Source organism: Maridesulfovibrio sp. (genome assembly GCF_965230075.1).
Lineage (GTDB): Bacteria > Desulfobacterota > Desulfovibrionia > Desulfovibrionales > Desulfovibrionaceae > Maridesulfovibrio.
Window position 1 is genome coordinate 4,058,186 of sequence record NZ_OZ245945.1, and the last position, 230,686, is coordinate 4,288,871.

Genomic DNA, 230,686 nt, shown 5'->3' on the forward strand with positions numbered 1-230,686 from the left:
AACAAGGCAATCATTGAGAACCTGAAAATGATCAAAGAGCACTTCCCCAAACTCAAGATCAGGGTCCGCACCCCCATCATTCCCGGTTTCAATGACACGGAAAAAGATGTCTTGGATATCATCAACTTCATTTCCGAACTTCCCGGCGAGAAATGTGAGTACGAAGCCCTCGAATATCACCGCATGGGCCAGCCCAAGTACGAGAACCTAAGTCGAGACTTCCCGCTCGACAGTGCAGAAAAGCTGGACAGTGAAGTGTTCGCCAAGATCAAAGTTTTGGAGGACAAATACAATAATTTTTAACCCGTGGTTTAATGGGAGCGGATGTGTGTGGTTTGTGGATTTGAGTGCAATCGAATCATCTTTGGCTGCATCCGCTCCTGTTTAAGACCGGCAGACCGCCATCTCCGGCCGTGAAAACGGGTTAGTCTTTCCACTCTGCAGCACCACGGGATGTTCCCGGACCACCATCCCTTCACGTTCCCTGTTTTCGGGGACATCCCGGCAGAGTAGTTAAGGTCGGCAAACCAAAATCCCCCCGCAACTTTTGTTGCGGGGCGCATTTTTTGGGTTTTCATACGTAATTTCCACACATTTCACTGAGGCTGAAACCTACTTGGCCAATATGGTTCTTCCCAAAGTTTGATCTTAATGACTTGGGAAATACAATTTAATGAAATAGGCGATTTTAAACCAGACTCAATATATGGCACAATTTGTTTTCCAACCCAATCATCTTTTGCTTTTATATCATACCAAGTTATCAATTTATTATAATATTCTTTTTTTAAAAGAAGTAAGTATGTGGTATTACTATGACCATGCCTAAAAAAAGAATATTTCCTATAACCATCACGAATATGACTACATTTTTTAGGATGATAAAAATCGCAAAGACTCACAAAGCCCTTTTCATAAAAGTACGCCGGTGTTTTAGGCCATTGCCGTTTAATCTTGCAATCCGGTCCAGATAATATCTCTTTTGTCTTTAGAATGCCATGAAACCCATGTTCATCTGTGGAATGAAAGACTTGTTTATATAAAAGTGGAACCAATTTTTTTTTCAAATCATTAAAATCATCAGCCTCAACAAAAGTATTAGAAATATCCCAATCTATGCCGAACAATTTATTATACTTCCTGAAAAATTATTTAAACAACCAATAAAACAATATACAGCCCCCACTACTACCTCCCCCCAAGCACCATCAAAGTAGCACTACTCCGCGAAATATCCTTACCCTGCTCATCACGGACAATAGAATCCACAATGATCAAGGTCCGTCCACGTTTGAAAATGGTAGATTCTGCGACAAGGCACCCCTTTGAAGCTGTGGCGAGAAAATTATTTTTTAATTCAACAGTGACCATATCCTCACCGGGATTAAGGATAGTCATTACCGCATGGGCAGCGGTTTCACTGGATAGAGCTATGGATAATCCACCTTGGATGTTGCCTGCGCCCTGTAAAAATTCTGGTCTGATCTCCATGCTCAAGCGGGCATACCCTTCCCGTATTTCCTCAACCTGAATCCCCATGAAATCCAAAAAAGGATTGTCCACAGGCTTTCCCTCAACCAGATTATCCAAATATGATTTGTAATCCGCCATTGTAACTCCTGCATTACTATTGAATTTGTACTGACACTTTTAGCAACATCACCGAAAAAAGAGCAATCACACACAGCCATAAAAAAAGGGCCTGCGAAAACTCGCAAGCCCTTACCCAATCATTAATACAATTCAAACCCCGATTAATCCTCGGGTGGAGTAAAATTCTCAGCAACCACTCCGGGAACAGACTCGACATAAATAGACTGTGAGGGAAAAGCGAAAGATGTCCCGGCCTCGACTTCAACTATCTCTTTAATGCGATAGGCCAGATCTTCTCTTATCTTCAGCCAATCCATCCAATTGGTAGTGTTGGTAAATGCGTAAAGCTGAAAATCTATGGATGACTCCCCGAACTGAACCACACGCATGAAGGTGGAAACCTCCGGCGCTTGCGCGTAATTATCATTGCTCGAAATATATTCCATCACCCGTTCCTGGATAAGCTTCAACTGCTCTGTAGTTGTGCGATACTCCACCCCGATATTCCACAAGATGCGTCTGTGAGTCATCTTGCTAAAATTGATCAGGCAGTTATCAGATAAAGCTGAGTTCGGGACATACACAGGAGCCTTATCAAAACGGCGAATACGAGTGGATCGAAATCCGATGAATTCAACAGTTCCATCCACTTTGCCATCAACAGTGACCCAGTCCCCAACATCAAAACGGCTTTCGGCAATAATAGAAATTCCGGCAATGATGTTTTGAAAGAGATCCTTTGCCCCCAGAGCAACAGCCACACTGAATAGCCCGAGACCAGTTAGAATCGGTCCGATATCGATACCGAAAAGCTCAAGGATGCTTGCAACACCCATCAGAACAACGAGAAACTTAATCAGCTTAATCAGCCATTCGACAAGAGAAGGTGTCAGCACCTTCTCAAGCTTTCGAAAAATTTTGGTTGCTACCGAAACAAGATTGAATACTGACCAAAAAATTACGAATAGAATTAGAGCCTTAACGATGGTATTTGTAAACTTTTCCACAGGCAGCGGTAAATCAAGACACTGATCAGCAAAGAACAAACCCAGCACAACCGGAATAAAACGGATGGGTTCTGCAAGAGCTTTGAGAACACTACCCCCGCCTTGTGTCTCATGCTTTTCCAAAATGTTCTGCAAACGGTTCATAGTAAATTTCGTGATAAACCGACGCAGAATTATAAAAAAAAGAAAGACCCCAACAGCCTGCCCGATATTGATCAGACTTACTCCCGGTATTCCATTTTGCCAAACATCCAGACCTAATTCTTTAACGTAATCAAACCAATCAAATACAGTTGAGTGTTCAACCTCAACAACTTTAGTTGCATTATCCATGAGGGATTCCCGCCTTAAGATTTAGTATACGAATACTACCAGACCTTAGCAAAGATGGTTCACCTGTCAATGCAGCGTGATTCTTTTCAGTTATAAATCATTCCGCTTTAACTTGTTGCATTGCATCCTGTCATGGTATGATTTCAATGAATCCCCATAGCACTTAACTGTTTTACAGAATACAATCCCAAGACATGAACGCTTATGATTAATCAAGACACATTAAAGCCACACCTTAGTCGTCTCTACCTTTTGATCCTGCTTATCTCCATAATATTCTGGGCTGGGTCCCTTTGCCACGCGACCCCGGACAAACTTAGCAGCACCATCCGTGTAGCCACTCTTGAAAACTTTCCTCCCCAGTACTCGCTAACAGACCAGGGAGAACCCGCAGGGTTTGCCATAGCCATAATGGATCAGGTTGCTGAACTCGCAGGCCTGACTCCGGAATATATCATTTACCCTAACTGGAAGCAGGCCCAGCAAGCGCTGAAAAACGGAACTGTTGACGCAATCCCCAATATGGGCATCACCCAGCGCAGGAAAAATTTCGCCGAGTTTACAGACCCGGTTGAGACATTCCCCGTATCCATCTTCACCCGTGATGCTGAACACAATATCAAGTCCCTGCAGGACCTAAGCGGCAGAAAAGTAGCCGTTATGAAGCTCAACGTCGGATACATTCTCCTCAAGGATAAAAAAGACATCGAACTGGTCTTTGCCAACACCATATCTGAAGCAATTATGCTTTTGCTTTCAGGCAAGGCAGACGCCCTTGTATTCCCGCGTCCGGTAATAGAAATGCTCGCCCGTCAATCACGACTTTCCGACAGATTGAAAGTTGTGGGTCGACCTTTGAAAGAAATCTCCCGCGGTATTGCTGTTGCCAAAGGTAATTTTGCCCTTCAGGACAAATTAAACCAGGCTGTACGCGAATTTGTAACGACCTCCCAATACAAAAGAATCTATTCCCAATGGTACGGGAAAGCTGATCCATTTTGGACTACTCCCCGACTGCTCATTGGAACAGGCATCATCATAGCCCTGTTTATTGGAACCCTTGTCTTCATGCGTTACCAAAACCTAACCAACTTCAATAAGGAATTAGAGTGGCGGGTTCAGGAACGGACAGAACAGCTCGAAATAAGCGAAAGAAACACCCAACTTCTTTTCGAAAAATCTTTCCTCGGCATTGCCGAGCATAAACTTGTTTATGATTACACGGGGCAGGCTACGGACTACATAATAACTAACGTAAACCCAGCTTATTACACAATATTTGACTACGAAAAAGGGAGCGTAGAAGGGCGTAAGGCCAGTGAAGTATACGGAATTGGAGAAGCTCCTTTCCTTAAAGAATTTCTGGCTGCAATTAAAAATGACCAGCCTCAAAAGATTGAATTGGAATTTGTCCCCATGCAGAAAACATTCAAAGTCTTTGTGTACTCCCATAAGCCGGACTGCTTTGTAACTCTGTTTGAAAATATTACTGAACGCAAAGAGAATGAACGTAAGGCGGAAGAACAAAAAAAATTCATCAAATCACTTCTTTCTGCCATCCCGATCCCTGTGTTTTATAAGGATCGCCATGGACACTATATGGGCTGCAACACGGCCTTTACCGAAATGATCGGACCCACCTCAGAAGAAATTGCAGGTAAAACAGTCTTTGATCTGGCTCCTAGAGACATAGCCGAAATATATCACCAGAGGGATCTGGAGCTTATGGAGAATCCGGAACACCAAAGGTATGAGGCTATAGTTGTAACTAAATTTGGTGAAGAACGATCGGTTCTTTTTGCAAAGGATGTTTTTTACGATCAACACGGCAATTCCATGGGATTGATCGGGGCTTTCATGGATATTACCGACCGCAGAGAAGTAGAAAAGGCTTTGGAAAAAAGCAAAGAAAAATACCGCAGACTATTTACTGAACTTTCCCGGGCTCATGAAGAACTCAACCAGTTCGCCTACGTGGTTTCCCACGACTTGAAATCTCCTTTAAGGGCCATAAGCAATTACGCAACATTTATTAACGAGGACATGGCAGACCAAGAACTTCCCGACCAAGTATCCGGACACCTTAAAGGGCTAAACAAAGCTGTCGCACAATGTGTCGAGCTTGTAGACGATCTTCTGGAATTATCTCAAATAGGCAGGACAAACACAGAACGAATTGAGGTAGATGTAAAAAGCATGCTCTTTGAAATAGTGGAAGGCCTAAAGCTGCCCCACAATTCAACTGTCAGTATCGCTGACGAAATTCCTTCCGTAACAGCAAACCCGATTATGCTCAGGCAAATATTTACCAACCTCATAACCAACGGCATAAAATTTAATACTTCTGCGGAAAAAAATATAGAAGTGTCAGGTTGGAGTCTCTCTGATGCCCACGTTGAAATCATGGTCCGGGATGATGGAATCGGAATTGACGGACAATATCATCAACAGATTTTCAAGGTCTTCCAGAGACTGCACACTAAAAACGAATACGAAGGGACCGGCGTCGGATTGGCCATTGTAAAAAAATGTGTGGAAGTGATGGATGGTTCAATCCGGCTGGAATCCACACCCGGCCAAGGATCCGTCTTTTTTATTACCCTTCCCGCAACACACGGAAAAATAATTTAATCAAAAAGGGGATGTAATTATGAGTAAGCAGGAAATTGTCGTTTTGATGGCTGAAGACAATGACCATGACATTGTTGCCGCCAGAAGGGCGTGGGAAAAGCTGGAAATTGCCACCCAACTTTTCATCGTCAGCAACGGGGAAATATGCCTTGATTACCTGCAGGGCAAAGGAAAATTCCGTGACACCGAAAGATATCCCCGTCCCGGCCTGCTGCTATTAGATATCAACCTTCCCAAGATTAATGGACTTAAGGTTCTGGAAAGAATTCGTAAAAATCCGAATCTCAAAGGACTTCCGGTAGTCATGATCACCACATCCAAAAGAGAGGAAGACAAAGCCATCTCCAGCGGGCTGGGAATAGATGGTTTTATCATCAAGTCCCTTGAATTCGATGAATTTGTAGAATCTATGAAGGCTATAAAAACAATGCTGGAGGAAATGGAGTCATAGGCAAAGACTTCGTCTGCGACTCCAATTAAACCTCAACCCCGGCCTTCTTCAGCTTCCTGAAAACAGTGGTCCGGTTAACATTCAAGGCCTTGGCAGCCTTGGGGATGGAACCGTGAATCTTGACCGCGTTCAGCAACACCTGTGTTTCAAACTCAGCCATGATTTCCTTGAGATCCTTACCTCCGTAACCGTCCATGTTCAACTCCAGCCCGCTGGAGACCTTGGAAACAGCACTTTTCTCGATCATGGCCGTGGGCAGGTTTTCAATCTGGATCAGGTTGTTGTCACAGGTCACAACGAGGCTATGAATCAGGTTCTCCAACTCACGAATGTTACCGGGCCAACGGTAGTTGAGCATGACCTCTTCAGCATAAGCGGAAAGGCGGACCTGCCTTTTGTAGCGGGTGTTAAACTGCTTGAGGAAAAATCTGATGATAGCCAGTAAATCCTCACCACGATCGCGCAGGGGAGGTATGTTGATGACCGCAACCTGTAAACGGTAAAAAAGGTCGCTACGGAAATTACCGTTCTTGACCTCTTCCTCAAGGTTACGGTTGGTGGCGGCAATGACCCGCACATCAATCTTGCGGGTTTTAGTGGCCCCGACCCGCTGAATTTCCCCGTCCTGCAAAACGCGCAGCAGCTTGCCCTGCATGGGCATGGGCAGTTCCCCGATTTCATCGAGGAAAAGGGTTCCCTTGTCGGCCATCTCAAAAAGCCCGAGCTTGCCTTTTGAATCCGCGCCGGAAAATGCTCCGGGCGCGTAACCGAACAATTCCGATTCAATGAGATTTTCCGGAATACAGGTACAGTCGACCTTGAAAAATGAATTCTTCTTACGCTTGCTGTGATCATGCATCTCACGGGCCATGACATCTTTACCTACCCCGGTTTCACCGAGATAAAGAACAGTGGCATCAGTCGTGGCAACCCGCTGAACCTGCGCAAAAAGGTCCTTCATAACCTTGCTTTGCGGCGCAAGATAAAGGGTCTCGGACTTTTGGTTGATGCCGTGCTGATATTTATCAATAAGCTGACGCTGAGCCGCAACCTGATCCTTAAGCTGAGAAATAAGTGCAATATCACGCACATAGGTAACCACCAGCTCCACATCTTCATCATAATCAAATATGGGATGGGCGGTGAGAACCACTTTGCGGCCCTTTCCGGTTATCTGCACGGTAGTGGCACTTTTCTTGTTCTTCACCACTTCCGCATTCAATGCGACGTCGAAAGTACCATCCTTGACCAAATCCTTAACATTTCGCCCCAGCAGTTCACGGGCTTCAAGGCCGGTCAGGTTTTCATACATGGTGTTTACGGCCAGTGTTTCCCCGTCCTTGTTGGAGATATAAAGGCCGTCACTCATGGTATCAAAGACCTGACAAAGGTAGTTGGATATTACATACTTATATTTCTGGGAAATTCTTTTTGGATAAGCGTCTTCTTGTTTCATGACTGAAATCCTGTAGCTTAAATGCAGGAATAAAGGATGGAGCTGCCTGCGAATAAAATCAGTGCCAAAAGCACCTTGCGGCTGGTCTCTTTTTTAAAATTACGGGAGCAGCGGATACCGACCCAGCCACCGGCCAAAGCAGCAGGACCGGCTGCCAGAAAATAGGCCAGAGTCTGTGCATTTTGCAAGCCCGCAGCTATCTGCCCGGAAAGTATGGCGAATCCGGTCAGGATAAAACATGCTCCCAACGTACCCTTAGCCGCATCCGCAGTCCAACCGGACATGGCCGTATAAACAGCCAGCGGTGGACCGTTAAACCCAAAGGCCGATCCGAAAAAAGTGGAAAGACTCCCGGCCAGCATGCCCCAGCGGGAATTGATGCCCCCCGGACCTCCTTTTTCAAGGAACAGGGCATAAAACGCGTAGCAGATCAAAAAAACCGCCATCAGCATCTTCAAAGTCTCATTGGGCAAGGAGCTAATCAAATAAACCCCGGCCACGGTTCCAACGATGCCGCCGAGAAAGATAAAACGCAGGTCGGTCCACTGGATATATTCCCTGAAATTCCAACCCAGCTGCAAATTGATACTGAGCACGATCAGCGTTGAACTGGGGACCGCCACGCTTAAGGGAATGAAAGGAACTACAATGGGCATGGCAACCATGGCTGCGCCCAATCCCGCAATATGATTGACCACCCCGGCGATAAACCACGCCCCTACATATATTAATAAATCTTCCAAGAATGCCTCCGGCGGCGCTGCGGTGGGCAGGCTTCGCCGCTTTGTATAATTAAATGTGCGTAGTTTTTGTTAGCAATTTTTCTGCCAGCATCTAGCCTTGGCATCATGCTTGCTCAAAGGGGGTACATAATTTCGCATTAATACTTTTTAAGGAGTAACAAAATGAACGTTATCGACTTCAGATTCAGACCCAATACCCCCGAAGTAATCAACGGCATTGCCAACAGCGCAATGTTCAAGGACCTCTGTGAAGCAATTGAATTCCACAAACAGAAGCCCGAGCCGTTTGAAGACATCATCAAAGGTCTGGACGAGAACAACGTAGTCAAGGCTGTAATCACCGGTCGCGACTGCGAAACCACCTATGCATCCATGGCCAACGGCAACTGTGCGCTGCTTGATTTCTGCGAAAAGTGCCCCGAAAAATTCATCGGCTACTGGGGTATCGACCCGCATAAAGGCATGGACGCTATCCGCGATCTGCAGAAGGCGGTAACTGAAAACGACTCCATCCGCGGTGCTGCTGTTGACCCGTACCTCGCTAAAATCTACCCCAACGATGCCAAGTACTATCCGGTTTACGCCAAGTGCTGCGAACTCGAGATTCCCATTATTTTCACCACCGGAACCGCCAGCTTTGTACCCGGCGCGGTTATTGACCACGTAGCTCCCCGCTACATCGACTTCGTAGCCCGCGACTTCCCGGAGCTGAAGATCATCATGAGCCACGGCGGCTACCCCTGGGTCAACGAAGCAATCATCGTAACCCAGCGCAACAAAAACGTTTTCATGGAAATTTCCGAATACGAACTCTGGCCTCAGGCAGAAGCATACGTGCAGGCAGCAAACACCATCATCGGCGACAAACTCATGTTCGCTTCCGCACACCCTTTCATCGACTACCGCGAGCAGCTTGAAAAGTACGCAAACCTGCCCTTTGAAAAAGATGTCTATGAAAATGTCATGTACAACAACGCAGCCAAGGTTCTCGGTCTCTAAGATTTTCTTCTAAGGACCTCACTACCCGAACTGCTCCAAGCAGTTACCCCCGAAAAGTTTTCTTTTCGGGGGTTTTCTTTTTATATTAAGTGCTTATGGGCTATGTGCAATTCTGCAACCAGGTGCATTTTTGCAACCCCTACATAGTATCCCTCAGAAATTCAAGTAAATATCACCTGAAGCCCTATCCCACTCTCTTCTACTGTTGCTGTTTTGCAACAAGGTTTACAAAATCCAACTCTCCCGTTATCCAGACCCCTCCAGATCTGGATGTGAACTTTTTCACCTTCTGCCCGCAACAAGCCCCTTAGACTTCGTACGTTAAGAACAGGTAATACGCTTCTTTCTACATTTTCCCCGATTTGACTGGCCTGTAAAAGAAAAGGAGCGGGCACTCATGGCACAGCAATTGCTCAATGTGAAAAAAATGGCAAAGCCAGATTTGTGTTAACCAAAACAATTAATGTCCTATGGGGGGATATGTGATGTTTTCTAAAAAAATGTTCAAAGTGACTGTTCTTCTTTCCTGCCTGCTGCTCGCGCTGACCGGCTGCAAACTCGGCGGCTCCAAAGACGGCGATGCAATCAAAATCCGTCTTGCTCATCCCATGGCTCCCGGTAACAACGTTACCCTCGGCTATGAAAAATTCAAAGAACTGGTTGAAAAGAAATCCGCCGGTAAAATCAAAGTTGAACTCTACGGCAGCTGCATGCTCGGCAGTGACCGCGTAGCTATGGAATCCGTACAGCGTGGTTCCCTTGAAATGGCCTCCAGCTCCTCCCCGAACATGGCGAACTTCTCTCCCAAGTTCATGATCTTTGACCTGCCCTACATCACCGACATCAAAGACCAGCCCAAAATTTACGCTTCCCTTGATAACGGCAAGCTCGGCGAATACTTCAACGGTGTTGCTGAATCCATCAACCTGAAGCCCATCATGTTCAGTGAATACGGCTACCGTAACTTTGTTACCACCAACCGTCCCGTTTCCACTGCTGACACTCTCAAGAAGCTCAAAGTTCGTGTAACCGCTTCTCCCGTTGAAATCGAAGTAGCAAAAGCCCTGGGCATGAGCCCCACTCCCATCGCATGGGGTGAAACCTACACCGCAATGCAGCAGGGTACTGTTGACGCTGAAGGTAACACCTTCTCCCTGCTCTGCGATGCCAAGCACGACGAAGTTATCAAGTACGCTGTTGACTCCCGTCACAACTACTGCATGCACATCCTGATGATGAACCTCGACTTCTGGAAAAAACTCTCCCCTGAGAACCAGAAAATTATCAACGAAGCAGCACAGGAAGCCCTCACCTACCAGCGCGGTATCACTGCTGAACTCGAAGCCAAGGCAGAACAGAAGTTCATCGATCAGGGCATCAAGGTTCACAAGCTCACCGCAGCGGAACTGGCAGAATACAAAAAGCTGACCCGCCCTGTCTGGGATATGTTCAACGACACCATCCCCGCAGAGCTGTTCGAAATGATGAAAGAAGTTCAGTCCAAATAGGGCGCTTTCGAACCATTTCAGAAGAAGGGTAGATTATTATGGCAACCAATATGGCTCCCACTGCGGTGGGAGCCCCTTTACAGGAAAAACCCCGCCGCGGGTTTCTGCAGATGCTTAATGATGACTTTGAAAAGCCGTTCCTTTTCATCGGCCTGCTTTCCATCATCCTCATCATTACTTTCCAGACCTTTTACCGTTACGTTGTAACCAACCTCACCGAGAACGCGGGTTCCGCAGTCTGGACCGAGGAACTGGCCCGTTTCATCTTTGTCTGGATTTCTTACCTTGCCGCCCCGCTGGCAATTAAAAACCGCGAAAACATCCGTGTGGATATTGTTTTCGACCGTCTGCCCCAGAAATGGCAGCACATTTTCTGGATGGTCAACAACCTCTGCTTCATCGTACTGGGTGTTGTTGTAGCCATCATGGGTATGGACCTGATCAGCATGCAGATGCGTTCTCCCCAGATCGCACCCGCGCTCCAGATTCCGTACTACATTCCTTATATGATCCTGCCCATCGGCTTCAGCCTCATGGTGCTGCGCCTTGTGCAGGACACCATCAAGGAAATCAAGAGATCCAGCATCATGCATGGTGTTGCAGCAGCGGTAATCACTGCGCTTATCTTTATCCCGGTCTTGCTGGGTATTGATTTCGGCGCAACCACCGTTCTGTTCGGTTACTTCCTGCTCTTTCTGGTCATCGGCGTACCCATCGGTATCAGCCTCGGCCTTGCATCTCTGGTAACCCTGCTCAGCTCCGGTTCCCTGCCCATCGACTACGTTGCGCAGATTTCCTTTACCTCAATCGACAGCTTCCCCATCATGGCGATCCCCTTCTTTATTGCAGCGGGTATCTTCATGGGCTCCGGCGGACTGTCCGAAAGACTGCTCAACCTTGCTGACGAACTGCTCGGACCTTTGCCCGGCGGTATGGCTCTGGCAACCATTGCAACCTGCATGTTCTTTGCCGCAATTTCCGGTTCCGGTCCTGCAACTGTTGCGGCTATCGGTTCCCTGACCATCCCGGCCATGATCGAGCGCGGTTACGATAAATACTTTGCCTGTGCAGTTGTTGCGGCAGCAGGTGCCATCGGGGTTATGATTCCCCCCTCCAACCCTTTTGTTATTTACGGTGTTGCTTCTCAGGCATCTATCGGTAAGCTGTTCATCGCAGGTATCCTGCCCGGTGTTCTGACCGGTCTGGTACTCATGGCATTCAGCTACTGGGTCTCCAAGAAAAATGGCTGGATGGGTGAAGAAAAAGAACGCTCCGTTAAATCCATCGCCAAGGCCTTCTGGGATGCAAAACTGGCACTCATGGTTCCGGTTATCGTACTCGGCGGTATCTACGGCGGTCTGATGACCCCCACGGAAGCTGCTGCTGTCGCTGCATTCTACGGCCTCATTGTCGGTATCTTCATCTATAAGGGCCTCAACCGACACAACATCGTGGACTCCTTCATGGAAGTGTGCTCCACCTCCGCCATCGTCATCATCCTCATGGCTATGGCAACCATCTTCGGTTACATCATGACCGTTGAGCAGGTTCCGGCGAAGATCGCAGGCTTCATCCTCGGCATGACCAACAGCAAGATCGTCATCCTGCTCTTGATCAACGTCCTGCTGCTGGTTATCGGTACCTTCATGGAAGCTCTGGCTGCCATCGTAATTCTGGTTCCCATCCTGCTGCCCATCGTTACCAAGGTCGGAGTTGATCCGGTCCACTTCGGTATCATCATGGTTGTTAACCTCGCTATCGGATTCGTAACACCTCCGGTTGGGGTCAACCTCTTCGTGGCCTCCTCTGTTGCCAAGGTTAAACTCGGCGACGTATCCAAGCAGGTCCTGCCCATCCTCGGACTGATGATCGTAGTCCTGCTGGCAGTAACCTATATTCCCGAAATCTCCCTCATGCTTGTGAATGATTAGTGAATAACAGGTTCCAAAGTTGAATTAAAAGCCCTGCAGATCATGATGATTTGCAGGGCTTTTTTATTTTAACACCCCAGTAACCGATCCCGCCTTTACGAAAATCAGGTTTGGTATTAAGTTGTGCCAGTACTTTATTAACCGGACAACTTTGATAACAATATTTCCGAACCTGTTACTTCCATGAATCTGACTGCCAAGCTGCTACTAGAAATCAAGACGGTTCTATTGCTGTCCTTCATTTGCGCCTTTTCCATTTCCCTGCCCGCCTATGCGGAGAATGAAACAACGGCGCAGGTAAACAACGGTACCCTGCCCCTGTCTATGGATGAAGTGGTACGCTTGACCATCCGCAACAACTCCAATGTTGCCACCAATTACTTACAGCGCGTTACAGATAAATTCGATCTCGAACAGGCGGAAGCCAAATTCGAGCCGGTTATCAATATTGACGGTTCCTTTAATGCTGAAGCATTCCAGCGCAACATGCGTATCTCCGACAACGGAACCCAGACCCCTGCTTCAAAATGGGACGTCGGCGCCAAAGCTTCCATTACCCAGAAAATCCCTACAGGTGCGACTCTCTCATTTGTCTGGGACAATAACTACTCTGAAAACAGTGACGGCACCCTTAGCTACGACGGGGATTCTTCTGTTTCCCGAACAAAAGAATATACCCGTGAAGGATCATCCAAGTGGCGCATCGAACTGACCCAGCCCCTGCTCAAAGGTGCGGGGATGGATTACAACATGGCCTCCATCCGGCTGGCCCGCATTACAGACAAGATCAACATTCTCACCCTGCGTGATAACCTCAGCGGACTTATAAATTCGGGGCTCAACTACTATTTCACATTCAAGCAGGCCAAAGAAAATCTTGAAATCCAAAAACAGGCCCTTGAACGCTCGGAACGACTGTTAGAAGTGAACAAGTTCAAGCAGAGCATGGGCCGCATGTCCGCCAGTGACGTGGTTCAGGCCGAGGCTGATGTGGCTTCGGGCAGGCTTTCCCTAGAAGAATCGCGTAACAGTCTTGATAAAGCCCGCCGCGACCTGCTCAACCACCTTGAGATGGACCCCAATCTTAGTATTGAACCGGTCAAGGACGAGATACGGGACGTTGAACCTGATTACGAACGCTGCATGCAGGTGGCCCTGAAAAACAACCAGACTTACATGACCAAGGTCTTCGCGGTCACTCAATCAGACATTAACGCCATGATGGCTGAAAACGAGCGTGAATGGCAGCTTGATCTCAAAGGCGGCTACGAGGAAACGCAAACACAGAAGAACTCATACTCTGCCTCCACCAGTGACGATGAACTTTCCGCCGGAGTGGAGCTTTCAGCGCCCATTAACCTCTGGGGCGACGATCAGTTGGAAAGAAAGAAAAAGTTGCTCACGGCCGAGGTAAACAAACGCAAGTCCCGGCTGGAGCTGAAACGGGCCAAGACCGATTTACAGACCAAGGTTGCCAATGCCGTGCGCGATGTGAAAATGCGTTGGAAAATGATTGGGTTGGCTAAGAAGAACACCGAACTAAAGGCCCTACAGCTGGAAAACGAAAACACCAAGCTCATGGTCGGCCGGACCACCAACTTCGAGGTGGTTTCCTACCAGAACCAGTTGGTACAGGCCCAGCTTTCGGAAACCTCCAAACAGATTTCATATGTTCAGGCCCTGCTCACTCTTGACCAGATCCTAGGCACAACCATGGAAACATGGCATGTTAAATTCAAACATGATGATAAGCAGCTGGAAGAAGACCTTAACGATACAATCCGTCCCCTGGTCTGGACATGGTGGTAGGAATTCATGGATAAAATGCCCAACACCCCTTTTCGGGAAACAATATTTCAAGTCATGAACGACGGAGTTATGATCCTGAGCAATAAAGGGATCGTAACCGGGGCCAATCCAGCTGTTGCCAAGATGCTGGGTATTTCCGGGAACGATCTGGAAGGCATGCCCCTTATGGCTGTTGTTCCCCCGGTGGAGGAAAATGATGAATTCATGCAGGCGCTGCTGGACTCTATTTACAAAGACTGCACCATCAGCAACCGGGCAACGGCCTACCACAAAGAAGACGGGGAAAAGATATACCTCTCAGTCAGCGTTTCCCGGCTGAAAGAGGAAGACGGAGAAGCCTGCGGAGCGGTTCTGGTCCTGCGCGATGTCACAGAGATTGAGAAGATGCGTCAGGATGAAAAACAGCTGAATCAGGATCTGACCCGGGCCATGCGTGATGCGGACGAATCCAACAAGGCCCTGAAGGCCTCGCTCACCCAAGGGAAAAAAGTCCGTTTCATGCTCATCGCAGCTGTGTTCTGTTTCTTCTGCGGGGTGGGCGCATTCTTCTGGTTCAATCCGACTTTTGTGGAGATCCCCGACACATTCAAGTCTGCACCAGATCCAAGCGCGGAAACCAAATACCAGAGCATGACCGTCAATCCCCGGCCCTTCTCACGCTCAATTTCCCTTTCCGGGGTTGTAGCACCGCTGGAAGAGCTGACCCTCGTGGCTCCCTTCAACGGGATAATTACCAAGACCGACTTTTTCTACGGGGAAAGAATCCCCCGCAACCAGACCATCATAACTCTGGACACCTCTGAAATCGCCAGTAAGATGCGCTCGGCATTTACCGAATACATCAAGTCTCGCAAGAAATTTTACGAGTTGACCCACTGGAAAAAGACCTCCGAAGTGCTCAAGGCCAGACGTGACCTGGAACAGGCCAGAAGAACCCTGAACAGCTCCAAGGCCAAGGCGGAAGAAGACAAGATGCTCTACAATAAGGGTATCATTCCCAAAAACCAGTATGACACAACGGTGCAGGAACTTAAAAGCAACGAGTCGCGGCTCATCTCCTCGCAAGAAAACTACCGCGATGTACTCAACAAAGGCGACCATGAATATGTGGAAATAGCCCGCATGGAACTGGCCAATGCTGAGACAAACTACAAGACCATGAAAGAAAAAATGGCTCGGGCCATGGTTACCGCCCCGGTATCAGGAGTGGCCCTGCGCCCCAACTCCAAAAGCGGAGATGCCAAGGAAATCACCAGCGGCATGAGTGTTACCGAAGGCCAGCCGCTGCTTTCCATTGCCAGCCTTGAAGGGTTGTCCATCTCCGCCAAGGTGGACGAACTGAACATCAACAGCCTGCAACTTGGGCAGCCGGTGACAGTGACCGGGGACGCCTTCCCGGACCACAAGCTCAAAGGGGAGATCGCCATGATATCTTCGCAGGCCGGGGGTGAAGGCAAGGTCCCGACATTTGAGACCACTATCCGTCTGCCACACCTGCCCAAGCAAGTAAGCAAGAATGTGCGTATCGGCATGACCGCCAACATGCAGGTGGAAACATACTCCAACGATAGCGCACTCATGGTTCCCTTCACAGCCATCAACCGGGACGGGGGCAAAGTATTCCTGCGGGTCAGGGAAAAAGACGGAACCATCCGCGAAGTAGATGTTGAAACCGGATACACCACCATCAACGAAGTAGAAATACTCTCCGGAATTGAACCGGGCACAACCATTCTGCTCAACCCGGAAGTGTTCTAATGCTCAACATCGAGGACGTACATAAATCCTATTTACTGGGCACTGTTGAAGTGGAAGTGCTCAAAGGGGTCAACCTCAATGTTGATGAAGGTGAGCTTGTAGCCATCCTCGGCTCTTCCGGCTGTGGCAAATCCACCCTCATGAACATTATGGGCTTTCTGGACCAGCCCACTTCAGGAACTTACCGCTTCAATGGTAAGCTGGCCGATAAAATGAGCGATGACGAACTTTCCGCCATCAGGAACCATGAAATCGGCTTTGTCTTTCAGCAATTCCATCTGCTGCCCAAGCTGACTGCCCTTGATAACGTCTGTTTACCCCTGCTTTACCGCGGGGTTCCTAAAAAGGAACGTGAAAAGCTGGCCAATGAAATGCTCAGCAAGGTAGGCATGGGCGAACGCGGCGACCACCGCCCCAATGAACTTTCCGGCGGCCAGCAGCAGAGGGTTGCCATTGCCCGCGCCCTGTGCGGCGGCCCTTCGCTGATTCTGGCAGACGAACCCACCGGAGCATTGGATACCGCCACGGGCAAGGATATCATGGACCTTTTCCTGAGCCTGAACAAAGAGGAGGGGATCACCGTAGTCATCATCACCCATGATCCCGGTCTGGCTAAACGGTGCAAACGTTCCATCCGCATGCGGGACGGCAGACTGGAGGGCGCATGATCCTAGGTGAAAATATACGGGAATCCTTACGCTCACTAATGGGAGCCAAGCAACGATCTTTGCTGGCCCTGATCGGCATTGTCATCGGCATCGGCTCGGTAATCGCCATGGTTACCGTAGGCCAGATAGTTGAAAACGAAGTCATCCGCCAATTCAAAGAAATGGGCACTGATGTCTGCTCCGTACAACAGGAATACGGCAGAGGCAGCAAGAGTTCGGGCTTTAACCTCCAGAATGTGCTCAAGATTCCACAGGCCTGCTCCACCATCCGCACTGTGGCACCCTATGTATCATTCTACAGTGATCTTAAATTTTCCGGCAAACGCAGTTCCTGCCCCGCACTGGGTGTTACTGAAGAATTTGCGCGACTCTATAAAATCCCCATCAGCACAGGCAGATTCATTTCCGATCTGGACGGACATTCCGCTTTCTGCGTCCTTGGGGACAGTAAGGCAAAATGGCTGCGCGAACACGGGGAAAGCAATCCCGTTGGCAAGCAGGTGATATATGATGAACGCATCTACACCGTAATCGGCATTGCCGATGCCGTGCCCATGGGCACCTTCACCCCTTACGAAATCAACGAAGGGATCATGATTCCCATCAAGACCGCTATGCGCAGTCAGGACCGCCCACAAATCAATACCTTCGGGAGCCGCATGATAGAAAGCGGCATCAGTCAACAGGCAACCGAACAGCTCAAGAATTATTTCAAACTCACATCCAAGACTGAAATTAGAGTTACCAGCGCCGAAGAACTTGTGGCCCAGATGAAAAAACAGATGCGCATGTTCACCGCCCTGCTGGGAGCCATCGGTTCCATCTCGCTCATTGTAGGCGGGGTTGGAGTTATGAATGTAATGCTGGTCTCAGTTTCAGAACGCAAAAAAGAAATCGGCATCCGCCGGGCCATCGGAGCGAAGCGTAAGGATATCCAGTTCCAGTTTCTGGTGGAATCCATCATCCTTTCTTTCATCGGAGGATTGCTCGGAACAGCACTGGGGGTCGGGGCCACGGCCATTATCTGCAACTTTGCCGGCTGGTCTTTCTTTGTTTCCGAAGGAGCAGTCATGCTTGGGGTTGGAGTCTCTGCGGCAGTAGGCATCTTTTTCGGCTACTACCCGGCAAGACAGGCTTCGGCATTAAGCCCCATTGATGCTTTGCGATCCTGATCCGAGCCAGAGAGAATTCGGCTCTATAAAAAAGCATACAAAAAGTTTCTCTCCGGCCCGGATGGGGGGTGAGTTCCCGGCTGTCATATTCATGGGGTGCTAAATATGAACACAGGGGTTAACGCTCAGGAACAGGATATATATTTACATCCTTGGCTACTTTTGTTTCACCGGAACCGTAATATTTAACCTTAAGCCATTGTCCTTTCCTAAGATCGGCAAGCTGTGCTTCACTGTCCCAGAAAAGCAAACCTTTTCCTTCTACTTCCATTTCAGTTTCAGGGGTAACCTTAAAGGTCATAGTCAGACCATTGGGGTCTTGAATCTGGAAGGTCCGGGCCTGGATATTTACGGTTGCCACTTCACCGGAAACCTTGGGCCATTTGTGATCATCATCTTTCCTGTCCTTGGCATTGGCAAAGGAAGCAAAGCCGATAAGGCAGAAAAGAAGTGCAAGTACGACATGTGTTTTAAAAAACTTCATTTTGTCCTAACTGGTTTGGTTAATCGTTAAGACGGACTCTAAACGATTCCTCCGCTCAAACCGTGGACAAACAAATTACAGGGCTGTCATTTAGGAAGGGTGATATAAAATTCACTCCCCTGCCCGGGAATGGAGGAAACGGAGACTGCCCCCCCGTGCAGAACAGCAATGGACTGGACCAATGAGAGCCCCAGCCCGGAATTAGTCCTCTTGCTACGGGCCCTATCTGCCCGGTAAAAACGCTCAAATATGTGCGGTAGATGTTCCGCTTCAATACCAATTCCACTATCGCTCACTGTAATGACAACATTATGCCCGCTTTCTTTTCCATCTAAACGAACAGTTCCCCCTTCCGGAGTATAGCGGATGGCATTATCGATCAGGTTGGACAAAGCCCTACGCAACAGTTCGGGATTGGCCAGAAAGGTCACCTCACCGTCCCAATGGAGGCTGATATTTTTCTCTTCTGCAAGGAGTTCGAAAAAATCAGTCTGCAACTGGAATTCCTCAGCAGAGGAAAGCTGCTCCATGCACAATTCATCCTTGGCATTTTCCGCCCGGGCTAGAAAAAGCATGGATTCCACAATGCGCTCAAGATGCCGCCCGTCATTGATAATTGCTTCCAAAGTGTTCTGGTAATCCTCAACATTCCGTTTTCGGGCAAGGGTAACACTGGCTGCGGAAAGCATATTGTTGACCGGAGTACGCACCTCGTGGGCCAGATCAGCGGAAAAACGGCTCAGCTGGGCAAAGGCCGCTTCAAGCCTTTCCAACATTTCATCAAAGGAATGGGCTAACGATCCTATTTCACTGGGCCATTCCTGAGAACCAATCCTGCTTGAAAGATTTTCGGATGAGATATCATGCATGGCCGCACCGATGCGCCGCAAAGGCTGCAACCCGTATATGGTGATCAACCAGCTGATGGTAGTCGTTGTTATCAGAGCCAAAACCAACAGAATGAGCAGGCTTTCCAGATACTGTTCCAGCATTTCATAGCTGGGGCCGGTATCGTAACCCGCTTCAACTCTCCAGAGATGTCCGGGCGCTGTTTCCACAGTGAATGAAGTCAGCAGATAATACGTGTCATGCTCTTCATCTTCCAGCATGGTAAAATCTGATTCCGAAGGGGGAGGGAATTCGGACGAAGGGATATTCATACCGGGTGAAACCACATACATTTCCCCGTTCGGAGAAAAAATGCGCACGGCCATTCTTTCATGGCCCTTGATTGTATGCTTCCATGTCAAACGCCAAGTATTGAAATTTGTTTCCGCAGCCATGGACTTGACCACCCCGGCAAGTACAGAACTGGTGTGCATAAGTTCCATGCGGTCTTTAAGTTCAAGCTGTTCCTGAAGTTCATGGTAAAGGACCAGCGTGACCACGAAAAGAACAGCAGCCGTGGATACGGTAAAAAAAAATGCCAGCCGCAACTGCAGTGAAATGCGGTGCCTATCCAGCCAGTTAATCCCTTTCTTCAAGAACATATCCGGCTCCGCGTTGGGTATGGATCAATTTCTTATGCGCGCCCTCGTCAACCTTGGCCCGTAGACGGCGCACAGCCACATCCACAACATTGGTATTGGATTCAAAATGCATACCCCAGACCTGCTCCGCCAGCAACGTTCTGGTCAGCACCTCACCACAGCGGTTCATGAGAATTCGCAACAGGGCGAATTCCTTGGGGGTCAGATCAATAACCTCCTCGCCGCGCCGGGCCTGATGCTTGAGCAGATCAAGAACCAGATCGGCAACCACCAGCTTAGTTTCTTTTTTTTCAGCAGGTTCCTGCCTGCGCATAAGCGCCCGTATCCGGGCCAGCAGCTCGGCAAAGGCAAAGGGTTTGACCAGATAATCATCAGCACCGAGATCAAGCCCCCGAACCCGGTCTTCCACATCATCACGCGCGGTCAGGTAAATAACCGGATTCATTTTCCCGGCCTTGCGTGCGGTTTCAAGGATAGTCCAACCGTCCAGACCGGGCAGCATCACATCCAGTATGGCAAGGGAATATTCTTCGGTCAGGAAACAATGCAGACCGTCAGGCCCGGTATTGGCAACATCGACCACAAAGCCTTCCTCGCGCAATCCCTTTGCGATATAGGAGGCCGCTGTTTCCTGATCCTCCACCAGAAGAATTTTAAATCCGTTCCCGTTCATTGCTGATTTCCCTTATTAATATTGCTGACGCAAGGTCTTGTTTTAATCTAAATGACCACCATCAAAAGAGCAAAAATATTTTTTAATCCGGCCCTCAAACAAGGGCCGGACCTTGATTAAACTTTTGACACAGGTTGAGCCGGAGGCGCATTTTGGGCTTTCATACGTTTGTCGGCATCGCTTGTTGCGGCAGCGATTATCCCGGCCCGTTCCTCATTGGAGAGTTCCGCACCATCAGGAATCTGAACCGATACGCGCGGGCGGGCGAATTCAATTCCCGCTTCTGCAAACTTTTCCCTGAGCATTGCCAGAACATGTTTGCGGATGGTGAACTGGCTGCCCGGACGAGTCATGAATTTAAGACGCATACGCATCCCATACTCTTCCATAGCCATGACGCCCTGACACTTGATGTCATCAAGGAGCATTGCATTAAACTCTTCATCTGCGCGAATGGCCTTGTTAATCTTCTTGATAATCTTTTTGACCTTCTTCACGTTGGTATCAAAAGACACCAGATATTGAAGTTTCATAATCGCCCAGTCGCGGGTATTGTTCTTGACCATTTTCATAGATCCGAAGGGGATGGTGTACAGGAAACCGCGATGATGGCGCAGCTTGATGGAACGGACCGAGATAGCCTCCACAGTACCTTTGGCCCCGGCGGTTTCAATGTAGTCCCCAACCCGAAAAGCATCATCCATAAGAAAGAAAATCCCGGAAATAATATCCTTAACCAAGGTCTGGGAGCCGAAGCCGATGGCAATACCGAAGACACTGGCCCCGGCAATAAGCGGACCAATGTTCACCCCGAGGGCCGCAAGCACAATCAATACAGTCAGCACTAGGATGGTGGCGAAAAGGAACTTCTTAACCAGCTGCAGCAGGGTGCTGAAACGGTCACCTTCATAGCTGTTCTCGCCATCTTTTGTTTTTTCGACAATCTTACGCTCAAAAAAACGGCTGATGAAAATCCAGACCACGTAAGCCACAATGAGTGCGGACATGGATTCAAAAGCGGCACCGACGACGCTTTCTCCAAGATCAAAATCAATTCCCCAGGCATCGATGAGATCAAAAAGGATTCCGCAAAACAAGAGCACCCGGAAACTGCATACCAGAAAAGATTGAAAACGGCTGATATGATTACCATCAGCTTCATCTTCGGCAGAAGCAGCAAAGTCAGCGGCAAAAGCCACCAGCTTGCGAATGCCCATGTCGGCCAGAAAATAGAACGGCAGGGCCAACAGAGTCATGAACCCCGGGAGCATAGCTTCGTCACCCAGAACGACAAGAGCCAGTTCCCAAAAAATCCAAAAACTCCAAAGATAAATCTGGGCAGCAATGAGCCAAAAACCAGCCAACTGCCCAATCATACTCCCTTCACGGGTATGAGAGAGTATGAACGCCCTGATATTACTCCTGTTGACGAAGAGCTGTGTTGAAATAATGGAGATAACTACAAATCCCACACAGGAACTGACCAAAAGATAGATAGTCTCGCTCTTGTGTTCCAGACGGATCAGGGTATCCAAAAGGACACCCACGGAAATCACGGAAGCAATGCGCAGATTCCAGCGGTGCATATAACGGGCGGTATCAGTTTCCAGGTTCATGAAACGCAGGGACGGTGCCGCAGGAGCGAGCAGGAAACGGGAAACAAGCCCGATCATTTCAAGAGTGGCCATGGAAAGCAGCCATGCAGCCAGCACCGGCCTGCCCGATGTTCCGTCATGAAAGACGAGCAGGTAGATTGCACTGATGGCTGAAGAGATGAAGATCAGGCCCACAAGATCGATGCAGGCCCGAAAAAAAAGCCGGCCCATTTTTGTATACCAGAAGGCATATTCCGGGGTCTGCGAAATTTTAGACCGTAAACCTCCGGTCATTTTGCGGTAACCGATCATTCCACCAAGCCAGAAAACAGTCAGAAGAAGCAGGGCCAGTCCATGCTCACCCGGACTCATATTCTGATTACTGCCCAGAATGGACTGCAAAGCCTTGGGAACTTCATCCTGTGCCACTGCCGCCCCGGAAAGAAGATTTGAAAACCGTTCATGGGCATGAGCCATCCCGTCTTTAAATTTCTTGCTTAGGGCGGCGAATCCGGCAGGCTGGTCATTCTCGGATTTCGGCTTGGCCGCTTCTTTCTGCATCTCCGCAATGAGCATCTCGCGGACCCGTTCATCAGGCATTCCGGCCAAAAGAGAATGCACCTGTTCCGGCGATATATTCTCCGGAATATTCTGAACGGCAGCCGGGGCATTCTTAACAGGCACCATATCCGAGACCGAACCGGGAACCGGGCCGGCATGAGAATTACAGGACCAGAAAAATAGTCCCGCAAAAATTACCAATACATATAAAAAACTTGTCTTTCGAATCATAGTCTCCTCGCACAAACATCACTTAAGATTTTGAGGAGCAAACTATTCACAATTAATTTTCTGTGTAAACACTATTGGCCCAACATTACGCACTTGTAATTTTCATGTCAGATCCCTGATAGATACTTCCATCCTGCTTAGCTCAAACCTGTTTTTGAGATTCAGCGAAAAAGGAACCGGCTTGATCCTGTTATGGTACTGCAGTGGCCTCAGGAATGACCACCTTTGCTTTCAAACGTTTATCCTCATCATTTGAAGCTGCTGCAGCGATGGATGTACGTTCTTCATCCGAAAGCTCCGCACCGTCAGGGATCTGGACCGAGACACGGGGCCGTGCGAACTCAATTCCAGCTTCTGCAAATTTCTCCCTGAGCATTGCCAGCACGTGCTTGCGAATAGTGAACTGGCTGCCCGGCCGAGTCGTGAACTTAAGACGCATACGCATGCCGTACTCTTCCATAGCCACAACACCCTGACACTTTATATCGTCAAGGAGCATTTCATTGAACTCCTCATCAGCGCGAATAGACACATTGATCTGTTTGATGATCTTCTTGACGTTCTTCACGTTGGTGTCAAAGGGCACCAGATAATGCAACTTCATAATCGCCCAATCGCGGGTATTGTTTCTAACCACTTCCATGGCCCCGAAGGGAATAGTATACAAAAAACCGCGATGGTGACGCAGCTTGATGGAACGGACAGAAATAGCCTCAACAGTTCCTTTGGCTCCGGCGGTCTCAATGTAATCCCCCACCCGGAAAGCGTCATCCATAAGAAAGAAAATCCCGGAAATAATGTCTTTAACCAAAGTCTGAGAACCAAAACCAATGGCAATACCGAAAACACTGGCCCCGGCAATGAGCGACCCTATATTCACACCAAGGGCCGCAAGGACGATCAATATTGTCACTATAAAAATAGTGGCGAAAAGGAATGTCTTAACCAGTTGCAGCAGGGTACTGAAACGATCACCTTCATAGCAGTTCCCTTCATCTTTCCTTTTTTCAGCGATCTTACGTTCAAAAAAACGGCTGACGAAGATCCAGATCACATAAGCCGTGATTAGAGCGGATATTGACTCAAAAGCTGCGCTGACTATCCTTTCGCCAAGATCGAAATCAAATCCCCAGACATCAATAAGATCAAAAGCAATTCCGCAAAACAAAAGAACACGGAAAGTGAAGACTAAAAACAACTGGAGCCGACTGATATAATTAACATCTATTTCGTCTGCATTATCTGAAGAAACAACAAAATCAGCAGCAAAAACTATCAGCTTCCGAATCACCATATCGGCTAGAAAGTACAAAGGTAAGGCCAGCAAAGTCATGAATCCGGGAAGCATGGCATCAGCTCCCAGTACGACAAGAGTCAGCTCCCAGAAAATCCAGAGACTCCAGAGATATACCTGAGCACCGACATGCCAGAATCCGGCAAGTTGTCTAACCATGCTTTCTGCACGGGTGCGGGAAAGTATGAACGCCCTGATATGGAGTCTGTTAATGCAGAGTAGTGTTGAAAGGATTGAGATTACAACAAACCCCGCACATGAACCAACCAACAGATAAATGGTTTCGCTTTTGTCCTCCAGCCGGATAAGGGAACCCAAAAGAACGCCCACAGAAATCACAACAGCTATACGAAGATTCCAGTGATGCATATAGCGGGCGGTATCTGTATGCAGATTAAAAAAACGCAGAGACGGGGTATCAGGAGCCAGCAGGAAATGGGAAACAAGACCTATCATTTCGAAAGTTGCCATGGAGAGCAGCCATGCAGCAAGCACCGGCCCCCCGGAGGTTCCGTCATGCAATATAAGCAGATAAATTGCACTGAGAGCAAAAGAGATAAAGGCCAGGCCTGTAAGGGTGATACAGGCCCGAAAAAACTGACGGCCCATCTTTATGTACCAGAGTGCGTCTTCCGGGATTTGTGAAATTTGAAACCGCAACCCGGCAGTCATCTGCCTATAACCGAACATGCCCCCGACCCAGGCAAAAGTCAGCATGAGCAGGACCAATCCATGTTCCCCCGGGCTCATATTCCAGTTGCTGCCCAGAATAGAGCGAAAGACCTTGGGAACTTCATTCTGCGCAATAGCTGCCACGGAAAAAAAAGTAGAAAGCCGCTCGCAAGCATGAGCCATCCCGTCTTTTGACAGATTTTCCGAAAAATTCTGAACAACAGCCGGGGTATTTTTTACAGGCATCATGTCCGAAACCGATCCGGGGCCATCTCCGGCATAGGTATCAGTGGTCCAGAAGAATAGCTCCGCTACAATTAACAATACATATAAAAAGTTTGTCTTTCGAATCATATTCGCCTCGCAAAAGCATCATTTAAGATTTTCAAGGAGCAAACTACCTACGCTCTATTTTACGTATAAACTACATTCATGATACTTTTAAGTGAAGATGCACTTACAATGCGAGGCTGCAATTATTCTGTTCCTTTATGGTCAACAGCAAATAAGCAACTTGGCCCACCAAAAATCAAAAGGGTGTTGCAACAATTCGTTGCAACACCCTTTCTCTAATAAGGATGTGGAGATGGAAATTTTTAATAAGCCTTACGCTTGTTGATATTCTGCCCGATGACGCTGAAGGTGTTTTCAACCACAAAAATAGCTTCGGGATCGATTTCAAAAACCACCTGTTCAAGGGAACGCAAGCGCAGGTTATCTGTAATGGAGTAAACCATATCAATGCGCTCACCGGAATAACCGCCCTTACCGGGAATGATGGTGGCATGCATTTTTTTATTCCGGGTCAGCTCATGAACAATGATTTCCGACTTTCGGGAAATAATACGCACGGCCTTGCGCTGGTTGAAAAGCGAAAGCACGTACTCAGTCAGCACGGAACTGATAAAGAGCATTAGCAGCGAAGCAATGATCTTATCCGGAGTATATCTGCTCAACGCAAAACTCATGACCACGGCGTTGATTACAAAGTAGAAGGCCCCGAACCTGATCCCGTAGCGCTGGTTAAGGATAACCGCCACAACATCAAGACCGCCTCCCCCGCCGTAGGTTCGCAGGATAATCCCGCATCCGGCGCCCATAATTGCACCGGAAGCAATGGCCGCGTACATCTCATTCTGAATTCCAAGATCAAGATGCACATAAGAAGTCAGAAAGGTAACCATACTCATGGTCAACAGATTCAGAAAAAAGAACCTGCGGCTGACCCCTTTCCAAGCCAGAATGAACAGCGGAATGTTCAAAAGCAAATACCACCGGGACAAAGAAAGTTCCGGTGATATCTTCTGCATTACAACAGCAAAACCATAAAGGGCACCGGGCACAAAATTATGATGCGCCGCGATGCCGTTGTAGCCGATGATAAAGACAAATGCCCCCACAGCCATCAGGAATATATTCCAAGCTAAGGAGTCACTTATCTGCCTGATTTTATTATCCATAGCTGTGTGCCTTTCGCCTCATAAAATTGAGGGAGCCACCATATAAGGCAAAGATAATTCCGGCAAGAATTATCATGCCACTAAAAACCTGATTCATGTTCACCGGCTCATGGATGACAAACCACGCTACCACCGCACTCGCCGGGGGCAGAGTGTAGTAAAACAGGGCCGCCTTGGAGGCACCGATGGCCTCAACTGCCATATTCCAAAACAGGTAGCAGAGGATTGATGCAAAAACAGACAGGTAAATAAGTGAAACCACGAGATTGTAAGTGAACTCGGGCATAATGATCTGCCCGCCGGTTTCCCAGAAATAAATAGGAACTATGTACAGAGTTCCGAACAGGCAGCAACACATGAGCAGGGTTGTCTGGCTGATCTTTCCGGCAATTTTATTTACAACAGTGTTGTAAATTGCGGACATCATGGCCGTACACAGAATAAGCAGGTCACCCTTGGCAAAATGCATGTTCAACAGGGTGTCGAGACTACCGTCAGTGACCAACAGGGCAACTCCGAAGGTGCTGACGGCAATCCCGGCATACATGCTCGGCTTGAGCTTTTCCTTCATAAAAAACTGGGCGACCAATGCGGTAAGCAGGGGAGACATGGTTGAAATAAGGGACATGTTCAACGCTTCGGATGTCTCTCCGGCAATAAAGACAAGAGTATCGTAAAGGGAGATGCCGCAAAGAGCGATGACGGAAAGCTCTTTCCAATAGCGGGCAACAAGATGACGCTCTTTCATGAAAGCCTTGATTCCGAAAGGAAGGAAAATCAGCGTGGCCAGCACCCAGCGCAGTAGGTTAAGGGTTGCGGGATCAATAGTCCCGGCCAGTCCACGTGCAGCAACAAAGTTACCGCTCCAGTTAAGAATACCAAGAATAATAAATATATACCCAGCCTTCTGGGTTTTCTTGAATTCACTCCACTTCATTGTCCAGCTCCTAAAATATTATAATGGCCCGCCCGCTCTGCAGCGGGCAGGCCTAAACCTCTTTGTCGGGAAATATGCCGATGGGAAATTTCCGTACTTCAAGGATGTCGGTTCAAATATCTCGTTACCGGACAAGCTCTTGGAAAGTGGGGGCAGGTGACGCTTCTGGCGGAAACCGGATTCATTGCGTTGAGAATTCCGGAGAGGAGGATGTTGCAGCCAAAGAGATAAATATTCTGCAATATCCCGAAGCATTAAGACCGTGGGTCCTACGGCTCTCACCTTAAATGTGCCCAGTTGCTTTCCAAGAGCTTAACTCGATCAAGGCTTATGTCTTGTTTCGAAAAAATTCCGGTAGCACAATCATTCAGCCCTAGAGCATATGATGTGCCACCTTTGTAAGATACTGTTTTATTTGATTTTTATACATACAACAGAGCACAAAACAAAAAAAGGACGACAATAATGTCGTCCTTTTCCAATAAAACAATGTAAAATAGCTTAATTTATATCATTTTGCAGCAAGCGACACAAATGTCGCAACGCGCTATAAATGTCATATTCTTCGAATCACTAAAGTCCATATTTTTTAAGTTTTCGCTGCATGGTTCGCATATTTAAACCCAACTCGTCAGCCGTAGCTCCTTTTTTCCAATGATTCCGCTCTAATGCCTTCAATAGAACATGTCTTTCAAAAGATTCAACAGCTTCTGAAAAAGTTGTACCTGTCTCAAATAATTTCACTGCTTCTCCCACATCGGGACCAACCTCAGGGGTATGAATACCCAGATCACTGAAAACCATTTCCCCGAAGGTAAGATAACGTTCCAGAACGTTCTGTAATTCACGTACATTTCCGGGCCAATGGTGGTGGTCCATGGCTGCCCGGATTTTGCCGGGAATTCGCGGAAGCGAATCAGTGCGACCCAGATAACGAGCCATAAATTCATTAATAAGCAACGGCAGGTCTTCAATCCTCTCCCGCAAGGGCGGAACATGAATTGGCAAAACGTGCAGACGGAAAAAGAAATCAGACCGCATCAGCCCCTGCCGGACCAGTTCGCTCAGGTCCCGGTTGGTAGCGGCAATAAGCCTGAAATTAGATGATTGAGGCTCAGTTCCGCCCACAGGAGTATACAGCCTGCTCTCAAGGGCACGCAGCAGCTTTACCTGCAAAGCCAGATCAATCTCCCCTACTTCATCCAGAAACAGGGTCCCGCCGTCAGCAGCGGCAAGATACCCCTGACGGTCTGATGTAGCACCGGAAAAAGCCCCTTTTTTATGACCGAAAAATTCACTTTCCATAAGGTTGGAAGGAATAGCACCACAGTTAACAGGAACATAGGCCCCCTCAGACCCGCTCTGTTCGTGGATAGTCTGGGCCACCAGATCCTTACCTGTTCCGGTTTCACCGAAGATAATCACATTGGAATCACGCTTGGCAGCCTTCATGATCAGCTTGAAAACTTCACGCATGCCGTTGCTCTTGCCGATGATGGAACCGAACTTGAAACGATCTTCCAAGGTCCCGCGCAAGCGCTGGTTTTCCTGCAGAAGTTCATATTCGCGAAGCTTCTGGGCGCTGATATCGACCATTATCCCTTCAAGAAAAGTCGGCCTGCCTTCTTCATCATAAAGGCATTCCCCCTGATCCCAGATCCATTTACGGCGGTCTGAATCAAGACAGACGCGATAAAGAAGCTTATAAGGACGACGATTCAGTATTGCAGCATTCTGCTCCTTGCGCATGGAAGACAGGTCGTCCGGATGAGCCAGAGTTTCCATAACATTGGTATGCTGGTCTGTGAAAAACTCCGGGGCGACTCCGAAAAGGTCACTGCACCCCTTACTGACGAAATCGAGTGTCGGATGATTATTCTCGTCAAGCGAACAACGGTAAACCATCCCGGGCAGATTGTTGAAAAGACGGGTCAGCTGGAGTTTACTCTCCTGCAACTCTTTTTCGGTTTCTCTTGAAGCTTTAATCTGATCCTCAAAAAGGCTGCATCGCTCAAGAAGCTCATCATATGTTAATTTGTTCATGCTTACCCCCTCTGCAAACATGTGCGACATTTATGTCGCGACACTTATGTCTCAATTTAATTTAGTGCAAGCAAAAAAAGCATCCAATTATGTACGTAATATAACCCTTCAAAAAAGCGGCTGGCCCTGTTGATGAGCCAGCCGCTTATATCTATTGCGCTTTATGGAGTTTATCCAAACCGTATTCAGAGATGCGGTAGACGGACACAAGCTCCCCTTTGTCATCCACATAAGACCCTTCCTCATGGAGAATACCTACAGCCTTAAGGGATTTCAGGTGTTCTGAAATGGTAGAAACAGAACAATATTTTTCGCCGGGATAATAGGCGTTGACCAGTTCATGAATCCCCTTGACATCAAGAGGTTCGCCGTTACCGAAAATTTCAGCAATATAAAGCTTAAGCGGCTTCTGGACCTGCATATTCATATCTAGTCTCCTTAATCCACGTTACGAAGGTTAACCATGTCTTTGGGGTTACCCACAACCATGACCATACCGACGGTAATGATAGCTGCCCCGACAAGCAGGGACTTGGTGATTTCAATCTCAGTAAGCAGTGCACTGAAAAAGATGCCCCACAGGGAGTAGGTAATGTTGATAGCCATGGCACGGCTAACACCGGTCATGTTCATGGCCCGGTACCAGCAAAGATAGGAAAGGGCTCCGGCAAACGCAGCAACTGGGAAGACCCAGTGCAGATTGCTGGTCAGAGCGGGAACAATCAGATCCCAGCCGCCGGCAAGAGGCAGGACCACGGTCAGGAAGACGAATGCGGAAGTAAGCTGACGTACGTTGAGTGCTACAGCGGGATCAAGGAAATCCATGCCGGAAGTAGCCAGCACGCCTTCGATTCCCCAACCGAAAGTAGCAATCAGGGCAAGCATGATGCCAAGGTAAAACTCGGAACCGACAGCACCTTCAGGCGGGGTGTAGCCGATGACGATACCACCGACAATACACATGACCAGACCGACCCAGGCCCTTTTACAAATGCGTTCTTTAAGAAAAATTGAAGCGAAAACGGAAGCCACTGCCGGATAAAGGGCTGTGATAGGCATTACGTAAGCAGCTCCGGCAAATTTTGCGCCCAAAAAATAGCTGGACATGGCAACCGGACCGCCAAAGAGAGCGCCGAGCATGACCAGACGTGCAGGTTTACTGCGCAGAGTACGGCCCAATTCCTTCATTCTGCCGGTAATCATGTTGTAAACCAGCAGCCAGAAAGCGGAAAAACAATCGTGAAGGCCGGCTACAGTCAAAGGAGCCAGCAGCCAAAGACTTTCATCGGCAAAGGCGGCGATACCGAACGCCATTGCCAGAATAACACCGTCAAACCCCCAAGTAATACCGGAAAGAAGAGCCCAGAAAAGACCTTTTTTTGCAAACCCCAAATCCTGTTTCAACTTCAGGCCGTCAAGGGTTGTCGCGCTTGCAGTACTCATGTGTTCATCCCTCATTCCCGTGAAGCCACACCCCCGGCTCACGGCAGTTGTATAAATAGTACAAAAGGGCCGGAGTACTCCGGCCCTGAATTTATTAAGTAAAATCAAGCAGGCGGCCTAAAAAGTGCCAAACAACACTTTCCGGCTGACTGGTCTATGCGCAGTCGTGCTTGTCCCAGGGCTCGCGGTTGTCACGCTGCAGAGCAACTTCCATGCGTGCGAGAGCTTCTTTGAGCTTGGTAACTTCTTTGATCTTCATGTTGGGATCTTTGAGAACCTGGTAGAGAACGGAACCAGTGCAGTCTGCGGGAACGAGCAGGTCAGCAACGTAGCAGATGGTTGCGATGATATCAGCGGCAGTAGCGGAACGCTCAACTTTGCCTGCTTTCTTGTTGATGCCGAGGCCTGCGAAAAAGAGACCTTCGTTGCAAGCGATAGCGATCAGGGTGCGGCGGTCAGCAGCTTCAGAGATCTGTGCAACAGCAGCTTCAAGAGCAGCACCGTCAACATCACCGAGTTCAACAACAGCAAAAGCACCGTCTTCTTCGAAAACCTTGGCAATACCTTCGGGAGCAACAACAGCTGCGCCTTCGATTTTGGAAGCTGCAGCAACAACGTCTGCATTGTCAAAAGAAGCTACGGAAGCAGTCTTTTTCATGAATTTCTTGAGAGCTGCGCCGTCTGCGTCAACTGCTGCGGAACCACAAGCCACGAGGATTACTTTTTTATCTGCCATTTTATTTTCTCCTTAAATTAAAGTGGGATGAACCCTAGATATTTTTATATTTCTGAAACCGCTAATTAAACGGCTTTCATTGTCAGGTTGTAGTCAACTTCCATGCCTTCTTCGAGGGAGTAAGTCAGCAGGGAGCCGTTGAGCATGTTGTCTTTTACTGTTTCAAAGACTTCACGGTCCTTTTCATCAAGACCGACTTCAATATTGATTTCCAGTTCGGTGTAGCGGGTGCGCATAACTTCGTCTTTATCCTTGCTGGCTTCAGCGGAACCGGTCATGGATTTAACTTCTGCGCCATTACGCTCAAGAGCATTGACAAATGTGTTGCTGTAGCAGGCAAGAGCTGCAACACAGAGCATGCGGGAGCCCATGCTCTCCTGATTGCGCTCTTCAGGTGTGATGCTGGAGAAATCCATGATGATTTCAGGAACAGCTTTGGCACCTACTTTGAAACAATCACGATTCTTATCAAGACGTTCGAATTCTACTTTGGACATTTTCCTTCCCTCAAATTCTTTTAGAAATAGTTGACGGTTTCGAAATCTTCACAGATCTCAGCCACTTCATCAGCATCGATGAGTTCTACGCCATCCACCAGCGCATCTTCATCAATACCGCGCTTCTCGAGGTCTTCACGGACACAGACGACTTCACCGTCTTCACCGAGGAAATCCTTGATCATGGAATTGTGGTAGCCGGGCTTATCAGTCAGACACCAGACGCCTTCTTCGGAGAAGACCAGCTTGCATTCAAAGCCGTTCTGGTGGCAGGCCCATGCGGTGCGGATACCGAGAGCGGAAAGCTCAACACCGAGAGGCTTGGATACGATCAGACATGCGGAATTGATCATGACATTCCTCCTTAGTGGCCCACGGACAGCAATACGTCCGAAGTCATCAGGTATTTAGTAAAAGAACCACCGACATCGCCCCATTTAACGCCTTCAACGTAGTCTTTGGATTCGATACCGCGAGCATGTTCGTTGGTGTGGCAGGTAGAAATATCAGCACCTTTTTCAATCAGACGGGCCACGCGTTCGAAGTTCTTGGTGGGCTCAATATGATCAACAAGTCTGGGAGCAATATGCAGGTCGCCTTCAATGGGCACTTCGTTCTTGGAAATATTTACGGCATTACCGAAAAGATACATCTGTACTTTGTGGCCTTTCTCAAGGGCCGCTTCTGCGAGATTGGTTGCAAACTGTGCATCCTCATTCTCAGCGGAACCGGACATAAGCATGATGGTCAGAGTCTTGGACATCTCACGTTCTCCTTAAAGTGAAACGACTTTTTCATCGCTGCCCAGCAGCAGGTCGACCATTTCGGCGTAGTCCACTACTTCACAGTTGTCGCTGAGTTCAATGTTGCGGGCATCCACGGCATCTTTAGCCACGTAGATATCTTCCACATCCATATCTTCGAGTTTTTCTTCCCAGTGGGCTGTGCCGAATACTGCGGCATCGCCAACCAGAAGCAGAGCTTTATCCTCGTCACCGCCTACAATAGCGATGCGCTCAAGAATTTTCTCTTCCGGCTTATTTACGAAAAAGAGCATTAAGTGTTCTCCATTTCTTTTCCCCACTCCCCCCTCACTGGAGTTGCAGGATTGTTTCAAAAAATGCCCCACCCTGTTCCGGGGTCCGGGCCGAACGGGCCGAAGTTCCGTTGACTCCGGGCCCCGCTTGCGGAGCGATTCCCTATCAAATCGCTCCGCTTAAGCGGAATCGGGTGTGAAATGACCCATGGGGGGTCAAATTTTATTACTAGTCTTCGAAGATCTGGTAGCAGATTGCACCTTCGGTATCGTCAGGAACCGGGTTGCCGGTTGCGTGGCAGAAGGTGGGTACTACGTCAGCCAGCCAACGGGGACGATCGTATACGTAGTCCTGCTTGATGCCGGGACCGCGCCACATCATGACGTTCTTGAGGGAACCGCATCCGGATTCACCGGTGGGGAAACCGTAGCCGTGCTCAGCCATGTATTCGGGCTTGAGAACGTAAACAACGTCACCGGCCTGCTCGCCACCCATACCGAAGACTTTTGCATCTTCTTTGGGGATAGCGCACATTACCGGACGCTCACCGGTTTCGGGGTGTTTGTAATCGTAAAGAGCGTCGATGATTTCGTTACGTACTTTTTCGTAATCTTCGTCCTCAACGATACCGCCGGGGTACTTGGATTTGAGGTTTACGTAGACGAACATGTAACGCTGGGGAACAGCTTTGGATTTCTCGGGGATGAGTTCGTAGTTGAAGCCTTCAGACTCATCAAAGAAGTTACCGTCACCTTCACGAGCTTCATAAGCGGTCAGGCCAGCCTGTTTCAGGGCATCAGCAGTGTTGAGGATCGGTCCGATGGGGGTTGCACCGTGGTCGGAGATCAGGCAGGTCAGCGCATCTTCAGGCATGATTTCCATCATTTTGCCGAGGAATGTGTCTTCGATCTGGTAGATGGCGCGCTCAAGGTTGTAAGCGTGTTCACGAACTGCTTCGTCATCGCTGTCCATCTTGTCGAGGAAGCCATGGTAGAACCAGTCGATGAGGTGGGTGTGCATGTATACCAAATCCCAATCAGGGTTGTCCTTCATGAGGGTGGTCAGAACTTCGGTGATCCATTCGGAGTGGAACTGAGCCAGTTCAATGATGGTTTCGTCATCGATGATGCCGTTGGCATGACCTACGAAACCCATGTCGTTGGCGATGATGTTCTTGGTGAAGTCAACGTTCTGCAGAGCGTCTGCGGGAGCGCAGTAGCCCTTGGTGCCGTTGATACCGGAAATGTAGAGTTTGAAATCTTCTGCGTCATCGGAAAGTTCCATCAGCTTGCAGCGGAAGTAACCTTTTTCAACACGACCGTCGGATTCGATGGGGAAGTCAGCTTCAATTACATCGGTCCATTCGCGCAGCTTAATGGTGAAGAAAGCTTTGGAAAAGTCTTTTTCAGGGCAAAGAGCGAAGATATCGTAACCGTCGTCATCGGATTCCCAGGTCAGGCCGTACCAGGTCTGAGGCTTGAGGGGATCCATGGCATGGCCGAATTCCATGGGAATGACCATTTCGAGGGGTTCCTGATCTTCAACTTCTTCGGGAATGTTCTTCCAGCCTTCGGCTTCTTCAAAACGGGCCTGAACGCCGATGGGGTAGAAATCGGTAGCTACGCAGGATTCAGCACAAAGCCATTCCTTGTGTTCGTAACCTTCGATCTGCCAGCGGTGCTCAGCAGGAGAAAGACCTTCACCCTGAACCATGATGCCGTTTTCCATTTTGGAAGGCCAGGAAACGGGGTAGTTTACAACGAGAGATTTCTTACCGGCCTTGTCCCACTTGTCCCAGATGGTCTGAGCGGTGAGCATGTCGGAACCGAAAGCCTGTACACACTTGGAGAAGTGCAGGGATTCACCTTCGTTGTAATAGTAGTAGTCCTCTACACCGTGGGTGCGGGGGAATGCACCGGTGCAGATAGTAGCCCAGGACGGAGGGGTAACTGTGGGCATGTTATACCCTTCAGTCATGTAAGAACCTTCGCTCTTGAACTTTTTAAAGTTGGGCAGTGCGCCTTCTTCAATAAGAGCTTCAAGTCTCTTGGGAATTGCGCAGTCAAATCCGAGCAGTGCTACTCTTTTCGCTTTAGCTGCCATTTCATTTCTCCTTTTATTTCAACTACTTATGTTTTATCTCTTGCGCAAGGGGAGACCCCTGAGAGGGTTATCCTTCAGGACTCAAGGGTCTTTCCCTTTGCTACGCGAGGTTGTTTATTTCTTTGGTGTGCAGCACATCATCAGTGCGTTATCCTCTTTAACCATCTTGAACCATGCTGCTACCGCGAATGCGATGGGGATAAGCATGAGTGCACCGGAGAAGTTCGCGAAGACCTTAACCGGTCCGAGGCCGCCCATGGTAATCGCCGCAAGTGCCAAACCGGCCTGAACGGCAGCCCAGTAAAAACGGTGACCACGAGTGGGTTCGTGTCCGGGAACCAGTTTGGTGGTCGCTGAGCAAGAAATTACATATGCGCAGGAGTCAACACTGGTTGCCAGGAAGATAGTGGAGAAGACGCAGTAACCGATGAGTACAATGTGACCTGCAGGCAGGGTGCTCAGAACAGCAACCAGAGCAGCAGGACCACCGCTTGCCTTAAGGATACCTACAGCATCAACAACACCGGTGAGCTGAGCCCACATGGTGTAGCCACCGAATACAGCATGGATCATGTAGGAACCGGCAATACCGCCAGCCAGACCCATGCCGACTACATTTCTTACAGTACGTCCGCGGGAGATGCGGGCAATGAACAGGCCCATGAAGGGACCGTAAGAAGCCATCCACAGGGCGTAGAAGATTGTCCAGTCCTGAGGGAAGGAACCTTCAGTGTAAGGATCGGTCCAGAAGATCATGTCCCAGAAGTTACCAACCATATGACCGAAAGAGTTGGTGAAGTTATCCACGATGAACACGGTGGGACCTGCCACGAGGCAGAAGAATACCATGGACAGCGCGATAACTACGTTGGCATCGGAAAGCATCTTAATACCTTTACTCAGACCCATGGAAACACTGGCAGTGAAGATACAAGCACTGATAGCGAGGATGATCATTTCAAGGGTAAAGCTGGGCTCGATGCCGAGGGTCTGGGCCAGAGCATGGTTAACAATGGGTACAGAAACGCCCATAACCGCGGCATTGGAGAACATGAGACCGATGATGAAGAAAATCTCGATTCCCTTGCCGATGCCGCCGTTGACTCTTTTGCCGAGAACAGGCTCTGCAGCAGAGCTGATACGCAGAACAGGCTTTTTACGCTTGTAGAACATGTAGCAGATGGGCAATGCGGTAACCATGTACCAAGGCCATGTTACGGGTCCCCAGTGCAGCAGAACGTAGGACATAGCCCACTCAAAAGACTCCCTGCTCAGGGGTTCTGCATATTTAGGGGGATAGGCCAGGTTGAACAGAGGCTCAACAATGGACCAGAACATAACCGCACCGGCAACACCGGAGCAGAACATCATGGCAATCCATGAGAAGTTATTGAACTCGGGTTTTTCATCTTCGTCACCAAACTTGATGTTGCCGTAGCTGGAGAACATGAAAAACGCGCACAGAAACATCATACCTACGGTTACCCAGAGGTAGAGAGTCCCAGTGTTATGAGTAAAAACGGAGTAAGCCGCTTTGAGAACTTTTTCACTTGCCTCGGTGAAAAGAATGGAACAAGCGATAATGCCCAGAAGCACCAACGTCGCCGGGACAAGGATTTTTAAATCAGGTCGAAGGTCCGCCCCTTCGCCTTTACCATTTGTAGCCATACTTCCTCCCTTAAGTCAGTACGCTTGCAACTCTTTTATATAATTTACTTTTCAATAAAGAGCATATGTTGATTGTGCTATTTTGCAATTGCCGGTCATCCGACAATCACCCCTTTGGCGCATGAGATTCATGCTAATACGTCTGCAGCCGCATCGCCCCCTCTTGAGCAATAAGCGGGCCAAAGTAGTAAGGACTCACGAAAACCCACACCCAGCTTGTGAAAGTTAGCGCAATAGCTGTTTTAAACATTCACATGTGCATGCGACGATACTGTCGCAAAACCCAAAGAGATGAGTAAATTCCCTGATTTTACAAGGCCCGAACCCTTCTGCGACGTTTTTGTCGTCATAAAACAAAAAATGTCACTTATTACATATGCCCTCTGTATATCATACTCGATTTATCTATTTTTAGTCTAAGAAAAGTAATAATGTAACAAGGGGTATCTTATTTTTGCGCAAACTTTCCCAAAATACATTGTGACACGCACATGAAGCACACAAAATTATTATCCCCGGTTGATCTTTTTTGTTCCATACCGTAAAAATTATTTGGAATCTCAAACCCTATTCAACTCAGGTAAAGCTATTAGTTAAATCAATCTCATAATCATTTCCCAACAAACTATTCAGGAGGCCCAAAGTGCTGCACGAAAAGGATAAAATAAGAGAAGAGCTTCTGGATGATATCTACGCCTCATCTGACCTCTCTTTGACGCTTCCCAAGTACAAATTTCCCGAGGAAGAGCACCTTCCAAGGGATGTTTATCAGGTGGTCCATGATGAATTAATGCTTGATGGAAACTCCCGCCAGAATCTGGCGACCTTCTGCTCCACATGGGTAGACCCTGAAGTCCACCAGCTCATGGACGAGTGCTTGGACAAGAATATGATTGATAAGGATGAATACCCCCAGACTGCGGAACTGGAAAACCGTTGCGTGCATATGCTGGCCGACCTCTGGAATTCCCCGGATGCAGCAAACACCCTCGGCTGCTCCACCACCGGTTCATCCGAAGCAGCCATGCTCGGCGGCATGGCCATGAAATGGCGCTGGCGTGAAAAGATGAAAGCTCAGGGCAAACCTGTGGATAAGCCGAACATGATCTGCGGCCCGGTCCAGATCTGCTGGCATAAGTTTGCCAAATACTGGGACGTGGAACTGCGCGAAATCCCCATGGAAAAAGGACGTTTGATCATGAGCCCCGAAGAAGTGATCAAACGCTGCGACGAAAACACTATCGGCGTGGTCCCCACCCTCGGAGTGACCTTCACCTGCGATTACGAACCGGTTAAAGAAGTCTGCGAAGCTCTGGACAAACTGCAGGAAGAAACCGGCCTTGATATCCCTGTGCACGTGGACGGTGCCAGCGGAGGGTTCATTGCCCCGTTCTGCGACCCGGACCTTGAGTGGGATTTCAGAATTAAACGGGTAAAATCCATCAACACATCCGGCCACAAATTCGGCCTGTCCCCTCTCGGCGTAGGCTGGATTATCTGGCGTGACCGCGAGGACCTTCCGGACGACCTCATCTTCTGGGTCAACTACCTGGGAGGAAATATGCCTTCTTTCGCCCTGAACTTTTCCAGACCCGGAGGCCAGATCGTGGCACAGTATTACAATTTCCTGCGGCTGGGTAAGGAAGGTTACCGCAAAATTCATCAGGCCTGCTACGACACCGCAGCATACATTGCCGATGAAATCGAAAAACTGGGCGTGTTCGACATAGTGTATAATGGGCGAGGCGGTATTCCTGCTGTTTCATGGTCCCTTAAGGAAGGCAGCACCCCCGGATTCAATTGCTACGATTTGTCGGACAAACTGCGCTCCAGAGGCTGGCAGGTCCCGGCCTACTCCATGCCCGCCCACCGTGAGGATCTGGTGCTGATGCGCATTCTGGTCCGCCACGGGGTCAGCCGAGATCTCGGATCACTGCTTATAGAAGACCTGAAAAGATGCTTGGATTACTTTGAAAAGAATCCGGTAACCAATTCCCTTGGTGCAGAATACGGCGGTTACTCGCATAGTTCTACCACGCAAAAATAAACTCTGGAGTATTATCAATTCACGCTAAGTACTGCCCATAGAATCAAACCACATAGCGCCCCGGATATTTACAACTGAATTTCCGGGGCGCTTTCCATTTAGCAGCTTCAACTCTTACCTGATTATAAACCAATTTCCTTGTCAGAATTCCCGCCCCTGTGGCATAGTTAGCGCAATTATAAACAAACTATCCCATAACCGGAGCTGAATATGACCTTCGAAGAACTGATCACCATTACAGATAAACCCGTTATTGCAGCAGATATCAATGGAATCATCACCATGATCAATACTGCCTTCAGCAAAGACTTCGGCTGGCAAGCGGAAGAGCTTGTGGGCAAGCCCTTAACGATCATAATTCCTTCTGCCTTACGTGACGCCCACCAGCTTGGATTCTCCGCCTACATTTCAACTGGCAAAGCCTCCCTTCTAGGCCAGCATCTGGACCTTGAAATTGAAAATAGCGACGGTTCACTATCCCTTGCCGACCATTATATCCTGAGCGGTGAGATTGACGGGAAAAAAAGTTTTGCCGCCAGCATTTCCCCGCGCAAATAAGGCATCCTGATGAAGGGAAGAGATCAACTCATTGCAGAATTGCGCTCAGTCATCGGCAGACTGGAAGCGGTACTGAGCTCCATTGACGAAGCCATCCTCTGGACCGACCACGAAGGCAAGGCCAAATGGTGCAATGACAGCTTTGCGCATTTGCTGGGCTTAAAGCGCATCTTCATCATGGGAAGAGAGGTCAGCAAGATATTCCCCCTCTGCCAGCGCGGACAGAAGCTTCCTCCTGAAGCACACCCGCTCTCGATTGCCCTGCGCAACCAGAATTCTCAGCAAGGCAACTACACCTTCGGACCACAGGACATTCCTTTTGTAGTCAAAGTTCAATATCTTGAAACAATTGATGGTCCGCCGACCACCATCATCATTGCCCGGGATTCATCGCAGGAAAAAGAACTAGCCGAATACCGCACCCAAGGGACCGCGCTGGCCGCAGCAGCCAATGCCATTGTCATTCTGGACAACATCGGCCGGGTCCACTGGATCAACAAGGCTTTCACTTCCATGACCGGATACAAGTTCGACGAAGTGTATGGCAAAACATTAAAAGTACTTAAGTCAGGCAAGCAATCATCAAAATTTTATAAAAATCTATGGAACACTATCCTTTCCGGAAAGACATGGACCGGAGAACTAATTAACCGCCGCAAGAATGGCGAAACATATTATGAAGAGCAACGCATCACCCCGGTTTTGGATTCACAAGGCAAAGTCAGCAATTTCATAGCCATCAAAAGTGACATAACTGAAAAAAAACTGGCCCAGAAATCTCTTGAGGACCGGGAAGCCAAATTATCCGCCCTCTTTAACGGAGTTATCGATGCCATTGTCACTGCCGATTCCAGTGGAAAGATATTATCCGTAAACCCGGCTGCGGAAAAAATATTCGGATACGCTCCCGGCGAACTCGACGGGAAGAATGTAAGAATCCTTGTCCCTCCTGAACTGAGACCGAACCACGACAGCTATATCAGACGATACCTGAAAACAGGCGTCCCGAAAGTTATCGGAATCGGAAGGGAGATTGAAGCGGTACAGAAAAACGGAACACGCTTCCCCATTGATCTTTCCATTAATGAAATTCGTACCCCGGACGCAGTTATGTTTACTGCTATTGTGCGCGATATATCCGAGCGCAAGGAGCAGGAAAGACGACTGCGCATGTTGAACGATCAGTTGGAACAACTTGTCGATGAACGTACAGCAGCCCTGACCCGCAAGACAGACGAACTAACCGTGGAAGTGGCTGAACGCAAAAAAGCCGAAACCGAAATCCGCCAGAACAGGGAATTGCTCCGCTCACTGTTGGACGGGATTTCCGCTGCTTTCCTGATCATTGACCTTGAAAGCAGGACTATTGCTGAAACTAATGAAGTAGCCGAAACCATGTTCGGCTTATCAAGAGGCAAAATTCTGGGCCGCAATTGCGATCGAACTTTCGCCAGTCAGGGTAAATATCTGGAAGAGATATGTCCCCGATCATACGAAACTGAATCCATAAGGGAGACTGTAATTCTCGGAAATGACGGGCACCCCCTTCCCGTTACGCGTCATGTGCTTCCTATTACCATAGGAGTCCGTCCGCATCTGGCAGTCATCCTCTTTGATATTTCCGAACGAAAGAATCTTGAACGCAAGCTCGAAATGGCCCGGAAACTTGAATCCATAGGCAGGCTGGCTTCAGGCATCGCCCATGAAATCAACACCCCGATCCAATACGTAGGCAACTCAGTCCATTTTCAAAAAGAAGCATTTGAGGATTTCCTGAAAATCCATCTGCTGGACAACCGCATTCTTAACGAATGCCGCAAAGCTGGGCTTTTCCCGAACCTGCTCAAAGAGCGGGACCGCATAGCTGAAGATGAAGATCTGGATTTTCTCGTCACTGAAATCCCCGAATCATGCGACCGCGCACAGGACGGAGTCAGCCGGGTAGCAGGAATCGTGCAGGCAATGAAGGACTTTTCACATCCCGGACAGCAAAAGAAACAACCCGTTGACATCAACAATCTGGTTACGACTACGGCCACTGTTTCGCGCAATGAATGGAAGTATTACGCTAAAATGGATATGCAGCTGGGAGATATTCCGCTGATCAAATGCTTCCAAGGCAACATAAATCAAGTCCTCTTGAATATGATCGTCAATGCAGCCCATGCCATCAGGGACAAATATAAAGGGACAGGACAAAACGGAGAAATAATCATTTCCACATATCAGAGCAACGAAGAGGTTTGCATCAGCATCAGCGACGATGGGGCTGGAATTCCTGACCAAATCCGGGATAAAATATTCGAACCGTTCTTTACAACCAAGAAGGTTGGAGAAGGCAGCGGACAGGGACTAGCTATCGCCCATGACATTATCGTTACCAAGCACGGCGGTACAATCGACCTTGATTCAATACCGGACGTGGGCACAACTTTCACCATTCGCCTGCCCATCAGCTGATTACGCAATACCCTGTATTATAAAGTTTTCAATCTAAAAACACTTCCCTTTAAATATTTCTCAATATCGCTTTAGACCTAAAAAACTATTTATTTAATAGACCTTTTGTCTGGATTTATATTAATATCATACTAAAGCTTAACTCTATACTGGTTCGCTGAGGTTTGCACTGATGAAGCCCAGAATTCTCTTTGTGGACGACGACCCGAATATACTTACTTCCTTTCGTAGTCTGCTGCGCAAAGAATTTAAAATTGATACTGCCGACCATCCGGAAAAAGGATTGGCACTTTTCAAAGAGAACGGTCCCTATCCCGTTGTTGTATCCGACTTAAAAATGCCGGATATGAACGGGCTGGAATTTCTTGCGGAAATTGAAAAGCTTGATGAAGACGCCATCGGCATAATCCTGACCGGACACGCAGACATCAAAGCAGCCCTCACAGCTCTAAATCAAGGACATGTCTTCCGTTTTCTGACTAAACCGGCGGAACGCGACACCATCACCAATGTCATCAATGCCGGATTGGAACAGCACAAGCTGATCACCGGTAACAAAGAAAAGGCCCGGATCATCAAAGAGGATCTGGCGGCAGCAGCCTATATTCAGAAGAGCTTCCTGCCGCAGGAAACCTGCACCCTTGGAAATGTCTGTCTGAGTTGGATGTTCAAACCCAGCGGGGATGTCGGCGGCGATATGTTCAATCTGGTTCCCCTTGATGATGACAAAACCGCATTTTACCTGCTGGATATCAGCGGACACGGGGTTTCCGCTGCACTGGCTGCAGTTTCGGTCTCCCGGCTGCTCTCACGCTCCGATCATTTCACAGCACTGCAGAACAAGGTAATCCCCCCCTCAGAACTGCTCAAGCAGCTTGATGCAGACTTTCCCATTGAACGGATGAATAAACATTTTACCATGTTTTACAGCGTGATCAGTAAGTCTGAAAGAACTCTAACCTACAGCAGTGCCGGACACCTGCCCCCCCTCCTGCTGCGCAAAAACGGGGATATTGAGCATCTTGAAAAAGGGGGAAGCGTTATCGGCTTAAATGTGGGTATCCCTTTTGAACAGGATACTGTCTCTTTCCATCCCGGCGACCGCTTAATCAGCTACACAGACGGCCTTTCTGAGTACGAATCCCCAACAGGCGAACAATTCGGGGCACCGCGCCTTGAATCCTGCGTACTAAACCATTCCTCAGAAGGTTCGGTTCGCCTGTTGGACTGCGTTTACGATGAAATGCTGGCCTTTGGTGAAAATCAACCTTTGCAGGACGATGTAACCCTTTGCTGCCTAGAGTTCACGGGGGCGTAAACATGAGCAGCAATCCACTGCCATACAATTTATACTCCGCCCTTGCCCGGCGTATGGGAGAAAAAGCAATCTCACAGCGCTTGAGAATGCAGGTCGAGCACGCTGCTTCATGGTTCGGCAAAGGGTTCGGGCACATCCATCTGGAAAATCTGGATAGTTTCGTTAATTTCGTGGATACGGTCCTGCGGATCACTGGTATGCGTGACAAGGGAAGAAGCAATAGCCTTGATTTTAAAATCGAAAAGAACACGGTTTCCATCCCCGGACTTCCTGAACAGCTTGATGGATTCAAAATTCTGCACCTGACCGATATCCACATCGACGGTTTCATTGACAGAGGGGAAGCTCTATTAGCATCAGTCGCTCCCCTGCTTTGCGATATCTGCGTACTTACCGGGGACTACCGTTTACTGACCCACCACAGCCACAAAGCCTCTGCGACAGGCATGTCCCGGCTGGCAACCCAGATAAAAACACGCCACGGCATATACGGCATCCTTGGCAACCACGACTTCATTGAGCAGGTTCCGGACCTTGAAGAAAGCGGGGTACGTATGCTGCTCAACGAGGGCCAGTCCATCAAGCACAATGGTGCCGAAATTTTCATTGCCGGTGTGGATGATCCCCACTTTTACGGAACACATGACCTTGACCGGGCCTTCAGATCACGGCCGCGAGGAATACCAACGGTTCTGCTCAGCCATTCCCCGGAGTTATATGCGGAAGCCTCCGCCCGCTCAGTGGAACTCTACCTTTGCGGCCATACCCACGGCGGGCAGATCTGCCTGCCCGGAGGAATCCCGGTCATTACCCACGCAGCCTGTCCACGCTCCATGACCACCGGCAGCTGGAACCATGGAAATATGTCCGGCTATACTTCACGCGGAGCCGGATGCTCCGGTGTGCAGGCCCGCTTCAATTGCCCGCCGGAAATTACAATTCATACCTTACGTAGTACAGGAGGCGGATCATGAACCACCCTCTTTTCATGAGCCGCAGATTCAGCGCGGACCTGAAAAACATGTCCATCAGTGCGGAAATGGTCCGCCAATGCAGGGCTATCCTGCCCATAGACGAAAAAACAGGACAGGACATTGATCTTGCTGTTTCCGAAGCAGTCTCCAACGCAATCCGGCACAGCCATTCCCTCGGGGAATCAAGTATTGCCCTGCGCTTAATCTCAGATGGTAAAAAGCTGATTATCGAAGTGGAAGATTCCGGTCCCGGGTTTGAGTTTGAACTGATCCAGACCCCTGATCTGGATACCCCACAGGAAGGCGGATACGGACTTTTCCTTATAAAACAGGTCATGGATTCGGTCAGCTACGAACGCAGGCAGGGCAACAATGTCCTGAGCATGGAAAAACAGCTTACGGCTGAAGGGGGCGCATAAATGGAATACCTGCTCGTTGTTCTATCCGTAACCATGACCACACTGGGCCAGATATTCCAGAAACTCGGCGCGGTCCGCATCAAGGAAGAAATGTCTGCGGGAAAATCTATCGTTGCCGCAGCTGCGAACATACACATTATCATGGGCATCGGAGCCCTTGGAGCAGGAGCCTTTCTCTGGCTCATGGTCCTTTCGCGTATGGAACTCAGCCTTGCTTATCCCATGATGAGTCTGGGCTACGTACTGGTAACCATTGCATCAAAATATTTCTTTAAAGAAGAGATTCCCATGCACCGCTATATCGGCATTGCAACCATCATACTGGGCATAGTCCTGATCTCAAGGAGCTAGACAATGAAATCGTACCTGCTTGTTGCCTGCTCAGTGATCCTCGGTGTCTTGGGACAACTTTTTATGAAAAAAGGCATGGTCGTGCTCGGGCCCTTGGGTGAACCGTCCATCATGACCGCTTTTACCATTATCTTTCAGCCGTGGGTATTCGGCGGTCTGGTTTCCTATGGCTTGGCCATGATAATCTGGGTGGCGGTCTTAAGCCGTCTGGACCTCAGCTATGCCTATCCGTTGCTCAGCTCGGGATACGTGCTGGTAGCCATAGGTTCATGGTGGATGTTCGGGGATTCCATTTCCGCAACACGCTGGACCGGAATCTTAGTAATATCGGCAGGAGTTGTGCTCACAGCCAAAAAATGAGGTATCTCATGAGCGATAAAAACTTTGAATTTTACCTTTCGGTAGTCATACCGGCCTACAATGAACAGGAGCGCATTGCCGACACCCTGTACATAGTAAAGGAGTTCCTCGATGCACAGCCCTACAAAAGCGAGATTATTATCGTGGATGACGGCAGCCGGGACTGGACAACCGAAGTGGTTAAGACTGTAGATATCTACAATCAGGAAATGAAGGATCAGAACGTCAGCGCCATCATGGAAAACGTAAAAAACGTGGGCAAGGGTTTTTCCGTGGCCCGGGGAATGCTCCGCGCCAAAGGTAAATTCGTGCTCTTTTCCGATGCCGACCTTTCCACACCCATCGAGGAAATCAACAAGCTTTTGCCCGTCCTTGAGCAGGGCTGCGATATCGCCATCGGTTCCCGGCGCATGGCTGAATCGGAAGTGGAAAAAAAGCCATTTTACCGCGACCTGATGAGTTTTGTCTTCAACTCGGTTGTCGGTCTGTTTGCCGTTCGCGGCATCAAGGACACTCAGTGCGGATTCAAGGCCTTCCGCAATGAGGTAGCCCACAAGATCGCTGATAAACAGAGACTCTACGGGTTCAGCTTTGATGTGGAGCAGCTTTTTCTAGCCCGCAAACTGGGCTATTGCATCGAAGAAGTACCTGTAAAATGGGAACATGCCGAAGGATCAAAGGTTGACCCGCTGCGTGATTCCATCCGCATGTTCATGGATGTGATGCGTATTCGGATGCTGCATAGGAATTTATAAAGGAGGAAAATACATGCTGAAAGTTGACATTAAAAACGTGAATGACATTTGCGTCATCAAGCCCGGAACCCACCGCCTTGATGCCAGCACAGCTGTGGATTTCAAGAACACCATGCTCAAGCTCATTGAGGAAGGAAATCTGCGGCTGTTGATCAATCTGGAAAATGTAGACTTCATCGACAGCTCCGGACTTGGAGCAATCATTTCCGCCATGCGCCAAGTGGGCGTAAAAGGCGACATCAAGCTCTGTGACGTAGCTGAACAGGTGGAAGAACTGCTTCGCCTGACCAGACTGAACAAGGTGCTGCATAGCTTTCCCTGCGAAAAAGATGCTCTGGAAGGGTATTGATCGACCATGAAAGACTTCTACTTCTCGGAATATGAACACAGGAAACCGTACAGCCCGGTGCCGTTTTCGGCGGGGCGGCAGTTCCTTTACCAATATCTGGCGACCATCAATCTGGCTATGGGCGTCTGGTATTTTCACTGGCGCTGGTTCTATTCCCTGAACACTGAAGCCCTCTGGTTTTCTATACCGCTGGCATTGGCTGAAACACTGGCTTTTCTGAGTACAACCCTGTTCATCGTGAACCTCTGGGCGCACAAGGATGAACCGCTAAAACCTGCCCCGGCCATGATCAGTGAGATTATGGCTGAAAAGGAACGCCCTCCCGAAGACCGCCCCATCAGCATCGACATTTTCCTACCCACATACACGGAAGATCCGGAGCTGGTACGCTATTCCATCCGCGATTCCAAGGCAGTGAGCTATCCGCACCCGGCAGATATCAAAATCCATGTCCTTGATGACGGCAAACGGGAAGAGATGCGTGTGGTGGCTAAGGAAGAGGGGGTCAACTACATCACCCGTGCAGACAACCGTGGTTTCAAAGCCGGGAACCTGCGCAATGCCATGGAACTGACCCACGGAGACATCATTGTAATTCTTGATGCCGACACCCGCCCATTCCCGCAATTCCTTGAGCAGACCATGGGTTACTTCCGCGACCCGGACGTAGCATGGGTCCAGACTCCGCAATGGTTCTACGACATTCCGGAAGGAGAAGGGTTCGAAGCCTTGCTTAAACGCAAGCTTGGCTCACGGGCCGCTAAAATCGGCGCATTCATTGAACGGATCATCGGTCCGATAAATGTCGGGAAGGATATTTTCGGAAGCGATCCCAGGATGTTCTATGACTGCATCCTGCGGCGGCGCATGAATTACAATGCTTCATTCTGCTGCGGCGCTGGGTCCCTGCATAGGCGTGAGGCTGTCTTGCGGGCAGCCTTGCTGCGTTACATGGATGAAGTGGAAAACCATGCCCATGAGGCCAGCAAGGATATGGATGATCCGGAACTTGCCGAAGCTATCCGGTTAGGTGCGGCACGCGGTTTCATGAGCGATACCGAGGTTACACCATACAAATACCATGTCTCCGAGGACATCTATACCTCCATGCTCCTGCATGCGGACCGCAGCCGGGAATGGAAATCCGTCCACCATGCGGAAGTACTCTCCAAAATGCTCTCCCCGCAGGACCTTGAAGCCTACCTGACTCAAAATTTCAAATATGCCGGAGGTACGCTGGACCTCTTGCGCCGGGACAATCCATTGACCCTGCCCGGCCTGAATACAGGCCAGCGGATGATGTATTTCGCCTCCACCTTTTCATATTTCGCGGCCTTCTGGATGATCATTTTCCTGATCACCCCGCCCATATTTTATTTTACCGGACTGGTTCCGGTGAAGGGCTTCGACCTTGATTTCTTCATCCACATTCTCACGTTCCAGATAATCAGCCAGATCACATTCATGCTCGGGACATGGGGAGTGAATACCTTGCGTAACGTGCAGTATTACGTGGCCTTCTTCCCCCTGAATATCAAAGCTATCTGGACCGTGCTCAAAGGGAATACCATCAAATTCAAGGTCACTCCTAAAACAGGATCAAGCGAAGCAAGGCTTGATCTGGTCAAGCCGCAACTCTTTGTCATTGCACTGAATGTTGCCGGGATCATCTGGTATCTGGGCCGGATGGCATTGGGTTATGAATATGACCTGATGGGTTTCATCATCGCCACATTCTGGTCAATGCTGAACATGTCCTCGCTGATGGTCATAGTTCGCGCCGCCACATGGAAAACTGATGAGAGTAGACTGTTATGAGTTTAAAACAACAAATTATGGAAATGCGCAGTCAAATTGCGGTAATTCTGGGCTTGATAACCACCGGGTTCATCATTTTTTTCCTGACGGACTTAAGTCACCTTCAGGAAAAACGTACCCTTGCAGGGACGGACGTAAACGGCCGGGCCGTGCTCGCCGTGGAATTCACTGAAGGAATTCCGAGTCCGCCCCTGCGTAATCTTTCCCCTGAAGAGATGTCCATGGCCCGCACAGCGTGGAAATACTTTGAAACCAACTACAACGCAGACACCGGGCTGGCCGACTCTGTGGCCGGATTCCATTTTACCACTCTCTGGGATACCGCCTCCTACCTGCTGGGCCTGATTTCTGTTCACCGTCTGGAAATCATTGATGACAGCGAATTCCACACCCGCATGGAAAAAGCTTTGGATGCGCTGGAACGCATCCCGCTCTACAACGGGGAACTGCCTAACAAGGCCTACGACACCAAGTCACTTTCCATGACTGACTACCAAAACAAACCGTCCGAAACAGGAACCGGATGGAGTGCCATTGATATCGGACGCCTTTTCGTTCCCTTGAATGTCATTTTGTATGAGTACAGCGAATACACCCCAAGGGTCCGCAAGATCATTTCCCGCTGGGATTACACCCGCATGTTCAAAGACGGTGTACTTTACGGGGTAACCTACAAAAACGGAGCCGAAGAGCTTAACCAGGAAGGACGTCTGGGTTACGAGGAATATGTATCCAAATCCTTTGCCCTGCTCGGTTTTGATATCAGCGATGCCTACAACTACCTCGACCATACCGGACTGGTGGAAATTGAGGGAGTGGAAGTCCCGGTAGATGTTCGGGCCTCGGCAATCTTCGGGGCTCACACCTACGCTCTCAGCGAGCCGTACATTCTGGACGGAATTGAATTCGGATTCGACTACTACTCGCGGGAATTCGCATACCGTATCTACCTCGCGCAAGAAAAACGCTACGAAAATGAAGGAATCCTTACCGCTGTAACCGAAACCGCTCTCAATGAAGACCCGTACTTTGTTTACAACACGGTTTACGGTGAAGGTAAAAAATGGGCCTGCATCACCTCAGAGGGCATGCAATCCCCGGATTGGCGAACCCTTTCCACTAAAGGCGCACTGGGCTGGCATTGTTTGTATGAGACTGAATACACGGCAAAACTGGTGGATAAAATTTCAACTTTAACCACTGAGGAAAACGGCTTTTACGCCGGTTTTTATGAAGACGACGGACGGGTGAACGCAGTTAATACCTGCAACACCAACGGAATCATTCTGGAAACACTTTACTACAAAAAATTCGGCCCCTTCCTGCGCATTCAGGGCAAGGGAGGGCTTTAGGCAAAAAATGATGTTCAGGTCTTTGTGTATGGGGTTATTCTTGGTGCTTTTTATGGGCACCCCCTGCCACGCCTATGACCTTTACATGGAAAACATCCCTGATCCCGGCCTGAAAAAGCTGTATGGCAGCGAGGAAAAAGGCTGGAGTTTCTGGGACATGATGGAACGCTCTTTTAAAATCGATACGGAAAAATTCAATGGCGAAAGCAGCTTCGGCGAAGTGCTGGCAAGGGAGATGTCAATTAACGTTGGTTACACCACTGCGGTACGCAGCATCGAGCAAGCCAACAAGGACGGCAATTCCCCCAAGGAGATAGTCAAACAGTCCTTTACCCAGACCATCGGGTTTAACGGACTCTCCCCCTATTACGGCAGGGTGACCTTCTACCAGTACGCAGACCCCAATTACCAGCAGGGGTATGAGCCGGATTTCAGCTACAGCTTCGGGGTCGCCAACTACGCCCCGGACACCTTGTCCATTGAATATTCCAACTACGGCGGGAACAGGCTTTCGCCTAAGTCCGGGGAAGAGTTCACAGACCTGAACGCGGGGACCATCACCACGACTTACAGGTTCGAAGTGCCTGAAAAGATAGTCCGGGTACTGCATCCCGATGAAGATGCTCGCATACTGGGCTGGACCTCCTACAACCTGACCCCGGAATATCAGGAAGGACGCTGGTGGAAGCAATGGTTCGGTCTGGGATTTTCCGTACCTATCTGGGGAAATATCAGTGCATGGGCGCAGGGCAACCTTTACCCGGACTCGTCCCAGACAACAACCGGGGACCCTGATTTCACCTATGGGTTCGGGTATTACGACTGGTCTCCGGGTGGATTCATTCTGGCCTACTCAAGCTATGCACCCAACGGTTTTCCATGGGGCAATAGCGGCAAGGACGGCGATTTTTTCGATGGTTCGGTCTTCTTCGGCTACAACCTCGACTTGCAGGCCATCTGGGATTTCCTGACCGGACGAGACAACGGACGCAAGCGGGATAAACCAAGTAAAACACGGCCCCCGTGGGGACCACGATATATGGAATGGTGAATTGCGGATGAGAAATGCAGTTTTCATAAGACTATTTCAAACCAGCTTATTAATTATGCTGCTCTTTTGCTGCGGCTGTAAAATGTCCATGCACAGCAGCAAGGATGAACCGTTTGCCTATCGCACTGCTACGGCTGAGATCAAACCACGTAGCGCCACATCCCCTAATTTCTTCTGGTCCAAAAACGAAACGGTCCTGTTAACTGACAAAGAACAGGAGATAGGACGGTACGCATGGCAATACTTTACCCGCACAGTATTTCCGGAAACAGGATTACCGCAGGGCGCAGTGGGCAGCGACACCCTGACCATGGACAACGTGGCCGGATACCTTGCCGCACTAACCTGCGCCAAGAAGATCGGTGTGCTGGAAGATATTGAATTCCATGAACGCATGACCAAGCTGGTTACATGGTTGAACCAGATGCAGCTCAACTCGCTGGGTGTGCCGAACACATTCTACAGCGGACGTACCGGACAATCTCTTAACGGCGTAAACCAGCCCGGAGAAGACGGTCATTCTGCCCTTGATATCGGGCGGTTACTGATCTGGATGCGAATTGTACGCAATGAATTCCCTACCCATGCTGCTGCCATCGACCGCGCGGTACTGCGCTGGAATTTCCGCAAATTAATTGATGCCGATGGTTTGATCTACGGTTCATACTACCGTGACGGAAGACTTCATCCCTATCGCGAAGGCCGTTTTGGCGAGCTGCAATACGCGGCCAAGGGTTTCGCTCTTTGGGGATTCCGGGTTGATGCATCAATGAATTCTGACAACACCTCATTGATAACCATTAACAATATCCTGCTGCCCTTTGATAACCGCTACTCCCATATTTCACCCATCCCACGCCCGCAGGGAGAACCGTTCCAGCCCGGAGCAATCACCACCACGGCAGCACTGCTGGACGGAATGGAATTCGATTGGAAAATTCCCAGCCACAATGCCGCCACCGAAGACTGGAAAATCGACCCAAAATCGTTGCAATTGGCCCGCTCCATTTATGTGGTCCAAAAGTCACGTTATGAGAGTAAAGGTTTGCTCACTGCCCGTGCAGCCCACAACCTTGACCGTCCGCCGTATTTTGTCATCGATTCAATTTTCGCATTAGGAGATCCATTCGTGACCATGGACAAATCCGGTAATCCCCGCCCCAAGCAGGCCTGCGTCTCCAGCGGAGCATCTTTCCAGCTCTGGGCCATGTTCGAAGGGAAATACACAGATATGCTGATGGACGCAGTCGAACCGCTCTTCGACCAGTACGGCGGCTGGTATGCCGGATTTTACGAAGACGGAGGGGCTGCCAACAAAGCAATCTCCCTCAACGACAATGCAGTTATCCTTGAGTCGATGGCTTTTGTGCTTAACGGTCCGTTGTTCAAACCTAACCTGCACCCCGGCTACTGGGAACTGACCCTTGAAGCTAAATCTTTTGATGCCCTAGGACTGCCCCCGGCAAAATACCAACAGCAATTCCAGCCCATGCTGGACACCAGAAAAGCGGAGCCGCGTCCATGATCACAAGGGCTGTAAAATATATACTTTCCCTGAGCTTGATTATTGCGCTGCTCGGCTCTTCCACTATCAGCATGGCTGAGATCAAACCTGCCACGCGCCAAATCCCTCGCCAAGGTCCGCTTACCGAGCGAGAAATGGAGTGGGCTAAAACAGCATGGAGCTACTTTCAAAACAATGTAAATCCCGAAACCGGACTAGCCGGAGCGCAACCCAATTACTCGCCCTTCACCATGTGGGACCTCGGCGCACACATGGGCGCCATTCTATCTGCGAACGAATTGGGACTCATTGATGACAAGGAATTTGATTCACGTATCCGTAAGATCATCTCATGGCTGAACGTCATGGAACTCTTTCGTGGCGACCTGCCCAACCAGTTTTACAGTGCGGATAACGGAGCCATGGTCGATTGGTCCAATCAGCCCGGAGCACTCGGCTGGTCTGCGCTGGACCTCGGCAGGCTGCTGACATGGCTGCGCATCATCAAGGAGCGGCATCCTGAATATGCAGAACAGATCGACCGCTCACTAATGCGCTGGAACTGGACCAAACTGCTCGACCGAACTGGAACCATGTTCGGGGCCAGCTACTACCAACGCGACGAAAACAACCTCATCCACTACGCGGAAGGTCGACTCGGTTACGAAGAATACGCTGCCCGCGGATTCGGCCTCTGGGGGGCGGACACAACTGCTGCCTCCAAAATCCATCCCTATTCCACGGTCACTGTATACGGTGTGCCCATTCCCTTTGATGCCCGTGATCCTGAAAACGAACATGCGCCCAACTTTGTTGTTACTGAAAATTTCGTACTCGATGGTATTGAACACAATTGGGACCTGCCCGAGAACCGCAATACCAACGTTTACAAGCACACCGACCCCATGCAGGCCAAGTTTTCATGGGCGGTGTACAAGGCGCAGGAAGGACGATTCCTGAATACCGGAATTCTCACCGCCAAAACCGAGGATGCCGTGGATCAGGCCCCATACTTTGTCTATGACACCATCCTCGGTCACGGCATTCCTTACGCGACCCTGAGTCACGAAGGTAAGGCCATGCCGGAACTGGCCTGCCTGAATACCAAGGCAGCCCTCGGACTTTGGGTGCTTTTCAAATCTGACTACACCGACCTTTTAGCCGAGGTAGCCTCGACCATGTTTGAGCCGGGTAAAGGTTTTTACGTGGGCCGTTATGAAAAAACAGGCAAGATCAACCGGGCCATCACCATGAACGGAAACGGGGTCATCATGGAGATCCTGCTCTACAAGGTGCAGGGAAAACTGCTCAAATACAGCAACAAGAAAAGTTATTGGGATAAGTTTTTTGAGAACAATTCTTTACCGTCTAAGGCATTACCACCATGGAAATATCAACCGTACATAACGATACATAAGTATGACCCATAAAAAATATATCGCCATATTCTTACTCATCCTGTTCCTTACTTTATCCGGGTGCGGGGCAGTCTATGAGACCGTCAAATGCGGCTTCGATTTCGATAACCGTGGCGATATCATTTTGACCAATTGCCACCGCCTGTCTGACCGAGGGCAGTTGTTTGCTGAAGTGGCTTGGACATACTTTGAAAAAAACTACAATCCGCAGACCGGACTGGTTAACGCTGCTGAAAACTACCCCTATACATCCATCGGCGAAATTGCAGCCTATCTTTCGGCGCTGATCTCTGCTCACGAAATGGATATTTTGGATGAACGCCGTTTCTGCCAACGGGTGGGTAAACTGGTAGAATGGCTCAATGCCATGGAGCTTTACGCCGGGGAACTGCCCAACCTTATATACAATTCACACACCGGACGCATGGTCGGCTTTGATATGAAACCGGGCAAGGCCGGATTCTCCTCCATGGATATCGGACGCCTTTTGATCTGGTTGCGAGTTCTGAAAACCAAATATCCGCTCTTTGCCGAGGGCGTTGACCGTGCCGTACTGCGCTGGAATTTCTGCATGGTTATCGACAAAGACAACACCCTGCGCAGCGGACGTTTTGTGAACGGGCAGACAGAATTTATCCACGAAGGACGTCTCGGCTGGGAAGGTTACGCCGCACGCGGTTACGAGATGTGGGGCATTGATGTGAAATCAACTGTCCCTTCGCCACTTCGCTATATCGAGATTTACGGGCGCAAAGTGCCCTATGATCCGCGCGACTCCATCACCACCGGGGTTCCGGTTTACCTCACTTCAACCCCGTTCCTGCTGGAAGGCATGGAATTCGGGTACTCGGATATTGGCGTGCCGGAAGAACACCGCACCGGGGATGATGCCCTTGAGCGTTGTGATCTGGCCCGCGGCATCTACGAGATTCAGGAAGAGCGATACCGCCGGGAAGGAATCATGACCGCCCGCAGTGAAAACGGCGTTGATAAACCACCTTACGCGGTGATCGGAACCATCACTGCCGAGGGCAAAATCTGGCCTACCATCTCCCGTGGCGGTGAAATGCATTACGATCTGGCCATGTTCTCCACCCGGGCCATCTTCGGCATGTGGGCCATATGGGATACGGATTACACCAAATTCATAATGGCCGCTGCAGCCTGTTGCTTCTTTGAAGAAGGCCGCGGCTGGTTTGAAGGCCGCTACGAAAAAAACTGGCGCATCAACAAAGTCATGGTGCTGGAAACAAACGCGGTGGTCCTTGAAGCATTACTGCATCGATTGGACGGCCCGCTGGTCCGGGTAGCCAAGGAACCCAGCTATATAGACTTCTACCTGCGTAAAGAACTGCCCATGAGCGACTTTCCGCGCTGCTTACCGGGCCGGGAAAGGGAGGACATATAATGTTTAAACCCTTGCGCATATACATACTTATGCTGCTCATGCTGGCAGCTTCTACCATCCATACAGCCCACGCTGCCTTTGATGGTTTGGGACAGCTTGTTTCAAGCCCGACTTTTGCTGAAGCCGTGGTCCTTTATAAAAACGGCAAGTATGATCCATCCGCCCTACTTCTGGATGATCTGGCCCGCAACCTGCGTGGTATTTCCCCGGAAGTGAGCGGGCTGGTCTTTGTCATGGCTTCACGTGCGGCGGAAAATGCAGGCAATGCAAGGGCCTATGAATCATGGGGCATGGCAACCGCCCGTTTTGCCCGTGCTGGAATGAGCTGGCAACAGGTCCGTTCCACCCTCGACCAACAGCTTGAAATGGCAAGGCTGGGGGCCTCCGGTCCTGCGGCAGTTGGTGCGGGGCAATCTCCGGGCTTTGCCGGACCTGCGGTAAACCTGCCTCCGGAAGCCGGACGGCTTTCCACAGCTTGGAAACTTTTCGGACTTAAACATTACAAACGCCCTGCCCCAGGCCTACGCCGTGAAATGACTGCCGACCAGATCTGGAATGAAATGGACGGTGGAGCCAACGCTCCGGTTACGGTCATCCCCTATTCCGAAGGCGTCTGGGGGCAGCCCCAATCCTCCGGCAGGATCAATGAACAGGATATTGCAAACGGGCCGGTTCCACGTCCGAATCCTTCAACTCCAGCACATTTGAAAGACGTACCCCACGATCACAGCGGGGCGGCTGCGGCTGCTTCCTACGCTGCTTCAACGCAGAAGAAAAAGCCCGCTGTCAGCGAACAATATATGCAGGCAGCACGAATTGCCTGGAAATATTTTCAACGCAACTACCAGCCCGCCACAGGGCTATACAACGGACTTGATCTTTACGCAGTAACCACAATCTGGGAAATCGGCACTTCCCTTGCCGCCCTGAACGCTGCCCAGCACCTTGAAATCATCACTGACACAGAATTCCGGCAACGAACCGGGCTCATGCTCCAGACCCTGTCCTCCATGGACCTTTATAAGGACGAACTGCCCAACAGGCTCTATTTTGCGGATTCAGCACGCATGGTCGGAGAAGACCAGAAACCGACCTCCACCGGAATCGGCTGGAACGGTCCGGACATCGGACGTTTGCTGCTCTGGCTCAAGAAGACAGCTAACCTCCATCCTGAATTCAAATCCATATGCGACAAGATTTTCCTGCGCTTGCGCACGGAACGTCTGGTTAAAGACGGCAACATCACCAGCTTATCCGTATACCTGAACAAAGAACAACTTAAGCAGGAAGCAGGCTTCGGACAGCCTTCATATGCCGCCGAAGCTTTCAAACTCTGGAATTTGGACGCATGGAAAACACGCGATTACCGCCCGCAACTTGGTTTCAAGAAGATCTACGGAATTAATGTTCCGTTCAACAAATCAGGCCCGGCCATATCATCCACCCCATTTACGCTTATACTCATGGAATTGGGTAGAAGCGGCAGCGAGCAGGACCGAATGATCCGTTCCATCTACGAAGTCCAAGCAGCACGGCACAAAAATAAAGGCAAACTGACCGCAGCTGACAGCGGACGCATTGACCGCAGCCCATGGGTGGCCCAAAGCACGATACTCACAGCAAATGGCGCCGCAGAATGGAAATGCATCAGCCCATATTCAGACAAACCGCTACCGCTTTTCTGGTCCTCAACCGCAACTGCCTTCTGCTGGGACGCACTTTTCAATACTGCCTACACCCGGAAGCTGGTGCAGAGCCTTTCAACTCTGCACGACAAGAACAAAGGATTCATGGCCGGAAAATACGATAACGGTGAGACAAATAAAGCTGTAACCCTCGAAACAAACGGTTTGATCCTTGAAGCCGCCATGTACAGGAGAAATCGATGAGATATTACCAACTGTTCTTCATGTGTTTAATCTTCTTTTTCGCTGGTTGTGCCAAATCACCTACGCCGGACAATCCCATTACGCTGACCGTGTACGGGGATGTAAACCGCGTATTTGAAAAGAATAGTACCGAAATCGGTTCCATCAATGATTTCATGGAAACACACCCGGAAATCAAAGTTAAAGTTATCCCGGAATACGATGAATGGACCATCCATGAAGAAGCCTTGCGCATACTGCGCGACCCGGAAGAGGAACAGCCGGACATCATTGAAATGCCCGGAAGCTGGGCTGCTGCTTTCGCGCAGGAAGGACTGCTCCTGCCCATAGGAAAGTGGTACGATAAACTTCCCCGCCGGGAGAAGATGGACTTTCTTGAACCCGCTGTAATTGGCTATAAATGCGGTGACCAACTTTACGGTCTGCCCGCGCTGATAGGAGTGCAATACCTTTACGGACGCAAAGACCTGCTTCCACCATCCGGCCTGCCCCAGACCCTTGAGGAACTGGTGGCTGCAACCCGCTACATAAAAGAAGAACACAACATCCAAGGATTAATCTTCCCCTCCAAGGGACTGAACCTCTACAAATTCTACTACACCCTGCTCCAGATCGTATTGGACGGTCAGGCTGAGGAAGACCGCCTTGCAGCCCATATCGCCACCTATAAAGTCTTCAAGATTCTGGTGCAGGAAAACCAGCCGGATTACGATAGATTCGACCACGTTGTAGCTGAAGGAAAATTCCGCTCCGGACGCGCGGGCATGTCCATCAACGGCAACTACGTCTGGTATCTGCTCAGTCTTTCCAAAGGAGTAGGCTTCCCGGTTCACCCGGAACATGTGACAGTAGGCTTCCTGCCCATGCTGGGGCATGAGGCACACCGGATCAATCATATCTGGACCCGCGGCTACGCCATCAACAAACGCACCAAGCACCCGCAACAGGCACTTGAATTGCTCCACCACCTGACCTCCGAACGGGCCGATTTCATGCGCCTCAAAAACAAATACATCCTGCCCGCGCGCAAGTCCGCAGAGCAATACGGAGAAAACCTGCCCGGCATGGCCCCTGAACCTGCCCGCGCACTTTACGCCCGCAGTAAAGGCGATCCCGGAGCACTGGAACTGAACGAATCCCCGGACAACTGGTATGATACTGCCAGCAAAATGCTGGAGCTGCTCAAAGAAGCGCTGAAAACAGACATGGAAACGTTAAAGTTTTCCCGCAAGATGCTGGAGATAGAGAAGGGAGTGAGAAATTAAAACCGTCTAATCAAATACAGCGGCGAAGCCCTATTGAAAGTTTTTGGGATTCTTAAACCCTTTTTACAAAAAGGGTTTAAGGCCCCCGGCAGGGCCGCCGGAGGCTTATCATGACAAAAAAGAACTATCTTCTATGGGCAATTCTGCTGCTGGCTACAATCTTGCGTATATACGGAATTGCAGACGAAAGCTTATGGATCGATGAAGGCCAGACAGTTGCTTATGCCACTAAAAGCTTTGCTGAGATCGTTAAGTACTGCGCCCGTGATGTGCACCCGCCTCTGTATCTTTTCATCATGCACATCTGGACCGAAATCTTCGGCATCTCGGAAACAGCATTACGCATGATCTCGGCTATCTTCGGCGTGCTTGCGGTCTACCTGACCTATAAAGTCGGCGCTAGACTGATGAACCGTAATGGAGCATTGCTGAGCGCATTGTTTCTGGCTGTTTCTTATATGGGCATCAACTTCTCACAGGAAGCCCGCAGCTACACCATGCTGCTCTGCGCTATCCTTATGGCCTGCCACGGATTGCTGAAATTTATTGAACGGCAGGACAAACCCAATTTCGCTTACTACGCCGCAGCTGTGGCCCTGATGCTTTACATCCACACCTTCACAGTCTTCATCATCCTCTTCCATCAAATCTACTACATTGTGGACTGGGCCGGAAGGAGCGGAGAACGATTTAAACGCTTCGTCAACTGGGTAGGCGTGAATGTTGGCGCGCTGGTACTGTTCAGCCCGTGGATGTACTTCCTGCTCAAACAGGTGCTGGCTAAACTTGGCGGCGAAGGCCCCGGTTCATGGGTCATGGTCCCGGACCATATTACCGCTTACCGGACTTTCATCCAATTGGCAGGTGGAGTGCTCCCGCTGACAGTTGCTGGACTGGCAATACTTGGCTTTGCAATTGTAAAATTAATTCCCGCCCTGCGCACTCGCTTCAGTACGCCGCTCGAAATCCCGGCAGAGACAAAAAGCTCGCTATTTCTGCTACTTTGGTTCCTCTGCGCAGTATTTACACCTTTTGCCGTATCGCTCGTGCTTTCGCCTATCTATGTAGAGCGTTATGCCATTCAATTCCTGCCCGGATTCTGTTTATTTCTGGGTCTGATCATGTCCGGGTTTGCACCGATTTTCCTGCGCTCGGCTGTTATAGCCATGTTCCTTACTGCCACGGCTCATAGCTTATGGCTCTACTACACCACTTACGACAAGGAGCAATGGCGCGAAGTGGCACAATTCATCGGGGAAAATATCAAGCCCGGTGAAGCTGTGGTGCTCAGCGCCCCATGGATTTATGAACCATTCACCTACTATCTGCCGGATGATGGCGACCCGAGAATCATTCAGGCTTTCAGCCACGTGGACCTGCGTGGTGAAACAGGTAAATACGATACTATCTGGTTGGTACAGGCCCATGAATTCTTCTCCGATCCCGGAGGCGAAATTCCGGCCCTGCTCTCAGAGGACAGGCTTATTAAACAACACAAAGACTTCAAGGAAGGAATAAAAACAAATCCGATTCTGGTCCATTTCCAATCCATCCGGGCCACCAAGTACGATGCCGGACGCATGCAGGACTACTTACGCACAGGAGATGACGGAACCAAAACAGGAACGACACAAACAAACCTCGTATCCGGACTTGCGGACAGTTTGATCATTGAAAAACAAAATATAACCCAAACCGGAGAACACTCCTTTAAAACCGGACCTGACTCAAGGCTGCGCTACAGATTTGCACAGAAGACAAGAGCCGGAGAGGGAGCCATTTCCTTTCGCATCCTGCCGGAATGGAAAGAAGATAAAATCAAACGCATGCTGCTCATGGCCAAAGGGCCGAAATGGGATAAGGGTTCCGTATTTCTGGAATTAACCCCCGAGGAGAGATTGCAGGCCATTTTCTTCAGAGACGGGTACAGCGGAATGGTGCAAGGTCCACCCGTCAAGCTTTCAAAGCAATGGCATACACTGAGTATTGTCTGGGAACGCAAGAAAGCCATGATCTACCTTGATGGAAAGCTGTACGCAATATCCGGCTTACCCAAACCTTTTCAGCCTGATTTCAAGACCCTGCATCTTGGTGCAGACCATCAGAATAATTTCTCGGCCCCGGGACAATATGATGACCTGATGATCTTCCAGACTCCGTTTAACGAGGCTCAAGCTGCTGCACTACATGAAAAGGGCAAAGGAGCACCGACTTATTGGTACGATCTGGATCTGTCCGGCAGGCGGACCAGAACATCAACAGGAAAAGGCTTTGCATCGGGCCAAGACCAATTCTTTACTGCCGTTGCCCCGAAAGACAAATCATCCGGACCTGATACCGGGGAAATGCACTTTACTTTCACCCCGGATTGGACTGCCGGAGATGAAAAGCAGCACATGCTCCTGGCTTTCAACGGGCAGGACTGGAACCTTGGTTCCATGTATCTGGAAAAAACCCCGCAGGATTTCCTGCAACTCATCCGCTGGGAAAAAGGCAAGCCATCCTGCGTCATCGGTCAGGAGATCAAGGACTGGAAAAAGGGTGAAGCGCATAGGATTAAGCTTTCGTGGACTCCCACAGGAATAGCTTTGAACATTGACGGCAAGGATCACAATGGCAAGTGCGATCCGGCAGCCAAGTCTTCATTCAAATCACTGAGCATCGGCAATGATATGGGTGGCAATCTTCCTGCTGAGGGAGAATACGAAAAAGTAAAGCTGGAACAATAAGCAATAAATAAGGCCGTTCCTTGTCAGTTAAAAAGGAACGGCCTTATATGAAATCAGTGTCCAGCCCAAGAGCTATATTTCGCTGAATATATTTGAACGGTAAGTCCTTTGTTTCCCGCGCTTCAAAACCTCGACTGCAGCAAAGGCCAGTTTACGATGGGCTTCGGTCATCGGATGCCAGTCGTCCCACCAGAGAAAACCGTTGGACTGCGGCTCAGTATAGGTCCCATTCCAAGGCTTGTCCGTAACCGTGAATGATCCATCGCTGACAAAAGATTTGAAAATTTCATATGCATCGAGGAAATTTACCTTCACATCAGGATAACGGGCAGCAAATCCTCCATTTTCAAAGAACACTTCTATCAGCCGTGAATTAATATCCAGTACAGCATCATGAACGCAGTCTTTCACCTCTGCATATTCTTGAACATATGCAGGCGCATCGGAAATGTCCGGAACACTGCCGACCAAAAAATTTTGCACCCCCTTGCCTACCAATGTTTCCAAGGCCTGCAGGATATTGGAAACCACTGCTTGAGCGTTACCTTTTCCTTCGTAGATATCATTAATACCGATCAATAAGGTACAGAGAATGTCCTCGTTATGACCATCAGAATGATATGTATCCACCTGCCAACTCAGACCGGACCAGTCCTCCGGGCCTGAAGCATTGCCCATACCGGAAGTCGCACCGCACCATGCGCGATCTTCAAGGGAAGCTCCCAGCAATTCAGCCAAATATTCAACCCAGACCCTGCCATTACTTAATCGGTTGTAACCACAACCGTTGCTGAAACCGTTGTCGGAAAAGCTATCTCCGAATGTCAAAATACGCTTCATTAATCACTCCTAAAAACTTGATCATGATTATTTATTATGGCATGATTCCTTTCGTTCTGGAAGTAAAATGTCACGCGTCAATTATGGAAACTAACAAAGCTAGTTTATTCCTAAACAAATCAAGTAGTAAGAACGCCTGACATTAGTATTTAGTGAAACTATTAAATAGTCAGGTTCAAAATGATAAACCCCGTATATATTGCGGTCGGCCTTGCAATGGTTCTCTGGAGCAGTTGCTTTGTAGGTATCCGGGCCGCCCTGCAAGACTTCACCCCCGAACACCTTGCAGTGTTCCGGTTTATTTTCGCCTCAGCAGCAATGCTTCTCTACGCCCCATGGGCAAAGGTGCGTATGCCGCACCTTAAAGACATCCCCGCACTTTTTCTGCATGGTTTTCTCGGCTACACGGCCTTCAGTCTGGCCATCAACCATGGGGAATCCCTGATCAGTGCCGGGTCCACCAGCTTCATCATTGCCACGGTTCCGGTCTTTGCAACAATACTCGCTGTAATCACGCTCAAGGAGAAGGTCTCCCCCCGGACTTATATCGGGCTGTCCATCAGTATGATCGGCATCGGAATTATCTCATTCGGTGAAGGGGGTGGCATAAGCCTGAACATCGGTGCCCTGTTTGTCCTGATCGCCGCAATATCCGACAGTATCTATATAGTATTGCAAAAACCTTTTTTCAAAAAATACACTGCGTATGAATATACCACTTATACAATGGTAACCGGGACCATACTGCTCTGCGTCTATCTGCCCGGGCTGCCGGAGCAGATAAAAACAGCTTCGTGGCACTCCATCGGGGCAACTATACATCTCGGAGTATTCGGAACCGCAATACCATATGCCTTGTGGACCTACGGAGTTTCCAAGGCCGACGTCTCAAAGATCGTGATGTCGCAATACACCATCCCAGTGATGGCCCTTTTAGTCGGTTATGTCTGGCTGGGAGAAATCCCGCCCTTACTTGCAATTTTCGGAGGAGGGATTGCTCTTGCAGGTGCTGTCCTCAGCAGCATTTCGTTCCGTACCTTGAAAAGATTCTGGCAGCCTCAACCGCCTAAACCCCGGGCGGAATACCAGTCTATGTGTGTAAAACCTACCATACAAAACACCTCAAACTGCGCGCATCGACCATAATACCAGAATCGAATCATCGACCCCCGACCACAAATCGGAACGAACATCCCCTCTCCTGTAAGAGTGCCCATCCTTCACGATGGGCACTCTTTTTTTGGGACATAAAAAAGCCCAAGCCTGACAGCAAATCAGGATTGGGCTTTATAAGTAATATGGGAACTAGCTAGTGCTGCTTGACCGGAACAGCCGCATAACCAAAGTATGACCCCATAACAAAGGTCGAGAGGGCCACCAAAGTAGTCGGCACAATAGCATGTACCCCACCCATAGCCGGCTTCATAATAGTCAGGACAATGAAAGTAGCGGTTCCGCAAATTATCGAGGCAAGAGCTCCTGTTGCATTAGCCTTTTCCCAATACAAGCCCAGAACAATAGGACAAAGAAACACAGCCTCCAGCCCTCCAAAAGCGAACAAATTGATCCAGACCAGAAGATCCGGCGGTTCAATAGCTGCAACAAAAACCATCAGCCCAATGACTACCGTACTAATCAGGCTGGTTTTCTTAAGGCCGCCAAGGGTCATGCGGGAGGCATCGCCCTTCAGCCTGTAATGAATGTATAAATCCTTGATAATGGCAGCGGAAACCAGCAGGAGCATGGAATCCACCGTGGACATTATAGCTGCAAGCGGCCCGGCAATAAATACACCCGCCCAGACCGGAGAAAGCAACTCCACAATAAGGCTGGGCATAGCCAAATCGCCTGCAGGCAAATCCGGAAGCACGGCACGTCCAAGGGTTCCGGCAAGATGTGCGCAAAGAATCATGAACCCGATCAACAAGGTACCGATAACCATGGCGTTGTGCATGGCTTTCGAATCTTTGTAAGCCATGCAGCGCTGTGTTGTCTGCGGTAGACCGAGGATGCCGATCCCTACCAACACCCAGAATGAGAGGGTGAAAGGTTGGGGAACGGCATCCTTCGGCCCGGTGGGAGTGATCAGTCCAGGATCAATAGCTTTCAGAGACGAAATACAGTTTTCCATACCGCCGCCTGCTTTGACTACTGCCAGCAGTACAACAACGACAGCCACAACCATAACAATACCTTGAATGGCATCGGTCAAAACAACGGCCCGAAAACCGCCGACAGCGGTATAAAGCACCACACTGATGCCGAAGAGCACCAGCCCGACAATGTAAGGATATCCCGTCACGGTCTGGAAAAGACGCGCCCCGCCGATAAACTGCGCAAGCATGGCTGCCATGAAAAATATGATCAATGCCACAGAACAAAGGATGACCACGGCATCACTTTTGTAGCGGGCACGGAGATAATCGGTAATGGTCACTGACTCTGTCTTACGGGCCATAATGGCAAAACGCTTACCGAGAATGCCAAGCGTCAGGAAGGTGGTGGGAACCTGAATCATTGCAAGGAGCACCCAGCTCAGGCCGAGACGGTAAGCGACTCCGGGACCGCCCACAAAACTGCTGGCACTGGTGTAGCTGGCGATGATGGTCATAGCCAAGACAAAGCCGCCCATGGAACGGCCTCCGATAAAATAATCCTCAATGAAACCTTGTGATGAAACACGGCCCTCGCTCTTTTTCCGGGCCCATAAAGCCACAGCAAAAGAAAGTGCCAGATAACCGACAACCGGAACAATGGTAGTGAGATTGGCAGGCATTTACTCTTCTCCCTGCAGATCGGAATCAAGCGGCATATGTTTAAATTTGAAGTGTACAAGCAGCCAGAGGAGAATCGTAATTAGGGGATAGCCGACAATACAACTGTAAAAAAACCATTCAGGCAGGCCGAAAACATAGGAATAGTTGTCGGGATTGCCGCTGCCCATGCCGTAAGCACAGACATACCACCAGATAAAATAAGCTGCATAAGCTCCCAGCGCGAGCAGGGCTTCCTTGTTGGCCTGCTTAAAACGTGGGTCTTTCATTTGTTTTTCCATGATAAAAATTTCCCCCAAAACCGCATATGGGTAGACTCGCCCCGCTTTATCACTAGGTTTTCCTTGCAAGAAGCCGACAACGTTGATTAACGTTGCCGGCTCTTAGGAAGACCATGGGGCAATTGCCGTTCATCATCAGAATAAGGGAACCTGCTGATGCACTCTCGTCAGGCAGCCGATTAAAGGGGTAGCTGTTTGACGTTTGATTGCCCATGGACCTACAAGTGAGGATATGGCTTTTCGCTACACTCGTGTGTTTATGGCTTTTTTAAATATTACGAGAACTAACCGTAACGGAATTCAATACCAAAAGTTCCGTTAGGGTATTCCCATCTTTTCAGAATGGTCTTACCGCACAGGATACGGCAAGTACCACATTCCAGACAGCCCGCATAATCGAAATGGATATTGCCGTTGTCGTCCTTCTTATACAGTCCGGCAGGGCAGGCCGCTTCCAGTTTGGCAAACTCCTTGGGATCAGGATTATCTACCAGTTCGATGTGGGGATTTCCTTCATCAACAAAAAATTTGTTCACGCCCAGTTTGACGTCAACGTTTACCGGATTACTCATATTGATTTTACTCCTTTGAAGCCGTCTTTGAGCAGGTTCATGAATCCGACCTTCTTCAGATGGGGCAGGACCATTTTGCGCAGGGGCATGCAGGGGCCGTTAATGGTAAAGAGGTCTTTCATGACTCCGGTCACCAGTGCCGGATACTCGTTATACATGCGGGTGTTATCCAGAAAGTCAGGAAGATTCTGGTAGAGTTTCATATCTTCCATGATGAAGCTGCCCTCAAGCGCTGCTGTGTAGGAAGACAGACCGTTTTCGCTGAAATCACCTTTTTCCTTGGCAGCAATGACAGCCTTGGCTGCTGCTTCACCGGAAGCAATGGCGAGATCCATACCGCGCACGGTGTAGCCGACGTTCAGGCACAGTCCTGCCGCATCACCGGCAATAAGCACGCCGTCACCGACCATTTTAGGAATCATGGCATAGCCGCCTTCAGGAACAACATGGGCGGAGTATTCAATCTGCTTGCCGCCTTCGACCAGAGGCTTCACTGTGGGATGATTCTTGAAGTCTTCCAGCATCTGGGGAATGGTTTTGCCCGCTTTTTCAATATTATGCAGGCCGAATACGAGGCCAAGAGACAGAGTGTCCTCGTTGGTATAAATGAAACCGCCGCCCATCTGGCCGTCAGAAGGAGATCCGGCGAACAGCCATGCTGCGCCTTCATCATCAGCACAGCCGAATCGGTCATTGACCTGCTGCTTGGAAAGCTGGATCACTTCCTTGACGCCTACTGCACAATGATGAGGGGTGACCTTATCAACCATGCCCAGCTTCTCACCTAGGATGGAATTCACGCCATCGGCCAGAATAACCATGTCGGCTTCCATCTCTTCACCCGCAGCAACAACACCACAGACCTTGCCGTCACGAACAATGAGGTCATCAACGCGAATACCGGGAACAATGTTGGCTCCGGCGGATTCGGCCTTATCTGCGAGCCACTGATCGAATTTCGAACGCAGCACTGAATAAGAACGGTCAGCCGGATTTTCAGATTTCGGGGAAGCGTAATCCATGGTTGCGCTGCCGCTTTCGTCCATAAAAGAAACCTTTTCATGAACGATGCAACGCTCTACCGGAGCTTCATCTGCAAAGTTGGGGAATATCTTTTCCAGACTGTGGCCATAGAGCCTGCCGCCGGTCATGTTCTTTGCGCCGGCAAAGTTGCCGCGCTCAATAACCAGTGTTTCCAGACCGGCCTGAGCCAGAAGGTAGGCACTGGTGCAGCCGGCAAGCCCTGCTCCAACAATAATTACATCAAATTTGTCTTCAGACATAACGGTACCTCATACATGGCCGGAGGGGCCTCTGAGATGTTTTTGGGTTGAGTGAAGGGAGCCCTCTCCATTGATTCCAACGGAGAGAAGCGGTCTATTCCCAATAATTTCTGCCTGTTAAGGCTGGCTTTACTATTTTAGATAAGACAACAAGTCAGTGCCCTTAAGAGAGTTGTAGGGAACTGCCCAGTAATAAATTAAGAATACTGAGACTACGACGCCCGCAGCCACCAGCCCCCACCCGAAAGTCCTGTCCCGCTTATAGTCAGACGCAAGAGTTTCGGAAGCAGGAATTTGATGCAGCTTGGCATGGAAACTGATTTCCTCTTCTGTTCTGCTTTGTCCCTTTGAACCCAGCACAGCCATCACCGCACTGACAGCAAGACCGATGAAAAAGGGATCAAAGAAATTATTCAGCGGAACATCAACCAACTCCTTAAGGCATTTGGAGATCAGGTAGCCGAAGAAACCTCCAACCATGGAGTAATAGGCTCCACGTTCGGTCAGCTTGTCACTCCACACACTTGAAATTGCCACCACTCCCCACGAAGAAGCGATAATGGTGCTGGCAAACCATGTGGTAATGCGGATAGTCGAGAAACTCATACAAGCGAGTCCCAATGCAATCAGGCCGACAACAAGGACAACAAAACGGGTAAACTTAAGCTGCGCCGCTTCGTTCTTGAAATCGACATCCAAGACATCAGAGGACATGCTGAAACTTACCACCGAAAGGAAGGTGGAAGCCGAAGACAGGCCGGCGGTCATGATCCCTGTCAGGAGGACAACTCCTATCATTTGCGGCATTACCTCAAAGGCAGCCCAGATAAGAACCTTTTCCGGCTGATCAATATTAGGTTGAAGTGGAATAATGCTGACCGCGATCAGATAGAGATAGAGCAGGAAAAAGACAGTCAGAAAAGCTGAAATGGCCCCGGAGCGGAAGATGACATGTTCATTCCTTGCCATCATGTTACGCCCTGCCTGCCAAGGACTTACACCGACAGCAAGCATCCAGACCACGCCCATGGTAACCGCGTACATCACCAAGTCCATCTTGGAACCACCGCCGGTATTACCGTGGTAATCCAGCAGTCCCGAAGGAGTATCAGGAGAGGTGGCCAGCGTGGTAAGCAGATTGTCCAAGCCACCTGCCGCGTCAAAGACAAAGGGGCCCGCAATAATGGTTGCTCCGAGAAAAAAGATGCACATCAATGTGTCGGTGATGACCACTCCACGCGAACCGGAGTAAAAAGTGAAAAGAGTGATACAAAACCAGGAGATCAGCAGGCAGGAAATACGATGGTAACCGGTCAGGGTCTCCATGAGCATGCCTGTACCCTGAATTACACTGAGAAGATATGCGGACAGTGAAATTACAGTGGTAATCCCGGCAAAACGCCGAATACGTTTACTGTTGAACCGCTGCCAGAAGTAAGACGGCATGGTATTCACCTCAGCGCGCCTGAGATAACGCCCAAAAAACAAAGGTCCAAGAACATACCCGCATGCGCACAGGGTATTGATCAAAACCATGGTTGTGATGTTGCCGCCAAAACAATACGCAGTATCGCCCATAAAACCGTTAGTGCTCAGCATTGACGCGAACATGGTTCCGGCAATCATAAATGTCGGAGCATTACGTCCGCAAACGTAATAATCCTCAACATTTTTTACTTTTCGGCCTGCGTAAGTACCGATCAGCATATAAATAAATATGCAGACAAGAACGCCAATAGTGTAAATACTCATTGTATTACCCCTGCTGACGTGCCTTCAATTTATCATGCGCTCGTTGTTCGCGCGCTAGAGTCCAGTTCATAAAAAGGCCGACTGCAACGAGACAACAGCCTATAAATAAAGAAAAAATAATTTCGCCCATAACACACCCCCTGTTCCATCCCTGCCTGCTGCTGACCCAAAATTCCCGCTATTAAATAGAGAACAGCTGCAAGAGATATTAAAACCTTATTCCAACCCGCCTTTATAAAAACTAGATATCCACCTGAAATCTAGACCCTCATTTTCCCTTAATAAGTCCTATGAGGTTCTTCATCATCACAACGAGCCTTTTCTATGTGATGATGAAGAACCAACAGGATGTTCCCGCCTGTGATCTGCTACTCCGGATAAAGATTCTTTTGCAGTTCGACTGCGTCCTCCTGCCGCTAACCAGCAGGACGCTATGGAGTTTAAGGGAATGGCCGAATGCAAAGATGTCGGTTTATCAGTATGTATTGTTAGGATTGCCGTCCTTTTGAGATACTTACTTTTGAATCCTGTTTCCGGTTGCAGCAAGGGAGACCTCCAACTATGGCGGAGAAGGAGGTCCCTCCTGATACTTTCAAACTAATTAGCTCTTGAAAGCATCAACCAGTGCAGGAACTACAGTATAAAGATCCCCGACAATACCGTAGTCGGCATAGTCAAAGATTGGTGCGTTTTTATCCTTGTTTACAGCAACAATGGCCTGTGAACCGTTAGCGCCGACCATGTGCTGGACCTGACCGGAAATACCCAGTGCAAGGTAGAGTTCAGGCTTGGGCATAACACCGGAAATACCGATGTAACGCTCGTGCTCCATCCACTTTTCGCCTTCAGCGATGGGACGTGAGCAACCCATTTCAGCTTCAATAGCCGCGCACAGGTCTTCTGCCAGCTTCATGTCTTCCTGCTTGGAGATACCGCGTCCGATAGCTACAATGCGTTTTGCCTTGTTCAGGTCGACACTGCTGCCCTGCTTGGGCTGACGCTCAATGCACTTGATGGAAGCCTTAGGCTCAACAAAGTCCACAGTAACAGCTTCGCCGGTCTTGGATGCATCAGCTTCAACAGCCTGAAAAACACCGCCGCCGAAAACAACGATAGAAATCGGGGAAACGATCTTTTCGTCACCGATTGCCAGACCGCCGTAAACCATGTGCTTAACCTGCACATTCTCAGCCTCAGCAACAACTTCAGAAGCTTCGGTAACCACGCCTGCGTCAAGCTTGACACCCAGCAGGGAAGCCAGAGCCTTACAGCGTCTTGTACCGGGCAGCAGAACCATGGAGGGCTTGTCGCCTTCTGCGATAACTTTAGCCATAGTGTCGGTGTAGGACTCCACAATACGTGCGGAATCATTTTCGCCGAGGTAGTAAACGGCGTCCGCGCCGAAAGAAAATGCCTTGGCTACATCTTCCTGAGAACCGATGATAAATGCGGAGACTTTTTCTCCCAGCTGTGCGCCGCCGGCAATGGCTTCGGACAGACGGGACTCTGCATCACTGAATACCCATACGTTGGAAATCTTGCTCATTTTCCCTCTCCCTAGTTAACGATTGTACGCAAGTGGCTGATAAATTCTGCGATCTGATCGTCACCATCACCTTCGATAATAACGTTCTTACGCTCTTTCTTCTTGGGGGCCTTGATTTCGACCATTTCCACCAGAGCTGCACCTTCACCGTCTTCAAGATCAGCGAGAGCCATGGCGTTCACGGGCTTTTTGCCAGCGCCGAGAATGGCTTTCATGCCGGGAATGGTGGGAACATTGATATCGGTGGAAACGGAAATTACTGCAGGCAGCGGTACTTCCAGAGTCTCAACTTCACTTTCCAGGGCACGTTCTACGGTCAGCTTGTCGCTTGCTACAGAAACAATTTTGCTTACACCGTTAAGGGTGGGAACTTCGAGCTCCGCACCGAGACGCATACCTACCTGCTGAGCGTAAAGGTCGCCGGAGCCGTCACCGCAGAGGATCAGGTCAAAACCGACTTTCTTGGCGGCAGCAGCCATGACGCGTGCGGTCTGGTGAGGCAGAGCGCCCTTGAGGCCTTCATCTACAATTGCAACCAGTTCATCCGGTCCACGGGACAGGATGTCCTTGCGGGCCTTGGTATTTTCAAGCTCTTTGCCGCCGAGGCTCATTGCAGCGATGCTGGAATCAGCAACTTCAGCCTTGATTTCAACAGCGGTCTCAATAGCATTCAGGTCAAACTGACTGATCTTCGGAGCAGCCTTGCTAGTATCGAGGGTTCCATCAGCCTGAACAGCAATATCCTGCTCTTCGGGAACCAATTTGCAACCAACTATAATTTTCATATATATCCTTCCTATTTCGATTATTGTTGAATGAGGGGGACTGCAGATCGGAGAGAGATACTGCAAAGGGGTGCCCCCCTCTTATCAACACACCTCAAATATTAATTATTACTTCCACTCAGCCAGTGCGTAGTTCAGGTACGCTGTTTCCGGATTGTCTGCGTCGATGACCCGGAAGTGGATGGAGTTGTCATCCCATTTCCACATCTGGGTCTTGATGGTGCAGCCCGGGTACAGAGATCTGGTGATACGGGTCTTGAAACGGGTCAGACGCTCGGGCTCACCGGGGAACAAAGTCTTAATGATGTGACGGCAGGCAAAACCGGCGGTGCTTACTGCGTGCAGGTTCGGTTTCGGATGGTCGAATTTCTGGGCATATTCCCAGTCAATGTGCTGAGGATGGAAGTCGCCGTTGAGGCGGTAGATGAGTGCCTGGTTCAGGGGAACCTGCTCAGTTACTTCAAAATCGGGTTCGCGTTCGGGAATCTCCACGATGTCGCGGGGAGCTTTTTCGCCGCCCCAGCCACCGTCATACAGAGCGCAGTCCCAGCTTTCGTTGGTGAAGAGCTTGGTACCGTTCTCGTCGAAGGTTTCACCAATGTGCTGGGCAAGACAACCACGACCTTCGCCGCGGTCATACAGAGCCTTGAGCAGGACCTTGGTAGTCAGCTTGCCGGACAATGCAGTCATGGGTTCGTGAATCTGCAGGTCGAAACCCCAGTGCAGAGAACCGCCCCACTCAAAACCGTAGTCGATGGTTTTGGTGACTTCACTGTCAACAATGGGCATTGCCGCAAACATGGGCAATACCTTCATATCTTTCTCGTAAACATATTCCAGATCGGTCTTGCCGTCGGCACCACAACCACAACCCAAAGCAAAAATGCTGAGTTCTCTGAAATCATACTCACGTTCAAAAGGGCCGTACCATTCACCCACCATATCGAGTTTTAACGCCATGTTCGTTCTCCTTTTAAAGTTATTTTGCGAAAAATTCAATCAAGTTTATTTTATAACCATGATTAGTTTTTTCTGTATATTCGCCCACATAAAGATACTTCTGCCAGACTTATAACCTATGGTTATTTAATTACTCCGCCGAAACGGGGGAATTTAAATATTCTCAGCCCGGAGCACGCCCTTACAGACCTTGCCGGAACAAGTTCTGGGAAAGGACTCCCGGATCTCAACAATTGCCGGGACCTTGAATTTGGCAATCCGCTCCGCACAGTATTCAAGGATTTCCTCAGGAGCCAACTCCTCTCCTTCCTTGATTATGACGTATGCCTTAACCGCTTCATCACAAATAGGGTCAGGAACACCGATTACTGCTGCATCTGTTATCAACGGATGATCCACCAGCAGGTTTTCAATCTCAGTACTGGCTATGTTCTCACCGGAACGTTTGATCAGGTTCAATTTACGATCTACAAAATAGAAGTAGCCATCCTCGTCAGTGAACCCTTTATCGCCGGTCCTGAACCACCCATCAGCCGTGAAAGATGCAGCCGTGGCTTCAGGATCATCGTAATATTCTTTAAAAAGTGTCTTACCGGGTTCGCCTTTAATGACAATTTCCCCGATTTCACCAGCCGGCATTTCATTGCCTGCACCATCGAGAATTCGGACATCGTACCCAAAACCAGTCCGACCAATTGAGGGCCACCTGCGTTCGTCACCGGGACGATCGCCGATGATGCCGACCACAGTCTCGGTCAGGCCGTATGATGTGAAAAGCCTGACGTTGAAACGCTCAATGAATGCATCCTTTTCCTCATCGGAAAGATTCATGTAAAAGAGCACTTCCCTAAGGCAGTGGTTCTTCTCCCAAGCCCGCTGCGGCTGCAACTGAAGCGTACGGACCATGAGCGGGATACATTCGGTTAGAGTTGCCCGATGAAGACAGACCTGACTCCAGAATTTGCTGGCACTGTATTTCTCCAGCATGATGAATGTAGCGCCGGACATAAAAGCGGGCATGGCTGCAGTGCACTGAAAATCAATATGGCAGGACGACATCATAGTCAGGTATCTGTCTTCCTCGCGGATACCCACCTGCCATGAGGTATAACGTCCGGCAAAACAGAGATTGTGATGAGTGATTACCGCCCCTTTGGGGTTCGAAGTAGTACCTGAAGTAAAAATAATCTCTGCAATATCCTCAGTGCTTACGGATATTTCTTTGTTCAGCGAAGTTGGCTGTTCAGCGAGAAGATTATTAAAATTTATTGCCCCCTGAATCTCAGCCGCAGGGTCTATGCGGGCAACCAGAACATGGGGAATGGAAATATTATAATCATCCTGAAGTTCCTTTTGGGTAGGGAGGAACTGCTCTTCGATAACGAACGCTTTCGGCGCACACTTCTCAAGAATATGCGCACATTCACAATGTAAATAGTGAATATTGACCGGGACCATGACCGCGCCGATTTTGGCGAGGCCGAACCAACAGAATAAAAACTCCGGACTGTTGTTGAGCTGGACCGCAACACGGTCCCCCTTTTCGATACCCAATCCAAGAAACAAGGACGCAGCCCGAGTGATCTCACCATTAAATTCACGGTAGCTGAACTCAACGGTTTCACCCTGTGCATCTTCAAAAACCAGTGCGGTCTTGGCATCGAACGTCTCGGCCAGATCTTCCCAAACCTGACCTAGATTTTTATCCCCAACAATATCCACTTGTACTATCCTCGTCTCTGATCTGATTGTATGCGTTGGAAAATTTTGTTTAATTTCCCGGACTGTCCAAAACGACCATGCGGCGGTGAAGTTCAAAAACCCCGGCGGCATTGAGGCCGTGACTTTTGCGATGAATGCTAACCGCGCGTTCTGAACAGTCCGGTTCTATTGCTATTTCAAGAGTTGCAATTTTTTAGTTAACCCAGCTTGATGATGCCGTTATCGGCGAGCTGCTGGAGCTCTTCTTCAGAATATCCAAGATCGCCCAGAATATTCGCGGTATCCATGCCGTGCTCGGGCATGCCACGCCAGATCTGGCAAGGTTTATTCTTGAATTTAGGCATGACGTTGGGTCCCTTGATCTTCTTCCCGGCATTGTTCTCCCACTCAACGATGGACTCGCGAGCGATATACTGAGGGTTGGACTCAAGTTCTTCCACAGTCAGCACCTTGGCAGCGGCAACCTTGATCGCAGCAAGCTCTTCCAGCATTTCGGCAACAGTCTTGGAAGCCATGTACTCATCAAGTTTCTCTTCCACCAAAGCAGCAGATGGAAGCTTTCTAGAGATGAGCTGGGTACCTTTGGGGTACTCTTCAGTATCGATGAGATGTTCAAGACCGATCTTGGTGAACATTTCCTCAAGCTGAGAAGCTCCGACAATTTCCATGACGATGAAACCGTCACTGCAACCGTAAGTACCGCAGCCTGCCCAGAGGGGATCTTTACCCTTGGTCTGGCGGGGACACATTTCACCACCGTTGAAGTGGTCCATCATGTAATACTGGCCGGCATTGAGCATCACTTCGTACATGGCAATATCAATGCTTTCACCCTTGCCGGTCTTCTGCGCGTTATACAGGGCAGCAAGCACGGAACTGGTTACCGCGTAACCGGAGAGGTAATCTGCGGTGTACGGGAATGCGGGCATGGGCTGGTTCACATCACCGTTCTGGATGAGGTAGCCGCTGAATGCCTGCGCGATAGTGTTGTAGGCAGCAAGGTTGGTAAACTTGTCATCACCGTACTGGCCGAAACCGGACAGGTGGCCGATAACCAGCTGCGGATTGTGTTCCCAAAGCAGCTCGTCGTTGAGTCCACGGCGAGAAAAGGCAGGTCCCTTGCTGGCCTCGATCAGAACGTCGGCAGTTTCGATGAGCTTCAGGAAGGCTTCCTTACCCTCGTCCGAGAAAATGTTCATGGACAGGGCATGCAGGTTGCGGCGTGACAGTTCAGGGTAATTGGGCTGAACACGAATGGTATCTGTGTATGCGGAATGCTCTACCCAGATAACCTCCGCTCCCCATTCAGCCAACATCTGAGCAGAGAAAGGACCGGCAATCTCAATAGCAGAGAAAACAACGCGGACACCTTCCAGCGGACCGAATTTGGGAGTATTTACTTTCTTGGACATATATTAATCCTGATTGTTGGCTTATGTTACTTCTTGCTATGCCTAGCGGTACTTCTTGAGTTCTGCACGACCGAGGGTCAGGATCTGCATTTCATCAGAACCACCGGAGAGACGGTCAATACGCAGGTCACGCCAGAAACGGCCAACGCGGTGACCGGTTACACCGATACCGCCGAGGATCTGCATGGAGGTGTCGATAACTTCAAAGGCTGCGTTGGCGCAGAAGTATTTGCACATTGCGGAATCACCGGAAGTAGCAGTGCCCTGATCCGTTTTCCATGCAACTTCGAAGAGCATGTTTTTCATGCTGTTAAGTTTGATGGCCATGTGTGCGATCTTTTCCTGAATCATCTGGGTACGACCGATTGCTTCACCAAACTGTACGCGCTGGTTGGCGTATTTTGCAGCGTCTTCATAAGCGCACAGGGCAACACCGTAGTTGGTGCAGGCCACGAGGAAACGCTCATCGTCGAATTCAGCCTTAACGCGGTTGAAGCCGTCACCTTCGGTGCCGAACATGTCTTTTTCTTCAAGCTCTACGTTGTCAAAGATAACTTCGCAGCAGCTGTCCATGCGCAGGCCGAGCTTATCGAGGGGGTTGAGCTTGATGCCTTCTTTGCTCATGTCAACAAACCACTCAGTGAAAATGGGCTTTTCAGAAGAAGCGTCACGAGCCATTACAACAAGGTAAGGAGCGTGCAGGGAACTGGTGATGAAGCACTTGTGGCCGTTCAGGTAAACCTTACCGTCTTTACGGGTGTAGGTACTCTTCAGGCTACCTACATCGGAACCTGCGCTGGGTTCGGTAATAGCGGAGTTGAACATCTGCTTACCGGTGCCGCGGAATGCAAAAATCTTATCGATCTGCTCCTGGGAACCGTGGCGAAGGATAGTGCTGAAACCGGGGAGCTGGTAGAGAACATAAGTAGGAGCACCATGGCGACCGAGTTCTGCCCAGATAGCGGTCAGGGTAACCATATCCATACCCATTCCGCCGTGTTCTTCAGGCAGCAGCATGGTATCAACACCGAGGTCAGCCAAGGCTTTTACCCAACGCTCCGGGTATTCGTGGTTCTTATCGCACTCAACGAAGTACTGTTCCCAGTTTTCGCTTTCCATCAGGTCGCGGACACCCGCAACAAACAGTTCCTGTTCATCAGAAAGATTAAAATCCATGATTGAATCTCCTTTTTTATCGAGGGGGAAGCTTCAAGCCTCCCCCATTGGATTATTTACCAGTTAGTCGCCTTTGCATCCTTGATGAAGGACCAGATAATCGCGAGGTTAACGAAGAAGAGCAGCCCGCCACCTGCGATGATCGCAGTCTGAAGCGGCTTGAGGCCCCCCAGTGCGAGCAGGGTCACGCCGATGATACCGACGAGGATAGACCAGCCCACACGGACCCACATGGGGGGCTCACTGTAGCCATCAGCCTCAGTACAAGTGGACATTGCCAAGGTGTAAGAACAAGCGTTGACCAAAGTAACAGTAGCAATGAAGCAGAGCACGAAGAAGGCGATCATGGTGGCAGTGCTCATGGGCAGAGCAGCCCAGGTTTCAATTACAGCGCGGGGAGCACCGTGTTCTGCCACCAGTTTGGGCATGTCGAGAATACCCTTGTGAATAAGGTGCATGGTGTTACCGCTCAAAACAGTCCAGATGAACCAGGTGGTAGCAGTCAGACCGCCGACAATACCCACACAAACCTGACGGACAGTACGGCCGCGGGAAATACGTGCGAGGAACAGGCAAGTCTGGATGCCGTAGATAACCCACCATGCCCAGTAGAAAACAGTCCAACCCTGCGGGAAACCACCTTCTGCAATGGCATCAGTGTAGAAGGCCATGCGGGCGAAGTTGTTCAGCATGATGCCGACAGAGTCAGTGAAATAGTTCATAATAAATGTGGTTCCACTTACGCAGAAAACCCAAACCAAAAGGCCGAGCATGAGGTAACTGCGCACGTCAGACGCAATCTTGATCCCTTTGTTGAGACCAAAAGCAACACAAATAGCGTTGAGAATGATCCAGCTACCGATAATCATAGCATCCAGCTGGAGGGTGTGCGGAACACCGAAGAGCCACTCAATACACTCAGTTACCAGAGGAGTGGACAGGCCAAGGCTGGTACCCATGGCGAGAATCAGGCCGACAATGTACATGTTATCGACGATTGCGCCGACAATGCCTTTGCAATGCTTTTCACCAATAAGCGGTACAAGAGTACCACTAGGACGCATTACATTGATTTTTTTAACAAAGAGAAAATATCCAAAGGCAACGGTGAAAAATGCATAACCTGCCCATGCCAGCGGTCCCCAGTGAAAAAGACTGTAGGCAAGTCCCCATTCCTTGGAAGCGAGAGAAAAAGGTTCCAAACCAAACGGCGGAGTAGAAGTATAGCAGTAAGCTTCATATGTTCCCCAGAACAGAACAGCAGCAGAAGTCGCGGAAGCGAACAGCAGGAAAATCCAGTTCAGGGTTTTGAATTCAGGTTCCCCTTCACCGAGTTTCTTATCTTTCCACGGCCCGAAAACCATCCATGCCCAGCCGGCCATCATGATGACCATGTACCATTCAAAGGCCCAGCCCCATGTATTGGTCACGTAGCTGAACAGTGCGTTAATGACTTCATTGGCCTTATCAAGGTCCTTTACAGTCAGGTAACTCAAAATTCCTACGATAATCAGCGAGGGAAAAAAGACCTTCGGCTCAATCCTCACTTTGTCGCTTTTATTAGGCTTCATTCGAAACACTCCACATAGTTAGAAAAATTTGTACAGAGCCAGCCGATACCCGGCCCGTACTCCCCCAGAGCTCAAAATAATGCGCTCAACCTCAACATCCCTGAGCGCGTCTGTAGCCATCACCTCAGAAGCAGCTCTCGTAATCAGAAAAAGAAATATGATCACGATCATTTTCTATGTGTGTTTTTTGTCACAATCGCGATTGTTTTGCAATCGCTTTTATAAAAAAATCATGATCAGATAATTAAATACAATAAATTAAGCTGTAATTTTAAACTCTTACATTATGTATTTTTTACTAAAAAAACACCAAACAAGGCCAAAAACAGCTCAATATACCCTTTTTGGGGGGAACTATTTATTGTGATTGTGAAACCTGTAACGATTCTTCAGACAAAAAAAAGACAGGTCCGCAGCTGCAAAGCACAGCCATGGACCTGTCTCATGAAAAGCACTGTAAGTGCGCTATTAAGCGCAAAAACTAGCGGTTGAAGTGGGAATTGTATTTTTTTTCATCACCCACATTGGTAGCCCTCTCGTGTCCCGGGTAAAGAACAGTTTCATCGGAAAGGCTGAAGATTTGAGTCCTGACAGAATTAAGAAGATCGTCAAGATCGCCTCCGGGAAAGTCCGTACGTCCGATATTCCGGAAAAAGATCAGATCACCTACAAAAGCAACTCCCTCTTCAGGAAAAGAAAAGGTCAAACTTCCCGGCGTATGCCCCGGAGTGTGAAGGACATCGCACGCCCTGCCGATAAACTGGTGCCTGCCGGGAGCAATGGGCGCAAATGAGAAATCCTCAGCCAAAGGAGGAAAACCCCAGCGGGGAGCATCCCTGATCTCACTCTCAACCAAAAAGGCATCACCTTCCCCACCCATTATCCGGGCGCCGGTAGCTGCCGCCAGCTTTGCTGCACCGTAAAAATGGTCACTGTGCATATGGGTAATAAGAATATGAGTTAAATTAAGCCCTTCTGACTGGATAAAACTCACAACCTCGGCCGGATCATCGCCGGGATCGACAAACACAGCTTCCCCTTTATCGTAAAGCAGGTAGCCGTTTGTCTGAAACGGACTAAGAACAAATTTTTTGATCTGCATATTTTTCCTTGAAAACAATAAATCAAGTTTAGTCTAAATCAGGAGAGTTTATCCATTGCAGCCTTAAGCAGCGGACTCGACTCTGAATTCATATAGCATTCCATAAGCTGGAAATAATATTTCATCGTCATAGTGATGGCCTCACCCCTGCTAAGTTGTTCGTGCTGAACATCCTGCAAAATTGTCTTATAAATACGGAGGTTAACGTCGTTAAAATCCTTCGCGTTTTCCGAATCAATAAACCCATCCTGAACACAGTCTTCAAGCATCATATAGCTGCGGGAATAGATACTATTCAGCACATAGATTTTATTGAGCGGAGCAGGCCAGTCTTTAACAATCTTTTCCGGGAAGAGGTCATAATACTGCTGGGTATACTCCTCCAGCTTCTCATCGCTATGGGTGAAAAACAGCAGCTCATAAATTTCCGGCTGAGCAAAAGAATACTCAGCAAAGCATTTACAGACTGCCATATAGCGCTCAATGGAATTATCACACCCCTTCAAGTAACCGGGAAGGGCTTCATTGTATTCCTCGAGATGGGTCATTGTTGCTAAAAAGATCAAATGCTGCAGATTGTCAAAATAATTGTAAAGAGTGGCACTTGTGTAGCCTGCAAGGTCTGCGGCCTTACGAATTGTAACCGCACTAAGCCCCTCTTTCATAATTATCTCATTAGCAGCTTCTATAAAATACTTAATGATTCGTTGCTGTTTAAGCCGTGTGCGTGCTTTTGAAGATTTCATGGTATCCTTATATATTTTTGGGAAACAAAGATAAAAAACGTGGCGAAACACATGAGGCTGGATACATGCGAATACCACGTCTGATTTTAAAGAAACGACAATTGTTCTATGGTCAATTCAATACCAAGCATGAAAAAAAATCAAGATTTTTTTTTGTACACCCACAAAAAAAAGACCATTCACACGAACCATGGCATATTCCGATTTAGCTTCATGAACCAAATAGATTTCATCACATTTACTGAAGACAAAGAAAAACATGATTCTTAAAAATAGATTTATCCCCTTAAATTTGTTAGCTGATTTGCATTAGGAATGTATATATGTGCAAGAAAAGACAGAACAATGTCTGTCTTGATCATAACTTTGATTTCTAATAAATACGCCTGAGTATTTTTCTTACCCAAACGCTGTAAAAAACGATTTTTTATGAACAATAGTTTTAAAATAATGATCATTGAGGATGATGCCATTGATGCACGCTTTATTAAGACAGTTCTGGGTGCAGCAGGCTATGACGCAGACGTCTCGCAGCATCCGAATGAAGCTCTTACGGTTTTAAACCAGCATCCTTATGATTTGATCCTGGTTGACCTGAAAATGGTCGATATGAACGGGATGGAAATTCTTGAACTGATTAAGAGATATTACCCCACAACAGAAGTCATCATTATTACAGCACATGCATCCATTGATACCGCAGTGGAAGCGATTCGTATGGGCGCCTATTCTTATTTCGTTAAAGGAGATCCCGCCCGTAAACTGATCGCCGACATTAAAACCATTGCTACCCGCCAGATGGAAAGAAGCTCTGGGAATCATGCCGAAACCTTAGTCGGAGCATCGCGCCTGAAAACCAGAGGAACCATCTTCACGAACATTTTATCACAGGCCGGCAAGATAGCTGCCTCAGGCATGAATGTCCTGCTTGCCGGAGCACCGGGAACAGGAAGAAAATCCCTTGCACAGCATATGTGCAAAAACACCCACCAGACGGACGGCCCCGTATACGAAATTGATTTTCCGTTGATGAAGAAAATATATCCCAACAGCCCGCAAAAGACAGACTAAACAATTTTCTGGACCAATACGGGAGCACAGGAACCTGCGTTTTATTAAACATTGATCAGGCTGATCCAATGGTACTGTCTGAAATGCTCAGCATACTGGAAAAACGCATATCCCGTTACTCTTCGAAAAAGGCGCCGATTTCAGTAATTTCAACCAGCACCTTACAGTCCGTACCGAACCTCAAAGCAACCTACGGATCAGAATTCTTTTTCCATTATTGGGGGATGAAGATCGAACTGCCGGAAATCAGGGACCGCAAGGAAGACCTGCCATTAATAATTGAAGACATAGTAAAAGATCTGAGCGCAAAGCAAAAAATCCCTGCTCCGGATATTGACAACAGCCTACTGGAACACCTCTCAAACGCTGTTTTTGTCCGGGAATTCGAAGGATTGGAAACACTGATCCAACGTCTATTTAATGCTTCTTCAGGAGCAGCACTAACTTCAGATTTGATAGAACAAGTTGAAACCGGTGACTCTCTCCTGCGAGAGGAACACCTTATTTTCCCTTCTGAGCCGTCTTCGCAGAAAGAAGCCCGGGAACAATCCGAACGAGAATTCATCAAAACCGTCTATAATCGGAGCGGGCAAAACAAGACCAAAACAGCTGCAGCACTTGGTATATCCGCACGCCAGCTTTACAACATGCTCAAAAAATACCACATCGAAAATCATAGCTAGAGCTGATTAATTATCCCATTACCAAGCCCAAAGGAGTTGCCAATGTTCGGCCTTGATTTGAAAACATTGTTGCTCACCTACGCACTGGTTTCCTTTATGACAGGAGTGTCCCTCTTCTGGCTTAAGAAAAACTTTGCTGAAGAAAAGGCTCTTTCATGCTGGGGAGCGGGATGTATGTTCACGGGCATAGGCGTGGCCTTAATTGGGCTACGCCCCGAGCTACCGATTATTTTGACCATCCTCACAGGCAACGCACTGGTTTTTTTAGGCACCTTCGCCACGTGGAGCGGGATTCGCATATTCAGAGGCAAATCCCACATGTGGGAGATCAGTGTACCGCTGATCCTGCTGGCAAGTTGCGCCCTATACTGGGACGCTACCACAGCCCCGAATCTCAAGTTTCGCTTCACTATTGCAATCGCTATGATTGCCTGCAGCCTGCTTCTTGCCGGAATTGAACTTCATAAAAGCGACCGGTCAGTCCATAAAAAAATATATCTAGTCTTTTTCGGCTTCGGTTTTTTTGATTTGCTATGGATAGGCTTCATGCTCCTTTACCTCAAAAACAACCTGTTTATGGAGGCCTACAATCTTGTTGTGGCGCTATACACCGCGGCAACAATTTATCAGGTAATGTTGACCGCATCCATGGTTTTACTGCTCAGCGACAGGATGAATGAAAAAATACAGCTAGCAAAGGAAGAAGCTGAATCTGCAAACAAAGCCAAGAGTCAATTCCTTGCCAATATGAGCCATGAGATACGCACACCCATGAACGCAATCATCGGCCTCTCTGAAATGCTGCTCAACACCGAAAAGGACCGCAGCCGAGCCCATGACCTGCAAAGCATTAATTCCGCATCCAGCTCTTTGCTCGGCCTGCTAACCGACGTTCTTGATTATTCCAAAATAGAATCAAACGAGGTGGAAATTGAAGCGGTTCCATTCTATCTGGATGCAATTACGGACTTAGTCCTTGATGTGGCAACCGGATCTCTTGCCTCAAAGAATATCCATTTAACCCTACTGACAGGAAAAGATGTTCCGCAACGCCTTGAAGGCGATCCTTTACGGTTACGGCAGGTTCTCCTGAATCTGGTGAACAATGCGGTTAAATTTACCCCTGAAGGCAATATCACCATAGACATCGACAACGTATCCCGTTCCGCAGACAAGGTACTGTTGAGCTTTACAGTTACGGACACCGGAATCGGAATCACCCCGGAAATACAAGCCTCTATTTTCGCTCCCTTCACACAGGCCGATACCTCTACCACACGTGAGTACGGTGGAACCGGTCTGGGGCTGGCTATCAGCGCACGTCTTGTTGAACTCATGGGAGGAAAACTTGAAGTTTCCAGTGAGACAAAGAAAGGGAGTACTTTCAGCTTCACCCTGCCCTTCAAAGCCGCTGCAATTGATGCACAGGAAAAAACTGAATGCTGGAATGACCACAAGGCCATCATCTTGGATAACGGCTCCCGGCAATGTCGGCAGGCTGTAAACCTGCTGCAGTCTTTCGGATTTAAAACCAGCCAATGCACTGATATTCAGCAGATGGCTTCACTTTTAAAAACAAGCCAGTCCCCTGCTTCGCTGGTCATGGTTCCAGATACATACTTTATTAAATCTTTAGCCGTAATAAAGAATAAGGTTGGTAAGAATTTCTCTGCCGCCCACTCACCATTTATGCTTTGTTGCGCCCCGCAGATAGACACAGAGCTATTTAATTTTACGGGATATGGTGTAATCAAATCACCCATCAGGGCCAAACGTTTATTCCTTGAAATCGCCCACGGATTAGAATTACCGGAAGAGAAAATACCATTACGATTCCGCAAAACAGTAAAAGGCAAAATGGAATCATTCGCCGGTTCAACCAAAATTATGCTGGTCGAAGACATAGCCATCAACCGTGAAATAATTGGAAGAATGCTCCAGTCAGTTGGGCTGGATGTAGACACTGCCGAAAACGGAAAGCAGGCTGTAAACAAAGCGGCACAGAACCATTATGACATCATAATTATGGACATACAGATGCCGGTAATGGGCGGTTTTGAAGCGGCCAAGATCATCAAGGAAAATACAGGCGAAAAAGCACCTGTGTTTATAGGACTTTCGGCAAACGCTACCCGTAAAAGCATTACAAGATCCGAACACGAAGGCTTTGCCGCTTACCTTACAAAACCGGTTTCCAGAAGCGCACTTATTGACTGCCTCGCAAACTGGATTCCAACGCGGCAACCATCCACGACCTCAACAGAACATGAATTCGAAATTCCCGGAATCGACATTGAAGCGGCCATGGAAGACTGTCAGGGCAACATGGAATTTTACACGGCCCAGTTGAAAGACTTTTCGCTGTATATCAATAATTCACTTATAGATTTCAAACAGGCTGACGCTGTCGGAGACACACAGCGAATGATGAATATTCTCCACTCCTTGCGCGGCACAGCATCACTGCTGAAAATTATTGATTTTGCACAAGCTATAGTCTCTCTGGAGACATGTTTATCAGCTGAAAATGAATCAGAAAAAGATAAAGCAATGGACACTTTATTCCTTGCTGCCGAAAATCTTGAAAGGGTTCTGGCAAAGCTGTAGAACGATTTCTTCTCTTACCGAACGACTAAAAATGCGCTCCCACAAACACTGTGGAGCGCATTTTTTATATGAAATACTTCAATTTGGTTTTTGAGTAAATTTACAAGAAAAATATTTCTTATCTATAAAACTTAAGCAACGAAACTGCCCCCGCGCCGGAATTATTTTTCATTCAATCATCAATTTCGCCTTTCTTGTCTGCAAAATATTTCAAAATCAGGTTTAACTCAAAACCCAAGCACTGTTTTTTGAATTATTTTTCCGGTTTGACAGAAATAAATCAATAATAATATTAACCTGTTGCATAAGTAGACAACCCTTCTTTCGGCTGAAATGGAGTGTTTTCGGTCTTTGGGTTTGGGGAATGCCATAAGCATTATAAGCAGGAGGAAATATAAATGAAAATGAGCAAAAAATTTAAAGCAGCCATTACAGTAGCTGCTATTGCGGGCACATGCGCCTTATCCAGCCCCTCATTTGCGGCCTGGACTTCTGATGCGCCGAACAAGTTGGCAGCGAATATTACAGCAGGTGCTGTCAGCACTGACAACAATGAAGGTATGATGATCGTCGGTTCCGAGGGCAAAACATACTTTATGGATGGTGCTAAAATGGTGGGTGGAGATCCTGTATGGACCAAGATTGCTGCCCCGGCCACATCTGATTTTGTAGATGCAATCTACGACGCGAATTTAAAATCTTATTGGGCAGTAACAGTCTCCGGAGAGGTTGTTAATAGTTCTGATGGCAGGTCTTGGACATCTGTATCAATGGATGCAGGTGCAAAAGATGCTATCGAGGGTAGGATTGTTACCGGAATTACATCCTGCGAAGGTTCTGAAGGTGCGGACGACAGGGATATTATCGTTATCACTACTGACGGCGTTATCGCTCATTTCGATAAGTCCGAAAGTCTCTGGAAGGCTTCTATTGGTCCATTCGTAACCGAGCATATAGCAAACTATAGAGTGGTAACAGGTGTCACAGAGCTTCCCGAAATACCCGGTAAAGTGGTTATTTACGGGAAAGAAGGCGGCGCTGACGGTCACAGCAACCTTTACGTACTGAATCTTGCTGACGGTTCCTTTCAGGGTTTTAATGTTCAAAACTGCCCCAACATCAATGATCTTAGTATCCAGAGTAGAAATGCATGGTACGCCATTGGTGATAGCGCTACAGTCGTCAAAGGTACTCAGGACCTTAATTTTATAAATGCTGATGATTCAGATATCAATGTTACAACAGCAAAAACAGTCATCAAGCAGGCAAGACGGTGAAGATGAAGGAACCGATCCTGATAACTATACCGGCACACCAAACCTGCTCTCCATTGAGTACAGCACAACTGAAAATTTAGGATATATTTCCGGTGCCGAGGGAAGTTTGTTCAGCGTTGAAGGTGATGCTGTTCTCTTCAAATCACAGAGCGAGACAAGCCAAGATCTGAATGATGTAAATCTTGTTATCAGTGGATCCCTTAAAAGGGCATTTGCTTCCGGTAATAATGGTGCATCTATTTATGGGTCTGATGCTGCTAAGTGGACTGAAATCAGTTCTGCTGAGGGCCTCCCCGGAAATGGCTCTCCTACCCCTAGAATTATTTTGTCCCATGATTCAAGGTTCTTCATGGTAGATGGGAGTTCCAGAAAATTATACATTTCTACCAGTCCCGACTCAACATGGTTTGAGACTTCACGGTCAATGTCGTCCAGTTTAAACCCTATCGGAAGTTCAAGAGCCGTAGTCGTAGAAAAAACCGGCGGGGCCACATATGTAGCGGTGGTTGCTGGAGGTATGACTTCCAATAACCATGTCGTTATTTATAAAAATGGCGACACAACAAATTCTCCTGTTGCGATCGATCTAGGTTCGTCTGCCGTAGCTTACCTTGCTACTGTTAACCATGGTGGCGAACCATATCTTTATTTAGCACAAAGCGGATCTGGCGATTTGAAAGCAAGGCAACTTGCTGCAGGATCTGAGTCCGACTTCTCCGCTGCGTTGAACACTCCACTTGGTAGCGGGGTACAATCGCTTGCCGCCTCTGCTAATGGCATTTATACGATTTCATCAGGCTCAAAAGGTACAATTTATGCCCGAGTTGATGATCCTAATGGTAGCGCTGCATTAAACGTAGATCCAACCGTAGCCAACCAGAGTTGGAGAACAGTTGTTCCTGTTCGCGATTATCTTAGTGGTCTCGGAGTACAAGCTGAAGCTTTATATTCAGTAACCAACGGTGTAGTGCTCGTTACTTCAGACGGCAAACTTCATTTGATTACAGATACTCCCGGAGCAAATGCCGTCGCTGCTGCACCTGATAACGAAATCAAAATTGAGCCCCTTAATTGCCCTGCAGCCGGAATTACTTCGGCCTCTCTAGTTCGCGATGTATCAGGATCTGCGTCTGATCTAGTCGTCATTGTAGGCGACGGTGCTCCAATAGATCCCCAAGTCTGGCGTAAGACGAAAGGTAACGATTGGGAACAATATGGAGACCTCTCAGTTATTGATGACGCAAGGCATGTCGCTTCTATTGGTGCTAAAATGGTTGCTATCGACTCAAACCAGATGGCTTGCTCCACAGGGACTGCATTCAACACCGCAATTCCTAACAGTGCTCTCCCGGTAGGTACGAAGATCTCCAGCGTATACAACGCAACCAAAAAGGAGGTCTACGTTGCCGGTCAGGACGGCCTGCTCTATAGAGGATCTGTGTTGAACGGTGGCGCAAAATCCATCCTCTGGAATTATGAACGTTACAAAGAATCATTTATCGGTTCCAATGACTTAATGAAAGTCACCGGTGCCGGGAATAAGGTCTTTGCAGCCTGGGAAGGTTCTTCCTTCAATCTTGCTGGTAAGAACTTGGACGAAAATAGTTGGACTTTGATTGCTCGCAACGAGGCCGGATCTTTTCCCGGAGTTGTCAAGGATGTGCAGGCTCTTAACGAGACCACAGTTTTCTTTGCCGGCGGCAACTCACTTGTAAAAGGGGTGATAGATGCAAACGCTAACACCATCCTTTACACCAAACAGACAGGCGAAGGTAAGCCCGATGCCCTCACAGGTTTGAGCGTTCTGGATGAAAATAATATCTTCGGTATAAACGGGAACAGCTTGTACAAGTTCAGCTCACCTTCTGGTGATAGCTGGACTGTCACAGGTTTAGGTCTGCTCGATCCCCAGTCTTTGAATGACGTTGTCGCGATATCCAACGAAAAAGTATATGTTGTTGGTAACAACGGCTATGCTGCAAGCTATGACGGCAGCAAAACCACCAACCTGCCAGCAATTACCGGCAATCCGAACCTGACTTCCTGCTGGGCCTATGAAGGTTTTCTTTATGCCACAGATGATGCCGGTAAAGTGCATACCTACAATGCTGAAACCGAGGCATGGTCAACAGAAACTGTCAGGGATGGTGTTGCTCTTGCCGATATCAGCGGTTCTTCAGCAGGTCAGTATCTTATTGCTGTAGGTGCAGACAGCACTTCCGCTCGTGAAGAGATAAACGCTTCCGGCGGTGGCTCCAAGAATAACTACGTGAACCCGAACAATGACGACAGTGCTGTAGTAGATTCCGAAGTACCCGTAAAAAGAACCCCGGAAGTTCTGGCACAAAATTATGGAACTCCCCCGGACATGGCTGTTGTAAGTGATGTTCAGAAGTTCACTACCACCGGCGGCGTTACCAGTGGTTCTACCCACACCTTCACTTTCAACTTCACCCCCACTTCAGACTACGCATACAATGAAGTTGTGCTCTACAAGCTCAAAGCTGACGGAACAAACCTGACTTACAACCGCGTAAGTTCTGCTTCGGCAAACCCCAGTTCCGGTGATTTCTGGATCACCACATCTGTGGGTGGAGCAATAGGCGCAGGTGATACCCTCACAGCCGGTACCACTTACTCTGTTTACTTTGCCCTTGCAGACGGCAGCCAGTACGACGATGACAGCGTTGACGGTAAAATCACCGACCCCGCAGTTCTCGGCACCAGCTCCGGCGGCTCCTCCGGTTGTGTATTCAACCCCACTCAGACCTTCGGCATGGAATGGCTGATGCTGATGTTCGCTCCTGTTGCAGCATTCTTCCGCAGCAGATTCAAGAAGTAGCTTCCGCTACACTAGGAACTCAATTCCATAAAAGAAAAGGCCCCTCCTTCATCTGAAGGAGGGGCCTTTTTTTCAGCTTAGCGCCATTACAAACTGTTTTTGCAGAAGATTGTTCACCTCAATACCATCTTTCAAAACAGCATTTTCGTCCGGTTTTAATTGCGGTTTCCGTTAGTTACGGGGTACACTTCAGGTGTATCTGTAACTGGATTCTTCCGTAACAACCTAATTGGAATCTATTCCTTTAACAGAGGGCTGCAGTATATGAGTTTGTTGGATTGGATACCTTTCTTCAAGAAGAACGATAAGCCTAAACTCGATCCTGAAGAAGCGCGCAGTATGCTGACCACCCGCTACAATCAGTTCCGGCAGCTCATTCAGGCCAATACCAAAACTCATGAACACATTGCCGAGCTGGAAGAAGCTTTACGTGGATTCCATCCTTACGGCATGCATTACGTACGCGCCCTGTGCACTCGCATTTCCATTAGCACCTACAAAATGATCCGGCATTTAAATGAATTAAATCCTGAATCATACTCCATTCTTTTTGACCGTTTCAAAGAGATTCAGGAGCTTATTGCGCAGCAGATTGAACCGGTTCAGTTCTCCGGGGAGGGAAAACTAGTCCTTGATTTTGATCAGGTTGGACGCGATCAGGCCGATCTTTGCGGGCCGAAGATGGCCATGCTCGGCGAAGCCGGAAAAAGCCTCGGACTAAAAATCCCAGCCGGATTCATGGTCACCACTGCGGCTTTTCGCAAATTTATGGCGCAAGACGGTTTGCAGGGCGAAATTGACCGCATCATTCAGGCCACTGATTTTGATAACCGGGATGAGGTCTTTCAGGTATCTTCGCGGGTCATGCAGCTGATAATTTCCACAGAATTTCCCGAAGATATTTCAACAGCCATCATGGACGGCTACAACCGTCTGCGCGCTTTACTAGGTCATGAGGCCAAGCTGGCCATACGTTCCAGTGCCCTTGGCGAGGATGTGGAGGGTGCGGCTTTTGCCGGACAGTACCGCTCCATCCTGAATGTGAATTCCGCATCCCTGATCATGGCGGTGAAGGAAGTCATGGCTTCCAAATACACCATGCAGGCCATGGCCTACCGCAATAATCGCGGTATGAAGGATGAGGATGTAGCCATGTGCGTGGGCTGCATTGAAATGGTGGAGCCTGCTTCTGCCGGAGTGGCTTATTCGCGCAACCCGGTCAACGTACGCGATGAGAATATTTCCATTTATTCAGTTTGGGGGCTGCCGAGAGCGGTGGTGGACGGCTCCACTGAAACCGACGAATTTTCAGTGGAACGGAACGGAACGCTGAAAGTGACTGAACGCCGGATCGCTGAGAAATGCGATAAATATATCTGCGATTCCAATGAGGGAATCTGCAGAACCGAACTGCTGGACAGCTGCCGCACTGACCCCTCACTCACTGATGAGCAGGCGCTGCAGGTGGCCGCTGTTGCCGTGCGCATTGAAGAGCATTTTGGCCCGCCTCAGGATATTGAATGGGCATTGACCGAAGCCGGAGAATTTTACCTGCTGCAATGCCGTCCGCTCATGCTTGTGGATAATGAGGATGAACACAGCGCCGATACCCTCAACTTGCCGAAGCCTCTACTTGCCGGAGGACGTACGGCAAGCCCCGGCGTAGGAATCGGCCCGGTATATCCTGTGCGAAAGAGCGCAGACCGACTATCCTTTCCCGATGGCGGGGTCATGGTCCTAAAGCAGGCTTCCCCCAACCACGCGGCCCTGTTGGACCGTTGCAGTGCGATTATCAGTGAGCAAGGCGGTATGGCCGGACATCTGGCCAATGTGGCCCGCGAATTCGGGGTCCCGGCCCTATTCGGGGTCAAAGGGGCTTTAGAAACATTGCAGGAAGGACAGATTGTAACTGTCGATGCGGACGGACACGGAGTCTATTCCGGTCCGGTGGAACCGCTGCTCAAGGAAAAACCGCGCAAACGGCTTATGCGCGGAAGCCCGGTACAGGCAGCACTGCGCAGTGCAGCACGGCATATTGTACGCTTGAACCTGACCGATCCTGAAAGTCCGAATTTCAAGCCTTCAAAATGCAAGACCTATCACGACATCATGCGTTACTGCCACGAAATGGCAGTGCGCGAGATGTTCGGATTCGGCATCAGCGATGAGTATATCATGGCTGCCTCAAAGCAGCTGATCTGCAATGTTCCCAAGCAGTTCTGGGTGCTGGATCTGGGCAATGGAATCAGTCCTGAGGGTGAGGTCAATGACCGCTGCGTGTTCATGCAGCATGTGGAGAGTATTCCCATGCGCGCACTTTGGGCTGGAATGCAGGCCGTACCATGGGAAGGCCCTCCACCCATTCACGGCAAGGGGCTGATGTCGGTCATGTTTGAGGCAACCATGAATCCCAACCTGAATATTGCTGCCCGTTCCACTTATGATCAAAAAAATTATTTCATGATTTCAAAAAACTACTGTTGTTTGCAATCACGGTTCGGGTTTCATTTCTGCGGTGTGGAATCCCTTGTGGGTGAGCGGACTTCCGAGAATTACGCCAGCTTCCAGTTCAAGGGCGGTGCCGCCAATCCAGAACGGCGCAGGATGCGGGCCAAATTCATCGGCGGAATTCTGGATGAACTGGATTTCCGGGTCCGGATCCGCGAAGACAACATGCACGCCCGCCTTGAAGGTCTGGACCAAGAGGACATGGAATACCACCTCAAAATATTAGGCTACCTAATCACCCATACCCGGCAGCTAGATATGATCATGACCAATGCTGCGCATGTAAAAAAATACCGGGAGCGGTTCTTCAAGGATTTTGAAATTTTCAATTAAAAGAAAACCGGCGGAAGGGAAGTTCCGCCGGTTTAAGGGGTACAGGAAAGGATAAACCGTTCCTTACCTGAGGTCTGTATGTTTCCTTTTAGCTTAAGGACCTTGGAAGTTTTTTTCTTATACGCGGGGACTTGAAGAAGGCAGATCTTTCCCGCAGTTGCGGCATTTCACGGTATTGTCCTTGTTTTCAATGCGGATGATGTTGACCTTGCCGCATTTGGGACATTTGCGCTTACGGTTGAAAGCCGCCATGATTGATGAATATATTCCCCACATATTGATTGTTCCCGCTGTTAAGCTGTTTTAGCCTGTTTCGGCCATACTTGGATGTGGCCCTGTATTAAAGCAGGTCGTTATCAAGTATGAGTGACGACAGGGTTACCATGCCGACAATCTCCCCCATATGTTCTACCGGAGCCCGGTGGATGCCGATGCGGTGGATCAGGCGAACGGCATAACGGATATCCATCTGCGCAGGAACGGTTATGATAGGCTTGGTCATGATTTCATACACGTAAACATGCTCTGCTTCCCGCCCTGAAACAATCACATCCCGGACCAGATCGTTAACTGTGACAATACCCCATGCGTCATCTTCACTGCGCTTATTAACCAGCAGCTCAGATGATTTGGTCATGCGCATCAGTTCCGCAGCCTCTTTGGCCGTAGCCATGCCGTCGATGCCTACAATTTCTGACTGCATCACATCCTGTACGCGAATGATCAATGAACTCATATTTTATCTCCTTTACAGGTAGCTGTCGCGAACCTTATCCTTGAGCGCCTCTATCTGGCTTTCCATGCCGAAGACATTTTCCACGGGCAGCACAAAAGCGATCCCGGTACCGGGCTTGTGAAATTCCCCAGCGGTTTTAATGGCCTCCATGACCGGTGCGACCAGATGTTCTTCCAAAAGGAAGAGGACAATGTCGGTCTGGTCTTCAAGGGTCAGGCCGAAAAAGGTCTTGGCCTCGCGCATTCCGGTTCCCCGTGCGGGGATGATAGTCGCTCCGGTGGCGCCGACTTTTTTGGCCGCATCAACGATAGGATCGGTTTTATCCGGCTTGACCGGGGCAAGTATAATCTTGAATCTCATTATGTTTCCCCCTGAATGGGCTTGGTTCCACGCAGCGATGTTGCGTGGGAAATTTTATTGCTGCTTCTTGACGGAGCTTTTGCTTTTTTCCGTCCGGCCATGAAATGGGTGTACTGAGCGTACCCCATGACAGTGATAATGGGAAACAAGCTGGCAAAGGCGATCAGCCCGAATCCGTCCAGCGCCGGATTGCGTCCGGGGACGGCCTCAGAAAGGCCCAGTCCCAGCGCGGCCACCAGCGGTACGGTCACCGTGGAGGTCGTTACCCCGCCGGAATCATAGGCCAGCGGAATGATTTTCTTCGGGGCCAGAAAAGTCTGGATGATCACGATTACATAGCCTGTCATAATATATATGTAGAGCGGGGTTCCGGTAATAATACGGAAAGCGCCCAGCGAAATACCGATTGCCACTCCGAGAGCAACTGTTATGCGCAATCCCCACTGGCTGATCACCCCGCCGGAAACCTCCTTGGCCTTCAAGGCCACGGCCAGCAAGGAAGGTTCGGCAATGGTTGTTGAGAAACCGATCATGGCCGCGAACAGATAGACCCAGCCATAAGCTCTCCAGTCTGAAATTGCGGCGACCCCGCCTTCGCCCGCCAGCAGCGAAGGCGCGGAGAGTTGGGTCGCCATGATCTTGCCTATTGGAAAAAGCGCTTTTTCCAAGCCGATCAGAAACATGGCCAATCCCAACACCACATACACGCCGCCGATAATCAGGCTGCGCAGGTTGGGGATGGGCTGACGCAAAACAAAGAGCTGAAAGCAGGTGATCAATCCCAGTATCGGGAGGATATCCCGGATAGTGGCAAGGAATACAGTTCCGAATTCAATCAGGAAGTCCATGATCTTGCTTTCCTCTTTATAAAATTTTTTTTCCGGAGGGCTGGGGGAGAAAGCGCTGAATGTCTGTAACGCTGACTTACCCTCCGGATATTAAAAAACGGTCAACCCGTACCCCATTACAAAAATCATAGGCAGGAGGGAGGCAAAGGCGATCAGCCCGAATCCGTCCAGCAGGGGGCTGCGCCCTTTGATGATTGAAGCCAGCCCTACTCCCAAAGCAGCCACAAGGGGGACAGTGACGGTGGATGTGGTAACACCGCCGGCATCGTAGGCAATACCCACAATTTCTTCAGGAGCAATCAGGGTCATCAGCATGACAACCACATAGCCGCCTATGATCAGGTAATGCACGGGCCAACCGCGCAATATCCGCAAAACACCGATTAATATTGCCACCCCGACAGAAAAGGCTACTGAAAGACGCAGGCCGAGAGCGTAACGATCAAGCGATTCTTCTCCGGGAGCAATCAAATTGCCCTGTGCGGCGATACTGGCTGCCTCTGCTGAAACGGCTATCAACGCGGGTTCTGCAACTGTAGTTGAAAAGCCAAGCAGGAAGGCGAAACTCAGCAGCCAGAAGAGACTCCCTTTGCGCGCCAGGGCACGGGCCATTTCCTCGCCTATGGGGAAAAGTCCCATTTCCAAACCCTGCACAAAGAGCATCAGCCCCAGCACCACAAGCAGTCCGCCGAAAGCAACCTCTCCCATATTCGGCAGAGGCTGCCTGAGAACAACAATTTGAAAGAATGCGATGACCAGAATGATCGGCAGCAGGTCTTTGAAAGAAGTCCATAGCTTTCTAAGAATTGCCCGTACTATTCTGCTGTAACAAAGTATCGATTTGCTGTTCTTCATTTACTTCAAAATGCTAATAGTGTGTTGTTCATCCTGCTTCGCTCATGCAGGCACTGCTGTTCTTCGCTGCGTCGTAAATCCTATGGGTCAGGATTTCCGTATTTGCAGGCTTGAGCATAAAATCGAATGCTCCGGCATTCATGGAAGCAAGGGCACTGTCCATATCTGCATTACCGGTCAGCAGGATTACTTCCACGTACGGATGGCGGTTTTTAATGGTCTTCAAAACCTGCAATCCATTCATTCCGGGCATTTTCATATCCAGAACCACTACCTGATAAAATTCAGTATCAAGCTTGAGCAGCCCTTCTGCGCCATCAGTAGCGGTAACTACTTCAACACCCCTTCGGGTAAGCCGCTTGGCCAATACTGAAGAAAAGCCCTCTTCATCATCTATGAGGAGTATTCGAATATTTCTCACAATCTTCCTCCTTGGCTTTACCCGGAGGATTACAATGAGCATGCCAAAACGGCCCGCAACATTGGGCGAGCAATAATCACGAATAACTGCGCAAGAATAAAGAATCGTTATTTCAGAGACTTAAAAGAAAGCACTGGAAGAGATTATTGAAAGGAGCGTTTTTCAGCAGCTGTTTTTTTCTGTTTAAAACCTGTCCTTGCCGGAGAAGAAAAGCAGAAGCCGTGCAACTGCCGGGGCATTTTGTACCGACTAAAACAGATCGAACAATCAAACTTTGTGAAAAAGCGCACAGTCCGGTAAAAAATGTATTTCTCAGGCTTAACGGGGCGCTTTGTACCGCAGGGGTAAAAAGTACCGATTAAACTTTTTGTGCGTTGAGAATTGTTCTAACACCAACCAGACAGAGTCTCCCTACATTATATAAAGCGCATGGTTTTGTTTTAAACTAAGTACATAAAAAGCAATACCTTAGCTAAACAATGCCGTATTTAAACAAGTCCCGTCCAAACCTCTGTTCTGGCACACCACTTGCTCAATGGCTGTTAAGCGGCCCGCAGTCTTTGCGGAGCTTAAACCAGCAGAATCCCAGAGTGGTGAAACTATGCAGACCGAAACCAAGAAGACATACGACAAGCTTTCCCGGAAGATCGCACTGACCGTGATCACGGTATCACTTGCGCCTTTGATTCTTGTGGGCGGTCTTATTTTCGACCAGTTCCGGTCCATCTACCGGACCAAGGTTTATGCCCACCTCGCCGAGGTGGTCGATAAGCAAAAAGACAACGTAAATAATTTCCTGAGCGAGAAGCTCGCCGAGGTGCAATATCTCACCCGGGTCTTCAGCTACGAAGAACTCAGTGACTCCAAAATTCTGGAGCAGACCCTGAAAGGCATGCAGCAGCAGTACGGACGCATTTTCGTGGACCTTGGAATCATTGACGAGAACGGATCGCAGGTAGCCTACGCCGGCCCTTTCGATCTGCTGAACGCCGATTACTCCAAGGCTGACTGGTACATAAATTCCCGAAATAAAAATACCGGAATCAGCGATGTGTTCATGGGCTTGCGCCAGTCGCCCCACTTCATCATCACCATCAACAACGTCAACAAAGAAGGCCGGGTATGGACCCTGCGCGCAACAATTGATTTTCTGGCCTTTTCCAATCTAGTGGAAAACATCCACATCGGCGAGACCGGGTATGCCTACATCCTGAACAATGAAGGCGTCTTTCAAACCCGGCCACAAGCCAACCGCAACCGCGAACTGGTACTGACACCCTATGAAAACATTCAGCAGCCTGCCCATGCGGAAGACGTAACCATTCAGCTGAACAAAGGCAGTGACGGTGAAAAGTATGTAACTGTCTCCTCCATGCTCAAGAATGGAGACTGGAAGCTGGTCTACCAGCAGAACATGTCCGATGCCTTTTCAGCCATGATCCGCAGTGAATTCTTCACCTTGGTAATTTTTCTATCCGGCGGATTGGCGATTATCGCCATGGCTCTTTACCTCTCCCGGAAGCTGGTCACCCATATCCAACTAATTGATGACGAAAATGAATTAATGAACCGCCAGATGGTTGAGACCGGAAAGCTTGCCTCCATCGGCGAGCTGGCCGCAGGCATTGCCCATGAAATCAACAACCCTGTGGCAATCATGATCGAAGAGGCCGGATGGGTCAGCGACCTGCTGGAAGATGAAGGCAAGGAAATGTCCTCCTACAACGAAATCAACCGCGCCCTTGAGCAGGTGCGCACCCAGGGTGGACGCTGCAAGGATATCACCCACAAACTGCTCAGCTTTGCCCGCAAGACCGACTCAAGGGTCATGAACGTCCATCTGCCGGACCTGATTGAGGAAGTCATTGAAATTTCAATGCAGCAGGCCCGTTACGCGCAGGTCAACATTTCCCTTGATCTTGACCGGGAAATGGGACCTGTCCGGGCCTCGGTTTCCGAACTGCAGCAGGTTTTTCTGAATCTTTTCAACAACGCCGTTCAAGCCATGGAGGCCGAGGGGGGAACGCTGAGCGTAACCTGCCGGGCTGAAAACGGTGAAGCATATGTTTCCGTAGCGGATACCGGTCCCGGAATACCTGCCGCAAATCTGGGCAGGATTTTCGATCCCTTCTTCACCACCAAGCCGGTGGGTAAGGGCAGCGGTCTGGGACTTTCAATCTGCTTTGGACTGATCCACCAGATGGGTGGGGAGATTGATGTTGAAAGCGGAGTGGGACAGGGAGCACGGTTCAATATCCGGCTGCCTCTACCCTCAGCAGAAATCGAACATGACGTTGAAAAGGAGGTTTAAACCATGATGGATGCAACCATTTTATTCGTGGATGATGAGGTTGGTTTTGTTGATGCAATGTCCAAGAGACTTGCCAGAAGAAACATGAAGATCCACACGGCTCATGATGGAGAACAGGCCATGAAGAGCCTTGCGGAAAACCCCGGCATTGAGGTGGTCATCCTGGATATGAAAATGCCGGGTAAGGACGGGCTTGAGGTTCTGCGCGATATCAAGCGGGATCATCCCATAGTGGAAGTGATCATGCTTACCGGGCACGCCACTGTGGAATCAGCCATCGAAGGCATGCAGAACGGTGCCTTTGATTACCTGATGAAGCCCTGCAACATCGATGATCTTGCTGAAAAGATCTGGATGGCTGCGAAGGTCTATCATGAGCACGAAGATGAAGAGGTGAAGTCCCGCATCGACGACATAACCCACCGTATGGCTTAATTCGTACGGGTAAACCGTATCCGAGGGTTTGAAAATGGTCAGCAGCAATAAACAGATAAGGCTTCTCATAGTCGATGATGAGGCCGGCTTTGCCGAAGTATTGCGCAAGCGTCTGGAGCGGCGGGGTATTTGGGTTGAAACCGCATACCGCGGTCAAGACGCGGTCAGGATACTTAAAGAAAAGCATTTTGACGTTGCCCTGCTCGATCTCAAACTCGGAGGAATGGACGGAATAGAAATTTTAAAGATTTTTAAAATGTTGGATCCGGACCTGCCGGTTCTGATGCTTACCGGGCATGGCAGTGAAAAAGCCGCTGCGGAAAGCATCAAACTGGGAGTTGCGGATTATCTTTCCAAGCCGATCGAGTTCAGCCTGCTACTTGAAAAAGTGCATCAGGCATACAACCGCAAGGAGGTGGGGCATGGAAAGGATAAAGGTTCTTCTGGTTGATGATGAAGTGGATTTTTCCCGTGTCCTTGCCCGCAGATTAGAAAGGCGGGGACTTGATGTGCTCACGGCTTCCGGAGCCGACGAGGCTTTACAGGCCTTGAAAAAAACTTCGGTGGACGTGTCACTGCTGGACATAAAGATGGACGGCAGGGACGGAATCCAGCTGCTTGGAGAAATTAAGAGGCAGTATCCCGAAACCGCGGTCGTGATGCTCACGGCCCATGCTGAATCGGACCTTATCATCTCCTGCATGGCTATGGGAGCTTGCGATTATCTCCTCAAGCCGGCTGACATTGATGAGATTGTCCGTAAACTCAAGGATGCCGTCTCAGGATACAACAACAAATGAAAATGTGAGGATAACCATGGGTTTTTTCAATCAATGGGGTAAGTTTATGATGGCCGGGGCCGGATATATGGCCCGCTGGGAAATAGACAACGCCAAAGCAATCATGGGCAGCAGAAGGCTGCGTATGCTTCTGGGGTTGATGCTCATTCCTGTAATTCTGGGCGGTATCGCCTTTGCTGACGATATCGCACCTATTCTTCCGGACCTGTTGGGTGGTAAGAAATCCTACAGTCCGGCCTTTTACAGCTTTGGAATCTTTATGGTCTCCATCGCCATCGGTCTCGGTGCTGGACTGATTACCGGCTGTATCGGTGCTGGCGGCGGATTCATCATCGCTCCTGCCCTTATGAGTGCCGGGATCAAAGGTATTCTGGCCGTCGGCACCGACCTTTTCCACATCTTTGCCAAGGCGATCATGGGCAGCGTAATTCATCGTAAAATGGGTAACGTTTCCGTATCGCTGGCAGTGGTATTCCTGATCGGGGCCATACTCGGCGCCACTGCGGGCGGTATCATCAACCGCGTGCTTTACGAGATCAACCCTGTTCTGTCTGACGCATTCATCACCACCGTGTACTCACTCATGCTCGGCTTCCTCGGCAGCTATGCCATGATTGACTACCTCAAAGCACGCAAAGCCGGTAACGGCGGCTGTGCCCACGGTGGCAGTGAAGGTGCCGACCTCGGCGCACTCTCAAAATCCCTGCAGGGCATCAACTTCCCGCCCATGGTCAAGTTCGACCATGACCTCGTACCCGGCGGGCGTCAGATCTCTTGGGTATTCCTCGTGCTTTCCGGCGCGCTGGTAGGCCTTGCCGCTGGTATCATGGGAGTCGGCGGCGGCTTCCTGACCTTCCCCATCTTCGTATACGTACTCGGTGTTTCTTCCATGACCACCGTTGGTACCGACATCTTCCAGATCGTCTTTACCGCCGGTTTTGCTTCCATCAGCCAGTACGCTATTTACGGTTTCATCTTCTACACCCTGGCCATGGGTATGCTGCTCGGTTCCCTGCTGGGTATCCAGATCGGTGCGCTGGTGACCAAGGTTGTCCCCGGAATCACCATCCGCGGTTTCTACGCCATGGCGGTACTGGCCGGATTTGTAAACCGTATCTTCGCCCTGCCCGGCAAACTCGGTGAAATGGGTTACCTGCCCATCTCCCCGGCCATGGGCAGCACACTGGACACCATCGGTATCTGGGCGTTCTTTGTGGTTATCGGAGGATTCTCCGTCTGGGTTATCGGTACCTTCCTTATGAATATCAGGAACCTCAAGGTTGAGGAGGCGCGTTAAAATGATCGTCAACAAAAAAGAATTTACCGGCGGTTTCGCTCTGCTCGCTCTCTTCTTTGCGGTGCTGGCCATCATGTTTCAGCCCATGTTCGAGGGTAAAAATGCCATGGCATACCTTGATGCCATGTACAACTCCATCTCCAAGGGATCAGTGAATTATATTCCTGACCTGCGTGAGAATGTGAAATCCATCAACGGCAAGGAAGTGAATCTGAAGCTGACCTATTCCACTGCGGTACAGGCCGAACAGTCCGCAAAGCTGTTCGAAACCGCCGGGGCGCAGACTGCCTTGAACGGCAAAGAGCTTGCTGTCAGCGGTTCCATCACAACTATCCTCAACAGCTGCCTTGATGATGCAGACCTCATGTATCACAACAAGGGCGAGGATGTTTCTGCCAAGTATGACGTAGAACCGCGCCGGGCCACCTTCAACTGGTGGACCAGTCTGGAACTCATGGAAAAGGAACTCAACGACCAGAGTGAGTTCAAAATTGCCAAGGTCTCTTCTTCTGTCATGAAGAAGGGTGTGGAAACCGCATACAATTACTATGAAATCGAACCGCTGAATATCATGGATGAGCTTTGGCTGGTCATATTCTCGCTGGTATTCTACGTGGTTTACACCTTGTGGTACGGCTTCGCCATCCTCTTTGTATTCGAAGGATGGGGCTTAAATCTCGGCCATTAAATGCGTTTACCTGATGCATTGAGCGGCTTGCACGGTCCGGCTACCTCCAGTGCCGGGCCGTGCTTCAAAACAGTCTTTAATGCTGCCTTACAATGGTTCAATTATTGTGGAAACGGTTTACTCGGACCAGATTTCCCACTATTCTTTAAGATAAGGGTACTACAATGAATCTTCAAGAATATTACGACACCATAATGCAGCTCAGCCACGGAATCGTGGTCACTTTGGACTTGAACGGGGAAATCATCCACGGCAACAACTGGCTGGAGGATCTCACCGGATACAGCATGAAAGAACTGGCCGGAAAGGACTGGTTTGAGACATTCATTGCCAGAGATGAGCGGGAAGACGCCAGAAGGGATGTCTTCAACAAAGCAAAAGAAAACAGGATTTCAAAAATTTCCGGCAATATCCGCACCCGGGGCGGCAATAAAATTTATATAGACTGGAACATTAAGCAGCTCACGGACTCCAAGTCCAATGTAGTCAGCATTCTTTGTGTCGGTCAGGATGTAACCAGCCATATGCAGCGCCAGAAAGGTCTGCTTCATGAGCGGTTTACCCTCATTGAACGCAACAAGGAACTGAACTGTCTTTTTGAAATTTCCAAGCTGGGCGGTGATCTGGACCTTGACCTGAAGGAAACCATGGAACGCATTGTCCAGATGATGCCTTCCGGATTTCAAAGACCGGAAAAGACCCATGTCCGGCTGCGTATCGGAAATTTAAGCTGGGAGACTCCGGGATACAGGAAAACGGATAATTTTATTGTGGAGGCCGTGGATGCCCACCGGGATATCCGGGGAACCATAACTGTTGCTGTCGAGGTCGAAAGAAACGACGGCAGTCCTGTGTTCATCGATGATGAAAAAGACCTGCTCATGACAGCAGCCCAGCAGATAGCTATTATTGTGGCTAAAAAAGAGATAAAGTCTGCCAAAATAGAATTGGAGCAGCAGCTGCGTCAGGCTGACCGGCTGGCCAAGATCGGGCAGTTCTCCGCCGGGGTGGCCCATGAAATCAACGAGCCGCTCTCCAATATCCTCGGTTACGCCCAGCTAGCCTTACAGACTCCGGAATTGCCGGAGCAGGTGCGCATGGATCTGGGAATTATTGTGGATTCATCTTTGCACGCGCGGGAGATTATCAAAAAACTGATGTTTTTCAGCAGGCAGTTGCCTCCGCAATTTATCCCCACGGATATTAATAAAACCATTGCCGAGGCCTTGCGCATCACCGAAACCGCTTCCAAGCGGCACAACATAGAAGTCAAATGCGACTTCGAAGCTGAACTGCCTCTGGTTCCGGCTGATCCGCAGCATATCAAGCAGGTTATCGTCAACCTTGCTGCCAATGCAATTCAGGCCATGGACTACGGCGGCACCCTACGCATCAAAACCCTCAGTGATGATAATGATGCCTATATCATAGTGGAAGATAATGGTCCGGGAATTCCCGAAGGCGAACTCAAGCAGATTTTCAATCCATTTTACACTACCAAGGATGTGGACAAAGGGACCGGGTTAGGGCTGTCTGTAGTTCTGGGGATTGTGAAAGCACATAAGGGTTTTATTCAGGTACACAGCGAACTGGGCGAGGGAACATGTTTTGAAATAGTGCTTCCTTGCCAGCAGAAAGATTCAACGGATTAATAATGACTGGAAAGATTAAGATTCTGGCTGTTGATGACAGTAAAAGCACCCTTGAAGTGCTCAAAAGAAACCTTGAATCCAGCGGTTACGAGGTGCTTACCGCATTGCGGGTGGATGAAGCCCTGCCGCTGCTGGAAGAATACAATTTTGATGTTGTCATCACCGATTACAAGATGCCGCAGGCCACCGGATTGGAACTGATCCGCCACGTGCGCGAAAACCACCGCGATGTGGAGATAATGATGATCACCGGCTATCCGTCCATTTCCGGAGCTGTGGATGCCATCAAGGACGGGGCCGGGGAATATCTGCCCAAGCCGTTTACTTCCGAAGAGTTGCTTTCGGCCATGGACCGGATCAGTGAGCGGATCAACAGACGCAAAGCTGCCGAGCCTGCAGAACAACCGGATGAAAATTTCGGCATCTACGGAAATTCCCCGCAGATGCAACTGGTGTTCAGAAGGATCGGTAAGGCCGCAGCCACCAATGCCAATGTGCTTATTTCCGGTGATTCCGGAACAGGTAAGGAGCTGGTGGCAAGGGCCGTGCACTACCACAGTGACCGCAGGGCTGCGCCCTTCGTGCCTGTAAACTGTGCAGCCATCCCGGATTCATTGGTGGAAAGTGAACTTTTCGGACATGTTAAAGGAGCATTCACCGGAGCCAAGGAAGGTCGGGCCGGTTTTTTTGAAATTGCCAACGGCGGGACCATTTTTCTTGATGAAATAGGCGATGCCAGCCCAAACATGCAGGCCAAACTACTGCGCGTGCTGCAATCCAAGGAATTCTGCAAAGTAGGTTCAAGCGTGGTCAATACCGTGGACACTCGTGTGCTGGCTGCGACCCATAAAAATCTCAAGAGGCTGGTAGACGACGGATCTTTCCGTGAAGACCTTTATTACCGCCTCAACGTGGTGGATATCCCGGTTCCTTCCCTTGCCGAACGCGGGGATGACATCCTGATCATGATCAGCAGTTTTCTGGACCGTTTTTCCAAAGCCATGCAACGGGCCACCCCGCGCATGACCGGCGAAGCTTTGCAGGCCCTGCGCAATTATTCATGGCCCGGAAACGTGCGTGAACTGGAAAACCTCATCCAGCGGCTAGTGGTCATTGTGGATCACGATCCCATCGAAGTTACCGATCTGCCAGACAACATGCGTTTCAGCCTCCCGGTGGAAGGGCGGGTGGATCGTTCCTTGCCGATGTTGAACGAGAGCATATCAAAAATGTGCTGGCCATGACCCGCAACAACAAGACCCGGGCTGCTGAAATCCTCGGCATCAACCGCAAGACCCTGCGTGAGAAATTGAAACGAATGGAAGAAGAGGGCTAATGTTAAGCCCTCATCACCAAACTTGAACTGGTTACTGAGCTGAGGCGATATATGTCACATAGCTATGCTGAAGATACTTAAAAGGACAACTTTGGATTTGCTGAAAACCGACAGCCTTCAAAGCATTGAGAAGAGCATCTGTGGGGAAAATATACCCCGGCATATCAATTAATGTACCCCCGAGCCGCAGTAAGGCGCAGTGCAGGGCAGATTCTTTTTGCTCAGGAATTTCCATATGCCGCAGGATCAGTGTTCCCCCTTTGTTGAGCGTTTTTTTTAACTTCTCTACTATCTTTTGCAGATCTTCAGCCCCGTAAAGGGCATCAGATACAAAGATAATATCGTATATCCCCGCAATCTTGTCAGTAAAAGCATTGGCTTCTACGCAAGAAATACGATGCGTACTTTCGTGCTTTTGAGCTATTTTTCTAGTCTCCTGAATAACCGGGGGCAGGTCGAGAAGAGTGAGCTCCAGAGTCGAGTGCTTTTTCAACAACTCAAGGCTGAGCAATGCAGAGCCGCAGCCCACATCAAGCATTGACTGCGCCTGTGAAAAAAAAGGCTGAGTTGTTATTAATTCGGCATTTTGCTGTACAGCCCCGGCTTTTACAAAATCCACTCCAGCGGCAACTCCGGCAGCAAAAATTGATTCGTCAGAAGGCTGCTCGCACGAGACGGGACTAAGTGAACCACTTTGTCTGGAAAAGACTTCTCCGAAAATATCATGACTGAATTGAAACACCCCGCCCAAATACGAGTCGCTGGACAAAACACAGTACTTGGTAGCGTAAGCGCTGTTACAATATCCATTTTCGTCGTACTCAACCAAGCCCATACATATCAATACGTTCAACAGCCGTTCTACGCTATCCTCTGATTTATCTATGACTTCTGCTATCTCTTTAAGAGTTCTAGATTTCTCCAATTTTTCAAATATGCCGTTATCCAAAGCGGACTTGAAAGCGATGTAAGCATAATATCCGGTCTGTAGTTGAAACATGAAATCCGGCTCAGCGCTAGGTGTTGAAAATGCGCCTTCAGAGTGAAGAGAATGTCGCATACATTGCCCCTTATATAAGCGGGATTCCAGCCTTGGCCGGAATCCCCGTGGTTGATGTAATGAGAATAATTTAAAATCGATGAGTTAGACTGATCCCGGTAGAAAATCCCGGTGTTGCCACACCGTAGGCTCCACCGAAGGCACCTTTATAGTCGTGGTGTTCATTAAACAGGTTGTCCACGAACAAGTAGACATCAGTTTTTTCAAACTCCCACCCGGTTTTAGCGTTCACTGTGGCGTAAGACGGGATATAGCCATTGTTCTGGCTGTCCAGATAGACTTTGGAAGCCCCGACAACTTCACACGAATCATGAAACCGCTGTCGTGCCGGTACTGGCTACCCAAAGAGTATGTGTAGTCCGGAACATAGGGGAGCCTATTCCCTTTGTGATCACCCAAGGCATCAGTAAAATCACCAAAACGCACGTAAGTATAACCGAATGATCCGAATGCTTCCCAACCGTGCATGAGTTCATATGAACCTTCCAGTTCGGCACCGTAAGCAGTGGTATCACCAACGTTATCAATACAAGGCATTGGCGGTCCGCCAGTTTGTACATACTGCTCAATCTGGGTGTCGATCTTTCTGTTGATGAACACTGCTGCGTTTAATTTTGCAGTTCCGTCCAAAAAGGTATTCTTTGAACCAAACTCCAGAGACCAGATGCTTTCCTCATCAAACTTATTTTTCCCGTTTGGCGGGGTGTAGGCATTATATCCGGCAGCCCTGAACCCGCGGGAAAGGCTTGTATAAAGATTGTTGGTGTCGGTTAAAGAATATTCCAGAGCCACTTTGGGGGAATAGGTGAACCATGAATCTGAATCTTTGTAGCCGATGATATCTTTAAAATCCGTAGTATAGTAATCGACGCGCATCCCGGCAGTGAAAGCCCAGCGTTCCGCAAAGGGGATAGTAAGTTGCCCGAAAGAAGCATAGGTGCAAGTCTCATCCTTTGCATAATGGGCCATGTTCAGGTTAGGCATCTGATACTGCACCTTACGGTCGTAATAATCTCCCATGACACCGAGAACCATGGAAAAATTATCCGATTCGTAGTTGGCGCGTATCTCCTGACTCAAATCTAGATACTTGTCATTTTTATAGGTTTCCTGCATCGGCATGGTCGAAAAGTCGTAGTCGATGAGATAATCCGCGTCGGTATAACGCCTGCTGGTAACAGAAGTAAGCTTCCACGCATCATTAAGATCGTAATTGACCGTCAGTGCCTGCTGATCAATGGCACTTCTGTTGTATCCCGGAGTATCAGTATCGACCTGTCTGGGAGTGTCGGTGGGGTACGGATACATGCCAAACGTACCTTCATCGAACTTTTGCATGGATGCGAACAGGCTCATTTCAAGATCCTTGGTCGGGGTATAGCGCATGGTCGCCTGTCCGGAATAGTTTTTCTTGTCATCGATCTCTTCGCCATCATTTATATTCTTTACCCAGCCGTTCTTCTGATAGATCTGTCCTGCCCCACCTAAGTAAAGCGTATCTTCCAGCAGTGGACCGGATAAGGCCGCCTGCACGCGAGCCATCTCACGGGTTCCTCCTTCCAGTGTGGCCTTAGCTTTGAGTGAATCATCGGGTTTGCGGGTAACGATGTTAATAACCCCGCCTTCCGAGTTTCGGCCGTAGAGTGTTCCCTGAGGCCCCCTTAAAACTTCAACTCGTTCAATGTCATAAAGCTGCGCAACATAACCGAGGTTTGATGTAACCGGAATCCCGTCGATATAAAGCGCGACAGCAGAAATATTGTTATGCGGATCAGAGGTGGCACCACGGATGGTTGTAAGGTTGATCATATCCATTCCGGGCGAAAAAATACTCATGTTCGGAATGCGGTCAGTCAGATCTTTTATAGACAACAGCCGGGCATCCTCGACTTCAGTTGCAGGAATAACCGAGATACTGCTGGGGATATCCTGAACATTCTCTTCCTTTTTCTGGGCCGTTACAGTGACAGCATCTAACTGCACAGATCTGCCATGTTCTGCATGGGCTGACGATACCCATGTAAATAATAATATGGCTGCAAACAGTGAAACCTGCCTGCATAACACACCATTCCTCATTTCCTTATCTCCTGTATTTGTGATTAATGTGTCTTGTTGATATTCTCTATCGATTAGAAGACAGCACATCTGCTCACAAACGGATAAGCATCGTCCTCGCGCGGATTTGTTGAAAACAGGAATCAAAAAATAGAACAGCCCCCGTATTTTTACGAGGGCTGAAAATTATTCCGGATTATGAACGGCTGATTCTTCGCCGCTTACTCAACCGGTATTCACTGGGCTTGACCCCGAAACGATCATAGAAAGCTTTGCTGAAATGTCCAAGATTTGAGTACCCGATCATACCGGCAACTTCGGTAACGTTAAGGTCCCCCTGCTCCAAATAATTGCGGGCCTTGTCCAACCTATAGTCCCGGAAATATCCAAATACAGTGGTACCGAACACAGCCCGGAAACCGCGTTTCAATTTGAAATCATTCAACCCTACAGAATGAGCCAAAGCAATAAGACCCGGCGGGTCTTCCAAACTGCGAACTAAAGTGTCACGCGCGGCATAAATCTTCTCAACATCTGAAGGAGACAGACTGCACTGGGCGCAGGCACCTTTGCTCCGGCAACTCTGCTCCCATTCTGCGAGTTGCACAGCTATAAGTTCAAGGCAAATGGATTCAATAAACAATGAACTGAAGGACTCTAATTCTTGTCTGTTCAACAAACGATGCAGGAGCATTGTTTTAGTTGGAGACTCCTGACCCCGCTGCATAAACGGATAACTGTTTTTCTGATTGATATAATTCTTTATCTGCACAGGGACATTGCAAGCCCCACTCTCTATGTACCGTAATAGTATTTCCGGGGGGGCAAAAAGCGAAACCGAGCAATGCTCCGAATTTTCTAAATATTCAAGAACCCCACGAGTTTCAGGATAAAATCCGATTGCATTATTTCCCGCTGTAAACTCCAGACTGTCTATGGCACCGCCATCTTTAAATACTGATCTTGTAGACCCAGAGATCTGATACCCAAAAACTAAAGGGGAGCTTTCAATCTCGAAATCAGTTCTGAAACTTTCAGTTACGGAGAAACTATCAATGGAAACGGAAATACCTGAAGGCAAAGAAGTATGCATATTCCGGGATTGATTCATCTTTATCCCGGAGTGGCCGTGCGCTGAAAACTGTTTCGCTTCTTTCATAATATCTCCAGCTCCGCATCTATCGAAAATGAATATCAATGTCAATTAGCTAAATTTATACCCCACCATGGCTGCATACCGTGCAAACAAGGCAATAAAAATCCTTACAAAGCATTTTTTCTTTAAAGAGCAGAAATTAAAAAATACATGAATACTAAAGTGGTATACTGGACTGAGTTCACCTTGGGAAATACTGTAAAGCAGTTACAAATAACCCCCGCCGTGCTCACGCACAGCGGGGGTTTCTTATTCACATATATTTTTAAAATTCTTAACCTATCAAAACCGGAAGATTACGCATACTATCAACGCCGATACGGGACTGAATATATTCCGCATGACTCATGAGCCAATCGCCATCGGCAAAGGAAAGCCCAGCCTGACGAAGCTGGGCCACGCATTCCACGCAGACAGCTTCAATATTGACTTCCAGAACCTTGGGGTCGTTGGCACCGGCGGCGTTGTATGAATCCATCAAGATCTTCAGCTTTGCCAGCACGCGCTGGGCAGTAGGAAGCTCCTGACAGGCCCGGAAGGACCATTTGTAGAACGGCATATACTTTTTACTCAGCAGGAACTGCAGAGAAAGAGCAGCTTCCACAAACTTGGAAAGAGCCTGCAAAGCTGCAACCGCATCACCGCGCTTGGCAGTACGCAAGAGGTTGTACTGTCCGCTCTGGGCCATTGTTCCGCAACGTGCGGCAATCTTCTTCAAGCGCACATCTTCGGGGTAGTAATCCAACAAAGTCTGGCGGTAGGCGGAAAACTCGCCGCAATCATCGCGGAAAACCTCACCATTAGTGCAGGTAGCCAGAAAATGCTCTGGGATTGCGAACCATTCCTCCACACTCTGCGGAGGACGCTTGTAACGGGTAAATTTGCTATAAAATTCACCGATGCCAAACAAACCGCAACGTCCGATCCTCTTCTCAGGAACCATACGGCTGGGGACGCCCTCAAAGGTCTCAGGCAGGAAATTTAAAACACCTTCCAGCCGTCCACGCAGTGCTTCCAGTTTATCATCCGGGCACCAGAAACAAAAAGCCGGCCCCCAGTCATGGTCCCGAGAATGTTCGTCATCAAAGCCGAAACACTCGGACCCCTCACCTACCAGCCCCACGGCCAGATGTTCAAAAACATCCGGCATGGTTTTTTCCATCATAGGAGCCGCACAGCGGCGGTAGAATTCTCTTGAAAGCTCAAGTCCCTGCATTATTCCACCGTAACACTCTTAGCTAAGTTCCTGGGCTGGTCGACGTCCTTACCAAGGTAATCGGCAGTTTCGTAAGCAAAGAGCTGCAGCGCCGGAAGGGCGATGAAAGTGTTCAGCGGCCCCCATACTTCGGGTAGGGACCAGCTGTGTTCCACGTCGAGATCAACGCCGGGGTTGGTCAGGGCAATGATTTCGCCGCCACGGGCCTGAACTTCCACGAGGTTAGATTTTACCTTGGGGAAAAGTTCATCATTGAGGGCCATGGCAAAGGAGGGGAACTTGGGGTCGATGAGTGCGATGGGACCGTGCTTCATCTCGCCGGAAGCATAACCTTCAGCGTGGATATAGGAAATTTCCTTAAGCTTGAGCGCGCCTTCAAGGGCCAGCGGGAAATAGAGTCCGCGACCAAGGAAGAAGAAGCTGTTGGCTTCGGAATACTCACGGCTCAATTCCTGAGCACGACTGCGCATGGCCGGCAGGGCTGTTTCAAGGATTGACGGGATGCTGCGCATATCCTGAGCCGCACGGCTGTAGGTAGTGGCATCAATCACGCCCTTTTTCTTACCCCAGTAAAGGGCCAGCAGCAGAAGTGCTGTTAGCTGACTACACATGGCCTTGGTGGAAGCCACACTGATTTCCGGTCCGGCCTGAGTGTACATAACGTAATCAGATTCGCGGGCTACGCTGGAACCTACAACGTTACACAGACCGATAATGGACAGCCCTTTCTCCTTAGCCAGCTTGATTCCGGCAAGAGTGTCCGCAGTTTCACCGGACTGGCTGATTGCCAGCGCCACGCCGCCCTTGGCAAGCAGGGGGTCGCGGTAACGGAACTCGGAGGCAATCTCCACTTCCACCGGAATCTTGGCCCACTGCTCGATGAGGTATTTGCCCCAGAGTCCGGCATGGTAAGAGGTTCCGCAGGCAATGATATGCAGCCTTTCCGGGGGTTCCATACCTTCTACTTCCGGCAGGACAATTTCATTCTTGGCCTGATCAACACGTCCGGCCAAGCAATCGGAAATAACCTTGGGCTGTTCGAAAATTTCTTTGATCATGAAGTGCTTGTGCCCGCCCTTCTGCGCGGCCTGCACATCCCAGTTGATGGTCTTGATTTCTTTTTCCACCGGCTCAAGGCTCTCGGCATTGAACACTTCCCAAGAAGAGGAGGTGATCTTGACCAGTTCGCCGTCTTCAATGAAAACAACTTCGCGGGTGTAAGGCAGGAATGCGGGAATGTCGGAAGCAACAAAATTTTCACCAGTACCAACACCCATGACCATGGGGCTGGCAACACGGGCAGCATAAACAGTGCCCGGCTCATCAATAGAGACCACAGCAATAGCGTAAGCGCCTTCAACCTGTTTCAAGGCCCATGAGATGGATTCCAGCATGGAGGGATTGTGCTTACGGCCCTCGGCAATGAGGTTACAGAGCACTTCGGAGTCAGTATCGGAGCGGAACTCGTAGCCCTTGGCGAGGAGTTCAGTCTTGATTTCCTGATAGTTCTCGATGATCCCGTTATGGATCATGGCAATGTTCTTTTCGTAGTCCAGATGGGGATGAGCGTTGCGTTCAACAGGCACACCGTGAGTTGCCCAACGGGTATGTCCGACACCGAAAGTGGAGTTGGTTACGTTTTTCTGGGCCAGCTTTTCATCAAGGGCGGCCAGTTTGCCTTCGGCACGGACCAGTTCGATTTCCTTGTTCTGCACAGTGGCAACGCCCGCAGAATCATAACCGCGGTATTCAAGACGTCTCAGGCCTTCAACGATAAGGGGAACAGCAGGACGGTGCCCTGCGTATCCGATGATTCCACACATATATGATCTCCATTATTGGATGCGCTACGCGCTTTTTATTGAAAGAGTTTGCCTCCGGCGGCTTAAACCCTTTTGAAAAAGGGTTTAAGAATCCCAAAACCTTTTATTAAGCTTCGCTGTTTTGGGGTGCAGAGACATCTTTAATTCTAACGAAATTTTATTTGCTGATTTTTTCTTGGAAATCTGCCCATTGCTCCATAAGTGCACGCAGGGCCTTACCGCGATGAGAACGCGAATTCTTGTCTTCGCGGGTCATTTCCGCTGCCACACAACCGGATTCAGGATCAAAGAACAGAGGATCGTAGCCGAAGCCCTGCTTTCCGGTCAGTTCAAAAGCAATACGGCCCTCCCATTCTCCACGGCTCTGGATGCGGATGTTATCAGGGGTAGCTGCTACCATTACACAGACAAAGCGGGCTGTGCGCTTTTCTTCGGGCACACCGTCCAACTCTTTAAGCAGCAGGGCATTATTCTTTTCGGGAGTGGCATCTTCACCGCTGTAACGGGCGGAATAAACACCGGGACGGCCTCCGAGAGCATCGACTTCAAGGCCGGAATCATCGGCAACAGCAACCAATCCGGTCAGGTTAGCAACGGTCTGGGCCTTGATAATGGCATTTTCAAGAAAGGTCTCACCCGGTTCGGGAATTTCCCCGATTTCAGGAAATTGATCCAGACCTTTTACTTCCAGACCCAGATCTTTAAGAAGCTCATCAAACTCAGCAATTTTGCCTTTATTTGTAGTGGCAAGAACAACTGTTTTCAAAACAATCTCCCGGAAAAATTTATCGCAAGTTTAACATCTAACAGACTAAAACAACTAAGGATTGCAAAAGGCCTATAGCCGTTAGGCAAGAAGCTTTGCTTCGAGTCTTACGGATACAGAGAGCATAGCGGATTATCCCCTTTGCCCGCCGGAGGCGAAATCAGTTTATCCAAACGCGCGCAGCGCATCAAAACAAAACCTCGTAGAGCCGCCGGAAGCAATCATGAAATATACTGAAAGTGTAATACGCTGTAGAGCTTGTTTAGGCAACCGGAGCTTTGCGCAACAACAGGGCTACGCTGGTTCCTTTCCCCGGGCGACTGGCAAGTTCCACTTCTCCGCCGAACTCTTCCATGATCTTCTTGACCATGGGCAGTCCGAGGCCGTTGCCGTTGACCTTGCTGGAGTAAAAAGGATCAAAGACATGGCTACGAATTTCGTCATCAATTCCGGGCCCGCTGTCGCGCACCTCCAGCCAGACATGTTTACCGCTTATACCGCTGGAAATCTTCAACCTACCGCCTTCGGGCATGGCTTCCATGGCATTCTTGACCAGATTAATCAGGCACTGGCGAACCTGCTCCACTCCCCCGACACCCAAGGGTTGAAACGGATCAAGGTCCATTTCCACCTCGATTTCCTGTAACTGGCAGCCAAGGGAAAGAAGCTGCATGGCATCGGCGGCAACCCGGTTAACGTCAATGCTGTTCTTCTGCACATCTCGTGAACGTACAAAACTAAGGATGCTCTTGAGCAAACGGTCCAGTCGCTGGGCCTCTTCAAGAATGATCTGAATCTTCTCCCGCCCGGAAGAATCAATGCTCTCATTTTTAATCAACACCTTGGCAAAACCACCCATAGCCATGAGTGGGTTACGGATCTCATGAGCAATATAAGCTGAAAGCTCACCAACAGTCGCCATGCGCTCGGACTGCTGCAAACGTTGCTCAATCATGGTCCGCTCGGTGATATTCCGGCAGATAACCACCAACTGGACCACGTTATCCCTGCCCTCTTCAATGATGGGATATACATAGAGACGATAAAATTGCATCTTGCCCAGCTCATCGCTCTCGGAAAACATCAATTCTTCATTGTGACGCTGCATGGCAGGAACGTCTATAAAGCCACTCTTGAGCGGACAAAGGGACGACAGGGAATCGTAATATTTAAGCGGATTTTCACCTTGAAGATCAATAATTGGTTTCCCGGCCCGCTCGGAAAAATGGTTGTTACAATCCATAATCAGCCCATCGGAACCAACGATCATAATATCTTCAGGGAACTGATCCACCACGGACTTAAACAGGGCCTGCGTCTGCATGAGATTGGCCTTGCAGGCGATCCATAAACGGTCAGTGGCATGTAAACGCAGGAAAAACCGGGCTGCGGGAAGCTCCACAAGAGTAACTTCCGGCGGCAGAGAAGCACGCAATCTACCGACCATTTCCGGTTCACCGGAAAGTTCGAAAACCATATCTATGGAAGGATGAGCGGAAAGCATGGATTCCACGTCCGCATAAAGAGGAAAATCATGACCGTCCTGCAGGGGGTTACCGGACTCATCTATGAGAACCCCGGCTTCAATACTTACACCTGCGGCATCGCGGCTGCTTTCGTGCAGCAGCAACGAAAGAGCGGAAACTGCAAAAGACCGCCCCACAATCCCGATGCAGTCTTTTTTTATATCAATAAAATCTTCAAGCATTACTGCTCCGTCCCGGCCCCATGGTTCAAAAAGCACTTCCAAGATAAACTATTTTCCCTGAAATGGGTAACCCTAATGCCATTAATTAGCTCTTTGCACTTGCAGGCGAATAGGTTAACCATTGCCGCACAAGGAATACTGACCTATAAAAATAGCATCCGTAAATTTCATTGCAAACGAAATCAGAAATATGAATATGACTAAAACCAGAATTTATACCATCAGCCTCGGCTGCCCCAAAAACAGGGTTGATACAGAAAGAATGCTCGGTGCATTCGGCGACAATATGGTCGCAGCTCCCACTGCTGAAGAATCAGACCTCGTGCTGATCAACACCTGCGGATTCATCGGCCCTGCCACTGAGGAGTCAGTGGAGACCATCCTTGAGGCAGCCGATGCCATCAAGGACTTGACCCCGCGCCCGGTGCTGGCTGTGGCCGGCTGTCTGGTCAGCCGTTATGGCAAACTGACCGAACAGATGCCGGAAGTGGATCTCTGGCTCTCCACCCATGAGCTGGACCAGTGGCCTGCGCTTGCAGCCAAAGCCCTCAGCAAAGAATTACCAGTAGTACAGCAAAGGGCCATCAGCACCGGTCCGGCTTACGCCTACCTGAAGATCAGCGAAGGCTGCTCCCACTCCTGTAGATTCTGCACCATTCCCTCCATCCGCGGTCCCCATGTGAGCCGCAAGCTGGACGGACTGGTGGAGGAAGCCCGCTACATCCTTGATCAGGGCGTACCGGAGCTGGTTGTTGTGGGACAGGATACCACGGCTTACGGCTCAGACCTTGACGATAAGGAAACAAACCTTCGCGCACTGATAGAAAAGCTGCTCCCGCTCAAGGGAATGGAATGGCTGCGGCTCATGTACCTCTATCCCGCAGGATTGACCGATTCCATGCTTTCCTTCCTTGCACAGGCCGGAAAGCCGCTGCTGCCTTATTTTGATATTCCCATCCAGCACGCCCACCCGGATGTGCTTTCATCCATGGGACGCCCCTTTGCCCGCGACCCGCGCAAGGTCATCGACCGGGTCCGCAAGCACATCCCTGATGCGGTACTGCGCACCAGCATCATTGTGGGCTACCCCGGTGAAACTAAGGAGCACTTCAATACGCTGGTTGATTTTGTGAAGGAAACACGGTTCCAGAATCTCGGAGTGTTTGCCTATCAGCCGGAAGACGGCACCCCGGCCGGGGAAATGGAGCAGCTACCTGAGGAACTGCGCGAAGAACGTAGAGAGCGGCTCATGAAAGTGCAGTCTGAAATCAGCCGCGAAATCCTCGAAGAGAAAGTCGGGGAGACAATTCAGGTGCTGGTGGAAGAGCCCAACGACGAGTGGCCCGGACTGTTCAACGGACGCGTCTGGTTTCAGGCCCCTGAGGTAGACGGCATCACTTACGTCAGCGCTCCTGAAGACGGCATGGAGCTGAAACCCGGCATGATGGTCGAAGCAGAGATAGACAATGTCACTGACTATGATCTGGTGACTCTGGTTAAATAAGAACATTATCGGACAGCCTGTCCGCTATGCCCCCCGCAGGTCATCCTGCCGGGGGCTTTTCTTTTTTCATGAGTTAACCCTTTCTTAACCCCGGAGAGCGATACAGGATTGCCAGCTTCCTGCCTGACTTTAGCAGGAAAGTTATTGTTTTGGATTCTATTTGATTAAAAGAATGAACCGGGAGTCTCATTTTGAAAAATAAATTTCCTAATCACGTCCTGTTGTTAATTATTCTTATGGCAGTCCTTGCCGGATGCGATTCCAACCTTGACGCAACAGCGCAGGAATCCGGGGCAGAACCACAGGCCACTCAGGTGGAGTTGGCTGTGGTGCAAGCCGGACCGTATACCCGTACAGTGGAACTTCCGGGAAGAATTTCCCCCTGCCGGGTTGCCGAGGTTCGAGCCCGTGTTCCCGGCATTCTTTTAAGCCGTGACTTTGAAGAAGGCAGCGATGTAACAAAGGACCAACAGCTATTTCATATCGAACCCGCCAGTCTCGAAGCTGTGCTGGCAGAAGCAAAAGCTGACCTTGCTCAGGCCGAAGCAACATTGCGGGACAAATCCCTTACAGCCCGCCGCTACGCATCACTGGTAAAATCCAAATCCGCCAGCCAGCAGCAGTATGATAACGCCTTGGCTGATTACAGGGTTGCCGAAGCGGTCAAAACTGCAGCACAAGCCAAGGTCAAGACCGCAGCATTGAATCTCAGTTATGCCACAGTCGTTGCTCCGATTTCCGGACGTGCCGGAAGGGCGCAGGTTACTGAAGGCGCACTGGTAGGACAAAACGAAGCCACCCATTTGGTAACCATCCAGCAACTCGATCCTATTTATGCGGATATCAATCAGCCTGTTGCCGATTATCTCAAACTTAAAGCCGCCATGAATCAAAATGGGGAAAAAGAAGAATCCGGTGCAAAGGTGACAGTTGAAGTCGAAGAAGTCGGCTACCGCCAGCAGGGCAAGCTCCTCTTTTCCGATGTTACTGTTGATCGTCGCACCGGGCAGGTCTCCCTGCGCAGCCTCTTCCCTAACGCAGAGGGCATGCTCCTGCCGGGTATGTTCGTACGTATCAAGATTGATCTGGGGACTGAGCCGAATGCCATATTTATCCCCCAACGCGCGGTAATCCGTTCTGCCGAAGGACAGGCACAGGTTTATGTTGCCAACAAAGCTGGGCAGGCCGAACTGCGTGCAGTCAAGACCGGACTCATGGACAACGGACGCTGGCAAATCCTTGACGGCCTCAATGATGGCGAAAAAATCGTGATCAACGGCATCGACAAAATCCGCCCGGGCGCGCTGCTGGCCGGGGCTGAAGCTCCCACTTCTGCTGAAAATAGTTAATCCGCAGAATCAAGGCAATCCCTGTATTTAAAAGGCTTAAACAACGAGGGATTCCAAAGGGGCCTAGCTCCTTTGGCCGCCGGAGGCGAAACCAAGTCGTCTAAAAGCGCGAAGCGCATCAAAATATCAGGTTAAAATATGTCCAGATTTTTTATCGACCGCCCCAACTTCGCATGGGTTGTGGCTATCTTCATCTGCCTTGCCGGGGTACTGGCAATTCCGGGCCTTTCAGTGGAAAAATTCCCGCAGGTCGCCCCTCCGCAGATCTCAGTTTCAGTCAGCTATCCCGGTGCATCAGCTTCAACCATCAACGATTCCGTTGTTTCACTTATTGAAGAAGAATTAAATGGTGCCCGCGGATTGCTCTACTACGAATCATCCAGCAGCTCCACCGGCTCTGCCGATATCACTGTTACTTTCAAACCCGGTACAGACCCCAACCTTGCACAGGTTGATGTACAAAACAGGCTCAAAAAAGCTGAAGCTCGTTTGCCGCAGACTGTAAAGGATCAGGGAATCACCGTGGAACAGGCTAATGCCGGGTTCCTCATGGTTTATGCCCTTACCTACAAGGAAGGCAGTGAACACAAGGACGCGCAAGCCCTTGCAGACTTGATGGCCCGGGGAATCAACAATGAAATCCGCCGCGTGGAAGGCGTGGGTAAAGTACAGTTCTTTGCTTCAGAAAGTGCCATGCGAGTCTGGGTTGATCCCCAAAAATTGCTCAGTTACGGGCTTTCCGTAGCCGATGTAAACAGCGCCATCGCATCCCAGAATGTGCAGGTTCCGGCTGGCAGCTTCGGTGACCGCCCGGTAGCCTCTGATCAGGAGCTGACCGCAACTATCAAGGTGCAGGGACTGCTTTCCACCCCTGAAGAATTTGGACGCATTGTATTGCGGGCCGAGCTTGACGGTTCAGTGGTCCGTTTATCTGACGTGGCCCGCATTGAGCTGGGACCGGAATCCTACAATTTTGATTCCCGTCTGAACGGTCGCCCCTGTTCTTCTGCTGCGGTGCAGCTTGCTCCCGGAGCTAACGCACTGGGAACCGTTGAGCGTGTCCGTGAGCGGCTCAAGGAGCTTTCCGTTTCATTTCCCGCTGATGTGGAAGTAAAAATCCCCCTTGATTCTTCCCGCTTTGTGGGTGTTGCCATTGAAAAAGTACTGCACACCCTGTTTGAAGCCATCGCCCTTGTTTTTATAGTCATGTTCCTGTTTTTGCAGAACTTTCGCTACACGGTCATCCCGTCCATTGTTGTGCCGGTCTGCCTGTTCGGAACCTTTGCGGTCATGTCACTGCTCGGTTTCTCCATCAATATGATGACCATGTTCGGTATGGTTCTGGCCATCGGTATCCTTGTGGATGACGCCATTGTTGTGGTTGAAAACGTGGAACGAATCATGAGCACTGAAGGACTGCCTCCCCGCGAGGCCACCATCAAGGCCATGAAACAGATTTCCGGTGCTATTGTGGGTATTACCCTGGCCCTCTGCGCGGTATTCATGCCCCTTGCTTTCATGGACGGTTCAGTTGGTGTAATCTACCGCCAGTTCTCCATGGCCTTGGCGGTATCCATCCTCATTTCCGGTTTTCTGGCCCTGACCATGACCCCGGCCCTCTGCGCCACTATCCTCAAGCCCATTCCCAAAGGGCACCACGAGGAAAAGAAAGGCTTCTTCGGCTGGTTCAACCGCACCTTCGACCGTTTAGGTAAACGTTATGAACGGCTGACCTCATTCGTCACCGGACGTACCGGACGGATGATGTGCATTTATATGGTTATTCTCGGAGTGCTCGGCTTCAGCTTCATGCGTTTGCCGGAATCCTTTGTGCCCACAGAGGATCAGGGGAACTTCTTTGTCAGCATCCAGCTGCCTCCCGGAGCAACCTATTCACGCAGCCTTGAAGTTGTGAAGGGCATGGAGGATTACTTTAACTCCCGTCCGGCGATCAATTCCGCTTTTTCTGTTCTCGGTTTCAGCTTTTCCGGTAACGGCCAGAACGCGGCCATCGGTTTCCCGGAACTCAAAGATTGGTCCGAACGTGGAAAAGGACAGTCCGCCCAGGATGAGGTGCTTTCCGCCAACATGAATCTGTCATCCAATCTGGACGGCATGATCTTCGCCGTTAACCCGCCCGCAGTGGACGGTCTGGGTAATACAGGCGGTTTTTCCCTGCGTTTGCAGGACCGAGGCGGACTGGGTCTTGAAGCTTTGAACAAAGCGCTTAGGACCGTGCTGCAAAAGGCCAATGAATCTCCGGTGATTGCCTATGCCATGCAGGAAAGCCTGCCTGATGCACCGCAGCTCAAACTTGAAATTGACCGCCAGAAGGCCGAAACCCTCGGGGTCAGCTTCAGCACCATCAGCACCGCTCTTTCCAGTGCCTTCGGCTCCAACATGGTCAATGACTTTGTAAATGCCGGACGCGTACAGCGAGTGGTGGTGCAGGCCGGGGGAGAATACCGCAAAACCCCGTCCAGCCTGAACAACCTTTACGTGCCCAACTCCGCAGGCGGACAGGTGCCGCTCTCCTCACTGGTGCGCATGGTCTGGGAAACCGGTCCGGTGCAGATTGCCCGCTACAACGGCTATGTTGCCGCCAAAATCTCCGGTGACGCGGCTCCGGGCTACAGTTCAGGTCAGGCCATGGCTGAACTGGAGCGGATTGCCGACTCCCTGCCGCTGGGCATCGGTTATGAATGGACCGGGCTTTCCTATCAGGAAAAAGCCGCCGGGGCGCAGGCTCCCAAGTTGATTTCACTTGCCCTGCTGGTGGTTTTTCTGCTGCTGGTGGCCCTTTACGAGAGTTGGGCTATTCCGTTCTCGGTAATGATGGTCGTGCCTATCGGCGCCTTGGGTGCGGTGGCTGCGGTCACTGCTGCTGGCATGGCTAACGATGTCTACTTCAAGGTTGGTTTGATCACCATCATCGGCCTTGCTGCAAAGAACGCCATCCTCATTGTAGAGGTTGCCCGGGAGATGGTCATGGACGGTTCCGGTGTACGCGAAGCTGCAATCAAGAGTGCCCGCTTACGTTTCCGGCCCATTATTATGACTTCCATGGCTTTTATCCTCGGTGTTATCCCGCTTGCCGTGGCAACCGGAGCCGGAGCTGCCAGCCAACAGGCCATCGGTACCGGGGTTATCGGCGGCATGCTCAGCGCAACCCTGCTGGGAATCATCTTCGCCCCTGTGTTTTTTGTCTGGGTCTTGTCCATTGTGGACCGGATCAGGAACAGGAAGACCTCCCCTTTATCTTCCGAATCTGCGGCTGAAGGTCTTTAACCCTACCTTTAGCAGGCCCTGACAATTCTTTGTAAACCCCGCCCGCAAAGGCTATACTTGTTTCCGACAAGCAAGCAGCCTGCGGGCAGGGGAAGGATTTTTTATGAATATACATGTGCTGGTGGTGGAAGATGACTTTGATCTTGCCGCATCCCTGATCGAATATCTGGAACTTGAAAATATTATCTGCGACCATGCAGGCAACGGGGTCCACGGAGTGGAACTGGCCGCCAAAGGCGCTTATGACGTGATCCTGCTCGACGTCATGCTGCCGATGATGGATGGCTACGGGGTCTGTGAAACCCTGCGCCGCCAAGGCGTGGATACTCCCATTCTCATGATCACCGCCCGCGATACCCTAGACGACAAAGTCAACGGATTTGAAGCGGGTACTGACGATTATCTGGTCAAACCCTTTGCCCTGAAGGAACTGCTTTTCAGGGTCAGGGCCCTCGCCAAAAGACGCAGCAGCCAACCACGCAAATATACTCTGGCTGATCTGGAATTTGATATGGAAAAGCAGGAAATCCGTCGGGCCGGACAATTGCTGAAATTGGCCCCCAAGGAAACTGCCCTGCTGGAATGTCTGTTCAAGGCCAGTCCGGGAGTGGTTCCGCGCGAAGAACTGATCCGCTTTGTCTGGGGGGATGAAACCCCGGAAAGCAACAGCCTGAAAGTACATATGCACAAATTACGGCAGAAAGTGGACAAACCTTTTGATTTCCCCCTGATTAAGACCATCGCAGGCTCCGGCTTTGCACTGAGGAAGGACAATGAATTCTAAAACAAGCATCAGGAGATCCATAATCATCCTGATAATAGTAATTTGTACTTTTCTTGTACTCAGCTATTCCTTTCTGCTCAGGTTTTATCTTGGACGCGGGCTGGATTTTTCATCAGAATTTTATATCAAGAGGATGGCCCGTGAATATCTGGCAGATGTCGACAAGAACAATAACGCTTTGAGAAATGGATCAGATGAAGTCCACATCTATTCCAGCTATGACCTCCTCCCGGAAGCCCTGAAGCGGAAGTACCCTGAATCTGAAGTTAAGGTAAATAAATTCCTGACATACTATACCGACGAAATAGGCTATCAACTGTACCGATTCGAAAGGTCCGACGGTCTGGACAGATTTCTGGTCTTCTCTTTTGACGAACGCAAGATACCTGACGAAGTAAAACAATGGTTCGATAAATATGTCCTGTATATTCCGGCTGGACTCGGCTTGCTTAGTGTCGGGATGATTGTTTTGCTGGCTGTTTTTCTAATCAGACGGGTTGCCGGACCAGTTGAGGAGCTTGGCAGATGGGCCGGCAATATGGATATCAACAATCCGGAAGGCCATGAGATTAATTTTAAATATGAAGAGCTGGATCAACTGGCCCACCTGCTATGGAACAACATGAAACGCCTCAGCGAAGGCGTGGAGCGGGAAAAACGTTTCCAGAAATACTCCAGTCATGAGCTGCGCACTCCCATTGCCATTCTGCAAAATAACCTTGAGCTTCAGGAACGGCTGGGCATTGAAGAAAATGAACGCTTGAAGCCTTCATATCTGCGTATGCGCAAGGCCGTCGCCGGAATGCGTCATTTGACCGAAACCCTGCTCTGGGCCAGCCGAGAGAGCCGGGACCCGCTCCCGGAAGAGGATGTAGATGTTTCTGCGGAAATTTTACGCACGGTGGGAGAAAATCGCTACCTTCTGCAATCTAAAGAAGTTGACCTGAAACTCAACCTTGAACAATTCAACGTAACTATGCCTTTGCGAGCTTTTCAGATTCTGCTCAGCAATATAATCCGCAATGCCTTTCAGTATAGCTTTGAAGGGGAGATACGTATTCTTTTGCAGCAGGGCATTCTTGAAGTCAGCAATTTAAGCTGTCCTGATGTCAGGGATGGTAAAACCGAATCTTTCGGGCTGGGCTTGCAGCTGACGACTCAACTGGCGGAACGGCTGGGCTGGGAATTAAACCTTGCAGAGCAGGATGAGAGATTTGTGGTCAGGGTGGATTTAAACTGAGTCCTACATATCAATGATTTCTACTTCACGATTTTTAAGCTCAGGCAATCCTTCATAAGAAGCGAGAATTTTGGCGCCCTCTCCCACGTAACGGCTTATCTCATCGACAAGTTTACTTCGCTTGCAAAGCATATTTTCCGGAGAATAAATCATCCCGCCTTTGCCTTGAAGCTCAAGCGAAAACTTCAACCCGGCCTGCGGGGTCATTTCTTTTGGACCCTGATCGCCTTCCTGACCAACCACAGTAAGCACTGCTTTCTTCAAGATTTCCCGGTTTTCCCAGAAACTTCTGTTCAGTTTTATGATTTCACCATTACTGAGTTCCAGCTTCGCAGGGGAAATGCCTTTAAAGAATTTGTATCCTGAGGAAAGGACCGGACGGGGCGTTTTTCCACCGATTGAACAAATGGCGTATGACCCTAATGCGGCAAACACAGCAAGGCCAATGATCAAAAAAACAATTTTTTTCAGCTTGGGATTCACGACTCAAAACCTGTTTCTTAACAAGACTTAATGTTCGAAGAAACAGGTTATTACCGAATTAAGACAAACCAATCAAGCACGTATGTATTATAAAATCATAACTAGCTGTCATTACAGCGAACTATCTTAGCATCAGCCTGTTCTTTACGCTCATAAGCTGCGGAGGCCTCCACGGCATCGGCCCATGAATCAAAACGTCCGAAACGAACACAATACCATTTACGGTTATTGGCAGATGGGACCTCGACCACATAAGCCTCATAGCCCTGTCCGGCCAGACGCTTGCGCACCTTGGATGCGGATTTTTTCTTACGATTGGAGCTGACCTGCACTGCGTAGTTGACCGGCTTGAGTCCGGCACTAATCTTAGGTGCAGGCTTGGCTCTCTTGGCAACTACAACAGCTTCTTCAACGGACTTGCCTTTCTCTCGCACATCAAAAAACTGCCATGCCAACGGGCCGTCCAGCGGCCGGGAGTATATCAGGTACTGCCCTTCACCATCAGACATGAAATTAAAAATATCGTCCTCTTCCACTTTCATGGAGGAAACCACCCGTCCGTCGCTGCGATCAACAACCTGCAAACGCACAGCCGGATAAACCCCGCCCTCTTCCATGGCAAAGGATATGGTCGAATTAACGTCGAAAAAAGCTACGCCCTGACGTTTCTTTGGTTTACTGACCACATTCAACCCCTTGTATGAAGGGGATTCTGTGCGCACGGGTAAAGGCATGGACAATACAGGATCCCCGTAAAAAACAAGGTCATAAATGGGGGTCAGACTCTCACCTTTAAGCAGGCTCTGTGCGAACTGGGCCCGGGCCTCAATCAAGGCATCGCCGATACGATGCTTACCGCTGAAATAGGCCTTATGAAATTCCATGAGCAAACGTGGGGTCCCGCTTGAATCAACCCGGAAAACACGCCCGTCATCAAGTTCAGCACGGATATCCCCGGCATTGTTACATCCGGTCAGCATAGCCAGCCCGCCGCCGGGAGAAAGGACCACAGCTTCCGCCGGAGTGGGCATGCTTGAATTGAACGCAGTTACTTCGCAAAAAGGGTTGAGCACCACAGGCAAACCGGGCTTGTATTCAAGGCCCATTATACCTGAGACCGGAACAACTCCGTTTCCGGCCATAAAGCCTTCCGTGGTAGCCTCAAGGGCCAGCCATTGCACGGAGACATCATCCTCCGCCAAAGACTGCTCTAAACGCTGCGGTGTCGCTCCCCCAGCTGCGCCAAGGTAACGAATTGCCTCCGGACCTGCGATACCTTCCTGCTGCAGATTGAAGAACAGAAGTTCCGAATCAGAAAGAGACTGGGCGGAAAAGCCCTCCCCGCCGATAAATGACACCGGCCATGCCGGACGAAACTCGCGGTCTCCATACCAGCGTTCATATTTTGCGGCCACATCCTCGGCCTCCGCACAGTCACGGGCCGGAATCCTGCCCACCGGGAGCATATTCTCAGGTGCTGATGCTGAGCCGCCATAACCGTAATCGGAAAGATGCACCCCGGCCGCGTCTCCTGCACTAAACTGAGCAACAGGGACAATGTCCCGGCTGCCAAGAATAAGCACGGACATAAGCTTGCCGTTTTTATTCAGTCGGGCCACCTGATCCTGCACCCCGGAAACCACCTTATCCACTGACTCGGCAGTACCGTCAGTAGACGGAACCTTGAGGATGACCGACTTCACCCCTTCAAATTCACGATGCAGATAGGAGAAATAGCGGGCCGCACGCATGAAGTCCGCAGTGCAGACAATCACATTCTTCTTTTCTTCGGTGTAAGGAGCGGAAGAGACTTTCACTGGAGCGAGGACCGGTGTGGCAACAGGTTCAGCCTTTTTCCCCAATCCTTTGACCTTGCACCCGGAAAACAACGCCATGCAGACCAAAGCCAGCAGGAGGATAAAAATTTTCTTCAGCTTAACCATTCCCCTTCTCCCTGCCTTTTCCGACTTTCTGCACAATCTCATCCCAAACCATCCGGGCCGTAATATCTGTCATACATTTATGGTGCTTTTCAGGACAACTTTTACCGCCATGCAAACCGCAAGGCCTGCACTTCAAATCCTCAGGACTCTCCAGCACTGTGGAATTCTCCCCGCGCGGAAAAAAACCGAACCTACGCACAGTGGGGCCGAACATAGCCACCACCGGGACCTTCTGAATCCATGCAATATGCATGGGTCCGGAATCATTGCTCAGGTAGACATCCAGCTGCCTGATATGAGCTGCAAGCTGCTGCAAGCCCAATTTTCCGGACAGATCAATAACCTTATCCGCCTGCTCAACCTGCGCAAGGACAGACTGGCAAAGTTCCTTTTCGTCAGGTCCGCCAAACAAGATAACCTTAAGTCCATCATTGATGCACTTATCGATCACCCAGGCAAAATTCTGTTCCGGCCATTTCTTGGTTTCCCACGTGGAACCGGGATGTACGCCCACCACCGGGCCACAGCTCAGTCCCGCAAAAAATTCTTCAGCCTCACGTAGCTTATCATCGGGAAGCTCAAGCATCACCTCGGGTGCAGGACCGGAAATGCCCAACGGTTCTCCCAGAGCAAGCAATCTTTCCACTTCTTCCAGCTCATCAAAGCGCCGTTTCACAGTCTCGGAATATACAAAACGATTGTACCACGGGGTATCATAGCCGATTCTATCTTTAATCCCGGTGGACATAGAAACCACAGCCGAGCGCATGCTGGTGTGTGCGGAAATCCAAAGGTCAAAACCCTGTCTGCCCAGTTCGGCACCGAAAGAGCGGGCCGCGCTCATGCCTTTTTGTGCGCCGCGTTTGTCAAAGCCGTGCACCCCGGCCAGTTCCGGTTGGCCTGCAAAAAGGGGTTCCACGCCCTTACGTACAAAAAGATGAATCTCTGCGTCAGGAAAACGCAAAGCAAGAGCTTTAACTAAGGGCAAGGTCAGTACCGCATCGCCAAGGAAGGCGGTCTGCCAAAGTGCTATTTTTTTATAATTATCTTTCATATTTGATGCGCTACGCGCTTTTTATTGAAATACTCTGCCTCCGGCGGCTTAAACCCTTTGAAAAGGGTTTAAGAATCCCAAAATTTTTTAATAGGACTTTGCCGCTTCGGGCTTAAATTTGTGCGGGATTAGAAAAACATTTTTCCTGCTATGGAGCTGACAATCAGGATTACACCTACTGCCACAGTGACCAGCATTTCAGGATAGGGTGTAGTCCAACGGACTCTGGCTCCGACGGTCTTTTCAAAACGGTAAAACCGGAAAGCCGCACTGGTTAAAATAACCATCCCGGAAATGATGATGAAAACGCCGAGGAAATTCATTTCCTTGAGCATTATCGCCGGTGTTCCGGGCAGCATTTTCTCCATATACAATCTGGCCTTCTCAATCACGAAGCCGAAACCGAACAACCCCAGCGCGGTCCGGCACCAAGCCAGAAAAGTCCGCTCATTAGCCAGCAATGTGCGCATTCTGGCAAGTTCGTTGTTGTCCAGCGATTTCCTGTCATGTTCAGCCATTTGCCAACTCCGGATTTTCTGGTCTACACTTCTTGATCTTGAATATATATGCCTATAATCTGTAATGAGAATGCGGGCAACATTGTTCGCGAACTGGAACAACTTCCGGCCCTTAGCCAATTACGGCAGGCCGCATCATAAAGGACCGAAAATGAAATATATCATGTTTGAAGATTTTTCAGGCGACCCGCTGCCCATACTCATTCCCAACCGCATCGGCTACCTCGAATTCAGGGAACAGATTCCCTACACCAAAGTACTCTCTGCCGGATACGTGCAGTTACGCCCCACCGGGGTTACCTGCCACGGTGAAGCCAAAGAACTGAACACCTCCGCCCGCGAAGAAGATGCAAAGATCATCTCTGAAAAGCTGGAGGCTCCGGAGTATTAATCTTTCCCAAACAGATTAAAAATGGGCGGTTCCAACAATCAAGTCGGAACCGCCCATTTTTTTAATTCTTCAAGTATTTGTACTAGTCGTACTTAACCGCGCTGATCTTCATCAGCTTGTCCCAAGTGTGGACAGCTTCGATGTGACGAACGGTTCCGGTCTTGCCGCGCATGACCAGAGAGGTAGTTTCCGCGCCGTAACCGAGGTAACGAACACCGCGCAGGAAGGTGCCGCCGGAGATACCGGTAGCGGAGAAGAAAATATCATCACTCTTGACCAGATCGTTAACGGTCATGATGTTGCGCAGATCGTAACCCTGATCTTCAAGAGCTGCTTTTTCGGCCTCGGACTGAGGATCGAATTTAGCGAACATCTCACCGCCCATGATGCGGATAGCACATGCGGAAAGAACTCCCTCGGGGGTACCGCCGGTTCCGATCATAACATCAACCGGGCTGCGCGGATCAACAACCATAAGCGCACCGGCAACGTCACCGTCAGTATGCAGCTGGATACGCGCACCAGCATCACGGATTTCCTGAATCAGACCGTGGTGGCGGGGTTTTTCCAGAACAAAGACAACGAGGTCGTCAACATCCTTATTCAAGGCCTTGGCGATTTTGACAAGGTTATCTTTAACCGGAGCATTGATGTCGACCATGTTCCTTGCGGCAGTGGGTACAACCAGCTTCTGCATGTAGTAGCTGGGGCCCGGATCGAGCATCATTCCGGTAGGAGCAACGCCGACAACAGAAATTGCGTTGGGGCGTCCGTATGCCAGCAGGTTGGTGCCTTCAACGGGGTCAACAGCAACGTCCATACCCGGACCTTCGCCAACGCCCAGCTTCTCGCCGTTGTAGAGCATGGGTGCATGGTCTTTCTCGCCTTCACCGATAACAACTGTACCGCTGATTTCAAGGCTGTTAAAACTCAAACGCATAGCATCGACTGCTGCCTGATCACCTGCGTTTTTATCACCCCGGCCCAGCCATCTGGCGGACGCCAGTGCTGCTGCCTCGGTTACCCTGACAAGGTCAAGAGCCAAATTTCTCTGGGGAGCTTCCATTTATCTGTCTCCAAATGAGTGAAGTAAATTGTTTAAGTTCTGAGTAACAATGCATATGCCCATTACATAAAATGGGCCGTCAGTCCAGCTTTCATGTACTGTTCCGGTCGCCCTGAGCACTAAAATCAGCCCTAGCACCGCTCATACAGCATAGAAGGTTGATTTTTTAGCCTCTCAAGCTTATTAAAGAAAACATCTAAACTTTTTTTAGAGCAACTGCCTGTATCTTTACTGCAATCACATTGGGCAAAAACATTAAATATAAAGAACTTCGACCTAAAAAATGCGCAAATTTTTTATTCCAAACCTGATCATGGCACTCTTTCTTGCAGGACTGCTTGTTTCTGTCATTCCTGCCAGTGCATTCGGGGCCAGCATCAAGGATGATTTCACCATTGCCTGGAAGCAGTTCCATGCTCTTTCAAAAAATAAAAAGAAATCCCAGTACCGCTCTGAGTGGGAAAAGGTCGGAAAAAAGTTTCGCAATGTATTCAAGCGTTCCACCCGCGGCCATTACGCGCCCAAATCTCTCTACTATCTTGGCCGCACATATGAAGAACTGGGCAACCGCAGCGGCATAAAAAAAGATTTTCGCACCGCAGTTGATTACTACGGGCGCATGATCTCAAATTTTCCTTCCCACCAGTGGACGGATGACAGCATCTATCGCAGGGCTGAAATCAGGCTGCGCAAGCTGCATGAAAAAGATCTTGCCTATTCCGATTATCTGACCATCGTCCACCGCTATGCCAAGTCGGACATGTATTCTAAGGCCCGCAAGCGTCTGGATTCCATGGACCGGAAAGGAATTTCAGGCAAAAAGAATAAACACAAGAAGCCTTCTGGCACCATCATTCCGGCCAAAAAAGCTTCCACCAAAAGCAAGCTGAAATCCTCCAGTAAGGCCAAGCTTCTCTCAGTGCGCTACACCAGCAGTGAGACCTATACCCGCGTGGTCCTCGATCTGGATGAAGAAGTACGCTACCGCTACCAGATTCTGAATCCGAACCAAAGCGTGAACCGTCCGCACAGGCTCTACATCGACCTTGAAAACACCATCCTTGGAAACGGCGTGCACAAGGCCACCCATGTTGCCGACGGTATCCTTAAAGACATCCGCTCCGCCCAACGTGACCCCCGGACCACCCGCGTGGTGCTGGATTTCAACTCCATGCAGGATTACAAAATCTTTCCGCTGGAAAACCCCTTCAGGCTGGTAGTTGACGTACAGGCCCCTGAAGAAGGCAAGGTAGTTGAAAACAAGAGCCCGGTTCATTATTCCGCTCCCAAAAAATCCAAACCTAGAAAATACACTCCTCCGGCAAACAGCAAAAAAATGGCCGGAGAATTGCTTGAGCAGCTGGGGCTGACCTTCAAGACCATCATGCTTGATCCCGGCCACGGTGGAAAGGACCCCGGGGCAGCCGCCAACGGCTTGAGAGAAAAAGATATCAACCTGCGCTTTGCCAAGATTCTGGCCGCCAAGCTGAAAAAGGCCGGATTCACGGTCATGTACACCAGAAGTACAGATAAATTCATCCCTCTTGAAGAAAGGACCGCCATGGCCAACATCAAGAAGGCTGACATGTTTATTTCCATTCACTGCAACGCGCATCGCAGCTCCAAGATCAACGGTATTGAGACCTATACCTTGAACCTTGCCCGCAACCGCAATGCTGTCCGGGTAGCTGCTCGAGAAAACGCGGTTTCAGCCAAGCGGATCAGCGACCTGCAGGTTATCCTGACTGACTTGATGCTCAATTCAAAAATGAAGGAAAGCAAGGATCTGGCTAAGAGTATCCACACTCGTTCTCTGAAAAACATCCGCCGTAAATGGTCGGTAAAAGATCAGGGTGTGCGCGAAGCTCCTTTCTACGTGCTCATGGGTGCGAAGATGCCTTCGGTCCTTATCGAACTGGGGTATCTGACCAACCGCACTGAAGCCAAACGCCTTAAAACGGACCGCTACCTTTCTTATATTGCCGATGGTATCGTAAAAGGTGTATTAGATTACAAGAAACAGATTGAAAGATATGCCAGCCTTTAGCCTGACTAACCGCTAAGACCAGTTTCAGGAAGAATCATGATAAATCTTGATATACCGGGATTCGCCAAGCTTGAAATCGAGCACCTTGTTCTGGACTACAACGGAACACTCGCCCTTGACGGCAACCTGCTGCCCGGAGTCGGCAAGCTGATCATGGAATTATCCGATGATGTACAAGTCCATGTGCTCACTGCTGACACCCTCGGCCAGTGCGAAGAGGAACTTTCCGGCCTGCCCGTAACCATTCACATCATCAACGGCAGCCCCGAAGACAAAGCCAAGCTCGACTATGTAAACACGCTCGGTCCGTCCAGATGCGCCTGCATCGGCAATGGACGCAACGACATGCTCATGCTCAAGGAAGCAGCCCTGAGTATAATTATATCAGGGGCCGAATGTATGTCCATGAAAGCCGCCAGGGCTGCCGATCTCGTGGCAACAGACATCTCCAGTGCCCTGAATATTCTTACACACCCTGTGCGTTTACTGACGACTCTGCGGAATTAATGCCTCCGGCGGCTAAAACCCTTTCAAAGGGTTTTAGAATCCCAAACTTTTTTAATTAGGCTTCGCCGTTTCGTAATTTATACATATGTTAGTTTTAAAATGCTCTGCTTGCAGGCGCAAGCTCTGGAAGTATTACAAGATAGGCCAGGGAGAGGTTCACCGCTGCCATAAGGACCGGATCAAAAAAATCTGGAATGCCGAAGAGCGGGACGGCAAGGTATACTGTCCCTGCGGAAAAGCATTCGGCATAGATCGCGGAACTTACTGGACCATGGACAAAAAAGCGTTCACCTATTCGGGAACAAAAACGAATAAATAAAAAACGCCCGTAATCCTTTTCATAAGATTACGGGCGTTTATTCTATTAATCCTCTTTAAGCAAAGCTAAATGAGTTCACCCCCTTAGCCTGAAGGGCTTTTAAACTCATTGCAGCCTTGGAAAGCACGTCATCGAAAGAGCCGCTTTCACCCTTACTGAGAGTAAAAGAAGCGCTGACCATAAACCTGTCCGCGCTGGACACAATTTCAGAACTGGCTAAAGCAGCCTTAACCGCACCAAGGTCTCGTTTCAAACCTTCAAGGTCATCGGCAAGAACATAGAATCCATTATCACTGCGCGCAGTAAGCATCCAGCCCAGCGACTGTTGATCAAGCAGAGAAGAAGCTTTTTTCATGGCCGCAAAACCGCCATCCCAGCCATACTGACTGTTAATTTCAAGCACATTGTCTATGTTAAAAGCTGCAACTACCGGCTCCTTGCCTTCTTTCTTGGCCTCTTCAAACAAATCACGCCCCTTATCGAGGAAGAAATTAAGATTAAAAAAACCGCTCAGGGGATCGCGGCTGTAGGCATCCTTGATGGAACGGATACGCTCAAGCTCGTTAAGGTTGTTGGTCACCCGCCATGAAAATTCTTCAACTTCAAAAGGCTTCTTGAGGAAATCATTGGCCCCACGCTTAAGAAATTTAGCGGTAATGGCGCCGGAGTCGTGGGCAGACACACCGAGGATTGCCATCTGATCCCGGCTATGGGTTTTACGCACTTCACTGACCAGCTCAAAACCGTCAAGATTTGGCATTTCGTAATCAGTGAGCAGCAGTTGCACATCCGGGTTGGCCTTAATCAACTCAAGGGCCTCGGCACCATCTTCTCCGGCTAATACGGTAAAATTAAGCCGTTCCAACAAACGCTGCATAATTTTGCGGGCCGTGGAATTGTCTTCGGCAATAACAACCTTGATTTCATGGTTGGAATGAATGCGACGGATGAGGTCGACCATTTCTTCCAGATCTTCACGACTGGATTTGTTGAAGTAGTCCAACACGCTCTTCTCGATAAAACGGTTGCGGATTTCCTCATCAAATGTGGAAGTAAGAACGATGCAGGGGATTTTACGGGAAAGAACAAAATCAACCGCCTCCCCGTCAGGAGCACCCTTGATGTTCAGGTTCAGGACCGCGATAAATACATCATCGCCATTCTCAGCGAGCCTGCTTTCAAGCTCATCCATGGAGTTAACCACCATGGTATCAAAGGGTGTAATGGATTCTATATGTTCGGTAATAATTCTTGCCTGAGTATTGCTGTTTTCAACAACAAGAACAGTGTTTTTAACTGTCTGTCCGGACATGCTGCCCCCTTTAAATTCATTTTAATTAAAATAGACGAGTAGGAGAAAGATACACTTTGGAAAAAGATTTAGGCAAGTCAAATCATTAAGAGTGCATTATAAAATTGAAAAACCGTGTCACGATTTATAGGATCACTTTTCCAAGACCGGAATAGTATACGATTCAATTAGTTCATCAGTATCAATCGGCTCAGGTGGAAATTCACTGCTGCGTGATATGGCTTCATCTTCTTTCCGCTTCTGCTCAAGGTGTTCATCAAGATCCCTGGTTGCATTTCGGGGCACCTGAGACTCCTGATATTCATTCACGTTTGCTCCTACAACAGCCACCCCGACCACGGCAGCTGTCCCCCAGATACACCCGGAACAGGGCAGGGTTAAAAGCAAAATGAAAATCAAAGCGGACTTAATTTTAATCAAAATAGTTTTCTCTTTTTCCAGTTCAAAAAGGTTATGGGAACAAACACCTTAACATTTGTTAACCTTCATATAGCGCTACACCTGCAACGCAAAGAGCGCAAACATTTAAGTCCACTATGCGGGTAAGCACTTATAGGCATTTCTACGCATTGCTTGAAACTGCATAGCAAATAAAATGTTTTACAAAATAACGTTCGGTATTTTTTTCATTTTTCGAAATTTATCTGTTTTAAGCACACTTTTTGACTGTAAAATACTCAAGCGGACAAAAAATTAATACTATCACTCATGCATCTTTCATTAATATATAAAAAATTCCGCAAAATTCTATTTAATGTATTTGACAGCTACTACAAAGTACTTTATCCATAATTCTTCCAACGCCAAGTTAGTGAAAAAATAATCCTCAAAGGAGATTCCAAGTGGAAGATTATCTGAAAGAAGCTTTGGAAATAGTCAAAGCACAAGCAAGCGTAAGAACCATGAGTGAAGAAGAGATGACTTCCATGGTCCGCAAACTCTCTGCCGGCATTCAGGCCATTGCTGAAAACGCCCTCCCCGCGCAGGAAGAAGCTCCCGCATGCGAGCCCAAAAAATCCATCAAGGAAAAATCCATTGTTTGCTGCGAATGCGGAAAATCCTTTAAGATCATTACCAAGAAGCACCTTGCTTCCCACGGTCTGACACCTGATGAATACCGTGAAAAATACGGCCTCAAGAAAAAGACTCCTCTGGTCTGCAAATCTCTGCAGCGTGAACGCCGTAAGAAAATGAAGGAAATGAAGCTCTGGACCAAACGCGGTAAATAGAGTTTTTAAAGCACATTTCCATTGGTAGAAAAGCGCGGTAAGCCTTAAGGCTTACCGCGCTTTATTTTTCTCTATTATCCCGTCTAGGACTGCTTTAACTGCTCCACAATATTGCTTAGTTCACTGGTCATTTCTGCCAGATCTTCAATGGCAATAGCTGATTGGCCCATACTTTCCGAAGTTTCTGCGGATATTCTGGAGACCTCTTCCACAGCCTGATTAATCTGTTCCGATGCTGCGGACTGCTCTTCCGCTGCAGTAGCAATGGACTGCACCTGCTCGGCATTATCCTGCGCGTAGTTCAGTATGTTATCCAGCACTTCACCGGATCTTGCTGCCAGTTCCGTAGTTTCATCTACAGCCCCGGCGGCTTCGTCCATGGACTTAATGCTCTTGCGCGCTGCGGACTGAATAGAGGAGATGCTCTCCCCTACTTCCTGAGTGGCACCGATTGTCTTTTCAGCCAACTTACGCACTTCATCGGCAACCACGGCAAATCCGCGCCCAGCCTCACCTGCACGGGCAGCCTCAATAGCAGCATTCAATGCCAGCAGGTTGGTCTGGTCAGCGATATCATTGATAACATGCACTACCGCACCGATATTATCAGCCTGTTCCCCCAAAGAAGTCAGGTCGCCTATCATGGCCTGAGTCTGCTGCTGAACATTGCCTACAGATTCAATAACTTTGTTAACAAGGCCAGTTCCTTCATCAGCAGCTTCCTGAGTGCTCATGGCATTGGATGCCGCATCCCCGGAATTGCGGGCTACCTCCAGAACAGAAGCATTCATCTGCTCCATACTGGTTGCGGTTTCAGTCATACGCTCACGCTGGACTTCTGTTGAAATATTGATCTGGTCAGCCTGTGCTGCGAGTTCTTCAGTGCCGGAAGCAATACGGTTCACAACACCTTCAATCTGGGATGCAGCCTGCAGGATACCTTCCTTTGTAGCCCGGTCAGCCTGCTCGCGGGCTTCCTCGGCTTCAGCCATGGCTGCGCGGGCCCGCTCAGCTTCCTGCTCGGCCAGCTTACTTTTCTCCTCGGTATCACGAATCATATCCTTGAGCTTGCCGACCATGGTCCGCAGGGCCTCAGCCAGCACGCCCACTTCATCATTCTGCTGCACATCAAGAGTCTTATCCAGATCACCGTCTGCAACGGCTGCAGCAAACTCAACGCCCTTACCGAGGGGCTTGAATATCAGGAAAGAAGCAAGAAAATTAAGCATTAGCGCAGCAATGATCAGGGCTACGACAGCCACAATTGCATTCTGCTGCAGGTTGGAAGTGGAATCCTTGTTAATTACGGCCAGCTCTTCATAGGTCCAAACCTTCCAGTCCAGTCCATCAATAACATAGAGGCTGCCTTCGTAGGTTTTGCCATCTTTTGAAAATTCTATTCTACCGTTGTATGTCTGCTCGCTGAACTGTTCAAGGTCCGGAATGGCTTCCCAAAGACTTTTTCCGATAAGGTCCTTATCCCGGTTGGCCATGATGTAACCATCTGCGCGGGTCAGAAAAATATTTTTATGATCCAGTACACTATTGGTGAATCTGGTAATATCAGTCAGGCCGAGGTTGATGCAAAGTGTGGCCTGAACCCTACCGTCTTTGATGATGGGAACTCCGGCGGCCATGACAATGGCACCGATAGAAGAAGTGTAAGGAGTGGTGATGATACGTTTTTCTCCGCCGAACAAACGCTTGTACCACTCTCTATTTTTAGCTTTTTCATTAAAATTGGGGATGATCCCTGCAAGTCCCGCAGTATAGGTACTGCCGTCAGGGAAACAAAAATAAGCTTCACCGGCTCCGGTCTGATACTGGAGTTCCTTTGCAAGATTGATCCGGTAGGCAAGTAACTCCTCTCCATACAATTCCGGTGCGCCGTTGAACATCTTTGCTGCCAGTTCAAGGGCATTAAAATAGATGTCGGTCTTTTCCCCCACAGCTTTACCGACTGCACGGGAGACCGTATCAAGCTTTTCAAGTTCTGCTTTATGGGATGACGAGCTGAAGCTTTGGTAGGAAAATCCGGTCATCACAATGATGACCACTGCAAAAAACGCAAAAACGCTGAAAACAATCTTGTTTTTGGCACTGATAGACACAATTCCTCTCCTGTTGGTAACGCCCCGGCCTGAGTCGTCATAAAAGACATCCGGACAAGCCGCGACTTACCGCTAACGTTTTAACTTTTTCATAGATTTCTCCCTGTTTATAATTGTTATCCCTTTCACACTGCGGGGTTTGGCATAATTCAAGACAAATAGCAACGTGCCCACGCACAAGCATTGTCCTAAACCTTTTCACAACTCGATTTCTGTTTTATAGAAATATTCGAACCTGCTGCAATCAACCTGATCCGGGCAGATACATCCATATGAACAGAAGAACATTCCTGAAATCCATATTCTCATTATCCGCCAGCGCAGGGCTGTGCGGAATTTCCTACTTTGCCGAAGCTCAGGAAGTTGCCCGTGCAGTAGAGGAGAAAGACCTCAAGAACTACCTGCACCGCATGGCCAACTTCGACACTCCCCAGCCCGGTGACATTATCCTCAAAGACCAAGAACTTAAATTGCTCAAATCTTCCCTTAGCAGGCTGCGCCGTGTGCAACGCACTGTAGGGTTCGGGAATTTCTGCGTCTTAAGCTTTGACGATGCCCTGAAATTCGGACGCAACTACTCTTCCATCGGCAAATTCAGCAAGCAGGAACTGGAATTCTTGGATAAAACCTTCCATTTTGATGCCCATGATTACGGTTTCTTAGGCGAGAAGCCAGTGGACAAATTGACCGCTTCCATCTCACGCAAAGAGTTGGTCAAAATCCCACGCACGGGCAATTTTCTCTTTCGGGGAGACCCGCACAAGAAATATCTTAAAATACGCAAGGAGCTGGGTAAAAAAGTGTACCTGACCTCCGGAGTTCGCGGAGTATCCAAACAGTTCATTCTATTTCTTGCCAAGGCTGAAGCCAACGGCGGAAACCTTTCGCTGGCTTCACGCTCATTGGCCCCTCCAGGATACTCCTACCACGGAGTGGGTGATTTCGATGTGGGTGAAAAAGGACTTGGAGCAGCCAACTTCAGCGCCCGCTTTGCCGAAACAGGAACCTGCATCAAGCTGCGCGAACACGGCTATCTGCAACTGCGCTACCCTGAAAACAACTTGCTCGGAGTACGCTTTGAACCTTGGCACATTAAGGTTTGATGCGCTTCGCGCTATTGATGGGAAGATTTCGCCTCCGGCGGCTTAAGACCTTTTGGAAATAGGTCTTTAGAATCCCAAAAACTTTTAGTTTGGCTCCGCCGCTGTGAACAGGCAAATACCAGTTGCTAAAGTTTTTACTTATTAGGACGATACAACTTACATATATCGGCTGACGCGTTTACTTTGCGGACAAAAATGGATAATTGTAATTTATTGATGGGTCACATGAACGATAACTGAGACGGGTTTAATCAGCATGAGTAAAATTCTGCAGCAGGACGAGGTTGATGCTCTATTAAGGGGCCTTTCCGGTGGAGAGGTTGAAGCGGAGCAGGACATACCGGATGATGATTCCGGTGTTGTCTCCTTTGACCTTGCCAACCAGGACCGTATTATCCGCGGTCGTATGCCCGTTCTTGAAATCGTCAACGACCGTTTCGCACGTCTGGCAACCAACAACCTTGCCAACACCATGCGTAAAAGGGTGGACATCAACCCTATTTCCATCGACATGTCCAAGTTCGGGGACTTCATGCGTTCCCTGCCTGTTCCAACATCACTTTCCATCTTTAAGATGGACCCGCTGCGCGGTAACGCCATTCTCGTTGTTGACTCCCGTCTGGTCTTCGCGCTGGTGGAAAGCTTTTTCGGCGGTTCCGGCTCCCAGCCCAAAGTAGAGGGCCGTGACTTCACGCCCATTGAGCAGGCCATTGTTGACCGGGTGGTAAAAATAGCCCTGTCCAACCTTGAAGATTCATGGCGTCCGGTGCACGAAGTTCACCTTGAACTGGTCCGCTCCGAGGTTAACCCGCAGTTTGCCGCCATTGTACCGCCTTCGGACGTTGTTGTGGTCATTACCTTTGAAGTTGAACTGGAAAACGCCATTGGTTCGCTCATTGTCTGCCTGCCCTACTCAACTCTGGAACCAATCCGTTCCAAACTGCACGCCTCCTTCCAGTCCGAACGTCTGGAAATCGACCACGTCTGGGTCAGCCGTTTCAAGGAAAGACTGCTGGAAACCCCGGTAGATCTGCTGGTTCGCCTCGGCAAGACCAAGATCACCGGGCGACAGCTGCTTAATCTTGAAGAAGGCGACCTGCTGCTGCTCGATACTGACGAAGAAGATATGCTCGAATGCGAAGTGGGCGGGGTCCTCAAATATCTCGGCTCCCCCGGACGGGTAAAAGCCAACCGCGCCTTCCAGATTGCTCAAGCTATTGAGCCTAAGATGACTTAAAAGCGCCCTGCGCAACAAATCTTGACTAGCGCCGTGGGCCTGCTTACAATCCATAAGTTGACCTGATGATTTTTTTTATTCTTTCGAAAATAAAAGGCGCCAATGACCCAAATAACCGGACTGGTACTTACATACAACGGCGAAAGGCTGCTGGACGAATGTTTGCAAAGCCTCTCTTTCTGCGATGAAATACTGATCATCGACTCCGGCTCTACGGACTCCACCCTTGAAATCGGACGTAGACACAATGCCCGTATTGTCCACAACGACTGGAACGGGGCTATTGAACAGCACAAATTCGCGCTGCCCCAGATCACAACCCCTTGGGTAGTGACCATAGATCAGGACGAAATCATATCCCCGGAACTGCGCGAATCCATCACCGCCAAGCTGCAAAATCCCGATGATGTGGACGGTTATTACTGCCCACGCCGCTCATGGTATCTGGACCGTTTCATTATGCACAGCGGCTGGTATCCGGACAAACTTTTCCGGGTCTACAAACGGGATGGCATCACCATCGGCGGCATCAGGCCCCACGAAGAATTGCGCCCCAAGAACAAATCAGGCGAGATCTCCGGGGACATCATCCATTACCCGTATGAAAACTTTTTCCAGCATCTGGATAAGATCAACAGCTACACTCAGGATGCAGCTGAAGACCTTTATTCCCGGGGCAAGCGTAGTTCACTCGGCTCAGCGCTGGGCCACGGGTTTGGCAAATTTTTCAAACAGTATATACTCAAGGCAGGATTCCTTGACGGACGGGCCGGATTCATAGTCGCCCTGCACGGTTTTTTCTATACCTTTCAAAAATATATCCGACTAGTTGAACTGGAAATGAAGGACAGGAAATGATTAAAGAAGACAAACCGCAAATTATCGAGCTACCCAAGATTCTGGATAACAGGGGCAACCTTACTTTTATAGAAAACAGCCGCCATATTCCTTTTGATATCAAAAGGGTGTACTATCTATATGACGTTCCCGGCGGTGAAACCCGCGGAGGCCACGCCCACAAGCAGCTCAGGCAGTATATTATCGCTGCTTCCGGCAGTTTTGACGTGGTTCTGGATGATGGCAAAACCAAGACCAAGTTCTCCTTGAACAGATCATATTACGGCCTGTACATCCCGACCATGACTTGGCGTGAACTCGAAAATTTCTCCTCCGGTTCCGTATGTCTGGTGCTGGCCTCGGAATATTACGATCCGAGCGACTATTACTACAGCTATGATGAATTCATAAAGGCGGTTAAAGAAAATGAAGCAAATCAGATTTCTTGATGTAGGCTGGACTTACCAGGCACTGGCCCCGAAAATGGACGCTGCAGCAAAGCGGGTTCTTGAATCGGGCTGGTTCATTCACGGCGACGAAGTAAAAGCTTTTGAAAAGGAATTCGCCCTCTACACCGGAGCAAAACACTGCATCGGCTGCGGTAATGGACTTGAAGCTATTGAGCTGGTCCTGCGCGCTGCCGGAGTCGGTCCCGGTGATGACGTACTGGTGCCTTCCAACACCTTTATTGCCACCTGGCTGGCGGTAACCCGTACCGGCGCCAACATTGTTCCGGTGGAACCTGTGGAAGCGACCTATAACATGGACCCGGCCAAGCTTGAAGCTGCCCTGACCCCGGCCTGCAAAGCCATCATTCCGGTCCACCTCTACGGCCAGCCCGCAGATATGGACCCGATCATGGAGTTTGCTGAAAAACATGGTCTGTTTGTTGTAACCGACGCGGCACAGGCCCATGGCGCGGTTTACAAAGGGCGTATGTCCGGCACACTGGGGCACGCAGCTGCCTTCAGCTTCTACCCCGGCAAGAACCTCGGCGCATTCGGTGACGGCGGTGCTGTGACCACTATGGATGACAAAATTGCCGAGCGGGTGCGCAAGCTGGCAAACTACGGCTCAACTGAAAAGTACGTACACGAATGCAAGGGTTTCAACAGCAGGCTTGATGAAATGCAGGCCGCTTTCCTTCGCGTCAAGCTGGACAAGCTCGACAACTGGAACTGGACCCGCAAGACCATAGCCAGCATCTACCTTGAAGGACTCAAAGACACCCCGCTGGTGCTTCCGGTCATTGGAGATAAAATCCAGTCTGTCTGGCATCTCTTTGTTGTGCGCTGCAAAGACCGCGACGGTTTGATCAAGCATCTTGCTGAAAACAAAATCGAGGCATCCATCCATTACCCCATCCCCCCGCACAAGCAGAGCGCGTACAAGGAAATGGAAGGCCTCTCCCTGCCCATCAGTGAGGCAATCCACAGTGAAGTGCTCTCCCTGCCCATGGGACCGCACATGACTGAGGAAGATGCCCAGAGAGTTGTTGAAGTGGTAAAAGCGTTCTTTTAACCACCTGAACTGTTAATATAAAAGGCGGAGAACCTGTACAGGTCCTCCGCCTTTTTTTATTCTATTCAAATACGTAAAAAACTTACATATCGAGAATCTTCTTGGCTGTCTCATCCATGATATCGGTGATGAACTTAATGCCGGTCTCACGCTCTGTTTCGCGGTTACCGGAAGCAATATCATCGCGGGAGATGGAGGTAAGATCAAACTTACGCACCCCGGCAAGAAGCTGCTGCAAACCAGCACCAAGCTTATCAACCAGGCACCAGATACCAACGGCACCAAGAGGAATATTCTTCATTTCATCTTTACCGACCTTAGCTTCAACATCAGCGTAGCAGGCAAAGATCTCTTCAGCAGTTGCACCGTATTTCTTAATTGATGCCGGAAGCTTATCCCAGTTACCGCAAACAGCATCACGTCTTTCGGGATAAAGCACACCCTCAATGTTTGCACCGAGGAAACCGGGAATCATCATGGCACGGCCCATACAGATCATCTTGGCATACGGAGCACCAATAGCGAGAGCCTTAAAGATATTACTACCCTTGGCGAAACCACCGGCAAATGAGAGATCTACAACCTTTTCACCCTTGGCTGCAAGGCGGGACGCATACTCATATGCCTTGGCATGCAGCAGGATGGAAGGAACACCCCATGACTCCATCATATTCCACGGAGACATGCCGGTACCACCGCCGGAACCGTCAATGGTTAGCAGGTCGAGTTTGGCCTCGGTTGCAAACTTAATGGCCATGGCGAGAGCTTCCATACCGTATGAACCGGTCTTGAGAGAAATACGCTTGAAACCGAGACCACGGAGGTAGGCCACGGAACTCATGAACTCTTCACGAACCTGCTCATAAGAACAAAGGTCAGTGTAACCGAGGCGGCTGTGACGGGCGAAGCTGTGAATAGCACCGCGCTTGAAACCTTCCTGAACCTCAGGCTTTTCAGGATCAGGGTCAACGAGATAGCCGCGTTTCTTAAGGAAAAGAGCGTAATCGAGACTGGTGACCTCGATCTCTCCGCCGATATTCTTGGCGCCCTGTCCCCATTTGAGTTCGATGATAACTTTATCGCCATATTTTTCAGCCACGTATTCGGCAACACCGTTACGGGAATCTTCCACGTTAAGCTGAACAATTATGGCACCATATCCGTCGTAATAACGCATATAGGTATCAATTCTGCGGTCCAATTCGGGAGCACTGGAAATTTTTCCATTGGAAATCTCGGACTTGCGGTCAACGCCCACGACATTCTCGCCAACAACGATGGGAGCACCGACAAGAGCGCAACCTACAGAAAAAGAATCCCAATATTTAGCGGCAATAAATGTGGATCCCAAAGCACCGGTCATGAACGGAACACGACATTTAGTTTGTTCTTCGGCACCAAAGGATGTTTCAAGATTTACATCTGTGAAAAGAAAGTCGCCGTTTGCGCCGGGATTACCGGAAGCCCCGTAACTATTACCCTGAATACGCATAGAATTATAGGAAACACCCACATGGGTGGTATTTCCGCTTCCTGCTGTGACCAGACCGAAATCCCTTGGATAGAGCATTTCCCTGCCCCTGAGGGATGACAACCAGGTCTCACATTTACCCTGACAGTCGGCTCTACACAGGGTACACAGTCCGGATTCAATAGCATTTCCTCTATTAACAGCTCCCAACACGTCGTTGGACTTTGACCAGTTTCCCATTGATCACACCTCTTTGTTTGTTTTTTTCAATACTGTTAGTCAAACTGTGATTTGGTTTCAAGGAAAACTTAGCGCACACTTTTTCAATATTGTTAAATTATAATATAGAAACACAATAAACCATAAACAACACCCACACATAAATTCCAGTAAACACTGCAAATTCAACGCCTTAAAAGAGTCAAAACACATTTGTCAAATTTTTTTTGAAATACTACTTTTTTGCAGAAAATTTGAAAATGGGTAATTTATAATAGCCAAATTTTAATTCATGAAACTTTTATACCCGCTAAATGACACAAAACACCCCGCCGCCAATTGTACAAAAAAACGAAATCACCCAAAAAAAAGCCCGCCGGAACAAACCGAACGGGCCAATGATCACAAATCTGGTAATATTTAAAGCTTAGTCACAAAAAGCATTCGTATGGGATGTCCGGGCTTATTGACCATTTCACTCTGAATGACCCGGTAGGTATGGTAATCAAGCGCATTGCAGTATTCTCGAACAGCCACATCTTCTTCATCCCCGCCGGGGTGCCCGGCATAAATGGCAATACAAAGCATGCCGCCCTTGGCAAGCATTTCAAGAGAAGCTTTAATGGCGGCAAGAGTGGTTTCGGATTTGGTTATTACCGTCTTGTCGCTACCGGGCAAAAAGCCGAGATTAAACATGACAGCGTTTACACGTCCGTGAAATTCAGCAGGGACCAACTCAAGCATCTTTTCGTGACCGGAGTGAAAGATAGTCCAATTTGCGGGAAGACATTCCTCATTAAGACGCTGTTCGGTCTGCTTTACCGCATCTTCCTGAATGTCGAATCCAAAAACATGCCCGTCAGGACCTGCTTTTTCAGACAGGAACACGGTGTCGTAACCATTCCCCACAGTTGCATCGATTCCGATACAGCCCGGCTCCAGCACTTCACACAATACTGATTTGGCAAAAGAGAGAATATTATTGGAAATCATCTGTTTTTCACTCGCACAAAAGGATTACGGTTTATTCTGCATAAAGAATAACCGAACACATATTTAAAATCACGCAGTAAAATTAAAACTTAAGATACTTATTAAGCTTGCCGGACTTGGAAAACTGGCGTTCAGTTGACCCAAAAGTCGTGGTTCCGCTGATAGTGTAAGAGGAATTGGGAAACCTCTTCCAATCCAGAGTGGCACTGCCCTTTGCTGTAACCGGGATCGGCTGCCCACAACTGAAAGAATTAAGCTGGAGCTGCTTTCCGGCCAGAACGGCATTAACGTTAACGTCCTCGGCAATAAGTCCGCCGGGAACTTCAACCGCATTAGAACGTACTACAAGGCTGCCTGTACGCGGCGGTGCTCCCCATTCGGAAAAACCCACATCAGACGTGATACGCACCTTACCGCCCAAACCATCCATCTGGACAAGCTTGGCCAAATCAACTCCCCCACCAAGGGTCAGAGACTTGGTCTGGAACAGCCTTGCGGTCAATGTCGGTCCGGTCTTAACCCGAATTTCAAGAAGCGGGGAAAACCCTAAGGACACGCCAAGCTGGGGCACAGTGATGGTCAAACCTTTTTTGGTGGTCACGTAGACATTAGTCACTTCAAAAGAAAATGGTCCGGCACTGACAAAATCACCCCACTGAATGGTGGCCTTGGATATCTTGGAATCTGCCAGCTTGAAAGCCTGAGACCAGGCAACTTCCCAAGGCATAAACAGAAAAACACCGAGGATCAGTCCGGCCAGAAAAAGGAAAAAATTCCTGAAGGCTTTTTTGAAAGAAAATTTAAAGGAAATATTAGGAATAAATTTCATCCGGCCGCCCTACCTGACAAGTATGATCTGCACATCAGCCAACTCAGGGGAGTCCAGCCTGTGGTTGATATTGAAATTTGTGACCTTCAAGGCTCCGCGTACATTGAAATCACGCATTAGAGCGACCACTTCCGGCAGGTTCAAAGACTCAAGCAAAACCTGCACTCCCTGACCGGAATTAGCCCCAGCCTGCAACGGCCTCAGCGAAGTAAGCCTGCTGTCCAGACCAAGATCACGGATAACCTGCTGCGCTGCGGTCATGGGTTCACGATCCACCAGCGCACCACGGGATGATTCTCCGGCTTTAAGCTGTTCAACCAACGGAACCACTTTGGCATATTTTTGCTTGCTGGAAAGGGTAATCCGCTCAGCCTTGGACTGAGATTCGGCAAATCCGGACCAGACCATAAAAAGTACCAACGCCCAACCCGCAACAAGCGCAGTAAAAAAAAGCTTCTGTTTATCAGCAGGCCAGTCCTGCCAGATGTAAAATCTTTCCAGATCCATTGCACTACCTGACCTGAGATTAGCGGTTATATTCAGCACGCAGGCTGATACTTATGCCGCCTTCAATATTGGTGGCCTGTTCAAGAACAAAATTAAATTGGCTGTTGGCGGCTAGCTTTTCCATCATGGCGTCAAGCTCTTCGTAACTGCTGACCTTGCCCCGGATGTTACCGGAATCTGCACCAAGGGAAAAACCTTCAATTTCAATACCCACCGGAGCACTGTCACTTAATACGGCAAGCAGGCCGAGCACATCAACCCCGCCACTGTCTCCACCGCTTTTAAGCTGATCCAGCTTGTAAAGAATCTTCCCGTAGGGGTCTGATCCAGGATTGGGACCAAGGGCGCTGACATAAACTTCCTTGAGCTTGGCACGCCACTGCTTAGAATACACCTGACTCTGCTGCCAACGGTAATACTGTCCGGAAATAAAAAGCAGTCCGATCAAGGAAACCAAAACTGCAGCAACCGCATAAGGCTTATAGTCAATAGTCACGGACTTATCGGAACCGGAACGCATTGCGGTCACCAGATTGAGCCTTGCCCAGCGGACCTTCTTTTTGGAAAAGACTTCACATGCTTTGCCCAGATCCATAAGTTCGGGATCGCCATCCAACCCCAGACGCTCAAACCTGCTTTGAAATTCCTCGTCACGACCACGAAAATAGGTCAATTCATCTGCACAGGCGAGAATGCGCATACCCTGCCCTTTCCAACTCCAGACTGATAAACCTTCAGCTACCGCAGCCCTCCAGCAGACGGCAAAAGTTGTGGTCAGGACAGTGGCTTTAGCAAGGACCTCGCGATGACGTTCCAGAAAGCGGTCGAGCAAATCATGCCCGGCATAACCGAGCACAGCATCCCCGGACGGACGCAAAACCTTGAACTCTCCTTCCTGTACGGGAAAGGAATAATTCATCTGCATCATAGTCGCGGACTTGGCATGGCGGGACTTAATAGTCCCTCGGGGCTTGAAAAAAAAGAAAAGAGGGTCAGGCAAAAGGGCAACTACCGGATGTCTGTTCTTTTCAGCAGGCCCTTCCGATTCAGTAAGGCTCTTGCCGTCAAACATCATCCACTGGTGTTCATTTCCCTTGAATGAAAGAATATATACTATTTTTTTAAAGGCCATCTATGGCTTTGTCCTATACCTGTTAGCAGTGTGTTTGTCCATTTACTGATCTTGCGCAAAGGTTACCGAAATATCATTCTGGAACACCAGCTCCGGCTCACCTATCTCAAGAGCACTTTCCCTACGGATGATGTATCTTTTAACCACCGTACATCCGCCCACAGACGCGGTTACTCTAGCTTCAAAATAATCTGACTTAACGGCAAATTCATTAGCCATACCCTTGAAAAGAGTTGAATCAGAGGCTACCCCTGTAACAGAAAGAACCTGACTGATATCAGTAAACCCTCTAGTTCTTCTCCAATGTAATATCCTATCAACACCTCTGCCTAATTCCGGAAAATAGGCCAACAAAACTTCACGAGAGGCAAAATTTATGTTGAGTTTACCTGTCCCCCAAATCGTTAACTTTTCATCCACCCAGTTTCGGCCTAAATCACCCCATCCCCGAACCAGCAAAACTTCTTCCGGTGTTTTCAATTCACTTCCACGTGGAGTATAGGCAGGATCATGTGACGCGTAGAAAAAATTATCCATTTTTTCCAGCTTAGGATTTACATTCAGCCCGGCCCAAATTCCAAGACTTCCCACAATAGCTTTAACATCACTTCCCTGGGGAAGAACACCTTTAAATATCTGGAAAACTCTTTTCCTGTCTCTCCCTTTGATCAACTGGTTAATATTAATTTTGGCGTTGCAGGGGGTAATTTCAATCTTAAGACCATCATCACTCAACTCCTTGGCCCATTTTTCCTGCATAGTGTCAGAAAAAGGAGTTTTATCGTTTTTAAGTACATCATATATCAAATACAGGGCTTCCTCAGCCATGAACCCGGCTTCATATTCACTGCGCATACGGCTTGCTTCCACAGCCCCCCGGGAACTGACTTCAATGGTCATCAATGTCAATCCTGACAAGGCCATAAACAAGACCAGCACGATGACCAGCACCACGCCCCGTGAATTCTTGTCGGAATTATTCCACAGCATATGGGATCCTCTCGACAATGATCACATCTTTGCCGTCTTCAAATCTCAATTTCAGTCTGAATGCTTTAACTGTAGACTTACCACTCATAGCCCGGGCGGATTGCTGGGAACGCGAAATCCAGACGTTCTTGTCTGCATCAAGAAACTCCAATCCCCATGACTTGAGGCCACGCATCAGAAAAAAGGAATTCTCAAATTCAAGATCTGGAGACTTCTCAAGCCTGCGGATCATATTCGATGAAAAATCCCAATTGACAATAATAGGCCCCGCACCTTCCAGCAAAACATTGTGTGTAGATTCCAGACTAAATCCTTCTTCCTCAACACCTAACGGTCTTCCGGGGACTATATTCTGAAGATCGCGATGCAAAATGCGGCGCAAAGTGAACATGCGTGAAGAAAGTCCGGCACTGGAGCGGACAACCTCATTATTGGTAACAGATTGCCCCAAAACCATAGCAACCATGCTCATCAACAAACCGGACAGCACCAAGCCGATAAGTACCTCAATGAGAGAAAACCCCTTCTGTGATTCAAGGGAGATAAGGTTGCGTTGAAAATAAATCATTAAAACAACTTCTTCTTGCGGGAAACCCGATAGATCTTCCACTCAAGAGTATAATCATCGCTACGGGTTTCCAAAGTGTAATATCCCTTTCCCACGGAAGAAATTGTCTCCAACCCAACCCTGAAACTACCCTCAGGAGGACCGGGCCAAGAAACCCAACCGGAAGAGACAACATTCAACCTATCCGGATATTTATGGGCCAAAATATCCTGCGAAAGATTCAGGACATCCCACGAATCTTTAGAAGACTGAGCCATAAGGGCACTCTGCCGCTGCACTCCCAAAAAACTCATGGACAGGGTTGCGGCGATGGTCAAGGCCACGATAATCTCGATCAAGGAAAAACCGTTCTTGCACGCCACAGCTAGATCTCCACAAAACGGACCGCCAGCGGATCCAAGACCACGGTTAAACCATCCGAAAAGACCAGACGCACTTCATCACTGAATCCTTCAGGATAAATGGTAAACTCAACTCCGTTATCATCAACTGGATATTCATTAAAATGTCCGCTGGAAACTTCGGAAGGTAGGGGGGCTTCCTCTCCATTCCATTTGAGCAACCCATTTTCAAAATCAATATACACATACTGTCGGGTATCATTTTCCACAGCTTCCGTCTTTGCCTCGTAAATCAAGGCATTAACAGTACTCAAACTGTCATCACCCCGGTCTCCGGCAAGATCAAGATTGGGCATGAGCGTAAACCAGCCCATGCCCACTATAAACAGAACAATTAAGAGCTCTATAAAGGTCAGTCCGCCTGAAAAACGGCGGGCAGTATGCATATTCATGAGATTCTTTTTTTTAAATCCGCTTATTCCCAACTTTTGATATCGGCGTCATAGTCTTCGCCACCTTCCATGCCGTCAGCACCAAGGGAGATAAGCTCGTAAGGCCGTCCTTCCTCGCCGGGGCTTCTGTAAATGTAATCGTACCCCCAAGGATCAACAGGAGCAGTAGCGGAATCAAGATACCCTCCTTTGCGGTAGTTGCGGGGAACAGGGCGGGTTTCCGGCTTGGTGATCAAAGCCTGAAGTCCTTGCTCGGTGGAGGGGTAGCGTCCGGTATCCAATTTGTACAGTTTTAAAGCCGAATCAAGAGCTTTCATATCCATTTTAGCCTTGGTCACCCTTGCTTCGTTGGGACGGTCCATGATTTTGGGGACCAACATTGAAGCCAGCAGACCAAGGATAACAATTACAATCATCAACTCGATAAGACTGAAACCACGCTGACCTTTTTTAAGGTCTGCAATACGAATTCTTTTTTTCTGCATAATGTCCTCTACTTATTATTTCCCTTTACGGGATTAATCCCTGATATCAATACGCTTGCTTTCCAACGGCTCCCACTCAATCGATGCTCCGGAGGCAATTCCCGAACGCCGGGGAAGCATACCGCGGGATTTAAAATAATCATCCGGGCGTGTCACTTTTTTCCACCAAAGGTAATACCCTTTACTCGGTATATATCTGCAATACAACCTTTGAAATTCCCGCTGGGCAATGGGAACGGCAAGAGTAAAGTCCCTGCCTCGCGCAGAAAAACTGTAATCGCTTTTTATCTTTACTTTCTTCCAGTCGGCAAAATCATACTCTCCCTTTAGGGGGCTGCCGTCCACAGAGGAATAATACCTGACATTTCCGTCAATATCTTTGACCCGGTAGACTTTGCCCGAAGGAGAGCGGTCCACTAAAAATGATACCGGCTTGAATTGAATCTTTTTTGAAAATTGTTCTCGCGGCGATTTATAAAACAAAACCCCGTTCTTGAGAAAAAAGCCATCTTCCTGCTCATAAAAGGGGGACTTCCCCCTCTTACTGACATCCCACTGAAAACGCTGCCCTTTCTCAGTAACAATATTCAGATGGGGACCGTACGCTTTAACGGATTTAAAAGGGCCGCCCTTAATCTTCTGATCAAAAATCCGGGTCAACTTAAGCGGGCTCCACATAACCATTTTTCCGGTGGTATCAACACCCATGAGGATACCTTCCTCATTGGAAAATGTCAGGGAAAGCGGCTGGTAGGTAAACCGGTCTATCTTACGCAGCTTACCATTAGCCGGCCCCACCCAAAGCCTGCGGGCCTCATCAACCAAAGCCAGCCAACTGCCACGGGGAGAAACAGCAAACATATCTACAGTGCTGTTCACATCATGAACGCGCTCACGTGCACATCCCTTGACATTGAAGACCTCTACAACCTTATTTTTACCGGACGAAACAGCCAGATAGGGAGACTCTGGAAACCATGACACGGAATTGACCGGTTCTGAAACAGCCTGCACAGCACCACATCCCTGACTTCCATACATGCGCACCATGCCATTTTTAAAACCTGAAGCGAGGACATTTCCCTCTTGTATGAAAGTAGTTACGTCCTCAGCCAGATTCACTATCTCGTTACTCTTACTGAGTTGCACAATATAGTTTCCGGCCATATCTTCCGGTGGGCGGTTATATATGCTGTCCAACGGTGAATACTGCTGGGACGCAGCATATTCCACAAAACCGGCAAGACTGAGCGGGGTTTTTCCCACAAGTTTGGAAACATCAAGACTGTCATCAGCCACAAGAGTGGGTTCATCCGTTGCCGGGGAAGGCTGTTTTGCACATCCGGAAACCAAAACAACAAAGAGCATTAGCCCTAGAATGATTGACTTTTTATTCATAATTCCTTCTTTTTCAGGAATAAATTTTGAAAAGACCCTAAAACAGTGCCGCAGGCAATGCAATCGCACTTTCCAACAGGTTGTGTTAAAGCAGAGCGTGTAAAAGTCAAGCACGGCCTGAAAACTATCCTTGCCCATAGCCCGGGATTACGGCACAAGAAGCCGACAGCGCACCAACAATTTCTACGGCAAAACCAAATGAAAAATACATATAAAACCATATTGGACTACTTGTCCGGACATGCGGGGCGTAAAAGCAAGACCCACCTGAAAAGCACAAGCTGGAGGCTTCCCGTACTGGCAAGCTTTTACGTACTGGCATACGTACTCTTCGACCTTATGGCCGACAGCATTTCCCGGCATTATATCTTCTGTATTTTTCTGGTAGTTTCCAGTCTTTATTTCTCATGGCGCCTTGGCGGCAGGGAAACCATGACCTATGTGGGCTTTTTCAACATATTCTTTGCCTTTATCTTTTCGCGGCTGCTGTATATGACAGGCAACTTTTCTTCCAAGCTTTTCCTGAGCCGCTCGTTCATGACCCTGTATGTAGTAGCTATCATATTTATGTTCATCATGACCAAACGCAAATCACCTGCGGACCGGGAAAAAGTGGAGCGGGAAAAATCCATCCGCGATGAACGCCAGAGACGCAGACAGCTGGAACTCATGGTCGCTACAGAAAAGCTGACCGACGACATGATCACCCAGGCCAATATGGTTAAGGATGAACTTATGGTGCTCCAGAACTCTTGGAAATCCCAGATTCATACCATTGTCAACGATCTGCCCAAGGTTAAGGAACGGGAACTATATAACCAGATAGTAACCCCTTTTGAAGAAAGTATTATTGAACACTTACGCGATCTGGAAAAAAGACTTTCCTTCAAACCCCAATTAATTGGTCTTGACGAACTGGCTGCGAATCTTACAGGTAGACTTGAAAATGACCAAAAACATTCCCGGTCACGGCTGGACATGAATTTTAATTTTGGCGAATGGGTGAACAGGAAAGAGGAAATCCTTGTGGACCGTTACAAAACATGGGAAATTCTGATCAACCTGATTAGAAACAGCCAGACAGCCATGGAACTCCGGCAGATAGAACTGCTCCGCAAGGGAAGCGAAGAATTCAATACCTTCAAACCACGCCTGTCCATCATCGCCGATGTGCAGGAGAACTACGCCCGCTTAAGGGTAGCCGACACCGGAGGCGGTGTATCCGACGACAGCTTGCAGGACCTTTTTAAAAGGGCCGTGCCTTCAGCAAAACGCAAAGGTAATGCCATGGGACAGGGTACTGTCTTTGTAAAGTTCTTCGGTGACAACATGGGTTTCGATATATCAGCAAAAAACACAGAGACTTTAGGCTCCAAGGGGCTTGAAGTAACCATACTCATTCCTCTGGGGACTTTCGGTCCCGCAGGGGCTATTCCAGCAGTAGGAGACAAGTAATGACCCCGGAACAGGATCCGTATTTTTTTGTCTTGGCAGACGATGACCCTCGTTTGCACGAATACACTGTTTCAATACTCCGCGATGCGGGAATCCTTGAGAAACATGAATCTTTTTACGATCCGGTCTCATTTCTGGCCTTTTTGAAAGAATCAGAAGAAGAGCCTGATGTTATCCTGCTGGATGTCCATTTTGAAGGTTCCGGACTGAGCGGAGTGGATATCCTCCCTTACATCCGTGAGGAATATCCCTACATCCCGGTCATCCTTTTAACCGGAATGGACGCCGAAGCAACAGACGAAGCCCAATCCGATGTTTTCACTTATTTCATCCCCAAGCCGGTGACCGAAGACCATCTGCTGCGCATGCTCCATTTCTATCTTGGAAAAAGCAAGAAAACCGCAGAACAGGTCAATACTCTCATGGCAGAAATGGAGGAAGTCAAAGGGTACCACCAGTTGCTGGAAGAAGAAGTAGAACAGCTTCAGGACGAACAACGCCGACTCGAAGAGCAAAGCAAGACTGAAAAGGTCGCCGGTGCCGGTAAAGGATTTGAAAAAGTAACTGAAATACTTGAATCCCTGCTGACAAAAAGTGAAGCCATGCCCAGCTTTATTGCCGATCTTGAAAAGGTCTACTCCACCCAATTCAAGCTGTTCAAAAAGGTCATTGAAACCCTGATCCGCTTTGACGTGCAGGACTCCGGAACACCGGGCATGAACATCCACAAGGTCAAAGGCACCCAGAACGTTTTCAGTGCCCGACTGTCCAGGAAAGTAAGGCTCTTTTATTACAGCTCCGCTAAGACCGTCAGAAAAAGACTATTAAGATTAGACATTTACCACGACACCAAGGGTATGGACAAGTGGATTAAAAACAACTACCATTCTTACGCTGAAATAGAGGAATAGTAATTTTAAATTTTCCTGACAGAATATTACGCGTCTGGAAAACTTTTTAGGATATATTTTTATATGGAGCTGAAAGCCACCAAATTTCCGGCATGGCTGTGGCCGCTCGCTTTCGGGCTGGCTACGGCTTATCTTGTGTCATCCTTCATCCCGCTGCCCAAACCGACGGCCCCTATCCTCGGGCAATCCTTTTCCTCAGACGCAGCCAGCAAGATTGAAAAAGATTCCAAGCTGATTCTGGAAAAAAACATCCTTGGATTGGACAACCCTGCTGAAATTCAGAAAAAAGCCAAGGTGACTCCCTCAACATGGATGCTGGTCGGCATCCTTACCGGGGAGACAGACATGGCTGTTTTCAGAATCAAAAAGGAAACTGTAATCCTGCGCGAGGGCGAAGAATACGAAGGCTGGACTCTTGCTGAAATCAAACCCCAATACGTTATCTGGAAATATGGTCGCGAGCAGAAGAAAGTGGCCATGTGGGATCAGGTTCAAAGCTTGAAGCTCGTACGCGGCAAGACCAACAAAATTTCCGTCAACAAAGTTGAAGCCAAAGAAATTCTGGATGACCCCAATGCTTTCCTGAAGCAGGCCCTGTTCAAACCCAACTCCAAGGGAGGCAAAACGCAAGGTTTCAGAGTTACCAACATCAGGAGCAATTCCCTACTCAAAAAGCTGGGCCTTGAAAATGGTGACGTGCTCATGCGTATTAACGGGGAAATGATCACCGGACCGACCAAGCTGTTGCAGGTGTACGGTTCTCTCGGCGGGGCTTCGGCTATTTCCATTGATGTTGAGCGCAAGGGACAGATGCTCTCCCTTATCGTTGAACTTAAGTAGGAATGTGATCAGAAATGCCCACCTATCAGTATCGCGCGGTCACCAAGGAAGGAAAAAAGAAAAAAGGCTTTGTTGAAGCCTCCTCCCAGTCCAGAGCCTTTGCCACATTACAGAGCAAGGGACTCATGCCCCTGCGCCTCGAGCAGGTCAAATCCGGACAAAAGGAGAAAAGCTCAACTAAAGCCCTGACTTCCTCCATATCCATGAGCGGTAAGATCAGACTGGGTGAATCTTTCTATTACCTTGGAATATTGATCCAGAGTGGAACCGCACTGGCCCAATCCCTTGACATGATGGCCCGCATGAGCGGTGGTAAAGCCAGTCACACCTGGATGGAAATCCGCGATGCAGTCCAGTCAGGTGAAAGCTTTTCATCCTGTCTCGGCAAATATCCGAAAATTTTTCCGCAGGTTTACGTGGGCATGGTTCAAGTTGCCGAATCAGTGGGTAAACTCGGAGACGTACTTGAAAACATTGCCAAGTACGAGGAAGAACGCGCCGAAGTAAGTGGACGGCTCATGACCGCCATGGTTTACCCGGTAGTTATCCTGCTCATCGGCATGGGCGCGGTCTACTTCCTGCTTTCCGAAGTTCTGCCCAAGATCACCGGGATATTCAAAGCAGCCAAAGGCGAACTGCCCACATCAACCAAGATCGTAGTAGCGCTGGGCAACACCCTTGAAGGGCTCGGCCCCATGGCCCTGCTCATTCCCTTATGCATAATTTTCGCTTTTATCAGTGCCTACAAATCCGTGCCCAAATTCCGGGAAAAAATTGACGGACTGCTCTGGAAAATGCCGCTGGTCCAGAAATCCACTCTGGCCCGCTTTTCCGGCATTCTCGGTTTCCAAATCGATGCCGGGATTCCCCTTGTGCAAGGCATGGAAAGCTCCGCCAATGCGGTTAACTCAACATTTTTCAAAAAGAAAATGGCCGAAGCCCGTGAAGAGGTTGCCACCGGGCGATCTTTGAGCGCAGTGCTTGCGGAACAAAAAATTTATCCCGACATCTACATCCTGACTCTCACCGCCGGACAGAAATCCGGTGAGCTGGGCAAATTTCTGCAACGAATGGGTACCATCTTCGAAAGGGATGTGGACAACTTCATGAAACGCGTGGTCGCACTGGCTGAGCCCATGCTGCTGCTTTTCATCGGCATGCTCATTGCCTTTATTGTTGTCGCCATCATGGGCCCGATCTTCGACCTCACCTCGCTCGTAAAATAGGTAACAAATGACCGATAAACAACTTTCCGACTTCATTAAACGGGGCAAGGAAGTTCTTCAGATAGAAGAAAACGGCCTCGCCTCCATCCGCGAATCACTCGATATGAACTTTGCCAAGGCAGTAGAAATGCTGGCTGGGTGCAAAGGAAGAGTAATCATCACCGGACTGGGTAAATCCGGACTGGTAGGCCGCAAAATTGCCGCCACCATGTCCTCCACCGGGACACCATCCTTTTTCCTGCACCCTGTTGAAGGCGCCCACGGGGACCTTGGTATGGTCCGGCCCGAAGATGTAGTCATCTCCATCTCCAACAGCGGTGAAACCGACGAACTCAACGCACTGCTCCCGGCCATCCGCTCCTTCGAAACCAAAATCATTTCCATCACCTCGGAAATTGAATCCACCATGGGCCGCCTTTCGGACATTGTCATCAGGACTAAGGTGCCCTGCGAAGCATGTTCCCACGGATTGGCGCCCACTTCATCCACCACCGCTGCCCTTGCTATGGGCGATGCGCTGGCGGTCTGCCTCATGGACCACAAGGCCTTTGACAGTCAAGATTTCAAGAAATTTCATCCCGGCGGGTCACTGGGCCGCAGGCTGACCCTGTGCATCAGTGAACTCATGCACACAGACAACATCCCTGCAGCCCCGCAGGACGGCCCCTTTGCCGACGCACTGTCCGTACTCGACAAAGGCGGGCTCGGTCTGGTCGCCTTGACTGAAGGCAAGAAGCTTGCAGGCGTAATAACCGACGGCGATGTGCGCCGACTGGTCTGTTCCGGTAATTTCGACACCCAAATTTCCGCCCGCGAAGTCATGATCGAAAATCCCCTGCGCATCACCCCGGACATGTCCGCAGCGCAGGCACTCGACATCATGGAATCCAAAGAAATTACAGTGCTTCCCGTTGTCGACGAGCAAGGCACCATCACAGGTATGATCCATCTGCATGACCTACTGGGCAAAGGCAGACTTAAGTTTGCGGATAACACACGCAGTTAACATTTTTTTATATTCACGCGGCGAAGCCTAACAAAAGGTTTTTGGGATTCTTGCATTAACCCTTAGGTGAGAAGCTTCGCTTCGAATCTTAGGGATAACGACAGTGGAACAAACCCTTTTGCAAAAGGGTTTAAGCCACCGGAGGCAACAATGTGTGGAATCGCTGGTTTTATTGATCTTAGCCGTTCATCTGATGCGAAACGTCTGGAACGCATAGCCCGAAAGATGGGCGACGCCCAGAACATGCGCGGCCCGGACGGTTCCGGCCAATGGTCCGACCCTGATTGGGGCGTGGGACTCGACCACCGCCGCCTTGCCATCATCGACCTGACGGAAGAAGGCGTGCAGCCCATGCACTCAAAGTCAGGGCGCTACGTCACCGTTTTCAACGGTGAAATCTACAATTACCGCAACCTGCGCGCTGAACTTGAACAGGCTGAAGAATTTCCGGGCTGGCGCGGCCATTCCGATACCGAGGTTATGCTCGAGGCTGTTGAGCAATGGGGCTTTGAAAATGCCCTGAAACGTTTCAACGGCATGTTCGCCATCGCCATATGGGACCGCAAAGAACATTGCCTACTACTAGCCCGTGACCGCATGGGCGAAAAACCGCTTTACTACTCCCGACAGGGTGACAATTTCCTCTTCGGCTCAGAGCTGAAAGCGCTCATGGGCTACAAAAAATATTTTAAGCGCACAGTAGACCGCGACTCGCTGGCCGCTTACCTGCGCTATTGCTACGTTCCCGGACCGCGCACAATTTTCAAAGACACTTTTTCCCTGATGCCCGGCACATGGACCTGCCTGCGTCCAGATGGGGAACTCATGGAACCCCGGCCATACTGGTCACTGCTGGACTGCGCCCGCGAAGCTGAGAACAAAATTTTCACCGCTCCGGATGAAGCGATAGTCGAAACTCTGGAAGAGCTGCTGCTCAAAGTAATTGAAAGGGAAATGATCTCCGATGTGCCACTTGGTGCTTTCCTTTCCGGCGGTGTGGATTCCTCGCTCATCGTATCCCTGATGCAGCAGTGTGCACTGGCTCCGGTCAAGACCTTCACTATCGGTTTTGATGATGAAGCATACAACGAAGCGAACGATGCCAAGGCCGTAGCCAAACACATTGGGACAGAACATACCGAGCTATACGTTTCGCCACAGGACGCACTGGATATTATCCCGCAGATTCCGCAAATCTGGGACCAACCTTTTTCCGACTCCTCGCAGATCCCAACCCACCTTGTCTCACGCATGACCCGTGAGCATGTGACCGTGGCCCTTTCCGGTGACGGTGGAGATGAACTTTTCGCAGGTTACAACCGCCACTTCAAAGGCTGTTCCTTATGGCATAAGCTTAAAAACATTCCCGCCCCCCTACGTAAGATAGGGGCAAGGATGATCTCCAACATTTCTCCGCAGAGCTGGAACAAAGTATTCAAGATGTATGGCCCGTTCCTTCCGACCAGCCTACAGATGCGTCTTCCCGGACAAAAACTGCACAAGCTGGCTGATGTGATGGGCGCTGCATCCGCATCTGACTACTACCGTGACCTGACCTCCATCTGGCTTAATCCCGAAGCAGTTGTACACAATGCCGACGAATTCGAGGGACCGTTTCAGCACGCCAACTGTCAACCAGCGCAGGACAACCTGACCGCGTGGATGCAATACATGGATGCGGCCAACTACATGGTCGACGACATCCTGACTAAGGTGGACCGGGCAGCCATGGGCATCAGCCTTGAGACGCGAGCGCCATTTCTGGACCACGAAATCGTAGAATTTTCCCAGCGGCTGCCCATGCATCTGCGCATCAACAACGGACAGGGTAAACATATTTTACGCGAGATTCTGTACAAATACGTACCGCAGGAAATGATTGAACGCCCGAAAATGGGATTCGGCGTGCCCATCGACAGCTGGCTGCGCGGTCCACTACGAGAATGGGCCGAAGAATTACTTTCACCGGAACGACTGGACCACGAAGGTTATTTTAATGTAGGAGAAGTGCGTCTAGCCTGGAATGAACACCTAACCGGGATCAAGGACCACCAATACAAAATCTGGAGTATCCTGATGTTTCAGAGCTGGTGCGAACACTGGGAGATTCGCTCCTAGAACAAATTTGCATTAGTTGACTTTCAAATAATTTTAATCTTAACAAGATCATTTGACTTAATAAAAAAGGAATCAAAATGAGCAAAATCTATCTTTACGCACGAAATTTTTATAATAAGATACTGGAAAAATACCCCAATATACCTAAAGACAACTTCGCTATCCGCACTTACCGTTTTTTAAAAAGATCTACCATATTGGCATCTCAAGCATGTGAGACAATAAAACTAAAAGATAAAATTTCATGCGACCTGCTGCTTTTCACTGCTAAATTTTTATTCTCAAACGACTTAACAGATTTATACTATGTGATCGAAAAACATACTAAGAAGAAAGGCCGCCTTGTATTTAACATCGCATCTTTGCCATTGATGCAAAATGATATTGATAAAAGCAGCTTAGCTGCTCACTTTTTTAAATATCTCTCCCACAGAGACCCGGTATGGTCCAAGTACCAAAAAGGAATCGTTTCATTCTTAAGAACAGAAGAAGGATACGAAATGGGCGAAGTAACATTCGGCCAAGACGAAGTTCTCATCGATGCCGGCGCAAACTTTGGTATTTTTGCAGCAGAAGCAGCCAGTCAGGGTGCAACCGTATATGCTTTCGAACCCATTCCTGAAGCATATAAATATTTAGAGCAGACGTCTAAATTTAATGAAAATATCCACCCGGTGACAATGGCACTGAGCACTCAGAAAGAAACCTTGAAATTCGAATACAGTCCATCTCAATCATTGGGTAGTACTTCTTGTGTTATGACAAGAAACTCTAACAACTACATTGAAGTGGAAGCAACATCGCTTGATCAATGGGTGCAAGAAAACAAAATTGAAAAAATTGATTTTATCAAAGCCGATATTGAAGGAGCAGAAAGGTACATGCTCGAAGGGGCATCCTCAGTTTTAAAGGATATGGCCCCCAAGTTGGCTATATGCACATACCACCTCCCCGACGATAAAGAAGTGTTAACCAACATCATTTTAAAGAAAAATAGTAATTACATTATCTCATACAGCCAGTATAAACTGTTTGCATACGTTCCAAAATAACCAAAGAATTAAATTCAGGCCCCTCCTCAACTGGAGGGGCCATTAATACCAATCCTCAACCCTTGCCAAAAAAAGTAGCAGTTATCGGCGGCTACGGTCCGTCACTCATCAACTTCCGCGGCCCCATGCTTAAAGCCATGAAGGATGCCGGACATGAAGTCTATGGCATTGCGCCGCTGGATTCCCCTGACGTTCCGGAAAAGCTAGCTGCCATGGGCATCAAATACATAGAAGCCCCCATCCAACGCAAAGGCATGAATCCCATTAAGGACTTGGCTGCCCTTTTCGCGCTGTTAAAAATCATCAAAAAGATTCAGCCTGATGCGGTACTTTCCTACACCATCAAGCCTGTTATCTACGGCTCCATAGCTGCAAAGCTGTCCGGGGTGAAAAATATTTTTTCCATGATCACCGGATTGGGGTATGCCTTCGGACAGACTTCCGGCAAGCGGGGCCTACTCTTCAAACTGGTCAAGAACATGTACCGGGCTGGTCTGACCTGCAATAAAACCATAATGTTCCAGAACCCGGACGACCGGGATTTATTCAAAGAACTTGGCATCATACCGCAAAGCAAAGCGACCGTAATCACCAACGGGTCCGGTGTTGACCTTGAGCACTATGCCAGTTCACCAGTGCCTGCAGGCAATCCTGTCTTCCTATGCATCTCCCGTTTGCTCAAAGAGAAGGGAGTGCGTGAGTTCGGAGAAGCATCTCTGCGTCTAAAACAGAAATATCCGCAAGCAGAGTTCAGACTGGTTGGCCCCCATGATAAAGGGCCGGATTCAATAGATGACGATATTATTGCAACATGGCAGAATGGCGGCGTTGAATGTACTGGCCCGGTTGCCGATGTTCGTGAAGAATTGAAAAACTGCTCCGTCTACGTGCTGCCCTCATATCGCGAAGGGACTCCGCGCTCAGTACTGGAAGCCATGGCTACAGGCCGTCCCATCGTGACCACAGACGCCACAGGATGCCGGGAAACTGTCATTGAAGGACAGAACGGCTTCATGGTCCCGGTAAAAGACATTTCTGCCTTGGAGCATGCAATGGAAAAATTTATCCTTCAGCCTGAACTTTTGCAAAACATGGGCGCTGCTTCTCTGAAATATGTTGCCCAAAAATTTGATGTTAACAAGGTCAATGCGACCATTATGAAAGCCATGGGACTTTAATTATGAATGTAAAAAGATGCTTTGACCTTGTTGTATCAATTTCAGCGCTGTTGATTTTCTTTCCTGTGCTGGTCGGAGTAGCCATTGCCATCCACAAAAAAATTGGCGGCGATATATTCTTCATCCAACGCAGGCCGGGACTGCATGGCAAGCCTTTTAATATCATCAAATTCAAGACTATGTCCGATGCCAAGGATGAGCACGGCAACCAGCTTCCGGATTCAGAGCGGTTAAGCAGGTTCGGTAGAATCCTTCGTTCTACTTCCTTGGATGAACTGCCGGAACTGGTTAATGTAATCTTTGGGGATATGTCGCTGGTTGGTCCACGCCCCCTGCTCATGCAATATCTTGAACGCTACAGCCCGGAGCAGGCCCGCCGCCATGACGTGCTACCCGGAATTACCGGGTGGGCACAGGTCAACGGACGCAATGCTATTTCATGGGAAGACAAATTCAAGCTTGATGTCTGGTACGTGGACAACCACAACCTGTTGCTAGATATAAAAATCCTCTACCTGACTGTTGCCCGAGTATTCAAACGTGAAGGCATCTCCCAGCCCGGACAGGCCACAGCGCAAGAATTCATGGGTACTCAGGATGGAAAGTAAGATGAAAAAAATCATCATCATGGGAGCCGGAGGACACGGCCAAGTCGTTGCTGATGCACTGATGCAGATGGAAGGAACTGCTCCTGCTGCCTTTGTAGATGAAAATCAGGAACTACATGGCAAAAATGTGATGGGCATTCCCGTTCCGGGCGGGAATGATGCCATAAGCAAAATTAATCATGATGGCATTGTCATCGCTCTTGGCAATAATGGCTTGCGTAAACGAATTTTCAAAAAACTGAGTGAAGCCGGGGAACACCTTTTCACAGTAATCCACCCTTCAGCCATAATTGCCCCCAATGTAAAAATCGGTGACGGTTGCATGATTCTGGCCGGGGCGGTCATCAACACCGGTGCTGAAATAAAAAGCAATACGATCATCAACACCAACTCTACCGTTGAGCATCATAACGAAATCGGACCGCATGCGCATGTGGCGCCGGGCTCAACTCTCGGCGGAGAGGTTGTTATCGGCGAAGAGGCTACCGTCGGCATAGGAGCCACAGTTTTGCCCAGGACTACTATTGGGAAAAAGGCTCTTCTGGGAGGCGGTTCGACAGCTATCAAAGACATCCCGGAAAAGGCCACAGCAGTCGGTGTGCCAGCACGCGTAAAAACATAGCAAGCAACCACGCATATTAAAATAATCATTACAGCCACTTTCAGACAATTACGCCAAAACTGTACTAAAGGCTGAAAATATAATATCAGACCCGTTGTTAGAGAAAAATTTTCAGCCCTAAAGGAAATCCCGCAAGTGTCCGCAAACCAAAATAAACGCATATATCTTTCCCCACCGCACATGGGTGGCAATGAACAGGAATATGTTCGCCAAGCTTTTGAAAGTAATTTCATTGCCCCGCTGGGCCCCATGGTCAATGGATTTGAGCAGGATTTCTCAGGACTTACCGGCTTTGCTCACTGCGCAGCCCTTTCCAGCGGAACCGCCGCCCTCCACCTTGCCCTACGCATTGTCGGTGTCCAACCGGGCGATGTGGTTATCGCTTCTTCGCTAACCTTCATCGGCAGCGTCAGCCCAATAACTTTCCTCGGAGCAGAGCCTGTTTTTATCGACAGCAACTACAAATCATGGAACATGGACCCGGAACTGCTCGCTGAGGCTGTTGCCCATTATATTTCCATAGGACGCAAACCCAAGGCGGTTATTCCTACAGATCTTTACGGTCAGTGCGCAGACTATGACCGAATCCTTGAAATCCTTGAACCGCACGGTATTCCCCTGATTGTGGACGCCGCAGAATCTGTAGGTGCCACCTATAAAGGCAGACATGCGGGCAAAGGCGCGCTCATGGCGTCATATTCCTTTAACGGCAACAAGATCATCACCACTTCCGGAGGCGGACTTCTCGCTTCAGATGATGAAGAAATGATCTCCCGTGCGCGCTGGCTTTCCCAACAGGCCAAGGAGCCGGAGCCATACTACGAGCACAATGAAATCGGCTACAACTACCGCATGTCCAACCTCGTAGCCGCTGTCGGCCGTGGGCAGGTGGAAGTAATCCCTGACCGGGTTAAGCGTAAAAGGGAAATTTTTGATTATTATGAGCAGGAACTGGGTTCTTGCCCCGGCATATCTTTCATGCCTGAAGCCGATTACGGCAAGTGCAACCGCTGGCTCTCTGTAATGCTGGTGGACAAAGAAGAATTCGGCGCTAGCCCGGATGAAATTCGAATAGCACTTGAAAAAGAAAACATCGAATCGCGCCCGGTATGGAAGCCTATGCACAACCAGCCCGTTTTCAGCAACAACACTGTTTTCGGGGGCAAAGTCAGCGAGGATCTTTTTGCACGCGGACTATGCCTGCCATCCGGTACAGCCATGGCAGCAGAAGAGATGAAAAGAATTGTAGACCTGATTAAAAGGTGCGGAAAATAAAATATGCTCCACAACCTGCGTAATGCAAATTTTTACCTCATGGTCCTGCTGGACCTGATTATATTTTGCGTAGCCTTCTACGGGGCTTACCTGTTTCGCTTTGACTTTAGTCTGCCGGAATATGCATCCACACAATGCCTTGAACTGCTCAAGTACACTGTGGTCATCAAATTTTCAGTTTTCCTTGGGCTCGGCCTTTATCGCGGTATGTGGCGCTATACCAGCCTGCGTGATCTCTGGCACATCCTTGAAGCAACCTTCCTGCAATCCTTGATTCTGGTTACTGTCGTTCTCTACAAATTTGGATTCAGCGGCTTTTCCCGTGGGGTATTCATTATTGACTGGATGCTGACCGTTTTCATGTGCGGTGGCATGCGAGTCATGATCCGCTCTTTTTACGCTTTCAAAGACGGCAATTCTATTAAATTTTCTCCGGAATCCTGTCCTGCTGAGGGTAATAACGCCTTGATCATCGGGGCTGGACGGGCTGGGGAAAAAGTTGTCCGTGAAATTAGAAGCAGCGGACAGCTCAAATATCTGCCCGTTGGCTTTCTGGATAATGACAAAAGCAAACGCGGAAGAACTATCCACGGTGTTCCCGTTCTTGGCCCCCTATCTGATTTACAAGAGCTGGTGCAAAACAAGTGCGTTAACGAAATCCTGATTGCCGTGGCAGAAGCTTCCGGTGCGGAAATGCGTGAGATCATCGATGCCTGCAAGGAAACCGGATTGCCTTACAAAATCCTGCCCGGCATGGATGAAATCATCAACGGCAAGGTCGGCATCAAGGCATTACGCGACGTCAGCTATCAGGATTTACTGGGCCGGGCTCCGGTCCAGCTGGATACTACTGCCATCAGCGACTATCTCTCCGGTAAAACCGTACTGGTAACCGGATGTGGCGGGTCCATCGGTTCAGAGCTTGTTCGTCAGGTGGTTCGCTTCAATCCTGCAAAACTAATCCTTGTAGATGCCAGCGAGGCCAATCTCTACGGCATCCAGATGGAATTACACCATGAACTGAAATTTCATGATTATGTCACCGTGCTGGGTTCAGTACAGGATGTACTGCTCATGGATGAAACATTCGCGAAGTTCAAACCGCACACCGTATTTCACGCAGCGGCCTACAAGCATGTGCCCATGATGGAACGCAACCCTTGGCAGGCCGTACACAACAATATCTGTGGCACAAAGAACGTCATGACCGCCGCGGACAAGCACGGAGTGGCCCGTTTTGTCATAGTCTCTACCGACAAGGCCGTGCGCCCTACAAACATCATGGGTGCTTCCAAACGGGTGACAGAACTGCTCATGCGTTTGTTTCACAACTCCGAAACAACCTTCATGGCTGTCCGCTTCGGCAACGTGGTCGGTTCTTCGGGCTCAGTTGTTCCCCTGTTCCGCCGCCAGATTGAAAAAGGCGGTCCGGTCACTGTTACCCATAAAGACGTAACCCGCTATTTCATGTCCATCTCCGAAGCAGCCCAGCTTATCCTTCAGGCTGGTGTAATGGCTGACGGCGGTGAAATTTTCATTCTCGAAATGGGCGAGCCCATCAAAATTGCAGACATGGCCCGCGACCTGATCCGTCTTTCCGGCAAAGAGCCGGACAAAGATATCGAGATCATCTTTACCGGTCTGCGTGAAGGCGAAAAACTCTACGAAGAACTAATTACCGAAGGTGAGGGAATCGTCCGCACTGAACATGATAAGATCATGGTCCTCAAAGGTGTTGAAAACGACCTTGAAGCCTACTGTGCCCAATTCAAAAATCAGCTCGCAGAAATGAAAGATGCGGCTGACAAATTCCATGCGGGCGGAGTCAGAGTCATGCTGCATGACGTGGTTCCTGAGTTTGATGAGGAGGGTTAACCCCCGGTGCTTTTCAACTCACACATATTCATTCTTTTTTTCCTGCCGCTGGTTTTCACTGTTTATTTCCTGCTCCGGAAATTCAGGCAGCATGAGGCAGGAAAGCTGTTCCTTGTTCTCGCATCCTTCACTTTCTATGCTTGGTGGAAGATCGAATACCTGTACCTTTTAGGTGGAACAATTCTTTTCAACTTCCTGATAGCCGAAGCCCTTTACCGCAAAAGGCATAAATTACTGCTGACCTTCGCTGTGGCCGGTAACCTGTCTGTGCTTGGCTATTTCAAATACAAAAACTTCTTCTTCGATAATATTGCCGGACTGACGGGAGTCCCGACCATCACCGAGAAAATCGTCATCCCACTAGGTGTCAGCTTCTACACATTTCAACAAATTTCATTTCTGGTGGACACTTACCGGGGTAAAGCAGCACGCTGCAACCTTCTGGACTACAGCCTTTTTGTTTCCTTCTTTCCACAACTTGTAGCCGGACCTATCAGTTACCAGCACGAGATCACACCGCAATTCAATGCCGAAAAAGCAGGACTAGTAAACTACACAAATATTGGTCAGGGCTTCTTCCTGTTCAGCATGGGGTTATTCAAAAAAATTGTCATTGCGGACTCTCTAGCCCCGTATGTTGAGAACGGCTTTGATAAAGCCATTGCTCTTCCTTTCTGGGATTCGTGGGCCGTAAGCCTCGCCTACACCTGCCAACTATATTTTGATTTCAGCGGATATACGGATATGGCTCTGGGGCTGGGGCTACTCTTCAACATCAAGCTGCCCAACAATTTCAATTCACCATACCAATCTCTGAACATTCAGGACTTCTGGCGACGCTGGCACATCACCCTTGGCCGATTTGTCCGCGATTATGTTTATTTTCCGCTGGGGGGCAGCCGCAAAGGAGCCTACCGCACCCTTGCCAACCTGATGTCCTCATTTCTGCTCATCGGTTTCTGGCACGGTGCCGGATGGAATTTTGTCCTCTGGGGCGGGTTGCATGGGACAGCAATGGTCGTCCACCGAATCTGGCAGAATACCGGAAACAAGCTCCCCGCATATGCTGGCTGGTTGCTGACCTTTCTCTACGTCAATGCATGCTGGGTTCTATTTCGAGCCGAGACAACCTTTGATGCTATCAAAATTTACAAGGGAATGCTGGGCATGACTAACATCGGTTTCTCTACTTCTCTTACATTCAAAGAAGAGTTCATACTGCTTGGTATTTGCATTGCCCTTATAGGATTTACAGCCAGATTTAAAAATTCAGTCGAGACAGCCAAAAACATGAAATTTTCTTTCAAAGAATCTATCATGACTGCAGCTATGTTCATGGCGTCATTTGTAATGCTCTACACACACCAAACTTTTCTCTATTTTGACTTCTAGCCATGAATAAAAAATGGACCATAGCCACAATCGGGACAGTGGCCTTCATAGTTTTATCGCTGATTCTTGCAGTCAATATTGTAGTCGACCCGTACGGTGAATACAGAATCGTCGAGGCTCCCTTCAATAAACTTAAATTCAAGGCCCAGAAAACCAGCGCACTGCAAGTAGCTTCTAAACTCTATGACGACGAATATACCCTTATCTTTGGCAGCAGCAGGACGATGCTGATCTCCGAAGATATCCTTGGGGAACCGGTTCTAAATTTCAGCACTTCCATCTACAATAATCCGGGAGATATTCTGGCCCTGCTGGAAACACTGGATGAAAAGCAAATCAAAAACATCAAGCAGATATATTATCTAATTGATATTAATAGCTTTCACTACCAGAACTCAGCCCCGGAGCTTGCCAGTAAACTAGCTCTTTTCATGGAAAGTTTCCGCAATATAGGTCCCCAAAAAATTGAGGATGCTTGGCAATGCATTACTGAAAACCTTGGGCCGGAATCTGATAAACCTAATTATATCGATGAATTTGGGGTCTTAAATAAGGAAGAGGCTCCTTACAAAGACAAAAAGCCCTTCTTTTCAAGCCACTATGTAACATCTTATTACCTTGATAAACTGACAGAGATTAATTCTTTTTGTAAAAAAAATTCAATTCCGACTATTTACTTTACTATTCCTTGGATAAAACCATTTGCTGAAAACCAGAGTTTCTTCCTAAAAAAAATCATGAGGAAAATCCCTACTACTCAAATTGATTTTTATGATTTTTACTTGAATACAGACATAACTGGTAACAAAAACTTATTTACGGACCCTTCTCACCTCAATGCCAAAGGACTCAAAAAGATATTTACCCCCCCTTATTGGACCAAAGACAGAATAAGGCATGCAAACAATGCCCAATCACCTAATATTGATTTTACAACAATACGGAACAGCGAATTTTCAAGTTACGTCATCGAAAACTTTGCAGCTTTGGATGCAAGCATTTTCAACCAGATGAGTGATTCCAAACGCCCAGACCTGATTCTGGCAATGTACGACACCCCACTTTCAAAGAAAAAACTTGTTTCGGATTGTTTTCTTCTTGGTCAAACATCTTTATTGAAGGAACTACTTTCAAACGGGCGCTCATTTAATACTGATCAGGATACAATCGACTTGTGTTTACTCCAGGCAATCATGTCAGGTAATATAGAATTGATTAAAGCAGCAATACTACTTGGGGCTGACGTTAACAGCATTGCTAACAAAGGAGAACCGCCTTTAAGTACTGCAACACGAGCAACAAAAGGAACCTATATTGTAAAATTTCTTTTAGAAAATGGAGCGAATGAAAACTACATCAACAAAAAGAATACACTTAATCAGGCCCTAGCCCATTCAGTGTATACTCTTGCTTTACTGAAAGGAGATATGGAAAAACTTACTTTTTTCATAAACAACTCCAATGATTCGCCACTTTCGCGACATGCAAAACTTTTGCTCGAACTGGAAAAAAATCCCGACAACGCAACGGCCTACGCGGAATGCACCAAATTGCAAAACAAACACTATAACGTCGACAACATAGCAACTGCACGTTTTTTTATTTCAGACCCCGATCAATGCTACATAAAAAAAGAAAACGGCCTAGACTTGCTTGTTCTTCCTGAAGGGACACACCAAATATCATCAATAACAGCAAGTTTATTCAAAAATATTAAAGTAAAAAAAAGATTTATAGATATTGCTGACACCGTCTTTAGCGAGAAGATTAGAACACAAGATATGACACCAGCAGAAAGGCAAAAAAGATTTTCAACTTTAGTAACAACGCTGCACAATTTAGTACTATATTTGGAAAAACAAAAAATTCTCAAAAGGCTAAACTAGAACACTCTATTCAATTTGACAGTTCGTTCAGAATAACTTAACAAACTCAAATCATGCTCAAAGAATTATTTACCTCAAAAACTAGAATAAAGCTGCTGCTAAAGCTATTTCTAAACCCTGAAGTATCTTCATATCTCAGGGAATTAGCATCAGAATTTGATGTTTCACCTAATGCTATGAAAGAAGAATTGGATGGCCTAAGTGAAGCAGGTTACTTGAACAAGAAGAAAGAAGGACGCTATATTTTCTACAACGCCAATTCTTCACATCCATTTTTTCCTGAAATCAGTTCCATCGTCCGCAAATATATAGGAATTGACCAAATTCTTGAGTACATCCTCTCTACTATAGGCGATGTTGATTCTGTTTATATTCTGGATGATTATGCCAAGGGAATAGATTCCGGCATTATCGATGTCCTAATTATCGGCGATGAAACAGATTCCGAACGTATCGGGGATCTCTGTACTAAAGCAGAAGATGCCATCAAGCGTAAGATAAGACTTATGGTATTAAACACCGAAGAATTCGATCAAACAAGTGAAATTTATTTGAGACGGCCCAACTGGAAAGTCGTCTAGGCAAACAAAAACGCATAAAACATGGAGAATCACTCTCATGGGTATACCTTTTATTGACCTTAAAAAACAATTTTCCCGCATTGAAGAACAGGTTCGCGGCAACATGGACGCAGTGCTTGAACACGGAGCCTACATCATGGGTCCCGAAATTCCTGCTCTAGAGAAACGTCTTGCCGAATACTGCGGCACCAAGCACGCTCTCGGTTGCGCATCCGGAACAGATGCCCTGACCCTCGCCCTTATGTCTCTGGACGTAAAACCGGGCGACGCTGTTTTCACTACTCCGTTCACTTTCTTTGCTACTGCAGAAACAATTGCGCTCACCGGTGCAACCCCGGTATTTGTTGACATTGATCCGGTCACTTTCAATATCGACCCTGAGAAACTCGAAAAAACAATCGAAGCAATGAAGGGTGCAGACAACGGCATGGTTCTGCCCAACGTTGAAGGTTTAACCCCCAAAGGCATTATGCCTGTTGATATTTTCGGTCTTCCTGCCGATTATGACGCAATCAAGGCCATCGCTGACAAGCATGACCTGTTCATCATTGAAGATGCAGCACAGAGCTTCGGCGGAGAATACAAAGGCAAACGAGCCTGCTCCCTTGGTGACATAACCTGCACTTCCTTCTTCCCTGCAAAGCCCCTCGGCTGCTACGGTGACGGTGGCATGTGCTTCACCGATGACGACGAACTGATCGAGCGTCTGCGCTCCCACCGTGTCCACGGTCAGGGACCGGATAAATACGATAATATCCGCCTTGGTATTACCGGTCGTCTCGACACACTGCAGGCTGCTGTGCTGCAGGCCAAATTCGATATTTTCCCTGAAGAAGTAGATCTCCGCGATAAGGTTGCAGACACTTATGCAGAGCTCCTCGCTAATGTTGAAGGGCTGACTGCCCCCAGCGTTCCTGAAGGGTACCGCTCTGTATGGGCTCAGTACTGCCCGCTGGCAAAAGACAGCGAGCACCGCGACCGCATTCAGGCTGCTTTAAGCGAAAAAGGCATCCCTTCCCCCATCTACTACCCGATTCCCATGCATTTGCAGACCGCATTCAAGGAACTCGGATACAAAATGGGTGACTGCCCGGTAAGTGAAGATGCAGCAAGCCGTATTTTCGCTATTCCCATGCATCCTTATCTTGAAAAAGAACAGCAGGAGATGATCGCGGAAGCAATCAAAAACGCCTAAAGGAGAATCCAATGAGCAAGCTCAAAGTAGCTGTGATAGGTTCCGGTTATTGGGGGAAAAATCTGGTCCGCAACTATGACCGAATTGGTGCGTTGAAAATGATCTGCGACACCAACAAAGACATTCTTGCGAACTTCAAAAAACAGTATCCTGAAGTGGAAACTGTCTTTAGCTACAACGAAGTCCTTTCCAACAAAGGAATTGACGGAGTCATAATAGCAACCCCAGCAGAAACACACTTTGAGCTTGCACACAAAGCCTTGAAAGCAGGCAAGCACGTATACGTTGAAAAACCATTGGTGCTTAATGAGGCAGAAGCTGAGCAGTTGATAAAAATAGCAGAAGAGAAGAAGCGCATCCTCATGGTAGGTCATCTTCTCCAGTACCACCCCATTTTTGTTGAACTGCGTAATCTCGTCAGTTCCGGAAAACTGGGACGCATCAACTACATCTACTCCAACAGGCTGAACCTCGGTAAAATCCGCCGCGAAGAGAATATTCTCTGGTCATTCGCCCCCCATGACATTTCCATGATACTCTCCCTTACCGGAGAAGAACCGGAAAAGGTCATCGCTACCGGTGGAAACTACCTGCATCAGCATATTGCTGACGTCACCACCACCCACCTTGAATTCCCCAGCGGAACCAAGGCTCACATTTTCGTTTCATGGCTGCACCCCTTCAAAGAACAGAAGATGGTTGTAGTCGGTGAGGGAAAAATGGCAGTGTTTGACGATACCCAGCCTTGGGAAGAGAAGCTTCTGCTCTACCCGCATAAAGTGGAATGGGAAAACAATGTTCCCGTCCTCAATAAAGCTGACGCTGAAAGGGTTGAAGTTCTCCAGGATGAACCATTATTCCTCGAATGCAAACACTTCCTTGATTGCATTGAGTCCAGTGTTCTACCCAGAACCGATGCTGAGGAAGGTTTAAGAGTACTCAAAGTCCTCAATGCAGCTCAGGAATCCATGAACAATAGAGGCTGCGAAGTTCTGCTGAATGCCGAAACTGATGCTGCTTCCGCACAGGTCCATGAGACTGCTGTTGTTGATGCCGGCGCGGTTATCGGTGCTGGGACCAAGATCTGGCACTTCTCACATGTGATGAAGAACACCACTATCGGTGAGAACTGCAACCTTGGCCAGAACGTTGTTGCCGGCCCAGATGTAACCATCGGCAACGGCTGCAAAATCCAGAACAACGTATCCGTCTATAAGGGCGTAACTCTCGAAGATGATGTATTCTGCGGACCTTCTATGGTCTTCACCAATGTGTTCAATCCCAGAGCACATGTGAACCGTATGAATGAAGTACGTGAGACTTTGATCAAAAAGGGCGCCACTCTCGGAGCAAATAGCACCATCGTATGCGGCAACACCGTAGGCAGATATGCTTTAATCGGCGCCGGAGCGGTTGTTACAAAGGATGTACCGGACTATGCCCTCATGGTTGGAAATCCTGCAAAAAGAAACGGATGGGTTTGCGAATGCGGCGAAATACTGCCCCAAGCCCTTGAATGCATAAGTTGCACTCGAAGATACGAAGAAACAGGCAAAGACAGCCTGACCCTTTGTAAATAGAAACAGGACGAAGCAATGGGCAAGACTTTATTTGTCATCATAACTGATCGCCTTTCCCATATCATTGGGAAAGGCGAACTGATTGACCGCTACTACAATCCCGGCGGAGTCTTCAGTCACGTCCATATCCTAATGACAAATGATGACCGACCGGACAAGGCAGCTCTTCAGCGCACCGTTGGCGATGCCGAATTGACACTGCACAACCTGCCCTCCGGCATGGGATTGCTGGCAAAAACTTTCTGGTGCCCATTCCTACTACGCGGCTGGGCTGACCATGCTGTTGCCCTTGCAAAAGAAATCAAACCGGATCTGGTCCGCTGCTATGGCAATTTCATCAACGGTTTTGCTGGCGCAAGGATAAAGGAAGAATTGAGCATTCCTCTATTTGTTTCCCTGCACACCCAGCCGGATCAGACCAGAGTCAACCCTGATGTAGATTTTAAAACAAAGATTTTTTACGCACTTTCAAAAGGAGTAGAAAAATACACCCTTAAGAAAGCGGACAAAGTCAGTTGTGTGTACGGTTCCATATTGGAATACGCAAAGAACAACGGAGCGGCCGCTCCATTTGTTGCCTACAATGTGATCAACCCTGACAAGATTGTGCGCAAAAATGCCTACGACTCTTCAGGGATTTTAAAAATTCTCTACGTAGGCCGGGTTATTCCTGCCAAGAATCCAGAAAACATCATTCGTGCTCTTCAGGACATTGACGCTGAGCTAACTGTTGTGGGCAGCGGCTCCAAAGAGCAGGAACTTGCGGATTTGGTCAAAGAACTCAAGCTAGACAAAAAGGTCCGCTTCATCCCGGCAATGCCAAATGACGAACTCTGCCGGAGCATGCATGAATATGACCTGTTTGCCGGACACTCCCAGTACAGCGAATTTCCCAAGACAGTACTTGAGTCTTCCCTGTGCGGATTGCCCATTTTATTTAATTCGCGTAGGGGAACGCCTGTTCCTGAATTTGAGAATAACCTTGCCAAAATGGTCGAAGACTCCCCCACTGGATACCGTGATGGGATTCAGTTTTTCTTAAATAAGGACAACCGCGAAGAATTCGGCATTAGAGCTGCTGACTATGCGGATGGACACTGGTCCCCAGACCATGCAGAAAAAATATTTGCAGACATCCACAGGGAGCTTATTTAACGATGAAAAAATCCATCCTGTTCATAACATATGATTTTCCGCCGATTCTTTCGCCGGAATCCATTCAGGTTCAACGTCGTGCATTGACTCTTGCCCAGAATGGACACCGAGTGCATGTTCTGACCTGCTGCGAAAGTCCTGACTTTGAATTTCTGGACCCGAAACTGCGCCGGGACCATGAAAACCTGACCATTCATCGAGTTAACAGACTCCCCGGCGAAAAATGGCTGCACTATCTCTGCGGCGGACTGGAAATCACTGACCGTAAATTCTGGTGGAAATTCCCTGCAGCCAATGCGGCAATCAAACTGATTAAAGAATTTCAGATCGACGCTCTTTATACTCACTCCACCCCGCTGGTGAACCATCTGGCCGGGCTGGCAGTTAAGGAAACTGATCGCAATCTGCACTGGACCGCACATTTTTCTGATCCATGGACCCTGAACCCATATCTTTCGTATCGCACCGGACTCCAGCGCAAGCTAAACAAGATGTACGAAAAAACGGTCATTTCTAGGACAGACACAATCACGGTCACCTCAGAAAAGACCAAGGACCTTTTTGTAAAAGGCTTGAGTGCAGATCAGGATAAGATCAAAGTCCTGCCCCATGTCTATGACCCGGACCTATACACACGCAGGCAAAGCGAACCGCAGAAAAAGATCATCGCCCATACCGGAAATATTTACGGGTTGCGTTCTGCTGCGCCGCTAATTGAAGCGGTCAACAAAGTGCAACCGCAGAATCTCGAATTTCACTTCTATGGACGCATGAAAGAAGAAGAACGTCAATTGGCAGAAAGAAAATGCCCTGAACTGATCAAATTCTTTGATCCTGTTCCTTATCTGGATTCCATTGAAGTCCTCTCCGAAGCGGACATCCTGTTGGTCATTGATGCCCCGCTCAAGGATTCACCCTTTTTTCCTTCCAAGCTCGCCGACTACATCGGAACGGGCAAACCGGTAGTGGCCCTGAGTCCGCTTTCATCCACCACAACCCAGATTGTACGCGATATCCAGAAAGAATTGCTGGTGGCTGATAGTGCCGATGTTCCGTCCATTGCCGCCCTTGTTCGCAGGCTGGACTCAACGGAACTCGCCAAACTGCGTAACGAAGGAAAAAATTTCTACAACATGAACAACAGCTACGAAAACATTCGTGAGGCCCTTTTCAATGAATAATGCCAAAGTGCTTGTAACCGGCGGCGCAGGTGCCATCGGACTGAATTTGATTGAAAGACTGCTCAAAGCCGGAGCCAGCTCGGTGATGGTTCTTGATGACCTTTCCTCCGGCTATAAAAACTATCTCCCCGATGATGAGCGGATCACCTTTGTTAAAGCTGATATCGGACAGATAGAGACCTATCGAACTGAAATGGACGATTTCAAGCCTGACTATGTTTTCCACCTAGCTGCTCATTTCGCCAATCAGAACTCCGTGGACCACCCTTTCAAGGATGTGCAGGCCAACATTATCGGCACCATGAATCTGCTGGAGATCTGCAAGGAAAACAAGGGGCTGAAAAAATTTGTCTACACTTCTTCTTCATGCGTTTACGGGAATGCCGCCATCATGAACGAGAACGACTATATTTACCCCCACGAAACTCCGTATGCCATCAACAAGTACACCGCAGAACTGTACGTGAAGTACTACGCTTCCATGTTTGATATTCCGGCTGTATCCATCAGAGTTTTCAACACCTATGGCCCCTACGAGCCGCATGGCGCCTATCGCAATGTTATCCCCAACTTCATCGTCCGGGCCATCAAGGGCGAGTCTCTTTTCATAACCGGGGACGGTACTGAAACCCGCGATTTCACCTTTGTAGGCAATACCGCACAGTTGCTGACCCTTGCCGCTCTTTCTGATGTTGCTGACGGTGATATCTTTAACGGTGGAACCGGCAAGCCGACAAAAATCATCGACCTTGCCAGAATGATCCTTGATTTCACAGGCTCATCTTCTAAAATCGTCTTCAAAGAGCGCCGCAACTGGGACGCAGTCACAGACCGCCTTTCCGACATTTCCAAATCATGGAAAGAGCTTGGCTATGAACCGGAAGTCCCTCTTGAGGAAGGTCTGAAGACGACTGTGGATTGGTACATGAATGATTATGAGATTGAAGATTAAGAAAAGGATTTACCCTCTATTATGATCAACAAGATCAAGGGACTTTTAACTACAGCCCAGAAAAGAAGCATTTTCGGGCTGGTTGTTCTGTCCATCCTTATCTCAGGTATTGAGACTGTAGGCATCTCTGCTATTCTGCCTTTTATTTCAGTAGCCAGTGATTTTTCGCTGGTTACCGACAATAAATACTACCACTTTGCCTACACCCTCCTTGGATTCAGTGATGTGCAATCTTTTGTTGTCACTTTCGGATTTGTACTGATCGGTTTCTATGTTTCCAGAGGAATATTCAACCTCTGCTACATGTACTTTATCCAGAGATATTCACAGGGAGTTTTTCTCTCTCTGGCCACAAGAATATTCTCCAACTATGTTCATATCAAATACCAGGATATGACTACCCGGAACAGCTCCGATCTTTCCAAAAAGCTGATTACTGAAACCAATAATGCAGCACTTTTCTTCTATTCCCTGCTGCTGCTGATTTCTGAACTGTTTGTTTCTTCCTTTCTGTATACCGCCCTGCTTGTGGTTAACTGGAAAGTAACTCTGATCCTGACCGGTTTTCTCGGCCTGATGGTCCTACTCCTGGTTAAGGTGATTTCACGCCTGATCAAACGGGAAGGCCTGAAACGCAACCATTTTCAGGAAAGATACTACCGGACAATCAGCGAAACCCTGAGCAACCTGAAATTCATCAAACTCATGGCAGGCGAAGAGACTGCGATCAAAGCCCTGAACAAATCCGGTCAGGGATATGTCAACGCCATGGTTATGAACAACACCTACAACACAGTACCAAGGCTTTCGCTGGAAAGCATCGGCTTCTCTTTGCTCATCGCTGCGATCATTTACGCACTTATGCATGGACAAAACGTAGCGACTATCATTCCCATAGTCTCTTTGTTTGCCTTGGCCATGTATCGCATGCTGCCCTCGGTAAACCGCATTCTGAGCAGCTACAACAACATGCTCTATTATACCAAGAGTATTGACCTGCTCCACGATGACCTCAATATCGTCACCCACAAACTGGGCAACGGTCCTCTGGAATTCAATAAGCATATCAGCATCCGGAAAATGAGTTTCGGCTACACTGAAGAGCTGGTGCTTAAGAATATTTCCATGGATATCAAAAAGGGCGAAAAGATAGCCCTGATCGGAGAAAGCGGCGCAGGCAAAAGCACACTTGCAGACATTATAATCGGAATGTACACCTCCTTCTCCGGAAGCATTGATGTTGACGGCGAAGGACTGACCGAAAAAAACATGCTCACATGGCGTGAAAAAATCGGCTACATCCCGCAATCAATATATCTTTTTGATTCAACCGTAGCTGAAAACGTTACCTTTGGCCGTGCCCTTGACGAAGACCTGATCAAAGACGCTCTCGACAAGGCCGAACTCACCCCGTTCCTCGAGCAGAATGAGGGGATCAACACTCCGGTAGGTGAAGACGGATCGCAATTATCCGGGGGCCAGAAACAGCGAATCGCCATCGCCAGAGCCATTTACGGCAACCCAGACCTGCTGGTTCTTGATGAAGCAACCTCTGCTCTGGATAGCAAGACCGAGAAACGGATCATGGATCATATTTTCAAGGTCAGCGAAGGCAAGACATTGATTATTATCGCACACAGGCTCTCCACTATCGAGCAGTGCGACAAGGTATATAGAATTGAAGACAAAGGCATCCGCCTTATTGAAGATAAATCAACCCTTAAGGGTTAAGAGGAGAATATAATGTTTACTGGAAAAACCATTCTAATCACTGGCGGAACAGGTTCATTCGGGCACAAATGCACTAAGATGATCCTAGAAAAATACTCTCCTAAAAGATTAATCATCTACAGCCGTGACGAATTTAAACAGTACGAAATGTCCCGGAAATTTTCTGATAAAGAATTTCCCTGCATGCGCTACTTCATCGGTGATGTTCGCGACAAGGAAAGACTTTATCGTGCACTCCGTGGCGTTGACTACGTAATCCACGCTGCTGCCATGAAACAGGTTCCCGCTTCAGAGTACAACCCCTTTGAAGCTATCAAGACCAACATCATCGGCGCCCAGAACCTCATCAACACCTGCATCGATGTGGGTGTAAAAAAAGTAATCGCACTGAGCACAGATAAAGCTGTAAGCCCCGCAAACCTCTACGGCGCCACCAAGCTTTGCTCTGACAAACTTTTTGTTGCTGGTAACCTCTATGCAGCATCCGGAGACACCAAGTTCAGTGTTGTCCGTTACGGTAACGTTGTGGGCAGCCGCGGCAGCGTTATCCCCCTCTTCCAAAAGCAGAAAGAGACCGGTACCCTGACTATCACCGACCCGCGCATGACCAGATTCTGGACCACTCTTGAAGACGCTGTTCAGTTTGTTCTCGACGGTTTTAAAAAAATGGTCGGCGGTGAAATTTTTGTTCAGAAGATTCCGAGCATGAAAATTACAGATCTGGCTAAAGCCATGGGGCCTGACTGCGAACAGAAAATCATCGGTATCCGCCCCGGAGAAAAACTCCATGAAATGATGATTTCTGCTGATGATGCCCGCAACACAGCTGAATTTGATGATTACTATGTAATCAAGCCAGACTCCGAATTCATGACCACCCACGCAGAAATGATCGGCGGAGCGCCCGTTGCTGAAGGTTTTGAATACACCTCTGACAGCAACGTTGACTGGGTGGATGAAGAAGGCCTGATCAAAATGGTTTCAACCATCAAAATTGACCACTAGAGACACCCGTGGGCAAATCTAAATACATTCCTTACGGCTGCCAATCCATAGATGAGCAGGACCTTAAGGCTGTTGCCGATGCCCTCACCTCCGGGTGGCTGACAACAGGCCCCAATGTCGATGAATTCGAAGAAGCTGTAGCCCGGCTTTCAGGAGTTCAATACGGCGTTGCGGTCAGTAGTGGTACAGCTGCGCTGCATGCGGCAATGTTCGCTTTCAACATCAAAGAAGGCGACGAGGTCATATTGCCACCCATGACCTTTGCCGCCACAGCAAACTGCGTGGCATATATGGGGGCAACTCCGGTCTTTGCCGATGTTGCCCCGGACACCCTGCTCATTGATCCTGTCGAGGTGGAAAAGAAAATCACCTCAAAGACTAAAGGGATTATCGCTGTTGATTACGCAGGGAGCCCTTGTGACTACATTGCCTTACGTAAAATTGCAGATGAGCACGGACTGTTCCTTGCGGCAGATGCTTGTCACAGTTTCGGGGGAAAATATAATGGTTCTCCTGTAGGTTCACTAGCGGACATCACGACCTACAGCTTTCACCCCGTAAAACACATAACAACAGCTGAAGGCGGAATGGCTGTTACTGACAACCAAAGATACAGAAAGCGTATGACCCGGTTCAGAAACCACGGAATAAATGCCGACTTTAAAGAACGTCCGGACTGGTTCTATGAAATGGAGGATCTGGGATTCAATTACAGAATCTCGGATATCCAGTGCGCTCTGGGACTGAGTCAGCTGAACAAATTGCCGGACTGGGTAACCCGCAGACGTGAGCTGGCCGCCATATATGACAGGTTGTTTGCTGAAATTGATGGGATAACCCCACTTGGAAAACCGGACAATGTAAATCCGGCTTTTCATTTATATGTTGTCAAAACAGACGATTCTCTTAGACGAGAAATTTTCAGCTACTTTCGTAAACACGGCATAGGAGTACAGGTACATTACATTCCTGTACACCTACATCCGTTTTATAAAAAGAGATTCAACACCCATAAAGGAATGTGTCCTGTGGCTGAAAAGGAATATGAAAGTATTATTTCCCTGCCCATATTTCCCGGTATGGACAACGACGACATAAACAGAGTCGTTGAAACAGCCAGATCAGCCATTGCGGCAGCTAAAGGATAGCAATGTCAAAGACAGATATGTCACGCCTTGTACTTGGTACAGCCCAACTCGGAATGAACTACGGCATTGCCAACAAGACAGGCCAGCCCAGCCGCGAAATCGCTGAAAGCATTGTTTCCATCTCTTGGAAAAACGGTGGACGCGAATTTGATACCGCACAAATCTACGGCAACAGCGAAACTCTTCTTGGAAAAATTCTGAAAAATCTGGACCGAGGCAGGGAAGCAAAGATTATCAGCAAACCGGATCCGAAGATTGACATCTTGCAACCCGGCAATATGGAGCAGGCGGTCCGCAGCTCTCTTGCAAATATCGGCTTGGATAAATTTTACGGCTACATGGTCCATAAGGAAGAATTCCTTACTGAATGGGACAAGGGAATCGGCATACAGACCGAAGAAATCCGCGCTAAAGGTCTGGTCGATAATATTGGAATCTCAGTATATTCCCCAGAAAACGCCCGGCTGGCCATTGAAACCGACGGAGTCGACCTGATTCAGATCCCTTCCAACATCCTTGACCGCCGCTTTGAAAAAGAAGGCATTTTCGACCTTGCCTGCAAAAAAGGGAAGTCCATATACGTACGCTCTGTTTTCCTTCAGGGGCTGATTTTCATGAATCCTGAAGATCTTCCTGAGCACATGAAATTTGCAGCCCCTTACATTCAAGAGGTTTCCAAAATCGCAGCAGATGCAGGGATTTCTGTTCAGGAACTCGCTTTAAGTTACGCTGCCAAGGCGTATCCCGAAGCAAAGATTCTTGTTGGAGCAGAGCTACCGGAGCAGATGCAGGAGAACATTAAATCTTTCAGCCTTGATTGCCCTGATTCCCTGAGGGACAAGATCCGCACAACCTTTGATTCTGTCCCGGAGAAACTGGTTAACCCGGTTCTTTGGAACTAATTACTATATATTTCTACAGCAACCAGTCCGAGGCGCAGCCCAAAACGGACTAAAACGAGTTTAGACATGAAGAAACTAGATTTATCACTTAAGGCTCAGGAAAAAGCCAAAGAACGAATTCCCGGAATGACCCAATTGCTTTCCAAACGACCGGATATGTTTTCCATGGGCGTCTGGCCTGCATACTACTCCAAAGCCTCCGGCTCTCAGGTTTGGGATCTGGACGGTAACCAGTATACTGATATGAGCATCTCCGCCATCGGTGCCTGCGTCCTTGGCTACAACGACCCGGATGTTGACAGCGCAGTCATCAAAGCCATTCAGAACGGCGTTGCTTCTTCCCTTAACTGCTATGAGGAAATCCAACTGGCAGAACTGCTCTGCGACATCCACCCCTGGGCGGATATGGTCAGGTATGCCCGCACCGGCGGCGAAGCTATGGCTGTTGCGGTCAGGATTGCAAGGGCCAGCACTGGGCGTGATAAAATCGCCTTCTGCGGCTACCACGGCTGGCATGACTGGTATCTTGCCGCCAATCTAAAAACAGATGACGCCCTGGAAGGGCACCTTATTCCGGGGCTTGAGCCTGCCGGCGTACCCAGCCAGCTTTCCGGAACCGCCCTGCCCTTCGGATACAATAAACCCGAAGAGCTGGAAAAAATCCTTGCTGAAAACAAAGGCGAGATTGCTGCTGTTGTCATGGAGCCGATCAGGAATATCCATCCTGATGAAGGTTTCCTGAACAAGGTAAAAGAACTGGCTAAAGAAGCCGGAGCTGTCTTTGTTTTTGACGAAATTTCTGCAGGTTTCAGAATCTGCCCCGGCGGCAGCCATCTGACTCTCGGCAGTGAACCGGATATGGCTATTTTCTCAAAAGCCATCGGTAATGGTTATCCCATGTCAGCCATTATCGGTAAAAAGTCAGTCATGGAAGCTGCCCAGAAAACATTCATCAGCAGCACCAACTGGACTGAACGGGTCGGCCCCGCAGCCGCTCTGGCCACCATACAGAAATTTATCGCAAACAATGTGCATGAACACCTTGTAGAGCTGGGAACCAGAATACAGTCCGGCTGGCAGAAAGCCGCCGACAATGCCGGACTCAAAGTCCATTGCGGAGGAATCCCCCCGCTCAGCCACTTTAACTTCGAAGAGGAAGACCCGCTCTCCCTTAAGGCTTTGCATATCCAGCAGATGCGCGACGAAGGATTCCTTGCTTCCAACATCTACTACTCCATGTTCGCCCACACCTTTGAAGAAGTGGACAAATACCTTGAGGCCACCACCCGCAGCTTTGAAAGCATCGCAGAGGCCATGAAAAAAGGTGAAGTTCACACACGCATGGAAGGCCGCAAATCCGGCACAGGCTTTAAAAGGATCACCTAATCAGCCATGAAGATAACAGCAATTATTCAAGCCAGAATGACCTCAACCCGACTTCCGGGAAAAATCCTGATGCAGGTGGCGGGAAAACCGCTCCTGCAAATCATGATTGAAAGGGTCCTCAAGGCTAAACATATCGACTCAGTGGTTCTGGCGACCACAACGAACAAGGAAGACGACCCTACTGCAGAGCTGGGTCGCGAACTTGGTGTTGCTGTCTTCAGAGGAGATGAAAATGATGTCCTTAAACGCTACTACGGAGCGGCCTCAGAACATAAGTGCAAGCACGTTATGCGTTTAACTGGAGATTGCCCTGTAATTGATCCTGACATGCTTGATATTCTTGCAGACTTCTACTTTCAGGGCGGTTACGATTATGCCTCCAACTGTCTGGAAGCGACCCTTCCTGACGGTCTTGATGCTGAGATTATCAGCATGGAAGCACTGACAGAGGCATACAAAAAAGCAGAACTGCCATCACAAAGAGAACATGTGACCCTGTACGTCAAAGACAATCCTGATAATTTCAAAATGGGATCATGGAAGAACAGTGCAGATTACTCACATATGCGCTGGACTGTGGACGATCCGGAGGATTTCACTTTCATCAAAAAAGTGATTGAAGCGCTGCTGCCGGTAAATCCTGACTTCAGGATGCAGGATGTTGTTGACCTTGTTGAAGAAACACCAGAACTGCTACAGATCAATGCGCACATCAACCGCGACGAAGGGCTGGCAAAATCCCTTGCAGAAGAAGCAGAACTGCGTGCAGGAGCCGGAGATGAAAACTGATTTCCTGATTCTCGGCAGTACCGGAATGCTCGGCTCGGCACTTATGTCCGGGCTGAAAGCTAAAGGATATTCTGTCCAAGGTGCAGCGCGCAGCAATGCGGACATCTGCATCAATGTAACAGATGACAAGCAGCTTCAAGAAACCTTGTCTGCTGTCAATCCTGCCACCATCATCAATACGGTGGCTATTATTGATCTGGCATTCTGCGAGAACAATCCGGGCCTTAGCTACGAATGCAATGCAAGGGTTTCCCGCATACTTGCCGAATACTCAAAAAGCAATGAAGCCAAGTACGGCTACATTTCAACAGACCACTACTTCACAGGGAACGGTTCAACAAAGCATGACGAGCACGCTCCGTTAAATCTCTGCAATGAATACGCTGCCACCAAGTTTGTCGGTGAACAATTTGCTCTTCAGGATAACAACGCCCTTGTTTTAAGAACAAATATTGTTGGGTTCAGACCCGGAAAAAAAGCAAATACCTTTGTTGAATGGGTAATTTCCGCTTTAGAAAAGCAGGAATCCATAACTCTTTTCGACAACTTCTACACTTCAAGCATTGATGTATACAATTTTACGGAAATATTGCTTGACCTGCTGAATAAAAATGCGACAGGTGTATTCAACGTCGCCAGTTCAGAGGTGGCAAGTAAAGAAATTTTCATTAAAACCCTTGCCGAAAAGCTCGGGTTTTCAACAGATAAAGCTAAATGCGGACCTATGCCGAAGGAAGCAAACGGCGTAATCCGCAACGAAAGTCTTGGTCTAGACGTATCTAAAGCTGAAAAACTGCTTGGATATGAACTCCCAAACCTTGAAAAAGTAATCGAAACACTTTGCAAACATTACCAGAACAATGGAGTTGCCATATGAAGTACAATAAAGAAATTTTCATGGGACCGACTAAAATTTCAAAAGATTCTCCCGTCTACTTCATCGCAGACATTGCCGCGAACCACGACGGGAGTCTCGAGCGCGCCAAAGAACTCATCTGGAAAGCAGCTGAAGCAGGTGCGGATGCAGCAAAATTCCAGCACTTCGCAGCAAAGACCATTGTAAGCGACTATGGTTTCAAAGACATCGGAACCCAGCAGTCGCACCAGAAAAAATGGAAGAAATCTGTATACGAAACATACGAAGACGCAGCTATTAACACCGACTGGAACGCAGAACTGAAAAAGACCTGTGACGAAGCTAAAATTGACTTCTTCACCTCCCCTTACTCCAGAGAATTGGTGGATTCAGTTGATGACCATGTGCTGGCTTACAAGATCGGCTCCGGCGACATTACCTACATAGAGCTGATCGAATACATGGCTACCAAGGGTAAACCTGTATTTCTGGCAACCGGAGCATCAGACATCCACGATGTTGAAAGAGCCATGGACGCCATCCTCAAGCACACCAAGGATGTTGTGCTCATGCAGTGCAATACCAACTACACCGGCTCTGTTGAGAACTTTAAATACATCAACCTGAATGTGCTCAACACCTTCAAACAGATGTACCCCGAATTGGTCCTCGGACTGAGTGACCATACCAAGGGTGACAGCTCTGTTCTGGGCGCAGTTGCTCTCGGCGCAAGGGTTGTTGAAAAACATTTCACTGATGATAATGACCGCGAAGGTCCGGACCACGCTTTCTCCATGACTCCCGAAGCCTGGAGAACCATGGTTGACCGCTCCGAAGAAATGAGACTCGCCATGGGCTCTGGCACCAAGGTTGTGGAAGACAACGAGAAAGAAACCGTTGTACTCCAACGCAGAGCTATCAGGACGACCACAGCCCTGCCCGCTGGACATGTCATCACCGCCGACGATCTTATTGAGTTGCGCCCTGCTCCTGCAGACAGCTTCCCTCCCTACATGAAGGAAGAACTCATCGGCAAAGAGTTGACCACCGCCAAAAGCAGCGGTGACGCCCTCTACAAAGACGATATCAAGGCATAGGTGATTTATGCTTACCGGTGAACACACTATTTTAAGAGCCATCGAACGGAATGACCTGAAGCAGCTCATGGAGTGGCGGAATCGCCCCGAAAACAGAGTTTACTTTAGAGAGTACAGGGAACTGAGCTGGGATCATCAGCAGAACTGGTATGAAAAGCTGGTTATGAACGACCCCGGCACCAGAATGTTCGCCATCCTTGACCGCTCTGGCAGACTGCTCGGAGCGTGCGGACTTTGCTATATCGACTGGGTCAACCGCAATGCCGACTTTTCAATCTACATCGGTGCTGACGACCTTTACATTGACGATGTCTACGCTGTGGATGCTTCTAAGTCACTGATCAAATATGGGTTTGAAGAACTCAATCTGGTCAAGGTCTGGGCGGAAATCTACGCCTTTGACACCAAGAAAACAGAAATGTTCACCAAGCTCGGCTTTGAACTTGAAGGCCGTCATAAGAAGACCCACTTCACCAACGGTGAATGGACTGATTCCCTGTTCTGGGGCTTTTTTAACGACAAGACTTAAAGCATATCCGTAGTTAGAGCAGCTAAAGAGACAAACTATCTATTGAAGATAAGGACCAAGGAAAACTGATAATGGGCAAACCAACGATTTTATTCATGAGTCGCGAAAGATGCGATTTATTTTTCATAGAAGCTATCAACGAGCTGAAAGACAAATATAATGTTGTTGTCGTAGCATCTAAACTTAACATAGACAAATACTCACCTATTGAAGGAATAACAATTGAAAAGTGGCACGACAGAGACACGTTGGTTGAGCTCAGCAGCCACCTTACTAAAGAACAACTTGAGAAAGTTAAAGACATTGAAAAAGAACTTGATATCAATTGCTACAGATTCAATATCAACTATCTTTTATACGAAAAATTTGTAAATCGCTATGTAACAAAACCAGTTCACACTGGACCAAACAGTACTATCCCTCAGCGAGTACTGTTTGAATATCAATTCCTAACCGATATTATTAAAAAGCATCACGTTGACTATGCTGTTTTTGAAACCATCGACCGAACTGAAACCATGATCCTTGAAGGGATGGCGCAAAAAGGAATCATCAAGCAGGCATTTACCCAAGAAGTTGCTACTCTCGGCGGAGAACTTAGACTAAGAATAACGTCCGGCCTACGTAAAGTAAGTAAAAGAATAACTCATGTTTATAACACTGGTGAACTCAACGCTGAAAGCCTTCAGTGGGCAGAACAGGCTGTTGCTAAATACCAGGACCAAAAGCCCGAATCCAAATTTGATAAGTACCATACCAAAATGGGGCGCATGCTTCCGAGCTATTCATGGGCACAAATAAAAGACAAGTTCAAAAGGATTCGAACCGGGGACTCTCTTGCTCCGGCATTAATTAAGATGAAAAACCGCTTCCAGTCGACTGGGTATTTTACACACGAATTACCCGAAGGCGATTTTATTTCTTATTTTCTGCAGCTTACTCCTGAAGCCTCCATGTGCTCACAAGTTCCTGAGTTTGCAAATCAGGAACATATGCTCGAACAAATCGCAATTCATGGAAAGTATGGCTACAAACTCGTAATCAAAGAACATCCAGCATGTTTCGGAAATAGAAGCAGTGCTTTTTATAAAGAGCTCGCGAACTTGCCCAACGTCGTCATGCTCCCTCCATCATTTCCAACACGAGACATAATTCTCAGAAGCAAGGCTGTTGTAGTTGCATCATCTACTTCTGCAGGAATTGAATGTGTTGGCTCAGGAACTCCGGTTATCTGTCTTGGAAATCCTTTTTACAGCATTTGCAAAAACAACGTTAAAATCAAACACCCCCATGAAGTCTGGGATGTCATTGATGACCTTAAAATCGATAAAAATGAAATTGTAAAATTTTTTGCAGCAGTCCATCAGGCTACGTACGAACACCCTCAGTACGACACTCCCGAAGAGGCCGAAATACGTTTAGGTGGTGGTGTTGTACTGGGCCAAGCGCTTGGTGACGAAATAGAACTTTATGAAGCAGGAGTGCTTCAGTGATGTGGAGTCCTTTGATTCGACCGATAAAAAACCGATACCTGGCATATTTCGCCCGTCGCGTAATCCACGCGACATGTCCTGAAAGCTACTTCATAAACTACATGAAAAAGCAGCAGAACCCGTTTAAAGAAGCCACATATGCGCTGACATTCGATTTCGATTTCGAAAAAGATATAGATGCATTCCCTCTATTGCTCGACATGCTTCAAAAGCATGAAATCAAGGCTGGCTTCGCAGTAATTGGTAAATTTGTTGAAAAGTACCCGGACATCCATAAACGTGCCGTAGACGAAGGCCATGAGATAATAAACCATACATATACTCACCCAGACAATCCGCACTGGGCACCAAAGCGCTATTTCAACAAACTGACATACGTTGAACAAAAAGCTGAAATAGAGAAAGCACATGAGGTTTTCCACAAAATCTTAGGGATAGAATGTATTGGTTTTCGAACCCCGCATTATGGTAATCTTCACACAGAAAGTGTTTACCCTATACTGGCAGAGCTAGGATATAAATACAGCAGTTCAAGTGCCGCCAGTGCATACAACGGTTATGGTGCTCCTTATACGCACTCCCATGGAATTATCGAGATTCCAACAGGCTGTAGTATACACTTTCCATTAGCTATTTTTGATTCATGGAATATGCTCAGAAAGAATAAACCTTTCCTCGGTGATGACGAACTCTTTGTTAATGAGTTTGCTGAAACTATGCAGGTCATAGCTGAGCATAATCTATTCCTGACTCATTACTTTGACCCATACGATATAATCGAGAACAACAAATTAGATAAAATTTGCCATATCTTGAATACATCAAACACACAAACGACATTATATAGAGACTTATTCCATCAACACTCTTCATGACAAATCTATGCCGTGAAATAAACGCACTTTATGAGCCTCAATAGATCGAATAAGGATGTCGCAAAACCACATTCAACAATCACTAACAGACTTTTATTACATAAATTTTATTCATAAGCTTCTACATAAACTAAAGGAACAGTAATGAGCCTCAAATTTGAATGCCTCTCTGAAGCGCCGATAGATTGGAACTCTTGGAATTCTGCCAATAGCCCCTGTCCTACTTACTACCAAAGTACAGGTATGGCACATCTGAACCATGAAACTACCAAGTCTAAACCAATTTTTTTGAGGGTTAGGAGTAGAGGTAGAATTGTTTGCCAAGCATTGATCATGGTCATGAATTATTATGATCGTATGCAGAACTCCAAAAAATTTCCTTTTCCATACTTAGATTGTCTGCACGGACCAATTTTTTCAGAAGGGGCTTCTTCACAAATAGAGGAAAGAGTTTTTAAATTTTTACACAAATTATCTATTAAGAACTTTGGGACCTACATTCGCATTATCCCCAATTTTAACACCCCGATGCCATCAAAAACATCGTTTGAAAATGCAGGTTATTCCATCACAAAGTGGGGCACATACATACTGCACTTACCAGAAGGTAAGGATGCCATTTTCAAAAAAATACCTAGCAAGGTGAGAAACACTATACGTAAGGCATCAAAACTAGGCATAGAATCAATCAAAATAGATTCCTGGAATGACTATAAGAACATTTATGTTCCAGTGGTCAGCGAAATTAAGAAAGAGTCCAAAGAATATCATACATTCCATTCCAGATGGACAAACAACTGCGCCCCTGGGATGCTTTACTATCTCGCGAAACATGAGGAAAATTACGTCGCATGCTTAGGGATTTTCGTTAATGGCAAGAGTGCAATCTCATTTGGATATGGACTGACTGATTATGCAATGGAAAAACGCCTTCCCGCTCAGGACTTACTGCACTGGCAAGCGATGATTGATGCGAGCGCTATAGGCGCTGTTAATTTCGATTTCGCAGGAATTAATCCTGACCCACAAACTCCTAAGGAAAAAGGAATTGCTTTCTTTAAAAAGAAATGGGGAGGGGAATATGTGGAATATCCCATTGCTACTCAAAATTTAATCCCATTTAGAGAATCTGTGGCCACTAGAGTAAAAAACTTTCTAGCGAAAACTCCTCAGCTTTAATAAGCATTGATCGGGATGTTTTGATTACTGGCTTTGACCAGATTAAATTGACGCAACCGATTTTGTAAACGCAAGAATTATTCAATCGAATCGTTTCCTGCACTGCAACGCTTATCTTGATCGAAATATTTAAAAAAAGAGGCAATGATGGTTGATGTTATACATATTGGATTTCCCAAAACAGCGACTACATATATCCAGGATATGTTTAATGCTTTTCCTGAAATTTATAGCATTGCAAAGCCTTCTAAAAACCCAGAAATCAGAGCACTGGTTGACGAGTTAATCTCCACTCCTCCATTAGAATTTAACGCGGAATATTTTAAAGCAGAATTCAATAAAATTTGTAGTGGGACAGAGGGAAAAGGCAAAATTAAACTTCTCAGCCATGAACTGCTCTCTGGCGATATGTATTCAGGGAAAGACACCAAGCTTCTTGCTGATCGTATTTTTGCGGTCTTCGGCAAAGTGCAGATTGTTATGACGATTCGTGAACAAGTTGCAACAGTTGAATCCTTGTACAGATATTATGTCATGATAGGGGGGCCACTTTGTATACAAGATTTTATATATAAGATGAACTCACCCTGTGTAGATGTTTTTGGCAAGAGTTCCATTTTTTCTAAGTATAAATATGATCACATCATTGAATATTATCAAAAATTATTTGGCGAGAACAATGTTGCTGTCGTCCCTTTTGAGCTGCTTTTTGGCGCTAATCATGAATATGAAAGAACTTTCTTTGAAAAATGCGGAGTTAAATTCCGGAAAGAAAACTTAACTCCAAAAATGTTGGAACCAAGTAATACCGACTTGTCCAATGCCAGCTTGGGGCTAAATCGCTTGGTCAACAATATAGTTGCGACGCATATGTCAAACGGAATACTTTCAAAAGATTTCAGTTACTACATGTGTTTGAGAGTTTTCCCTAAGACTTTCCATTTTTTAGATAAATTTCTTAAAAAAATTTCTTCGAACAAAGATTATACCGATCAAAAGAAAGTTAAATTCTTATTCCGAATTGCCGGTAATCTTCTCTCATTTCTGCCGGAATCGTCATTCATTCAGAAGGCAAATGAGAAATTAGATCTTAGAAACAAAAACTCAATTAAGGATGAACTAAAAAAAGTATATGCTGATTCTAATGCTAGAACAGAGATGCTGACGGGCTTAAATTTACGAGAACTAGGCTATACATGTAATACTGAAAAGAAGTAGCCGATGGGTTTGTCTCAAACCAATAATGATAAGACTATTTAAGTCATATCTCTGGAGTAATTAAAAAACTGTCGCGACTCAAATCAAGTCACGACAGTTTTTATTTTTTTATATTAAACGCTAATTTTCTTGCAGCCACAATTGTAGTCATTATCGACAATTTTAAGAGCAAGATCCAAAGCTTTAAGTCCGTCTTCACCAGTTACAAGAGGTATTGTACTGTTCTCGCAGCAGTTGAGAAATGACTCAATTTCAACACGCAAAGGTTCTCTTTTTTCAACCCTGAAGCGCGTGAAATCGCCCTCAGCAACGCCAAACTTAGCCTTAAACCAATCACTCTGGTTAACGTTCTGTTCAGCTGCGTAATTGGAGTTAAAAGTCAAATTCTGGTTCAGGTAATCGACAGTAAACATACCGTTTTCACCAGTTACCGAAATTTCACGGATCTTTGTCGGTGTAACCCAGTTTACGTCCAGTATTCCGAGAATCTGGTTCTCAAATCTCAAAAGTCCAAAGACAATATCTTCGTTGTCAGTATTCATAACCTTAGAAATTTCGGCAGTCATTGAATGTACTTCTGACTGCGCGATATAACGCATCATATCGAGCTCATGAGTCGCGAGGTCGCTTGCAACCCCAACATCGGTAATACGACCGGGATAAGGAGACTGACGTCTTGAATGAATGGTAAAAATACGTCCAAGCTGTCCATCAGCAAGCCTTTCCTTCAGCTGAGTCACTGCGGGGTTAAACCTTTCGATATGGCCAACCTTAAGCACACATCCGACTTCTTTAGCTTTAGTAATCATCTCTTTTGCCTGATCAACAGTCTTAGCGATCGGCTTTTCAACCATCACATGAATTCCAGCGTCAAGGCAATCCATGGTAGCTTGATGATGAAAGGAGGTGGGGAGAGCGATGGTTACGGCATCCGGCTTTTCTTTTTCAATCATTTCACGGTAATCAGTGTAAGCACGCCCACCGTAAAGAGCGCAAAGTCTATCTGTTTGATTTGCATCGTGATCAACGACACCAACAAGTTCAGAGTTTTTAATATCAGAATAAAGCCGAACATGGTGCTGTCCCATTGCGCCAGTTCCGATTACTGCAGTTTTCATTTTTTTGTCCTTATAAATTCGTTTTTTTATAGTAAAGTTACACAGTTTTTTTATCTACGTAACAGTCGAATCGTTTGATGAATCTTTGTTAGTTGACTTAGCACATAATGGCAATATCTACTTTGTGAGTTATTTCTCGAACACTCTGAGATTACTTAACTTCGTCTTTTTAAAAAAATTCGCAGAACCAAGCGGATTTCCGAACGCAGAAATCCATTCTTTTCCAAGCACTATCGCTCCATGCCGATTTACATGGTTACTGTCTAGATAAAGGGGAACACCATTGATTATTGGATAAAACTGCCCTTCAGTTACAAGTGGTTTGAGAATTTTTTTGGGATCAATAACCACCACACTCGGAAATTGATCTCTAATCTTATCGATGACGGAATCTTCAAACTCATGACGGCTTTCTATCTCACGCCAAGGAATCCCGGTTTTTAAATCGGAGCCAAATAAATTATTTTTGACATAGTTAAGCGAGAGCCTTTCCCGTACATAAGGCATATCTTTAAAAATGACCGGGACGACACCATTATCTGTGAGAAATTCGACCGTATCACGAAGTCCGCAATAAAAACTTAGCTTATTATCAGCGACTATATCAGAACTCCTTTGAACGTTATCATGAAGCATGCGCTCAGGGTTCTCAGGATCTGAAAAGATTCTTGATGAATAAAAAGCAGCTATAAAAACGTACTTAATTTTCTTTTCTAAGACTAGGTAACGCCAATATTCATTCATTTCGCGCTTATCTTTGCGCAGTACCAAATCACCGAGAATATCTCGATCATAAAAGTCAACATTAAGTAAAAATGGGGTGCTATCACGTGAAATTTGCAATCCCTTAATTCCTAAGGGCTCGCACATCATTTCCACAAAAGGCCTGATTGCAGTCGCATGAGAATCACCAACTAACAAAGCCTGAACAGGCCCAGGCTTACCGTAAGCCCAAATCGTGTTAGCATTTTCAAGATGTGAACTAGTTGGTGACCCTTTTCCTAGTTGGGCTCCCTTGTATGGCTTATTCAACCTTGAAACAGCTTCTACTATGACACGATTTTCCTCAGTATAGCGGTCCAAAAATCCATCATCCTTTGCGCCATTAAGGTATACCCCACTCAAACAAATTGGGACTAAGACTATGCCTACGAATGCAGTACAAAATGAAATATTAATTCTTCTAAATCGTTGTTCAACAACAAAATAAGAAGCAATGGAAAGCAAAAAACTACCGATCAACGCAGGAACCCTGTACTCAATGACAGAGTGTCCCGAATAAGCTATCAATGAAAAAATAGGCCAATGCCAAAGATATAATGAATACGAAATCTTGCCGATTCCTACAAAAGGAGTAGAGGAGAAAAGCTTTGTAACTACGGAATCATCCCGGCTAAAGGGAAGAATCAAAAGAAGAGTTCCAAGACACGGAGTTAAGGCATTGAAACCAGGATATGGCAATCCTTCTTTATAAAAAATACTGGCGTATAAAATTAAAATAAGACCCGCTATGCGTGTCGAAAAAACCACATAATTTTTGATTAATGTATCTAATTCAATCGGTTTACGAAAAATTAAAGCAGCGCTAGCTCCCATAAAAATTTCAAAAAATCTCGCCGGGATCATATAAAATGCAAATTCTGGATATTTGATCAGATATTGGGAAATAAGAAGCAAAAAGACAAAAGCTAGCCCTAAAATTTTATTATGAAATCGTTTAGGGATAAATGTGTATGCTAATAGAAAGACTGCTGGCCAGATAAAATAAAATTGTTCTTCAACAGATAATGACCAAGTATGAGTTAATGGGAATTCTTTTGAATAACCACGCCAATATCCACCATAGAACTTCCATAGAAAATAATTAGCACATGAAAGCAAAGCAGCAAATTGGGCTTTTGCATAGCTTTGCAACTGTCCTGGCAGCAGGATATTATGAGCTGCGTAAGTTGTAACTCCCAGCATTGCTATAAGTGCTGGGAATATCCGTTTGATTCGGCGGAGATAAAATTTCTTAAAGCTGAAGATTCCCTTATCAATTTCTGCAACCATGATCGCAGTGATCAAATAGCCGGAAATCACAAAAAAGACATCAACCCCGACAAATCCTCCCTCAAAGAAGCTAAATTGAGCATGAGATAAGACTACAAGCAAGACAGCAACTGCGCGCAATCCGTCTATATCTCTTCTATACGGAATAACACTCATACCAAACTGATCTGATTAATTGCCTTAATTTAAATTTGCTAATTACTAAAAAAGAGAGCCGACCCAAAGGCCGGCCCTCTATATTTATCTACGTGGACTTAAATCCAGTAGCTGGTGCTTACTTGAAGCGGCTACGTACGATAGCAACCATGGGAGCAAGCATCAGAAGCAGCCATTCCAGACCGAAGCCAGCTGCGGGGTTGAATACACAACCGGAGGAGCTGGAGGAACCGGGAACGGAGCCGAGAACGACGGGGTCAACAATACCGTAATCTTTGGTGTTGTTGGTGTCGTAAGAACCGTTATCTTTTACTACCCAGTTTACGTAGTATTCAACGGTAGGATCAAGAATGGAATCTTTACCCATGTAGGTGTCACCAAGGTTCTTGGAGATCCACCATGCACCGTCGGTAGCGGTTTCTGCGGAGTCAGCGTAGGTCAGGTTGTTTACGGTAGAACCGTCAATCATGACTTTGTAGAGACGCAGGTTTTCAATGTTACCACCCACACCAGTCATCTGGAAGGAAGCGGTGTAGTACCAGTCTCTACCGTTAGCCATTTTACCAGCAGAGGTTACACCGTAACCTTTAACGTCGGTAAGAGGAGTAAAGTCAGAAGGCAGACCAGTCCACTGTGTTCTCAGAGCAGTCTGGGTATAGCCGGTGCTGTTGTGATCAAGCTGAACAGTAACAGTACCATCAGTCATGGTAGCGTTATCCTGATAACCGGAGTTTGCGATAGGAGCAGTAGTTGCTGCGGTGGGGATCAGGAATGCGAGGGAACGGTAAGTTGCTTCAGTTGCAACGGTTTCGTAGATACCTACGGAGAATACTTTATCAGCAGACTGTTTACCATAGAAGTAACCAGCAACGGTAGTACCGTCAGTGCCGTAAATAGTCATGTTGGACTGGTTAACAACAAACTGAGAAGTAGAAGCCAGAGCAGCAGAGTAACCGTTCAGGGAAGTATCAGCAGCCTGCTTGGTCATTGCACCAGCAGCGGATACAGTCCAGAAACGAGCGTTACCGCGGAGACCGAGGTCTTTATCAGCGGTGAACTGCATCATACCTGCAGTAGCGTTACCAAGTTCCTGGTTAGCAATACCGGAGCCTGCGTAAACCAGGTTGAAAGCGCGATTCTTAACATCGTCAGTTGAGATAGTGGTAGCATCTTTAACCATTACAGCGAAAAGACGCTGGTCACCAGTGTTAACAAAACCAGTGATCATGTTTTCGTCTTTGTTGATGGTACCGTTCTGGATCAGAGTAAGGTAACCGGTTTTGGACTTTGCGAGGTGCAGGTAGCCGCCGGTTGTGCCTTTGGTCAGACCAGTAGCGTTGTAGGTGTAAGTCTGGTCAGCTTTGCTGGTACCGTCAGTACCATTCTGCAGGTAGTAAGAAACCTGAGCGTTGTTAGCACCAGTGAGGTCATTGATGGTAACTTCACCATAAATGGTTACAGGCTGAGCTTTTCTGGTACCGTAAGCGTAGTAAGCCCAGGTAGTGGAAGCTGCATTCTTGAAAGTACCATTCTGGTAAACCATGGGCATGGAAAGACCACGACCAGGGGTAGCAACAGCATCCTGCTTGTAACGAGCAGCACCAATAGCGGTGGTGTTGTAGGATGCGTTAGCAAGACCAACCATCATCTGGTAGTTACCAGCAGGTACGAAGTAGGAAGTTGCGTTCAGAGTGTTGTTACCGGGACCGAAAGTGGTGAGACCAGCAACAGGACCGAAATCCTGGTCGAATGCCAAGTTGATGTGACCAGCTGCTACACCACCGGTGTTGTTACCGAAGTCTCTGTAACGGGTATCAGAACCGTTAGTGAAAGACATGGTACCGTTGAACATTCCGCCGTTAGCGGAGGAGTTCACGTAGAAACGGAAGGTTTTAGCAACGCCAGCAATGTTACTGGAAAGGAAAACTACAGTACCCTGAGTTTTACCTGTAATTTTGGTGGTTGCATTGAGACCAAGACCTGTAAAGAACAGCTGAGTACCGTTGTTACCAGCACCGGTACCGTACAGGGCAGCGTCGCCACCGATGGAACCGTTGTAGTAAGCGGGGTATTCAGCAGTTACTGCAAATGCGCTGGAAGCAGCAAACATGAGCAGTACTGTAAAAATACCGATAAGTTTTTTCATAATGAAAAACTCTCCATGTTACGTGCGAGTGCCTGAAAACCCCATGTTTTCAACCCACTTCACAACTTTATAAGAAACTCTTACAAGAACTCGTTCTGAAAAACAAGCCTAAAACTAATTAAATCACTTCATAAATCCTAACCATCGGATAACCATCATAAACAATCTTGAAATTTTTCTTAACTGCAGGATCTGCAGGATTACACAAATGCAGCTTTAGCAGCATGCTGTTACGCGCAAAATCATTAACTAAAAAACCCTGACTAACTGCTGTATTAAAAACTAAATATGGCCCAACAGATCCAGGATAACTCCTAGACTCCCCTCTCCCTCTTTCTGCAATATCATACCCCGATATTGGGACGATAGCACCATCATGGAATTTAAGTTTGCCTTTTTCTTTATCCAGATTGAAAGCTGTCCCGATTCGCGAAACCTCTGGATGAGTCCCTTTACCAGTAGCGGCATCGATTGAGCCATAATACAAAATCCAATAAGCAAGCCGAACATCCGACCAGCTAGTAACAATATATTGCTTTGGCTCGCTGCTGTAATTCAACGACTTAGAACCCATTGAATATATTAATTCCTGAAAACGGCTGACTTCCATTTTGTCCCATACTTCAGCAGGATTACCATTTTGAGCTGCGCAATATTTGATAAACTGATTCGACTGTTTGTACGAAGGAGTGCTATATGCAAAAGCAAGGGGAAACAACAACCGTCCGCCGTGCCTACTACCGTCAGCAAATGACTTCCTTCCAGTAAAATACATTGTCGCGTATCCCCAGTCCCACCAGGTCCAAAAGGTACTGTTTTCAGGAGCAAATTTCTCCGCAGCAATTAGAGCCTTAGCATGATCCTGATAAATGATTGGTGAGGGCAAAACCTTTCTATAATCCGGCAAAACACTAGCAAGCAAAAAAACAATCATACATAACGAAGCAAAAGCTTTACACATTGACTGCTTTTTTCTGAACGTTAAGAAATTGTAAGCAAGCCAATATAATAAATAAGCCCCTCCCATTCCTATAACAATACCTGCAAACATGGAGAATCGCCCACCTATCTTTACAGCTGCCAGTGACATTACAGCAAAAGGCAGAAAGAAGAGAGCACTAGGTCGACGAAACAAGAGAAACGCATAACCAAGCAGGCCCAACCCGGCCAAATAAGCGTTGCCAGCCAAATTCGTGAGCAAAACACTCCACTTAATATTTTGGGCTTCGATTACACTCTGTGCAATTCCTGGATAATGTATCCCGGACACTGTTCCTTTGCTGCCGCCACTTACTGGCTTCAAATATGAAATTACTTTTTCTGAAAGAGACCATATCTGTAATCCGGCATCTCCAATAAGCATCACAGCTGCAATTGCTGCAAGCCATATATAGATATTAGCAAATTTAAAATTTAACTTTGGTTCATATTTAGCGCCCAAAATAATGAATAAAATAGAAGCCAATATTCCGTAAACACCCCAGTAAGCAGCAAGTGTTAAAAGGAAAATCCCTCGGAGTAATATAGGGCGATTATCTTTGGTCCCACATATTAATATGAGTAAAACGGCAGCTAAAACTGAAAACAAGCCGAATGTAAGCACATCTGCATGCCAAAACTTACCAAAACAGATAAATGCCCCAGCAATAACAGGTAAGCTGTATTCCCATACTGTGGGCTTAAATTTTTCAACCTTTTCACTGAAAGGAAACCATGATTTTCGAATCCCGAATGTAAGCCATTTAGCTAGCAACAAACAAATTATTAACGGGAACAACAAGGTTATCAAATCAGTATCATAATAACTCAAACGGGTTCTGTAGAAATACATGGGAATTGATGTTGCATACACACCTGCACACACCCCAACCCAGGGTCCGGCTAGAAGTACCCCCCAAGCAAAAGCAGCAACAGCCGTAAAACCTGCAAACACTGCCGGTAGCCAGAACCCTATATTCCCATAATTAGCCCCGGTAACAGAGCCCAGCATCCGCACCAATCCAGACATCGGGTTAGTAGCCGCTTTGCCTATTCCTTTAGCTCCGGCAAGCCATGCGTATGCGTCATGCGTACCCATAATATACTCGCCATCAACCATAAAAGCCGGATTATCCCATTTCGGCAGCTCCATAGCACGCAATCCAAACGCGAAAACAAATGAAAGCACTGCAAAAATCAGAAAAACCTTCCAATTAGCAAACCAATCCGGTTTGCTGAAATCATCACGAGTATTCATAATTATTTACCTGTAAAAAAAATCGACAGTAATGGATGCAATCGACTAAAGCTTGGTAACCCTGACAACTTCTTCAAGGGTGGTCACACCCTCTCTAACCAGCCGGACACCATGATCAACCATAGTTTCACGGCCCATTTCTTTAGCGTAAGCCTTAATCTGATCAGAAGATGCTACTTCCATGATCAGGCCACGCATATCTTCTGTTACCGGGATAAGCTCATAAACACCGCGACGTCCGCTGAAACCTGTGAAGTTACAATGTTCACATCCGGCTCCAGCTGTCTGGGTTGAGGGGAGACCTTCAGTATCCTCGAAAAGCTTATAGGTATTCTCGGAAACTTCTACTGCTCTGGAACAATGCTTACAATTCACACGCACCAGACGCTGCCCAAGCACAAGAGAAAGAGATGAAGCCAACAGGAACGGCTCAATGCCCATATCAAGCATTCTGGTCACTGCAGTGGCCGCATCGTTGGTATGCAGGGTGGAAAGCACAAGGTGACCGGTGAGCGAAGCCTGAACCGCAGTACTTGCAGTTTCCTGATCGCGAATCTCACCAACAAGGATAATATCCGGATCCTGCCTGAGGAAAGAACGGATAGTAGTCGCAAAAGTCATCCCGGCAGCCTTGTTGACTTGAACCTGGTTGACTCCAGAAAGCTGGTATTCAACGGGATCTTCTACGGTGACAATATTCTTATCATCACGCGGAAGCTCACTCAGTCCGGCATAAAGACTGGTAGTCTTACCTGAACCGGTAGGACCGGTAACAAGTACGATACCATGAGGCTGGGCAAGAACTTTTCGGAAAAGTTCAAGATCCGGCCCTTTCAGCCCGAGATCTTCAAGGTTGAGAATATTTTTTGATCGGTCCAACACACGAAGGACAGCTTTTTCACCACTCATGGTAGGTATGGTAGAAACACGGACATCAACTTCTTTCTGTCCGAGCTTAAGAAAAATACGCCCATCCTGAGGCTTACGGCTTTCTGCAACATCCATTTCACCCATAACTTTAATACGGGCAATGACAGTTGGTTGCAACCCTTTATCCAGACGCTTCACAGCCTTCAGAACGCCATCCTGACGATAACGAACAACAAAACCATTGCCCTGCCCCTCAAAATGAATATCACTGGCTCCGGTGGAAATCGCCTGATGCAGAGTCTTGTTAACTAACCTGACAATAGGCGCGTCATCATGAGACCAACCCAGCAAATCCTGACCGTCCTCACTCTCAGCGTCATCCGAATCGGACTCAATAGCGCTTTCTTCTTCCCAGACAGTAAGAGCCTGTTCCAACAACGGGAAGAACTCTTCTTCAGATACAATTTCAGAAACTACATTCTTACCCATTTTCCAAGCCAGAAAATCAGCCATGGGCAAAGCTGCTTCATTCTGTAAAAGCACCTTAATCTGCTTATCCTGTACTTCAACAGGGATGAATTCATTCCGCTGTGGAAATGTCAGGAAAAGGTCTACCACCTCGCGTGGGACTAAACTGAGATCGTATATATTGCTCAATGTTACGCCCTATAAGCCATCAGAGATGGAAGGAGTTTTATCACCGCTTTTCTTGGAATCACTTCCTATGGTGTTAAACTCTTCATCAATAAAATTGCTAATTCGATTACGCTGATTCCTGTATTTGTCCATCTTGGCTTTACTTAAGGCTTCAAGACCTTCAGTGGTCTGGATAATACGTGCGGAAAGAAAGACCATCAAAGTGTTCTTGTTTCCACTGTTGCTGGTTGTCTTGAAAAGCCAACCCAACAAAGGCAAATCAGAAAGGTAGGGAACTCCTGCCTCAGTCCGGGTATGATCAGCCCTGATCAATCCACCGATGACCATGGTCGAGCCATCTGCCAAAAGCACAGTGGTATCAGTCGTACGGTCATTAGTAATCGGCAACTCAGTAGTACTGGCCTCTGAAACAGTATTGTAGGTTTGATACACTTTAAGTTTAATCAATCCGTCTTCACGGTTGATTCTCGGAGTAATCTTCAGTTTGATGCCAACATCTTTATATTCGTAGGTAGAAACAACCGCGTCACCGCTGGTAGTACTTTGGCCTGTTTTATACGGTCTGTTCTGACCGACGAATATTTCTGCTTCGGCATTATCCAGAGTCATAACCTGAGGAGCAGAAATAAGATTAAAATCTGTGGCGGACTTAGTAAAGTTTACCAGGGCACCAATAGAAGGAAAACTTTTGCCAGCATAGGAAATGGTATCTCCAAGTACTCCCATGGAGTACCCCCCGGGAACACTGGATGGATTGGAAGCATAAGCAGAAAGGTTACTATCCTTTGTTTTAGTGTACCCTAAGGTAGCAACACTGCCGCCCAAATCAATTCCACCCTGCCATTCAACACCGAATTCTTTAGCGTGATCCAAGGTGGTTTCAAGAACAAGTGCTTCAATATAAACCTGATCCTGAGCCTGATCCAATTGCTCTACGAAGTTATCGATCTGCGGCAATTGATCTGCGCTGGCCATCACAATAAGAGTATTGGTTGTTTCATCAGCAGAGACCTGGATGTCATCAGAATCTCCAGAACTCGAAGTTGTCCGGGAATTAGAGGACTTGGAAGAGGAGCCAGAGGCTGATTTGGATTCGCCTTCCCCGGACCTACTGGAAGACGGAATCCCGCCCCCGGTAACGAGGCTTTTCAAAACATCACCAGCTACAACTGCTTCAATATTATGCAGCCTGTATATTTTCATCTTTGAGTAGGCATCGCTGCCCTTATCAAGCTTGGAAATAAGTCTTTTAATGGTATCGATCTGGTCGCTGCTTCCAGAGACAAGCAAGCTGTTAGCCCAGTCCAGAGATTCAATCACCGGAGGAGTTCCGGTTTTTCCGGCTGTGGACAATTTTTTATAAAATGAAGTCAGTTTAGTAGCCACAGTTTTAGCACTGGACTTGTCCAACTCAATTAAAGTCGACTCCTGCTCGGCACCCGCTCTTTTCAAAATGCCCAGCAATTTCTTCATCTTATTAACATTGTTCTGTAAATCCCGAACCATAACCGCATCAGCCATGGGGACAGGTGTAACCCGTCCAATACGGGACGAAACCTGCGCCAGAACAGTTTGGACCTTAGCCGGATCCATTTTCCCTTCAAGCTGAAAAACTGAGGTAATTATCTCTTCACCATTTCCCTGTGAAGGTGAAGCCTTGATATCAGGAGAAATAAGCTTTGCATCACGCATCGGCAAAACATAAGTCACATTATCCCTAGTAACCGCGTGAAAGCCCGCCCCGCTCAAGACCTCTTGGAAAACAGCCATCAACTCCGGTTCAGTAAGAGACTGTCCGGCATAAATGCTGATATGGGAGCCGGGCAAGGCTCCTTTTTGAAAAACAATGTTCCTGCCGGTGTAACGGCCAACAAATTTAATAAATTCGACAAGGGAAATACTCTCAAGATTGGCATGGACTCCATTGCCGCCTTCAGGCTGAGCCACGGCTGCAGAAACCATAATAACCATGGATAAAACCAGACCCACAACAAATTTACAAAAAGTCTTCAGCATATTCAGCGCCATAATCTCCACCGGAATCCGGTAAGAATCATTTTTATCTACATATAATTATCAGCCATCCAGCCGAAAATTTATAAGTTCTAACATTTAAAGAATTGCATCCCTGCAAACATCCTACACTTGTAAAAGCCCGTCAAGTTTTCCCATCTCCGGATGGGATCACATAAACTGATAAAACAAAAACGCATTGTAGGCAAAGTGGATGAGAGTAGCTGAAACCAAGCTGCGGTATCTTTGCCACATGTAACCGAAAGCAAGCGACGGGAAAAAAGTAAGCAAGGCCCAATGAGTAGGTTGATGAATCAAATGCATGCAGGCAAAAGTCAAAGAAGCCAAAAGGTTAGCTAGGCTAAGCGGCCCCAGTCTCCACCTGTACTTCAAAAGACGATCAATTCCTTCTTGAAGCAGAAACCTGAAAAAGAACTCCTCAAACAGAGCTTTCAGAAACAATAGCTTCAACGAAAGATGAAGGTCAGGCTCCGGGACATAAAGTCCCACAAAACCCAAAGAAAAGAACAGGTAAAAGATTGGATCGGTGAGGCTGATCGCCCCCCATTTAAATTGGCACCAAATCCCTTTCAAGATTCGATTTACGAAAAAATCATAAACCATACGCTTTGCTATCTATCCATTTGTTCAATTATTAAAGCACTTGAAAAGGATCAAACCGAACATCCCACTCAAGAGAATCCCCTTGTAGCAGGTTTACACCCTATCTAAAACCCTTAAAAGAACATCTTCCGGCAGAACTTTTGTCAGGCACCCCAAATCGCCCCGGTCACAACTTTCCCGGCCACAGGGTTCACAGTCCAACCCAGCAACAACTTCCTCATGTTCGGGAGAAGGAAAAACCCAGCTCCCGGACGAACCGGGCATAACAATGCTTTGTGTGCCGACAGCCACGGCAAAATGCCTTGGAGCAGAGCAGTTCCCTATATGTAGAACAGCCCTTTCAATCAATGCAGCCATAAGTCTCAAAGAACCAGGTTTCTCAACCATGACACACTTATCGGCAACTCCGGACTCTTCCCTTACCTTCAAGGCAACATCTTTTTCGCCGGGTCCATAGAGCAGGAAGAATTTGAAATTCGGTCGTTTCTCTGAAATCAACCGGATCAATTTTCCATAATAATCTTCAGGCCACTTGCGGGTATGCCTTCTGTGGGATGCGTCAATTGTAATCAAAGGCTCATCCTCGGCCACACCCAATGACTCCAGGCAAGCATTAGCCTCTGCCTTTTCTTCATCTGAAACAAAAATCTTAGGCCGCTCAGAGTTCCACTCAATACCAAGCGGCTTCAACACTCCGGCCTTATACATGGCTGCGTATCCTCCCGGAATATATTCAGGCCAATGAGTGTACAACCAACGGTTATACCACGGCGGCATGTCGGCAAGCTTGATCGGGGCATCACTGAAAAGCACAACCCAACGGCAACGGGGAAGCTGCTGAAAATCAACAATAATGTCGTACCCAGCCCGTCCGACCTTCCAATAAAAAGCCAGAGCTTTTAATGGATTACGCAACTTTTTTTTCTTTATCGCCCAGACATGGCTGACTGCCGGGTTGTTATCAAATACCTGTGTACATTTTTCCTCGGTAAGAACATGAATTTCAGCATCAGGATATTTTTTATGGAGGAGAGAAACAGAGGGAGTTGCCAACACAACATCGCCTATCTGGCGCAATTGGCAGACAAGTATCTTCTTAGGATTAATTGATGATATATCTTTCACTTTAAAAAGCTCACAAATCTTTTTTCAAACGACCATAACTGCCGGAAGGCACGGAAATAGAGCATAACCAACATATAAAGTCCAGACTAAGTAAACGCGAAATAACGGCCGCCCAAAAACACTCACGGCCAGCCTGCAAGTAAACCAGCCCGTAGCCCTGGTCAAGTTCACACCTCAAACAACAGCTATCCCCAAAAACAACTTTGACAAAAACAACTTAGATCAATTAAATTGGTACTAAGTACATTCTCATAACCACGACATCAAATAACACGGGAGAAATCATGAAAAAAACGACCTTGTATTTTGCTACCCTGCTCTTAATAATTTTAGCTTTTCCCAATGCAGGGCTTTGCGCAGATTCAAATATGAAAGATACAACCCTAGAGCTGAGATACACCCCTATAGACATTGATCTTCCTCCATGTCCTGTAAAAATTGCTGTCGTAAAATTCACTGAAAGCAAGCCCATCAAAAAAATTGGGCAAAGCAAACTTTTTACCTACTACCCTTCAATCGACATTGGAACCTGGATGGGACAGTCGTTGTACAAACAGCTCAAGGCTGAAGGGCTGGACGTGGAGTATTTCGAAAGCATGGACGATGCAGGAGACCATTTCATCATCACCGGTATTGCCAACAAGGTATATATCAACCGCCCCGGCCAGCTTGAAATGAACTACAAAGTCCGTCTGGACGGCATGGTCAGCAAAAACAACAAACTACTTTTTGCCAAGAACTATACATCCAAGCAAAAAAAGGACATGGCCAATACCGGCAACAATGCCGGCAAACTAATGGCCGGACTTCATGATATTTTCTCTATATTCCTTCCACAGGCAATAAAAACGATCAACGAAAGTAAATAATTACCTGCATTACGAACACATACAACATATGTCCGGCGTGTCTTTGATACGCCGGACATTTTATATACACCAGAGAAGGTATATTATTTTTCCCTGCAAGCTTGCCTAGCGCATAAAATCTCGCTATTAGAACCATCCCCGGCCTATCACTTATCCGATACTACTTTATCCTTAACTACCTTCTTTTGAAGACAACAAGCGCAATACAGTTGCAAGAGCAATGAACAGCTTTATCAATAATATAGAATACTATCTCCCTGAACACACCATTGACTGCCATGAGCTGGATAAAACCAAGCCGCATTGGCATGTGCGCAATTCACTTCCCAAAACAGGTGTGCGCTACCTGCACCACTCAGCTAAAGACGAAACAACCCTGCAAATGGCCCATAAAGCCGCCTCAAAAGTTCTGTCTGGACTATCTGCAGAAGAACTGCCCGACACATTGATTGTCTGCACCCAGACCCCAGATCAGCTGCTGCCACATGTTTCCGCCTGCCTGCAACACGAGCTGGGACTTCCGGCATCAACCAAATGCTTTGATGTAAGCCTAGGTTGCAGCGGCTATTGTTACGGACTTTCTATTGCCTACGGCTACATGGCTGCCGGGATTTCTGAACGGGTCCTCTTTGTAACTGTGGATAACTACTCCAAGACAATCGACCCTGAAAACAAGACATCTTTCCTTATATTTTCAGATGGTGCAGCTGCAACAATTATCGATAAACCTAAAGCTGCGCCGTCATTTCTGTTCGGCACTGATGGAAGCCGCAGTGAATCCATACGCTGCCTCAACTCAGGAATCAGCGTTGTAACCGGAAAAGAGTCTGACGCTCCCATCGCTAAACCGGACATGCAAATGGACGGATTCAAGGTTTTTCAATTCACAGTAAAAACCATTCCTAACGAGATCAGGAAACTAGCCGAGCAGGCCGGAGCTGGCATGGATGGAATTGACCTTTTCGTCTTCCATCAGGCCAGTAACAAGGTCCTTGAATCTCTCGCGAATAAACTTGATATCCCGGAAGATAAAATGATCATGGATTTGTACGAGGTAGGTAATACAACCTCCTCCACCATCCCCATCGCCCTTAAACGGGCCGAAGCAAAGGGTAAGCTCAAGCGTGGAGACACGATCATGCTCTTCGGCTTCGGGATCGGCCTTAGTTGGTCCGGAGCTGTACTTAAATATTAAAAAACTCCCCGAAATATATTTTCGGGGAGTTTTTTTCATTTTGTAACCCGCACTCTTAAAAACTCACCTTTTCAAGGATAAACTCCTTCACCCTTCTCACTGATTCCTCAAGCGTTTCTTTATCTGTCTCAACAATCAAGTCAGGACTTTCAGGGACTTCATATGGGGCCGATATCCCGGTGTAATTCCTAATCTTACCCTCACGGGCTAATTTGTAGTACCCCTTTGCATCCCGCTCTTCACACACTTCCAGCGGACAGGTGACCAAAATTTCATAGTAATCACCTTCTCCAACTACTTCACGGGCCAATTGACGATATTCTTCCAAAGGAGAGATGAACGCGCACATACAAATTGTCCCGTTCTCAGTGAATAACTTGGAAACTTCGGCTATGCGCCTGATGTTCTCTGTCCGGGCAGCCGGGGAAAAACTCAGATCCCCGCACAATCCATGGCGGACATTATCGCCGTCAAATACATAGGCGCGCATGGAACGGTCAAAAAGCTCTTTTTCCACCCTGTGGGCAATAGTTGATTTTCCAGAACCGGAAAGCCCGGTAAACCAGAAAACCGCAGACTTATGCCCGTTAAGTTTCTCTCTATCCTCCCGGAAGACCTCTCCACGAAACAACCGGATATTCCTTTCATTGCCCATAAAGTCTAATCCTCCGACCTATGCAGATACACATCCTGCTGCGGGAAAGGAATAACGATACCTTCTGTATTGAAACGCTTGTAGATATCGCGACTGAGGGTATGGATCAGCCTACCCCGGTCATGGGGCCGTGCGGCCCAGCAGAGCAGCTCAAACTCAAGTGCGGAATCTCCGAACCTGCGGAACCTGACCCGAGGCTCAGGCTTGGCAATAGAAAGCTCGTTATTCTCAGCCAATTCCATCAAAATCGCTTCCACTTGATCTACATCAGAACCATAAGCCACTCCGAGTTTGATACGCACCCTGAAATGAGGATGAGGCCGGCTTTGGTTGACGACCTTGCCGTTGGTAATGACCGAGTTGGGAATGGTAATCATAATGTCATCACGGGTCTGAATCCGGGTACTGCGCATACCCACAGCCTTGACCTCACCCCGGTCGCCATTATCAAGCACAATGTAATCACCAGCCCTGAAAGGACGATCCAAGAAGATAGAAACCCCGCCGAAGAAGTTGGCCAGAGTTTCACGGGCAGCCAAAGCAACAGCGACACCGGCAATACCTGCCGAAGCAAAGATAGCCGTAACCGGAATACCAAAATAACTGCCTGCGTTGTAGAAAAGCACAAACACAAGTCCAAATGAAACTAGTCGGCAACCCAACCGGATGACATCAGCATCAAGAGCCTCTTCCTTGATCTTGGAGGTATGGATAATGCCGCGCATGATCACATCGCCGCCTATGATGATGGCAACACCCGCAAAAATGGCAAAAAGCAATTTCAGCATCATGGAGACCCATGAAAGAACATCGCCGGTAATATTGATCTGCTCATCAATAAAATATTCCATGACAATGCAGATAAGCATGGCATAAAGCGGAAATAACAATCTTTCCAATCTCCAATTCCACTTGCGACTCCTGTCTTTCTGTTTCTTATGCCAGAGCCAGACAAGCCACATACTAAGGTCTCCCAGAAGCAGAATCATGACCATTGCAATCCATTGCCAGATAGCCTGCCCCAGATAGCCCGCCTTCATCCATTCGGGAAGCTTCTTTAAAAAACCGTCCGGAATCATCCATCCTGAAGAATAAATATACTGCTCATAAAAACCGGTGTAGTCCTCACCCTTATCGCTGCGGTAAGGCAAATGCCCCACCTCTTCATAATACTCTTCCAACCGCCGTACAGTTTCAGGGGTGAATAAATATGACCCCATGCGCGGACCGTCTGGACAGCGCCCGATGGTGATTTCAGTGTGCGGGATACGCCAGAGCAGGATTTTTTGCTTCTTTGCTTCAACTTTATCAGGCACGTCAGCCAGATCAGGCAACTCAATACGGTCCAGAATCTCCCGCAACCTTAAAACAGATTCAATGCTTACATCGCTGAGCAAGGTGGGAGGGACCCTACTAAAGTCAAAACAACGCTCTGCCCGTTGCATAAACTCTTTTGCAAGAAACAAATCTTCCTCAGCAGCCGTAGCCGCTTCATAAAGCTTATCTGTATAGTGGATAAAGCTGGAAAAAGTTGCCCGAGGACTGGAAGTATCCGGCGGCTCCAGCGGGAAGATATTGGATGCAAAGCCCTGCTGAATCAGCAATAATGAAAGAGTCAAAGCTAAAAAGATGCAACGGCAACAAGATTTCATAAATATCCCCTTTTTCAATTTCTGCCGCACCTTAACACGAGCACCCATGAATTTTCCATTGTTTAAACAACGAAAAAACCCGTCCCTGAAACCAGAGACGGGTTGTCTTAATAACTTTCAATCAAATCAGATCAGCCCAGAAAATCCAGCAGGACTTTCCAGATACGCTCAGAAGCATGACCATCCCAGCCATCAATCTTCGGAGCGGGATTACCGGTCTTTTTCTGGGCAGCTTGAGCTTCACGCAGGATATCCTCACCCAAAATTCCGGCCAAAACGTTGGTACCTTTCTCTATTGTCACCGGACGTTCGGTGTTTTTACGCACAGTCACGCAAGGCACACCCAGTGCGGTTGTCTCTTCCTGCAATCCGCCGCTATCAGTGATGACCACCTGCGCATCTTTCCACAAGTACAGGGATTCCCTGAAAGAAAGAGGCGGAAAGGTGTGCACGTTTTCAGAGAAGGATATTCCGAACTGGGCCATCATTTTCTCTGTACGCGGATGGATGGGGAAAAGCAGAGGCAGGTCTTCGGCAATCTTGTTCAAAGCCTCAATAATCCCTTCCAAAACATCACGGTTATCCACATTGGAAGGACGGTGCATGGTCATAAATCCATAGCGACCAATCTTCTCCTTCAGCTCGCGACTCTGGTAATCGGAAACAACTTCCGGCCCCAAGCGGTCCACGTTGTGGAAAAGATTATCGATCATCACGTTACCCACATGAAAAATCGTATCCGCCTCCTTACCCTCGCGAAGCAGGTTCTCCCGACCATGATCTTCAGTGGTAAAGAACAGATTACTGATGGAATCGGTAACCATGCGGTTGATTTCCTCAGGCATGTCCATATCGCCACTGCGCAGTCCGGCCTCAACGTGAGCCACCGGGATATGCAGTTTACGTGCAGTGACCGAACAGGCCAGCGTGGAGTTTACATCACCCACCACAACAACAAGGTCCGGCTTTTCTTCCATGCACATTTTCTCGAAAGCGATCATGATTGCCCCGGTCTGCTCCGCATGGGTTCCGGTAGATTTGCCCATATTGAACTTGGGCTTGGGAATATCCAGATCCTCAAAGAAAACCTGCGACATCTGGCGATCATAATGCTGCCCGGTATAAACCATCTGGCACTCTACGCCCTCAAGATCACGGGCTGCACGAAAGATAGGCGCGACTTTCATCAAATTGGGTCGTGCCCCGGCAACGAGAAATACTTTTTTCATATAATTTTCCTAAATTACTTATTCAGGACCAAACAACTTTGCCTGCAATTCATCCAGTGTGCGACAAGTAGTGGACTGGAAAATGGGTCCGTAGCCAAGCCGCTCAGCCTGCTTGAGTCTTGTTTCACCGCCTGATGCTGGCCGGATACGCCCGTTCAGGTCCACCTCACCCCAGAACACTGCTCCGGGCTGCAAGGGACGGTCATAAAATGAAGACAGCACTGCTGCCACAACACCCAGATCAAGTCCGGGATCACGCATGGCCAGGCCGCCGCCGATCTTGGCATAAATATCCAGCTGACCCAAGTTCAAATTTAGACGTTTTTCCAGAACAGCCAGAATCAGGTTCAACCTGTTGGTATCAAAGCCCAATGCTGTACGGCGTGGAATGGAAAGCACCGTCCGGCTGGCAAGGGCCTGCACTTCAACAGCAAAAGGCTTATGCCCATCCATGGCCATGACCACAGCTGCGCCGGAACATGAATCATCCCGGTCGCCGAGAAAAAGAGTAGACGGATCTTCCACAATTTCCATACCGGTTTGCCGCATGGAAAAAACCACCAGTTCATCACTGGGACCAAATCTGTTCTTGAGCACCCGCATGATGCGCATCATGTGCTTGCGGTCACCCTCAAGGTACAGCACAGTATCTACCATATGTTCCAGTAGCTTCGGCCCGGCAATCTGCCCATCCTTAGTCACATGGCCCACGATAACCAGCGTGGTGCTGGTCTTCTTGGCCGCTTCAACAAGTTCTGAAGAAACAGCACGTACCTGACTGACGCTGCCCGGTATGCCGTCTGTACGAGGCGAGGTCAAAGTCTGCACTGAGTCAATAATCATCAGGTCCGGTTTTTCCGGGGCCTCCAGAATGGACAACGCTTCTTCCGCATTGGTGGATGCCACAGCCAGCAGTCCGGACTGCAATACTCCCAAACGATCAGCCCTACCCCGGATCTGGGCCAGAGATTCCTCACCGGAAAAGTAAACCGCCTTATTGCCCATGCGGCACTGCTCCGCAGCCAGCTGCAACAGCAAGGTAGATTTACCAATACCCGGTTCACCGCCCACAAGCACGGCACCGCCGGGAACAAACCCCTTACCCAGAACCGTATCGAGGGGCTTAAAACCCGTAGAACGGGCTTCGGTCTGCTCAACAGGGATGTCCGCCAGCGCAACAGCAAGCGAATCCGCAGGAGCGTGGGTCACACCGCCCTTGCGGCGCACAACAACCTTCTCCTGCAAAGTGTTCCACTCGCCGCAACGAGGACACTGGCCCTGCCATTTCAGCGCCTGCGCACCGCAATTAGTACAAACAAAAACGTCTTTAGTTTTCACTGGGATGCCCTAAATTAAATTCACATATAAAAAGGCGGGAGATTTAGCCTTAAAAGCAAATCTCCCGCCATTAACTACATTCCTAAAAGGCAAAACTATTTCTTAGGCGGATTCTTGGCGTCTACAACGTTGATGACATACTCTTTAACTGCGGGCGAGGGCTTGAAGAAAACGACCATAAAAGGCGTATCCATACCCGGCTTGAGCAGTGTGTTGTTGGAGAGTATGCCGACCTTGGAGCCAAGTCCGGCATCGATTTCTTCTTTGGACTGCACTTCCAACTGAAACAAGGAAAGGGTATTTCCGCAAAGCAGACGTTTGGAATCAAGCACCTGTCCCTTGTCATCGAAAAGCTGCGCTTCAACTTCGATCAGCTCTTTGGGCTGGCTGAAGTTGTTAACAACTTTACCTTCGATGATAAACAGCTGTCCGGCCTTGTCATTATTGACATAGAACTGGCGCAAATCCTTAAAAGAGAATTTACTGAACCGCTTGGAAGGCGGCTCATTGGAATCCGCGGTTCCGGCATCGTCAGAAGCGACAAAGGGGATACTGAAAGGCAGGCTTTCCCAAAGCTTGAGATACCATGCAGCCCCGGCACCACCAGCAAAAAGGATCAAAATGACCAAAGTAATAATCAATCCTTTTTTACCTTTCTTCTTACCTTCTTTCCTGGACGGGGGAGTGTCGAGGTCGTCGTCGAGGTCAAATCCGGCTATTTCACCATCATCAAGGGAAAGACCGTCATCCTCATCCAAATCATCCTCGGAGAAATCCTCTTCTTCGAAGTCTTCATCAGCCTCAAAATCTTCTGAGAACTCTTCCTCTTCGAAAGTCCCGTCATCTTCCTCAATCTCTTCGTCATCATCGAAAAGATTGTCTTCGGAAAGATCAGCACCGTCATCGTCATCGCCGAAAAGGTCGTCATCGTCGAAGAGGTCATCGCTTTCCTCTTCGGCTTCTGCGCCTTCGGCGGGCGCGGCAACTTCTTCGGCTTCGTCATCATCGCTGCCAAATAGCTCATCGTCTATATCAAAGTCATCTTCTTCCGCAGGTGCTTCCTCAGCGGCAGGCTCTGCAAAAGGGTCATCGTCGTCAAAAAGGTCGGCTCCGATTTCAGCATCATCGGAATTATCGTCAGAACCGAAAAGATCATCTTCAAGGTCATCAGAATCATCCGCAGCAGGCGCTTCATCCGACCCATCAGCTCCAATATCACCGAACGGATCATCACCCAGTTCATCGCCCAATTCATCAGCAGCCTCATCAAAGAGGTCATCATCAAAATCTGGTTCAGGCTCCGGCTCTGGTTCGGGTTCTGGCTGAGGCTCGGGTTCAGGCTTGGGTTCCGGTTTCGGTTCCGGTGCAGGTTTGGACTGCTCCTCTTCAAGCATGGACTCAACTTCATCCTCCGGCTCGGGAGCGGGAGGAGTTACCTTAAAAATATTTCCGCATTTGGAGCATTTAACCTTAGCTCCGCTTGCCGGAATCTTACTTTCCGGTAAATTGAATTTGGTCTCGCAATTTGAACACGTAATAATCATGGACCACTATACCTGCCATTGAATAGGTTTAACCGACTCTATTTATTACAACTTTAAGAACAAATAGCCTAAAATCTAGGCATTCTCAAGTTCATACACTGCACTTAAATACCTGTATTTTTCAGCATAGTCCATTCCGTATCCCACAAGAAAGCCATGGTCGAGAACGAAACCGGGAAATTCAACTTCCAGATCAATCTCACGACGCTCTCTTTTATCAATCAGAGCACAGGTTTTCACGCTCAGCGGGTTACGTTTTTCAAACACATGCTTAAGAAACTCAACAGAGTGTCCGGTATCAACGATATCTTCGATGATCAGTACATGCTTGTCTGCAATGGATACTTCGAGATCCTTGGAAAAATTCATGTTTCCGGTACGGCTGGTTCCCGCTCCGTAGCTGGAGAGACGTACGAAATCAATTTCAGGATCAGAAGAAAGGGCACGGGTGATATCCGCAAAAAAGAGGTATGCACCTTTGAGTACGCAGACGCAGACCAGAGGTTCCTGACCGTAGGTTTCGGATATTTCCTTACCCAGCACTTTGATTCTTTCAGCAATTATTTCTTTGGAATAAACTTCTTTGAGGCTATGGCCCATGACAGTTTTCCTTATTTATTTCAGTTTCATGATCATTGGAATTTCATCACAATCCGGGAACTGGGGACAGTTAATACAATCGGCCCAGATCTTCTGGGGCAAGACATGCTTATCTGTCTCCACAAAACCAAGCTTTGCAAAGAATTTCTCAATATTAGTCAATACAAATACGTCGCAAACACCCAGTTCACGCGCTTCCTGAATACAGGCTTCCACCATCTGTGCTCCCAGATTGGAGCCCCGTGCTTCAGGCACAACAACCAAAGACCGCACTTCTGCCAGACAATCCCAGCTTATGGCAAGTGCACAACAGCCGATTATTTTGCCGTCTTCATCTTCGGCTACAAAAAAATCACGCAAATGTCCGTAAATAGAGTTCAAAGGCCGGGGCAAAACCATAGCGTCTCTTGTCCGGTCCTTGATGATGGTATGGATATCCTTGGCATCCCCCATCGAGGCTTTTCTTATCTTAACCATCCGCGTCTACCGATCCTTTAACATCTTATTTATATATCTTTCAAACATGGCCCCGGGATAGCTTCCTTCCTTATCAAAAACCCGCTGGCCCGCAGGATCGTACATCATGGTTCTGGGGATAGACTGAATTCTGAAAGCAGGACCAACATCCTCGGCTGCAAAGTAAACCGGATAGTTGAACTTCTCGCCCTTAAGCATAAATTCGTCCACAGCATTACTGTCCTGATCAACAGAAACACTGATCATTACCAGATCATCGTCAGAGAATTTCTTGCGCAACTCAATAAGTTCAGGAATCTCCGCACGGCAGGGAGGACACCATGTGGCCCAAAAGTTGACCAGCACAACCTTGCCTTTATTCTTGGCAATAATATCCTGAACACCCTGAGCATTGATAGTATCGACACCCTCTGCGGTCTCAGCCTTGTTACACCCGGCAGCGAGCACGAGCAGCAGAGCAATCAATATGCTTATTTTATTAAATATCTTCATATATTTCCTCAAGTAGAACCTAAAATTCAGGAAGTTATAAACATTCCACTAGCAGATTCCATGGAATAATTCAAAAATCCGCACCCTGCCTTACTGCAACAGGTTCTTGGCGACCTTTACGGCAGCCACGGCATCGGTGGACCAGCCGTCAGCGCCGATGGATTCACAAAACCCGCCGGTAATTACCGCACCGCCGATCATGACCTTGATGTCGAGGTTACGTTCTTTAATCAGATTGATAGTGTCTTCCATGCGGATCATAGTGGTGGTCATCAGTGCGGAAAGGCCTACAATCTTGGCCTCATGCTCTTCAGCAGCATCAACAATAGTCTCAGCGGGAACATCCTTGCCGAGATCAATTACATTGTAGCCGTGGTTCTTGAGCATCAGACAGACAATGTTCTTACCAATGTCATGAATATCCCCTTCAACGGTTGCCATGATGATGGTAGCTTTTTCCTCCACATCACCGGAAGCTTCAAGCAATGGCTTAAGCTTTTCAAAACCCTTCTGCAGGGTTTCAGCGGACTGCAGGAGCTGGGGCAGGAAGTATTCCTTGCGCTCGTATTTTTCACCAACTTCCATGATCGCCGGAATGAGATCTTCGTTGACCATTTCAAAAGGTGCGCGTCCGCCTTCAAGGTCACGCTCCACAAGGGCGACGATGGAACCGCGGTCGCCTTTTACTACTGCATCAAAAAGGTTGTCCGCGCCGTTTTTTTCATCTTTCTTGCCTCCAGCTGCACCGGTATGTCCGCCGTCGCCGGAAGGTGTCCAATCAGCATAACGCTCAATATACTGCTCAGCCTGCGGGTCGCGGCAGAGCATAACTTCGTTGGCGTAGAGTGCTTCACGCAGACGCACCGAATTGGGGTTGGAGATAAACGCAGCCATGCCCTGCCCCTGACAAAGGGTCAGGAAGCTGGAGTTGAGCAGTTCGCGAGCCGGAAGACCGAAAGAAATATTGGAGAGACCCAGCACTGTGGGCAGATTCCATTCTTCACGGCAGTACTTGATGAAATCAAGACAATGGCGGGCAGCCATGGGCTTGGAGGATACAGTCAGAGCCAGCGCATCGACCATGATCAACCTGCGCGGAATACCGATTTCATCGGCCTGCCTGAGCAGCTCGGAAACAACCTCCACCTTTTCTTCACAGGTGATGGGCAGCTTACTTCCTACAATAGGAAGCAGGATAAACGGCGCACCGAACTTCTTGCACAGGGGGCCAAGGCGCTCCATACGTCCGGGTTCACCACTGATGGAATTGACCAACGGAGAGCCGGGGTATTCCCAAAGGGCCGCTTCAACCGCATCAGCGTTAGTGGAATCAATGGAAAGCGGAACGGAATGCTGGGCGAAAATTTCCTTGACCAGAGCAGGCAGAGTTTCGACTTCGTCAACCATGGGCGCGCCAACGTTTACGTCCAGAACCGGAGCACCTACAGCAATCTGCTCTTCGGCAAATTTCATAGCTTCGGTGAACTGCCCTTTCTGGAGTTCTGCGATAAGCTGCTTCTTCCCGGTGGGGTTGATGCGCTCACCGATGATGACACCGCGCTGTTCAAAACCGATCTTAACGGACTGAGCACGGGAGGTCAGCACCATCTGGCAATCTTCCTGCGGCAGGGGACGTTTCCACTTGGCACCGTCTACTGCGTTGCGCAGGGCACGAATATGGTCCGGTCCGGTTCCACAGCAACCGCCGATAAATTTAGCACCAACGTCCACAAACTTGGCGGACTGTTCGGCAAAAGGTTCGGGCTGGAGGCGGAAAACAGTGTTGCGGTTCTCATCCAACTCGGGCAGCCCGGCATTGGCCTCCACCAGCAGGGGAGAGGAAAGGCGGGGTTGCATGTTTTCCAGCACTTCCAGAATCTGCTCTGGTCCGGCGGAACAGTTGGTTCCCATGAGTTCAACACCCATGTTCTGCATGGTATCGATAAAAGTAGCCGGAGGTGTTCCGGTCAGGCAGGCGGCCGGGGATTCAAAGGTCATGGACAGGGCCACGGGCAGGTCACAGACTTCACGGGCGGCAATAACCACAGCCCGTGCTTCAGCAAGATCAAAGTGGGTTTCACCGAGGATCAGGTCAACGCCACCTTCTACAAGGCCGGTAATCTGTTCTTTGTAAATCTCGACCATCTCTTTGAAAGTCATTTCACCCAATGGCTGAACAAAATGTCCGGTGGGTCCGACACTACCGCCGACAAAAACATTATCCCCGGCAACAGAACGGGCAATGAGAGCCATTTCGCGGTTCAAGCCGATGACATCCACGTCAGCGCCGAGCTTGGGCCTGCTGCCGCCGAAGGTGTTGGTGGTCAGCACATTGGCTCCGGCATCAACATAATCTTTATGTACGGATTTGATTACATCCGGACGTTCCAGTCCCCACATCTCGGGTGACATGCCTGCGGGCAGGCCGCGGCTCTGCAAAAATGTTCCGTAACCACCGTCAAAGAAGTATATTTTATCGTCACTGAGGGCTTTGCGAAAATCAGGCATGTCAAACGCTCCACATTTAAATTTAAATATCAGCAGAAAAGCTGATTATCTGGTTTGCTTTTTAATGAATTCTTGTCGTGTATCTTTTGAAAGGAAGGTATAATGGGTAAAAAAACGCTTCTACTTAAAAACATTGAAAAGGACAAATAAAAACTATACCCTTACAAGTTACAGATAAGAACTTTTGTTTACAATAAAATATTCAAATAATTTCACTCGAACAGGGAAATATAAACCGGGCAATGTCATCAAAAGAAGAACCCTTAGAGCTTGAACCTGTTGAAAATGAAGAGGTAAAAGTACCACCCAAGGACGACTTCCTGCCTACGCCGCGAGCCAAGGGCGAAGTCGCTACCAAGGACCCTCTTCACTTGTATCTGCAGGAAATCAGCCGCTTTCCCCTGCTGGAGCCGGATGAAGAATTCCAGCTTGCCAAACAGGTACAGGAAAATGGAGACCAGCAGGCGGCCTTCAGGCTTGTATCCTCACATCTCAGGCTGGTGGTTAAGATCGCCATGGACTTCCAGCGCCGCTGGATGCAGAATGTGCTCGACCTTATTCAGGAAGGCAACGTGGGCCTGATGAAGGCCGTAAACAAATTTGATCCCGATAAGGGAATCAAATTTTCATACTATGCAGCCTTCTGGATTAAGGCCTATATCCTGAAATATATTATGGATAACTGGCGCATGGTTAAAATCGGAACCACCCAGACCCAGCGCAAACTTTTTTACAACTTGAACAAGGAACGCCAGAGATTACAGGCTCTCGGCTTTGATCCGACCACCTCCGAGCTTTCAAAAAAACTGAATGTCAGCGAAGAGGAAATTACTGAAATGGACCAGCGTCTGGCCAAGAACGATCTCTCCCTGAACCTCAAGTTCGGTGAGGACTCCGAGGCCACACGCATGGATTTTCTGCCTGATCTTGGCCCCGGGGTCGAAGAAACCCTTGCCAACAAGGAGATTTCCACATTACTGCTTGACCAGCTCAGGACAATTGTTCCAAATCTCAACGAAAAGGAACAAGTAATCCTGAACGACCGCCTTCTCTCCGATTCCCCCAGAACACTGCGGGAGATCGGTGAAGAGTTCGGGGTAACGAGGGAAAGAGTTCGCCAGATTGAAGCAAGACTGCTAAAAAAATTGAGGGAACATCTGGCTGAATCAGTTAAAGACTTTTCACAGGACTGGATACCTGAAAATGAATAAGCTGCTTACCGATCTTAAGAAAGAAGCAAAGGCTATGGCTTCGGCCCTGCCTGTACCGGTTTTTTATCGTGACCTGGAAACCCAGATAGAATTTGCAAGGGACATGTTTTTTGATCACCCGCTGATCATCAGGTTGCAGGAAGATGTCCTGCCCTTTCTTTATGATGAATATGCCCACGGCATCTACCATTCCAAAAAGGTAGCCATCGAAGCCGGAGCCATCATCCTTAAAGAGGGAGATGACATGGACGGTGACCGCGTCCGCGAGCTGGTCCTGCTGGCCCAATTCGGCGGCCTGCTCCACGACTGCTGCCGCCTTGATGAAAACCACGCCATCCGCGGTTCTGAAACTTCAAAGGTGATCCTCAACAATTATCCCCTTTCCGAGCGCAGCAAAGAACTCATTGCCGAGTCAATTGCCCGTCATGAAGCCTTCAAACCGGAAAAGCCCATTGAGAACGATCCAGAGCTGGCTCTCTTAAGTGGTGCTCTTTATGACGCGGACAAATTCCGCTGGGGACCGGACAACTTCTCCACCACCCTCTGGGAAATCTGTGATTACGAAGACTGGACAGTTGAAGAAATCATTGAAAAATTCCCCAAGGGACTGGAGATAATCAAGTCCATTGAATCCACCTTCCGTACTGAAACCGGAAAGGAATACGGACCGGAAATGATCGCACAGGGCATTAACATCGGCTCCGCAATCTACGAAAAGCTGGTCGAATACTCCAAAGATCCCAAATACCTCCCCCAGGAAGAACCTGAAAGGCTTTTATGATACAAACTACCGGCTCATCACGCTGCCCGCTGAAGGCTGTTGCTGTAACAGCCCTTCTGGTCCTGCTCATGCTGCAGGGCTGTGCAACTAAGAACACTGCCCAACCCGAGTTTCAGCTCCCGCTGAGCCCGGAAGCGCAGTTAACATACGATTATCTGGTCTACATGGATTACCGCACCCGGCTGGGACAAGCCATGAGCGGACTGAAAACTCCCCAGAAAATCAACGAAGTTGCCAAGCTGCAAAAGGAAGCTTTGACCGTTTTAAACCGGATCATTGCAGTTGAGCCGCAGGAAAAGCTTTATCTGGATAAGTTCGCCCTATATTGGACTTCACAGCAGATTGATGAAGCAAGAGCCACCCTCAAGGAGGCTCTTGCCAAATACCCCGACAGCCGGGACCTCAATATCAGCCTTGCCAACACCTATCTGGTGGACAACCGTAATGCTGATGCCGAAGCCGTGCTCAAGGAATACCTGCTCAAGAAACCGGACGATCTGGTAGTCACCGGACATCTGGCCCGCATCTACCTTGAACAGAAAAAATTCGCGCAGGCCCTTGATATCCTCAAGGTCATCCCCAAGGATAAGCGGACCGCGCAGATTCATTATTTGCACGCCAAAGCAAGCGCCGGACTGGGGCTTACCCGTCAGGCCATCCGCAGTCTGAACAGAGCAGTTGAGGCCAAACCGGATTTCATTGAAGCATGGGGCGAACTGGCCTACATGCATGAGCTGGAAAAGGATTACGATTCCGCGGAACAAATCTACACCAAGATGCTCGAGTTCCCGGATGTATCCAATCATATCCGGCTGCGGCTAATGGAACTCTGCCTTAAGCTTAATAATCCTGAACGGGCATTACAGCTGGCCATTGAAGGTCCCCGCAACAAAGCATTTCTACTGGAAGCGGCCCAGCTATTCATCAGCGGTAAATTCTATGGGCAGGCTTCCATCCTGCTGGATCTTTTTGCCCAGCAGAAAACCATCCCCGACTCCTACTATTTCTTCAAGGCATCCATAGCCTATGAAGGGGAAGATGATCCGGCCAAGGCTCTGGGTTATCTGAATAAAATTTCTTCACAAAGCGAACATTATGACCGCAGCCTGCAATTCAGGGCTCACCTGCTCATGGATCTGAAACGCAACAAGGAAGCACTTGAAGTCATCAGAAAAGGTGAGGAAAAGTTCCCTGAGGCAGTCAATTTCTATCTTTTGGAAGCAGGATTACACTCAGAAGCCGGCGACAGCAAAGCCGCCAAGGATGCCCTGCTGCGCGGCAATACAAATGTTCCCGGCCATCCGCAGCTTCTTTTCCAGCTCGGAGTTATGGAAGAACAGGCAGGCAATCTGGACCAGACCCTGAAATACATGGAACAGATCATCTCCAGCTTCCCGGACCATGCCGATGCACTCAATTTCGTGGGTTATATCCTTGCAGACCGCAATGAACAGCTCGACCGGGCCATGGTCCTGATCAGCAGAGCCAACAGACTGGAGCCGGACAACGGCTACATCCTCGACTCACTGGCCTGGGTCAACTACCGCATGGGCAACTTTGAAGAAGCTTGGAAGATAATCAAGCGGGCCGTATCCTTAAGACCCGAGCAGTCAGAACTCTGGGATCATTACGGAGATATCGCCTCCGCACTGGGCAAGGAAAAATCCGCAGCCAAGGGCTACCGCAAGGCTCTGGAACTGAATCCGAAAAACGCTGATCAGATCCGCAGGAAATTGGAAGAACTATGATTTCCAGCTCCGGCCGCATGGCCCTGATTCTGCTGGTCCTGCTTATTGCACTCGGCGGATGCACCCACCGTTCCGCATTTAATGGCAACACCGAAAACATCTACAATACCTTCCGCAGTGCCTATGGCAATTGCAACGCCACAGGCCTCCGGGCCAAGGCCAGCCTCTACTATACTTCAAAAGGATCAGGACACCGCACCACAATGTCACTCTGGGGTGATTATGCATCCCCCCTGCGACTGGATGTGCGTGCTGGTATCGGGGCCTACATCGCCCATATCCGCGAAGATAATTCAGGACTGACAGCGTTCTACCCTGACCAGAAAACAGCATACTCTCATTCTTCTCCGGTCCGCGCAGTCCAAATACTGGGCCTGCCTTTTCCCTTCTCCCTGAAAGACCTTGCAGGACTCATCTCCGGCTGTTATCCCAACCTGATACCAAAATCATACGACACCGCAGCTCCTGAAAACGGGAACCTGCGTTTTACCTTTGACAACGGACCCGTCAGTTCAATCGTGCTGACGGAACAGGGAAACCCGGTAGAAATATCGGGACGGGGCGAAATTCCATGGCGCATGGAGTTGTCTTCATATGAAGAGGATAGTTCAGGCAAACTGCTGCCAAACAAAATCGCCGTATACACAGAACTGGGAGATAAGGCCCTGCTGCGTATAAAGTCCCGGACCTTCACGGCAAAACCGTGGCAGGCAAAGGCGCTTGAGCTCAAGCTGCCCGGGGGGTCCAAGGAAATCCGTCTTGACCAGAACGGGTATGTCAGAATCGATTAAAAAGTTAAGCTTTTCATAACGGAGGGAAGTATGAGCGGGCAGGATTTTAATTCTAATGAAAAAAGTAGTGGACTTCTTGAAAACTTTAAACTAGGTCTCGATGTCTGGCTGGCGGAGATGAAAGGAATCGTTTCCAGATTGCTTGGAAACTTCGAAGTCTGCCAGTTGAAAAAACGTCTTGAGAAAGAATACGCGCTTCTTGGAAAACTGACCACAGAAGATGTTGACGGGAACGCAGAACTGTGTAAAAAGCAGATCGAATTTTTCAAAGATGAAATCAGCAGGCTTGAAAAAGAGCAGGCTGCCAAGCGCGATGTAAAATATCGCGACAATGAACGAAAAATGGATATCTAACCGGTATCGGTTTCATATAGAGTGGTGGGGTTCCCGAGTGGCCAAAGGGAACAGACTGTAAATCTGTCGGCAACGCCTTCGGAGGTTCGAATCCTCCCCCCACCACCACTTTGAATCCGCGGTTGATTCCAAATAAACCAAAAGTACAGGGTGTTACAAACAGAGTTGAGCACGGCCTGATAAACATAGTTCTGCGGGAAAGATCTCGACAGAACTGTTTTTTTGTTGTGCTTATGGCTGTTTTCTACACATCCTGCGCGGGAGATCTGGATATGGCCGGTAAAGTTGTAATCGGTTCGGACCACGGGGGCTTCACCCTCAAAGCATTCGCCATCAAACTGCTCAGCGACATGGGCTATGATGTAATTGATGCCGGACCTGAAGAAGCTGTCAGCTGCGACTATCCTGTTTACGCCGAAAAAGTGGCCGAGTTGGTAACCGGGGAAAAGATTCCCGGCATCCTGATCTGCGGAACCGGACTGGGAATGTCCATGGCTGCTAATAAAATCAAGGGCATCCGCGCTGCCATGTGTACCAATGAGTACATGGCCAAGATGGCCCGTGCGCACAACAACGCGAACATTCTCTGCCTCGGTGAACGAGTGATCGGGCCCGGACTGGCAGAAGAAATCATCCGCGCCTTCATGACTTCCGAGTTTGAAGGTGATCGGCACCTGCGCAGAATCAATCTTTTCGATAAATAGTAGAAATCCCGTCAGCATAATTGCAGGCGGGATTCTTTAATTTATAACATTAGACAGCATTCTCCAGGGAAGTGGGGAGCTTAGGCTTCTAGCTTGAATGCTGAATAAAATATCATCACTTAATAGGGGACTCAAAAATGAGTAACAACCAGTTGGACCAGAAAGCGGTCAACGTTGTAAAAGGTTTGATCATGGACTCCATCCGCAAGGCCAATTCCGGCCACCCCGGCGGTTCCATGTCTTCCGCGGACTTTGCATACGTCCTGTACAAGGACTTCCTTAAATTCGATCCCAGCAATCCCGAGTGGGCTGACCGTGACCGTTTCGTAATGGCTGCAGGTCACGAATCCCCGCTGCTCTACTCCATCCTGCACCTCTGCGGATTCCTGACCATCGAAGACCTCAAGCAGTTCCGCCAGCTGGATTCCATCACCCCCGGCCACCCCGAACACGACATGACCCCCGGCGTTGAAGCCACTTCCGGCCCACTCGGTCAGGGTTTCTGCGTCGGTGTAGGTATGGCTACCGCTGAAGCTTTCCTCAACGCCAATACCAACGATGACGTTGTAGACCACTACACCTACGTTCTCTCCTCCGACGGCGACTTTCAGGAGCCTGTAGCACTCGGTGCTGCTACCCTCGCCGGACTCTGGGGACTTGGCAAACTCATCGTTTACTACGATTCAAACGACATCCAGCTCGCAGGCCCCACCAGCAAGTGCGACTGCACTGACTTCAAAAAAGTTTTCGAAGCCATGTGCTGGCACGTTGTGGAAATCGATGGTCACGACCACGAAGCTATCCGCGAAGCAGTGAAAGCTGGTCAGGCTGAAACCGGACGCCCGACCCTGATCATCGGTAAAACCGTAATGGCGAAAGGTGCCGCTACCTGCGAAGGCAGCCACTCTACCCACGGTTCTCCGCTTTCCCACGAAGAAATCGAAGCAACCAAGAAGTGCTTCGGTCTTCCTGAAAAAGAAACTTTCTACGTACCCGAAGATGTTGTTGAACATTTTCAGGCTCGTTTCCCCGATCTCAAAGCACTGGCCGCCCAGTGGAAAGAGAAATCCGACGCAGCACTCGCTGCTGACGAAGCTATCGCTGCTTTCTGGGCACAGGCCAACACCCCTCGCGGCGAGATCAAGCTCGAACTGCCTGAATTCGAAGCAGGTCAGTCCATTGCCACCCGTAAGGCATGGGGCGCTTGCCTCGACGCCATCACCGACGCTCTGCCCACTCTCGTGGGTGGTTCTGCGGACCTCGATCCCTCCAACCAGACTGCGAACTTCCGCAAAAAGGTTGGTGACTTTGCAATCGACGGCAAAACCGCACGTAACCTCGCTTTCGGTGTCCGTGAATTCCCCATGTCCGTTATCCTCAACGGTATGGCTCTGCACGGCGGCGTAATCCCCTTCGGCGCAACCTTCCTGACCTTCTCCGACTACTGCCGTAACGGTATGCGCATGTCTGCACTGCAGCACCTGCCGGTCATCTACATCTACACCCACGATTCTTTCTACGTAGGTGAAGACGGCCCCACCCACCAGCCCATCGAGCACGTAGCATCCCTGCGCCTCATCCCGAACATGCTGGTGCTTCGTCCCGCAGATGCACGCGAAACTGCAGCCTGCCTCAAAATCGCCATGGCCGAGGACAAACGTCCGTCCTCCCTCATGCTCACCCGTCAGGGACTGCCCGTCCTCGGTAAAGATGAGTACCCGCAGGTAGAAGAAGGGGTTAAGCGCGGCGGTTACATCGTAAAAGATTGCGAAGGCACCCCGGACATGATCGCTATCGCAGCTGGTTCTGAAGTCTCCATGGCTATCGAAGCCGCTTCCATGATTGAAGGCAAAAAGATCCGCGTGGTCTCCATGCCCTCTGTGGAAATCTTCGAAGAGCAGGATCAGGAATACAAGGATTCCGTACTTGATCCCAACGTACGCACCCGCGTGGCAGCAGAAGCAGGCCGCCCCGAAGGCTGGTACAAATACGTGGGCATGGACGGAGCAGTACTCGGCATCGACCACTTCGGCGCATCCGCACCCGCAGGTCAGCTGGCAGAAAAATACGGCTTCACCGCCGCTAACTTCGCCGAGCTGATGAAGAAACAGTTCTAGTAGCTGATTCGAATAGCTAAAAATTCAAAATCCCCCCGGAACGGTCGTTCCGGGGGGATTTTTACTTATGAACTATTCTCAGGAAGAATAAACAAGAACGCTTCTGGTAGCTATGAAGGACTCAAAAAAAGCCAGCCTCGTTTGAGGCTGGCTCATAAAATTAAAACTTAACGACTAAAAGGGTGCTATCGGCATATTCAAAGCATGCTTCTTATGCAAAACGCTAATTGAAACACGCTCGTTAGGCTCAGCGTCATACGCCTCCATACGATGGGAAAACGGGGTTAAACTGACCAAACTAAAAGATGGATGCCATTCGAACATACTTCTAAAAGAAACCTTAGTGCTATAAATTCCATCTTTATGTGAATAAGGATTCTGGTAAGGAAAAGGCGGCTCAAAATCGATTATGACCAAAAAACCTCCGTCAGCTAAAACCCTGTCGGCTTCATAGGCAATCTTGAAGTAATCCTCAACATCACAAAGATACAGGCAGAACCCAAAAACAACTACATCAAATTTCCCAGACTCATAAGGCAGATCATCAGCTGTGCCCTGAGTCAATGTAAGTGAGCTGTTTCCATAATTTTTTGCATCAAGAGATGGATCGATGCCGTAAAATGAACACTCGGGAAAACTCTGAGACAAAAAGTTTAATCTATAGCAAGAACCACATCCCACTTCCAAAACATTTGAAGGAGACACTTCGGTTAGCAATTCTTTCAACTTACGATCAACCAGCAAAGGTCTTTCAGGAGCAACATTCCTGTGACACCATGCATCACCTTCGCCTTCTAAAAAAATATCTTTCTGCTTCTTCATTGCGCTTCAAACCATGCATTAAAATTTAACAATTAACAGCTGAGCATTAACCTGAAAAAGTACTCTTCACAACCCTACAAAAAAAACCATAAAACACCACTATCTGCGCAAAAGATTGATTCTCCACCAAACCTACCCCACAATCGCATCCGCCACAGCAACACAAACAGCCAAAGCCGCATGATCACTCTGCCCTGAGAATTCTTTCCCATCTTTGATGAGAGTTGCACGCCAATCGGTTTCAGTCATGCTGCCCCGGCTTAAATCTTCCAGCTGAAATTTCCAGCCCTCTTCTTCCATCTTCTCGGTAATCTTAAGAGCCTCGTGAATATCTTCCATGGCCCCCTCGGGCATTGCATCGCCGAGCTTTTCTTTGAGCAGTGCTTCCAGACTTTCGTATGTATATTCAGCCATTTTTATTTCCTCCAAAGGGTACGGTTATTCGAAAGACTCAATGAAGCACTGAACCAAGCACAAGTCAATTTTCATACCCTGCGCAAAAGAAAACCACCGAACCAAACAGCCCGGCGGTTTAAATCGCAAATTAACTAACTCAACAAGCGAAGACTAATTATCCATAGCTTCCTTGGCCTTGTCTTTGGCGTCCTCGTAGGCGTCCTTAGCCTGATCGCTCATGTCATCCATCTTATCTTTGGCATCTTCCATAGCCTGATCAAACTTTTTGCCCAGTTTCTCAGCACTACCGTCATCGCTGTCGCAACCGGAAACAACAGCCATAGCCATTATCAGACAAAGCACAAAAATTACTTTTTTCATCCAACTCATACGATACCTCCGAATATATTTCATAATTTTCACACCCCCTGCGGCGAAGCCTTAATAAAAGGTTTTGGGATTCTTAAACCATTTTGCAGAAGGGTTTAAGCCGCCGGAGGCAAAATCCATTTATCAAAAAGCGCGTTGCGCAACAAAACTATTGCAACCCAAGCTCAACACGCGGCCCAGTTCCCTTTCCGGTGGCGGACATTCCTTTAAGGAACACCCTTTCCGGTGCAATACCGGACTGCTCAACTAGGAAGGTACGTACCATTTCTGACCTGCGCCGTGCGAGATCAGCCAGTTGCGTATCGGTAATCTTGATGTGATCCCGCAGGGCCTTTTCCATATCCGGTACGGGCTGAGCCACTACGATACCGAGGAAGTTGGTCGGCCTTTCGAAGGTAGCATCCTTGTAAGCTGCTTCCAGATATTCAGGATACTCTTCCTCAGTCACCACAACTTCGTCAACAGACTTGGGTGCATTCTCATCGCCTTCAAGCTCAAGAAACTTGGGCATGGCTACCTGCCTGCGGAACTCAGTCTCTTCCATGGCCGGAATATCCTCCGGCGCTGTAAATCCACTGATCTCCAGCTTAAGCCCCGGACGATCAGCCATGGCCTTGGCAACAGACTCAATCTTGGACTGTTCGCCTTCCTTGAAGCCGTCCTTGCCTGCTTCAAAGGCCATGACATCCATATCCTCGCCACCGCCGACCAGCGCACCGATCAGGGCGAAAGGCGAAGTTACGGCCTTAACCAGCAGGTTGACGATGGCCCGCCCGATGACCTTGCCCAGCCTGAATTGAGGATCGGAAAGGTCACCTTCTACCGGGATATCCAACCGGATATTGCCGCTGCTATCCCTGAGCAAAGCCAGCCCTAGACCGATAGGAATATTCGGCGCATCGGGATTATCCACCTTGTCGCCGACCTCAAACTGGTAAATGTCAAAAACGTTATCCACAGCTATCAACTTGCCACGCAGCTTCACACCTACGTCGGAACTAAGCATTCCGGTACTGACCGGATAGGCGATAAATTTCTCAGTGTAAGGCGAAAGCTGGGTCATATCCAGATTGGCAAGGGAAATAGTGATATCCGTATCAGCCCCTTCGGTTGTGGGCTGCAGAAAACCTTCAGCCACCAGCGGAGACTGTCGGTCCAAAGTGGCATTAAAAGAAAGGTCAGTGCGCTCACCATGGGGCAATTCCAGACCGCGCACGGCAGAACGCATCTTGGTGATGTCCAACTCAAATGCCGGGGAGACAACGTAATCTTTGAAGGTCACCGTGCCGTTGGTCATGAAAATTTTATCTATGAAGATATTATTCTCTTCCTTTTCTGCGACAGTGGGTTCCTTGAGTTCAGCTACCCCGTCAGCTGGAGCGATACCTTCCGCCTGCGCCACTTCAGCTTTTTCCGCCGCAATTTCGGCCTGCTCTTCCACTGCCTTTTCATCCACAGGTTCGGCACGCTTTCCAGTCAGCATACGCGCAAGGTTAAATGTGCCATCCTGCTCCCGTTCAAGGTTAGCCTGAGGAGCTAGCACGGCAATGGAACCGACCTTGACCTTGAGCGGAGCGGAACGGAAATCTATCCCACGCACAGCCAAATCATCGAGATGGAAAAATTGCTTGTTGCCCTGATTGTCGCGGATGAGCAGGTCCTTAAGCTGGACCTTGCCTGTGTATCCGGCAACAGGCTCGTTTACCGCTGAGAAATCCCAATTACCATGTACATCTATGTGTCCGCGGGCAATATTCATCTGCATCTGCGACGGCAGGTAGCCGTTGAAATCACGCAACCGCAATTTGCGGACCAGCACACTGCCCTTCCCCTTCAGGGATTGCGGACCGGCCTGTCCGTTTATTTTAATAGAACCGCGCTTGTTGATAAGAGCGGAAAGATTCAGCGCAAGGGGCTTTTCTTCCGGATAGGTCAACCCGTTAAGCCCGATTTTAATGTCACTGATATTGGTGACGGTCTTCTTGGTGGCTGCCCGGTCTGTGAATTCAAACCCGGAATCCACAAGCTGAAACCTGTTCAGGGCCACCTTCCACGGCTCACCCTCCGCATCAGCAGACTCTGCTGATTCTTCCTGCTGCTTAACCAGAACGCCTACATTCGTAGCCTTGGCATTCTTCTGATGCTGTTCAATCTGCTTGAGCAGATCAATGCCCTTTTTATCGCGCATAAGCCGGATCAGAAGCTTATTAAGGTCAATGGAGTCGATGAGCACGGATTTTTCTTGCAAGTCCACAGTACCGTTACTCATGGCAAATCCGCCAAGACCAATTAGGGTCTTGCCGCCGCCCTTGGGCTGGAGCTTAAGCCCATCAACATTGACCCGGATATTTTCCAGCCGCACGGAAGTACCATTCTGGAGACCCAGCTGAAAATCACTACCCAGCCCGACCTTACCCTCGGCAACATCCAAAGGCAGGGGATCGTCCAAATAAACATGGTAGTCGGGGATATCCAAATCCTCCAAGGCCATGGAACCGTTCACGGACAGGGGAACAGCAGACAATCCGCCCTGACCGCTGATGATCTCGGTAGCATTGGAACCGATGCGGAAATCCCAGCTCCCGGCTGCATTCTCCGCAGTGCTCACATTCCCGGCATGGACCATAATCGGCCCGATCTTCTTGTTGAAGCCCTTGCCGAAAGCATTGTCGGTGAAATCCACCATCCCGTTATCAAGCCTGAAATCCTTAACCAATGCAGCTAAGGCGGGACCGCCTTCAGCCTTGATTCCGTCTTCAACTTTCTTGGACTCCTCCCCGGCCTCAATGGAAGGAGCAAGGTAATCAAGTAGGTCCGGACTACCGTCTTCCTTGAGCCCGACCTTAAGATAAGGATCACTCAAACGGATGGATGAAATCTTCAGTATACGTTGTAGGATACGAACTTCCTCTATCTCTACATCAAGGTCTTTAAATTTAAGTAGAGAATCTCCTTTTCTAGCTGCAAGATCAAAATTGGTAATATTGGCTTTACCACTGATCTGCACCCTCGGCAGGATGGAATCCCCGCGCTCAAAAGCAAGAACCAGATCAGAGCTGAGACTACCGCTCTTAAGTTCGGTAGTTTCGTAGATAGGCAGGTAAGGCCAATATTCAGCCAACTGAGCATTTTTTAAAGAAAAGTCGAACTCGGTCTTCAAGCTCTGGTTAAAAGGCAGGGTATGCCCTTTCATGGCAAAAGGAGTGTCGTTAACAACCATGTTCAGGGTCGGCTGAACCTGCTTCTCGTTATCCCGGGTCAGAGATGAGGTAAAAGGAATGAAAAGATCAAGACCGGAAATTTCATGCTGCACATCGCGGACCTTATCGTAAACACGGCAGGTTCCATTGGTTACGTCCAGATCGCGAAGAATAAAGGGGAAAAGACTTTTTTCTTCTTCAGCACCTTCGGGTTGTTCTTCAACATCCCCTTGCGGAATAAGGTCTGAAATACTGCTTCCGCCCCGGAAGATGGAAACATCAACCAACGGGTCCTCAATTCCAATATGATCCAGAATCAGAGACAGCCGAAACAAGGAAAACGAATCGAAGTTGAGATCAAAAACCTTGAAAGCGAACAGGTTTCCTTCACCTTCTTTTTTGCTGATCTCAAAGCCATATACCTTGAGATGCAGGGTATACGGATTCAGCTCGACCCGTTCAATACGCACCTCCCTGTTCAGCACAGGGGGAAGCTTGGCGAGCGCAACTTTCTTAATGGTGAAGGGAATGAGAAAAAAACCGATGAGGGTATACAGAATGAACAGTCCGGCAACAATCACCCCGACCTTACCCGGCCGATTCAACCTGTTCCAATGTGTGCGTATCTTTTTGAGCATCTGATTATATGACCTCCGCTATAACTCCGATCTAACTTTTATATACCATTATGATTTGAAAAGACAGTTTCATATCAAATGTAACACTCTGCAATCATGGTGTTGAACAAATGATTGGCGGCTGGTACGTTAAGCCCGGAAACGGGAGGAAAATATTTCTAATGAAAGCGGAAACATCAATGATAAAAACAGCTCAGCAAACTTGTTCACTCTCCAATAGCTGGAGAGTGCTGCTCCTATGGCTGGGCATATTCACCCTTTTCCTTCCGGTTGCCGCACAGGCCAGCTCCCTGCAACTCAAGAACATGGTCCTTGATAATCAGGCTGGTTCCATCATGGCCCGCTTCGGAATTGAACTTGCCGCCGATACTCAGGTGGAAGATGCCCTGCAAAACGGCATGAAGCTCAAGCTTGTTTGTGAGGCTTCCCTTTATGAACACAAAAATGTCTGGCTGGACTCAAAGGTCGCAGGCAAAACATACATCAGCAAACTCTACTTCGACTCCCTCTCCAATGAATTTGTGCTGGAAAAGCCCGGAGCCCAGATTTTTAAAAACAAAAGCCTGTCCATCCTTTTACGCGAAGAATGGAAAAGCTTTGTCCTTGATTTAGGCCCATGGTCCACACTCAAGCGAGGGGAACGATACAACCTGCGCCTGAAAGTACGTCTCGACCGCACAGAAGTCCCGGCATGGCTTAAAAATACCCTCTTTTTCTGGTCTTGGGACATAATTCCAGCCGCCACCTACCAGCTGGATTTCACCTACTGATTTCAGGGCCGCCATGACTGAACAGAATATCAAAATAAGTGTGCCCGACACAAAGGAACGCAAGCGCAGACAACGGGAATATTATATTGCCTTTTTCTGCCTGCTGGTTTTTGTGGGGCTGGGCTTTGTGCAGCTCAAATACATCGGTGTGAACTCCTACCTTTTCGTGGGTCTATTCAACCTGAACTTCATCCTGCTGCTCATTGTCCTCTTCATCGTGGTCCGCAACGGAGTTAAGCTGCTCCTTGAACGGAGGCGCAGGGTTCTCGGTTCCAAGCTGCGAACGCGCATGGTCCTATCCTTCATGTCTCTTTCCCTTGTGCCGACCCTGCTCATGTTTTTCATGGCCATGCAGTTCGTGCAGATTTCCGTGGATTACTGGTTCAAGAATCAGGTTGAAGAATCCATGGTCCAATCCCTTGAGCTGGGAAGAGCCTTTTACGCTTCGGCGCAGGAAGGGTTGGAACGGCGCGGGGAGAATATCATCGGAACAATCAAGGAAAGCCGCTACGCATGGGGCGGTAAATCCATGAAAAAATTTCTCGGTAAAAAGCTGGGTGAATATGACCTCGGCCTGCTCGGGGTTGTCCGCCCGGACCGTAAGAAGATCAACTGGTATTCCCAAGGTTCGTGGGATAAGGCATGGTCGGAGATCAACGCCAAGGTCGACTGGGAGGATATGAAAAAGAATCCCCGCTTCTGGTCCACCATTCATCCCATGCCCGGCAATGACATGGTCATCGGTATCCTACCTGTTGACGAAGGCAAGACCGGATATCTGATCATCGGGGAAAATATCGGTCAGGGACTGCTCTACAAACTGGACCGGGTTGTTCGCGGCCTTGACGAATACAAGCAGCTCAAGACCCTAAAATATCCGCTCAAAATGAGTCTTTACCTGACCTTGGGCGTAACCACCCTGCTGATTATCCTCGGCTCAATCTGGTTCGGATTCCGCCTCTCCAAGGAGCTTTCTGCACCTATTCAAGCCTTGGCTGCCGGTTCACAGCGCATTGCCCGCGGTGACCTTTCCGTGCGTCTTGAGGACCGTTCAGACGATGAATTGGGATTCATGGTCCAATCCTTCAACCGCATGGCAGAAGACCTTGAAGACAGCCAGAAAAGCCTGAAAACCGCCAACGACAGACTGGCGCAGCAGAATCAGGAACTGGAACGCAGGGGCCGCTACATGGAAGCGGTTCTCAATAACATCACCGCCGGGGTTATCTCCCTTAACGAAGAGGGTAAGATCAGCACCGTTAACTCGGCCATTGAGGAAATGCTAGGCATCGAAGCCCGCTTTGTGCACGGCAGGGACCCGCTGGCCCTTTTACCCGAAGGCGATCTGGCCTCACTCATTGCCGAAGCCCGCTCGCACATGGCCACCAGCCCCTTCTCGCAATGGCAGAGACAGCTTTCCCTCACCGTGGAAGGCAGGCACAGAAAATTTCTGGTCAACGTTGTGGCCCTCAAGGCCGGGGATTCCAGCACCGGTATCGTGGCCGTGTTCGAAGATATTACCGAGCTGGAAAAAATGCAGCGCATTGCAGCATGGCGCGAGGTTGCCCGACGCATCGCCCACGAGATCAAGAACCCGCTCACGCCTATCAAACTCTCAGCCCAAAGGTTGCAACGCAAATTCGGACCGGAGATTGAGGACAATGTTTTCCGGGAAAGTACGGACCTGATCATTTCCCAGGTTGAACATCTGCAACAGATGGTTCAAGAATTCTCCGCCTACGCCAAACTGCCTGAGGTGCGGCTCAAACCGGACAACATCGGCCCCCTGCTTGAAGAAGTAGTCAGCCTGTACCGCAACAGCCACAGCAATATTGAATGGTCCCTGAACTTTGATGGCAAACTGCCGCAATTGGAACTGGACCGTGAAGCCATGCGCCGTACTTTGATCAACCTGCTGACCAATGCTGCGGAAGCTTTGGATAACTGCGAATCCCCGTCAGTAACCATAACCGCCATGCATGATGCCACCCTCGGCTGGCTCAGGGTCGAGGTACAGGATAACGGTCCCGGACTGTCTGCGGATGAACGTTCACGGATGTTCGAACCATACTTCTCCAGCAAAAAAAGCGGAACCGGACTGGGGCTGACCATTGTCAAATCCATTGTCACCGACCATCGCGGATTTATCAGAGTCAAGCCGGCTGATCCCCACGGCACCATATTCGTGCTGGAACTTCCGACCTGATATATTTTTCCTTATGCTTGCCTGTTAGTTATAATATCGTTTAATATAATACCGTATTTCAAAAATTCACCCGCTTTGGTGAACAGTAACAAATGGGATTTACATGATTTCATACTCCGAGAAGAATGCAGCAAACAAACTCCCGCCCCGCATTATGGTTGTGGAAGACGAGGCTATTGTCTCTTTGGATATACAGGGACGGCTTCAATCCCTCGGCTACGAAGTGACCGGAGTAGCCGCTTCCGGTGAGCAGGCCTTAAAGCTTGTTGAGGAAAGTTCCCCGGATCTTATCCTCATGGACATCATGCTTGAAGGTGACATGGACGGTATCGACGCTGCTGCAGCCATCAACAAAAAACACGATATCCCTATAATTTACCTCACAGCATATGCAGACAACGATACCCTGAAAAGGGCCAAGATAACCGAGCCTTTCGGCTATATCATCAAGCCTTTCGAAGACCGGGAACTCAATCTGACCATTGAAATGGCCCTCTACAAACACCGTGCTGAAAGTACTCTCAATGAAAACCGCCGCTGGCTGAAAACCACCTTCGACAGCATTGATGATGCTGTCATCACCACCGACCACCACGGCCGGATCAAATCCATGAATAAGGCCGCGTGTTCACTCATGAACAGCGATATAGACGGCATGTTCGGACGCAATTTTCAGGATACTGTAGATATCTTCGAAAGTGGGACAATGGAACCCATCAAAATATTTTCCAATAATGACCCCATTCTCGGCGATGTAGTTCTTAAGAGCACCCAAGGCACAACACCTATATCTGTCAACATTTCAGGCATATCAGAAAAAGATAATGTTGTGGGTAAGGTCGTGGTGCTACGCGATATTTCTGAACTCAAGAAGAGTGAAGATGCCTTGAAGAGAAGCCTTAGTCAGCTGCGGCGAACTTTTGATGAAACAGTTGCTTCCCTGACTGCCATGTCTGAAAAACGCGATCCTTACACATCAGGACACCAACAACGCGTCGCAGAACTGGCATGCCGCATAGCTGTAAAAATGCAACTCTCTGCCGAAGAAATAAACTGCATCAGGATTGCGGGTATTCTGCACGATGTCGGAAAAATTTCCATCCCGGCAGAAATCCTTTCCAAGCCGACCAGGCTGACCGACCTTGAAATGAACCTGATGAAAACCCATAGTGAAGCAGGCTATGAAATCCTGAAAGGCATTTCCTTTCCATGGCCCGTGGCCGACATCGTCATCCAGCACCATGAACGCATTGACGGAAGCGGATACCCCAAAGGTCTCAGCGGAAAGAACATACTTCGTGAAGCCCGCATCATAGCAGTAGCCGACGTTGTAGAAGCCATGAGTTCCCACCGTCCATACCGTGCAGCTCTTGGGTTGCCCAGAGCCATGGCGGAAATTGCACGAGGACGCGGAACAGCGTATGATCCTGAAGCAGTTGATGCCTGCACCCAGTTGATAGAAGAAGATAATTTTTCCTTTGAAACACGTACGGAAATATAGATGAGCAAAAATATACTGATTGTTGATGACGAAGACGGCATCAGATACTCCCTGCGCGGAATTCTCGAAGATGAAGGCTTTGAAGTAAGCGAAGCCGAATCAGGCGAAAAGGCCCTTGAACATCTCAGCGATGAACAGCCCGACCTTGTATTTCTGGATATCTGGCTGCCGGGCATGGACGGCCTTGAAGTCCTCGACCATATCAAGAAAGAATGGGACTGGCTGCCTGTGGTCATGATCTCCGGGCACGGCAATATTGAAACCGCAGTTTCCGCCATCAAGAAGGGAGCCTTTGACTTCATTGAAAAGCCGCTTTCACTTGAAAAGGTGGTTATCACTGCGGAAAAAGCCGTGGAATTCTCACGTTTGCAATCGGAAAACAAAGCCCTGCGTACCCGCATTGCCGCAGAACAGCCCGCCAGACTAACCGGACAATCTGAATCCATTGATTCCATGCGTGAAGTAATCGGACAGGTAGCTCCTACTGACGCGTGGGTACTTATCACTGGTGAAAACGGTACCGGTAAAGAAATCGTAGCCCGCTCCATCCACTCCCAAAGCCAGAGGGCGGACAAACCACTTGTAGCGGTAAACTGTGCGGCAATCCCTGAAGAGTTGATTGAGTCGGAACTTTTCGGCCACGAAAAAGGTGCGTTCACCGGGGCCGAAAAAGCTCAAGAAGGTAAATTTGAACTGGCCGACAACGGCACCCTATTCCTTGATGAAATCGGGGATATGAGCCTGAAAACACAGGCAAAAATACTGCGCATCCTTCAGGAACAACGCTTTGAACGGGTCGGTGGCAGGAAAACCATCAATGTGGATGTGCGCGTGATAGCTGCTACCAACAAGGACCTGTTTCAGGAAATCAAGAACGGTAATTTCCGTGAAGACCTGTACTACCGACTGAAGGTTTTCCCGCTGGAAGTCCCACCGTTGCGTGACCGTTCCAAAGACATCCCCCTGCTGATTGATGAATTCATTACCATCCTGAACCGCCAGCACGGATTCAAGCAGTTGACTTTCACCGAACCGGCTCTCAAGGTTCTGACCGAGTACTCATGGCCGGGCAATGTCCGTGAATTGAAAAACTTTGTGGAAAGAATGCTAATCATGTTCGGCGGCAAGGAAGTCGGGCCGGACAAACTTCCTCCGGAAATCGCCAACGGACCGCGCATTGAAAAAACAGATGTTGATCAAGAGCAGCTCCCCTTGCCCCTACCAGAAGGAGAGGTTGATTTCAAAAAGGCCCGTGCTGATTTTGAGGCCCAGTTCCTTGAAGCGAAGCTCCGCGAATACAAGGGGAATGTTTCAAAGCTGGCCGAAGCCGTTGGTCTGGAAAGAAGTTCTCTTTACCGCAAGCTCAAGGCTTATGAAATTCAGGTGGATTAGCCGTCCTACCCTTCAGCGCCGACTGTTACACAGCTACTCTGCCCTTTTCTTTTGGCACGGTACATAGCTGCATCGGCAACCCTGACCAGAGCTTCACTGTCTGCAGCGTGCAAGGGGAAAAGAGCTGCCCCGGCACTGAATTCAACCATCACGCTTTTTACACTGAGTTGTACAGACGTAGAGAAACACGCATACATCTTGGAACAGA

Annotated in this window: 198 protein-coding genes and 1 tRNA gene (2 of these 199 cut by a window edge); 107 read left to right on the plus strand and 92 right to left on the minus strand. The window is 48.5% G+C overall.

The genetic code is table 11. The annotated features are described in order from the left end of the window. Positions 1-303: the end of a (2S)-3-sulfopropanediol dehydratase activating enzyme gene (hpsH, locus tag ACO05Z_RS18325; RefSeq protein ID WP_421903626.1), read on the plus strand. It extends 630 nt beyond the left edge of the window; only the last 303 of its 933 coding nucleotides appear in the window; the start codon falls outside the window, past its left edge; the stop codon is at positions 301-303. A gap of 293 nt (positions 304-596) precedes the next feature. On the opposite strand, the gene ACO05Z_RS18330 is transcribed toward hpsH, so the two are convergent. The 3 genes from ACO05Z_RS18330 to ACO05Z_RS18340 all read right to left on the minus strand — a co-directional run bounded on the left by ACO05Z_RS18330 (position 597) and on the right by ACO05Z_RS18340 (position 2,933). Then, the gene (locus tag ACO05Z_RS18330; RefSeq protein ID WP_421903627.1) at positions 597-1,127 is read right to left on the minus strand and encodes a hypothetical protein; all 531 of its coding nucleotides are present in this window, start codon (positions 1,125-1,127) and stop codon (positions 597-599) included. A 61-nt stretch (positions 1,128-1,188) separates the two neighbouring features. Continuing rightward, positions 1,189-1,611, minus strand: a complete 423-nt coding sequence (locus ACO05Z_RS18335; RefSeq protein WP_421903628.1) for a PaaI family thioesterase — start codon at positions 1,609-1,611, stop codon at positions 1,189-1,191. 143 nt (positions 1,612-1,754) lie between these two features. Beyond that, positions 1,755-2,933 (minus strand): mechanosensitive ion channel family protein, encoded by a 1,179-nt coding sequence (locus ACO05Z_RS18340; protein WP_421903629.1) that lies wholly within the window; start codon positions 2,931-2,933, stop codon positions 1,755-1,757. 204 nt (positions 2,934-3,137) lie between these two features. On the opposite strand from ACO05Z_RS18340, the gene ACO05Z_RS18345 reads away from it, so the two are divergent. Further along, the gene (locus ACO05Z_RS18345; RefSeq protein WP_421903630.1) at positions 3,138-5,564 is read left to right on the plus strand and encodes an ATP-binding protein; all 2,427 of its coding nucleotides are present in this window, start codon (positions 3,138-3,140) and stop codon (positions 5,562-5,564) included. A gap of 19 nt (positions 5,565-5,583) precedes the next feature. Continuing rightward, positions 5,584-6,015 carry a response regulator gene (locus ACO05Z_RS18350; RefSeq protein ID WP_421903631.1) on the plus strand — a complete coding sequence of 144 codons (432 nt, stop codon included), beginning with the start codon at positions 5,584-5,586 and terminating at the stop codon, positions 6,013-6,015. A 25-nt stretch (positions 6,016-6,040) separates the two neighbouring features. Here the strand turns inward: ACO05Z_RS18350 and ACO05Z_RS18355 are convergent, their stop codons facing one another. Next, positions 6,041-7,471 carry a sigma-54 interaction domain-containing protein gene (locus tag ACO05Z_RS18355; protein ID WP_421903632.1) on the minus strand — a complete coding sequence of 477 codons (1,431 nt, stop codon included), beginning with the start codon at positions 7,469-7,471 and terminating at the stop codon, positions 6,041-6,043. Between the two features lie 17 nt (positions 7,472-7,488). Continuing rightward, a complete protein-coding gene (locus ACO05Z_RS18360; RefSeq protein WP_421903634.1) occupies positions 7,489-8,214 on the minus strand; it encodes a sulfite exporter TauE/SafE family protein in 726 nt (241 codons plus the stop codon). A 162-nt stretch (positions 8,215-8,376) separates the two neighbouring features. On the opposite strand from ACO05Z_RS18360, the gene ACO05Z_RS18365 reads away from it, so the two are divergent. The 7 genes from ACO05Z_RS18365 to ACO05Z_RS18395 all read left to right on the plus strand — a co-directional run bounded on the left by ACO05Z_RS18365 (position 8,377) and on the right by ACO05Z_RS18395 (position 18,059). Beyond that, on the plus strand, positions 8,377-9,213 hold the full coding sequence (locus ACO05Z_RS18365) for an amidohydrolase family protein (protein WP_421903636.1): 837 nt from the start codon (positions 8,377-8,379) through the stop codon (positions 9,211-9,213). Between the two features lie 485 nt (positions 9,214-9,698). After that, positions 9,699-10,721, plus strand: coding sequence for a TRAP transporter substrate-binding protein (locus ACO05Z_RS18370; protein ID WP_421903637.1), 1,023 nt, complete (start codon positions 9,699-9,701; stop codon positions 10,719-10,721). 110 nt (positions 10,722-10,831) lie between these two features. Further along, positions 10,832-12,652, plus strand: a complete 1,821-nt coding sequence (locus tag ACO05Z_RS18375; RefSeq protein WP_421904200.1) for a TRAP transporter large permease subunit — start codon at positions 10,832-10,834, stop codon at positions 12,650-12,652. A gap of 183 nt (positions 12,653-12,835) precedes the next feature. Continuing rightward, positions 12,836-14,461 carry a TolC family protein gene (locus ACO05Z_RS18380; protein ID WP_421903638.1) on the plus strand — a complete coding sequence of 542 codons (1,626 nt, stop codon included), beginning with the start codon at positions 12,836-12,838 and terminating at the stop codon, positions 14,459-14,461. A 6-nt stretch (positions 14,462-14,467) separates the two neighbouring features. Then, positions 14,468-16,219: a PAS domain S-box protein gene (locus tag ACO05Z_RS18385; RefSeq protein ID WP_421903639.1), complete on the plus strand. Its 1,752-nt coding sequence runs from the start codon at positions 14,468-14,470 to the stop codon at positions 16,217-16,219. Continuing rightward, entirely contained in the window at positions 16,219-16,887 is a 669-nt protein-coding gene (locus ACO05Z_RS18390; RefSeq protein WP_421903640.1) for an ABC transporter ATP-binding protein, read from the plus strand. The genes ACO05Z_RS18385 and ACO05Z_RS18390 overlap by 1 nt, the downstream gene beginning before the upstream one ends. Continuing rightward, positions 16,884-18,059: an ABC transporter permease gene (locus ACO05Z_RS18395; RefSeq protein WP_421903641.1), complete on the plus strand. Its 1,176-nt coding sequence runs from the start codon at positions 16,884-16,886 to the stop codon at positions 18,057-18,059. Before ACO05Z_RS18390 ends, ACO05Z_RS18395 begins: the two co-directional genes overlap by 4 nt. A 118-nt stretch (positions 18,060-18,177) precedes the next feature. Here ACO05Z_RS18395 and ACO05Z_RS18400 read toward each other — a convergent pair whose 3' ends face one another. The 17 genes from ACO05Z_RS18400 to ACO05Z_RS18480 all read right to left on the minus strand — a co-directional run bounded on the left by ACO05Z_RS18400 (position 18,178) and on the right by ACO05Z_RS18480 (position 36,983). Continuing rightward, the gene (locus ACO05Z_RS18400) at positions 18,178-18,543 is read right to left on the minus strand and encodes a hypothetical protein (protein WP_421903642.1); all 366 of its coding nucleotides are present in this window, start codon (positions 18,541-18,543) and stop codon (positions 18,178-18,180) included. 86 nt (positions 18,544-18,629) lie between these two features. After that, a complete protein-coding gene (locus tag ACO05Z_RS18405; protein WP_421903643.1) occupies positions 18,630-20,033 on the minus strand; it encodes a heavy metal sensor histidine kinase in 1,404 nt (467 codons plus the stop codon). Beyond that, the gene (locus tag ACO05Z_RS18410) at positions 20,011-20,706 is read right to left on the minus strand and encodes a heavy metal response regulator transcription factor (protein WP_421903644.1); all 696 of its coding nucleotides are present in this window, start codon (positions 20,704-20,706) and stop codon (positions 20,011-20,013) included. Before ACO05Z_RS18410 ends, ACO05Z_RS18405 begins: the two co-directional genes overlap by 23 nt. A gap of 116 nt (positions 20,707-20,822) precedes the next feature. After that, complete coding sequence (locus tag ACO05Z_RS18415) at positions 20,823-23,093, minus strand: mechanosensitive ion channel domain-containing protein (RefSeq protein WP_421903645.1); 2,271 nt, start codon at positions 23,091-23,093, stop codon at positions 20,823-20,825. Positions 23,094-23,283: 190 nt separating this feature from the next. Further along, the gene (locus tag ACO05Z_RS18420; protein ID WP_421903646.1) at positions 23,284-25,413 is read right to left on the minus strand and encodes a mechanosensitive ion channel domain-containing protein; all 2,130 of its coding nucleotides are present in this window, start codon (positions 25,411-25,413) and stop codon (positions 23,284-23,286) included. A 242-nt stretch (positions 25,414-25,655) separates the two neighbouring features. Next, a complete protein-coding gene (locus ACO05Z_RS18425) occupies positions 25,656-26,519 on the minus strand; it encodes a YitT family protein (protein WP_421903647.1) in 864 nt (287 codons plus the stop codon). Next, entirely contained in the window at positions 26,512-27,456 is a 945-nt protein-coding gene (locus tag ACO05Z_RS18430) for a DMT family transporter (RefSeq protein ID WP_421903648.1), read from the minus strand. Before ACO05Z_RS18430 ends, ACO05Z_RS18425 begins: the two co-directional genes overlap by 8 nt. Positions 27,457-28,029: 573 nt before the next feature. Then, positions 28,030-29,499 carry a sigma-54 interaction domain-containing protein gene (locus ACO05Z_RS18435; protein ID WP_421903649.1) on the minus strand — a complete coding sequence of 490 codons (1,470 nt, stop codon included), beginning with the start codon at positions 29,497-29,499 and terminating at the stop codon, positions 28,030-28,032. Between the two features lie 151 nt (positions 29,500-29,650). Further along, the gene (locus tag ACO05Z_RS18440) at positions 29,651-29,926 is read right to left on the minus strand and encodes a hypothetical protein (RefSeq protein ID WP_421903650.1); all 276 of its coding nucleotides are present in this window, start codon (positions 29,924-29,926) and stop codon (positions 29,651-29,653) included. Between the two features lie 11 nt (positions 29,927-29,937). Next, on the minus strand, positions 29,938-30,942 hold the full coding sequence (locus ACO05Z_RS18445) for a DMT family transporter (RefSeq protein ID WP_421903651.1): 1,005 nt from the start codon (positions 30,940-30,942) through the stop codon (positions 29,938-29,940). Between the two features lie 154 nt (positions 30,943-31,096). Beyond that, on the minus strand, positions 31,097-31,678 hold the full coding sequence (locus tag ACO05Z_RS18450; protein WP_421903652.1) for a hypothetical protein: 582 nt from the start codon (positions 31,676-31,678) through the stop codon (positions 31,097-31,099). Positions 31,679-31,743: 65 nt separating this feature from the next. Further along, entirely contained in the window at positions 31,744-32,175 is a 432-nt protein-coding gene (locus tag ACO05Z_RS18455; protein ID WP_421903653.1) for an OsmC family protein, read from the minus strand. A 20-nt stretch (positions 32,176-32,195) separates the two neighbouring features. After that, positions 32,196-32,528, minus strand: coding sequence for a DsrH/TusB family sulfur metabolism protein (locus ACO05Z_RS18460; protein WP_421903654.1), 333 nt, complete (start codon positions 32,526-32,528; stop codon positions 32,196-32,198). Positions 32,529-32,539: 11 nt separating this feature from the next. Next, positions 32,540-32,938 carry a DsrE family protein gene (locus ACO05Z_RS18465; protein WP_421903655.1) on the minus strand — a complete coding sequence of 133 codons (399 nt, stop codon included), beginning with the start codon at positions 32,936-32,938 and terminating at the stop codon, positions 32,540-32,542. 12 nt (positions 32,939-32,950) lie between these two features. Next, positions 32,951-33,232 (minus strand): DsrH/TusB family sulfur metabolism protein, encoded by a 282-nt coding sequence (locus ACO05Z_RS18470; protein WP_421903656.1) that lies wholly within the window; start codon positions 33,230-33,232, stop codon positions 32,951-32,953. Between the two features lie 208 nt (positions 33,233-33,440). Then, positions 33,441-35,315 carry an alkaline phosphatase family protein gene (locus tag ACO05Z_RS18475; protein ID WP_421903657.1) on the minus strand — a complete coding sequence of 625 codons (1,875 nt, stop codon included), beginning with the start codon at positions 35,313-35,315 and terminating at the stop codon, positions 33,441-33,443. A 114-nt stretch (positions 35,316-35,429) separates the two neighbouring features. Then, positions 35,430-36,983 carry a BCCT family transporter gene (locus ACO05Z_RS18480; protein WP_421903658.1) on the minus strand — a complete coding sequence of 518 codons (1,554 nt, stop codon included), beginning with the start codon at positions 36,981-36,983 and terminating at the stop codon, positions 35,430-35,432. A 643-nt stretch (positions 36,984-37,626) separates the two neighbouring features. On the opposite strand from ACO05Z_RS18480, the gene ACO05Z_RS18485 reads away from it, so the two are divergent. The 19 genes from ACO05Z_RS18485 to ACO05Z_RS18575 all read left to right on the plus strand — a co-directional run bounded on the left by ACO05Z_RS18485 (position 37,627) and on the right by ACO05Z_RS18575 (position 61,008). Continuing rightward, complete coding sequence (locus ACO05Z_RS18485; RefSeq protein WP_421903660.1) at positions 37,627-39,030, plus strand: glutamate decarboxylase; 1,404 nt, start codon at positions 37,627-37,629, stop codon at positions 39,028-39,030. Positions 39,031-39,240: 210 nt separating this feature from the next. Continuing rightward, the gene (locus ACO05Z_RS18490; protein ID WP_421903661.1) at positions 39,241-39,588 is read left to right on the plus strand and encodes a PAS domain S-box protein; all 348 of its coding nucleotides are present in this window, start codon (positions 39,241-39,243) and stop codon (positions 39,586-39,588) included. A 9-nt stretch (positions 39,589-39,597) separates the two neighbouring features. Next, positions 39,598-42,048: a PAS domain S-box protein gene (locus ACO05Z_RS18495; RefSeq protein WP_421903662.1), complete on the plus strand. Its 2,451-nt coding sequence runs from the start codon at positions 39,598-39,600 to the stop codon at positions 42,046-42,048. A gap of 172 nt (positions 42,049-42,220) precedes the next feature. Further along, positions 42,221-43,366, plus strand: a complete 1,146-nt coding sequence (locus ACO05Z_RS18500) for a SpoIIE family protein phosphatase (protein ID WP_421903663.1) — start codon at positions 42,221-42,223, stop codon at positions 43,364-43,366. 2 nt (positions 43,367-43,368) lie between these two features. Beyond that, positions 43,369-44,340 (plus strand): metallophosphoesterase, encoded by a 972-nt coding sequence (locus ACO05Z_RS18505; RefSeq protein WP_421903664.1) that lies wholly within the window; start codon positions 43,369-43,371, stop codon positions 44,338-44,340. After that, positions 44,337-44,759: an ATP-binding protein gene (locus tag ACO05Z_RS18510; protein WP_421903665.1), complete on the plus strand. Its 423-nt coding sequence runs from the start codon at positions 44,337-44,339 to the stop codon at positions 44,757-44,759. Before ACO05Z_RS18505 ends, ACO05Z_RS18510 begins: the two co-directional genes overlap by 4 nt. Continuing rightward, positions 44,760-45,110, plus strand: coding sequence for an EamA family transporter (locus tag ACO05Z_RS18515; RefSeq protein ID WP_421903666.1), 351 nt, complete (start codon positions 44,760-44,762; stop codon positions 45,108-45,110). It begins immediately after the preceding gene. Positions 45,111-45,113: 3 nt separating this feature from the next. Further along, the gene (locus ACO05Z_RS18520) at positions 45,114-45,470 is read left to right on the plus strand and encodes a hypothetical protein (RefSeq protein ID WP_421903667.1); all 357 of its coding nucleotides are present in this window, start codon (positions 45,114-45,116) and stop codon (positions 45,468-45,470) included. Between the two features lie 8 nt (positions 45,471-45,478). Then, complete coding sequence (locus tag ACO05Z_RS18525) at positions 45,479-46,225, plus strand: dolichyl-phosphate beta-glucosyltransferase (RefSeq protein ID WP_421903668.1); 747 nt, start codon at positions 45,479-45,481, stop codon at positions 46,223-46,225. A 13-nt stretch (positions 46,226-46,238) separates the two neighbouring features. Next, the gene (locus ACO05Z_RS18530; protein ID WP_421903669.1) at positions 46,239-46,574 is read left to right on the plus strand and encodes an STAS domain-containing protein; all 336 of its coding nucleotides are present in this window, start codon (positions 46,239-46,241) and stop codon (positions 46,572-46,574) included. 6 nt (positions 46,575-46,580) lie between these two features. Continuing rightward, positions 46,581-48,392: a glycosyltransferase family 2 protein gene (locus ACO05Z_RS18535; RefSeq protein WP_421903670.1), complete on the plus strand. Its 1,812-nt coding sequence runs from the start codon at positions 46,581-46,583 to the stop codon at positions 48,390-48,392. Further along, positions 48,389-49,744, plus strand: a complete 1,356-nt coding sequence (locus tag ACO05Z_RS18540) for a DUF3131 domain-containing protein (RefSeq protein ID WP_421903671.1) — start codon at positions 48,389-48,391, stop codon at positions 49,742-49,744. Before ACO05Z_RS18535 ends, ACO05Z_RS18540 begins: the two co-directional genes overlap by 4 nt. Before the next feature lie 28 nt (positions 49,745-49,772). Continuing rightward, complete coding sequence (locus ACO05Z_RS18545) at positions 49,773-50,795, plus strand: hypothetical protein (RefSeq protein WP_421903672.1); 1,023 nt, start codon at positions 49,773-49,775, stop codon at positions 50,793-50,795. An 82-nt stretch (positions 50,796-50,877) separates the two neighbouring features. Next, positions 50,878-52,320 (plus strand): DUF3131 domain-containing protein, encoded by a 1,443-nt coding sequence (locus ACO05Z_RS18550; RefSeq protein WP_421903673.1) that lies wholly within the window; start codon positions 50,878-50,880, stop codon positions 52,318-52,320. Next, positions 52,317-53,729, plus strand: a complete 1,413-nt coding sequence (locus ACO05Z_RS18555; protein ID WP_421903674.1) for a DUF3131 domain-containing protein — start codon at positions 52,317-52,319, stop codon at positions 53,727-53,729. The genes ACO05Z_RS18550 and ACO05Z_RS18555 overlap by 4 nt, the downstream gene beginning before the upstream one ends. Then, on the plus strand, positions 53,719-55,125 hold the full coding sequence (locus ACO05Z_RS18560; RefSeq protein ID WP_421903675.1) for a DUF3131 domain-containing protein: 1,407 nt from the start codon (positions 53,719-53,721) through the stop codon (positions 55,123-55,125). The genes ACO05Z_RS18555 and ACO05Z_RS18560 overlap by 11 nt, the downstream gene beginning before the upstream one ends. Then, the gene (locus tag ACO05Z_RS18565; RefSeq protein ID WP_421903676.1) at positions 55,125-57,014 is read left to right on the plus strand and encodes a DUF3131 domain-containing protein; all 1,890 of its coding nucleotides are present in this window, start codon (positions 55,125-55,127) and stop codon (positions 57,012-57,014) included. The genes ACO05Z_RS18560 and ACO05Z_RS18565 overlap by 1 nt, the downstream gene beginning before the upstream one ends. After that, positions 57,011-58,279 carry an ABC transporter substrate-binding protein gene (locus ACO05Z_RS18570; RefSeq protein ID WP_421903677.1) on the plus strand — a complete coding sequence of 423 codons (1,269 nt, stop codon included), beginning with the start codon at positions 57,011-57,013 and terminating at the stop codon, positions 58,277-58,279. Before ACO05Z_RS18565 ends, ACO05Z_RS18570 begins: the two co-directional genes overlap by 4 nt. 110 nt (positions 58,280-58,389) lie before the next feature. Further along, a complete protein-coding gene (locus ACO05Z_RS18575; RefSeq protein ID WP_421903678.1) occupies positions 58,390-61,008 on the plus strand; it encodes a glycosyltransferase family 39 protein in 2,619 nt (872 codons plus the stop codon). 72 nt (positions 61,009-61,080) lie between these two features. Here ACO05Z_RS18575 and ACO05Z_RS18580 read toward each other — a convergent pair whose 3' ends face one another. Then, the gene (locus ACO05Z_RS18580; RefSeq protein WP_421903679.1) at positions 61,081-61,848 is read right to left on the minus strand and encodes an SGNH/GDSL hydrolase family protein; all 768 of its coding nucleotides are present in this window, start codon (positions 61,846-61,848) and stop codon (positions 61,081-61,083) included. Between the two features lie 180 nt (positions 61,849-62,028). On the opposite strand from ACO05Z_RS18580, the gene ACO05Z_RS18585 reads away from it, so the two are divergent. Continuing rightward, a complete protein-coding gene (locus ACO05Z_RS18585) occupies positions 62,029-62,994 on the plus strand; it encodes a DMT family transporter (RefSeq protein WP_421903680.1) in 966 nt (321 codons plus the stop codon). A gap of 163 nt (positions 62,995-63,157) precedes the next feature. Here ACO05Z_RS18585 and panF read toward each other — a convergent pair whose 3' ends face one another. The 15 genes from panF to ACO05Z_RS18660 all read right to left on the minus strand — a co-directional run bounded on the left by panF (position 63,158) and on the right by ACO05Z_RS18660 (position 79,530). Beyond that, positions 63,158-64,624, minus strand: a complete 1,467-nt coding sequence (panF, locus tag ACO05Z_RS18590) for a sodium/pantothenate symporter (protein ID WP_421903682.1) — start codon at positions 64,622-64,624, stop codon at positions 63,158-63,160. After that, positions 64,625-64,891, minus strand: a complete 267-nt coding sequence (locus ACO05Z_RS18595; RefSeq protein ID WP_421903683.1) for a YhdT family protein — start codon at positions 64,889-64,891, stop codon at positions 64,625-64,627. Positions 64,892-65,187: 296 nt separating this feature from the next. Continuing rightward, positions 65,188-65,475, minus strand: a complete 288-nt coding sequence (locus ACO05Z_RS18600) for a ferredoxin (RefSeq protein ID WP_421903684.1) — start codon at positions 65,473-65,475, stop codon at positions 65,188-65,190. Then, entirely contained in the window at positions 65,472-66,758 is a 1,287-nt protein-coding gene (gene fixC / locus ACO05Z_RS18605; protein ID WP_421903685.1) for an FAD-dependent oxidoreductase FixC, read from the minus strand. Before fixC ends, ACO05Z_RS18600 begins: the two co-directional genes overlap by 4 nt. Positions 66,759-66,890: 132 nt before the next feature. Next, entirely contained in the window at positions 66,891-68,510 is a 1,620-nt protein-coding gene (locus ACO05Z_RS18610) for a sodium:solute symporter family protein (RefSeq protein ID WP_421903686.1), read from the minus strand. 4 nt (positions 68,511-68,514) lie between these two features. Next, a complete protein-coding gene (locus tag ACO05Z_RS18615; RefSeq protein ID WP_421903687.1) occupies positions 68,515-68,640 on the minus strand; it encodes a hypothetical protein in 126 nt (41 codons plus the stop codon). Positions 68,641-69,111: 471 nt separating this feature from the next. Beyond that, positions 69,112-70,056 carry an FAD-binding protein gene (locus ACO05Z_RS18620; RefSeq protein WP_421903688.1) on the minus strand — a complete coding sequence of 315 codons (945 nt, stop codon included), beginning with the start codon at positions 70,054-70,056 and terminating at the stop codon, positions 69,112-69,114. Positions 70,057-70,067: 11 nt separating this feature from the next. Continuing rightward, the gene (fixA, locus tag ACO05Z_RS18625; protein WP_421903689.1) at positions 70,068-70,841 is read right to left on the minus strand and encodes a putative electron transfer flavoprotein FixA; all 774 of its coding nucleotides are present in this window, start codon (positions 70,839-70,841) and stop codon (positions 70,068-70,070) included. Between the two features lie 108 nt (positions 70,842-70,949). Further along, the gene (locus ACO05Z_RS18630; protein WP_421903690.1) at positions 70,950-71,801 is read right to left on the minus strand and encodes a MaoC/PaaZ C-terminal domain-containing protein; all 852 of its coding nucleotides are present in this window, start codon (positions 71,799-71,801) and stop codon (positions 70,950-70,952) included. Between the two features lie 153 nt (positions 71,802-71,954). Further along, positions 71,955-73,523, minus strand: coding sequence for a crotonobetaine/carnitine-CoA ligase (gene caiC / locus ACO05Z_RS18635; RefSeq protein WP_421903691.1), 1,569 nt, complete (start codon positions 73,521-73,523; stop codon positions 71,955-71,957). A gap of 197 nt (positions 73,524-73,720) precedes the next feature. Then, a complete protein-coding gene (gene caiB / locus ACO05Z_RS18640) occupies positions 73,721-74,935 on the minus strand; it encodes an L-carnitine CoA-transferase (protein ID WP_421903692.1) in 1,215 nt (404 codons plus the stop codon). Positions 74,936-74,977: 42 nt separating this feature from the next. Further along, on the minus strand, positions 74,978-76,111 hold the full coding sequence (caiA, locus tag ACO05Z_RS18645; RefSeq protein WP_421903693.1) for a crotonobetainyl-CoA dehydrogenase: 1,134 nt from the start codon (positions 76,109-76,111) through the stop codon (positions 74,978-74,980). 56 nt (positions 76,112-76,167) lie between these two features. Continuing rightward, positions 76,168-77,682 carry an L-carnitine/gamma-butyrobetaine antiporter gene (gene caiT, locus ACO05Z_RS18650; RefSeq protein WP_421903694.1) on the minus strand — a complete coding sequence of 505 codons (1,515 nt, stop codon included), beginning with the start codon at positions 77,680-77,682 and terminating at the stop codon, positions 76,168-76,170. A 481-nt stretch (positions 77,683-78,163) separates the two neighbouring features. After that, the gene (locus ACO05Z_RS18655; protein ID WP_421903695.1) at positions 78,164-78,784 is read right to left on the minus strand and encodes an MBL fold metallo-hydrolase; all 621 of its coding nucleotides are present in this window, start codon (positions 78,782-78,784) and stop codon (positions 78,164-78,166) included. Between the two features lie 38 nt (positions 78,785-78,822). After that, positions 78,823-79,530, minus strand: coding sequence for a TetR/AcrR family transcriptional regulator (locus tag ACO05Z_RS18660; RefSeq protein ID WP_421903696.1), 708 nt, complete (start codon positions 79,528-79,530; stop codon positions 78,823-78,825). Between the two features lie 429 nt (positions 79,531-79,959). Here ACO05Z_RS18660 and ACO05Z_RS18665 point away from each other — a divergent pair, with 429 nt between their 5' ends. The 6 genes from ACO05Z_RS18665 (at position 79,960) to ACO05Z_RS18690 (ending at position 90,851) form a co-directional block, all read left to right on the plus strand. Continuing rightward, the gene (locus tag ACO05Z_RS18665; RefSeq protein WP_421903697.1) at positions 79,960-80,601 is read left to right on the plus strand and encodes a sigma-54-dependent transcriptional regulator; all 642 of its coding nucleotides are present in this window, start codon (positions 79,960-79,962) and stop codon (positions 80,599-80,601) included. 68 nt (positions 80,602-80,669) lie between these two features. Further along, positions 80,670-81,284, plus strand: coding sequence for a helix-turn-helix domain-containing protein (locus tag ACO05Z_RS18670; RefSeq protein ID WP_421903698.1), 615 nt, complete (start codon positions 80,670-80,672; stop codon positions 81,282-81,284). Positions 81,285-81,326: 42 nt separating this feature from the next. Next, positions 81,327-83,891: an ATP-binding protein gene (locus ACO05Z_RS18675; RefSeq protein WP_421903700.1), complete on the plus strand. Its 2,565-nt coding sequence runs from the start codon at positions 81,327-81,329 to the stop codon at positions 83,889-83,891. Between the two features lie 398 nt (positions 83,892-84,289). Then, positions 84,290-85,168, plus strand: a complete 879-nt coding sequence (locus ACO05Z_RS18680) for a hypothetical protein (RefSeq protein ID WP_421903702.1) — start codon at positions 84,290-84,292, stop codon at positions 85,166-85,168. Beyond that, entirely contained in the window at positions 85,125-88,010 is a 2,886-nt protein-coding gene (locus ACO05Z_RS18685; RefSeq protein WP_421903703.1) for a hypothetical protein, read from the plus strand. The genes ACO05Z_RS18680 and ACO05Z_RS18685 overlap by 44 nt, the downstream gene beginning before the upstream one ends. 264 nt (positions 88,011-88,274) lie before the next feature. After that, positions 88,275-90,851: a PEP/pyruvate-binding domain-containing protein gene (locus tag ACO05Z_RS18690; protein ID WP_421903704.1), complete on the plus strand. Its 2,577-nt coding sequence runs from the start codon at positions 88,275-88,277 to the stop codon at positions 90,849-90,851. Positions 90,852-90,968: 117 nt separating this feature from the next. On the opposite strand, the gene ACO05Z_RS18695 is transcribed toward ACO05Z_RS18690, so the two are convergent. The 6 genes from ACO05Z_RS18695 to ACO05Z_RS18720 all read right to left on the minus strand — a co-directional run bounded on the left by ACO05Z_RS18695 (position 90,969) and on the right by ACO05Z_RS18720 (position 94,071). Continuing rightward, on the minus strand, positions 90,969-91,127 hold the full coding sequence (locus ACO05Z_RS18695) for a hypothetical protein (protein ID WP_421903705.1): 159 nt from the start codon (positions 91,125-91,127) through the stop codon (positions 90,969-90,971). A gap of 64 nt (positions 91,128-91,191) precedes the next feature. Further along, positions 91,192-91,587, minus strand: coding sequence for a CBS domain-containing protein (locus ACO05Z_RS18700; protein ID WP_421903706.1), 396 nt, complete (start codon positions 91,585-91,587; stop codon positions 91,192-91,194). A gap of 12 nt (positions 91,588-91,599) precedes the next feature. Beyond that, positions 91,600-91,947, minus strand: a complete 348-nt coding sequence (locus ACO05Z_RS18705; RefSeq protein WP_421903707.1) for a P-II family nitrogen regulator — start codon at positions 91,945-91,947, stop codon at positions 91,600-91,602. Further along, positions 91,947-92,795, minus strand: a complete 849-nt coding sequence (locus tag ACO05Z_RS18710) for a DUF1538 domain-containing protein (RefSeq protein WP_421903708.1) — start codon at positions 92,793-92,795, stop codon at positions 91,947-91,949. The genes ACO05Z_RS18705 and ACO05Z_RS18710 overlap by 1 nt, the downstream gene beginning before the upstream one ends. Positions 92,796-92,885: 90 nt before the next feature. Further along, entirely contained in the window at positions 92,886-93,650 is a 765-nt protein-coding gene (locus tag ACO05Z_RS18715) for a DUF1538 family protein (RefSeq protein ID WP_421903709.1), read from the minus strand. Between the two features lie 28 nt (positions 93,651-93,678). Beyond that, entirely contained in the window at positions 93,679-94,071 is a 393-nt protein-coding gene (locus ACO05Z_RS18720) for a response regulator (RefSeq protein WP_421903710.1), read from the minus strand. Between the two features lie 535 nt (positions 94,072-94,606). On the opposite strand from ACO05Z_RS18720, the gene ACO05Z_RS18725 reads away from it, so the two are divergent. The 9 genes from ACO05Z_RS18725 to ACO05Z_RS18765 all read left to right on the plus strand — a co-directional run bounded on the left by ACO05Z_RS18725 (position 94,607) and on the right by ACO05Z_RS18765 (position 102,590). Next, the gene (locus tag ACO05Z_RS18725) at positions 94,607-96,382 is read left to right on the plus strand and encodes a sensor histidine kinase (RefSeq protein WP_421903711.1); all 1,776 of its coding nucleotides are present in this window, start codon (positions 94,607-94,609) and stop codon (positions 96,380-96,382) included. Positions 96,383-96,385: 3 nt separating this feature from the next. Next, complete coding sequence (locus ACO05Z_RS18730) at positions 96,386-96,817, plus strand: response regulator (protein ID WP_421903712.1); 432 nt, start codon at positions 96,386-96,388, stop codon at positions 96,815-96,817. A gap of 34 nt (positions 96,818-96,851) precedes the next feature. Continuing rightward, positions 96,852-97,268, plus strand: coding sequence for a response regulator (locus tag ACO05Z_RS18735; protein ID WP_421903713.1), 417 nt, complete (start codon positions 96,852-96,854; stop codon positions 97,266-97,268). Next, positions 97,240-97,617: a response regulator gene (locus tag ACO05Z_RS18740; RefSeq protein WP_421903714.1), complete on the plus strand. Its 378-nt coding sequence runs from the start codon at positions 97,240-97,242 to the stop codon at positions 97,615-97,617. Before ACO05Z_RS18735 ends, ACO05Z_RS18740 begins: the two co-directional genes overlap by 29 nt. 16 nt (positions 97,618-97,633) lie before the next feature. Continuing rightward, positions 97,634-98,914 carry a sulfite exporter TauE/SafE family protein gene (locus ACO05Z_RS18745; RefSeq protein ID WP_421903715.1) on the plus strand — a complete coding sequence of 427 codons (1,281 nt, stop codon included), beginning with the start codon at positions 97,634-97,636 and terminating at the stop codon, positions 98,912-98,914. Position 98,915: 1 nt separating this feature from the next. Continuing rightward, positions 98,916-99,602, plus strand: a complete 687-nt coding sequence (locus ACO05Z_RS18750) for a hypothetical protein (RefSeq protein WP_421903716.1) — start codon at positions 98,916-98,918, stop codon at positions 99,600-99,602. 164 nt (positions 99,603-99,766) lie between these two features. Further along, positions 99,767-101,254: an ATP-binding protein gene (locus ACO05Z_RS18755; RefSeq protein WP_421903717.1), complete on the plus strand. Its 1,488-nt coding sequence runs from the start codon at positions 99,767-99,769 to the stop codon at positions 101,252-101,254. A 2-nt stretch (positions 101,255-101,256) separates the two neighbouring features. Next, on the plus strand, positions 101,257-102,498 hold the full coding sequence (locus ACO05Z_RS18760) for a sigma-54-dependent transcriptional regulator (RefSeq protein ID WP_421903718.1): 1,242 nt from the start codon (positions 101,257-101,259) through the stop codon (positions 102,496-102,498). Then, on the plus strand, positions 102,495-102,590 hold the full coding sequence (locus tag ACO05Z_RS18765; protein ID WP_421903719.1) for a helix-turn-helix domain-containing protein: 96 nt from the start codon (positions 102,495-102,497) through the stop codon (positions 102,588-102,590). The genes ACO05Z_RS18760 and ACO05Z_RS18765 overlap by 4 nt, the downstream gene beginning before the upstream one ends. 31 nt (positions 102,591-102,621) lie before the next feature. Here the strand turns inward: ACO05Z_RS18765 and ACO05Z_RS18770 are convergent, their stop codons facing one another. The 7 genes from ACO05Z_RS18770 to ACO05Z_RS18800 form a co-directional block, all read right to left on the minus strand. Continuing rightward, positions 102,622-103,650, minus strand: coding sequence for a methyltransferase (locus tag ACO05Z_RS18770; protein ID WP_421903720.1), 1,029 nt, complete (start codon positions 103,648-103,650; stop codon positions 102,622-102,624). 228 nt (positions 103,651-103,878) lie between these two features. Continuing rightward, positions 103,879-105,729 (minus strand): TonB-dependent receptor, encoded by a 1,851-nt coding sequence (locus ACO05Z_RS18775; RefSeq protein WP_421903721.1) that lies wholly within the window; start codon positions 105,727-105,729, stop codon positions 103,879-103,881. Positions 105,730-105,904: 175 nt separating this feature from the next. Next, positions 105,905-106,867, minus strand: a complete 963-nt coding sequence (locus ACO05Z_RS18780) for a helix-turn-helix domain-containing protein (RefSeq protein ID WP_421903722.1) — start codon at positions 106,865-106,867, stop codon at positions 105,905-105,907. Between the two features lie 271 nt (positions 106,868-107,138). Next, positions 107,139-108,080, minus strand: a complete 942-nt coding sequence (locus ACO05Z_RS18785) for a DUF4037 domain-containing protein (protein ID WP_421903723.1) — start codon at positions 108,078-108,080, stop codon at positions 107,139-107,141. Continuing rightward, positions 108,080-109,903: a glutamine--fructose-6-phosphate transaminase (isomerizing) gene (glmS, locus tag ACO05Z_RS18790; protein ID WP_421903724.1), complete on the minus strand. Its 1,824-nt coding sequence runs from the start codon at positions 109,901-109,903 to the stop codon at positions 108,080-108,082. Before glmS ends, ACO05Z_RS18785 begins: the two co-directional genes overlap by 1 nt. Before the next feature lie 157 nt (positions 109,904-110,060). Next, positions 110,061-110,675: an XTP/dITP diphosphatase gene (locus ACO05Z_RS18795; protein WP_421904201.1), complete on the minus strand. Its 615-nt coding sequence runs from the start codon at positions 110,673-110,675 to the stop codon at positions 110,061-110,063. A gap of 256 nt (positions 110,676-110,931) precedes the next feature. Beyond that, positions 110,932-112,377 (minus strand): two-component system sensor histidine kinase NtrB, encoded by a 1,446-nt coding sequence (locus tag ACO05Z_RS18800; RefSeq protein WP_421903725.1) that lies wholly within the window; start codon positions 112,375-112,377, stop codon positions 110,932-110,934. A gap of 190 nt (positions 112,378-112,567) precedes the next feature. On the opposite strand from ACO05Z_RS18800, the gene rimO reads away from it, so the two are divergent. The 5 genes from rimO (at position 112,568) to ACO05Z_RS18825 (ending at position 120,542) form a co-directional block, all read left to right on the plus strand. Continuing rightward, complete coding sequence (gene rimO, locus ACO05Z_RS18805; RefSeq protein WP_421903726.1) at positions 112,568-113,881, plus strand: 30S ribosomal protein S12 methylthiotransferase RimO; 1,314 nt, start codon at positions 112,568-112,570, stop codon at positions 113,879-113,881. 191 nt (positions 113,882-114,072) lie between these two features. Next, complete coding sequence (locus ACO05Z_RS18810) at positions 114,073-115,230, plus strand: efflux RND transporter periplasmic adaptor subunit (protein WP_421903727.1); 1,158 nt, start codon at positions 114,073-114,075, stop codon at positions 115,228-115,230. 138 nt (positions 115,231-115,368) lie between these two features. Continuing rightward, positions 115,369-118,518: a multidrug efflux RND transporter permease subunit gene (locus ACO05Z_RS18815; protein WP_421903728.1), complete on the plus strand. Its 3,150-nt coding sequence runs from the start codon at positions 115,369-115,371 to the stop codon at positions 118,516-118,518. A 103-nt stretch (positions 118,519-118,621) separates the two neighbouring features. Continuing rightward, complete coding sequence (locus tag ACO05Z_RS18820; protein ID WP_421903729.1) at positions 118,622-119,302, plus strand: response regulator transcription factor; 681 nt, start codon at positions 118,622-118,624, stop codon at positions 119,300-119,302. Beyond that, positions 119,292-120,542: a sensor histidine kinase gene (locus ACO05Z_RS18825; protein WP_421903730.1), complete on the plus strand. Its 1,251-nt coding sequence runs from the start codon at positions 119,292-119,294 to the stop codon at positions 120,540-120,542. Before ACO05Z_RS18820 ends, ACO05Z_RS18825 begins: the two co-directional genes overlap by 11 nt. Positions 120,543-120,545: 3 nt before the next feature. Here the strand turns inward: ACO05Z_RS18825 and ACO05Z_RS18830 are convergent, their stop codons facing one another. From ACO05Z_RS18830 to ACO05Z_RS18845, 4 genes are all read right to left on the minus strand, one after another. Further along, positions 120,546-121,025, minus strand: a complete 480-nt coding sequence (locus ACO05Z_RS18830) for a hypothetical protein (protein WP_421903731.1) — start codon at positions 121,023-121,025, stop codon at positions 120,546-120,548. 101 nt (positions 121,026-121,126) lie between these two features. After that, a complete protein-coding gene (locus ACO05Z_RS18835; RefSeq protein WP_421903732.1) occupies positions 121,127-122,968 on the minus strand; it encodes a C25 family cysteine peptidase in 1,842 nt (613 codons plus the stop codon). Continuing rightward, positions 122,961-124,022, minus strand: coding sequence for a glycosyltransferase family 9 protein (locus tag ACO05Z_RS18840; RefSeq protein ID WP_421903733.1), 1,062 nt, complete (start codon positions 124,020-124,022; stop codon positions 122,961-122,963). Before ACO05Z_RS18840 ends, ACO05Z_RS18835 begins: the two co-directional genes overlap by 8 nt. Positions 124,023-124,150: 128 nt before the next feature. Beyond that, complete coding sequence (locus ACO05Z_RS18845) at positions 124,151-124,540, minus strand: YidH family protein (protein WP_421903734.1); 390 nt, start codon at positions 124,538-124,540, stop codon at positions 124,151-124,153. Positions 124,541-124,691: 151 nt separating this feature from the next. Here ACO05Z_RS18845 and ACO05Z_RS18850 point away from each other — a divergent pair, with 151 nt between their 5' ends. Next, positions 124,692-124,931, plus strand: a complete 240-nt coding sequence (locus ACO05Z_RS18850; RefSeq protein WP_421903735.1) for a hypothetical protein — start codon at positions 124,692-124,694, stop codon at positions 124,929-124,931. An 82-nt stretch (positions 124,932-125,013) separates the two neighbouring features. Here the strand turns inward: ACO05Z_RS18850 and glpX are convergent, their stop codons facing one another. Then, positions 125,014-125,997: a class II fructose-bisphosphatase gene (glpX, locus tag ACO05Z_RS18855; RefSeq protein WP_015853437.1), complete on the minus strand. Its 984-nt coding sequence runs from the start codon at positions 125,995-125,997 to the stop codon at positions 125,014-125,016. A gap of 283 nt (positions 125,998-126,280) precedes the next feature. Between glpX and ACO05Z_RS18860 the strand changes: the two genes are divergently transcribed. From ACO05Z_RS18860 to ACO05Z_RS18870, 3 genes are all read left to right on the plus strand, one after another. Then, the gene (locus ACO05Z_RS18860) at positions 126,281-128,044 is read left to right on the plus strand and encodes an N-acetylmuramoyl-L-alanine amidase (RefSeq protein WP_421903736.1); all 1,764 of its coding nucleotides are present in this window, start codon (positions 126,281-126,283) and stop codon (positions 128,042-128,044) included. 36 nt (positions 128,045-128,080) lie between these two features. Continuing rightward, a complete protein-coding gene (locus ACO05Z_RS18865; protein WP_421903737.1) occupies positions 128,081-128,551 on the plus strand; it encodes an HAD family hydrolase in 471 nt (156 codons plus the stop codon). A gap of 85 nt (positions 128,552-128,636) precedes the next feature. Further along, positions 128,637-128,870, plus strand: a complete 234-nt coding sequence (locus ACO05Z_RS18870; RefSeq protein WP_421903738.1) for a hypothetical protein — start codon at positions 128,637-128,639, stop codon at positions 128,868-128,870. A gap of 55 nt (positions 128,871-128,925) precedes the next feature. On the opposite strand, the gene ACO05Z_RS18875 is transcribed toward ACO05Z_RS18870, so the two are convergent. Together ACO05Z_RS18875 and ACO05Z_RS18880 are read right to left on the minus strand one after the other, a co-directional pair. Beyond that, a complete protein-coding gene (locus ACO05Z_RS18875; RefSeq protein WP_421903739.1) occupies positions 128,926-130,182 on the minus strand; it encodes a response regulator in 1,257 nt (418 codons plus the stop codon). A 132-nt stretch (positions 130,183-130,314) separates the two neighbouring features. Next, positions 130,315-130,602, minus strand: coding sequence for a hypothetical protein (locus ACO05Z_RS18880; protein WP_421903740.1), 288 nt, complete (start codon positions 130,600-130,602; stop codon positions 130,315-130,317). A 422-nt stretch (positions 130,603-131,024) separates the two neighbouring features. Here ACO05Z_RS18880 and ACO05Z_RS18885 point away from each other — a divergent pair, with 422 nt between their 5' ends. Beyond that, positions 131,025-131,411 (plus strand): MucR family transcriptional regulator, encoded by a 387-nt coding sequence (locus tag ACO05Z_RS18885; RefSeq protein WP_015853443.1) that lies wholly within the window; start codon positions 131,025-131,027, stop codon positions 131,409-131,411. 83 nt (positions 131,412-131,494) lie between these two features. On the opposite strand, the gene ACO05Z_RS18890 is transcribed toward ACO05Z_RS18885, so the two are convergent. Beyond that, a complete protein-coding gene (locus ACO05Z_RS18890) occupies positions 131,495-133,522 on the minus strand; it encodes a methyl-accepting chemotaxis protein (RefSeq protein WP_421903741.1) in 2,028 nt (675 codons plus the stop codon). Positions 133,523-133,794: 272 nt separating this feature from the next. On the opposite strand from ACO05Z_RS18890, the gene ACO05Z_RS18895 reads away from it, so the two are divergent. From ACO05Z_RS18895 to ACO05Z_RS18915, 5 genes are all read left to right on the plus strand, one after another. Beyond that, positions 133,795-134,625, plus strand: coding sequence for a D-alanyl-D-alanine carboxypeptidase family protein (locus ACO05Z_RS18895; RefSeq protein WP_421903742.1), 831 nt, complete (start codon positions 133,795-133,797; stop codon positions 134,623-134,625). A gap of 256 nt (positions 134,626-134,881) precedes the next feature. After that, positions 134,882-135,862 carry a flagellar motor switch protein FliM gene (fliM, locus tag ACO05Z_RS18900; RefSeq protein WP_015853445.1) on the plus strand — a complete coding sequence of 327 codons (981 nt, stop codon included), beginning with the start codon at positions 134,882-134,884 and terminating at the stop codon, positions 135,860-135,862. Between the two features lie 102 nt (positions 135,863-135,964). Further along, a complete protein-coding gene (locus ACO05Z_RS18905; protein ID WP_421903743.1) occupies positions 135,965-136,720 on the plus strand; it encodes a glycosyltransferase family 2 protein in 756 nt (251 codons plus the stop codon). Continuing rightward, positions 136,717-137,148 (plus strand): FdtA/QdtA family cupin domain-containing protein, encoded by a 432-nt coding sequence (locus ACO05Z_RS18910; protein WP_320173939.1) that lies wholly within the window; start codon positions 136,717-136,719, stop codon positions 137,146-137,148. Before ACO05Z_RS18905 ends, ACO05Z_RS18910 begins: the two co-directional genes overlap by 4 nt. Beyond that, a complete protein-coding gene (locus tag ACO05Z_RS18915) occupies positions 137,126-138,220 on the plus strand; it encodes a DegT/DnrJ/EryC1/StrS family aminotransferase (protein ID WP_421903744.1) in 1,095 nt (364 codons plus the stop codon). The genes ACO05Z_RS18910 and ACO05Z_RS18915 overlap by 23 nt, the downstream gene beginning before the upstream one ends. A gap of 82 nt (positions 138,221-138,302) precedes the next feature. Here the strand turns inward: ACO05Z_RS18915 and ACO05Z_RS18920 are convergent, their stop codons facing one another. The 11 genes from ACO05Z_RS18920 to ACO05Z_RS18970 form a co-directional block, all read right to left on the minus strand. Beyond that, complete coding sequence (locus ACO05Z_RS18920) at positions 138,303-139,931, minus strand: glutamate synthase-related protein (protein WP_421903745.1); 1,629 nt, start codon at positions 139,929-139,931, stop codon at positions 138,303-138,305. A 399-nt stretch (positions 139,932-140,330) separates the two neighbouring features. Continuing rightward, positions 140,331-140,903: a class I SAM-dependent methyltransferase gene (locus ACO05Z_RS18925; protein WP_421903746.1), complete on the minus strand. Its 573-nt coding sequence runs from the start codon at positions 140,901-140,903 to the stop codon at positions 140,331-140,333. Between the two features lie 82 nt (positions 140,904-140,985). After that, a complete protein-coding gene (locus ACO05Z_RS18930) occupies positions 140,986-141,732 on the minus strand; it encodes a hypothetical protein (RefSeq protein WP_421903747.1) in 747 nt (248 codons plus the stop codon). A 9-nt stretch (positions 141,733-141,741) separates the two neighbouring features. Beyond that, on the minus strand, positions 141,742-142,239 hold the full coding sequence (locus ACO05Z_RS18935; protein ID WP_421903748.1) for a hypothetical protein: 498 nt from the start codon (positions 142,237-142,239) through the stop codon (positions 141,742-141,744). 19 nt (positions 142,240-142,258) lie between these two features. Beyond that, positions 142,259-143,371: a hypothetical protein gene (locus ACO05Z_RS18940; protein ID WP_421903749.1), complete on the minus strand. Its 1,113-nt coding sequence runs from the start codon at positions 143,369-143,371 to the stop codon at positions 142,259-142,261. A gap of 42 nt (positions 143,372-143,413) precedes the next feature. Continuing rightward, the gene (locus ACO05Z_RS18945; protein ID WP_421903750.1) at positions 143,414-144,361 is read right to left on the minus strand and encodes a general secretion pathway protein GspK; all 948 of its coding nucleotides are present in this window, start codon (positions 144,359-144,361) and stop codon (positions 143,414-143,416) included. After that, the gene (locus ACO05Z_RS18950) at positions 144,348-144,929 is read right to left on the minus strand and encodes a PulJ/GspJ family protein (protein ID WP_421903751.1); all 582 of its coding nucleotides are present in this window, start codon (positions 144,927-144,929) and stop codon (positions 144,348-144,350) included. Before ACO05Z_RS18950 ends, ACO05Z_RS18945 begins: the two co-directional genes overlap by 14 nt. Then, positions 144,929-145,291 carry a type IV pilus modification PilV family protein gene (locus tag ACO05Z_RS18955; RefSeq protein ID WP_421903752.1) on the minus strand — a complete coding sequence of 121 codons (363 nt, stop codon included), beginning with the start codon at positions 145,289-145,291 and terminating at the stop codon, positions 144,929-144,931. Before ACO05Z_RS18955 ends, ACO05Z_RS18950 begins: the two co-directional genes overlap by 1 nt. 2 nt (positions 145,292-145,293) lie before the next feature. Next, positions 145,294-145,722: a pilus assembly FimT family protein gene (locus tag ACO05Z_RS18960; protein WP_421903753.1), complete on the minus strand. Its 429-nt coding sequence runs from the start codon at positions 145,720-145,722 to the stop codon at positions 145,294-145,296. A 23-nt stretch (positions 145,723-145,745) separates the two neighbouring features. Next, on the minus strand, positions 145,746-146,207 hold the full coding sequence (gspG, locus tag ACO05Z_RS18965) for a type II secretion system major pseudopilin GspG (RefSeq protein WP_421903754.1): 462 nt from the start codon (positions 146,205-146,207) through the stop codon (positions 145,746-145,748). A gap of 33 nt (positions 146,208-146,240) precedes the next feature. Next, the gene (locus ACO05Z_RS18970; protein WP_421903755.1) at positions 146,241-147,605 is read right to left on the minus strand and encodes a WD40 repeat domain-containing protein; all 1,365 of its coding nucleotides are present in this window, start codon (positions 147,603-147,605) and stop codon (positions 146,241-146,243) included. Positions 147,606-147,803: 198 nt separating this feature from the next. On the opposite strand from ACO05Z_RS18970, the gene ACO05Z_RS18975 reads away from it, so the two are divergent. The 33 genes from ACO05Z_RS18975 to ACO05Z_RS19135 all read left to right on the plus strand — a co-directional run bounded on the left by ACO05Z_RS18975 (position 147,804) and on the right by ACO05Z_RS19135 (position 185,901). Then, complete coding sequence (locus tag ACO05Z_RS18975) at positions 147,804-149,060, plus strand: ATP-binding protein (RefSeq protein ID WP_421903756.1); 1,257 nt, start codon at positions 147,804-147,806, stop codon at positions 149,058-149,060. Next, positions 149,060-149,971, plus strand: a complete 912-nt coding sequence (locus tag ACO05Z_RS18980) for a response regulator (protein ID WP_421903757.1) — start codon at positions 149,060-149,062, stop codon at positions 149,969-149,971. Before ACO05Z_RS18975 ends, ACO05Z_RS18980 begins: the two co-directional genes overlap by 1 nt. A 63-nt stretch (positions 149,972-150,034) precedes the next feature. Then, positions 150,035-150,811 (plus strand): type II secretory pathway component PulC-like protein, encoded by a 777-nt coding sequence (locus ACO05Z_RS18985; RefSeq protein WP_421903758.1) that lies wholly within the window; start codon positions 150,035-150,037, stop codon positions 150,809-150,811. 14 nt (positions 150,812-150,825) lie between these two features. Then, positions 150,826-152,037, plus strand: coding sequence for a type II secretion system F family protein (locus tag ACO05Z_RS18990; protein ID WP_421903759.1), 1,212 nt, complete (start codon positions 150,826-150,828; stop codon positions 152,035-152,037). A gap of 7 nt (positions 152,038-152,044) precedes the next feature. Further along, positions 152,045-153,043, plus strand: a complete 999-nt coding sequence (locus ACO05Z_RS18995; RefSeq protein WP_421903760.1) for a KpsF/GutQ family sugar-phosphate isomerase — start codon at positions 152,045-152,047, stop codon at positions 153,041-153,043. A 150-nt stretch (positions 153,044-153,193) separates the two neighbouring features. Further along, positions 153,194-155,161: an asparagine synthase (glutamine-hydrolyzing) gene (asnB, locus tag ACO05Z_RS19000; RefSeq protein ID WP_421903761.1), complete on the plus strand. Its 1,968-nt coding sequence runs from the start codon at positions 153,194-153,196 to the stop codon at positions 155,159-155,161. A gap of 77 nt (positions 155,162-155,238) precedes the next feature. Further along, positions 155,239-156,213, plus strand: a complete 975-nt coding sequence (locus ACO05Z_RS19005; protein WP_421903762.1) for an FkbM family methyltransferase — start codon at positions 155,239-155,241, stop codon at positions 156,211-156,213. Between the two features lie 62 nt (positions 156,214-156,275). Further along, positions 156,276-157,391, plus strand: coding sequence for a glycosyltransferase family 4 protein (locus tag ACO05Z_RS19010; protein WP_421903763.1), 1,116 nt, complete (start codon positions 156,276-156,278; stop codon positions 157,389-157,391). A 2-nt stretch (positions 157,392-157,393) separates the two neighbouring features. Further along, positions 157,394-157,999: a sugar transferase gene (locus tag ACO05Z_RS19015; RefSeq protein ID WP_421903764.1), complete on the plus strand. Its 606-nt coding sequence runs from the start codon at positions 157,394-157,396 to the stop codon at positions 157,997-157,999. A gap of 1 nt (position 158,000) precedes the next feature. Further along, positions 158,001-158,621, plus strand: coding sequence for an acetyltransferase (locus ACO05Z_RS19020; RefSeq protein ID WP_421903765.1), 621 nt, complete (start codon positions 158,001-158,003; stop codon positions 158,619-158,621). A gap of 135 nt (positions 158,622-158,756) precedes the next feature. Beyond that, positions 158,757-159,896 (plus strand): DegT/DnrJ/EryC1/StrS family aminotransferase, encoded by a 1,140-nt coding sequence (locus tag ACO05Z_RS19025; RefSeq protein ID WP_421903766.1) that lies wholly within the window; start codon positions 158,757-158,759, stop codon positions 159,894-159,896. 3 nt (positions 159,897-159,899) lie between these two features. After that, positions 159,900-161,771, plus strand: a complete 1,872-nt coding sequence (locus tag ACO05Z_RS19030; RefSeq protein ID WP_421903767.1) for a polysaccharide biosynthesis protein — start codon at positions 159,900-159,902, stop codon at positions 161,769-161,771. Positions 161,772-161,777: 6 nt separating this feature from the next. Then, on the plus strand, positions 161,778-163,163 hold the full coding sequence (locus tag ACO05Z_RS19035) for an MBOAT family O-acyltransferase (RefSeq protein ID WP_421903768.1): 1,386 nt from the start codon (positions 161,778-161,780) through the stop codon (positions 163,161-163,163). Positions 163,164-163,165: 2 nt separating this feature from the next. Next, positions 163,166-165,049, plus strand: coding sequence for an ankyrin repeat domain-containing protein (locus ACO05Z_RS19040; protein ID WP_421903769.1), 1,884 nt, complete (start codon positions 163,166-163,168; stop codon positions 165,047-165,049). Between the two features lie 215 nt (positions 165,050-165,264). Further along, positions 165,265-165,630 (plus strand): hypothetical protein, encoded by a 366-nt coding sequence (locus tag ACO05Z_RS19045; RefSeq protein ID WP_421903770.1) that lies wholly within the window; start codon positions 165,265-165,267, stop codon positions 165,628-165,630. A 37-nt stretch (positions 165,631-165,667) separates the two neighbouring features. Continuing rightward, positions 165,668-166,825 (plus strand): DegT/DnrJ/EryC1/StrS family aminotransferase, encoded by a 1,158-nt coding sequence (locus ACO05Z_RS19050; RefSeq protein ID WP_421903771.1) that lies wholly within the window; start codon positions 165,668-165,670, stop codon positions 166,823-166,825. A gap of 11 nt (positions 166,826-166,836) precedes the next feature. Then, positions 166,837-168,405, plus strand: coding sequence for a Gfo/Idh/MocA family oxidoreductase (locus ACO05Z_RS19055; RefSeq protein ID WP_421903772.1), 1,569 nt, complete (start codon positions 166,837-166,839; stop codon positions 168,403-168,405). Between the two features lie 15 nt (positions 168,406-168,420). Further along, a complete protein-coding gene (locus ACO05Z_RS19060) occupies positions 168,421-169,560 on the plus strand; it encodes a glycosyltransferase (RefSeq protein WP_421903773.1) in 1,140 nt (379 codons plus the stop codon). Positions 169,561-169,562: 2 nt separating this feature from the next. Further along, on the plus strand, positions 169,563-170,741 hold the full coding sequence (locus ACO05Z_RS19065; RefSeq protein WP_421903774.1) for a glycosyltransferase family 4 protein: 1,179 nt from the start codon (positions 169,563-169,565) through the stop codon (positions 170,739-170,741). Then, positions 170,734-171,693 (plus strand): NAD-dependent epimerase/dehydratase family protein, encoded by a 960-nt coding sequence (locus ACO05Z_RS19070; RefSeq protein ID WP_421903775.1) that lies wholly within the window; start codon positions 170,734-170,736, stop codon positions 171,691-171,693. Before ACO05Z_RS19065 ends, ACO05Z_RS19070 begins: the two co-directional genes overlap by 8 nt. A gap of 21 nt (positions 171,694-171,714) precedes the next feature. Then, complete coding sequence (locus ACO05Z_RS19075; protein ID WP_421903776.1) at positions 171,715-173,424, plus strand: ATP-binding cassette domain-containing protein; 1,710 nt, start codon at positions 171,715-171,717, stop codon at positions 173,422-173,424. 12 nt (positions 173,425-173,436) lie between these two features. Beyond that, positions 173,437-174,429, plus strand: a complete 993-nt coding sequence (gene pseB, locus ACO05Z_RS19080; RefSeq protein WP_421903777.1) for a UDP-N-acetylglucosamine 4,6-dehydratase (inverting) — start codon at positions 173,437-173,439, stop codon at positions 174,427-174,429. 8 nt (positions 174,430-174,437) lie between these two features. Next, positions 174,438-175,577: a UDP-4-amino-4,6-dideoxy-N-acetyl-beta-L-altrosamine transaminase gene (gene pseC / locus ACO05Z_RS19085; protein WP_421903778.1), complete on the plus strand. Its 1,140-nt coding sequence runs from the start codon at positions 174,438-174,440 to the stop codon at positions 175,575-175,577. Between the two features lie 2 nt (positions 175,578-175,579). Beyond that, complete coding sequence (locus tag ACO05Z_RS19090) at positions 175,580-176,479, plus strand: aldo/keto reductase (protein WP_421903779.1); 900 nt, start codon at positions 175,580-175,582, stop codon at positions 176,477-176,479. Positions 176,480-176,545: 66 nt separating this feature from the next. Continuing rightward, the gene (locus ACO05Z_RS19095; protein WP_421903780.1) at positions 176,546-177,865 is read left to right on the plus strand and encodes an aminotransferase class III-fold pyridoxal phosphate-dependent enzyme; all 1,320 of its coding nucleotides are present in this window, start codon (positions 176,546-176,548) and stop codon (positions 177,863-177,865) included. 6 nt (positions 177,866-177,871) lie between these two features. Beyond that, positions 177,872-178,654 carry a cytidylyltransferase domain-containing protein gene (locus ACO05Z_RS19100; RefSeq protein ID WP_421903781.1) on the plus strand — a complete coding sequence of 261 codons (783 nt, stop codon included), beginning with the start codon at positions 177,872-177,874 and terminating at the stop codon, positions 178,652-178,654. After that, the gene (locus ACO05Z_RS19105) at positions 178,644-179,531 is read left to right on the plus strand and encodes an SDR family oxidoreductase (RefSeq protein WP_421903782.1); all 888 of its coding nucleotides are present in this window, start codon (positions 178,644-178,646) and stop codon (positions 179,529-179,531) included. The genes ACO05Z_RS19100 and ACO05Z_RS19105 overlap by 11 nt, the downstream gene beginning before the upstream one ends. After that, positions 179,528-180,607: an N-acetylneuraminate synthase family protein gene (locus ACO05Z_RS19110; RefSeq protein ID WP_421903783.1), complete on the plus strand. Its 1,080-nt coding sequence runs from the start codon at positions 179,528-179,530 to the stop codon at positions 180,605-180,607. The genes ACO05Z_RS19105 and ACO05Z_RS19110 overlap by 4 nt, the downstream gene beginning before the upstream one ends. Positions 180,608-180,614: 7 nt before the next feature. Further along, positions 180,615-181,136 (plus strand): GNAT family N-acetyltransferase, encoded by a 522-nt coding sequence (locus ACO05Z_RS19115; protein WP_421903784.1) that lies wholly within the window; start codon positions 180,615-180,617, stop codon positions 181,134-181,136. Positions 181,137-181,207: 71 nt separating this feature from the next. Continuing rightward, positions 181,208-182,629, plus strand: a complete 1,422-nt coding sequence (locus tag ACO05Z_RS19120) for a hypothetical protein (RefSeq protein WP_421903785.1) — start codon at positions 181,208-181,210, stop codon at positions 182,627-182,629. Then, a complete protein-coding gene (locus tag ACO05Z_RS19125) occupies positions 182,629-183,504 on the plus strand; it encodes a polysaccharide deacetylase family protein (protein ID WP_421904202.1) in 876 nt (291 codons plus the stop codon). Before ACO05Z_RS19120 ends, ACO05Z_RS19125 begins: the two co-directional genes overlap by 1 nt. 144 nt (positions 183,505-183,648) lie before the next feature. After that, positions 183,649-184,683, plus strand: a complete 1,035-nt coding sequence (locus tag ACO05Z_RS19130; RefSeq protein WP_421903786.1) for a hypothetical protein — start codon at positions 183,649-183,651, stop codon at positions 184,681-184,683. 147 nt (positions 184,684-184,830) lie between these two features. Then, the gene (locus ACO05Z_RS19135; RefSeq protein WP_421903787.1) at positions 184,831-185,901 is read left to right on the plus strand and encodes a hypothetical protein; all 1,071 of its coding nucleotides are present in this window, start codon (positions 184,831-184,833) and stop codon (positions 185,899-185,901) included. Between the two features lie 113 nt (positions 185,902-186,014). Here the strand turns inward: ACO05Z_RS19135 and ACO05Z_RS19140 are convergent, their stop codons facing one another. From ACO05Z_RS19140 to ACO05Z_RS19175, 8 genes are all read right to left on the minus strand, one after another. Next, positions 186,015-187,019: a Gfo/Idh/MocA family oxidoreductase gene (locus tag ACO05Z_RS19140; RefSeq protein WP_421903788.1), complete on the minus strand. Its 1,005-nt coding sequence runs from the start codon at positions 187,017-187,019 to the stop codon at positions 186,015-186,017. A gap of 129 nt (positions 187,020-187,148) precedes the next feature. Further along, positions 187,149-189,227: an acyltransferase family protein gene (locus ACO05Z_RS19145; protein ID WP_421903789.1), complete on the minus strand. Its 2,079-nt coding sequence runs from the start codon at positions 189,225-189,227 to the stop codon at positions 187,149-187,151. A gap of 118 nt (positions 189,228-189,345) precedes the next feature. Continuing rightward, a complete protein-coding gene (locus ACO05Z_RS19150) occupies positions 189,346-191,373 on the minus strand; it encodes a hypothetical protein (RefSeq protein ID WP_421903790.1) in 2,028 nt (675 codons plus the stop codon). A gap of 118 nt (positions 191,374-191,491) precedes the next feature. Next, entirely contained in the window at positions 191,492-193,609 is a 2,118-nt protein-coding gene (locus tag ACO05Z_RS19155; RefSeq protein ID WP_421903791.1) for an STT3 domain-containing protein, read from the minus strand. 45 nt (positions 193,610-193,654) lie between these two features. Next, complete coding sequence (locus tag ACO05Z_RS19160) at positions 193,655-195,136, minus strand: GspE/PulE family protein (RefSeq protein WP_421903792.1); 1,482 nt, start codon at positions 195,134-195,136, stop codon at positions 193,655-193,657. A 9-nt stretch (positions 195,137-195,145) separates the two neighbouring features. Beyond that, on the minus strand, positions 195,146-197,164 hold the full coding sequence (gene gspD / locus ACO05Z_RS19165; protein WP_421903793.1) for a type II secretion system secretin GspD: 2,019 nt from the start codon (positions 197,162-197,164) through the stop codon (positions 195,146-195,148). A gap of 156 nt (positions 197,165-197,320) precedes the next feature. Next, a complete protein-coding gene (mrtJ, locus tag ACO05Z_RS19170) occupies positions 197,321-197,773 on the minus strand; it encodes a JDVT-CTERM system glutamic-type intramembrane protease MrtJ (protein ID WP_421903794.1) in 453 nt (150 codons plus the stop codon). A gap of 93 nt (positions 197,774-197,866) precedes the next feature. Further along, a complete protein-coding gene (locus tag ACO05Z_RS19175) occupies positions 197,867-198,898 on the minus strand; it encodes a glycosyltransferase family 9 protein (RefSeq protein WP_421903796.1) in 1,032 nt (343 codons plus the stop codon). A gap of 284 nt (positions 198,899-199,182) precedes the next feature. On the opposite strand from ACO05Z_RS19175, the gene ACO05Z_RS19180 reads away from it, so the two are divergent. Further along, on the plus strand, positions 199,183-199,767 hold the full coding sequence (locus ACO05Z_RS19180) for a hypothetical protein (protein WP_421903797.1): 585 nt from the start codon (positions 199,183-199,185) through the stop codon (positions 199,765-199,767). 220 nt (positions 199,768-199,987) lie between these two features. Further along, positions 199,988-200,962 carry a 3-oxoacyl-ACP synthase III family protein gene (locus ACO05Z_RS19185; RefSeq protein ID WP_421903798.1) on the plus strand — a complete coding sequence of 325 codons (975 nt, stop codon included), beginning with the start codon at positions 199,988-199,990 and terminating at the stop codon, positions 200,960-200,962. Between the two features lie 55 nt (positions 200,963-201,017). On the opposite strand, the gene cysC is transcribed toward ACO05Z_RS19185, so the two are convergent. The 9 genes from cysC to ACO05Z_RS19230 all read right to left on the minus strand — a co-directional run bounded on the left by cysC (position 201,018) and on the right by ACO05Z_RS19230 (position 211,457). Further along, positions 201,018-201,617, minus strand: coding sequence for an adenylyl-sulfate kinase (gene cysC, locus ACO05Z_RS19190; RefSeq protein WP_421903799.1), 600 nt, complete (start codon positions 201,615-201,617; stop codon positions 201,018-201,020). A gap of 5 nt (positions 201,618-201,622) precedes the next feature. After that, positions 201,623-203,269, minus strand: coding sequence for a mechanosensitive ion channel family protein (locus ACO05Z_RS19195; RefSeq protein WP_421903800.1), 1,647 nt, complete (start codon positions 203,267-203,269; stop codon positions 201,623-201,625). Positions 203,270-203,400: 131 nt separating this feature from the next. Then, positions 203,401-204,498 (minus strand): non-hydrolyzing UDP-N-acetylglucosamine 2-epimerase, encoded by a 1,098-nt coding sequence (gene wecB, locus ACO05Z_RS19200; protein ID WP_421903801.1) that lies wholly within the window; start codon positions 204,496-204,498, stop codon positions 203,401-203,403. 18 nt (positions 204,499-204,516) lie between these two features. Beyond that, the gene (gene radA / locus ACO05Z_RS19205) at positions 204,517-205,836 is read right to left on the minus strand and encodes a DNA repair protein RadA (RefSeq protein ID WP_421903802.1); all 1,320 of its coding nucleotides are present in this window, start codon (positions 205,834-205,836) and stop codon (positions 204,517-204,519) included. 95 nt (positions 205,837-205,931) lie between these two features. Next, positions 205,932-207,380, minus strand: coding sequence for a DUF3426 domain-containing protein (locus ACO05Z_RS19210; RefSeq protein ID WP_421903803.1), 1,449 nt, complete (start codon positions 207,378-207,380; stop codon positions 205,932-205,934). Between the two features lie 75 nt (positions 207,381-207,455). Further along, the gene (gene hpt, locus ACO05Z_RS19215; RefSeq protein WP_421903804.1) at positions 207,456-207,980 is read right to left on the minus strand and encodes a hypoxanthine phosphoribosyltransferase; all 525 of its coding nucleotides are present in this window, start codon (positions 207,978-207,980) and stop codon (positions 207,456-207,458) included. A 15-nt stretch (positions 207,981-207,995) separates the two neighbouring features. Then, on the minus strand, positions 207,996-208,457 hold the full coding sequence (locus ACO05Z_RS19220) for an N-acetyltransferase (protein WP_421903805.1): 462 nt from the start codon (positions 208,455-208,457) through the stop codon (positions 207,996-207,998). Between the two features lie 6 nt (positions 208,458-208,463). Then, entirely contained in the window at positions 208,464-208,949 is a 486-nt protein-coding gene (locus ACO05Z_RS19225) for a TlpA family protein disulfide reductase (protein ID WP_421903806.1), read from the minus strand. A gap of 90 nt (positions 208,950-209,039) precedes the next feature. Then, positions 209,040-211,457, minus strand: a complete 2,418-nt coding sequence (locus ACO05Z_RS19230; protein WP_421903807.1) for a homocysteine S-methyltransferase family protein — start codon at positions 211,455-211,457, stop codon at positions 209,040-209,042. A 242-nt stretch (positions 211,458-211,699) separates the two neighbouring features. Between ACO05Z_RS19230 and ACO05Z_RS19235 the strand changes: the two genes are divergently transcribed. The 8 genes from ACO05Z_RS19235 to tkt all read left to right on the plus strand — a co-directional run bounded on the left by ACO05Z_RS19235 (position 211,700) and on the right by tkt (position 219,163). Further along, on the plus strand, positions 211,700-212,668 hold the full coding sequence (locus tag ACO05Z_RS19235) for a sigma-70 family RNA polymerase sigma factor (RefSeq protein WP_421903808.1): 969 nt from the start codon (positions 211,700-211,702) through the stop codon (positions 212,666-212,668). After that, a complete protein-coding gene (locus ACO05Z_RS19240) occupies positions 212,661-213,449 on the plus strand; it encodes a hypothetical protein (RefSeq protein ID WP_421903809.1) in 789 nt (262 codons plus the stop codon). Before ACO05Z_RS19235 ends, ACO05Z_RS19240 begins: the two co-directional genes overlap by 8 nt. Continuing rightward, entirely contained in the window at positions 213,446-215,197 is a 1,752-nt protein-coding gene (locus ACO05Z_RS19245) for a tetratricopeptide repeat protein (RefSeq protein ID WP_421903810.1), read from the plus strand. The genes ACO05Z_RS19240 and ACO05Z_RS19245 overlap by 4 nt, the downstream gene beginning before the upstream one ends. Next, the gene (locus tag ACO05Z_RS19250; protein ID WP_421903811.1) at positions 215,194-215,988 is read left to right on the plus strand and encodes a hypothetical protein; all 795 of its coding nucleotides are present in this window, start codon (positions 215,194-215,196) and stop codon (positions 215,986-215,988) included. The genes ACO05Z_RS19245 and ACO05Z_RS19250 overlap by 4 nt, the downstream gene beginning before the upstream one ends. A 30-nt stretch (positions 215,989-216,018) precedes the next feature. Continuing rightward, the gene (locus tag ACO05Z_RS19255) at positions 216,019-216,342 is read left to right on the plus strand and encodes a hypothetical protein (protein ID WP_421903812.1); all 324 of its coding nucleotides are present in this window, start codon (positions 216,019-216,021) and stop codon (positions 216,340-216,342) included. A 23-nt stretch (positions 216,343-216,365) separates the two neighbouring features. Beyond that, a tRNA-Tyr gene (locus ACO05Z_RS19260) sits at positions 216,366-216,450 on the plus strand. A 164-nt stretch (positions 216,451-216,614) separates the two neighbouring features. Continuing rightward, positions 216,615-217,046 carry a ribose 5-phosphate isomerase B gene (gene rpiB, locus ACO05Z_RS19265; RefSeq protein WP_421903813.1) on the plus strand — a complete coding sequence of 144 codons (432 nt, stop codon included), beginning with the start codon at positions 216,615-216,617 and terminating at the stop codon, positions 217,044-217,046. Between the two features lie 137 nt (positions 217,047-217,183). Then, a complete protein-coding gene (gene tkt / locus ACO05Z_RS19270; protein WP_421903814.1) occupies positions 217,184-219,163 on the plus strand; it encodes a transketolase in 1,980 nt (659 codons plus the stop codon). Between the two features lie 174 nt (positions 219,164-219,337). Here tkt and ACO05Z_RS19275 read toward each other — a convergent pair whose 3' ends face one another. From ACO05Z_RS19275 to ACO05Z_RS19290, 4 genes are all read right to left on the minus strand, one after another. Next, the gene (locus ACO05Z_RS19275) at positions 219,338-219,985 is read right to left on the minus strand and encodes a class I SAM-dependent methyltransferase (RefSeq protein WP_421903815.1); all 648 of its coding nucleotides are present in this window, start codon (positions 219,983-219,985) and stop codon (positions 219,338-219,340) included. Positions 219,986-220,117: 132 nt separating this feature from the next. Then, a complete protein-coding gene (locus ACO05Z_RS19280) occupies positions 220,118-220,399 on the minus strand; it encodes a BC1872 family protein (protein WP_421903816.1) in 282 nt (93 codons plus the stop codon). 153 nt (positions 220,400-220,552) lie between these two features. Then, positions 220,553-220,771 carry a YtxH domain-containing protein gene (locus ACO05Z_RS19285; RefSeq protein ID WP_421903817.1) on the minus strand — a complete coding sequence of 73 codons (219 nt, stop codon included), beginning with the start codon at positions 220,769-220,771 and terminating at the stop codon, positions 220,553-220,555. A 148-nt stretch (positions 220,772-220,919) separates the two neighbouring features. Further along, positions 220,920-224,609: a DUF748 domain-containing protein gene (locus ACO05Z_RS19290; RefSeq protein ID WP_421903818.1), complete on the minus strand. Its 3,690-nt coding sequence runs from the start codon at positions 224,607-224,609 to the stop codon at positions 220,920-220,922. A 179-nt stretch (positions 224,610-224,788) separates the two neighbouring features. Between ACO05Z_RS19290 and ACO05Z_RS19295 the strand changes: the two genes are divergently transcribed. The 4 genes from ACO05Z_RS19295 (at position 224,789) to ACO05Z_RS19310 (ending at position 230,478) form a co-directional block, all read left to right on the plus strand. Beyond that, positions 224,789-225,379, plus strand: coding sequence for a DUF4390 domain-containing protein (locus ACO05Z_RS19295; protein WP_421903819.1), 591 nt, complete (start codon positions 224,789-224,791; stop codon positions 225,377-225,379). A gap of 13 nt (positions 225,380-225,392) precedes the next feature. Then, a complete protein-coding gene (locus tag ACO05Z_RS19300; RefSeq protein ID WP_421903820.1) occupies positions 225,393-227,585 on the plus strand; it encodes a sensor histidine kinase in 2,193 nt (730 codons plus the stop codon). Between the two features lie 103 nt (positions 227,586-227,688). Further along, positions 227,689-229,086 (plus strand): HD domain-containing phosphohydrolase, encoded by a 1,398-nt coding sequence (locus ACO05Z_RS19305; protein WP_421903821.1) that lies wholly within the window; start codon positions 227,689-227,691, stop codon positions 229,084-229,086. Further along, positions 229,087-230,478 (plus strand): sigma-54-dependent transcriptional regulator, encoded by a 1,392-nt coding sequence (locus ACO05Z_RS19310; protein WP_421903822.1) that lies wholly within the window; start codon positions 229,087-229,089, stop codon positions 230,476-230,478. Between the two features lie 5 nt (positions 230,479-230,483). On the opposite strand, the gene ACO05Z_RS19315 is transcribed toward ACO05Z_RS19310, so the two are convergent. Beyond that, positions 230,484-230,686 carry the 3' end of a diguanylate cyclase domain-containing protein gene (locus ACO05Z_RS19315; protein ID WP_421903823.1) on the minus strand. 1,423 nt of this gene lie beyond the right edge of the window, so 203 of the gene's 1,626 nt are visible here — the last part of the coding sequence; its start codon lies beyond the right edge, outside the window; it ends in the stop codon at positions 230,484-230,486.

Coding starts and splice junctions, on each gene's coding strand:
- ACO05Z_RS18335 (WP_421903628.1), bottom strand. CDS start 1,611: ATGGCGGATTACAAATCATATTTGGATAATCTGGTTGAGGGAAAGCCT.
- ACO05Z_RS18340 (WP_421903629.1), bottom strand. CDS start 2,933: ATGGATAATGCAACTAAAGTTGTTGAGGTTGAACACTCAACTGTATTT.
- ACO05Z_RS18345 (WP_421903630.1), top strand. CDS start 3,138: ATGATTAATCAAGACACATTAAAGCCACACCTTAGTCGTCTCTACCTT.
- ACO05Z_RS18350 (WP_421903631.1), top strand. CDS start 5,584: ATGAGTAAGCAGGAAATTGTCGTTTTGATGGCTGAAGACAATGACCAT.
- ACO05Z_RS18355 (WP_421903632.1), bottom strand. CDS start 7,471: ATGAAACAAGAAGACGCTTATCCAAAAAGAATTTCCCAGAAATATAAG.
- ACO05Z_RS18365 (WP_421903636.1), top strand. CDS start 8,377: ATGAACGTTATCGACTTCAGATTCAGACCCAATACCCCCGAAGTAATC.
- ACO05Z_RS18370 (WP_421903637.1), top strand. CDS start 9,699: ATGTTTTCTAAAAAAATGTTCAAAGTGACTGTTCTTCTTTCCTGCCTG.
- ACO05Z_RS18375 (WP_421904200.1), top strand. CDS start 10,832: ATGCTTAATGATGACTTTGAAAAGCCGTTCCTTTTCATCGGCCTGCTT.
- ACO05Z_RS18380 (WP_421903638.1), top strand. CDS start 12,836: ATGAATCTGACTGCCAAGCTGCTACTAGAAATCAAGACGGTTCTATTG.
- ACO05Z_RS18385 (WP_421903639.1), top strand. CDS start 14,468: ATGGATAAAATGCCCAACACCCCTTTTCGGGAAACAATATTTCAAGTC.
- ACO05Z_RS18390 (WP_421903640.1), top strand. CDS start 16,219: ATGCTCAACATCGAGGACGTACATAAATCCTATTTACTGGGCACTGTT.
- ACO05Z_RS18395 (WP_421903641.1), top strand. CDS start 16,884: ATGATCCTAGGTGAAAATATACGGGAATCCTTACGCTCACTAATGGGA.
- ACO05Z_RS18400 (WP_421903642.1), bottom strand. CDS start 18,543: ATGAAGTTTTTTAAAACACATGTCGTACTTGCACTTCTTTTCTGCCTT.
- ACO05Z_RS18405 (WP_421903643.1), bottom strand. CDS start 20,033: ATGTTCTTGAAGAAAGGGATTAACTGGCTGGATAGGCACCGCATTTCA.
- ACO05Z_RS18410 (WP_421903644.1), bottom strand. CDS start 20,706: ATGAACGGGAACGGATTTAAAATTCTTCTGGTGGAGGATCAGGAAACA.
- ACO05Z_RS18415 (WP_421903645.1), bottom strand. CDS start 23,093: ATGATTCGAAAGACAAGTTTTTTATATGTATTGGTAATTTTTGCGGGA.
- ACO05Z_RS18420 (WP_421903646.1), bottom strand. CDS start 25,413: ATGATTCGAAAGACAAACTTTTTATATGTATTGTTAATTGTAGCGGAG.
- ACO05Z_RS18425 (WP_421903647.1), bottom strand. CDS start 26,519: ATGGATAATAAAATCAGGCAGATAAGTGACTCCTTAGCTTGGAATATA.
- ACO05Z_RS18430 (WP_421903648.1), bottom strand. CDS start 27,456: ATGAAGTGGAGTGAATTCAAGAAAACCCAGAAGGCTGGGTATATATTT.
- ACO05Z_RS18435 (WP_421903649.1), bottom strand. CDS start 29,499: ATGAACAAATTAACATATGATGAGCTTCTTGAGCGATGCAGCCTTTTT.
- ACO05Z_RS18440 (WP_421903650.1), bottom strand. CDS start 29,926: ATGAATATGCAGGTCCAGAAGCCGCTTAAGCTTTATATTGCTGAAATT.
- ACO05Z_RS18445 (WP_421903651.1), bottom strand. CDS start 30,942: ATGAGTACTGCAAGCGCGACAACCCTTGACGGCCTGAAGTTGAAACAG.
- ACO05Z_RS18450 (WP_421903652.1), bottom strand. CDS start 31,678: ATGGCAGATAAAAAAGTAATCCTCGTGGCTTGTGGTTCCGCAGCAGTT.
- ACO05Z_RS18455 (WP_421903653.1), bottom strand. CDS start 32,175: ATGTCCAAAGTAGAATTCGAACGTCTTGATAAGAATCGTGATTGTTTC.
- ACO05Z_RS18460 (WP_421903654.1), bottom strand. CDS start 32,528: ATGATCAATTCCGCATGTCTGATCGTATCCAAGCCTCTCGGTGTTGAG.
- ACO05Z_RS18465 (WP_421903655.1), bottom strand. CDS start 32,938: ATGTCCAAGACTCTGACCATCATGCTTATGTCCGGTTCCGCTGAGAAT.
- ACO05Z_RS18470 (WP_421903656.1), bottom strand. CDS start 33,232: ATGCTCTTTTTCGTAAATAAGCCGGAAGAGAAAATTCTTGAGCGCATC.
- ACO05Z_RS18475 (WP_421903657.1), bottom strand. CDS start 35,315: ATGGCAGCTAAAGCGAAAAGAGTAGCACTGCTCGGATTTGACTGCGCA.
- ACO05Z_RS18480 (WP_421903658.1), bottom strand. CDS start 36,983: ATGGCTACAAATGGTAAAGGCGAAGGGGCGGACCTTCGACCTGATTTA.
- ACO05Z_RS18490 (WP_421903661.1), top strand. CDS start 39,241: ATGACCTTCGAAGAACTGATCACCATTACAGATAAACCCGTTATTGCA.
- ACO05Z_RS18495 (WP_421903662.1), top strand. CDS start 39,598: ATGAAGGGAAGAGATCAACTCATTGCAGAATTGCGCTCAGTCATCGGC.
- ACO05Z_RS18500 (WP_421903663.1), top strand. CDS start 42,221: ATGAAGCCCAGAATTCTCTTTGTGGACGACGACCCGAATATACTTACT.
- ACO05Z_RS18505 (WP_421903664.1), top strand. CDS start 43,369: ATGAGCAGCAATCCACTGCCATACAATTTATACTCCGCCCTTGCCCGG.
- ACO05Z_RS18510 (WP_421903665.1), top strand. CDS start 44,337: ATGAACCACCCTCTTTTCATGAGCCGCAGATTCAGCGCGGACCTGAAA.
- ACO05Z_RS18515 (WP_421903666.1), top strand. CDS start 44,760: ATGGAATACCTGCTCGTTGTTCTATCCGTAACCATGACCACACTGGGC.
- ACO05Z_RS18520 (WP_421903667.1), top strand. CDS start 45,114: ATGAAATCGTACCTGCTTGTTGCCTGCTCAGTGATCCTCGGTGTCTTG.
- ACO05Z_RS18525 (WP_421903668.1), top strand. CDS start 45,479: ATGAGCGATAAAAACTTTGAATTTTACCTTTCGGTAGTCATACCGGCC.
- ACO05Z_RS18530 (WP_421903669.1), top strand. CDS start 46,239: ATGCTGAAAGTTGACATTAAAAACGTGAATGACATTTGCGTCATCAAG.
- ACO05Z_RS18535 (WP_421903670.1), top strand. CDS start 46,581: ATGAAAGACTTCTACTTCTCGGAATATGAACACAGGAAACCGTACAGC.
- ACO05Z_RS18540 (WP_421903671.1), top strand. CDS start 48,389: ATGAGTTTAAAACAACAAATTATGGAAATGCGCAGTCAAATTGCGGTA.
- ACO05Z_RS18545 (WP_421903672.1), top strand. CDS start 49,773: ATGGGGTTATTCTTGGTGCTTTTTATGGGCACCCCCTGCCACGCCTAT.
- ACO05Z_RS18550 (WP_421903673.1), top strand. CDS start 50,878: ATGTCCATGCACAGCAGCAAGGATGAACCGTTTGCCTATCGCACTGCT.
- ACO05Z_RS18555 (WP_421903674.1), top strand. CDS start 52,317: ATGATCACAAGGGCTGTAAAATATATACTTTCCCTGAGCTTGATTATT.
- ACO05Z_RS18560 (WP_421903675.1), top strand. CDS start 53,719: ATGACCCATAAAAAATATATCGCCATATTCTTACTCATCCTGTTCCTT.
- ACO05Z_RS18565 (WP_421903676.1), top strand. CDS start 55,125: ATGTTTAAACCCTTGCGCATATACATACTTATGCTGCTCATGCTGGCA.
- ACO05Z_RS18570 (WP_421903677.1), top strand. CDS start 57,011: ATGAGATATTACCAACTGTTCTTCATGTGTTTAATCTTCTTTTTCGCT.
- ACO05Z_RS18575 (WP_421903678.1), top strand. CDS start 58,390: ATGACAAAAAAGAACTATCTTCTATGGGCAATTCTGCTGCTGGCTACA.
- ACO05Z_RS18580 (WP_421903679.1), bottom strand. CDS start 61,848: ATGAAGCGTATTTTGACATTCGGAGATAGCTTTTCCGACAACGGTTTC.
- ACO05Z_RS18585 (WP_421903680.1), top strand. CDS start 62,029: ATGATAAACCCCGTATATATTGCGGTCGGCCTTGCAATGGTTCTCTGG.
- panF (WP_421903682.1), bottom strand. CDS start 64,624: ATGCCTGCCAATCTCACTACCATTGTTCCGGTTGTCGGTTATCTGGCA.
- ACO05Z_RS18595 (WP_421903683.1), bottom strand. CDS start 64,891: ATGAAAGACCCACGTTTTAAGCAGGCCAACAAGGAAGCCCTGCTCGCG.
- ACO05Z_RS18600 (WP_421903684.1), bottom strand. CDS start 65,475: ATGAGTAATCCGGTAAACGTTGACGTCAAACTGGGCGTGAACAAATTT.
- fixC (WP_421903685.1), bottom strand. CDS start 66,758: ATGTCTGAAGACAAATTTGATGTAATTATTGTTGGAGCAGGGCTTGCC.
- ACO05Z_RS18610 (WP_421903686.1), bottom strand. CDS start 68,510: ATGAGTATTTACACTATTGGCGTTCTTGTCTGCATATTTATTTATATG.
- ACO05Z_RS18615 (WP_421903687.1), bottom strand. CDS start 68,640: ATGGGCGAAATTATTTTTTCTTTATTTATAGGCTGTTGTCTCGTTGCA.
- ACO05Z_RS18620 (WP_421903688.1), bottom strand. CDS start 70,056: ATGAGCAAGATTTCCAACGTATGGGTATTCAGTGATGCAGAGTCCCGT.
- fixA (WP_421903689.1), bottom strand. CDS start 70,841: ATGAAAATTATAGTTGGTTGCAAATTGGTTCCCGAAGAGCAGGATATT.
- ACO05Z_RS18630 (WP_421903690.1), bottom strand. CDS start 71,801: ATGGCGTTAAAACTCGATATGGTGGGTGAATGGTACGGCCCTTTTGAA.
- caiB (WP_421903692.1), bottom strand. CDS start 74,935: ATGTCCAAGAAAGTAAATACTCCCAAATTCGGTCCGCTGGAAGGTGTC.
- caiA (WP_421903693.1), bottom strand. CDS start 76,111: ATGGATTTTAATCTTTCTGATGAACAGGAACTGTTTGTTGCGGGTGTC.
- caiT (WP_421903694.1), bottom strand. CDS start 77,682: ATGAAGCCTAATAAAAGCGACAAAGTGAGGATTGAGCCGAAGGTCTTT.
- ACO05Z_RS18655 (WP_421903695.1), bottom strand. CDS start 78,784: ATGCAGATCAAAAAATTTGTTCTTAGTCCGTTTCAGACAAACGGCTAC.
- ACO05Z_RS18660 (WP_421903696.1), bottom strand. CDS start 79,530: ATGAAATCTTCAAAAGCACGCACACGGCTTAAACAGCAACGAATCATT.
- ACO05Z_RS18665 (WP_421903697.1), top strand. CDS start 79,960: ATGAACAATAGTTTTAAAATAATGATCATTGAGGATGATGCCATTGAT.
- ACO05Z_RS18670 (WP_421903698.1), top strand. CDS start 80,670: ATGGTACTGTCTGAAATGCTCAGCATACTGGAAAAACGCATATCCCGT.
- ACO05Z_RS18675 (WP_421903700.1), top strand. CDS start 81,327: ATGTTCGGCCTTGATTTGAAAACATTGTTGCTCACCTACGCACTGGTT.
- ACO05Z_RS18680 (WP_421903702.1), top strand. CDS start 84,290: ATGAAAATGAGCAAAAAATTTAAAGCAGCCATTACAGTAGCTGCTATT.
- ACO05Z_RS18685 (WP_421903703.1), top strand. CDS start 85,125: ATGTTACAACAGCAAAAACAGTCATCAAGCAGGCAAGACGGTGAAGAT.
- ACO05Z_RS18690 (WP_421903704.1), top strand. CDS start 88,275: ATGAGTTTGTTGGATTGGATACCTTTCTTCAAGAAGAACGATAAGCCT.
- ACO05Z_RS18695 (WP_421903705.1), bottom strand. CDS start 91,127: ATGTGGGGAATATATTCATCAATCATGGCGGCTTTCAACCGTAAGCGC.
- ACO05Z_RS18700 (WP_421903706.1), bottom strand. CDS start 91,587: ATGAGTTCATTGATCATTCGCGTACAGGATGTGATGCAGTCAGAAATT.
- ACO05Z_RS18705 (WP_421903707.1), bottom strand. CDS start 91,947: ATGAGATTCAAGATTATACTTGCCCCGGTCAAGCCGGATAAAACCGAT.
- ACO05Z_RS18710 (WP_421903708.1), bottom strand. CDS start 92,795: ATGGACTTCCTGATTGAATTCGGAACTGTATTCCTTGCCACTATCCGG.
- ACO05Z_RS18715 (WP_421903709.1), bottom strand. CDS start 93,650: ATGAAGAACAGCAAATCGATACTTTGTTACAGCAGAATAGTACGGGCA.
- ACO05Z_RS18725 (WP_421903711.1), top strand. CDS start 94,607: ATGGCTGTTAAGCGGCCCGCAGTCTTTGCGGAGCTTAAACCAGCAGAA.
- ACO05Z_RS18730 (WP_421903712.1), top strand. CDS start 96,386: ATGATGGATGCAACCATTTTATTCGTGGATGATGAGGTTGGTTTTGTT.
- ACO05Z_RS18735 (WP_421903713.1), top strand. CDS start 96,852: ATGGTCAGCAGCAATAAACAGATAAGGCTTCTCATAGTCGATGATGAG.
- ACO05Z_RS18740 (WP_421903714.1), top strand. CDS start 97,240: ATGGAAAGGATAAAGGTTCTTCTGGTTGATGATGAAGTGGATTTTTCC.
- ACO05Z_RS18745 (WP_421903715.1), top strand. CDS start 97,634: ATGGGTTTTTTCAATCAATGGGGTAAGTTTATGATGGCCGGGGCCGGA.
- ACO05Z_RS18750 (WP_421903716.1), top strand. CDS start 98,916: ATGATCGTCAACAAAAAAGAATTTACCGGCGGTTTCGCTCTGCTCGCT.
- ACO05Z_RS18755 (WP_421903717.1), top strand. CDS start 99,767: ATGAATCTTCAAGAATATTACGACACCATAATGCAGCTCAGCCACGGA.
- ACO05Z_RS18760 (WP_421903718.1), top strand. CDS start 101,257: ATGACTGGAAAGATTAAGATTCTGGCTGTTGATGACAGTAAAAGCACC.
- ACO05Z_RS18765 (WP_421903719.1), top strand. CDS start 102,495: ATGACCCGCAACAACAAGACCCGGGCTGCTGAAATCCTCGGCATCAAC.
- ACO05Z_RS18770 (WP_421903720.1), bottom strand. CDS start 103,650: ATGCGACATTCTCTTCACTCTGAAGGCGCATTTTCAACACCTAGCGCT.
- ACO05Z_RS18775 (WP_421903721.1), bottom strand. CDS start 105,729: ATGAGGAATGGTGTGTTATGCAGGCAGGTTTCACTGTTTGCAGCCATA.
- ACO05Z_RS18780 (WP_421903722.1), bottom strand. CDS start 106,867: ATGAAAGAAGCGAAACAGTTTTCAGCGCACGGCCACTCCGGGATAAAG.
- ACO05Z_RS18785 (WP_421903723.1), bottom strand. CDS start 108,080: ATGCAGGGACTTGAGCTTTCAAGAGAATTCTACCGCCGCTGTGCGGCT.
- glmS (WP_421903724.1), bottom strand. CDS start 109,903: ATGTGTGGAATCATCGGATACGCAGGGCACCGTCCTGCTGTTCCCCTT.
- ACO05Z_RS18800 (WP_421903725.1), bottom strand. CDS start 112,377: ATGCTTGAAGATTTTATTGATATAAAAAAAGACTGCATCGGGATTGTG.
- rimO (WP_421903726.1), top strand. CDS start 112,568: ATGAATATGACTAAAACCAGAATTTATACCATCAGCCTCGGCTGCCCC.
- ACO05Z_RS18815 (WP_421903728.1), top strand. CDS start 115,369: ATGTCCAGATTTTTTATCGACCGCCCCAACTTCGCATGGGTTGTGGCT.
- ACO05Z_RS18820 (WP_421903729.1), top strand. CDS start 118,622: ATGAATATACATGTGCTGGTGGTGGAAGATGACTTTGATCTTGCCGCA.
- ACO05Z_RS18825 (WP_421903730.1), top strand. CDS start 119,292: ATGAATTCTAAAACAAGCATCAGGAGATCCATAATCATCCTGATAATA.
- ACO05Z_RS18835 (WP_421903732.1), bottom strand. CDS start 122,968: ATGGTTAAGCTGAAGAAAATTTTTATCCTCCTGCTGGCTTTGGTCTGC.
- ACO05Z_RS18840 (WP_421903733.1), bottom strand. CDS start 124,022: ATGAAAGATAATTATAAAAAAATAGCACTTTGGCAGACCGCCTTCCTT.
- ACO05Z_RS18845 (WP_421903734.1), bottom strand. CDS start 124,540: ATGGCTGAACATGACAGGAAATCGCTGGACAACAACGAACTTGCCAGA.
- ACO05Z_RS18850 (WP_421903735.1), top strand. CDS start 124,692: ATGAAATATATCATGTTTGAAGATTTTTCAGGCGACCCGCTGCCCATA.
- glpX (WP_015853437.1), bottom strand. CDS start 125,997: ATGGAAGCTCCCCAGAGAAATTTGGCTCTTGACCTTGTCAGGGTAACC.
- ACO05Z_RS18860 (WP_421903736.1), top strand. CDS start 126,281: ATGCGCAAATTTTTTATTCCAAACCTGATCATGGCACTCTTTCTTGCA.
- ACO05Z_RS18865 (WP_421903737.1), top strand. CDS start 128,081: ATGATAAATCTTGATATACCGGGATTCGCCAAGCTTGAAATCGAGCAC.
- ACO05Z_RS18870 (WP_421903738.1), top strand. CDS start 128,637: ATGTTAGTTTTAAAATGCTCTGCTTGCAGGCGCAAGCTCTGGAAGTAT.
- ACO05Z_RS18875 (WP_421903739.1), bottom strand. CDS start 130,182: ATGTCCGGACAGACAGTTAAAAACACTGTTCTTGTTGTTGAAAACAGC.
- ACO05Z_RS18895 (WP_421903742.1), top strand. CDS start 133,795: ATGAACAGAAGAACATTCCTGAAATCCATATTCTCATTATCCGCCAGC.
- fliM (WP_015853445.1), top strand. CDS start 134,882: ATGAGTAAAATTCTGCAGCAGGACGAGGTTGATGCTCTATTAAGGGGC.
- ACO05Z_RS18905 (WP_421903743.1), top strand. CDS start 135,965: ATGACCCAAATAACCGGACTGGTACTTACATACAACGGCGAAAGGCTG.
- ACO05Z_RS18910 (WP_320173939.1), top strand. CDS start 136,717: ATGATTAAAGAAGACAAACCGCAAATTATCGAGCTACCCAAGATTCTG.
- ACO05Z_RS18915 (WP_421903744.1), top strand. CDS start 137,126: ATGAAGCAAATCAGATTTCTTGATGTAGGCTGGACTTACCAGGCACTG.
- ACO05Z_RS18920 (WP_421903745.1), bottom strand. CDS start 139,931: ATGGGAAACTGGTCAAAGTCCAACGACGTGTTGGGAGCTGTTAATAGA.
- ACO05Z_RS18925 (WP_421903746.1), bottom strand. CDS start 140,903: ATGATTTCCAATAATATTCTCTCTTTTGCCAAATCAGTATTGTGTGAA.
- ACO05Z_RS18930 (WP_421903747.1), bottom strand. CDS start 141,732: ATGAAATTTATTCCTAATATTTCCTTTAAATTTTCTTTCAAAAAAGCC.
- ACO05Z_RS18935 (WP_421903748.1), bottom strand. CDS start 142,239: ATGGATCTGGAAAGATTTTACATCTGGCAGGACTGGCCTGCTGATAAA.
- ACO05Z_RS18940 (WP_421903749.1), bottom strand. CDS start 143,371: ATGGCCTTTAAAAAAATAGTATATATTCTTTCATTCAAGGGAAATGAA.
- ACO05Z_RS18945 (WP_421903750.1), bottom strand. CDS start 144,361: ATGCTGTGGAATAATTCCGACAAGAATTCACGGGGCGTGGTGCTGGTC.
- ACO05Z_RS18950 (WP_421903751.1), bottom strand. CDS start 144,929: ATGATTTATTTTCAACGCAACCTTATCTCCCTTGAATCACAGAAGGGG.
- ACO05Z_RS18960 (WP_421903753.1), bottom strand. CDS start 145,722: ATGAATATGCATACTGCCCGCCGTTTTTCAGGCGGACTGACCTTTATA.
- gspG (WP_421903754.1), bottom strand. CDS start 146,207: ATGCAGAAAAAAAGAATTCGTATTGCAGACCTTAAAAAAGGTCAGCGT.
- ACO05Z_RS18970 (WP_421903755.1), bottom strand. CDS start 147,605: ATGAATAAAAAGTCAATCATTCTAGGGCTAATGCTCTTTGTTGTTTTG.
- ACO05Z_RS18975 (WP_421903756.1), top strand. CDS start 147,804: ATGAAAAATACATATAAAACCATATTGGACTACTTGTCCGGACATGCG.
- ACO05Z_RS18980 (WP_421903757.1), top strand. CDS start 149,060: ATGACCCCGGAACAGGATCCGTATTTTTTTGTCTTGGCAGACGATGAC.
- ACO05Z_RS18985 (WP_421903758.1), top strand. CDS start 150,035: ATGGAGCTGAAAGCCACCAAATTTCCGGCATGGCTGTGGCCGCTCGCT.
- ACO05Z_RS18990 (WP_421903759.1), top strand. CDS start 150,826: ATGCCCACCTATCAGTATCGCGCGGTCACCAAGGAAGGAAAAAAGAAA.
- ACO05Z_RS18995 (WP_421903760.1), top strand. CDS start 152,045: ATGACCGATAAACAACTTTCCGACTTCATTAAACGGGGCAAGGAAGTT.
- asnB (WP_421903761.1), top strand. CDS start 153,194: ATGTGTGGAATCGCTGGTTTTATTGATCTTAGCCGTTCATCTGATGCG.
- ACO05Z_RS19005 (WP_421903762.1), top strand. CDS start 155,239: ATGAGCAAAATCTATCTTTACGCACGAAATTTTTATAATAAGATACTG.
- ACO05Z_RS19015 (WP_421903764.1), top strand. CDS start 157,394: ATGAATGTAAAAAGATGCTTTGACCTTGTTGTATCAATTTCAGCGCTG.
- ACO05Z_RS19020 (WP_421903765.1), top strand. CDS start 158,001: ATGAAAAAAATCATCATCATGGGAGCCGGAGGACACGGCCAAGTCGTT.
- ACO05Z_RS19030 (WP_421903767.1), top strand. CDS start 159,900: ATGCTCCACAACCTGCGTAATGCAAATTTTTACCTCATGGTCCTGCTG.
- ACO05Z_RS19040 (WP_421903769.1), top strand. CDS start 163,166: ATGAATAAAAAATGGACCATAGCCACAATCGGGACAGTGGCCTTCATA.
- ACO05Z_RS19050 (WP_421903771.1), top strand. CDS start 165,668: ATGGGTATACCTTTTATTGACCTTAAAAAACAATTTTCCCGCATTGAA.
- ACO05Z_RS19055 (WP_421903772.1), top strand. CDS start 166,837: ATGAGCAAGCTCAAAGTAGCTGTGATAGGTTCCGGTTATTGGGGGAAA.
- ACO05Z_RS19060 (WP_421903773.1), top strand. CDS start 168,421: ATGGGCAAGACTTTATTTGTCATCATAACTGATCGCCTTTCCCATATC.
- ACO05Z_RS19065 (WP_421903774.1), top strand. CDS start 169,563: ATGAAAAAATCCATCCTGTTCATAACATATGATTTTCCGCCGATTCTT.
- ACO05Z_RS19070 (WP_421903775.1), top strand. CDS start 170,734: ATGAATAATGCCAAAGTGCTTGTAACCGGCGGCGCAGGTGCCATCGGA.
- ACO05Z_RS19075 (WP_421903776.1), top strand. CDS start 171,715: ATGATCAACAAGATCAAGGGACTTTTAACTACAGCCCAGAAAAGAAGC.
- pseB (WP_421903777.1), top strand. CDS start 173,437: ATGTTTACTGGAAAAACCATTCTAATCACTGGCGGAACAGGTTCATTC.
- ACO05Z_RS19090 (WP_421903779.1), top strand. CDS start 175,580: ATGTCAAAGACAGATATGTCACGCCTTGTACTTGGTACAGCCCAACTC.
- ACO05Z_RS19095 (WP_421903780.1), top strand. CDS start 176,546: ATGAAGAAACTAGATTTATCACTTAAGGCTCAGGAAAAAGCCAAAGAA.
- ACO05Z_RS19100 (WP_421903781.1), top strand. CDS start 177,872: ATGAAGATAACAGCAATTATTCAAGCCAGAATGACCTCAACCCGACTT.
- ACO05Z_RS19105 (WP_421903782.1), top strand. CDS start 178,644: ATGAAAACTGATTTCCTGATTCTCGGCAGTACCGGAATGCTCGGCTCG.
- ACO05Z_RS19110 (WP_421903783.1), top strand. CDS start 179,528: ATGAAGTACAATAAAGAAATTTTCATGGGACCGACTAAAATTTCAAAA.
- ACO05Z_RS19115 (WP_421903784.1), top strand. CDS start 180,615: ATGCTTACCGGTGAACACACTATTTTAAGAGCCATCGAACGGAATGAC.
- ACO05Z_RS19120 (WP_421903785.1), top strand. CDS start 181,208: ATGGGCAAACCAACGATTTTATTCATGAGTCGCGAAAGATGCGATTTA.
- ACO05Z_RS19125 (WP_421904202.1), top strand. CDS start 182,629: ATGTGGAGTCCTTTGATTCGACCGATAAAAAACCGATACCTGGCATAT.
- ACO05Z_RS19130 (WP_421903786.1), top strand. CDS start 183,649: ATGAGCCTCAAATTTGAATGCCTCTCTGAAGCGCCGATAGATTGGAAC.
- ACO05Z_RS19135 (WP_421903787.1), top strand. CDS start 184,831: ATGGTTGATGTTATACATATTGGATTTCCCAAAACAGCGACTACATAT.
- ACO05Z_RS19140 (WP_421903788.1), bottom strand. CDS start 187,019: ATGAAAACTGCAGTAATCGGAACTGGCGCAATGGGACAGCACCATGTT.
- ACO05Z_RS19145 (WP_421903789.1), bottom strand. CDS start 189,227: ATGAGTGTTATTCCGTATAGAAGAGATATAGACGGATTGCGCGCAGTT.
- ACO05Z_RS19150 (WP_421903790.1), bottom strand. CDS start 191,373: ATGAAAAAACTTATCGGTATTTTTACAGTACTGCTCATGTTTGCTGCT.
- ACO05Z_RS19155 (WP_421903791.1), bottom strand. CDS start 193,609: ATGAATACTCGTGATGATTTCAGCAAACCGGATTGGTTTGCTAATTGG.
- gspD (WP_421903793.1), bottom strand. CDS start 197,164: ATGGCGCTGAATATGCTGAAGACTTTTTGTAAATTTGTTGTGGGTCTG.
- mrtJ (WP_421903794.1), bottom strand. CDS start 197,773: ATGGTTTATGATTTTTTCGTAAATCGAATCTTGAAAGGGATTTGGTGC.
- ACO05Z_RS19180 (WP_421903797.1), top strand. CDS start 199,183: ATGAAAAAAACGACCTTGTATTTTGCTACCCTGCTCTTAATAATTTTA.
- ACO05Z_RS19185 (WP_421903798.1), top strand. CDS start 199,988: ATGAACAGCTTTATCAATAATATAGAATACTATCTCCCTGAACACACC.
- cysC (WP_421903799.1), bottom strand. CDS start 201,617: ATGGGCAATGAAAGGAATATCCGGTTGTTTCGTGGAGAGGTCTTCCGG.
- ACO05Z_RS19195 (WP_421903800.1), bottom strand. CDS start 203,269: ATGAAATCTTGTTGCCGTTGCATCTTTTTAGCTTTGACTCTTTCATTA.
- wecB (WP_421903801.1), bottom strand. CDS start 204,498: ATGAAAAAAGTATTTCTCGTTGCCGGGGCACGACCCAATTTGATGAAA.
- ACO05Z_RS19210 (WP_421903803.1), bottom strand. CDS start 207,380: ATGATTATTACGTGTTCAAATTGCGAGACCAAATTCAATTTACCGGAA.
- hpt (WP_421903804.1), bottom strand. CDS start 207,980: ATGGGCCATAGCCTCAAAGAAGTTTATTCCAAAGAAATAATTGCTGAA.
- ACO05Z_RS19220 (WP_421903805.1), bottom strand. CDS start 208,457: ATGGTTAAGATAAGAAAAGCCTCGATGGGGGATGCCAAGGATATCCAT.
- ACO05Z_RS19225 (WP_421903806.1), bottom strand. CDS start 208,949: ATGAAGATATTTAATAAAATAAGCATATTGATTGCTCTGCTGCTCGTG.
- ACO05Z_RS19230 (WP_421903807.1), bottom strand. CDS start 211,457: ATGCCTGATTTTCGCAAAGCCCTCAGTGACGATAAAATATACTTCTTT.
- ACO05Z_RS19235 (WP_421903808.1), top strand. CDS start 211,700: ATGTCATCAAAAGAAGAACCCTTAGAGCTTGAACCTGTTGAAAATGAA.
- ACO05Z_RS19240 (WP_421903809.1), top strand. CDS start 212,661: ATGAATAAGCTGCTTACCGATCTTAAGAAAGAAGCAAAGGCTATGGCT.
- ACO05Z_RS19245 (WP_421903810.1), top strand. CDS start 213,446: ATGATACAAACTACCGGCTCATCACGCTGCCCGCTGAAGGCTGTTGCT.
- ACO05Z_RS19250 (WP_421903811.1), top strand. CDS start 215,194: ATGATTTCCAGCTCCGGCCGCATGGCCCTGATTCTGCTGGTCCTGCTT.
- ACO05Z_RS19255 (WP_421903812.1), top strand. CDS start 216,019: ATGAGCGGGCAGGATTTTAATTCTAATGAAAAAAGTAGTGGACTTCTT.
- rpiB (WP_421903813.1), top strand. CDS start 216,615: ATGGCCGGTAAAGTTGTAATCGGTTCGGACCACGGGGGCTTCACCCTC.
- tkt (WP_421903814.1), top strand. CDS start 217,184: ATGAGTAACAACCAGTTGGACCAGAAAGCGGTCAACGTTGTAAAAGGT.
- ACO05Z_RS19275 (WP_421903815.1), bottom strand. CDS start 219,985: ATGAAGAAGCAGAAAGATATTTTTTTAGAAGGCGAAGGTGATGCATGG.
- ACO05Z_RS19280 (WP_421903816.1), bottom strand. CDS start 220,399: ATGGCTGAATATACATACGAAAGTCTGGAAGCACTGCTCAAAGAAAAG.
- ACO05Z_RS19285 (WP_421903817.1), bottom strand. CDS start 220,771: ATGAGTTGGATGAAAAAAGTAATTTTTGTGCTTTGTCTGATAATGGCT.
- ACO05Z_RS19290 (WP_421903818.1), bottom strand. CDS start 224,609: ATGCTCAAAAAGATACGCACACATTGGAACAGGTTGAATCGGCCGGGT.
- ACO05Z_RS19295 (WP_421903819.1), top strand. CDS start 224,789: ATGATAAAAACAGCTCAGCAAACTTGTTCACTCTCCAATAGCTGGAGA.
- ACO05Z_RS19300 (WP_421903820.1), top strand. CDS start 225,393: ATGACTGAACAGAATATCAAAATAAGTGTGCCCGACACAAAGGAACGC.
- ACO05Z_RS19305 (WP_421903821.1), top strand. CDS start 227,689: ATGATTTCATACTCCGAGAAGAATGCAGCAAACAAACTCCCGCCCCGC.
- ACO05Z_RS19310 (WP_421903822.1), top strand. CDS start 229,087: ATGAGCAAAAATATACTGATTGTTGATGACGAAGACGGCATCAGATAC.